Genomic DNA, 222,638 nt, shown 5'->3' with positions numbered 1-222,638 from the left:
TGCCGCTGCGCTTCCTGTATCTCATGTTCGCCAGACACGTTTGCGACCTGACCAGCATCAAGCTTCACAAGCAGATCATCGATGAAAGGATCGCAAGCGGCCAGACGGCGATCCTGCATAACGAAAGTGAATTCTATAATCTCCAATGGTGTGGCGACGAGGCGCTCAACCGCCTGACGTCAAGCATCAACAAGGCTGTGACGGCCGAACAGACCAACGCGCGACGTACGAGGCCGCGTACGTGGGCGAACAAGATCCGTGTCGGCTATCTCTCGAACGACCTCTTCGAACAGCACGCGACCATGAAGCTCATGGGCCGGGTGCTGGAACTGCACGACAGGGAACGTTTCGAGGTAACGCTTTACTGTCACTCGCGCGCGTCGAACCTGGAACACAACACGTTCGACCGAAGCCTTTGGGGCCGCGTTGTCGAAGTGGGCGACCTGTCGGACGAAGCCGTCGCCGAGCAGATGCGAGCCGACCAGATCGACATTCTCGTCGATCTCAAGGGCCCGACTTACGAGACACGCTATCAGGTTCTCAATCACGGCCCGGCTCCGGTCCAGATTTCCTGGCTTGGTTATCCGGGAAGCTTGGGGAATACGGATGTCGACTACATCATCGGCGACCGGTTCGTGCTGCCCGATTCATCGAGCCCGCATTATCACGAAAAGTTCATCCGGTTGCCGGACACCTATCAGCCGAACGACCCCATCCGCCGGCCGACGCCCGGCTTCGTGGATCGCGCCCAGTTCGGCCTGCCTTACGACAAGTTCGTTTTCGCCTCGTTCAACGCCAGCCGTAAGATCACACCGGAAACGGTCGACGTCTGGTGCAATATACTTCGCCGCGCGCCAGACAGCGTGCTTTGGATGATGGCCGTCTCGAAGCAGACGGAATCCAATCTTCGCGAGTATTTCAAGAACCGCGGGATCAATGCCAAGCGTCTCGTCTTCTGCGGCCATGCGGATTACCAGGCCCACATCGACAGGCAGCAGGTGGCGGATTTGGCGCTCGATACCTGGCCGTATAACGGCCATACCACGACGTCGGAGCAGCTCTGGGGTGGCTTGCCGGTTCTCACGCTGAAGGGCACCAATTTCGCCTCGCGCGTAACAGAGAGCCTGCTGAACGCGATCGGGCTTCCAGAACTGGTGGCCGACGATGCGCAGGGCTACGAAGACATGGCTGTCGCGCTCTACGAGAACCCTGAGCGGATCGCCGAGTTCAAGCAGACGATCGACGATAACAAGAGGATCAAGCCGCTGTTCGACGCCGAGCGCTTCTCCCGGCACCTCGAGACAGCCTACGAGATGACCGTCGCACGCGCGAAAGAGGGGCTGGCGCCCGACCATCTCGACGTGCCCTCCCTGCCCGCCAGAACCACACCGTTCTGACCTGAGTAGCAGACACCAAAACAAAAGGCCGGCGATCTGATCGCCGGCCTTTTGTTTTGAAAGATTGGAAAGTGTTGTCCGTGCCGCGCGTCAGTTGAAAGATCGGACCAGGCTGCCGACCAGCAGGTTCCAGCCGTCGATCAGGACGAAGAACAGGATCTTGAACGGCAGAGAGATCGATGTCGGCGGCAGCATCATCATGCCCATGGCCATGGTGATGGTCGCGACGATCAGGTCGATGACGAGGAAGGGAAGGACGACCAGAAAGCCGATTTCGAAGCCGCGCCGGATTTCCGAGATCATGAAGGCGGGAACGAGCACGCGGTAGTCGATCGTGGCGCCCGTATCGACAGTCTGGCCGCGCTCACGGGCGAGATCGACGAAGAGCGCCAAATCCTTGTCGCGCGTGTTGCGGGTCATGAAGGTGCGGAAGGGCTCGGCGATCCGCTCGACCGCCTGCTGCTCATTGATCTGGTTCGACAGGAGCGGCTGAACGCCATCTCGCCATGCCTGATCGAAGGTCGGCTGCATGACGTAGAAGGTCATGAACAGCGACAGCGACAAGAGGATCATGTTCGAGGGGGTGGAGGCGAGGCCGAGGCCGGTGCGCAGAATGGAGAAAGCAATGACGAAGCGCGGAAAGCTCGTCACCATGATCAGGATGCCGGGCGCGACCGACAGAACCGTCAAAAGACCGAAAGTGCGGATGATCCATGCCGCAACCGAACCGTCCACCGGCAGGTTGAGCAGGTTCGACGGGAGCTGCTGCGCATGCGCCAGCTCCGGGACCGCCATCATGGCAGCCAAGATCACTAGGAATCGAATCATTCGATGACGAAGGTCCTGAACATGACTTTCGATACGCGTCCCTGCGCCCGAAGGTCAACACGCTCCTGGATGTCATCCCTAAGATATTCGAAGCCGCGCGGGCCCTCGATCTGCTGCAGCGAAACCGTCCGGATATAGGCCATGATATCCTGGTGGATATCCTCGGCGAGCTTCACGTCCGGCGTGCCGGAGAACAGCAGCGCCACTTCGAGGCGCACCCAGTTCTCGGAGGGATAGGCAAGGTTCGAGGTGATCGGCTCGAGCTGGACAACGTTGTTGGCTTCCGTCGAGATCTTCTGGAGCCCGGTCTCGCCGGCCTTCGCCGGTTCGGCCGCAGCCGCAGGCTGTTCGGCCTGCTGCGCGGATTTCACACTGGGTGCGATCATGCCGCCGACAACCCAACCACCGCCACCGCCAAGGAGGGTCAGGACGGCGAGGCCGATGATTGTCATCATCATCGCCGACTTCTTCTTCGGCTGGCCCTCGGTGCCTTCTGCATCTGCCATTGTGCCGGACCTTAGAGTGGCGAGAGGATATCGACGGCCTGCTGGCCGCGCGGGGGCTGCTGCACTTCCATCAGGCGGCCGCGGCCACCATAGGAGATGCGCGCTTCGGCGATCCTGTCGTAGGAGATTTCGTTGTCGGCGGTCACGTCCTGCGGACGCACGATACCGGCGACGTTCAAGATGCGCAGTTCCTGGTTCAGGCGCACTTCCTGCGAGCCGCTGACGACAAGGTTGCCGTTTTCGAGGATGCCGGTGACGACGGCCGCGACCATCAGGTTCAGCTTGTCGGTGCGCTCGATCTTGCCCTTGCCATCCGTGCTCGTGTCGGAGCCATAGGTGACGTCGGTTTTCGACGACGGATTCCAGCCGAGGATGTTGGCCTGCGCGTCCCAGTTCAGCCCACTGCTGTTCTCGCGACTGCGCTTGCTGTTGTTTTCGAACGAGCCCTTGTCGTTGATCGAGATGTTGACCGTCAGGATATCGCCGACGTTGAGCGCGCGAGCATCCTTGAACAGAGCGGCCTTGGAATCACTCCAGAGCGAGTAGCCCTGGGCGACCTGGCGCGGCTGCTTCGGATACATCGACATCTGCTGGGTCTGGCCATAGGCAAGACCGCTGCCGATCGGGCTCATGGCAGGCGCACGGCCGATCTCGTTGATCGCCTGCGGGGATTGGCAGCCGGCCAGAATGGCTACAGCGGCAATCGCGACCGGGAAACGCTTGTTCATGAGGGGTCCTTCGACGTATTGGGATCGGACGCGCTGGCGATGATGTTGGCGATGACCGCAGCCTTCTGCGGATCCATCTCATTCAGGATCAGGCTCGACTGCGTGGCGTTCAACCGCATGATCACGGCGGCCGCCACTTCGACCTTCACTTCCTGAAGCTGCAGCGCCGCGGCGTCCGGCTTCATCTTCTTGTAGATATCGGTCAGCCCGGCCTCGGCCTGCTTCAGGAAGTCGTTACGACGCTTCAGCCAGTCCTGATACTCGTCGCGGCGCTTCGTCATTTCGGCCATGCGGCTATCGACGTCTGCCCGGAGCTTGTCGAGTTCCTGCTTCTGCAAAAGATAGCGCTGGTCACGCGCCGGCTCGGCGATGTTGCTGCAGAACTGCTTGATTTCTTCCTCGGAGGTAAGCTCGCCGCCTGCCGAGGTGCGCGCTTCCTGCGCGAAGGCGCCGGGAATGGTCAGCATGACGACGGCAGCCGTGGGCAGGACCAGGCGTTTCGCCAGTTCCGAAACCGTCATGTTCGCGAAAGAGATCTTCGTCATTGCAGGACTAGCTCCGCTTGCAGCGCACCGGCCGATTTGATGCCCTGCAGAATGGCGATGATGCCATCCGGCTTGACGCCGATGTTGTTGAGGCCGGCGACCAGGGTCTTCAGGTCAGGTCCGTCGAGCAGAGCCACATTGCCACCCGTCTGCTGGGCCTGAATATCCGTCTGCGGCTGGACGGCGGTGACACCACGCGAGAAAGGCTCGGGCTGGATGACCTGCGGCGTCTCGGTGACCTGCACGGTCAGCGTGCCATAGCTGACGGCGACCGGTGAGACGCGGACGTCGGCGCCGATGACGATCGTGCCCGTCCGCTCGTTGATCACGACCTTGGCCGGCGTATCGGTCTCGACAGCGAGATTTTCGATATCCGCCATCAGGCGTGTCAGATCCGCTTCGCGCGGCTTCTGGACGATCACTTCCTGCGCGTCCTTCGGCTCGGCAACCGGGCCGCCGAAACGCGCGCGGGCGTAACCATTGACGACGTCGGCGATGCGCACGGCGGTCGAGAAATCCGGATTGCGCAGCTGTAGGACGAGATTGACCGAATCCTTGAAGCGCGATGGAAGCTCGCGCTCGATGATGGCGCCGCTCGGGACGCGACCGGCCGTCGTCACACCTTCGGTAACCGTTGCAGCCTGGCCCTGCGCCGTGAAGCCGGAGACGACCACCGAGCCCTGGGCGACGGCGTAAATCTGGCCATCGGCACCCGAAAGCGAGGTCATGATCAGCGTTCCGCCCCGTAGCGACGTGGCATCACCCAACGAGCTGACGTTGACGTCGAGCCGGCTGCCGGGGCTTGCGAAGGGCGGCAGGTTGGCGGTGACCATAACGGCCGCGGTGTTCTTGGCGTTGGACTGGCCGCCCTGCGTGGAGATGCCGAGGTTCTGCAGCATCGCGCGCATCGACTGTTCGGTGAACGGCGATGCACGGAAGCCGTCGCCGGTCCCCTGGAGACCGACGATCAGGCCGTAGCCGATCAGCTGGTTGTCACGGCCTGCCTGCAGCGAGGCAATATCCTTGATGCGCGAGCTCATCGCCGACGCCGGCGTGACCGCCAGGACGTTCGGCGCGAGCATTGCGAGTGCTATGAAAAGACGAAGCAGGATCTTCATTTTGCAGCCACATGTATGGTGCCGTTCGCGAGCACGGTGCCGCTGACGATGACGCCCGAATCCATGTTGCGGACGCGGATCATCTGGCCGGTCATGCCGTCTTCAAGCGGGGAGCCGGCGGCCGAGATCGCCATCGGGCCGACCGTGAAGATCAGGCGGGTCTGGGAGCCGCGCGTCACCGTAAAGGGTTCGCGCAGCGCCGAGATGGAGATCGACTGACCAGGAAGCAGAGTGCGCTTGGAGATCATGCCGTCCACCTGGCCGATGGTCTTGGCGTAATCGCCCTGCAGGTTTGGGTTGGTGACCTCGACTTCCTGCAGCTGGGCGCTGGAGATCGTTTCGCCGGGATAGATGATGGTGGTCGGAATGACCGCGTAACCCAAATCGGTGGCGGCAAAAGCCGCTGGCGACGCAAGGGTCATGGCCGCAACGAATGCGGCTTTCGCCCATCCACGAAGATGTTTTCCCCGGCAAAACGTCATGTTTCGGCCCTTCCCTGTTACTTCAGGTTCTTGCTGACGATGGAGGCCATTTCGTCGGCGGTGGTGATGACTTTGGAGTTCATTTCGTAAGCGCGCTGTGCCGAGATCAGCTCGGTGATTTCCTTCACCGGGTCGACGTTGGACGATTCCAGGTAGCTCTGCTTGAGATAGCCGTAGCCCGGATCGTCAGGCGTGCCGACGACGGGCTGGCCGGAGGCCGGCGTTTCCTGGAAGAGGTTGTCGCCGAGTGGCTTCAAACCTGCTTCGTTGACAAAGTCGGCGATCTGCAGCTGCCCGAGAGTCGTGGGCGCTGTCTGGCCCGGCAGCACCGCGGTGACTTCGCCGGAGCGGCTGATGGTAAGCTGCGTCGAACCGACGGGAATGGTGATGTTCGGCGCGACGGTGTAGCCGTCGACGGTCACGATCTGGCCGGTTTCGTTCTTGTTGAACGCGCCGGCGCGGGTGTAAAGTGTCGTGCCGTCGGGCGCCTGGATCTGGAAGAAGCCACGGCCGATCAGGGCCACGTCGAGGTCGTTGCCGGTCTGGGCAAGTTCGCCCTGGATGTGCAGGTTGCGGACAGCAGATGTCTGGACACCGAGACCGATGTTCGCGCCCTCGGGCACGATCGCCTGGTTGGCGCGGTTTGAGACGCCCTGCGCACGTTCGGTCTGGTAGAGCAGATCCGTAAACTCGGCGCGGGCGCGCTTGAAGCCTGTGGTGTTGATGTTCGCGATGTTGTTCGCGATGACCTCAAGATTGGTCTGCTGGGCATCCATGCCCGTTGCTGCAATGGCAAGCGCTCTCATGGCTCAATCCTTAAAATCAACTACATCTGCATCTTGGTTACTTCGAGGAAGGCCGAAACGACCTTGTCTCGAATGGCAATCGCGGTCTGAAGGGTCTGCTGCGCCTGCATCACGGCATCAACGACTTCACGCGTCGTGGCGGTACCCTTGATGGCTTCGAACGACATGTTTTCAGCGCCCTTGATCGAATTGACGGCACTGGTGGCCGCATTGCCGAGGACGGAAGCGAAGCTGGCGTCGTTGGTGGCGCTCTGGGCGGACGACGAAGCCTGAGATTTGCCGAGATCGACGCCGCTCAGATCGCGCGTTACCGACAGGGAGCTGAGGCTGTTTATGCTGTTAATCATTATTGGCTCTTCAGAAGGTCGATTGTCGATGAAACGAGATCGCGGGTCTGCTTGATGACCTGCAGGTTGGCGTCGTAGGAGCGGTTGGCTTCGCGCATGTCGGCCATCTCGACCAGCATGTTGACGTTCGGAAGCTTGACCACACCCTGGGCGTCCGCAGCAGGATTGTTGGGATCGAATTCGGTGCTGAACTTCGATTCATCGACGCCCAGCTTCTTGACGTTGACCGTCGTCACGCCCGATGCGCGGTCCATGGCTTCGCCGAAAGTTATGGTCTTGCGACGATAAGGATCGGCGCCTGGAGTATCCCCCGTGGAGCGCGAGTTTGCGATGTTTTCCGAGACGATGCGAAGACGCGTCGACTGCGCCTCAAGGCCGGAGGCTGCGATTTTGGAAGCGGCTGACAAAGGATCCATGTTCTTAGCTCTTCACTGTCATAAGCATCAAGCGGTTGAAAGATCCGACGAGCGAGGTGTTCAGCTCATATTGGCGCTTGATTTCGCCAGCCTTGGAGAGCTCCTCGGCGAGACCAACCGTGTTGCCCGATTCCTGTACGCCCATCTCTTCGTCGAGAGCGGCATCCTTGACGTCGATGTCGTTCTTGGTGCTGAGATCGTTGCCGCTCAGATGCGCGGCATTGGTCCGCGCCATCGCCACGTCCGAATGGTCGAGAACGGCCTGGAAAGGCGTGATGTCCTTGGCGCGATACTTAGGCGTGTTCGCGTTCGCGATGTTGCCGGCAACGACTTCCTGACGAATCGTCAGCCATTCCGCCTGCCGCGAGGCCAAGTCGAACAGTTGAATCGGTTGCATGGAACTCTCCTTTTTACTGCCGTGAACCTAGGTCGGTAATCTTGCGTCAGACTTACGGAGAATGCGTTCTTGCTTCATAAGGGCGAGCTGGATGGAGAGATACGAAAAAGGCTCCCCCGCGGTGCGGAGGAGCCTCAAGACCTCATGTGTTCCCGACCTGGGTTACGTCAGTAGACTTCGCCTTTGGACGTGATGATCACCCACTTGCCGTCGCGCTGTTCCAGCGTGGCGAGGCGGCTTTCATCCGGCAGGATCGAGCCCACGCGAACGACATACATGCCCGATGTGTCCTCGATCAGCGCGCGGCCATTGGCGACGTGCAGTAGGCGGAAGGCCGACTTGCCGGGGAACGGCTGATCTTCGGCGGGCGCGCCCTTGTTGTCTTCCTTGCCGATGGAGGAGACCGTTGCCGTCGTCAGCGGATCGACAGGGACCTCCGGCTTTACTTCCGGCGGATTCTTGTTGGCCATCGCCAGCGGTGAAACGCTGAAGACATTGCGCGCCGGCCAGTTCGGCAGGTCGCGCGTGCGGTCGCCCTCGGCGACATTGAGGCCGAACTTGTTCTCGTTGAAGAACACGTACCACGGAAAGATCGCGGACGCGCCGGCGAGCAGCAGGCCGGTTATCGTGAGCACGCGATCGTTGAACGTCGACCTGCGACGGCCCTGCGGCTTCAGCGGCGGAATCTTTTCGTCATCGTCGAAATCGGTCACGTGTGGTCTTTCTATCTTCAAGCGTCGGCTATCTTCTAGTTCGGTTATCTGCGTACCGGCTGGTTGCCGATGCCGGCCGCCGCCTTCAGGGCTCCCGCCAAATCGGCAAAGGAATCCGGGGATGGCTGATCGCCGGGCGATTGCTTCAATACGTCGTAAATCACGGGCACCTGCTTTACCGCCATATCGAGATCCGGATCGGCGCCCTGTCGGTAACCGCCAATCAGGCGAAGGTCGCGGGTTTCCTCGTAACGATGAACGAGCGCCTTGAGGCGCGAGACGAGCTTCTCCTGATCCGGCGTCCAGGCCTTTCTGGCCAGACGCGAGATCGAGGCGAGCGGATCGATCGGCGGATAGCGGCCCTCATCGGCGAGGCTGCGCTGGAGCACGAGGTGGCCGTCGAGAATGCCGCGCGTGGAGTCGGCGATCGGGTCGTTGTGATTGTCACCATCGACGAGGATCGAAATGATCGCGGTGATGGTGCCGGTGCCCTCGGGGCCGGGGCCGGCGCGCTCGAGAAGGCGCGGCAGTTCGGTGAAGACGGATGCCGGATAGCCGCGCGCGATCGGTGGCTCGCCGGAGGCGGTCGCGACTTCGCGGATGGCGTGGGCGAAACGCGTGACGCTGTCGACGATCAGGAGCACGTTGTCGCCCTGGTCGCGGAAATGCTCGGCGATGGTGATTGCGGTCAGCGGTGCCATCTTGCGCAGCATCGGGCTCTCGTCGCTGGTCGCCACGACCACGACGGATTTCTGCATGTCGGCGCCGAGCGTATCCTCGATGAACTCGCGCACTTCGCGGCCACGTTCGCCAACGAGCGCGATCACGACCTTGTCGAAGGCGTCAGCGCGCGCAAGCATCGACAGAAGGGTCGACTTGCCGACGCCCGAGCCGGCGAAGATGCCGAGGCGCTGGCCCAAGCAGAGCGGAGAGAAGATGTCGATCGCGCGCACGCCGGTCTTGAAGCCCTTCTCGACACGCTGGCGCGTCATCGAGGGCGGTGCGGTGTTGGAGATTGACCGGCGCTTCAGTCCCTCGACAACGGGTCCCTTGCCATCGATCGGCTCGCAGAGCGAGCTGATGGTGCGGCCGCACCAGCTGTCCGATGGCGCGATGCGGAAGGCACCCTTGCGGATGACTGTGTCATGGATGCCGATCGGCTCGCCCGGCTCGATGGGGCAGACATAGGCAAGATCAGGCTCGACGCGAACGACTTCGCCGAGATGCACGCCCGTTGACGACTTGTGGGCGACGAATTCTCCGAGGCGGAGATGGCGCGACAGGCCCGTGACCGTGTAGTGACCGGTGGCGATCGTCTGTACATGCCCGCCGGGCGCGATCATGAAATCGGGATTGGCGTAGCGTGCGGAGAGCGCTTCGAGATGGGTGAGCTTCTTGGAAAGCGCCGCCTCGGTCAGCTGTTCATTGCCCATGGATCAAACCTTCCGCTTAGCGGCTACCGCCCAGCGTCTTGATGGCTTCGCCGAAGGAGGATTCGCTGTCCTTGGTGAGCGAGGTCATGCTTTCGAAGGCACGGTTGACCTCGATCAGCTGGGTGATTTCGCGCATCGCGTTGACATTCGAATTTTCGAGATAACCCTGCTGGACGCCGACATTGAAGCGGTCGGTGACGGCGGTCGGCGTCTGGGTAGTCATGATGCCGCTGTTTTCGTAGCGGAGATAACCCTTGGAGATGTCAGCCTCGAAAAGGCCCAGCGAGGCGACCTGCCGGTTGTTCTGGTAGATCATGCCGTCGGCGCCAACCTTCGGCTCGCCAGCGGTTCTGTCGAGCATGATCGGCCCGCCGCCGGTGTCGAGCACCGGATATCCGCGCACGGAGACCAGCTCACCGTTATCGGTCAGCGTGAAGCGGCCATCCTTGGTTAGGACCCGGCCGGCCGGCGTGTCGAGCGAGAACCAGGCATCGCCCTTGATCGCGAAATCGAGCATGTTGCCGGTGTGGTTCATTTCACCATTGTCGGCGGACAAATAATCGTTGCCCTGCGAGACGTATGCGATCTTCGCGTTGAGCTTGTTATCGGTCTCGCCAATCAGCTGATTGAATTTGACCTCGGTGCCGCGGAAGCCGGTCGTGTTCACGTTCGCCAGGTTGTCCGCGATCGTGTCGAGGCGACGCATAAGTGCCATCTGCGACGACAGCGAAACATAAAGACCGGATTGCATCGGGGTAGGCTCCTGGCATTGGCGATGAACGTTACGAAACCAGGGCGTTTGCAGTGTGTTCGACCCCGATCCCGCTGAGGCGGCATCTCAGACATGGGCATGGTGGCCCATTCGTCACCTGTAGATTGTCACCAAATCCTTGCGCGAAGCTGGCATCTGGAATGCTTGGTAAAAAGCTTGCCGGAAAGCTTAATCGTCAAGGCAAGGATCAGCCTCACGCAAGCCAGCCCTCCTATCCCTTCGGTTGAAAATAACGATCAGGTTTGGACTGGCGATGAATATCATTATCGGATTTGTGATTGTCTGCGGCTGTATCGTCGGCAGCTTCATGGCCATGGGCGGTCACATCGACGCGCTCTGGCAGCCCTTCGAGCTCGTCATCATCGGCGGCGCCGGCATCGGCAGCTTCATCATGGCCAACCCGATGAAGGTCGTGAAAGACTCGGGCAAGGCGCTTGGGGAAGCCTTCAAGCATTCGGTTCCGAAGGAGCGCAACTATCTCGATACGCTCGGTGTTCTCTATTCGCTGATGCGCGACCTGCGCACGAAGTCGCGCAACGAGATCGAAGCTCACATCGACAATCCGGCTGAATCCTCGATCTTCCAGTCCGCGCCGACCATCCTGAAGAACAAGGAAATCACCGCGTTCATCTGTGACTACGTTCGCCTGATCATCATCGGCAACGCACGCAGCCACGAGATCGAAGCGCTGATGGACGAAGAGATCAACACGATCCTTCACGACAAGATGAAGCCCTACCACGCCATCCAGACGATGGGCGACGCCTTCCCGGCAATCGGTATCGTCGCGGCCGTTCTCGGCGTCATCAAGGCCATGGCGCACATCAACGATTCGCCTGAAGTTCTCGGTCACCTGATCGGCTCGGCGCTCGTCGGCACCTTCCTCGGCATTCTGCTTTCCTACTGCGTATGCTCGCCGATCACCTCGCAGATCAAGATCGTGCGCTCCAAGCAGCACCGCCTCTACGTCATCGTCAAGCAGACGCTGCTTGCCTACATGAACGGCTCGGTTCCTCAGGTCGCTCTCGAATACGGCCGCAAGACGATCTCGGCTTACGAACGTCCCTCGATCGACGCCGTCGAGCAGGAAATGATGAACCCCGGTGGTGAGAACAAGGCAGCCTAAACGGACATGAACGCTCAACTCCAGAAACCATTGATGGACGACGCACTGCTCGCGAAGCTGACAGGCAGGCTGGGCGACAAGGCGACGGTCGAAAAGCTCTGCGCCGCCTTCGGCGACGTCTACCGGGTGTTTCTCCCCGATGTCATCAAGAGCGAGACCGACCTCGACGTACAGGTCAACTATCTCGGCTGCCACGCCGGCTACAAGCACGACCTGGTCGCCGATCTCGGAGAGAGCGTCACGCTGGTCGACGGATCGCTTCGCAACTGGTCGACCGACTTCACGTTGTCGTGCGGCAACGGTTTCATCATCACGCTGATGGAGCACCTGCTTGGCGCATCGCCCGAGACGGTCGAGCAGCCGGCAGATCGCCTGCTGTCGATCATCGAGCTTGAACTTGCCGTCACGGTGTTCGAAAAGATCGCCAACGTGCTTCGCTCCGCCGTCAATGCGCCCGGTGGCTTCGAGCCTAGCCTCGAGCCGCCGCACGCCGCCGAGACGCGCCCGAAGGCGCCGGACGACAAGCCGGATGAGTTTGCTGCCGCGATCAACATGACGATCACGCTTTCCGGCATCACGTCGGAATTCTCGCTGATCGTTCCCCAGGCGGCGCTCCTGAAGACGACCGTTGTCGTGCCACGCGCCAAGAACGCATCGGCCAACTCGTCAGAATGGACAGAGCAGATGAGCGAGCAGGTTCGCCGCTCGCAGGTGACGCTGGAAGCGAAGATCCATCTTCAGGAGCTGACGCTGCGCACCATCTCCAAGCTCGCGGCCGGCGACGTCATTCCCTTCCTGGACAGCGGCGATGTCCGCGTCGATGTCAGTGCCAACAGCAAAGAGCTTTACGTGTGCGAGTTGGGGCGCTCGGGCGAGAATTATACCGTCCGGGTGAAGGATACGATCAACTCGGATGACGACCTCATCCGCTACTTAATGAATTAACCGATTTCGGCCCCCACCCCTCAAGGCAGGTTGAGGCAAGTTTCAACTGGAATAGTGATTTCATGGCGACGAAAAAAACAAAGAGCACCGATCTCGAGCAACCAGGCAACGAAGCCGAGCTTGATCAGGCTATCGATGACCTGCGTGGCGTGCTGAAAACCGACGCGGACGGCGGCATGCCCGATTTCGGCGGCGGCGACCTCGACGCGTTTGGCGGCGGCACCGATCTGTCGGCCTTTGGTGGCGATCTGGAGACCGGCACCGACACCGACTTTGGTGGCGGCGATTTCGGTGGCTCCTCTGACTTCGGCGGCGTGTCCGATTTTGGCGACAGTTCGGCGACCCCTGGCGTCGCGGCCCCGCTTGGCAGCGCGATGCAGTCGAATATGGATCTGATCATGGACATCCCGATCGATGTTCAGATCATGCTCGGCAGCAGCCGCATGCAGGTCTCGGGCCTGATGAACCTGAACGAAGGCGCCACGATCGCGCTGGACAAGAAGATCGGCGAGCCGGTCGAAATCATGGTGAATGGCCGCAAGATCGCGCGCGGCGAGATCACCGTTCTCGAAAATGACGACACACGTTTTGGCGTAAAACTGATTGAAGTTTTAGGTACTAAGAAAGCCTGATCCCGCTGTAGGGACGGAGAGGTTAGACCATGATGGACTTTGACGATTTCGGCGGCGCTCTTGCCGAGAAACCGTTGACCCAGGCTGAGAAAGCAGCGGCCGTTCTCCTCGCGATGGGGAAAGGGGTTGCTGGCAGACTGTTGAAGTATTTCACGCAGGCCGAACTGCAGACGATTATCGGATCCGCGCAGGCTCTGCGCGCGATCCCGCCGGATGAGCTGCTCGGCCTCGTGGCCGAGTTCGAGGATCTGTTCACCGAAGGTGCAGGTCTTATGGACAACGCCAAGGCGATCGAAAGCATCCTCGAAGAAGGTCTGACGCCCGACGAAGTCGACAGCCTGCTTGGCCGCCGCACGGCGTTCCAGGCCTATGAAACCTCCATCTGGGACCGGCTGGGCGAAGGCGATCCCGCCTTCATCGGCAAGTTCCTGCTGCGCGAACACCCGCAGACAGTGGCCTACATCCTGTCCATGATGCCCTCTTCCTTCGGCGCCAAGGTGCTGATGCAGATCCCCGACGGCCGTCGCGCCGACATCATGAACCGTACCGTCAATCTGAAATCCGTCAGCCCGAAGGCGGCACAGATCATCGAAAAGCAGGTCATGACGCTGCTCGCCGAGATCGATGCCGAGAAGAACTCGATCGGCTCGACGAAGGTTGCCGAGCTGATGAACGAGATGGACAAGCCGCAGGTCGATACCCTGCTCACATCGCTCGAATCGATCAGCCGCGAATCGGTCAACAAGGTTCGTCCGAAGATCTTCCTGTTCGAAGACCTGATGATCATGCCGCAGCGCAGCCGCGTCATGCTGCTGAACGACATTTCCGCGGATATCCTGACCATGGCGCTGCGCGGCTCCTCTTCGGAAATGAAGGAAGCCGTTCTCGCCTCGATCAGCCCGCGCCAGCGCCGCATGATCGAATCCGACCTGCAGAGCGGCACCACGGGCATCAACCCGCGCGAGATCGCGATCGCACGCCGCGCCATCGCGCAGGAAGCGATTCGCCTGGCCAATTCCGGCCAGATCCAGCTCAAGGAAGGCGAAGCCGAGGGTGCGGCTGCCGCCTAAGCCGCTGTTACTGTGTACAGATAGGCCCGAGACGAACGCCGCGATTGATCGCGGCATTTCCGGGGACTACAAAAGCAAAGGTCGCGCGCTGGCGCGGCCTTTTCTTTTTGACTAGGAGTCGCGACCGTGGCGGACGACGACAAGGAAAGTAAAACAGAAGCGCCTACCGCGAAAAAGCAAAGCGACGCGGCAGAGAAAGGTAATACCCCCTTCTCGCGCGAACTGCCTCTCTTCGCCACGGTTCTCGCCACCTACATTTATCTCATCTTCTTCCTGCCGAATGGGCTCAGCGTCGTCGGCGCATCTCTCAAGGATATTTTCGAGCAGCCGGATCAATGGAAGATCGACACCGGAACTGACGTGTTGTCGCTCTTCGTCCACCTCGGCTGGGTCAGCGCGCAGCTGCTCGCTCCGGCGATGATTCTCTTCATGGTGTTCGGCGTCGCCGCTTCGATCGGCCAGAACCTGCCGGTGCCGGTTCTCGAACGCATCAGGCCGCAATGGTCGCGCATATCGCCAGCCAAGGGGTGGTCGCGGCTCTTCAGCCTGCAGGGGCTTATCGAGTTCGGCAAGTCGCTGACGAAGATCGTCATCGTCGGCGTCGTGATGGTGCTCCTGCTTCGCAGCGACTATTTCGCATCGATCGATGCAATGTTCTCCGACCCACGAACGATCTTTACCCGCATGATGTCGGGAATGCAGAAGATCACGTTGGTGGTTTTGATTACGACCGCGCTGGTGGCGATCGTCGACTTCTTCTGGACGCGCTATCACTGGTTCACCGAGCTGAAGATGTCGCGCCACGAAATCAAGGAAGAGAACAAGCAATCGCAGGGTGACCCGTTTGTGAAGGGCCGCCAGCGCGCGCTGATGCGCGACCGTGCAAGACGCCGCATGATCGCCAACGTGCCGCGCGCGACCATGGTCATCGCCAACCCGACCCACTTCGCCGTTGCCCTGCGCTACGTGCGCGAGGAAAACGACGCGCCTATCGTCGTTGCGAAGGGCCAGGACCTAATTGCGTTAAAAATCAGAGAGATCGCAGAGACGAACGGAATACCGGTTTTCGAAGATCCGCCGCTTGCGCGCTCCATGTTTGCGCAAGTCTCGGTGGATAGTGTCATCCCGTCAGTATTCTACAAGGCCGTCGCGGAGCTCATTCATCGGGTGTACGCGGCGCAGGCCAAGAACAACCGGGTAAGATAAACGAATGAAAAAATGCCCCTACTCTGCCCAGCGCGAGAAGATTCTTGCCGAAGCAATCAGCCCAGTCGCCACCGAATTGCGGTTGCTGGACGCTTCGGACCTGATTTCGATCCTGCGATTTGAGTATTACGGCAATCTTTCGGACCTCGTTTCCTCGGCCGCCGAGATGTTCTTCCATCCTGGCACCGTCAATTTCGGCCATGGCGGCAGCTATACGCTCGAATGGGGCGGCAAGCCGGAGGTTGTCATCGACCTCGAGATCAAGCCGCGCGGCGTCACCGTCTACGCGCAGCTGACGCTCGCCGCAGAGCATGCCGGCATCGAGATCAACCACATCGCTTTCGAGAACCCTTCGTCGAACCCGCACGAAAACACAGCGTTTCTCGAGCAGAGCCTCAATCAGGCGCGCTACAATGTACCGCCACTTCAGGCGCTCGCGAGCTAACTAATATTTCTCAGCTGATGTAGCCAAGCCGGATCGCCTTGGCGATCGCCTGGATGCGGTTGACCGAATCCAGCTTGATCGTCGCAGAACCGAGATAGGCATTGACGGTGTGCACCGACAGGCCGAGCTTGTCTGCGATTTCTTCGCTGATACGGCCGTCGCCGGCGAGCTGCAGGCAGGCGATCTCGCGTTCGCTGAGCGCTTCGGCTGCGGCCACGCGACGCTCGTCGAGCGACAGCAGGTCGATCATCACCTGGCAGGCGCGGCCGTGCAGATCAACGACCATGTCGTTCGGTGGATCAAGATCATCGCCGGTGAAGACAACAAAGCCGTTGCCGATCGCGCCAAGACGAACGGGGAAGGCAAGGCCGGAGAACGGCACGAGGCCATCCGGAAGCCGCACGACGAAGGGAGCCATGCCGATGGCGCCGGGGAAGCTGCGATCGTGGCTGCCAGCCCAGGCGAGCGGCAGGAGCGACTTCTCGACATGCTCGATCAGCGCATCGCCGTAAGCATCGACAAAGGCCTTGTGCAGCGAGGCATTGGCCGAACCCCAGTTCTCCAGCTCGCAGATTAGGCGCTGCTTGGCCGGCAGGCCCGAGCCCGACATGCGATAGACCGCGAAGTTCTGCGCGTCGGCCAGCTTCTGCATGGCGACCAGACGCGGAAAGAGATCGGATCGGCTGCTGACCCTGTTGGCGCGCGTGGAGCGCGAGATGGTGTCGGAGCTGCTGATCGACCGGCCCGATGCATATGCCATGAGCGCGCCCTCCTTACACCAGATTGTTTCTGACAGCGAAAGCGATGGCCTCGGAACGGGTCTTCGTTGCCGTTTTGCGCATGACGCTGGTGATGTAGTTGTTGATCGTGTTTCGCGAGATGCCGAGGATCATCGCGATCTCGTCGCTGGTCTTGCCTTCGGCAATCCAGAAGAGACACTCAAGTTCGCGATCGGTCAGTTCGAAATCACGATCCGCCTTCGTGCCGCTATACTGCAGCAGGCTCGTATAATAGGCGGTGAGCAAACCGACATCCCTCAGGCGCTCCTGCGAGAGGATGAAGCCATCATCGAACAGGAACATCAGCGCCAGGCGCGAACGCCCGATATTGAACATCAGCGAGCAATATTGGCGGCTAGCGCCATCGGGAATATCTGCCGTCTCAGGCAGGACGGAGAAGTGCGGCTGGAAGAGCTGCATGCACTTTTCAAGCTCGGTGGCGCGACCGAAACCGCCGACAAATGCTTCGGCGAGATTGGTGACGAGGTCGAAGGGCCAATCAGACGAGACCACGAAATCGAGGCCAGCTTCCTGCAGCAGATCAGCGCGTGCCAGGAGATAGTGCGAAGCCCCCACATAGTCGGTCAGGATGCGCAGCCCCGGCTGCAACCTTCCCGTGCCCGCTATTTCACAAAGCTGGGCAATGAGTTCCGAGCGCGATGACAGGTTGGTCGCAGCAATCCCGACGAAGTTCCCTGTCCTCGTTTCGCTCTTGAGAGCTTGCAATATATGCATGTCCATTGGCAATTCCTGAGGCTGAGAACTTATCACGAAAAAAGCTTGATCACGTCTTTCAGCAAAGAAATGCACCTTCTCCGCGAATCATCCAAAAGGTACGTCAATGAGAGCAAATCACCATCTCCGAGTTCTGGGGATTTACTTTCGTCACGAACTGTGCGCCGATTCGCACAAGGAATTCATCTCTTAGAAGTTATAGTAAGCTAAGATGATTCGAGGCAATATGGCAATACGATTCGCGTCAAACGCGAGTCATGCACTGTTTTCGTGTGTGCGATGTGCCAAAAAAGATAAGGGCCGGTTTCCCGGCCCTTTTGTTATGCGGCGTTGTCGACCGCCCATTTCCTGAGGATTTTCGCTGCGCGTTCCTCGTTGATCTCAACCATTCGCGCCAACTTGCGCTCCGGCCCCTCCTTGACGCGGCGATTGAAGCTGCCATCGTCGTCGCCAAGGCTGAGGAGATCTTCGGTGCTGTCGAAGCCGAAGTCCGAGCCGAAGCCATCCATGAGAGCCCCGCCGCCTGCGTCGCCTGCCGGAGCAAAGTCCGGAAGCTCGAGGCCGGCGCTCTCGATCGAGGTATCGCCCGCGATCGCCGCGCCACCACCGGTCATGCTGCGGACCATCGGACGGACACCCATCCAGATAACCAGGAAGGCGACGACCACGAAGGCGAGCGAGTTGATGATGCCAGCGAGGTTGCGGCTCAGCATGTCCATGACACGGACGCCGGAACCGGTTTCTTCGAGAAGCTGGTTTTCAAGGAAGTCCATGGCCGTGACCGTGACCACGTCGCCGCGATCGGCGCGGATGCCGGCAGCCGAAGCGACGATCTTTTGCATCTCCGCGAGATAGGCATCGATCTTGGCCTGGTCGACAGGTTCGCCAACCATCTGTGCGATGCGGCCCTTGTTGACGACAACCGCGATCGAGAGCTTCTCGACCTTATAGCTGTTGCGGGTCGTCGCCGTGGTCTTGCTGTTGATCTCGTAGTTGGTCTGCTCTTCCTTCTTGTCGGACTTGTCCTGCGAGGCAGGACCGTTCGAACCACCAGTCGGGGGAGCAGCCTGTGGGACGTTCTGCTGGACGGTCGTGGCGTTGTCGTTCGATGTCTGCTGAGACTGGGCCGCTTCCTTGGTCGTGCGGATGGAGCGCTCGACCTTGGATTCCGGATCGTAGACGGTTTCCTGGATTTGCTGGGCGTCGGTATTCAGGTCGGCGGTGACGCTCGAGCGGAAATTGTCCATGCCGAGGAACGGCGAGAGCGCCTTGTCGATGTTTGAGCCGATTTCGTCCTGGACGTTCTGGACGATGCCGAGCGAGCGGTTGAGGTTGCTGTTGCCTGCCTCGTCGCCGGAAGCGAGCAGCTGGCCGGCGGAATCGAGAATGGTCACGTCACCGACATCAAGCCCCGGCACGGCCGAGGCGACGAGGTGACGGATGGAGCTTGCCGCGGCGCGGCCAGTCGAGGCGCTCGCTCGAAGCATGACGGATGCCGTCGGCTTCTGCTCGGCGCGACGGAAATTGCCGACCTCCGGCATGACGATGTGCACGCGTGCCGCCGATACGCCGGAGATCGACTGGATCGTGCGGCCAATCTCACCTTCCAGCGCGCGAACGCGCGTAACTTCCTGCATGAAGGAGGTTAGGCCGAGCGAGCCGACCTTGTCGAAGAGTTCGTAACCGGCATTGTTGCTGTTGGGCAGGCCCTTTTCGGCGAGCAGCAGACGCGACTTGCCGGTCATGCCGGCCGGCACGGTGATGCTCGAACCGTCGGAACCCACCTGGAATGCGATATTCGATTCCGCGAGTGCGATGCTGATCTGGTTCAGATCGGAAGAATCGAGCCCGACATAAAGCGTTTCCTGAGCAGGTTTGTTCACGAATAGAGCGGCACCGAGAATGAGCGCCACGGAAACCACCCCGATGCCGGCCAACGCCAGCAGGCGATTCCGCCCAAGGGAACTGAAGTTCCTAATAATCGGAAGTAATTGATTTAACAGATTCATTCTGTTCTCGCACGATCTTTACAGACAAAGCAGGCCTATCGCCTAATTTGACCTATAGAAGCCGAAACTTGTGCGAGCGTTTCGTATTGACGCTTAAGTAAGAGCGCCGGCTAGAAGAAATCGAAGTCGCCGGCTGCCTTGTTGATCGGCTGGGAATGACCGTGGCGCATGCCACCGCCACCCAGCGCGCGTTGCATCTCGCTGAGCTTCACGAGGCTGAGTGCGGTTGCGACGTCGACCATCCATTCATTGGAGATCTCGCCGGTTATCGTATCGATGAATTCGGCGATCCCACGTGCCTTCTGCACGGCAAGGTCGATGCCCTGCAGGACCTTCATGCTTTCGGGCGCGTTCAGCAGATTTTCGCCGCCGATTTCAAGAAGCTGAGGCTCGATCCGTTCGATCAGATAGGCGACGTCGTGCAGTTCGGACACGACCCGCATCAGGATGTCGGGCAGTGCTTCGACCGGCGACGGTTGCTCCGCCTGTGCATTCACATTCATTAGGACCTCGGCTCAGAAGAATTCGATACTGGTTTCAACTGGCTTCTGCGGGGCAACCGGACGCTGTTCGAGCGCGACGGTCTTCTGGGTTTCGGCACCGGTGAGCGGGTACTGCCGAGCGCGACCGGAGACCGGCCAGAACTCGAGTTTGCGCCCGTGATCGCCGCCGGTACTGGAACCGACGATGGGGATACCTTCATCCTTCAGAAACTGCGTGGCAAAAGCGGCATTCTGTTCCCCGACATTCGAGAATGTCGAGATCGTTTTCGCTCCTCCGAAGATCTTGGCTTCCAGGCGGTCGCGGCGCGCGCCCTGCTTCAAGAGACCGTTGATCAGCAGTTCCATGAGATGCACGCCATATCGCGTGGCATCTCCCCCCGTCATGGGCGTCGTCGCGTTGCCCGGCAGAAGGAAGTGGTTCATCCCTCCAACGCCGGCCACGGGATCCCGTAGGCATGCAGCCACGCACGAGCCAAGAATGGTCGTCAAGACCGCATTCGGATCATTCAGGACCTTCCATTCGCCCTGAATGATATGAACACGGCGGGCCGCAACCTCCATCGTCATTTCAACGCTCCAAATACGGCTTCAATCGCCGCCTTCATCTTTTCGATGGTGAAGGGCTTGGCCAGGACGTTGTTGGCGCCGAGGGCTGCCGCCTTGGTGACCAGCGCGCGGTCGCCCTGCGCGGTCAGGATGATGAAGGCCGCCTTCTTGGTCGTCGGATTGCTGCGGACGGCCTGCAAGAAGCCGAGACCGTCCATGTTGGGCATGTTGAAGTCCGAGATGACCAAGTGGTGCGGCTGCTGGGCCATGATCTTCATGCCCTGCACGCCATCGCCGGCGGCCGTGATCTGCTTGAAGCCGAGCTGGGTCAGCGCGTCGCTGAGCAGCAGGCGGCTGGTAACCTGATCGTCGACGATCAGAACTTTGATTTTCTCTGCGAGTGACATTAGTCAGTTCCTTCCTTACGGGCGGTCATCTTCAAGATTTCCTCGCCAATGGCATTAAGTGGCAGCTGTTGTTCGACAGCGCCGAGTTCGAAAGCTACCCGCGGCATCCCGTAGACCACCGAGGTCTTTTCGTTCTGTCCGAGGGTACGGGCGCCTGCATGGCGCATTTTCAGAAGACCGGCGGCGCCGTCGCGGCCCATTCCGGTCAGGATCACGCCGACAGCATTGCGGCCCGCAAGCTCGGCGACGGAATCAAAGAGAACATCGACCGACGGACGGTGACCATTCACCGGCTCGCGTTCGAGAAGGCGGCAGCAGGGTGCTGATGGATTGACCACCTGCAGATGCCGCTCGCCGCCGGGGGCCAGATAGATCTTGCCGATTTCGAGCCGCGCGCCATCGGTCGCTTCCTGCACGACAGGAGCACAGAGGCGGTTCAGCCGCTCTGCGAAGCTCTTGGTGAACGTCGACGGCATGTGCTGCGTAATCACGGTCGGCGGGCAGTTGGCCGGGAATTTCTGCAGCACGGCAATCAGCGCTTCCACGCCACCGGTCGACGAGCCAATCGCAACCACCTTGCGGCCAACGCGATAGTCGGCAACCGCGGGCGGCGGCGCGACAGGCTGCGGGGCCATGACGGGACGGCGCTGCGAACGGGCGGCGGCCTTTACCTTCTCGGCGAGGTCGGCGAAGGGGCGTATGTCGCCCGGCTGCGGCTTGCTCACGCAATCGAACGCGCCGATCTCCAATGCCGCCAATGTGGCGTTGGTGCCGCGATGTGTCAGCGTCGACACCATGATGACGGGCATCGGGCGCAGACGCATGATCTTCTCAAGAAAATCGAGGCCGTTCATGTTCGGCATCTCGATATCGAGCGTCACGACATCGGGATTGAGCTTCTTGATCGCTTCGCGCGCTTCCATGGCGTCGCCGGCCTGGCCGATGACGTCGACGTCAGGATCGGACTGCAGCACGGCGGTGATAAGACCGCGCATGGTGGGAGAATCGTCAACAACGAGAACACGTGCCGCCATGCTCATCCCTTCCTCCCAAAGCCCTTGGTCGTATAGCGGTATGTGGTGATACCGATATTGTCGAAGACATGCTTGGAATCGCCGGACACCCGCTCGGAATGGCCGATATAGAGATGACCGCCCTCCGGCATGAGCTCGGCGAAGCGCGACCAGATCTTCATCTGGGTCGGTTCGTCGAAATAGATCACGACGTTGCGGCAGAAGATAACGTCGAACTTGCCCTTGAACGGCCACTGGGCCATCAGGTTGAGCTCGTTATAGGTGATCAGCCGCTTGACGCGGTCATCGACCTGGAACTTGCGGCGCCCTTCGATATTGACCTCGCTGAACCACTGCTTGCGCATGGCGGGCGAAACGGTTTCGAGCGCACTTTCGTCGTAGGCGCCGGCGCGAGCGATGGCGAGTATCTTCGGATCGATATCGGTCGCGAGGATCTTGAAATCGTAGTCGGCGACATTCGGCATCATCGACAGCACCGTCAGCGCGATCGAATAGGGCTCCTGGCCATCCGACGAGGCTGCCGACCAGATGCGGACGCGACCGCCGGACTTGGCACGCTGCAACAGCTCCGGCAGCACGTGATCGCGCATATGCTCGAAGTGATGGTTTTCACGGAAAAAGCGCGTGAAATTGGTGGTCAGATGCGACAGCATTTCGCGGCGCGGCCCAGCACCCGCCTGCGAAGACACCAGCGAACAGTATTCGCGGAAGCCGGACAGGCCGAGATTGCGAATGTGCTTGGAAAGACGCGAATAGACCAGCGATGCCTTGGTCTCGTTGAGGAAGATGCCCGCATCCGAGTAGATCATCGCGGCGATTTCCGTGAGGTCGCGGCGCGTCAGCGGATATTCGCCGCTCGCCAGAACCTCATCGGGGCTCCCCGGTCTTACATCTTTTGCACTCAAGACACTCATGCAGCTTCGCTTTCCGCGTCAGGGAATATGGCTTCCAGTTCCAACAGGCAGATCAGACGTTTCTCGATCGCCATGATCCCGCGCGCGAACTGACGCTGCAGTTCGGACGCGATCTCGGGCGTTGGCTGTACGTTGTCTTCACTAACAGTCAGTATATCCGACACCGCATCTACAAGCAGACCAACTACTTTTCGGTGAACTTGGGCCACAATAATGACATGGCGCTGCGTCGGCTCGGTCGGCTTCATGCCGAGACGGGCCGATAGATCGATGATCGGCAGCACGGCGCCACGCAGGTTGATGACCCCTTTCATGTAGGAAGGCGAGTGCGGCATGGCCGTTGCCGGCGTCCAGCCGCGGATCTCGCGAACCGACATGACATTGACGCAAAACTCCTGATCGCCGACGCGGAACGCGATCAGCTCGCGGTGCCCTTCGCTCAGATTTTTCACGATATAGGACATAACTTAACCCGCCGCCGCCAGGGATACTTCCTGCCTCAGCGCCTGGCCGCGCGAAGCGCCCACGACTGCGTCGACATCGAGAATGAGCGCGACGCGACCGTCGCCCAGGATGGTTGCCGCGGCAATGCCCGGAACGTGGGTGTAGTTCGCCTCGAGGCTCTTGATGACGACCTGACGCTGACCCTGGATCGCATCGACCATCAGCGCGCGCTGACCGCCGCCTTCGGATTCGACGAGCAGGGCAACACCTTCGACCGGATTGGCCTGGGTGGCGCGGAAGTTCAGGATGCGACCGACATCGACCAGCGGGCAGAAGGAGTTGCGGATCGAGATCAGGCGATGGCTGGCACCGAAGGAATGGATGGCCGAAGCCTCCGGCTGCAGCGTTTCAACAATCGCCGTCAGCGGTACGACGAGTGTCTGGCCAGCGACCGTGACGACCATGCCGTCGAGAACGGCGAGCGTCAGCGGCAGGCTCATGGTGAAGACGGAGCCCTGGCCCGGCTTCGATGTGATGCTGATGCGACCACCGAGCGCCTGGATCGAACGCTTGACGACGTCCATGCCGACGCCGCGACCGGAGATGTCCGAGATCTGGTCGGCGGTCGAGAAGCCCGGCGCGAAGATCAGGTTGTCGATCTCCTCGTCGGACAGGTTGGCGTCCGGCGAGATCAGGTCATTGTCGATTGCCTTCTGCTTGACGCGTTCGCGGTTGATGCCGCCGCCGTCGTCCTGCAGTTCGATCAGGATGCGGCCCGAACGATGCTTCGCGGTGAGCTTGATCGTACCCTCGGGATCCTTGCCGGCGGCAGTGCGCTTTTCCGGGCTTTCGATGCCATGGTCGACGGCATTGCGGATCATGTGCGTCAGCGGCTCGGCAATCTTGTCGATGACCGTCTTGTCGACTTCGGTGTTTTCACCTTCGGTGACGAGGCGGATCGACTTGCCGACCATGTCGGCGACTTCGCGGACGATACGCGACATGCGCTGGAAGACCGGCTTGACCGGCTGCGCGCGGATCGCCATGACCGAATCCTGGATCTCGCGGGTGAGCTGCTGAAGCTCCTCGAGGCCCATGTTGATCGAGGACGTGCCGGTCGTGTCGTTTTCGATGACGCTCTGGGAGAGCATCGCCTGGTTGATGACGAGCTCGCCGACGAGGTTGATCAGGCGGTCGACGCGATCGAGATCGACGCGGATGGTCTGGCCGGCGCTATTGGCGGCGGCATTGTTCTGGGCGGCGGCGGCAGCGGCTGCATTGGCGGCAGCAGCCGATTCCTTCTTTTCGACGCGGGCTGCGGCGGACGCGATCTGCGTCACGTTCGAAGCCGTTTCGGCAGCGGCTACAGCAGCAACTGCATCGTTCTTTTCAGCGGCCGGAGCTTCCGGGCCGTCGTCCAGCGCCGAGAGGTCGAAGGGCACGGGCACCATCGGCAATTCCTCGGCCGGAGCGGCTTCGGTTTCAGCGGCGACGGTCGTGATGGTCAGTTCGCAATCCCACTCGGCAAATTCGAAGACCGCACGGATCGCGTCTTCGCCCTTGTCGGTCTTGAGCGTGATGTTCCAGTAGAAATAGGCGGCTTCGGGATCGAGCTCGTCGAGGCCCGGCAGCGCGTCCATGTTGCAATAGATGCTCATCTCGCCGAGGCGGCTGAGGTCGCGCAACAGCAGTGTCGCGTCGTTGCCCTTGGAATAGAGCCCGAAGCGCGGCTTGAAGGTGATCTCGAAGATCTCGTCGTCGCTGAAATCGTCGAACGAGAACGGGATCGGCTCGAAGCCGCTCTCGTCGGTTGGCTTGACGGGCGCTGCTGCGACCGGTGCCGGTGCAGGCGCTTCGGAAGCGGCTGACGGCGATGGGAGTTCGCCGTTGGCAAGTGCTTCCAGCTCCTTGACGAGGCCACGGCTGCGGCTTTCGTCGACGCTGCCGCCGTCACGGGCGGCATTGGTCAGGTCCGCGAGCACGTCGGCCGACTTGAGCATGACCTTCAGGACGTCCTGGGTCGGCTCTAGCTTGTTGGAACGAACGCAATCAAGTGTGGTCTCGAACACATGCGCGAAGGCGACGAGATCGTCCAGACCGAAGGCGCCAGCGCCGCCCTTGATCGAGTGAACGGCGCGAAATACCGCGTTGACGGTTTCCGGATCACGATCGCCATCATTCATTTTCAGAAGACCGGATTCCAGTTCCGCGAGCTGTTCCTCGCATTCCTGGAAAAAGATCTCTTTGATTTCGTTCATATCCATAAAAGAAATTCCTGAGTTTAAGCGGTTACGCGCTCAATGGCATCGATCAGCTTGGCAGGGTCGAAAGGCTTGACGATCCAGCCGGTGGCGCCGGCCTGGCGTGCGCGATTCTTCTTCTCGGCATCGCTCTCGGTCGTCAGGACCAGGATCGGGATGGCGCGATACTTGTCGTTGCGGCGAACGCCTTCGATGAAGCCGAAGCCATCGAGACGCGGCATGTTGATGTCGGTGACGATGACGTCGGGGTGGGATGTCTCCAGAACCTCGAGACCTTCGACGCCGTCTTCAGCCTGGATCGTCTCGAAGCCCGCATTGTTGAGCGTCACGAGAAGCATGTTACGGATCGTCCGTGAATCATCCACGGTCAGCACTCTTTTCTTCATTACTAAATCTCCTTGGCGAGCAGCGGGTGAACATCCACACCGATCAGCTGCATGGTTTTCTGAAACGCGTCCGAAACCTTGGTGAAGGTGAACGCATGCTTGTCTTGATCCCAGGTCTTGGCGGCGGACATCAGCACCTGTGCGCCGAGGGCGCCGATGCGCTCGACGGCCGATGCGTCGATCGTCACGGCGCTGCCGCGCATCGACAGGAACTTGTCGCGCAGAGCCGACGCTTCATTGAGGTCAATGGTCGCCGCCAAATTCAGCGTCTTCCCACTCTTTTTTGCTGCCATCAGACTTTTCCTATCTGCTGATTGGCGCCCAACGAATGTGAGCCGCCGTCATAAATCAGTGCTTCAGTAAGCATTTCGTCCGCCTCCGAGACTTGCGAGCGGAGGGTTGAAATCGAATGGCGCGTCGGCCTCCTCAACAACCCGGCGGGCGGGCTGGACATCGACGGCGCGCACAGGGCGACGCTCGGCTGCCTCGGCGCGATTGCGGGCGATGCGGAATTCGCGGACCGTGCGGCCAAGCTCGACGATGACGGTGTGGAGATCGTCTGCGCCGTCGGCTGCATGCGAAGCGGCGTCGGCACTTTCGGCGACACGTGCGCCCAAGCCCTTGACGTCGGTGGTGACCGCATCGAGCACGGAGGCATTGTTGCTGGTCTGGCTGGCGACCGAGGCGATGGCGGCGTTGATATCGGTGACTTGGCGCACGATGCTGCCGATCGAATCCTGCGTACGGCCAACCATCTGCACGCCGGCATCCACCTGCGACTTGGTGGTCGTCACCAGCGTCTTGATTTCGCGGGCAGCATCGGCCGAGCGCTGCGCCAACGCGCGGACTTCCTGCGCGACGACAGCGAAGCCTCGGCCGGAATCACCCGCGCGGGCCGCTTCGATACCGGCGTTGAGCGCCAAAAGGTTGGTCTGGAAGGCGATTTCGTCGATGGCGCCGATGATCTGGCCGATGCGCTCGGCGGACTGCTCGATATCGGCCATGGCGGAGATGGCGCGGCCGACAACCTCGCCGCTTGCTTCGGCCGCCGCGCGCGTGGATGCGGCTGCGTCTTCAGCAGCACGGCTGCCCGCAACGCTGCGACGCACGTTTTCGGAGAGATCGGCGAGTGTCGCGGCTGAGGCAAGAAGCTGCTCGGCATGACCGGAGGCGTGGCCGGAAAGATTGCGGGCGGACTGGCCAAGCACCTGCACCGATGCCTCGGCCTTCAAGGTGCGTTCGCTGATCGCGCCGAACTCGGTCTGCAGCGCTTCCAGCGCGCCGTTCAGCGCCAGGGCGACATCATTGTGCGGACCGTCCTCGGTGACCACGGCGCGGGCCGTCAGGTCGCGGGCGGCCAGGCCTTCGATGACGTCGGAGAAGACACGAGCGACCTCGGCCTTGTCGCTGTTTCGCTGATCGGCAATCTGGCGCTGCTGCGAGGCGCGCAGGGAATTGAAGCGCAGCGACACGGCAATCTCGACATCGACCATGACGAGGCGGATGAGCGCGGTCATGAGATCGGCGATCTCGCGCTTGCGGCGCTTGACGCTTGGCAGGAAGGAGGAGCCGGCGAGTTCATCGGCGAGACCGGCAATGACATGTTCGAGGACGACACCGTGGCCGGCGACATGCCAGCGAGGGTCCAGTCCCATCTTGCTTTCGGAATCGGACAGGACCTTGACGCGCTCGGCGTAGAGGCTGTCGAAGCGCGCATCGGTCAGCACATCCCAGTGCGACGTTTGTAGATCATGGAGACGATCGACCTGACGCTCGGTCTCGAAATTGCGGGCGGCATCGGGGAAAGACTGGAAACGCTGGAAGAGATCGCGAAGGCCTGAGGTCAGGTGCTGCTGGAGCGCCGGGCGATAGCGCCGCACCATCTCGCACTGCTCGGCATCGAGGCCGGCAAAGCGCAGGCGGTCACGCAGGCTGCCCGCCTGTGCTCCACGATCCTGATCCGATGGCATATTCTGCCCCACGCCTGTCCCCAACCAATGCCCGGGCATATCGCCCGAAGAGAAATCAAGCCTCCTGACACCAACACGGATGCGTGCGGACCTGACGCGGGCTAACGCCGGCGGTCGGACCTGTCGCGATCAGTGCGGACTATCTTAGAGCTACTTGAGAGATCGATACCGGATTAAGCCGGTACGGCGGTTCGGCGTCATGCCTGCTAGGAACGCTAAAATTTTCCCATTCCGACGTGTATTGCAATGTTTATGGTTAATTCCTTGCCTGAAGGTTAATACCCATTTTATGAATGTCGGCTTTCGGAGCAACGCGAATAACCATCCATGAAATACTGGTGTGACGTTGCGCCGCTGCTACAAGTTCGAAGCAAGCTTCGTGTTATATCCCCGCCAAATCACGACATGACGTCATAGGGATTGAGCAATGATTGTTCTGGGTTTGGGTGCATGTTTTCTTGCCGTGTCTGTTCTCACAGCCGTCGCACTTCTCGACCGTATTGAAGCGGGCCGTGTCGCCCTGCCTCTGCGGGTGCTTTGAATTCCCGTCATAAAACAACAGTAATGGACGTGTTTAACCACCGAGCCGGCGAAGTGTTGCGCTTTGGCCGGCGGTGGTTTGTCCAGTTACGGAAATCAGACGCATGTCCCCACGCCTCGGTATCCTTATCATTGTCGGCGTGACGCTTTGGCGCATCGTCACCTTACACTTCGACACGACGGATCTCTTCGTCGACGAGGCGCAATATTGGTTCTGGTCGCAGAATCTCGACTTCGGCTATTATTCGAAGCCGCCGATGATCGCCTGGGTGATCCGCGCGATGACCGAGCTTTCGGGATCGACCGCGATCTTCTGGATCAGGCTTTGCGGCCCTCTCGTGCACATGGCGACCGCCTTCGTGCTGATGAAACTCGCCAAGCGCTTCGTCAGCCCCGAGATCGAGGGCTGGACGGGGGTGACGTACATCACGCTGCCCGGCGTCGCTCTGTCTTCCGTCTTCTTCTCGACCGACGTTATCCTGCTGTTCTTCCTGGCTGTCGCGCTGTTTGCCTATTTCGGCCTGACCCGCCAGCGCTCGATCGCACTGGCGTTGCTGATGGGCGTGGCCTTCGGCTGCGCCTTCCTGTCGAAATACGCCATCCTGTTCGTCGTGCCCGGCGGCCTGATCGCCTTGCTGCTTTTGCCGATGGCGCGGATTGGATGGCGGGACTTCTTCATTTCGGCCGCAACTGCCATCGTGGTGGCGGCGCCGAACCTCTGGTGGAACGCCACCCATGACGCCACGACGATCAAGCACACGACCAGCATCGCCCACTGGAGCGGGCTGAACCTCAATGTCGGGCACGGGATCGAGTTCTTCGCCGCGCAGTTCGGCGTCGTCGGCCCGATCGTGTTCTTCGCAATCCTCTGGGCGGTCTACCGGGCTTTGAGAGGGCAAGGCAGCGCACTCGAGAAATTGCTGATCTGGCTTTCCGTGCCTATCGTGCTCCTGATCACCTTCCAGGCGCTCATCGCCAAGGCTTATGCCAACTGGGCCGTGACGGCCTATGTCGCCGGCACGATCCTCGCGGTCTGGCTGCTTCATCGGGTCTGGCCCAAGGGGTTGCGCGTGTCGTTTGCCATCAATGGCACGGCCAGCGTGCTCTTTCCGCTCGCCGCCATATTCGCTAACCAGCTGGTGCTGCCCAATGGGGACGAAGTGATGAAGCGTTATCTTGGCCGAAGTGCTATCAGCCGCGAAGCGGGTGATCTGGCGCGACAGGCGGGGACGGGCATCATCGTCAGCGACAGCCGCGACATCCTCGCGGACATGTATCATACGCTCAGAAACGAGCCCTTGAAGATCTATGCGCGGCCGCCGGCGGAAGCGCCCGACAACTATTATGAGCAGACCTTCGCACTGCCCAATACCGTCAGCGACGACGTGTTGTTCGTGACCACGCAGCCCTTCGCGTGCGCCGAGCCGCCGCAGACTATCAAGTCATGGCAGCCGAGCGAAGGTTATTATCGCGGGCATGTGATCTACGCCTACAAGGTGAACGCCGGCTGTCTGGAATCGGGAAAATAGCGTATCATTCGCCCGCGGGCTGCAGACAGATGCAGGTGCCCTTGCCTTCAACTTCGATGAAAGCGACGCCGCCGTTCTCAAAGGCCAGACGCAGCTGCGCCTCGGTGGCGCGATGCAGTTCGTGGTGCTTACCTTCGTAGTCACGGATCGTGCTGCGGGAGACGGCGGCGTGGTCGGCCAAGTCGACCTGCGTCCAATCCAGCAAACCCCTGGCAGCGCGGCAGAGAGCCGGGGTGAGAATTGTTTCTTTCGCGCCTTGACCCATGATGTCAAACCACCCATATTGGTTGATATAAGCCATATATGTCATAATTGAAACGGGATTTCCAGTCGGGGAGACAGCTGATGCCGCACGATACACCTTTGATTTCGACAATCGTCGGGGGTCTCGTGCTTGCGTTCATTCTCGGCGCCTTCGCCAACCGGCTGAAATTGCCACCTCTGGTCGGCTATCTCATCGCCGGCATTCTGGTGGGCCCGCACACGCCAGGCTACGTGGCTGACCAGAACCTGGCGCCTGAGCTTGCCGAGATCGGCGTCATCCTCCTGATGTTCGGCGTCGGCCTGCATTTTTCTCTCAAGGATCTTCTCTCGGTGCGCGGGATCGCGGTGCCGGGCGCCATTGTGCAGATCGGTTTTGCCACCCTGCTCGGTTGGGGATTGGGCGCGCTGATGGGATGGCCTACAGGCGGGAGCCTCGTCTTCGGCCTCGCTCTTTCCGTCGCGTCGACCGTCGTGCTCCTGAAGGCCTTGCAGGAGCGGCGGCTCGTCGAGACGGAACGCGGCAAGATCGCGGTCGGCTGGCTGATCGTCGAAGACCTTGCCATGGTGCTGGCGCTCGTCCTCATCCCCGCGGCTGCCAGCATCGGCAGCGGACATGGAGCCGTCGAGCCGTTGTCGGCAGCGGTCAACCGCATGTTCGGCCTAGATATGGGCATTGGCGGCATCATCGGCATGACGCTGGTCAAGGTGGCGCTATTCGTCGGCGTGATGCTGATCTTCGGCCGACGCGTCATTCCCTGGACGATGCACCGCATCGCTCATACCGGCTCACGTGAACTCTTCCGCCTTGGCGTGCTGGCGATCGCGCTCGGCGTCGCCTTCGGAGCCTCGAAGCTCTTCGGTGTATCGCTGGCGCTCGGCGCGTTCTTCGCCGGCATGGTCCTCGCCGAAAGCGAGCTCAGCCATCGGGCAGCACAGGAGAGCCTGCCGCTTCGCGACGCTTTCGCGGTGCTGTTCTTCGTTTCGGTCGGCATGCTGTTTGATCCGAACATCCTGGTCGAAAAGCCAATCCCGCTGATCGCCACCGTCTTTATCATCGTCATCGGCAAGTCACTGGCCGCCTTCCTCATCGTGCTCCTGTTTCGCAAGCCGGTGGGAACGGCGCTGACAATTTCCGCGAGTTTGGGCCAGATCGGTGAATTCTCCTTCATTCTCGCAGCGCTTGGCGTCGATCTCGGGCTGTTGCCGGAAGAAGGTCGCGACCTGATCCTTGCCGGCGCCATCATCTCGATCATCCTCAACCCGCTTCTCTTCTACGGCTGCGACAAACTGCGGCCGCTGCTGGAGCCGAAGCGCGAGGAACATCACCCAGAGCCGACCGCCGAGACCACGACCGAGGTAGTGGAGGAACCGCTGATCGTGGCGGACGAGGTGCATGCCACCAAGCTTTCGGGCCATGCCATTCTCGTCGGCTACGGTCGCGTCGGCAGCATTGTCGGACAGAACCTGAAATCCTCAGGCACACCCTTCCTCGTCGTCGAGGATTCCGACAACCGGATCGCAGCACTTCGCGATCAGGGCATCGAAGTCGTCGGTGGAAACGCGGTTACGCGCGAAGTGCTCGATCTCGCCAATCTCAAGGGCGCGCGAAGCCTGGTCATCGCCATTCCAAACGCCTTCGAGGCGTGCCGCGTCGCCGAACAGGGGCGTGAGGTCAATCCCGGTGTGCTGATCGTGGCGCGCGCGCATTCCGACGCCGAGGTCGAAGAACTGAAGCAATACGGCGCCGACACCGTCATCATGGGCGAGCGCGAAATCGCCATGGGCATGCTTGACCGTCTCTCTCAAGTGCATCATGACAGTTCACCCTATGAAGTCGAGACAGAGGCTGGTATAAGCCCGACCGAGGAAACGCCTTCTCCAGAAAAACAATGAGAGAACTTTGCGCCGTTGAGCCGGTTCGAGATTGAAAATCCGCAGGACGACCAGATGAGGTTCGATACGCGCCGCATGACCGGTCGCGTTGCCGTCTCACTGGCCGTTGCGATCTTCGCCTATCTCGGCCTGTTGTTCGGCGGCAATCTCGTGCTGGGCCCCACGCGCGGGCCCAACAACGCATTCTCTTCGTCGAGCAAGGATAGCCAGCCGCTGCAGCTGAGCGCACGCGACGTCGTGCGCGGCGTGCTGGCAGCCGACCGGAAGGTCGCGCAGAAATACGCGACCTATGCTTCCGGCGACGCGGCTACCGCTGACCAGCAAGTCTTCGAGCGCTTGTCGCCCGGCTTCCTCTGGCTTTCGCAATCGACATCACCTGCGTTCTATGCGGCTGACGCGAAGCCCTACGATTCGCATGGCCCGCCCGCTTTCGCGGCCTGACGACACGCGCCTCGGCGCCTCCCATTGCATTTACGACACGCCTGCCTGCGCCTGAAGCGCAGGTTCAAGCGTTATCAAGGATAGACAACACAATGCGCACCTCACCATGGCTAGTGGCCACCTATACGGTGATCATTCTCCTCGGCATTCTGATCGCACTGCCGAATGCCCTGCCGCAATCCACATTGCAGCGCCTTCCCTCTTGGCTCCCGCACCAGCAGGTCTCGCTCGGCCTCGACCTTCGCGGCGGCTCGCACCTCGTTCTCGAAGTCGATGAAGCCGACCTGACGCGCGAGCGTCTGCAGTCGCTTCTGCAGGACGCGCGCCGCGTGCTGCGCGAAAAGAACATCCAGCCGAAGTCGGTGGTTCGCAACCAGAACCAGATCGTCGTGACGCTGAACGACCCGGCGCAGACCGATGAAGCCGTGACGCAGCTGCGCACGCTCGGCAACACGATCGCAACCGGCATTTCCGCCGGCCAGTCGGACCTTTCGGTCACGACCAGCGGCGGCAACATCATCGTTGCCTTCTCAGCCGCCGGTATCTCCAGCAACGTCGACAGCGCCGTCCAGCAGAGCCTTGAAGTCATTCGCCAGCGCGTCGACCAGGTCGGCGTCGCCGAACCGACGATCCAGCGCATCGGCGGCAACCGCGTTCTCGTGCAGCTTCCGGGCGCGCAGGATCCGACCCGTCTTCGCCAGCTCCTCGGCTCGACCGCCAAGATGTCCTTCCACATGCTCGCGCCGAACAATGCTCCCGGCCCCGGCGTGACGATGCTGAAGGATGACGAGGGCAACACCTATCCGGTTCTCGACCGCGTCGAAATCTCCGGTGACCGTCTTTCCGACGCCCGCGTCAGCTTCGACCAGAGCCAGCAGCCCGTCGTCAGCTTCCGCTTCGACAGCGCCGGCGCAACCCGCTTCGCAGACATTACCCGCCAGAACGTCGGCAATCCCTTCGCCATCATTCTCGACGACAAGGTGCTGAGCGCGCCTGTTATCCGCGAGCCGATCACCGGTGGTTCCGGCCAGATCTCCGGCAACTTCTCGACCGATACGGCCAACACGCTTGCCGCCATGCTGCGCGCCGGCGCCCTGCCCGCCAAGCTCACCGTCATCGAAGAACGCACGGTTGGTGCCGACCTCGGTGCCGATGCCATCCAGATGGGTATCTATTCCGGTCTCGTCGGCTTCGTCCTCGTCGCGGCCTTCATCTTCCTGCTCTACGGAACCTGGGGCATTCTCGCCAACGTCGCCCTGCTCATCCACACGATCCTGACCTTCTCGGCACTGACGCTTGTCGGCGCCACGCTGACGCTGCCCGGCATCGCGGGCGTCGTGCTCGGCATTGGTCTTGCGGTTGACGCCAACGTTCTGATCAACGAGCGCATCCGTGAAGAAACCCGCAAGGGCAAGGGCTCGTTCGCGGCCATCGACACCGGCTTCCGCCGCGCCTACTCGACCATCATCGACGGCAACATGACGGCGCTGATCGCCGCCGCCATCCTGTTCTGGTTCGGCACCGGCCCGGTTCGCGGCTTCGCCGTCACCATGGCGCTCGGCCTGATCATCTCGATGTTCACCTCGGTCGCCTTCGTTCGCGTCTCGATGATCGAGATCACCCGCCGCTTCAAGCTGAAGACCATCAACATCAAGCCGTTGCTGCCGGTCTTCTACCCCTACGACAAGCACATCCAGTTCATGAAGGCGCGCTTCTTCGGCGTGACCGTCTCGGCACTGCTGTCGGTCGCATCGGTCGTGCTCTTCTTCCACCCTGGCCTCAACTACGGCGTCGACTTCCGTGGTGGTATCCAGATGTCGGTGAAGACGCAGGAAGCAGCCGATCTCGCCAAGTTCCGTGAAGGCCTGAACAGCCTCGGCCTCGGCGAAGTCTCGCTGCAGTCCTATGGCGACAACAACACCATGGCCGTTCGCGCGCAGCGCCAGGACGGCGGTGAAGAGGCGCAGACGGCAGCCGTCACCAAGCTGAAGGACGAGATCGTCAAGATCGATCCGTCGGCAACCGTGACCGGCACCGATGTCATCGGCCCGAAGGTCAGCGGCGAACTTGCATGGGCGGGCATCCTGTCCGTCGTGATCGCCAGCCTCGCGATGCTGCTCTACATCTGGTATCGCTTCGAATGGCCGTTCGCGGTCGGCGCCATCGTCACGCTCATTCTCGACGTGACGAAGTGCATCGGCTTCTTCGCGCTGACGGGGCTCGACTTCAACCTGACCGCCATCGCGGCGATCCTGACGCTGGTCGGCTACTCGGTGAACGACAAAGTCGTCGTCTACGACCGCATGCGTGAAAACATGCGCCTCTACAAGTCGATGCCGCTGCGCGAACTGATCGACAAGTCGATCAACGAAACGCTGGCCCGAAGCATCTACACCAACGTCACCGCCTTCCTCGCTTTGCTGCCGATGGCAATCTGGGGCGGCAGCGCGGTCGAAAGCTTCGCGATCCCGATGGTGTTCGGCATTCTCGTCGCCGCCGCATCGTCGGTATTCATCGCGGCGCCGATCCTGCTCTTCCTCGGCGACTGGCGCACGCGCCACCGCGCCGCGGTTTCGAGCAACGACGACAAGGTCGACATCATTCCGCCGAGCTCGCGCAAGTCGGCTGGCTGATAAAGGATCGACCCTTTTCAGGTTGCTTTCGTGAAATTGATGCGGGCGCCGGTTGCAGAACCGGCGCCCGCTTTCTATTCTCCGCCCGGGCTTAAATCCGGCGGACGAGACATGTCACCATCGACGACAGAGACCGACGAAACGCGCATCAAGCGCTTTCTCGCCATTGCCTCGCACGACCTGCAATCGCCGCTCAGGCACATCGCGATGTATGCAGAGATTCTGATCGACGAGATCGGCGACAGGATCGATGCCGAGCACCTGGAATATCTCACCACCATTCTTGCCAAGACACAGGCAGCGCAGGAGCTGACGAAAGGGCTGATCAGCTTCGCTTCCGGCGCGCCGCGACTTGTGATCAGCGATGTCGACACCACGCTGCTGGTTGCGCAGATCTGGGCGGAGCTGCGCTTCGAGGTCGATGCGCCCAAGGCCACGATCGAGACGGGCGACCTGCCCGGCATCCGGACCGATGCGGGAATCCTGGGGCTCGTGCTGAAGAACGTGATGGCGAACGGGCTGATGCATCGCACGGATGCCGACGAGGCGTGCCGCCTGACGGTCGAGGCGGAAGTCGATGCCACGCATTGGACGATCCATATTTCAGACAACGGCCCGGGCATCGCGCCCGAGCATCAGGAGAGCGTGTTCACTGCTTTCTGGAGCCTGCTGCCGGAGGGCGCCGTGAAAAGGCCGGGCCTCGGGTTGGCAGCGGCACGGGAGCTGGTGACCGCACTCGGCGGCACGATATCGCTCTCATCATCAGCGGAGACGGGAAGTCGGTTCACGATCCGCCTGCCCGTTTGATGGCCCGTTAGATGTTGTAATCGTCCTTCCAGACATCCGGCATGTCATAGCGAACATATTCGCGGATGATGTGCTGCAGCGTCTCGACGTCGATCTCGTCCTTGCCGATGCGGAAATCGACGCCGTAATCCTGGAACTGCTGGAAGTAGCTGTCCGACACGTCCATCGATATGACGCCGATCGGGCCGGTGTAGCTCGCGGCGCGCAGCTTCGGCACGGTCTCGCGAAAATCCGCGTTCGGCAGCAGTCGGTTGTCGAGCAGGATTAGGTCGAACCTGTCGCTATTGAGCTTTGCCAGCGCATCGCTGACCGATTGCGCGTAGTCCATCTGCACCTTCGGCTCGGTAAGTGCCGCGACGGTCTTCTTCAGGGAGCGAAATTCGATGAATTCGTCATCGACGAATAGAATCCTGACCGCCTCGCCCGGAGCCGTCTGCGATGTCGCTTCAGCATTCTTGCTCACGAAACAAGTCCCATACGCAACGCCATCGCCACCATGTGGACGCGATTTACCGCGCCGAGCTTTCTGACCGACGCCGCGATGTGCGAGTTGACGGTGTGTTCCGACAGACCGAGAATGATGGCGATCTCCGCCGATGTCTTGCCTTCACTGGTCCAGCGAACCACTTCACTCTCCCGTTGGGTCAAGCGGCCTGACATCTCGTTGACCAGGATTTCCTCGTAAAACTTGTCGAAAATCCGCATGGTATCGAGCAAGATATCGGCGACCTCGCCCTGGTCCGGCTGCTGGCGCTTGCCGCTGAAGGCAACACAGTAGCGACGCCCCTCGGGCGTGAAAAGCGGGATGAGCAGAAAGCTGTTTGTGTCGAATTCGTTGAGGACGAGATCGGGAGGATAGCCCTCCAGATTGTTGGCCTTGCCGCTCATAGGGGTCGCCAGGAACTGCGCGGCCTTGGATTTGATGAAGCCGAGCGCGCGGCCCATGGCGTAGACGAAGAAGCCGGTCTGGCGCTCGGCGACATTGGTGATGATGATGTCGCGCGCGCCGAAGGGCTGCGACGCCTCGGAGATGCGGGCGAGCGCGAAGCTGTCAAAAGCATAGTGATGCGCGGCCGCCTTCAGAAGTCGAAAGAAATCCGTGCGGTTGATCGCCCGCCCCAGTTCCGGGCCAGCGTGAAATGGAAGGGCCATCGCGCTACTCATTCCGCATTCCTGCTTCTTGGCTCCTACGTGCCTCTGATTACCGGTTGGGCGGCATCTCCGAACTCTGGAGACACGCGCCAGACTGATACAGTTAATGACCGAGTGCGGAGTTTCGAGGGAAACCGCCGCGACACGCCGATCACAAAATCGGCATGCGACATCCGCTTCCGCCCCCCTACCCTCGGCATTCGCCTGTCCTATGCTGCCGGCGACGCGCTTCGCGCACCAGCAAGGCGACAGGCTTCATTCACGGATTTTGCCGGGGTTGTTTCGTCAACAAAGTCAAACGGCTCTCCCCAGCATCGTCTCACACTGCTTCATGCGTATAGTGTGAAATGTAGCCAAAGTCGTGTCAATGAGACTTGCAACCATTGCGTCATAAATACCTAAGAAAGTCGATTGTCTTTGATGGACTATTGGCCGAGACGCACGAGTGCACTGAGGTCGATCGGTTTTTCGACGTATAGATCGGCCCCGCAGGCCAAGGCCCGCTCCCGATCCGCCGTCGCGTCCGAGCCGGAACAGACAGCGATTCGCATCGAGGCGAAGCGTTGATCGGCGCGCAGGCGCATGACGAGACCGATGCCGCTATCGAGAGGCATGTAGAGATCGACGATCAGGAGCGCCGGCAGAGACATGCCTTCCGCGAGACATAAAGAGAGCGCTTCGAAGGCGGCATCGGCGGTCTGGAAGCACGAAAGGGCGATGTCGGGGCGTTCCTTGCGGCAGACATATTGTGCGTAAAACAGGTCGTCGCGGCTGTCGTCCACATAAAATACCGCCGGCATTGCCACCCTCCCGTGCTCGCGCCGGCGCTCCGTTCGACCGCAGGGCACAGCATCCGTAACGGGCATATTGCCGGTCGGCGCCGAAGCCGCAACTATCGCGGCAGATGTATATTGAATAATTTTCAATTCTGGAAATAGTAACCGCCGGACGGGAGAGCAACGCGTGGTGAAGCCGATCATTGGTCGAAGGACGAGTGCCCCCTGGCGCCAGGAACGACACCGTTTGACCACGATCGTGCTCGGCGTGCTGCTGCTCATGCTGGGCGCCGTGATCCTTTTCGCCTGGGTGCGGCAGATCGAGCCTCTTCTTTTCCTGATCCCGGATTCGCCGGCGATGGCGATCAACACGGCGATCTGCTTCTGCCTCACCGGGATAGCGCTCGTCATCTCGGTCTATACAAGCGCAAACGCGCGGCTCGCCGCTTTCCTGCTGTTTTCGCTTGCCGCCGCGATGAGCGGGGTCCGGCTGATCGAGCTGACATTCGTCGGACGGCAGCCGCAGATCATGGAGCGCTTTCTCGCCGGCATTCTCGTCGATCCGGCATTCTTTGGCCGCATCGGCGGCGGCATGGCGCTCAATACCGCCGTGGTCATGTTCTTCTCCAACCTCGCTCTGGCGCTGACCCCACCGGACCAGAAGGGCAAGGCGCGGCTGTTCGAGGAGCTTGTCGGCTATGTGGTGATCGGCCTCGGCATCGCGGCCCTAGCCGGATACGCGATGCATACCGAGCACATCTATCGCTGGGGATCGAACATCGGCATGGCGGTGCACACCGCGGCCGGCGTGACGCTGCTCGGCTCGGCGATGCTGGTGCGGTCCTGGTGGCTGCAGCCGGATCATCATGGCGGCATGCCCGTCTGGCTGCCGGGTGCGCTGTGCTTCATCGGGCTGATGATCGATCTCTACACCCCGCTCGGGGTGGTGAACGGCATGATCTATGTGCCGCTGATCCTGACCTCGCTGTGGTTCAACAGCCGCACGGCGCCGTTCAACCTGGCCTTCGTCTGCTCCATTCTGATCCTGCTCGGTTTTCTCGCCGTCGACCGGCATGGTGAAGGCTATGGCTACGAAGCGACGAACCGCGCCATCACCGTCGGCATGCTCTGGCTGGTGGCGACCTTCGTGTTCTTCTTCCAGCGCAAGAGCGACAGCCTCGATGCCGAGCGAATCCGTTTCGACACGGTGACCCGCAATACGCCGAACGCGATCGTCGCCATGGACCCGCAGGGCAAGATTTCGCTGTTCAATCCGGCAGCCGAGGAGATGTTCGGCCGGACATCGAAGGAAGCGATCGGAGAGAGCGTCCATATCCTGCTGCCGGAGACCTTCCATGCGGGCCTCGACGACTATTTCCGGCGATCGCTGCTGTTGAGCGAGGAAGGCGGGACCGGGACGACGGGTACGATCTCGGGCATCCGGCGCAATGGTGAGACATTCCCGCTCGATGTGTCGCTCAGCGCCTTCCGTACCGGGACAACGGTCACCTTCGTCGCCATTCTGCGCGACATCAGCCTGCGGGTGCAGCAGGAGGAACAGCTGCGGACGATGTTCCGCCAGCTTCAGGCCTACACAGCCGATCTGGAGCGCAGCAATTCCGATCTCGACGAGTTCGCCTATATCGCCTCGCATGACCTGAAGGAGCCGCTGCGCGGAATGCACAACCATTCCCGCTTTCTGCTCGAGGATTACGAGACGGTGCTCGACGAGGACGGCGTGCGCCGCATCAACCGCATTGTCCGGCTTAGCCAGCGCATGGAGAAGCTGGTCAACGACCTGCTCTATTTCTCGCGCATCGGGCGCCAGCAGCTGGCGGTGAAACGCACCGATGTTAATGCGATCGTCAAGGACGTGGTCTCGACCATGGAGCTTTATCTGGAAGAGCGGCGGGCGAAGGTGCTGGTCGAAGGCCAGCTTCCCGATGTCGTCTGCGATTCGCTGCGGCTGACCGAGGTCTACCGCAACCTGATCACCAATGCCGTGAAATACAACGACAAGGCCGAGCCGGTCGTGACCGTCGGTCACGTCGGCGAGTTTACCGGCGAAGACGGGCGCCGGACGAGCGACGTCTATTTCGTGCGCGATAATGGCAAGGGCATTCCTCGCGAGTTTCACGAGGATATCTTCCGCATCTTCAAGCGGCTGGAAAAGACGCAGGAATCGGACGACGGCACCGGCGCCGGGCTGACCTTCGTGCGCAAGATCATCGGCCGTCACGAGGGCGACGTCTGGTTGGAGTCAGAGGTTGGCCAGGGCACAACCTTCTATTTTACATTGGGTCACAAGCGCGAGGGGCAGCATGCAGCACCGTGAATCACAGCCGATCCTGATCGTCGAAGACAGCGAGGACGATTACGAAGCAACGATCCGCGCCTTCAAGCGCGCCAAGCTCAAGAACCCGGTGCAATGGGCGCCATCGGGCCAGCAGGCGCTTGATCTGCTGGCGACGATGGAAACACGGCCGGGCCTCATCCTGCTCGACCTCAACATGCCGGGGCTCGATGGCCGCAAGACGCTGGAGGCGATCAAGTCCAACCCGGCCTGGCGGAAAATCCCGGTGGTGATCCTGACCACATCTGACGACGAGCGCGATATCGAGGGCTGCTACGCGCTCGGCGCCAACACCTATGTCCAGAAGCCTGTCGATCTCGACGGTCTGTTCGCGGCGATCCAGAGGCTGAAGGAATACTGGTTCGAGATCGCCATATTGCCTCTGGAGGGGTGATCATGGCCGAGGGCAGCGCGGTACTGGTTATCGACGACAATATCGACGACCGCGAAGTTTACCGGCGGATGCTGGCACGCGCGCCGGGCGCGAACTATGTGGTCTACGAGGCTGAAAACGGCGACGAGGGCATAGCGCTCAACGCGCAGAAGCGGCCGGATTGCGTGTTGCTCGACTACTCGCTGCCGGGCCGCGACGGCGTCGGTGTGCTCGAGGAGATATTGAAGCTCGACCCCTCCGCCAACGTGATCATGCTGACTGGCCAGGGCAGCGAGACGATCGCCGTCGAAGTGATGAAGGGCGGCGCGCGGGATTATCTCACCAAGGACACGCTTTCGCCGGAGACGCTGCACCGCTGCATCCAGAGCGCCATCATGCATGGCGATCTCGCGGCCAAGCTGGAGCAGAAGCAGCAATCACTCGAGATTTTCACCCGCGCCATGGCCCACGACCTGAAGGAGCCGCTGCGGACGATCAAGTCGTTCAGCAGGCTGCTGCAGGCATCGCCCTCGCTCGCGCATGACGATCACGACCTGCTCGGCTACGTGCTCAGCGCGGCCGACCACATGGAGGAGCTGATCGTCAAGGTGTCGGGCTTCTCGAAGCTCGAGGCCTCCGGCGATCTCGAGGCCAAGCCGGTCTCGCTGTCGGCGATCGTCGACCAGGTGGAGCGCAATCTGCGCGAACAGATCAGCAGCCGTGGCGCCGAGATCGAGCGCGGCCCCTTGCCCCAGGTGATGGGCGACGGGACGCTTCTGGTGCAGATGCTGCAGAACATCATCTCCAACGCCATCAAATATTGCGAGGACGAGGTGCCGCGCGTGCGGATCTCGGCACAAGGCGAAGGCATGCTCTGCCGGATCGCCGTCAGCGACAACGGGCCCGGCATCGCTCGTGATCATCGCGAACTGATCTTCCAGCCGTTCAAGCGGCTGGTCGGGCGCGGCATCGAGGGAACGGGGCTCGGGCTGGCGATTTGCCGTCGGATTGCGCAGCTGCATGGCGGCGCCATCTGGTGCGAGGATGCCGATGGTGGTGGGGGCACCACCTTCATCATGGAGCTGCCGCTGGCCTTGAGTGAGGCGGACAAGGCGCCGGCCGACGCGGCAAGCCCACGGCAAGAAGAGCAGCGCGCTGATAGGATCGGCCGGGTGGCCGAGGTTCTGCTGGTCGAAGACAGTCCGGCAGATGTTCAGCTTCTGAAGATCAAGCTGATGAAGCGGGAGAAGGTGACGTTCAACCTGCATCTCGCTTCGAACGGCCTTGAGGCGATGCGGCTTCTGCAGGAGCGGGCAACCGGTGGTCACGATCCTTTGATCGACCTCATCCTGCTCGATATCAACATGCCGATCATGGACGGGTTCGAGGTTCTTGAGGCGCTTTCGCGCGACGCGCGGCTGAAGACGATACCGGCCTTCATCCTAAGCACATCAAGCGATGAGGACGACATGGAGCGTGCCAGAAGGCTTGGCGCGCGGGCCTACATGATCAAGCCGCCGACGCGGCAGCAGCTGGAACTTGCGCTGCGGGATGTTCAGACTTTGGATTTGCAGCCTTGCGGAGATGCCCTAATTCTTTATGGAGAGCAAACAAGGCACCAAGCAAACGCAACGATATGACTGTTATCCTCACCTTCATCTCCGCGCTCCTTCTGTACCCAATGCAATCCGGGCTCCCCTCAATGGCTTCAGGCATACATCACATCACGCTGCTGACCCGAAAGGTGCAGGCGAACGTCGACTTCTATGCCGGCTTTCTCGGCATGCGGCTTGTCAAACAGACGGCCGGTTTCGAAGACGCGACGCAGTTGCACCTCTTCTATGGTGACGCGGAAGCTACGCCGGGCTCGCTCGTGACATTCCTTGTCTGGGAAGATGGCGCGCCTGGCCGGGCCGGGTTCGGGCAACTGAGCGAACTGGCGTTGGCGATCGACCCTTCCAGCATCGGCTATTGGCTGACGCGGGCGATGAGCTTCGGCGTCCGCACGGAAGGTCCGGCCGACGAATTCGGCGAGCCGGTGCTGCGCCTGAAGGATCCGGACAACATCATCGTCAAGCTTGCCGGCACGCCGGCGCTGAAATCGCCTGCTCCCTGGCATGGCGCCGGCATTCCGGTCGAGCACGCCGTGCAGCGCGTGCGCGGAACGACGATGCTGACCGAGGAGCCGGAAAAGAGCCGGGCCTTCGTCGAGAGCCACTTCGGCTATCGCTTCCAGGAAAACCGCGGCAATATCGACCGGCTGGTCTCGCAGTCCGGCGATATCGTCGACATCAGGAACGCCAAGGGCTTCTGGTCGAGCGCGCCCGGAACCGGCACCTTCGACCACGTCGCCTTCCGCGCAGAGGACGACGCGGCGCTGTCGAAGGTTCATGATGCGCTGAAGAGCGAGGGTGCAAGCGCGTCTGATATCAACGTGCACGACCGCAAGTATTTCCGCTCGCTCTATGTGCGCGAGCCGGGCGGCACGCTAATCGAGCTTGCGACCGACAAGCCGGGCATGACCGTGGATGAGCCGGCGGCGACGCTTGGCGAAAAGCTGTTCGTGCCGAAGGACCCGATTACCGATCTCAAGGACCTGAAGGTGGTTCTGCCGCAGTTTTCGATGCCGGGTGAGCCCCGGATCAATTATCGCGAACTGCCCTTCGTGCACCGTTTCTATACGCCGCCGAACCCTGACGGCACGGTTCTGGTGCTGCTGCACGGTTCGGGTGGCAACGAGACGACGCTGATGCCGCTGCTGCACAAGGTGGCGCCGCGCGCGACGCTGCTCGGCGTGCGCGGGCGCGCGACGGAGGAAGGCATTCCGCGCTGGTACAAGCGCATCACGCCGTTTTCCTTCGACCAGCAGGACATTAAGAACGAGGCGGAGGCTTTCGCCGCCTTCATCGACGGCGCGGTGAAATCCTACGGGCTCGATCCGAAGAAGCTCGTTTATGTCGGCTATTCCAACGGCGCCAATCTCCTGAACTCGCTTCTCTACCTGCACCCGAACCTCGTTCACAAAGCGGTACTGCTGCGCTCCATGCCCGTGCTCAGCGAATTTCCGCATGCGGACCTGAAGGGCACAGATCTGCTTGTCATCAGCGGCAAGACGGACGCCTATGGGAAGTATGCGAGCGACCTCGAAACGCGGCTGAAGACATCTGGCGCAACCGTCGATTCGACCGTCATCCCGACGGGGCACCTGCTTGGCGATGACGATGTTCCGGTCATTCAGAAGTGGCTGACGCACGAGGAGTAGCGCGTCAGCGGGCTCGCCAGCGGAGCTTCATCCACCGGCCGCCAGGACACACCCGCTGGTCGTATTCTGCAATTTCTACTCGGACCTGTCGCATTCTTCCAAGTCATGCGGCGGGTTTTTCTCTGGTAAAAACGTCCGATCCGGCCGGTTTTCTTGGTCGATATTGGTCCGGCGAGAACAGCTGTCTTTTACCTCTCGCCTATTTCGCCAGTGCGAAGAAGCGCAATGCGGCCACGAGAAAACGACGTAAGCAACGCTATTGCACTTCTATATATTTTTATATTCACAATGCTTAAATTGGATATATTTCGATAATAATCAGAAGCAAGCAAACAGAATTGCGACTTTGTGAATATTAAATAAACACGAATTATTACAATTACTTTTCTTCATTCCAGAAATAATATCGCATTAATATCACCCTCCTGCGATTAATAATATACCAGCAAGAAATCACCACATTGTTTTGGTTTTTCAGCAAACTGTATTGGTTTGCTGCAACGCAAAATGTTTCTTGCCGAGGTTGGGGGAGCGCCCTACCCTTCCCCCGACATCGACTGCAGAAGGGAACCCGAATGCCTCCTCAGCCCGTGGACATCAGCCTGATCATCTCGTCGAGAAATCGGGCTTATGGACTGACGAACTGCCTGGATGCCGTATCGAATGCCGCGCGCCAGGCCAGCGATCTGAACCTGGAACTCGTCTTCGTCGACAATGGTTCCACCGACAACACGTCCGCGATCGTCAGCGAATGGGCGAAGACCGCGCCGATCAGCACCAATCTCGTCTACGAAGCGAAGCCCGGTCTTTCGGTTGCGCGCAATAGCGGGCTGGCTGCCGCCACGGGCCGGATCATCGCTTTCACGGATGACGACTGTGAAGTGTTTGCCGATTACTTCACGGTGATTGCAGCACTCTTTGCCGCCGACACCGACATCGTCATGCGCGGCGGCCGCATCGAGCTTGGCGACGCGCGCGATCTGCCTGTCACGATCAAGCCCGAGCTTGAGCCTGCCGTGCTGACGAGCGAGCTGCATGCCGGCGGGTTCATCCATGGCGCCAACATGGCATTTCCGCGCGCGCTGATCGACAAGGTAGGCCTGTTCGACACGCGCTTTGGCGCCGGCTCACCCTTCCGCTCCGGCGAGGACACAGATTACGTGCACCGCGCCTTCAATTCCGGCATCCGCGTCGAATACATTCCGGATTTCGCGGTGAAGCACTTCCACGGGCGCCGGGAACTCGGCGACGTGAAGAAGCTGCAGAGCGGCTATGCCTTCGGCAACGGCGCGCTCTACGCCAAATACCTCTTCGACCGTCGCTCGAACATGCGCGGCATGCTGCGCTGGGACATTCGCCAGGCAGTGCTGGAGGCAATGGGCCGCCGCAAGCTCAGCGATGAGCTAGGGCTGACCTATCGCAGCCAGCTCAGAGACAATTTCACCGGCATGGTCGCCTATTGGCGCGGCCAGAAAACGGGTCGGGCCGCTTGAGCGGTCCCGAGCCCCGGAAGCATTGCGCCTCAGCGCCCAATCGATTGGATACTGAATGACAGATACGGCAATTGGCCACGCCGAGCTGAAGAAGAAGACCGCGCTTTCCGTCCTCTGGTCGGTCATCCGCGTGGCGTGGAGCACGGTTGCGACCTTCGTGATCTTCGTCATTCTCGCCCGCATTCTCGGCCCCGGCGATTTCGGCACCTTCGCGCTCGCGAGCCTGTTCGTCGAGATCGGCAGGGTGCTTGCCTATGCCGGCCTGGGTGACGCGGTGACGCGGCAGCTCGATCTGGACGAGGAGCTGGCCGATACTGCCTTCTGGGCAACCATTGCCTTCAGCGCCATCGTCGCCGCTGTCGTCTTCGTCTTCGCGCCCTATTACGGCGATCTCGTCCGCGACCCGAAAGTCGCCGAAATCCTGCGCTGGCTGGCGCCGTTGCTGCCGGTGTCGTCGCTCGCCGTCATCCACAATGCACGGCTGGCACGCGAGTTCGGCCACAAGAACCTCGCGGCCCAGGCAATCGCCGCCAGCCTGCTGTCCGGCATCACCGCCGTCGCCTGCGCCTTCATGGGCTGGGGCGTGTGGGCGCTGGTCGCCCAGACCGCCGTCAATGCCGTGGTCACGGTGCTGCTCGGCTGGGTCGCCTATCCCTGGATGCCGAAATTCCGCTTCAACGTGCCGCTGTTCCGCTCGGTCTTCCTGTTCAGCATCAGCCTTGTCGTCACGCAGCTGATGTGGATGCTGCTTGCCCGCGTGCAGGACATCTTCATTTCGCGCTGGTACGGCCCGGTCGAAGTCGGCCGTTACCGTATTGCCTGGCGGTTGATCGAGCTGATCGGACAGGCGGTGCTGGCGCCGATCGGCAGTGTCGCGCTGGTGACGCTGTCGCGGCTACAGAACGACCGCGTCGCCTTCCGCAATGCCTACAACAAGATTGTCGGCGCCGCCGCACTCGGCACCATTCCGCTGCTGCTCGGCTTCGGCGCTCTGTCGAACGACATGATCGCCATGCTGTTCGGCGACAAGTGGGGCAATGCCGGCGACATCGCCACGGTGCTCGTGCTGATGGCCGTGCCCTTCGTCATGAACTTCTTCGCCTCGTCGGCGCTCTCCGCTGTCAACCGCGCGGAATCGATTCTCTCGGTGGCTGCCCTGCAGCTTGCCGCGACGCTGGTGCTGACCTGGTTGCTCGTGCCCTACGGCGTGGTTGCCGTTGCGGCCGGCTATACGCTGCGCGCCTGGCTGACGCTGCCCTACCAGCAGTATGTGCTGGCGCGCTTCGCCAACATCGATGCGATGAGCACGCTGAAGGCCGTGGCGCTGCCGCTCTTCGGTTCGCTGCTGATGGCCGCCGGCGTCTGGCTCGCACATCCTGTCATCGTTGAGCATGTCCAGAACCGCTGGCTGTCGCTCGGCCTCAGCATCGGCCTCGGCGCGGTGATCTACCTCGCCTTCCTGCCGATCTTCGGCCGGTCGGTCATCCGCCCCTACATCGCGCTTGCAATGTCGCTCAATCCGTTTCGCAAACACGCGCAGGCCTGAGCCCGCGCAATAACTTTCGGACCTCTTGTCCCTAAAACAAGGAGCCTTCAATGGAATCTAACCTGACGATCATCAACCGCCTGCAGGGCGTGATCGAGAAGAACCTGTATGACGTTTTCGACCCGTCGGAGCGTTATGCGCTGCTCGACTTTCCGAACCACTACAATATCGGCGACAGCGCGATCTGGCTGGGCGAGCTTGCATACTTCGACAAGAAGCGCTCGCGCCCGTCCTATGTGACCGAAATCCCGACCTTCGACGAGGACCGCATGCTCGGCGCCATTGGCGACGGCCGGATCTTCCTGCATGGCGGCGGCAATTTCGGGGATATCTGGGCGGGCTACCGCCAGTTCCGCGAGAACATGCTGGAGCGGCACAAGGGACGGCCGATCGTGCAGCTGCCGCAGACCATCCATTTCAAGGATCAGGCCAACGTCGACAGCACGGCGCGCGCCATCGAGAAGCATGGCCAGTTCACGCTCCTGGTGCGCGACAAGAAAAGCCTTGCCTTCGCGCAGCGCTGGTTCCAGTGCGAGACGCGCCTGTGCCCCGACATGGCCTTCTGCATCGGGCCGGTCGCAAAGCCGGTGCCGCAGCATGAACTGCTCTTGAACCTGCGCGAAGACCAGGAAGTCGGCACGCCGCAGGACCTGACGGCGGCGACGCAGCGCCCGGGCACCGTGAAATCGGATTGGCCGGATGAGCCAGCGGATTTCCAGAAGCAGACCAAGCATGCGGCCATCCTCAAGGGCCTGCTCTCGGGCAAGATCGGCGGCCGCGCCCGCATGACGGAACTCGCCTACCGTGAGCGCGCGCAGCAGCGCTTCGATCGCGGCGTGGCGCTCTTGGGCTCGGCTCGACAGGTCATCACCGACCGCATGCACGGGCACATCATGTGCGTGCTGATCGGCGCCGACCATTGCGTGCTCGACAACAGCTACGGCAAGACCAGCAGCTTCATCGAAGCCTGGAACACCTGCAACACGGAGAAGGCGGAGCTGGCGGCGACCGTCGACGAGGCGCTTGATATTCTCGACGCACGCCGCATGCAGAAGCAGGCCGCCGTCGCCTAAGGCAGTTACCCTCGCCGGGCGATCATGATCCCGGCGAGGACCACCAGACCGCCGACGGCCTGCATCGGGCCGATCGGCTCGCTGAGCAGGATCCATGCGAGGATCGCGGCGACGACGGGCTGCAGGAGCAGCGTCAGCGACGAGAAGGCGGCCGGCAGATAGGCCAGCGCATAGGTGATCGCAACCTGCCCGCTGGCGTGGCTGATGAAGGCGAGACCGAAGACCATGGCCCAGCCATAGGCCGTGGTAGGCATGAGATGGCCTTCCACGAAGAAGCCGAACGGAAACAGGCAGACGGCGGCGGAAGCCGTGCTCCAGAGCATGATGCGCACCGTGTCGAAGCGTGTGCGCAGCCTGCCGATGGCGAGAATGTAGAGCGCATAGGCCACTGCCGCCAGAACGGCGCCGCCATCGCCCAGCAGATCGCCCTGGCCGAGTGCCGCCGGACCGCCCTTGAGGATGACGACGCCGACGATCGCCAGCAGCAATCCCGCCACGAACACGCGCGTGACGGCAGCGCCCATGAAGAGCACGCCGATGATGGTGACGAAGACCGGCGCCAGATTGGCGAGCAGCGTCGCACTGGCGACGGATGTGATCGTGATCGACAGATGCCAGGTGATGAGGTCGACGGCGAGAATGACGCCGGGCAGGATGAGCAGGCCGCGATCCATCCAAGTCTCGGGCTTCGGACCGGTGGCGCGACCCTTGATGAGCGAGAAGATGTAGATCGGGAAGAAAGCCAGCGCCACGCGCCAGAAGCCGGTTGCCATCGGCCCCACTTCCGACAGCCGCACGAAGATCGGCGAGCCGCCGATCGCGGCGCCACCGAGGATCAGCGCGGCAAGCGCGAAACGGTGCGAGGGAGCGGACTGCGGGAGGGCGGTGGAGACTTGCGACATGGCGTACCGTGCTTGCGGCGTCGGGTGCGATCGAGCGGCGCCATCATGCACCGCAAGTAGCAGAAGCGGTGGCCTGAGAATAGCCCGGGAACGACAGGCGCGGTCGATATCGTCGCCGGCGTGGCTCGCGCTACACCGGCACCAACGTAAAGGGTCAGCCGGAGATGACCGTCGAGAATTCCGGATTGCCGCGGATGGTGTTGCTGACCGTACAGATCTCGTCTTCAGCGGCGTGGGCGATCTTCTGGCGGGTTTCCTCGTCGATGTCGCCCTTGATGGAGAAGACGATGTTGAAGGTCTTGACCCGCGACAGGCCTTCGGTGGCCTTCTCGCCGGTGACGTCGGCCTTGAGCTCGGTGATGCGATCGAGCACGCCAAGCTGGCTCGCCGCCATGCGGGCGCTCAAGACCAGGCAGGCCGAGAGCGAGGAATAGAGGAGATCGAGCGGGTTGAAACCCGGCTGTGACGGGCTGGTGACGATGTCGATCTCACCGCCCGTGGCGGAGGTGACATGCGGGAAGCCGGTGCGGCCGAGAACGGCGCTGGCGCCAACGGGACGAGTGCGAACCTTTAGGTCTGCCATGAGTTACTCCTCGGAGGTGATTCGTGCCTGTAGATAGGAGCTTCGATTGGCCGGCGCAACGCGCTTTTGACCGCTGATGCAATCGCAATCCACAAAGGCGCGACGCGCTGCAACCAAGGAAGGAAATCGGCATGAAATACCGATTCGGGACACCCTGAGAGGCAAAAGGTCAAGCTGAGTTAGACATCCCCATTTCTAGGGATAGCCCGGCATCAGCCTCGCAATGCAATATGATGTCGCACTAAAACAGAAATGACTATCGGAGTGATCCATGCGAGAACTTGAGACAGTTGCTGTTGCACCCAACGTCGTCCTCGAAAGCGCGCCGTTCGGTTACGTCCGCAAGGTCTATGTCGATGATGAAGCCTGCTGGGGCCTTTTCGACCAGGATGGCGATGTGATCTTCGTCGGCGATGCGCCGATCGACTGCCATTCCTACGCAGCCAAGGAGCATATCCGCGTTCAGGTCGTGCACTGATCCTGCTTCCACGGCGCCCGTCCCCAAGAACGAGCGCCGCAGGGCAGTTGGAAGACTTCAGCGATAGGACGGCGTCGATGGCGTCATGGCCACCTGTTCGCCGGAGAAGATGACGAAGGCGAACAGCAGGACACCGATGAATGTGATGATCGAGGCGATTGCCACGACGGGTTCCATCGCCATGTTGCCGAGCAACATCAGATAGAGGCTCGGAACCATCAGCGTGACGCCCGCGGTATAGATGCCGTACTGGATCATCGCGATGCGACGTTCGGCCTTGCGCGGATTGAGCGCGTAATAGCCTCCGAAGAGCGCCATCGTCACCCAACCCAAGAGATTACAGTGTGCGTGAGCGCCGATCACGCTGTGATCCTGCGAGATTGCCATGTTCAGGCCCATTCCGATACCAAGGATCAGGAACAGAATGGCCGTCTTGAAATATAGATGCGAGATGCGTGGCATGTGAATCTCCCCTCTTTTCGGCAAGGGTAATATTACCACTGCAGAGGCGAGTTGAGAACGACGCCCTTATCAGTAGGTTGCGACATGCGCGACGAGACAACTTGCATCGTTTCTAAGAGAAATCGGATACGTCACGAATTTCCGCCCAGATTGCCGGATATCGTCATGAATACTTCGTTAAAGCCTGTGGAATAGCATGGCGCGTGCGAATGAGTTGCGGAGAACTGAGATGCGGGAGATCTACAGGCCGTTTGTCACCAGTGACGATCCCGATCGGGATGTGCGCTGCCAGGACGCGATGCAATTCGCGTTCGAGGACCTGACGCGCGCCTGTGTCGCTTCCGGCTGGAGCGAGCGCGAAAGCATGGAGGCGATCATCAGCCTCGCGGAAGAGCGCCTGCGCGTGCTCGGCGCCAATGACGACGCCAAACAGCTTCTCGATGTTCTGAAAAAGATGATCCAGCAGCCGGCGGCCTGAGGGCTTTCGCCAAATCCCCAGTTGTAGGGCCAGTTGTCAGGCGGATTTCGCCAGCGGCACGTCGACGCTGTCGGCCAGGATCTGCGCCTGGGCGACCGACAGGTTATGCGACGCCATCAGGAGCAGGCAGAGCGCCACGGCGCGCGGCACATCCTGCTCTCCCGTCGCCCATAGGCGGCTGGTGATCTGATCGACTCCAAAGAGATTTTCCACTCCAGCAGTGGTCAATCCCAGGACCGCCAGAGCGGCTCTGTATTCCAAAGCTTTCATGTTTGCTGTTCCCGGCGCGCTTTATGCGCACTTATCTTTCGGAGTGGCCCACAATAGTTTCGGTTTATTTTAAAGGGTCTCCGCAAGCGACATTTTCAAGTCTGAAAACGACAGTCACAGCAGTGTCACGGCGTCAGAGTTTGTCTGGCTGGCGTCTAGTGAACCGACGGTTCGTCGGCATCATCCAGGAAAGTGCGGATGCCGTCGCGCTCGACCGTGGCCAGAAACTCGTCGAAAGCGTCGCGATCGGTCTCGAAGCCCTCTTCCCATTCGATCAGGTCGTCGTCCTGCGTCACGACTTCCATCTTCCAGTCGCCATTGGTGCCGGCAGGGCGGAAAATGTCGACCAGAACGGTCACGCCATCATCGGTAAACTCGCCGGCGAGTTCGGAATGCTCGAGCTTCGGTTCTTTCGTCTTGGCCATATCACTCTCTGCTGGTCCTGCGGGATGGACCGCTGTAGCAGCCCGATCGTTTGCCGCCAATTCAAAAGATGGCTTCGGCAACAAACACGAAAGAAAGAGTTTTATTGTTTGGGAGAAAGAGTGGTGCCCAGACGCGGATTTGAACCACGGACACGCGGATTTTCAATCCGCTGCTCTACCAACTGAGCTATCTGGGCATTCCTGCTTCGGCACATCTCTCGTTTCCGAGAGCTGTAGGGGCTTGGTTTTCCCCGGAAGCGAGCGGGGTTATAACATCTTGTTCGGCCATGGCAAGCGCCAAATGAGAGTTTTTTGACAGGCCTGTGAATTTTCCGAATTATTGAACAAATTGAACGGCTTCCCGAGCGGAAAAACCCGATCAGTTTTCGTCCGGGTACTCGGCCTTCGTCTCATCTTCGGCAACGGGAATGGCGTAGGAGCCGGTCAGCCAGCGCGAAAGATCGACTTCGCGGCAACGGTTCGAGCAGAAAGGATAGTGCTCGCGCTGCGAGGGCGTGCCGCACTCCGGGCATGGGTGCGCCTTGCGCAGCGGTTCGATCTTGGCGCTCTGTCTGGTTTCATCGGGCATGGTCATTCCTTCGGGTTTTAGGCCCGCCGGCTTCAAGCCTCGGGCCACCGGCTGTGGACGTCGAAGCCCTCGCCGGTCAGAAGCAAAATGGTCTCGTACAGCGGCAGGCCGACGACGTTGGTGTAGGAGCCGACCATCTTCTGCACGAAGGTGCCGGCCAGACCCTGGATGCCATAGGCACCCGCCTTGCCGCGCCACTGGCCGGAGGCCAGGTAGTTCTCGACCTCGAAACCGGACAAACGCTTGAAGCGCACCTTGGTTTCCACGATCTTCTGGCGGATCTTGCGATCGGGGGTCACCAGGCAGACGCCCGTGTAGACCCAATGGCTGCGGCCGGAGAGCAGGTAGAGCGAGGCCGAGGCCTCGTCGGCGAACTCGGCCTTGCCAAGAATGCGGCGGCCGACGGCGACGACGGTATCGGCAGCCAGGATATAGCTGCCCTTCCAGGTCATGTCGCCTTTGATGGCGGCAAGTGCTGCTTCGGCCTTTTCCGTCGAGAGGCGGCGCGCCAGCGAGCGCGGGTGCTCCGACTTCTTCGGCGTCTCGTCGATATCCATCGGCATCAGGCGCGAGGGCTCGATCCCTGCCTGGTTGAGCAGGTCAACGCGGCGGGGGGAACCCGAAGCCAGAATGAGCTTGTATTTGAGCGCCATGGAACCTCGACTACCGGGCAGACGGAAGCGAAAGCCTTAGGGGCTTTCGGATCAAGCTTACTTGAAGCGGTAGGTGATACGGCCCTTGGTCAGGTCGTATGGCGTCATTTCCACAAGAACCTTGTCGCCGGCGAGAACGCGGATACGGTTCTTGCGCATGCGGCCGGCCGTGTGGGCGATGATCTCGTGCTCGTTTTCGAGCTTCACGCGGAACGTCGCATTCGGCAAAAGTTCGGTGACGATACCCGGGAACTCGAGGACTTCTTCTTTAGGCATATAGGTGTTTTCTTCCTGTCGGTTGAGATGGCGGCGTTGGCCAAGATTGGGGCCGCCTCAAAATTTGGGCGGAAACTACACAATCAACGGGGGTTTGTGAACCAAATTGATCGCGTTTCCTTTATTTGTTTCATGCGGACTGCGCGGCGATACCACTTCGGTCTAATAGACGGTTCCGGATAAGCTCGGCGAGATGATTGCGCACCTCGCGATAGCTCTCCAGAATCTGCTCTCGCGTGCCCTGCGCAACCGTTGGGTCCATGGTCGGCCAGTAGACCACCTCGACGGCGCTCGCCCGCGTCAGTTCGAGCGCTGCGTGGTGAGCTTGCGGCGAGAGCGTGATGATCACGTCGAAGTAATCGTCTTCGAGATCTTCCAGCGTGTGCGGCAGATGCCGACCGAGCGACAGGCCGATCTCATCGAGCACCACATCGACGAATGGATCGCGTTCGCCGGCGCGAACGCCGGCAGACCTTATATAGGTATTTGATGGCAGCAAACTACGGGCGATCGCCTCGGCGATCGGCGAGCGGATGGCGTTCATTCCGCACATGAACAAGATCGCGCCCGGCCTGATGCTTGCGCTTGTCGGTTCGAGCTCGCTCATCCCGGTCATCCGCGCCAGTAAAGAACGCAGACCAGCGTGAACAGACGGCGCGCGGTGTCGAAATCCACCTCGATCTTGCCGTCCAACCGGTTCTGCAGCGTCTGCGAACCCTCGTTATGGATGCCGCGCCGCCCCATGTCGATCGCCTCGATGCGGCTTGGAGAGGCGGAGCGGATCGCCTCGTAATAGCTCTCGCAGATCATGAAGTAATCCTTCACGATGCGGCGAAACGGGGTGAGCGACAGGATGTGGGTGGCGACCGCCTCGCCGCCTTCCGTCGTAATCGCAAAGACCAGCTTGGTATCAACAAGCGAAATGTTCAGCCGGTACGGGCCGCCGGCGTGGCCGAGGGGCGTAAATGTGTTTTCCTCGATGAGATCGAAGATGGCGACGGCGCGCTCGTGCTCGACATCGGGCGTCGATCGGCCGATGGTGTCGTCCAGGACGACGTCGCAAAGCCGGAAGTCGCCCGCAGCCATCGCTTACCGTTCCAGGTTAAGGCGGATCGCAACCGATCGCGCGTGGGCGTCGAGGCCTTCGGACACGGCAAGCGCGATGGCAGCCGGACCAAGCGTGCGCAGCTGTTCCGAACCAAGGCGCAGGATCGAGGTGCGCTTTACGAAATCCAGAACCGAGAGGCCGGACGAGAACCGCGCGGAGCGGGCGGTCGGCAGCACGTGGTTGGAACCGCCGACATAATCGCCGATCACTTCTGGCGTATGCGCGCCGATGAAGATGGCGCCGGCATTACGGATCTTGTCGACCAGCGCATCCGGATCGGCGACGGCGATTTCCAGATGCTCGGCGGCGATCCGGTTTGCCAGCGGAATGGCGTCGCTGATCTGCTCGACCAGGATGACAGCGCCGAAATCGCGCCAGCTGGCGGCAGCCGTCTCGGCGCGGTTCAGCGTCTTCAGCTGGCGCTCGACGGCGGCTTCCACCGCCTTGCCGAAGGCCGCGTCGTCGGTGATCAGGATCGACTGGGCGCTGACATCATGCTCAGCCTGGGCGAGCAGGTCGGCGGCGATCCAATCCGGATTGTTATCCTTGTCGGCGATGACGAGGACTTCCTACGGACCGGCGATCATATCGATGCCGACAGTGCCGAAGACGTGGCGCTTGGCGGCGGCGACATAGGCGTTGCCGGGACCGGTAATCTTGTCGACAGGCGCGATGCTGTCGGTGCCATAGGCGAGCGCCGCCACGGCCTGGGCGCCGCCGATGCGGTAGATCTCGGTGACGCCCGCAAGCTTGGCGGCGGCGAGCACCGCCGGGTTGACCTGGCCGCCCGTTGCGGGAACGACGATGACAACGCGATCGACGCCGGCGACCTTGGCCGGAATGGCGTTCATCAGCACCGAGCTCGGATAGCTCGCCGTGCCGCCCGGAACGTAAAGGCCCACCGCCTCGATCGCCGTCCAACGCGAGCCGAGCGTCACGCCCATGGCGTCTTCGTAGATATCGTCCTTGGGGAGTTGGCGGGCGTGGTGGGATTCGATGCGGACAGCGGCGACCTTGAGCGCGCCCAGCACTTCGGCGGGCACAGCCTCGACGGCCGCATCGATTTCCGCTTCTGTGACGCGCATCGGCGTCTCGGCGAAATCGATACCCTCGAACTTCCGCGAATATTCGGCGAGCGCCGCATCGCCGCGGGCGCGCACGTCATCGATGATGGCGCGAACAGTGGTGTTTACGTCCTCGGACATTTCGCGCTTGGTCGTCAGAAACGCCGCGAAACGCTGTCCGAAATCGTCCGATGCCTGATCCAACCAGATTGCCACGCGTCAATTCCTCTCGGTATGCTTCGATAAATGCGTATTCAGGCGCCGGGATGGCGCGGCTTGGAAGCGGTTTCCCATGCGCCGCCGATATCCGCAAGCTGAACCTCGATGCATTCGACATCGAGTGCGATGGTGGCGCCGGCAGCCAGATCGATCTGGATGGTGCCCTCAGGCCCCTCGCCTTTCTGCTCGAAGCGGATGGCGAGCAGCGACAGGACGTCCTCACGGTTCTTCTGGTTGATGCCGACGGAGCGGACGGCCAGCACACGCTTGAAAACGATGGCGGCGCGGCGGCGCTCGAAGCCCTTACGCTTGGCGCCGACTTCTTCCCAGACGAAACGATTTGCGGCGATGGAGAATTGGTGGTCGCGCGGCGACCAGGAAAGATCGGCGACCTTGAAGACGCTATCCTGCGTATGCGCGGAGACGACGGCAAGGTCTTCGCTATCCAGCGCAACAAGCTTCAGGTCGGTCATTCAGGCAGCACCCCTTTGTCTCTGATATCGCCGGGATGGCGATATCCGGCGCCGCGAAATGGCGTTGCCGTAGGACAAGGGACATAAGGCGCTAGGGCCCGTTGCGCAACGGGGACAAAGGGCGAATGACCGCCCTTTGTCTCGTTACGTCTACAGTTGCGCTTATTCGCTGACGCGTTCGACGATCGCGCCGCAGCGGGTGAGCTTTTCTTCCAGGCGCTCGAAGCCGCGATCCAGGTGATAGACGCGCGACACCATGGTCTCGCCTTCAGCCGCAAGACCGGCGATGACGAGCGACACGGAAGCGCGCAGATCGGTCGCCATCACAGGCGCGCCCTTCAGACGCGGCACGCCCTCGATCTTCGCCGTCTGGCCCGACAGCGAGATCTTGGCGCCGAGGCGGGCAAGTTCCTGCACGTGCATGAAGCGGTTTTCGAAAATGGTCTCGGTGACATGCGACACGCCGGTCGAGCGGGTCATCAGCGCCATGAACTGCGCCTGCAGATCGGTCGGGAAGCCCGGGAAGGGATCGGTGACGATATCGACCGGGCGGATGCCGGCGCCATTGCGGCGGACGCGCATGCCGTTGTTGGTGGCGGAGATTTCGGCACCGGCGCGGCGAAGCGTCTCGAGCGCGGTGTCGAGCAGCGCTACATCGGTGTTTTCAAGCACGACATCGCCGCCGGCCATGGCAACAGCCATGGCGTAGGTGCCGGTCTCGATACGATCCGGCAGAACGCGGTGGCGTGCGCCCGACAACGAGGTGACGCCTTCGATGGTGATGGTGGAGGTGCCGGCGCCGGAGATCTTGGCGCCCATGGCGATCAGGCAGTTGGCGAGGTCGACGACCTCAGGCTCGCGGGCGGCGTTGCCGATGACGGTGGTGCCGCGGGCAAGCGTGGCGGCCATCATCATGACGTGGGTCGCGCCGACGGAGACCTTCGGGAAGGTGTACTTGGCGCCGATCAGGCCGCCCTTGGGGGCGGTGGCGTTGACATAGCCGCTGTCGATATCGAGCGTCGCGCCGAGCGCCGTCAGACCGTCGAGGAAGAGATCGACCGGGCGGGTGCCGATAGCGCAGCCGCCGGGCAGCGAAACGCGGCACTGGCCTTCACGCGCCAGAAGCGGGCCGATGACCCAGAAGGAGGCGCGCATCTTCGAGACCAGCTCGTAGGGAGCGGTGGTGTCGACGATGGTGCGGCAGGTGAAGTGAATCGTGCGCGAGTAGCTGTCTTCCTGGCGCTCGCGGCGGCCATTGACGGAAACGTCGACGCCGTGATTGCCGAGGATGCGCAGCAACTGTTCGACATCGGCCAGGTGCGGCACATTTTCGAGCGTCAGCGTATCGCTGGTCAAAAGCGAGGCGATCATCAGCGGCAGGGCGGCATTCTTGGCGCCGGAAATGGGAATGATGCCGTTAAGCTCATTACCGCCGACAATTCTGATACGATCCATAAGCGCTTACGGGCCACGCCCGCCTTTCTGAAACTCTGTCTTTTAAAAGGATGCGGGTCTTTAGACGAAATCCGCGAAGGCTTCAATTCGAAGCGGACGGAACATTACGATTCGTCCATTTTTGCGGCAGGCAGTCCATTTGTCTCGTCGGCCTGGCCGGAACGGCGCGCACGCGTCTGTTGTTTGCGGCGGGAAAGATTTTCCCGCAATTTTTCCGCGGCCCGATCGCGGCGCAATTTCGCCTGCTGTTCGATCGCGTCTTTGCGGCCCTTGCGGGCATTTTCAGTGTCTTCGGTCATGTTTCATGGCTTACCCGAATTCGCGGCAATCCAAAAGTGGCGACGTGAAACTGACATAAGTTTGAAATTGCGTCTTGCGCTCGTCCCGAAGCTGTGGCAATAGCCGCCCCGTTCACGCAACGCAGCCGCTTCGGTTGCCAGCGTCTGGTCCTCGCTGCCGTAGCTCAGTGGTAGAGCACACCCTTGGTAAGGGTGAGGTCGGTGGTTCAATCCCACTCGGCAGCACCAGTTTTCTCCCCGGTAAAAATAATCCCGTATCGTACGTCTGATCGGCGCACACTTACCGCTGTTCAGCAAAAAGGGCCGAACAAGCCGACCCTTTTTTTGATTACGATTGTCCATCCGCCTCAGTTGTCATACTCGCGGCAAGCGTCGCTGATGGAGGCGCCGCTTTCGCCGCCGCGGGTGTCGACGCCCGAGTTGGCGCGGGGCATGGACGGGCAGTCGAGGGTCTTCGGCTGCGTTGTGATCGACTGCGTGGTCGTCGGATCCACGGGTGTGACTGTCACGGGGTGGGTGCCGTTATCGCTCGCCGTATAATCGCTGGAAAATGTACCGGCGCTTGAGCCGGTCGAACCGCCATTGGTGGGGCCGATCGCATCGGGGTTGGATTGCGCGAAGGCGGATGTGGCCAGGCCCGCGGCAAGAATGGCCGCCGTGATGACAGATGTTCGCATGGGAATTTCCTCTTCCTCGTCGGTTTCACTATCGGGTTACGTGTGGACAACCCGGCCGCTATCGGTTTGTTCCGCGATTTGCGGCAATCTTGAATTGTGGCGACGCTCCCGCTGCGACATTCGGCGTCAGATATCCCGGTTTGCGAAAGAGCGGCCGACTGGTTAAGACGTGGCGATAACGGCTTCGCCGGCCGAGACCATCAGTGAGCCGGGCGAGCCCGCAGGAGACGACCATGAGCACCGACGACAACGACCAGCAGAACGGCAAGGGCACGAAGGCGATCATTTTGATCGCCATGGTTCTGGCTGCCATCACCGCCGTTTTCGGCGCGCTCGCCGTCTATAAAGCCGTGTTCGTCTACACCATCGCACCGTAAGACTTGCCCCGCCGCCGGGATGACCCGGACATGAACGCGCCTCTCAGCTCACATTCATGCTGCGCTTATTATTCGTATTGAACAAATTCTCGATACGAACGTTTCGTCAACGCTGTTATGAATGGAGACTAGCATGAAGAAGCTTATTATCGCTGCCGCCGTGGCCATCGCATCGCTCAGCGCAACGGCAATGCCATCCTTTGCCGATAGCGTTACGGTTAGGATCGGTCAGCCGGGCTATCACGGCTACCACGATCGCTACAACCACCGCCCCTATTACGGCCATTCCAACCGTCATCATCCGGTGCGCTACAATTGCCGCATGAAGACCGTGAAGTATCACAGCCACGGCCGGATCGTGACCAAGACCACCCGCGTCTGCAGCTAACGCGCAGGTTTGCTGGATGTTTCAAGCACTCGGTCGCATGGCCGGGTGCTTGTCTTTACATACGTCTTTGGTTCGTTAGCCGAACGCGTATGTCTTTTCGCATTTGCGGGTTTGTGAATTATCGCTAAAATGCTCCCGCACACTGCTTTGCGGGAGGAGCAGGCAGAACGCTGCAGAGTATCTGGCGTGAGCAATGGAGGAGTGCGCAAATGGCAAGCGAAAAGTGGAATGATCCTATCCAGGTCGGCTTCGAGACCACCGGTGCACGGACGATCTCCGGCCCGTTCGATGCCCTGACATGCCTTACCGAGCTCTGGCCCAATGTTCGCGGCCTGCGCTACCTGAAAGCCCGCAGCACATGCCGTGCCGCCCTTGACGGCCGCAAGAGCGTGGAAGAAGCGCGCGCGGAGTTCGTCGCGGCGGCCGAGGAAGCAAGGCTTCACGTCCACTAGGGACGTCGAAGCGGGCCAGAACGGTCCACAAGTGGTTCGAAATAAAGCAGAGTTGATTTTTGCTTAACCCTTGCCGGAGCTTGTCGGGGGTAGCCGGACGAAGCCGGTTGTCTTGGGCGCGCAACGCTCACTAGAACATTGGCAGCCATCATGATGATGGTCAGAGGCTCGTCACCCTCTGTGCCAAAAGCGCAGGCGGGCCTCGTATATTCCTCTCAAAACAATCAGTTACACAAAGCAGCCGAGCGCCGCCGTGACACGATCGTTAAAGACCGCGCATCAACGCGGCGCGCCAGCGGCGGGCTGGTTAATTGAGCGTTACCTGATTTCAGCATCCGGTATCGGCGCTTGCCACTTCCACATAGCCCACACCGATGATCGTTCCGTCATTGGCGCGGATGAAGGACGGCACGTAGTGCGCGCCCGAGGGAACGCAGGCGGTCGCATCGCCATATTGGGCGAGCACGACGTCATCGCGCTGAAGCGCCGAATAGTTGCTGTCGATCTCCAGCGAAGCGGCGGCCGGCAATGCGAAAGCGCCGGTCATCAGCGCTAAAACGGGCATCCCAAGTCGAAGAAAGCGCGTCATGCCATTCTCCCATGTTTCATTATCCCAGTAACGGAACAGCCGTTAGTTTAGTTCCGCCTGAACGCCTCCACTTTCAAATGCGTTAACGTTTTTCTACTTCCATCTTATAGTATTGACCGAAACAGCGCAGCGGCGACAAAAGGAGAGCATCAGCGGCGCAGCATCCGGCTCTGCACGTTGCCTTGTCCCACGACGTCCTCGGCGATCATCATGGCGCGAACGATGTCGCCGGCACTGTGCGCAAAGCCCTCGAGCACGGCGTATTGGCCGAGCATGGTGACGGTGATCTCGGTGCAATCAAGCTCCGGATCGGCGCTCAACGCGCTTTCGATAGCGGCCCGCATAGACGACTGGCTGTGGCCTCGTTCGCACTGATCCTCGTGGCCCGTCAAAATCTGGAACAGCTGTACCATCATCGCCTCCAAGCGATTTGCTCTGCTGTTTAACGCTGCAGCGCCGCATTTCGTTGCAGTGCGGACTGCTATCCTTCGAGTATTTTCGAGAAGAAAATCCAAATACCTCTTGGCGCTTCAAGCGAAGCGAGCCATATCAACAGCATAGACATGGTGGGTGATCGCGATGAAACTCCTGATATCGGCCGTAGCGGCGACATTTCTTCTGGCTGGCTGCACGACCAGCGATACGGCGGAGGTGAAGCCTATCCCCGGGAGCATCACCTATGGCGGGCAGCCGCGCACCAAGCTGACCAAATCGCCGCCGGGCAGCGTCGTCCATAATACGTTCTACGATTCGACCGGAACGAAGCAGCTGGAAACCTATATTCTGCAGCCCGACCGGACGCTGAAGCTAACCCGGCGCGAGGCCATTCCTGATTTTCCGATGTAACAGCGCCTAAAGTGCGAGCGGCGGTTCGGCCGGGCGCAGGAAGCGATCGATCGCGGCCGGTTCCACCGCTTCGATCGTGGCCGGTGTCCATTTCGGCTTACGGTCCTTGTCGATGACGGCGGCGCGGATGCCCTCGTAGAAATCAGGGCTTTGCAGGATGCCCAGGCAGGCGCTGAACTCGCGGCGCAGGCACTCGCCGAGGCTGCGGCTCTGCTTGCCCTCATGCAGCAGGCGCAGCGTCAGCGCCAGGCTGGTTGGCGAGCGCAGCTGGATGGCGCGCAGCGTTTCTGCCGCGAAATCCGATGGCTCCGCCTTCAACGCCGCGATGATCTCGCCGACCGTGCCGAAGCGGAAGGTGCGTTCGATCAGGCCGCTGTTCAGCCTGAGCGGCCCCTTGCCCGGATCGGTCGACAGGTTCTTCAGCACGACATCGACATCGCGAGAGCTTGCGCCACGCGACAGGCCGGCCAGCGTATCGACAAGCTCCGGCAACTGGAAGGCGGCGACCTGAACATCCGCGAGCCCGGCATGGATCACGTCGGCCGCCCCTACCTCAAGACCCGTCAGCCCCATCCAGACGCCGACCTCGCCCAGGGCATGCGGCAGCAGCCATGTGGCGCCGACATCGGGGAAATAGCCGATCCCCGTCTCGGGCATGGCAAAGCGGGTGCGCTCGGTGACCACGCGGTGGCGGCCATGCGAGGAAAGGCCGACACCGCCCCCCATGGTGATGCCGTCCATCAGCGCGACATAGGGCTTCGGATAGGCGGCGATGCGGTGATTGAGGTGAAACTCCTGGCGCCAGAAGTCTTCCGCCAGCGCCGTGCCGGCGCGGCCGCTTTCATGCAGCGCGCGGATATCGCCGCCGGCGCAAAAGCCACGCTCGCCCTCGCCCATGATGATCACCGTCGCCACGTCGGCATCGGCCGCGAATTCGCTGAGCGCCGCATCGATCGAACGGACCATGTCGAGGGTCAGGCTGTTCAGCGCTCTCGGCCTGTTGAGGCGGATGATGCCGGCGGAACCCTGTCGCTCGGCAATAACCTCGCGCTGATCGACTTTGTCGTGCATCCGGGCCTCCTTGCGGCGTGAGCCGCGATCGATGCGGCCGCGCCAAATTGCGATTCCAAGTTTATGCCGTCAGCGAATTGCGCTGCTTGTACACAAACTTATCGCGCTCGGCCGGATAGTCGATGGCTCGCATGCGAGGAAGATGCTCGCGACCTCGTTCGGTCGCAAGACTGCAACAGTTTCGGCGCTTAGAGCCTTTCCTGGTTAGATTGAAGCATTCTGTTGGCTCAAACGGAGTCGGATGGTCGTCCGGCAGGCGCGCGTCGTAGCCAACGCATACGGCCAAGCCGGCCGGACGATCAGGCGGCCCGTTTCAGCCAACCCCGTAGGGGCCGGGCATCTTTCCGCCAGGATCAAAGGCGATTGGCTCGACCGTACCTGGGGTATGCCCTTCGCCAATCGCCTTTGCCCTGACGAAAACCTGCTCCGGCAGAATGCTTCAAGCTAACCAGGAAAGGCTCTAGAAGGAGGCGGCGGCTAGCGCGCGGTGCAGGCCCTGCAGATCCTCGACGTCGCGGTTCATGAGGGAAAGCTCCCAATCGAGCGCGCTGCGCACGATAGTCTCGAGCGAATCGTATCGCGGGGTCCAGCCGAGAACGCGGTTCGCCAAAGTGGCATCGGCGACGACACTGGCGGAATCGCCCGGGCGGCGCGGGGCCATGTGGATCTTGAAGGCGTGGCCGTGCAGGCGCGTCACCATGTTCAGCACGTCGAGCACCGAATAGCCGGCGCCATATCCGCAATTGGCAACGAGAGAGCCGCGCTCGCCGCGCAGGTGCTGCAGGGCTCTGAGGTGCGCCTCGGCCAGGTCGCTGACGTGGATATAGTCACGCACGCCGGTGCCGTCGTGGGTGGGATAATCCAAACCATAGACGCTGACGCCGTCGCGGCGGCCAAGGGCGGCCTCGCAGGCGACCTTGATCAGATGTGTCGCGCCCGAGGTCGACTGCCCGGCGCGGCCGAGCGGGTCGGCGCCTGCCACGTTGAAATAGCGGAGAGCCACATAGTTGAAATCATAGGCGGCGGCGGCATCGCGCAGCATGAACTCGGTCATCAGCTTCGATTGGCCGTAAGGGTTTTCCGGGTTCAGCGATGCGTCTTCCTTGACCGGATCAGACGTCTTCTGCGGACCGTAGACGGCGGCGGTGGAGGAGAAGACGAAATGGCGGATGCCGGCGCTGACCGCGGCACTCATCAGCGCGCGGGTCTTGCCGGAGTTGTTGTCGTAATAGGACAGCGGGTCTGCAACCGAAGCCGGAACGACGGCCGAGCCGGCGAAATGGATGACCGCCTCAATGTCGTTTTCGATGAATATGGTCTTGAGCAGTTCGGCATCGGCGACATCGCCGAGATAGAAGCGCGCTTCCGGCGCCACGGCCCAGCGGAAGCCCGTGGAGAGGCGATCGAGCACGACCACCTGCTCGCCCGCATCCAGCAACGTCCAGACCATATGACTGCCGATATAGCCGGCGCCACCCGTCACCAGAATTGCCATGTCCCGCACTCCCGTTTCATCTCACGGGGGCATCTGACCCGGCTTTCCTTTCCGAAATTCGAATAAACGGCCCCGGCGGGGCATGCGCCGGGGCGAAGTTTGCCGGTGTGGTTAGGGGCTGATTTGCGGGTTCGCTAGAATTTTATCGATGTGGCGATTTCCGCCCCATCGAGGGTTCAGCCACGCGGTTAGAGTCCGGCCTGGGGAACCAGGAAACCCTGCTCGACGGCGAGCGCGATCAACCGTTCGGTAAGGTCTCCGAGCGTGCCCGAGGCGATAGCGATCGGCTCCATGCGCCTCACAACGTCGGGTTCGGTGACACCTGCCGTATGCCAGGTGCCGCCGCCGGTGAAGAAATTGTGGAGCAGCGGCTGGAAGCGGTCCATGGCATTCGCGAAGCGGGCATCGCTAGTGCGCTTTTCCTCGAACTCATCCCAGAGCGCGCGGAACTCGACAGCCTGATCGGCGGGAAGCAGGGCGAAGATGCGGTCTGCGGCGCGCAGCTCGCGCTCGGCCTGGCTGGTGCGGGCAACCGCGTCATAGGCGAAGGTGTCGCCGGCATCGATTTCGACGATGTCGTGGATCAGGAGCATCTTCAAGACGCGCAGCAGATCGATCGGCTCGCTCGAATGTTCGGCAAGCACCGCCGCCATCAGCGCAATCTGCCAGGTGTGCTCGGCGTCGGTCTCGACGCGCGATCGATCGAGCAGCGACGTGCGGCGCAGGATCGTCTTCAGCTTCTCGACCTCAAGAATGAAGGCCAATTGCTCCATAAGGCGCCGGTTGCCGAGAAAGCCTTCCAGATGGTCGGCGGTGATCTTTTCGGACATGCGGTTGCTCCCGGTTCAGAGCTTCAGGATATAGTCGCAGAGCCTGTCGGCCGCGGTCTGGATCTGGGCGGGATCGCGCAGGAAGCAGGCGCGCAGGAAGAGCTCGCCACCCGGACCGAAGGCGGTTCCAGGCGCCAGGCCGACGCCCGTCTTGTCGACGATATCGATCGCCGCCTTGCGGCTGTCGGTGACGCCGTCGATCTTCAGGAAGGCATAGAGCGCGCCATCGGGCTTTAGCGTCTGAACCCGGTTGGTTGCAATCAGCGCGTCGCAGAGGATGTCGCGCGAGCGCCTGGCCTTGTCGATATTGGCCTGGACGAAGGCATCGCCCTCGTTCAATGCCGCGACCGCGCCACGCTGCATGAACTGGGCGACACCGGAGGTCGAATACTGGATGAGGTTCTCAAGCACCTGTCCCGTCTCCGGCGGCGCCACGATCCAGCCGACACGCCAGCCGGTCATGGACCAGTTCTTCGAGAAGGAATTGACGAACATGACCTTGTCGCCCGCTTCCATCACGTCGAGGAACGAGGCCGCGCGGTCGCCGGGGAAATAGTAGCGGGCGTAGATTTCGTCCGCCATGATCCAGAGACCATGCTTGCGGGCAAGGCCGAGGATGCTGGCCAGATCCTCGCGTGTCGCGGTCCAGCCGGTCGGGTTCGAGGGCGTGTTGATGAAGAGCGCTTTCGTCTTCGGCGTGATCGCGGCGGCGATGCGGTCGAGGTCGACGGCCCACTTCCCGCCTTCGAAGTCGAGCTGCACGCCCACGGAACGGGCGCCGGCGATTTCGAGCGCGGCTGCGATGTTCGGCCAGGCGGGCGTCAGATAGACCAGCTCATCGCCGGGCGAGGTCATCGCCTGGACGGCGATCTGGATCGCCTGCATGCCGGAGCCGGTGACGAAGAAATGCTCGACGGGCAGATTGATGCCGAAGTGGCGGGCGTAATAATCGGAGAGCGCCTGGCGCAGTTCGGGAATGCCGCGCTGGTAGGTGTAGAAGGTTTCGCCGGCCGAAAGCGCCGTCATCGCCGCCTGATTGACGAAATCGGGGGTGGGAAGATCGCCCTCGCCGACCCAAAGCGGCAAGAGGCCATCGCGGCCACGGGCATAATTGACGACTTCGACGATCCCGCTTTCAGGCGCCTGGATGGCGCGCGGGCTGAGGCTATTGACGATCGACATGCATCACTCCGGTTTTCGCCTACATAAAACAAATGCGCGGGCGAATCCCATGACAATCGGTGATGGCCGATCGATTTCCGTGATGGGTGAGCCCCGCCTTATCCGGCAGGGCTCTTAAGCCATCAGACCGTCGGGCGCTTGGCCAGCAGGTCGCGGATTTCGGTGAGAAGGGCAACGTCGGCCGGCGGCGGCGGTGCTTCTTCCGGAGCGACCTTCTTCTGGCGCTCGACCTGCTTCTGCAGCGTGTTCACGCCCTTGACCATCAGGAAGATGATCCAGGCGAGAATGAGGAAGTTGATCAGAACGGTGATGAAGCTGCCGTAAGCGAGAACGGCGCCCTGTGCGCGGGCAGCGGCCAGCGTCGGCGCGTTGACGTTGGACGAGAGGCCGATGAAGTAGTTGGAGAAATCGAAGCCGCCGAAGATGGCGCCGACGATCGGCATGATGACGTCGTCGACCAAGGATTTGACGATGCCGCCGAACGCACCACCGATGATGACACCGACGGCAAGGTCCATGACGTTGCCGCGGGCAATAAACGCTTTGAACTCGTTGAGCATGCGATCTGTCTCCCTCTGATGCAGTTTGATTGCAGGCTGTTGTTTTTATTAGCTACATCTTCGTTGCGATTATTCAATTACAAATTACGAATTATTCAAATGCTCCACCCGTCTTTGACTTAAGACCTAGACGGCGGGAATTTTCAAAGGCCCCGATTTGCCGTAGGCTTCGAGCTCCGGGAGGACCGGCGCATGGGACGCCGGCGGAGGAGAAATGCTGCCAGGCTGGGTCATACTCGCATCGGCGTTCGGCTACCTGTTACTGCTGTTTGCCGTGGCCAGCCATGGCGACCGGCAGCGCAGGCGCTTCGGCGCGCCTGACAGCGGGCGGCCGGTCGTCTATGCGCTTAGCCTCGCGATCTACTGCACCTCGTGGACCTATTTCGGCGGCGTCGGCCTTGCCTCGCAGCGCGGGCTGGAATTCACCGGCATCTATATCGGCCCGATCCTGGTCTTCACGCTGGGAATGCCGGTGCTGCGGCGGATCATCGATCTCGCCAAGACGGAGAAGCTCACCTCGGTCGCCGACTTCATCTCGGCGCGCTACGGCAAGAACTCGGCGGTGGGGACGATCGTGGCGCTGATCTCGCTGGTCGGCGCCATCCCCTATATCGCGCTGCAGCTGAAATCGGTGTCGAGCACCGTGACGGCGATGCTCAATCCATCGGATTACGGCATCGGCAGCGGCAATCTCTATTTTCTCGATCTGCCGCTGCTGGTGACACTGGTGCTCGCCTGCTTCGCCATCATGTTCGGCACCCGCCACACCGATGCGACCGAGCATCAGGACGGATTGATCCTCGCGGTGGCGATGGAATCGGTGGTGAAGCTGTTTGCGTTTCTGACGGCAGGCGTTTGCGTCGTCTGGTTCCTGTTCGATGGGCCGGCCGATCTCTGGCGGAAGGCGTTGGAGAACGAGATGGTGCTGTCGGCGCTGCATTACCAGACGCCGATCAGCCGCTGGCTGACGCTGACCGTTCTCTCGGCCTTTGCGATCGTCATGCTGCCGCGGCAGTTTCATGTGACCGTGGTCGAGAACCGGACGGCAAAGGAGCTGCGGCTGGCGGGGTTTCTGTTCCCGCTCTACCTCATCGCCATCAATCTCTTCGTGCTGCCGATGGCGATTGCCGGCCTGCTGACCTTCGGAGGCAGCGGCAATGCCGATCTCTACATGCTGTCGCTGCCGATCGTCGGGCAGATGCCCGTGATGTCGCTGATCACCTTCATCGGCGGTTTTTCAGCGGCCACCGCGATGGTGATCGTCGCCTCGGTGGCGCTGTCGATCATGGTCTCCAACGATATCGTCATGCCGATCTTCCTGCGCCGACGGCTTGCCGGGCGCGGCGGCCAGCGCGACGATTTCGCCAAGACGCTGCTCAACATCCGCCGCAGCGCCATCTTCGCCGTGCTGCTGCTCGGCTATGCCTATTACCGCTCGACTGATAGCACCACGGGCCTAGCCTCGATCGGTCTCCTGTCGTTTGCCGCCATCGCGCAGATGGCGCCGTCGCTGCTGGGCGGACTGATCTGGCGCCGGGCGAATGCGCGCGGCGCGATCCTCGGCCTCTCCTCCGGCTTCGTGATCTGGATCTACCTCCTGTTCCTGCCCTCGCTTGGCGGGCCGGATTATTCCGCGGTGGCGAGCGCCGTGCTTGGTTTCGTCTTTCCAGGGGTCACCGTCTTCACCGACAATGCCGATCCGCTGGTCAACGCCACGGTCATGAGCCTGCTCGTCAACACCGGCTTCTTCGTGGTCGGCTCGATGACGCGCAACGCGCGGCCGCTCGAGCGCATCCAAGCCGGCATCTTCGTCAAGCGGCAATCGCGCTCGCAATTCGCTACGCGCGGCTGGAAAACGCGGATCAGCGTCGGCGACCTGAAAGCGACGATCTCGCGCTATCTCGGCGAAGAGCGGATGGAGCGGTCGTTCCAGACCTACCAGCAGAACTCCGGCCGCAAGCTGGAAGACGACCAGCCGGCCGACATGGCGCTCATCCATTTCACCGAGCAGCTGCTCGGCAGCGCCATCGGCTCTTCTTCGGCGCGGCTGGTGCTGTCGCTCATCCTGCAGAAGGTGGAAGATGCCTCGGCCGACACCGCCTGGCTGCTCGACCAGGCGAGCGAGGCGCTGCAATATAACCAGGACATGCTGCAGACGGCGCTGTCGCAGATGGACCAGGGCATCGCCGTATTCGACAGCTCGAACCACCTGACGATCTGGAACCGGCGCTTCCGGCAGCTGCTGGATCTGCCAGAGACATCGGGACAGGTCGGGTTTCCGCTTGCCGATATCGTCGCCATTCTCAGCCAGCGCGGCGATATCCCGGTCTCCGAGGTCAGCCAGACGGTCCGGCATTTCCTGACGCTCGACAAGCCTTTCGCGCTGGTGCTCGGGCGCGGGGAACGCATCATCGAGGTGCGCTCCAACGCCATGCCAGACAAGGGCATCGTCGCGACCTTTACCGATATCACCCAGCGCGTCGCCGCCGACCAGGCGCTGAAGCAGGCCAACGAAACGCTGGAACAGCGCGTGGCGGAGCGCACGGCGGAGCTTACCCGCGTCAACCACGAACTCGGCGAAGCGCGCGCCTCGGCCGACGAGGCGAACCTCGGCAAGACGCGCTTCTTCGCCGCCGCCGGACACGACATCCTGCAGCCGCTCAATGCCGCCAGACTTTATTCCTCGGCGCTGGTCGAGCGGATGGGGCAATCGGAAAGCAGCGCGATCGTGCGCAATATCGATTCGGCGCTGGAATCTGTGGAGAGCATTCTGGGCGCCGTGCTCGACATTTCCAGGCTCGACACCGGGGCGATGCGCCCTCGCCTCGCTTCCGTTCCGCTTGCCGATCTGCTGGAGCGCATCCAGACCGACTTCGCGCCGATCGCGCGCGAGAAGAGGCTGAAGCTGGTGGTGATGCCGACGTCTCTGCGCGTCCGGTCCGACCCCAATCTACTGCGCCGGTTGGTGCAGAACCTGGTGTCGAACGCGATCAAGTATACGCTGACGGGCAAGGTTCTGGTGGGTGCGCGCCGGCGCGGCAATCAGGTCGTCATCCAGGTAATGGATTCGGGCATCGGCATTCCGCCCTCGAAATTCCGCACCGTGTTCAAGGAGTTCGCGCGGCTGGACGAAGGCGCCAAGACCGCATCGGGCCTCGGGCTCGGGCTATCCATCGTCGATCGCATCGCGCGTGTGCTCAGCCACCCGGTGGAGCTGCATTCGACGCATGGCAAGGGGACCGATTTCCGCATCGTCATGCCGCGCGATATCTCGCCGATGGCCGAAGCGCCGATCGCGGCCGCGCCGGCCGAGCGCTCGGCGCAAAACCTCAAGGGACTGAAGGTGCTCTGCATCGACAACGAGCCGCATATCCTCGAGGGGATGCAATTGCTGCTGAGCGGCTGGGGCTGTGCGGTGCAATCGGCGGATTCACTGTCGGGTGTCGCGGCGCTCGACGTGCGCGATGGCATGCCCGATCTCGTCATCGCTGACTATCATCTTGGAGACGGGACTGGCGTGGCCGCGATCCTCTCCGTCCGCGAACGCTTCGCCACCTACGTTCCAGGTCTCGTCATCACCGCCGACCGGACGCTGGAGGTGCGCGCCGACGCCGAGCGGCACGGGATCGGCATTCAGCACAAGCCGGTGCGTCCCGCCGCGCTGCGCGCTTACATCACGCAGATATCGGCGCAGAAACGGGCTGCGGCGGCCGAGTAGGCGTGGCTGTCAGAACGTTCGTGACGAGGTCGCGCACGCGCTCGATCGAGGGCTGGTCGCCAAAGAGGATGCGGTAAATGATGGGGGCGACGACGCCATCCATGACCGCATCGATATCGGGAAACGCCTCGCCACGGGCATGCGCGCGCTCCGCGATCAGCGCGATCTGTTCGCGGGTGAAGGCATCGCACTTGCAGGCGTTGGCGTTGTCCTGAGCGGCCAGCACGTCGCGCATCATGTCGCGGCCGATGCCCGACGACATCTCCTCGCAATATTGCTCAGTCCACACCTCCAGATCGCCGCGGGCGCTGCCAGTGTCGATCGGCAGCATGTCGGGGCGAAGGCGCTCGACGGCGACATCGGCCAACAATTCCTGCAGCTCGCCCCAACGGCGGTAGATCGTCGAGGGCGTGACGCCTGCCTCGGCCGCGATCAGCGGGATGGTGACGTCTGCGCGGTCCATCGTCTTCAGAAGCAACCGGACGGCATTGTGGACGGAGGCCTGAACGCGGGCGCTGCGCCCGCCGGGGCGGAGATTTTCTTTTGCTGGCATTGACTAACCGACCTTTGGCCTCCCGAGCGCGCCATGGTTCAAAAACTTTGAGCGATCCATTAACGCAAATTATTTGCTTTTAGCGCGCGCCTGCCCTACATCGGACTAACGCAACGACTTAGCTTTAAGGAGCTTATATATGCCCGCGCCCGGCAAATCCATAGAGACGAAGTCAAACCCCATCCGTTTTCACGCGGTGACGCTTGCCACCTTCTTCGGCGCCTCGGCGGCGCCGACGCCGCTTTACCGGATCTACCAGGAGAACTTCGCCGTCTCTCCCGTGCTGATCACCGTCATCTTCGCGGTCTATGCCTTCGCGCTGCTGCTTGCGCTATTGATCGCCGGCTCGATCTCCGACCATCTCGGCCGCAAGCCTGTGATCTTTTCGGCGCTGGTGCTCGAGATCATCGCCATGGCGCTGTTTGCCGCCGCCAGCGGGCCGGAGTGGCTGATCGCGGCGCGGATCATGCAGGGGCTGGCGACAGGGATCGCCGGCGCGTCGATTGGCGCGGCCCTCGTCGATGTCGATAAGGCCAAGGGGCAGCTGGTGAATTCGATCGCGCCGCTATCCGGCATGGCGATCGGCGCTTTCGGAACCAGCGCGCTGATCCAGTATGGGCCGTTTCCGCTACATCTTGTCTACGCGATCCTGCTCGTCGCCTTCGTCATTCAGGCCGGCGCGATCTGGGCAACCAGCGAGACGGCTTCCACCCGCCCGGGTGTCTGGGCCTCGCTGAAGCCGCGTGTCGCCATCCCGCCGCAGGTGCGGCGGCCGCTTGCGCTGGTCACGCCGATCAACATCGCCAACTGGACGCTTGGCGGCTTCTATCTCTCGCTCGTGCCGTCGCTGGTGGTGAGCACCACAGGCAGCCATGCGCCGCTGACAGGCGGCTCGGTGGTGACGGCGCTGATGGTCTCGGGGGCGGTCGCCGTCTATCTGAGGCGCGCCAAATCGGCCAACGGCAACCTCGCCTTCGGCACGATGGCGACAACGCTCGGCGTGCTCACGGTGGTTGCGGGCGTGCACCTTGCCAGCGTGCCGCTGCTGCTTCTCGGAACGTTGCTGACCGGTGTCGGCTTCGGCACCAACTTCCTCGGCGCGATGGGCACGATCATGCCGCTTGCCAAGCCGGACGAGCGCGCCGAACTGCTATCGGCCTTCTATATCCAGAGCCATCTGGCCTTCAGCCTGCCGGCCATTCTCGCCGGTTTCCTGGCAAAGTCGCTCGGCTACCAGCTGACCACGGATATCTATGCGACGGCGATCATTCTGGTCACCTGGATCGGCTTTCTCGGCCTGAGGGCGGATCGCGCGAAGGCGCAGCGGATCGCCGCCTGAACCGCAAAAGCGGGCAACAAAAAAGGCCGGGCGAACCCGACCTTTCGTTCGTCCCGGCGAACCGGAGACGATATACTCGAAACTTAAGCAGCCTGCAGACGGTCTGCGGACATCTTGCCCGAACGCTTGTCGGCAACGAGCTCGTAAGACAGCTTCTGGCCGTCCTTGAGTTCGCGCATGCCGGCGCGCTCAACAGCAGAGATGTGAACGAAAACGTCGGCAGAACCGTCGTCCGGCTGAATGAAGCCGTAGCCCTTGGTTGCGTTGAACCACTTAACAGTACCTGTGCTCATGACGATATCCTTTTATAAATCGTACATAGATGGTGCACACCGAACAAAGCCAGCATGCGATGGAAACCGATTTTGGAGGAAGTTCGCGAGCAACAGCACGAGCGGCCGTAACAAAGTTCATCTAGCAAGATCGATGCGAGGCTTTTACGTGGTAATTGTGTCTCTGGCAAGGCAACTTTAGCGACCAGAGATGCCCGGATCGATGAATTCATCGATGAATTCTGGGGGCGACCGGGCAGGCTTAAAAGCCAGCCCGATCATACGCATGGAAAGACCGGTCAGGCCGCTGCCTTCGCACCGGCATAAGGGTCGAATCGGCCGTAGAAAGTCTCGCCCTTGGCTGCCATGTCCTTCAGCAGCGCGGTCGGCGCGAAGTGTGGTCCGTAAGAGGCGGCTAACCTCTCGCAGAGTGCCACGAAACTCTTCGGCCCCATGCCATCGATGTAGGAAAGCACGCCGCCGGTATAGGGCGCGAAGCCGAAGCCGAGGATGGAGCCGACATCAGCCTCGCGCGGATCGGTGACGATGCCTTCTTCCATGGTGCGCGCGGCCTCGAGCGCGATGGTGACGAGGAAGCGCTGTTTCAGCACCTCGACATCGATCTCGTCGGCCTTCTTCTGCGGATAGAAGGTCTTCAGCTCCGGCCAGAGCGACTTCTTGGCGGGCTTGGCCGGATAGTCATAGAAGCCCTTGCCGTTCTTGCGGCCGCGGCGGTCGAGTTCGTCGACCATCTTGTTGATCAGCGCCAGGTGCCTCGGATCGACGGCGGCTTCGCCGAGGTCGGCAACGGTCGCCTTCAGGATCTTCTGGCTGAGATCGATCGCCACCTCGTCGTTGAGCGACAGCGGACCAACCGGCATGCCGGCCATCTTGGCGGCGTTTTCGATCATCGCCGGCGGCACGCCCTCGATCAGCATGTCATAGGCTTCGTGGATGTAGCGGAAGACGCAGCGGTTGACGAAGAAGCCGCGCGTGTCGTTGACGACGATCGGCGTCTTCCTGATGGCGGCGACATAGTCGAGCGCCACGGCCAGCGCCTTGTCGCCGGTTTCCTTGCCGAGGATGACTTCGGTCAGCATCATCTTTTCGACCGGCGAGAAGAAGTGCACGCCGATGAAATCGACCGGCCGCTTCGAGTTTTTCGCGAGGCCCGAGATCGGCAGCGTCGAGGTGTTGGAAGCGAAGATCGCGCCTTCGGGCAGCACGGCCTCGACAGCCTCGATCACGGCCTTCTTGACGTCGCGATCCTCGAAGACGGCCTCGATGACGAGATTGACGTCGGCGAGATCGGCATAATCGGCCGACGGCGTGATGCGCGCCAGAAGTGCGGCGCCCTCATCCTGCGTCAGGCGGCCCTTACCGACCGAGTCCTTCACCAGGCCTTCGGAGACGGACTTGCCCTTGGTCGCGGCTTCCATGTCGCGATCGATAAGGGTGACGGGAATGCCGGCGGCGGCGGTCACGTAGGCGATCGACGCCCCCATGAAACCGGCGCCGACGACACCCACCTTCTTCAGCTCCGTCTTTGCGATGCCGGCGGGGCGGCGGGCCCCTTTGCCAAGCTCCTGCATGGAGATGAAGAGGGAACGGATCATCGAGAATGCTTCGGTGGTCTGCAGCACTTGCGTGAAATAGCGCTGCTCGATCTTGAGCGCCGTATCGAAGGGAACCTGCAGGCCCTCATAGACGGATTTCAGGATGGCGAGCGCGCCGGGATAGTTGCCCGCCGTTTCGCGGCGCAGGATCGCGGGAGCGGCCGGCCAAAGCTGGGCTGCTGCCGGCGTCCAGATGCCGCCGCCCGGGGCCTTGAAGCCCTTTTCATCCCAGGGAGCGATCGGCTTCAGGCCGTCCTTGATCATCTGCTTGGCAGCTGAAATCAGCTGATCCGGCTCGACCACCTGATGGATCAGGTTCATCGCCTTGGCGCGCAAAGCCGTCAGCGACTGGCCGGTCGTCATCATCTGCAGAGCCGACTGGGCATCCGCCAGACGCGCGACGCGCTGCGTGCCGCCGGCACCCGGGAAGATGCCGACCTTGACCTCGGGAAGCGCGATCTTGACCGACTTGGCATTGGAGGCAACGCGGCCATGGCAGGCAAGCGACATCTCCAGCGCGCCGCCCATGCAGGTGCCGTTGATGGCCGAGACCCAGGGCTTGCCGGATGTTTCCAGCTTGCGGAACAGGCCTGTCATGCGGCCAACGAGATCGAAGAGCTTTTGCGCGGCGGTCGACGGATCCTTGACCTTCTCCTCGTTGTAGAAGGTGAACATCGCCTTGATCATCGAGAGGTCGGCACCGCCGGAGAAGCTCGACTTGCCGGAGGTGATGACCACGCCCTTGACGGCGCTGTCTGCCACCGTCTGGTCGATGATCGCATTCAGTTCGTCCATCACCTCGGAGGTGAAGACGTTCATCGACTTGCCGGGCATGTCCCAGGTGACAAGGGCAATGCCATCGGCGTCGGTCTCGACGGTGAAATTGGTGTAGCTGGTCATGATGGGATTCCTCTTCCCGTGGAATTCTCTGTTGTGCCAGACCGCCCCCTCACCCGGCCTCCGCTACGCTCGGCCACCCTCTCCCCGAGGGGAGAGAAGGATCGTCCACGTTGCGGCTCCTTCCCTTCTCCCCCACGGGGAGAAGGTGGCCCGAAGGGTCGGATGAGGGGGCTACACCCTCTCGATCACAGTCGCCGTGCCCATGCCGGCGCCGATGCAGAGCGTTACCAGCGCGGTGTTGAGATCGCGGCGTTCCAGCTCGTCCAGCACAGTGCCGAGGATCATAGCGCCGGTGGCGCCGAGCGGGTGGCCCATGGCGATTGCGCCGCCGTTGACGTTGATCTTGTCGTGGTTAATGTCGAAAGCCTGCATGTAGCGCAGCACGACAGCGGCGAAGGCTTCGTTGAGTTCGAAGAGATCGATATCGGCGAGCGTCATGCCCGAACGCTTCAAGAGCTTTTCGGTGACGTCGACAGGGCCGGTCAGCATCAGCGCCGGGTCAGAGCCGATATTGGCGAAGGCCTTGATGCGGCCGCGGGGCTTCAGTCCCATGCTCTCGCCGCCCGCCTTGGAGCCGAGCAGCACGGCGGCGGCGCCATCGACGATGCCCGACGAATTGCCGGCGTGGTGCACGTAGTTAATCCGCTCGATCTCCGGATGTGCCTGGATGCCGACGGCCTCGAAGCCGCCCATCTCACCGGGCATCTGGAAGGACGGGTTGAGCGATGCCAGCGCCTGCATGTCGGTGCCGGGGCGCATGTGCTCGTCACGGTCGAGGATCACGAGACCGTTCTGATCCTTCACCGGGATGACCGAGTTCTTGAAGTAACCCTTCTCCCAGGAAGTGGCGGCACGCTTCTGGCTTTCGACGGCATAGGCGTCGACGTCGTCGCGGCTGAAGCCGTATTTGGTGGCGATCAGATCGGCCGAGACGCCCTGCGGCATGAAATAAGCAGGGAAGTTGACCGACGGGTCCATAAACCATGCGCCGCCCGACATGCCGAGACCGACGCGCGACATGCTCTCGACACCACCGGCAATGACGATGTCATCGGCGCCTTGCGCGATCTTGGCAGCACCGAAATTCACCGCGTCGAGGCCGGAGGCGCAGAAACGGGAGATCTGCATGCCCGGCGCCTTGATGGAATAGCCGGCCTCGAATGCCGCACCGCGCGGAATAACGGCGCCGGCTTCCATGACAGGATCGACGCAGCCCATGATGATGTCATCGACCGTTTCGGTATTCAGCCCATTGCGGTCGCGCAGCGCTTCCAGCGTTTTCGCCGCAAGGCGCACCGACGGCACCTCGTGCAGCGAGCCATCCTTCTTGCCGCGGCCGCGCGGCGTGCGGACGTGATCGTAAATGAAAACTTCGGTCATCCTGTCTCGTCTCCCTGGCGGCTGTTAGGCCGTGAATTGTTTGCCTCGGACTTCCCTTCTCCCCCACGGGGAGAAGGTGGCCCCGAAGGGGTCGGATGAGGGGGCCGCAGGCTGAAACATATCGGCTAGCCAAGGCGCTTGGCGCCCCCTCATCTGTCCTTTCGGACATCTTCTCCCCGTTGGGGAGAAGAGAAAACCAGTGGTCAAAACGCCTCAGCGCTCAATGCCATCATCGTTTCCGCGCCGGTCTCGATGCGCGCCTTGCGCAGCGTCGTTTCCGGCATGATCCGCTCCATGAAGAAGCGGGCGGTGATCAGCTTGTTGCGCAGGAAAGCCTCGCGATCGGTCTCTCCCGCGGCCAGTCCGTCGTTTGCGGCCTTGGCCATCTTCGCCCACATATAGCCGAGAATGACGAGGCCGAAGAGATGCATGTAGTCGGTCGAGCCGGCGCCGGCATTGTCGGGCTTTGCCATTGCATGCTGCATGAACCACATGGTCGCCGCCTGCACGTCGTTCAAGCCCTTCTTCAGGTTCTTGGTGAAGAAGGACATCTGCTCGTCGCTGCGGTTTTCCTCGCAGAAATCGCCGATCTCCTTGAACAGCGCCATGACGGCGCGGCCGCCATTCTGGCCGAGCTTGCGGCCGACGAGGTCGAGCGCCTGGATGCCGTTGGCGCCTTCGTAGATCATGGCGATACGGGCATCGCGGACATACTGGCTCATGCCCTGCTCTTCGATATAGCCGTGGCCGCCGAAGACCTGCTGGGCCATGACGGCGTGGTCGAAGCCCTTGTCGGTCATCACGCCCTTCAGGATCGGGGTGACGAGGCCGAGGATATCCTCGGCCGTCTGCTTTTCCTTCTCGTCCGTCGCGCGGTGGGCAATATCGGATTTCAGCGCGGTCCAGAGCAGGAATGCGCGGCCGGCTTCGTTGAACGAGCGGATGGTCATCAGCGCGCGGCGCACATCGGGATGAACGATGATCGGATCGGCCTTTTTCTCCGGCGCCTTGGCTCCAGAGAGCGCGCGGCCCTGGATGCGCTCGCGGGCATATTCGGCGGCGTTCTGATAGGCGATTTCGGCAATCGCCAGCCCCTGCAGGCCGACGCTGAGGCGGGCCTCGTTCATCATCACGAACATGGCCGCCAAGCCCTTGTTCTCGGCGCCGATCAGGAAGCCGGTCGCCTCGTCGTAGTTCATCACGCAGGTGGCGTTGCCGTGGATGCCCATCTTGTGCTCGAGCGCGCCGCAGGAGACGCCATTGCGCTCTCCGGCCGTGCCATCAGCACCGACCATGAATTTCGGCACGATGAAGAGCGAGATGCCCTTGGTGCCCTCGGGCGCGCCCTCGATGCGGGCGAGAACGAGGTGGACGATGTTGCCGGACATGTCGTGTTCGCCGGCGGAGATGAAGATCTTCTGGCCGGAGAGCTTGTAGCTGCCATCGGCCTGCGGAACGGCCTTGGTGCGCAGCAGGCCGAGATCGGTGCCGCAATGCGGCTCGGTCAGGTTCATGGTGCCGGACCATTCGCCGGAGACCATCTTCGGCAGATAGGTCTGCTTCTGCTCATCGGAACCATGCACGATGATGGCAGCGATGGCGCCCTGGGTCAGGCCCGGATACATCATCAGCGACATGTTGGCGGCAGACGTGTATTCGCCGACGGCGGCGTGCAGCGTGTAGGGCAGCCCCTGGCCGCCGAACTCCTCCGGCACGGCAAGCCCCGTCCAGCCGCCCTCGCAATAGGCGTCATAAGCATGCTTGAAACCCTTCGGCGTCGAAACCGAGCCGTCTTCCTTGCGCGTGCAGCCTTCCTGGTCGCCGGAATAGTTCAGCGGGAAAAGCACTTCCTCGGCCACCTTGGCGGATTCACCCAAGATCGCCTCGATCATATCAGGCGTGGCGTCGGCGAAGCCCGGCAGGTTGTTGTAACGCTCCAGACCCAGCACATCGTTCAGCACGAAAAGCGTGTCGTTTACCGGGGCCTTATAGACTGGCATCGTTCGAATTCCTCCAATTCGTCAGCCGGGCGGACCGGCCTGTGCAAGTGTCTTACAAAATATTGACGTTTGCGTAAACGTCAAATTTTATTGCATCGCAAATTTGTGAGCCAAGAGGGCCGCGTACGAGGCCTGCGCGCCACGGGAACCGCTGCAGGAACACACTGTAAGGGTGCTATCTTTCGAACACAGCTGTGTGTACATGTCTAAAATCTGATCCAAACGGATGCCGTATGACCTCCACCGCCGCTTTCTTCCGCTCCAGCCTGATCATGCTTGCCGTGGGTGTCCTCATCCTGTTCGGCATCGTCGGCTCGTCGCTCTGGCTTGTCCAGGCGAACCGCGAATATTCCGACGAGACGGCATCGCTGCGCCGCGTGCGCAGCGCCATCGTCGGCGTGCTGACCACCGTACAGGATGCGGAGACAGGCCAGCGCGGCTATCTGCTGGCGAACGATGTCGTTTACCTCGCGCCGTACACATCCGCGCTGGAGAGCCTGCCGAAGCGCCGGCAAGTCTTGCTCGACAACGTCAAATCGCTGCCGAGCTATGCAATGCAGCTCGATGCGCTGAACGCCGCGATCGACGGGAAGATGAACGAGCTCGCCAAGACGGTCGCGTTGACGCGCGAGGGCAAGACGGGCGAAGCGGTGGCGATCGTTCGCGACGATGCCGGCCTCGTCTACATGGACAAGATCCGCGCGATCATCGGCGACTTCCTCGACCAAACCGACAACCGCCTGCGGGTTCTGGTGGAAAAGCAGCTGTCAGCAGCCAGCACGCTGCAATTGGTGACGATTGGCGGCGCGCTGGCGATCCTCGTTGTGCTGGGCGGGGCAATCCTGATCATCGTGCAGCACGTGCGCGACCTGTCGCTCGCGACCAAGGAAGTCGAGGTGCTCAATGTCGGGCTTGAGGCGCGCGTCAACGAGCGCACCGAAGACCTGATGCGCGCCAACCAGGAAATCCAGCGTTTCGCCTATATCGTGACTCACGATCTGAGGGCGCCGCTGGTCAATATCATGGGCTTTTTGAGCGAGCTCGATACCGCGATGAAGTCGGTCTCGGCCTATGTGCTTGCCGACAACAAGACGCTGAGCGAGCAGGATATCCAGGATGCGCGGCTGGCGGTCGAGGAAGACCTGCCGGAAGCGCTCGGCTTCATCCGCTCGTCGACCCGCAAGATGGACGCGCTGATCAACGCGATCCTGAAGATTTCCCGCGACGGGCGCCGCAAGCTGCAGCCCGAACGGATCGACCTGAAGGCGATGATCGAGACGGTCGCCGCCAACGTTCACCACCAGTTGGTGGAGACGGGCGGGACGACGGAAACCCGTGTTCGCATCGGCAACATCGTCAACGACCGCTTCTCGCTCGACCAGATCTTCGGCAACCTGTTTGACAATGCGGTGAAGTATCAAATGCCGGGACGGCCGCTTAAAATCGACGTCGACGCCTATCCCGATGGACCGGGGCGTGTCAGGATCGACGTCAAGGACAATGGCCGCGGCATCGCCAGCAACGATCTCGAACGGGTTTTCGAGCTGTTTCGCCGGGCCGGCGAGCAGGATCAGCGCGGCGAAGGTATCGGCCTTGCGCATGTGCGTTCGTTAATCCGAAATTTGGGCGGAGACATTACGGTCCAATCCGAACTGGGACAGGGCAGCACGTTCATTCTGACGCTGCCCGCGGACCTCACCAAAATCGTACGGAGTATGGAACTATGAAAGCGACCGGTCAGGAAGTCACGATCGTGATGATCGAGGATGACGAGGGCCATGCCCGCCTCATCGAAAAGAACGTGCGCCGCGCCGGCGTCAACAACGAGATCGTGCCGTTCACGCTCGGCAAGGGCGCCCTCGACTACATTCTCGGACCGGATCGCGACGGACTGGTCAGCAAGGATCGCTATCTGCTGATCCTGCTCGATCTCAACCTGCCTGACATGTCCGGCCTCGACATTCTCGAGAAGATCAAGACCAACGAACACACGCGCCGCATGCCCGTCGTTGTCCTGACCACGACCGACGACGAGCGCGAGATCCAGAAGTGCTACGATCTGGGCGCCAACGTCTATATTACCAAGCCGGTGGACTATGACGGCTTCTCCACGGCGATCCGCAATCTCGGACTGTTCTTCTCTGTCATCCAAGTCCCCTAACGAGTAGCCAAAATCTGTGCGCATCCTTTATGTCGATGATGATCCGGCCCTAGCCCGCCTCGCAACGCGGGTGCTTGCGCGCAGTGATTTCACGGTCGTCCATGCTCCGTCCATCGAGATCGGGCTTGAGCTTTTCGCGGCAGAGACCTTCGAGGCCGTTGTTCTCGACCATTATTTCGAGAACCAGACGGGCCTGAATTTTCTCGAGGCGATCGCCGAGATCGGCAAGCCGACGCCGGTTCTCTACGTGACCGGCTCAAGCGACGCCGACGTCGCCATCCGGGCGCTGAAGGGCGGAGCGGCGGATTACGTCGTGAAGACGGCGACGGACGATTTCTTCCCGCTTCTGATCAGCGCGCTCAACCAGGCGATGGAAAACTCCAGGCTGCGCAGCGAAAAGGAAGAGGCCGACCGACAGCTTGTCGTCGCCAAGGAACGCGCCGAACTGCTGCTGGCGGAGATGAACCACCGCATCGCCAACAGTCTGTCGCTGGTTTCGGCGATGATCCGCATGCAGATGCAGATCGCCGGCAGCGACGAGACGAAGACCGCGCTCAACGAGACGCAGAACCGCATCACGGCAATCGCCGGCGTGCACCGCAGCCTCTACACATCGGAGATCATCGGTGAAGTCGAGCTCGACGTCTATCTCGGACCGCTGCTCGCCGAACTGCACGGCAGCAGCACGATCGCCCGCGGCATCACGCTGAAATCGCAGCTGTGTCGGATCTCGACCACGGCCGACAAGGCCGTCGCGCTGGGTGTCATCCTGATCGAGCTCGTCACCAACGCCACGAAATACGCCTATACGGCTGGCACCGGCGAGGTACGCGTCGTGCTTGAAGCCACCGACGATGGCTTCGCGGTGCTTTCGGTCGAGGACGACGGGATCGGCTATGACCGCACTGTCGGCCCGAAGGGAACCGGGCTGGGCACGCGGCTGATTAATGCCATGGGCACGACGCTCGGCGCAGAGATCAGCTACGGACGCGATGGTAAGGCTGATGGCACCTATGTCGCCGTGCGCTGGCAGCAATAAGACATCCCACTCCTGAAACAGCTTGCAGCCGGCCGTCATTGAGACGCGCCGCAGGTATCATTTGCTTCCTGCCGAAGACGCGCTAAACTTCGTTGGCTAACCGACGAAAAAGCTTAGGAGGAGCGATTTCATGAGACGGATGTGGCCCGAAGAGTTCAACTTCGTTCTGGACAACGCAGAAGAAGTAACACTCGATCTTCCCGCGATAGAACATGAGGACGGCTCGCGCAGCGAGGCAATCAGCCGGCAGGCGTTGAAAGTCCGCATTCCGATGGAGGATTACGAGCGCATCTGGCCGCTGGCGGAAGCGCGCTACCGGCTCGACGGCAGAAACCTCGGCAAGGCGGTGACGCTGATCACCACCAATCCGCATTACCACGCCTGGCACCCCGCCGATGGCGGCTCGGTCGACAATGTCACCGAGGGCGGACGCCACTTCACCACCAAATATGTCGTCGTGCACTTCCTGCTCGACGATGTGAGGGAGACGGCGGCGGCCTGAGCCGCCACCCTGCCCACTCGCGGCGATCAGGCCGCGTCCAGAGCCTGGGTCAGATCGGCAATGAGATCGTCTGGATGCTCAATGCCGATCGACAGGCGGATGGTGGAATCCAGAACGCCGATCCTTTGACGCACATCGGCCGGAACGCCGGAGTGCGTCATCGTCGCCGGATGGCTGGCGAGCGATTCCGTGCCGCCAAGGCTGACGGCGAGCTTGAATATCTGCAGCGCGTTGAGGAACTTGAACGAGGCCGGCTGGCCGCCTTCGATATCGAAGGAGAAGGTCGATCCGGCGCCAGTGCACTGCGCGGCGAAGGTGCGGCCGAGCGGCGATGACGGCTCGTGATACGGAAGATAGTGTATCTTCTTTACCTTCGGATGCGCGCGCAGGAAGTCGGCCACCGCGAGTGCATTGTTGTTGGCGCGCTCCATGCGGATCTGCAGCGTTTCCAGCGAGCGGCCGAGCATCCAGCAGGAATGCGGATCGAGCTGCGTGCCGATCGCGCCTCTCAGTGCCTTGACCTGCTTCATGACAGACTTACTGCCGAGTGCGGCGCCGGCGATGAGGTCGGAGTGGCCACCCACATATTTGGTCAGCGAATAGAGCGAGATATCGGCGCCATGCTCGATCGGGCGCTGGAAGACGGGACCGAGCAGCGTGTTGTCGCAGGCAACGATCGGCGTGTGGCCCTGCTTCCGACCGATCTCATCGGCAATCCGGCGCATCATCGCGACATCGACGAGGCTGTTGGTCGGGTTGGCCGGCGTTTCCACGAGGATCATCGACACACGGCCCTTGGCCATCGCCTGTTCGGCTGCGGCGCGCACCGAGTTCTCGTCAACGCCATCGGCGAAACCGACGGCCGCGACGCCGAGATTGAGGAAGGTCTTGGCAAGCAGGGTTTCCGTGCCGCCATAAAGCGGCTGCGAGTGCAGCACCGCATCACCGGGGCGCACGAAGGCGAGCAGCGTGGTGGCGATGGCCGACATACCCGACGAGAACAGCGCGCAGCTTTCCGTACGCTCGTAGACAGCGAGGCGATCCTCGACGATCTCGCTATTGGGATGATTGAAGCGAGAATAGACGAGGCCGGCGCCCTGCCCCGCCGGCGGCTCGCGACGGCCGGAGACATAATCGAAGAAATCGCGGCCATCCTCGGCGGACTTGAACACGAAGGTCGAGGTCAGGAACACCGGCGGCTTGACCGCGCCCTCGGACAGTTCGGGATCGTAGCCATAGTTCAGCATCTGTGTTTCGGGATGCAGGGCGTGATTGCCGATATGGGTCTTGGAGGGATGCGGCGCGGTCATGGTCGTCTCCTGCTTCAAAGATGGATTGATGACGGCAAATTATCTCGAAATGCGCTTGATGTTATTGCTATTTGGAGCGCGGCTGCGATGTTGGAAGCAACATCATGCGAGAGCGGGGGAGATTTCGTGCAGAAAGTTGCGGATGAGATGGACCGGCGGATTCTGAAAGAGTTGGCCGGCGATGCGCGGCTTGCCAACAACGAACTCGCCGAGCGTGTGGGCCTCTCCGCTTCCGCCTGCCTGCGTCGCCTGCGGCGACTGGAGGAGGCCGAGATTATCCAGGGATATACGGCGCTGATCGATCCCGCCGTCAACGGCTGGACGATGACGGCGCTCGCCTCGATCCGCCTCAGCCGTCAGCATGAGGACGAGATCCAGATGTTCGAGAATGCCGTGCGCGAGTGGGATGAGGTGCTGGAATGTCATCTCGTCACCGGATCGCGCGACTACGTGCTGAAGGTGATGAGCTCGGGGCTCGATGATTACGAGCGCTTCATCAAGGAGAAGATCGCGCGGCTGAAATGCGTCGACACGATCGAGACGAGCTTCGTGATGAACACAATCAAGGCGCGCCGGATCTGACGTTTCGCGTCGCCCTGCCGCTCGGCAGGCATCTCGCGTCAGCGGCGCTATCCGCCTGCACCCGCTTGTACATTAGAAGGCCGGTTTCGGCACGAAATCCGCCTCGACAGCCACAAAAGTTAAAAAATCGCCACACCGGTTAACGGGTTGTTTACCACGTTCCGTGAAAGGTGACGTTTGAGCATTGGTGTCCTGCATTCCTTCTTTCAAGTCTCGCGTTTTATGGGATGCGCGCCACACGTACAGCTTGAGGAAAGCCTAATTGATTATCCTCTCATGGACGATGCTCTCTGATCCGCATTCGTTGCGGCTCTGACGGAAAAGCCAATGATCGGCCCTGACGAGGGTGCGAACAGATAAGCGAGCAAGAAGATGAACGGATCGCGATCACATTCTCCCCGGCCTTCCGACAGGGCGTCGCTTGACGCGCTGAACCGCACGATCGAGGGATTGGAAGCACGGATCGAAGGCCTGATCGGCAGCGGAGTGCGCGAACAGCGCAATCGCCAGCCGGCGCCCGAGCGCGAACCCGCCCCCGCCACTTACACGCCGCGCGCGCCCTACGCCGCCGCCGAGCCGCGTCCTGATCCGCTCGCCGAGATCCGCCAGCGCCAGCGCATGCTCGACGCAAGCCGCGAGCGCGCCGCCCGCGAGACCACCCCTTACGCACCCCGCGAGCAGGCGACGGCCTATGCGGCCCAGCCGGCACCTGCACATACGCCGGCGCCGCAGCCGCGCGCAGCCGTTCAGCCGCCACAGGCTCCCGTCGCAAATCCGCGCGGTGCCGAAGACACGATGACGGAAATCGCCCAGGCCCTCGTCAGCCTGCGCCAGGATCTGAAGCGCGACATCTCCGAGGGCGTCGCCCGGGAAATGGACGCCCTGCGCGGCGAACTGCGCGAGATCAAGGCAACCGCCGCCGATCGCCCCTTCGCCGAAGACATTCATGCCGACATGAGCCGGCTTGCCGATAGCATCAACCATCTGGCTGCCCGCTCCGAAACGTCCGAGGCCCATGGCCTGCGCGGCGAATTCGAAGACCTGCGCTCGCTGATGGACGGGCTGGCGCGCGAGGATTCGCTGCGCCACATGGACCAGCGCTGGGATGGCTTCGAGAACCAGCTGCACGCGCTCGACACATCCGGCCTGCAGGAAGAGCTGGTGGCGCTTGCCTACCGCCTCGACGACATCAAGCGCCATATCGGCGGCATGGGCGAAAGCCCGGCCGTCAAGGCGCTCGAAGACAAGCTCATCTCCATCGCAACGGCGATGGAGCAGTTCGGCAGCATGATCCAGCCGCATGACCGGGCGATGTCCGAGCAGTTCGCGTCGATGGACAGCCGTCTCGACGAGATCAGCCGCGCGATCGCCGCGACCGGCCGCGCCGCGACATCGGGCGACCCCGCTGCCATGCACCGCCTCGAGGGACGGTTGAGCGGCCTTGCCGACCAGATCGAGCTGATGGGCCAAAGCGTGGCCAGCCGCGCCAACCCGGCCGACGGGCTTGCCGAACGGCTCGAAGCCCTGACGGCCCGTGTCGAGGAAGTCGCCAATGCCGAGGCCACGTCGCGCCTCGACGAGCGGCTCGAGCATCTGGCCTTCCTGCTCGAGAAGAGCCAGCGGGCCGCACCGCAGCCCGAACTGACCGGCGCGCTCGCCGATATCTCGCGCAAGATCGACGCGCTTGAGAACGGCGCCGTCAACGACGCGCTGGCGCAGCGCCTCGACTATCTCGCTCGCCGCATCGACGAGATGGAATTCCAGCCGCAGCAGGCAATCCAGACCCAGGTCGACGACGCCGCCTTCCTGCGCATCGAGGACAGGCTGAGCGATATCGCCGCCCGTCTCGACGAGAGCTCGGCGGCACCGGCAACCGACGCCAACGCGCTGCGCAATCTGGAAGACCAGATCGCCAATCTTTCCGCGCTGATGAGCGAGCCACGCCCGAGCACCGAGATCGCCATCGATTTCGACCGCCGCATGGGCGCGATCGAAGACTATATGGCGACCAGCGACGAATACATCGTCGAAGCCGCCCGCCAGGCTGCCGAGGCGGTTGTCGAGGCCTATTCGCGCAACGGCGCCCTGCAGGGCGGTGGTGCCGGCGTTGACATGTCGGCGCTCAATGCGCTCGCCGCCGACCTTCGCCATCTTGAGGATCTGAGCCGCAGCGGCGAGGAGCGCACGCACAAGACCTTCCAGGCGCTGCACGAGACACTGGTGCATATCGCCGACCGGCTCGACGACATGGAGAGCCGCACGGCCCGGCCGCCGGCACGGATGCCGGCCGCCGACGTCGATTTCAACGTCGATCCTTACGCGATGGCTGATGCCGGCGCCGAGGAGGCCGAGAAGCCCGCCGTGTTCGGCACGCGCGTACCGGAAGCCGTGCGCAAGGCCGAGACCGCGCCTGAGCCGGCCGCACCGGCGATCGCCGCTTCCGAGACCAGCGCCATTGCCATCGAGGCCGCCAGCAAGCCCGCCGCGGCCGCAGCAAAGGGAAGCCTTCTCGTCAGCCTCGGCAAGCGCCTGCTGCCGTCGAAGAAGGCCAAGACCGGCGAACGCGCCGTCATCGACCCGTCGCCGTCGATCGATCCTGTCGACGTCATGCCGCCGGAAGCCGCCAACGAGCCGCTGGAACCGGGCTCCGGTGCGCCTGACGTCAAGAAGATCCTGGAGCGCGTGCGCGCCAGCCAGAATGCGGCCCGCACCAATCCGAAGCCGGCAAGCGATACGGATCGCGCCGACTATATCGCGGCTGCTCGCCGCGCGGCGCAGGCCGCAGCGCTCGAAGTCGATCCCAGTGGCAAGGCCGGGTCGGTGAAGGGCGAGAAGAAGGCGAAGATCAAGGACCCGGCCAAGGAATCAGGCAAGGGCAGCGCTTTCTCGCGCTTCCGCCGTCCGATCCTCCTTGCCGTCGGCGCCGTGCTCTTGGCGATCATGGCGTTTCCGCTGGCCCGCACGCTGACCTCGGGGGCGCCCGCGCCGACCGCCGAAGTGGCAACGATCACCGACGGGCAGAACGCAACGCTGCCCGCAGACAGCGAAACCGCGCCCGAAACGTCCGCACCGGTAGCGGCAGCGCCCGAGGCACCCGCTGTCTCGACGCCTGCCCCGCCCGTGACGGCCAATGTCGCACCTGCGCCGTCTGAGCCGGCAGCGCCTGAGCGGCTGACCGAAGCCGCACCGCTTGGCGGCAATGGCGCGCTCGCACCTTCGGGCGCACCGCAGGATACGTCCGGCTTCACCGCCAACAACGCGGCACCATCGGCGGCCGAAACCGCACCGGCCGCAGCGGCACCTGAGATCGCCGTTCCCGACACGATCCAGCCGAAGTCGCTTGCGGATGCCGCGAAGTCCGGCGATGCGCTGGCGCTGTTTGAAATCGGCGCGCGCTACAGCGATGGACGTGCCGGCGTGACAGCCGACCCGAACCAGGCGCTGAACTGGTACCAGATGGCGGCCGACAAGGGCTTTGCGCCGGCGCAATACCGCCTCGGCAGCATGTATGAGAAGGGCACCGGCGTTGCCCGCGACGCCAACAAGGCCAAGCAGTTCTACGAGCAGGCCGCCAACCAGGGCAATGCGAACGCGATGCACAATCTCGCCGTGCTCTACGCCTCCGGCGCGCTCGGCCAACAGGATTACTCGGCAGCGGCCAACTGGTTCACCAAGGCCGCCAATCTCGGCATCACCGACAGCCAGTTCAACCTGGCGATCCTGTGCGCCCGTGGCAACGGCGTGCCGCAGGACCTGACGGAATCCTACAAGTGGTTTGCGATCGCGGCCAAGGGCGGCGACAAGGATGCTTCGCAGAAGCGTGACGAAGTCGCCAACGCCATGAAGCCGGATCAGCTGGAGAAGGCCCGCGCCAAGGCGGATCTCTGGAAGGCCGAGCCGCTCGACAACAAGTCGAACGGCATCGAGGTTCCGGATGAATGGGCAGGCACCGCCACCAAGACCTCCAGCGTCGACATGAAGCGGGCGATCCGCAACATCCAGGCGATCCTGAACAATAACGGCTTCGACGCCGGCCAGCCGGATGGCGAACTGGGCACCAAGACGGTTGCCGCGATCAAGAGCTTCCAGAAGTCGATCGGCCAGGAGCCGAGCGGCAAGATCAACGACGCGACGGTCAAGGCGCTGCTGGAACGCAACAAGGCGCCATCAACCAAGGCTTGATCAAGCAATGGCTCAAACAAAAATCCGCGCAAACCGGTGTTTGCGGGGATTTTTGTTTGATGAAGGCGGTGCTTGCCAGCGCCCTCGCCCGAAGCGTGCTCAATCCGGCATGATCAGCGAGCGGTGGGCGGCAACGCCGGCCATGACGCCTGCAGCGGACGCCATGGTCGCATTGGCCATCGCGACGGCGGCATCGCCGGCGGCGTAGACGCCCTTGACCGTGGTCTGCTGAAAATTGTCGACGCGGATAAAGGGGCCGGTGGGACCGGCCTCAAGCGCGCAGCCGAGCTGTTCGGCAAGCGGGCTCGTCAGATGCGTCTTCGGCGCGACGAACAGGCCGCCGAGCGGCAGGACGCTGCCATCCTTGAGACGAACGGCTTCCAGGTCGGTCCCCTCTCCCAGCAATTCGACGACCGGGCTGCGGACAATCACGACGCCGCGCGCATCGAGCAGGGCCGCCTGCTCGGGATCAGGCTCCCATTGGCCTTGCGTGAAATAGGTGGTCGGTCCCCAATCCGGGATCATCTGCGCTTGATGCACCGACATCGGATTGCCGGCGAGCACGCCGAGCGGCCGGTCGGCGACTTCATAGCCGTGGCAATAGGGGCAATGGATCACCGTCTTGCCCCAGCGCTGTTGCAGCCCCTCGATATCAGGCAGTTCGTCGCGGACACCGGTGGCAAGCACGATGCGGGTGGCGCGCTGCGTGGTGCCGTCGGCGAGCGTGAGGGCGAAGAGGTCACCTTCCCTGCCGATCTCGGTTGCTTCGCCCTCCAGCTGCGTCGCCGTGTTGTAGAGGCCGAGCTGGCGGGATGCCTCGGCGATGATCGCTGCCGGCGCCTTGCCGTCTTGGCCGAGGAAGCCGTGGGACGCTTCAGCGAAACGGTTGCGCGGCTTGCGCCCATCGACAACCAGCACCTTCCGGCGCGCGCGGGCAAGCTGCATGGCGGCGGACTGGCCGGCGAAGCTGCCGCCGACAATGATCACATCGTAGGTCATGACGTTCTCCTATTTCTCGCATCTTCATATGTTACATGAAAGCTTGACGTCAAGACATGTAACCTATCTTGTTACAGATGGGCTCCGGCGCTAGATTGATCGCAACAGGAGTAAGCGAATGAGACGCGACAGCCGCCTTTCGCGCATGCTGCACGTGTTGATCCACATGGACCGGCACTACAAGCGCGCGACATCGGAAACCATTTCGAAAATGCTCTGCACCAATGCCGTGGTCGTCAGGCGCACCATGGCGGGCCTGCGCGACTTTGGCTACGTCCGCTCCGAACAGGGGCATGGCGGCGGCTGGGAATTGGCGCGCGGGCTCGACCAGATCACGCTCCTCGACATCTACGAGGCGATCGGCAAGCCGCCGCTGTTTGCGATCGGGCCTTCGGTCGATCAGCCGGAGTGCCTCGTGGAGCAGGCCGTCGATGCCAAGCTCGGCGATGCGCTGAAGGAGGCCGAAGCGCTTCTGCTGGAACGCTTCCGCACGGTGACCATTGCCGACATCGCCGCCGATTTCGACCGACGCATGCCCGAAGGACAGTGCAACATCCACGGCAACATTCACGCGGAACAATCGGCTTCCGGCTGAATTTACGCGAAAGGCGCGGATCTTTTGCCGAAGCTGGCCGACAGCACTTGATCCATTGCCGACCGATCCTTTAAGCCTTGGCGACGCCGGGGAGAGGCTTCGCGCAGCGCAGGGATAATTGCATCATGGAAATATTCACATCCGCCGGCTTGCTGGCGCTTCTGCAGGTCATTGTCATCGACCTGGTTCTGGCCGGCGACAATGCCGTCGTTATCGGGCTCGCGGCAGCAGGCCTTGCGCCCGATCAGCGCAAGAAGGCCATTCTGGTCGGCATTCTGGCCGCCACCGTGCTGCGCATCGCGCTCGCCAGCGTTACCGTGCAATTGCTCGAGATCATTGGCCTGCTGCTGGCAGGTGGCATCCTGTTGCTCTGGGTCTGCTGGAAGATGTGGCGGGAAATCCGCGCCAATAATGCCCAGGACGGTGAAGGCGAGCATGCCGAAGGCGCGCAGGTTCCTCGCAAGACCTTCTTCCAGGCGGCCACGCAGATCGTTATCGCCGACGTATCGATGTCGCTCGACAACGTGCTTGCCGTAGCGGGTGCGGCCCGCGAGCATCCGACCGTGCTTGTCATCGGCCTGATTCTCTCGATCGCGATGATGGGTATTGCTGCGAACTTCATCGCGCGCCTGCTCAACCGCTATCACTGGATCGCCTATATCGGCCTTGCGATCATCGTCTATGTCGCCCTGCACATGATCTATCGCGGCGGCCTGGAAGTCTGGCCGCATGTCGCGGCGGCAACCGGCGGCTGACCTCGAGCGGACGGCCCCGCTGTCAGGGGCCGTTGACGAGCTTCAGGATGAGCGCCTGCACATTGCCGCCGTCGCTCATCTCCACCCGATCGAAATCGCGACCCCGCTGGCGCTGCCTGCCGGATATCTCGCCGAGACGCTCGGTGAGATTGGTGCGGATCTTTCGGCAATCGGGATCATCCGGCGCGGAAAAGCCCACGCTCAGCGTCTCGATCTCATGCACCATGTCGATGATGGTGTCGCCATGCACCCGCTCATGCTTGCGGATCGCCTCGATGAAGCTGTTCCAACTGGCTTGCACCGAAGGCGAGAGCTTGGCGGACGGTTTGGGCAGCGTATAGATGATCGTCAGCTTCGGCTTGGCGACCGTGAGAATGCAGGCATTATCGGGCTGCCGTTCGTATTTGCGTGTCCATGTCAGCTTGAACGTGGTGTGGGCGATCACCCTGGACTGGCCGCCGACCTCGGGGCCGCGCTCGCCGATCGAGCCGTAGAGTTCGGCGCCGCTTGTGCCTGATATGGCATAGTTGCGCACCTCCTCAGCCGGCTTCCACTGCGCGAGCGCCATAACAGGCATCGATGCGATCAGCGCACCCAGCGTCAACATTCGAATGGCTGATCCCACATCGTTCCCCGTGCTTTGTTCCGCGCGGCCAATCTAGGGAGCCGCCACCTAGCGTTCAATCGCACTACCGGGCGTTCGGGCGCTTCCGCGCACGAGTGTGCCGTGATTGTCACAAAACCTGAAAAAAGCCTGACTAATCAGAATTCTTCGCGTATTGAGGAGACGCGGTGTCGCTGATCGAAAGCCTATCGCAACGATTTCAAGCTACGGTGTCTCATTCGCATAAAACGTGGGGAACGCAACGGCCCGCCGGGTCGTCCGCAAATCGGGGTCGGCTGTGACAATCTATCTGCCCATCGCAGAATTGTCGGTGAACATTTTCATCATCCTCGGCATGGGTGCGGCCGTCGGCTTCCTGTCCGGCATGTTCGGCGTGGGCGGCGGCTTTCTGATCACGCCGCTTCTGATCTTCTACAACATCCCTCCCGTCGTCGCTGTTGCCACCGGCGCCAACCAGGTCGTCGCCTCGTCGATCTCGGGCGCGCTCACCCACTTCAGGCGCGGGACGCTGGATGTGAAGCTCGGCTCGGTGCTTCTGGCGGGCGGTCTCGCGGGTGCCACCATCGGCATCTGGGTGTTTTCGCTGTTGCGCCGGCTCGGCCAGCTCGATCTGATCATCTCCCTGATGTACGTGCTTTTCCTCGGCACGGTCGGCGGGCTGATGCTGCTTGAAAGCGTCAATGCGATGCGGCGCGCATCGAAGAACATTCCGGCCGCACCACGCCGGCCGGGGCATCATCACTGGGTTCACCGCCTGCCGCTGAAGATGCGGTTCAAGAAATCGAAGATCTTTCTCAGCGTCATCCCGATCATTGCACTCGGTTTCGGCATCGGCATCCTGACGTCTGTCATGGGCGTCGGCGGCGGCTTCATCATGGTGCCGGCGATGATCTATCTGCTTCGCATTCCGACCAACGTCGTCGTCGGAACGTCGCTGTTCCAGATCATCTTCGTCACCGCCTATACGACGGTCGTGCAGGCCGCGACCAACTTCTCGGTCGATATCGTGCTGGCCTTCATCCTGATGATCGCGGGTGTGATCGGCGCGCAATATGGCGTTCGCGTCGGGCAGAAGCTGCGCGGCGAGCAGCTGCGCGCGCTGCTTGGGCTGCTCGTTCTCGCCGTCGGCCTTCGCCTTGCCGTGGCGCTGGTCGTCACGCCGAGCGATATCTATTCGGTCGTGATGGGTGCGAACTGATGCGTCACCTGCTCAGGACCCTGCTTGTCTCCCTCATGCTGATGCCGACGGCCGCCGGCGCGCAGACGCTGCTGCCCGGCCAGGCGCCGCAGCCGGTTGCCGAGGGGTTGGAGATCGGCACATCGACCAGCGAGATCGCCATCACCTCCGACTTTCACGGCGCGGATCTGACGATCTTCGGCGCCTTGACCAACACCGACAGCCTGCTGCTCGCAATCGGCCAATATGACGTGGTCGTCGTGCTGGAAGGCCCGCGCGACAACGCCACGGTGCGCAAGAAGGAGCGGGTGTTCGGCATCTGGGTCAACACGCATTCGATGACCTTCGAGACTGTGCCGCATTCCTATTCGATGTCGAGTTCGCGCATGCTCGACGACGTTACGACGCCGCTTGATCTCACCGATCGCGGCATCGGCATCGACCATATTCCGCTGACGCCGATGGGCTTTCTCGGCAATGCCAGCAATGTCGGCGAGTTCCGTGACGCTTATCGCCGGCTGCAGGAGCGCAGCGGCCTTTATGTCCGCGATCCGAGCGGCGTACGTTTCGTCAGCTCCAACCTGTTCAAGGCGAGCCTGCGGCTGCCCGCCAACATTCCGAACGGCGTGCATACGGTTCGCGCCTATCTGTTCAAGAGCGGCAAGTTCGTGACCGAGAAATCGGCGCCTTTGCGGGTGATCAAGACCGGCATCGAGCAGACGATCACCGATGCCGCGCATGAGCAGCCGATCATCTATGGCCTGTTTGCCGTGTTCCTGGCCGTCGTGACCGGCTGGGGCGCCAGCGTGGTGTTCCGCAAGGAGTGATCGATCGCGGCCGCGGCTGGATGGGCCTGCCCCGGTCTCGCCACGAGATGATCACGGCATCGTCATTGTCTAAAAACCGACCATTAACGTTTACCAGTTAGTAATCTCTCGGACGTCGAGAGGTTTAGTCATGCGTATCCGTACTCTCCTTGCCGTCGTGGTGCTGGCTGTTCTTGCCGGCTGCGCGACTGCTCCCAAACAGACACGAAACATCTGCGCGGTGTTCGACCAGCGCGACGGGATGTTCACCAGCTGGCAGCGCTCGGCGGAGAAAGCCGAGAAGAAATATGGCGTGCCGGTGCCGATCCTGATGGCGACGATGTATACGGAATCGGGCTTCCAGCCGAATGCACGGCCGCCGCGCACCAAACTGTTCGGCTTCATCCCGTGGAAGCGGCAATCGACGGCCTATGGCTATTCGCAGGCGCTCAACGGCACCTGGGATCACTACCAATCGGCAACCGGAAACTGGAGCGCGCGGCGCACCAACTTCTCCGACGCGATCGACTTCATCGGCTGGTATCACTGGCAGAACAGCCAGACGACGGGCATCCAGCTCAACGACGCCTACAGCCTCTACCTCGCCTATTATTCCGGTCCGAAGGGTTATATGCGCGGCGACTGGCGCTCGAATGCGCAGCTGCAGAAGACGGCGCAGCGGTTTGCGGGCATGGCTGCGACCTATCAGCGGCAGTTGCAGGGCGGCTGCAGCTGACTTGAACGAAAACGGGCCGGCGGTATCGCCGCCAGCCCGGTCTAACATTCATGATGAGATCAGGCGGCCTTGGCCGGCTTGTCAATCGGGTGCTGGGCGCGGAAGCCGACGGCCAGGCGGTTCCAGACGTTGATGGCGCCGATGGCAACCGTGATGTTCATCATCTCGGCTTCGTTGAAATGCGCCTTGAGCGCTTCATAGTCGGCATCGGGCGCGCCCGTCTGGGCGACCTTGGTGACGGCATCGACCCAGCCGAGCAGCGCGCGCTCGCGTTCGTCATAGACGGGCGATTCATGCCAGACGCAGATGAGATTGATCCACTGTTCGCTCAGGCCGTCGTGGCGAGCTTCCTTGACGTGCATGTCGACGCAGTAGGCACAGCCGTTGATCTGCGATGCGCGCAGCTTGATCAAGTGGATGAAGCGGCGTTCGAGGCCGGACTTCTGGACGTAATCCTCAAGCGCAAGCACAGCCTTGTAGGCATCGGGTGCGGCCTTGGCGAAATTGAAACGCGGTTGCATGGCACTTTCTCCTTTGATGGCTCAGCGAGCCGTTCGACGTTCATGCAGTTCCAGGAACGCGCAGCTTCTGGCTGCGATCGTCCCGTCGTCGATCTCCGCCAGTTCGGCGCCGAGATCGGCAATGGTGGTCTTGGCAAGCTCGGCGCGATAGACACGCTCGGCCTTCAACATCGCCGCCGAGATGTTGCACGGCTTCAAAAAGAAGCGATCCGGCGCCGGGTTCGGCCCGCGCTGGCGAATTTCATTGCAGCGAAAGGCCGGCGCCGGTCCCTCGACAGCCAGAACGATATCCAGCAGCGTGATCTTCTCGGCGGGCCTGGCGAGGCGATAGCCACCTTTCGGGCCGGGCACGGTGTGGAGGATGCCGGCGCCCGACAGCGCTTGCAGATGCTTCAGAAGATAGCTCGTCGACACCCCGTGAAACTCCGCAAGTGCTGCGGCCGACAGCACGCCACCCTCGGACAAACCCGAAAGCATCGCCACGCTGTGAATGGCCTGTTCGACACCGTCTCCGAGTTTCATGCGATCAACTCCTCAATTCATGGACAAAATATATCCATGATTATTCCGCCCGTCAATCCTCTTTTCGCGGTCGGCGCGATTGCGCCCGGGCGGTAGACTTTGGGCTTATTCAGCGAAGACTTGTGAAGCGATTGGGATCAGCTAAGGTTGCAGTGTCAAAACACTCCAAAAGGGAACATCAATGAAAAAGACGATCTTGCTGACGGCCGCGGCACTTCTTGCCACGGCGCACCTGGCCTCCGCCGAAGACACCATCCGGATCGCCACCGAGGGCGCCTACCCTCCCTTCAACTACGTGGAATCAGACGGCAGCCTGAAGGGGCTCGATGTCGATATGGCCAAGGCGCTGTGCGAGGAAATGAAGGCCAAGTGCACGATCGTTGCCCAGGATTGGGACGGCATCATTCCCGGTCTGCTGGCCAAGAAATACGACGCGATCATCGCCTCGATGAGCATCACCGAGGAGCGCAAGCAGCAGATCGACTTCACCAACAAATACTACACGACGCCGCTAGCCGTCGCCGTGCCCAAGGACAGCCCGATCAAGGGCGTTACTGTCGAGGACATGAAGGGCAAGGTGGTCGGCGCGCAGGCATCGACGACGCAGGCCAATTATACCAGCGACGTCTACGCCAAGGGCGGCGCCGAGGCGAAGCTCTATCCGACGCAGGACGAGGCGGTGGCGGACCTGCAGAACGGCCGCACTGACGCCGTGGTCTCCGACAAGTTCGTGGTCGTCGACTGGCTGAACAAGGCCGGGAAGGATTGCTGCAAGCTGCTCGGTGATATCCCGGGCAGCGAGACGCAGGCCGGCATCGGCATCCGCAAGGGCGAGACGGAGCTGAAGGAGCGTTTCAACAAGGCGATCGACGCGCTTGTTGCCAACGGCACCTACCAGAAGATCACCAAGCAGTATTTCCCCTTCGATATCTATTGATCACCCGCGATACACCGGCCCGGCCCATTTGCTTCATCAGGGGTAAATGAGCCGGCCGGTCGGCGACCGCATCTTCTCATCGGCGCGGTTTGAACTACATTCAGGCGGTGGACCAGATCGATAGCGAGCGCCTGATATCCCTGCCTGCCCCTTTTACCCGCTGGTTCGCGGAGAAGGGCTGGCAGCCGCGCAGGCATCAGCTGGAGCTTCTGGCGCGTGCCGAGGCCGGCGAGAGCACACTCTTGATCGCGCCCACCGGGGCCGGCAAGACACTGGCCGGCTTTCTGCCATCGCTCACCGATCTCACCCGCCGCGGAAAAATCCCGCCCGGCTCTGCCTTTACCGGCATCCACACGCTCTACGTCTCGCCACTGAAGGCGCTGGCGGTCGATATCGAGCGCAATCTGATGAAGCCGGTGCTGGAGATGGGGCTGCCGGTCAGCGTCGAGAACCGCACCGGCGATACGCCCGTTTCCAAGCGGCAGCGCCAGAAGCTCAGCCCGCCCGACATCCTTTTGACGACGCCGGAGCAGGTGGCGCTTTTGCTTGCCAATGGCGAGGCCGAGCGTTTCTTCAAGGACCTCAGATACATCATCTTCGACGAACTGCACTCGCTGGTCACCTCGAAGCGCGGCCACATGCTGTCGCTGGGGCTGGCGCGGCTGCGGCGGCTTGCGCCGAAGCTGCAGACGATCGGGCTTTCGGCGACCGTCGCCGAGCCGCTGGAGCTGCAGAAGTGGCTGGTGGCGCAGCCGGAAGGAGGCGAGCGACATGCGGGCATCGTCACGGTGGAGGGCGGGGCCAAGCCCGATATCTCGATCCTGTCGACGGAAGAGCGCATTCCCTGGTCCGGGCACTCGGCTAAATACGCGATCCCCGATGTCTACAAGCAGCTCATCGAGCATCAGACGACGCTGCTCTTCGTCAACACCCGCAGCCAGGCGGAGATGCTGTTTCAGGAGCTCTGGACCGCCAACGACGACAATCTGCCGATCGCGCTGCATCACGGCTCGCTCGATGTCGGTCAGCGGCGCAAGGTGGAGGCGGCGATGGCGGCGAACCGGCTGCGCGCCGTGGTCGCCACCTCGACGCTCGACCTCGGCATCGACTGGGGCGATGTCGACCTCGTCATCCATGTCGGCGCGCCGAAGGGCGCCTCGCGGCTGGCGCAGCGCATCGGCCGCGCCAACCACCGGATGGACGAGCCATCGAAAGCGATCCTCGTGCCTGCCAACCGCTTCGAGGTGATGGAGTGTCAGGCGGCACTCGACGCCAACTATATCGGCGCGCAGGACACGCCGCCGATCGGGCGCGGCGCGCTCGACGTGCTCGCCCAGCATGTTCTCGGCATGGCCTGCGCCGAGCCATTCGACATGCTGGAGCTCTACGACGAGATCATCAGCGCCTCGCCCTATGCTGATCTTTCCTGGGAGACCTTCGAGCGGATCGTCGATTTCGTCGCCACCGGCGGCTATGCGCTGCGCACCTACGAGCGCTATGCCCGCATCCGCAAGACGAAGGAGGGGCGGTGGCGGGTTTCCAATCCGCAGGTGGCGCAGCAGTATCGGCTGAACCTCGGCACCATCGTCGAGAGCCCTATGCTGAACCTGAAGATGGTGAAGCGGGGAGAAGGCGGCCGCATCGGGCGCGGCGGGGCGACGCTCGGCAAGATGGAGGAATATTTCTTCGAGCAGCTTTCGCCCGGCGACACCTTCATCTTCTCCGGCAAGGTGCTGCGCTTCGAGGGTATCCGCGAGAACGAGGCGCTGGCGAGCCAGGCCTATTCCAACGATCCGAAAATTCCATCCTACGCCGGCGGCAAGTTTCCGCTCTCCACCTATCTCGCCGACCAGGTGCGCTCGATGCTCGACGACCCCGACCGCTGGCACCGGCTGCCGGACCAGGTGCGCGACTGGTTGGCGATCCAGAAGGAAAAGTCGATCCTGCCCAAGCGCGACGAGCTGCTGATCGAGACCTTCCCGCGCGGCAGCCGCTGCTACATGGTGGCCTATCCCTTCGAGGGGCGGCTGGCGCACCAGACACTCGGCATGCTTTTGACCCGCCGGCTGGAACGCGCTGGCGCCAAGCCGCTCGGCTTCGTCGCCACGGACTATTCGCTCGGCATCTGGGGGCTGGAGGATATGGGCCGGATGATATCAAGCGGCCGGCTCAATCTCGCCGATCTTTTCGATGAGGACATGCTGGGCGACGATCTCGAAAGCTGGCTCGACGAATCCTTCCTTTTGAAGCGCACCTTCCGCAATTGCGCCGTGATTGCAGGCTTGATCGAGCGCCGGCACCCGGGCAAGGAAAAGAGCGGCCGGCAGGTGACGGTTTCCGCCGATCTGATCTACGACGTGCTCCGAACCCATGAGCCCGACCACATCCTGCTGCAGGCGACCAGGCAGGATGCGGCGACCGGGCTTTTGGACATCGGCCGTCTTGGCGATATGCTGAAGCGAATCAAGGGGCACATCACCCACCGCCCGCTGGAGCACATCTCGCCGCTTGCTGTGCCCGTGATGCTGGAGATCGGCAAGGAGCATGTGCATGGCGAGGCGCAGGATGTTCTGCTGGCGGAAGCCGCGGACGATCTGATTGCCGAGGCTTTGGAATAAAGTCCCCTCCCCAACCCCTCTCCACAAGGGGGCGGGGCTTAACGGCCGCACCGCCGAGGTCATGATCAAGGCAGAGCGGCGCCACAAGTTTTCTCTCCCCTTGTGGGAGAGATGCCCGGCAGGGCAGAGAGGGCCTTTTGGCCTTCGTCCCCGCCTAGATACTGGAAAGAACGAACGGATGAACCGGCTAGCGCTGGCGCGGGAATTGAACGGGATTGCGGCGATGCCGGGCGTGGAAACGTCGGTGCATGGGATCGCTGCCGTGTGCGATCCGCTGGGCGGGCTTTATCTGCCGGACACCGGCGTTCTCGTCGTCTCCGACCTGCATCTGGAAAAGGGCGCCGCCTTTGCGCGCCGCGGCATGATGCTACCGCCTTACGATACCCTGGCAACGCTGACGGTGCTCTCCGCCGTCATTACCCGCTATGACCCGAAGCTGGTGATCTCGCTCGGCGACAATTTTCACGATCGCATCGGCTCGGCGCATATGCCGGAAACATTCCGCACGCTGATTTCGGATATGGCGCGCGGGCGCGAGTGGATCTGGATCAACGGCAACCACGATCCCGACGGCACCGTCGATCTGCCCGGTGCCTGCGCCGACGAGCTGCACTATGGCGGCCTCACCTTCCGGCACGAGCCGAAGGAAGGGTTGCAGAGCGGCGAGATCGCGGGGCACCTGCATCCTTCCGCCACGGTGCGGCGGCGCGAAAAATCGATCCGCCGGCCGTGTTTTGCCACCGATGGCGCAAGGCTGCTGATGCCGGCTTTCGGGGTGATGAGCGGCGGGCTCGACCTGCGCCACAAGGCGATGAAGGGGCTGTTCGATCAGCCGTCGCTGATCGCGCACCTCATCGGCCGCGACCGGATCTATTCGGTGCGCTTCGGCAACCTGCTTGGCTAGCGCTTAGAGCGCGACGTAGCGGTCGGCGCGGTGATTGATCGTGAGGAACAGATTGAGCACCACGGCGCCGAGCACGGAATAGAACACGACAGGTGGCGTGGTGACGAAGAAGGCAGCCGCCAGCACGCAGAGATCGACGGCCATCTGCACGAGGCCGGCGCGGATGCCGAAGCGCTCCTGCATGTAGATGCCGAGAATGCCGACGCCGCCGAGGCTGGCGCGGTGGCGATAGAGCGCCAGCAGGCCGAAGCCGAGAAGAAGACCGCCGAGAAGCGCTGCCCAGGCCGGATGGATCGTGGCGATGCTCATGACATTCGGCTGCAGGCTTGTCAGCAGCGAGGTCAGGCCGATGGCGATGAAGGTCTTGATGGTGAAGGAGACGCCGAGGCGCTTCCACGAGAGATAGAAGAACGGCAGGTTGAGCAGGAAGAAGGCGAGGCCGAAATTGATGCCGAAGGCATAGTGCACAAGAAAGGCGATACCCGCCGTGCTGCCGGTGAGCAAGCCAGCGCTTGCCAGCACATAAAGGCCAAGGGCGGCGACGAGGCTGCCGGAGAAGATACCCTGCACGTCTTCGACAGGCGTGTGGCGCGTGGCGCTCGTGTTCCAGAAGCCAAGGGCATTGATGAGCTGAGTCATGTCGCTAATCTCCAACGGCAGACGAGTTCAAGAACGCCCGGGCAGGCCCCAGGCGGCAGGGGATGTGAATGATTGGTCGCCGGGCGGCATTCGCGCTCTTCGGCTTCTGAGCGGAATTATCCGGTTCATTCGCCACGTTTTCAAGCGAAATACGTAAGCAATGCTGACCTATTAAAACTTCGCAAGAATCGTTCCGTCAGGCGCGCTTGCGTGCAAGGAACAGAATGCCGGGAATGATGTTGGCGCCATCTTTGCGAATGGTGGTGCGGCTCATCGCGATCACCTGGAAGCCATGGCGGGCGCAGAGCGAGCGGATGTAGCCTTCCGAATGCGCATAGCGCAGGGAATGCGCGAGGTGAACGCCCTCCTCGTCCTCGGTTTCCTCGACGGAAAAGCCAAAGTCGGCGCCATCGATACAAAGGGCCGCGACCGACGCAAATGCGATCTCTAGATTGCCGAGATAGATCAGCACATCGGCGGCCGTGACGAGATCGGCGCGATGTGTGCCGCTATCCTTAAACAGGCCGGACTCGTCTACTGGTAGCGACAGGTCGGCCTGGGCGAGATGGTCGTAGACCTGCTTTTCCTCGGCCTTCGCCAGCATGTTCTGCGAGAGATCGAAGCCTTCGAGCCGGTCGGCCATCGAGCGGATTTCCGGCCCCATCAGCCCGGTGCCGCAGCCGAGATCGGCCGCCAGCGCGTAATGCCGGCCGGTCGCAGCGATCATGCGGGCGAGCTTTGCCGGCACGTCGTAGCCGAGCTTGTCGACCAGCGAGGTCTCGAAGCGGGCGGCGTAATCGTCGAACAGGCGCTCGACATAAATGCTCGGCGGCTGATCGGGCACGGCGATGTCGCCCAGGAAGGCGAGCTTCAGCGTGGCGCCGAAGATATCGTCCTCGGTCAGATCGCGGGTTCGCCGGTAGGCTTTAATCGCGCCGGCGACATTGCCTGATTTTTCACGGTAGGTGGCGAGCCAGTACCAGCCGACCGCCCAATCCGGCACCAGCTCCAGCGCCTGCTCCATCAGCTCGGCGGCGGCATCCGGCTCGCCGCCCTTGTCCAGCATCCTGGCATAGTCGGCACGGCGGTCGGCGATGGCATCGCCTGATGTCTGGAGATGGGGCGGCATGATGGTGACCTGTTGCGCGGCCCGCATTTGGCGATGGCCACAAAAAAACTCAAGTCCTATTTCAGAGGCTGACGCGGCAGCCCTGAAAAAGCTTGCGGGCAACGATTCGCGCCCGTATCTCAGGGGTGAACAGGAGATGATGCATGTCCGATCAGGTGAACAAGTTTCTGGGCGACTCGCTCGGCCGTACATTGATCAAGCTTTTGGTGGTGTCGCTGATCGTCGGCTTCATCATGGCCGTCTTCGGGCTGGCACCGCTGGATTTCATCTATGGAATCCGCAATTTCATCCTTGAGGTCTGGCACCGCGGCTTCTCCGCGCTCGGCCGCGTCGGCGACTATCTGATGCTCGGCGCCACCATCGTCATTCCGATTTTCCTCATCATCCGTCTCTTCAGCTATCGCCGGTAACATGACCTCCATAGATCTCTCTCGGCGCAGCCTGCTGCGCTTTTCCGCGCTTGCGCTTGCAGCCGGCGTCGCCAGCTGCGCCACCGGGCCGAAAGAGCCCTCGACACCCTCCAACGGCGAAGACCAGACGGCGGCCTCGCTGCCGCTCGTCAACCAGCTGCGCGCCAAGAACGGCCTGCCTCCATTGACGGTCGATCCGGCCGCGACGGCCGCCGCCCTCTTCCAGGCCAAGCGCATGGCAGCGGCCGGCAAGATGAAGCACGTGATGGGCATCGCCGATGGTTTTGGACCGCGCGTTAAGGCGAGCGGCGTGCAGCTGCCGGCGGCGGAAAACATCGCGACCGGGCAGCAGACGGTTCCGGCCGTCGTCACCGCCTGGATCAACTCACCGCATCATCTGGAAAACATGCTCGGCCGCTATAGCGGGCTTGGTGTCGCGGTTGCCTATAATCCCGCTTCCCGCAACGTGCCCTATTGGGCCATGGTGCTTTCCAACTGAGGTGATTCCGCCTCTTGGCCGGGAGGCGGGTTTTGGACGCAGGCGTAAACAGCAGCGATAGCCGCAACGGCCTCGCCTTCGAGGTCACACACCGGATGGTGCTGTCTATCGCCATTCCGATGACGCTCGGCTTCATCACCACGCCGCTGCTCGGCCTCGTCGGCACCGGCGTCGTCGGCCACATGGGCGATCCCGATGCGCTGGCGGGCCTGGCGATCGGGGCGATGCTCTTCGATCTCATTCTCGGCAGCTTCAACTTCCTGCGCGCCTCGACCACGGGATTGACGGCGCAGGCCTATGGGCGGCGCGACCGGCATGCCGAACAGGGCGTGTTCTGGCGGGCGATCATTTCGGCGCTCGGCTGCGGCGTGGCGCTGCTCTGTCTGTCGCCGCTGCTTCTGGCAGCGGGTTTGACGCTGATGGGGCCGGAGAACGCCGTTGCGCAGGCGACCAGCACCTATTTCTCCATCCGCATCCTCGCCGGGCCGGCAGCGCTCGCCAATTACGCGATCCTCGGCTTCGTGCTCGGGCGTGGGCAGGGAAGCATCGGCCTCCTGCTGCAGACGATCATCAACGGCATCAACATCGTGCTGGCGATCGCGCTTGGGCTCTGGCTCGACTGGGGGATATCAGGCGTCGCCTGGGCAACCACCGTCGGCGAGACGATCGGGGCGCTCGCCGGCCTGTTCATCGTGCTCAAGAGCTTCGACCGCGCTGACCGGCCGACGCGCGGTGAACTTTTCGCCGGGCACGCACTTGCGGAGCTCTTCACGCTCAACCGCGACATCCTGATCCGCACCTTCGTGCTGCTTGGTGCCTTCGCGCTGATGACGCGGATCGGCACCAGCTTCGGTGCCGTGACGCTGGCGGCGAACGCCGTGCTGATGAACTTCCTGATGCTGTCGAGCTTCTATCTCGACGGGCTGGCCAATGCCGCCGAGCAGATCACCGGGCGCGCCGTCGGGGCACGCTACCGCCCGGCCTTCGATCGCGGCTTGAAGCTGACGACGATCTGGTCGTTCGGGCTCGCCGGCATCATCTCGCTGTTCTTCCTGGTGGCCGGCGAGCGGCTGATCGCGGCGCTGACGACATCACCTGACGTGCGCGAGGCCGCAAGCCTCTATCTGCCGTGGGCGGCGATCACGGGACTGACGGGCGCGCTCGCCTTCCTGATGGATGGCGTCTTCATCGGCGCCACATGGTCGAACGACATGCGCAACCGCATGCTGATGTCGTTCGTCGTCTATCTCGCGGCACTCGCGATCTTCGTGCCGTTCTTCGCCAACCACGGCCTGTGGCTGGCGATCAATCTGTTCCTGCTTTCACGCGGTGTGTTCCTGGCGCTCAGGGTCAAGCAGCGGGCCGATCAGACGTTCCGACCGGCCCAGTAATCCGTCCCGCTGTCGCGCAGTTCACGGATGGAAGCGACCTTCTCGCGGTCCATCAGCTTCGACAGGCCACGAACGATGTCGCCCGCAAGGCCCGGGCCTTCATAGACCATGCAGGAGTAGAGCTGCACGAGATCGGCGCCCGCCTTGATCTTCTCCAGCGCGGTCTCCGCCGAGGAAACGCCGCCGACGCCGATGATCGGCAGGCCGGGGCCGACGCGCTTGCGCATCTTCGCGAGAACCACGGTCGACTTTTCGAAGAGCGGCTTGCCGGAGAGACCACCCTGCTCTTTCGCCTGGCGCTGATCCTTCAGGCCATCGCGCGACAGCGTGGTGTTGGAGACGATCAGGCCATCCAGCGCATGCGAGAGCGCTTCGGCGGCGATGTCGTCGATGCCCTCTTCCGTCAGATCGGGCGCGACCTTAAGGAAGACGGGGATCTTGTGGCCGGATTTTGCGGCTTCCTCGTCGCGCGCGGCAAGCACGGCCGACAGAAGTGCCGAGAGGCTCTCGCGCGCCTGCAGATCGCGCAGGCCCGGCGTGTTGGGCGAGGAGATGTTGGCGGTGAAATAGCCCGCCAGCGAATAGAAGCGGCGGATACCCTTCACGTAATCGTCGATGCGATCGGCGCTATCCTTGTTGGCGCCGATATTGACACCGATGATGCCCTTGCCCCGGATCGTCGACAGGCGCTGGAAGGCGGCGGCGTGGCCCTCATTGTTGAAGCCGAGGCGGTTGATCACGCCTTCGTCCTCGACCAGACGGAAGATGCGCGGACGCGGATTGCCGGATTGTGGCTTGGGCGTGACCGTGCCGATCTCGGTGAAGCCGAAGCCGATCTTCAGCAGCGCCTCCGGAACTTCGGCGTTCTTGTCGTAGCCGGCAGCCATGCCGATCGGATTGGCGAACTCAAGCCCGGCGACCGTCTGGCGCAGGCGCGGATCCGATGGCGCCGCGCAGGCCGGAACGAGGCCTGATTTCAGCGCCGCGATCGACATGCCGTGCGCCGTTTCCGGATCGAAGAGGAAGAGGCCCTTGCGGGCGGCGTGCTTGAAGAGATCGATCATGGCTGCAGGTCCGGAAAGATGTGTTTGCCTTCGGCATCGAGCGGCAATGGCTTTTCCCAGAGCACGGCCGAAAGCGGGAGGTCCGCATAGAGATGCGGGAAGAGATCGCCGCCGCGCGACGGCTCGAAGATCAGCTTGTCGCCAAGGACTGAACCATCGACGGCGACCAGCAGCAGGCCGGTCTGGCCGGCGAAGTGCAGGGCCGCGGTCTGCACTGCCTGACTTGCCGTCGAGAAGTGGATAAATCCATCCGTCAGATCGATGGCGGCGCCGCGGAAAACGCCGGCGGCCCGGGCGTCCTGCCAGAGCGTTTCCGTCACGATCTTGTAAAGCGTGGGTGTCAGGGTCATGATGGCCTCATGAATGGCTGGTCTTTCCCGGGCTTTGCCGCAGTTGAGCGGCGATGTCCACGCGCTCACCGCAAAAAATGCGGTGGCCATCGAGATTTCCGGAGGAAACCATGAAAAATATCACGCTCAGCCTCGTCGCCATCCTCATTCCGCTTGCCGCTTCCGCCGCAGAGCCGGACGCAAGCCGTTTCCAACTGGAGCGCAGCGGCGACCATTTCGTGCGGCTCGATCGCCAGACCGGTGCCATGTCGCTCTGCGAGGAGAAGGACGGGTCGCTCGTCTGCCGCATGGCCGCCGACGAACGCGCGGCTTACGAAAGCGAACTCGACCGATTGTCGGACCGGGTGACCGCGCTGGAGAACAAGAGTGTCGTCAACAAGGCGCTCCCATCGGACGCCGAGATCGACCGCTCGATCGGCATCATGGAGCGCTGGATGCGCAGCTTCATGGGGATCGTCAAGGAATTCCAGAGCGAGGACCAGGGCAACGCCCTTCCGCAAAAGACATGATTTGCTATAGTCTGCTTTAGCAGGAAGGCATGAACCGTGGAGGAAGGCGGGGCATGGACTTCATGATCGGGCTCTTGGGAGGGAGTTTTCGATGCATGAGCAGACAATCATTATTGCCGATGACCATCCGCTGTTTCGCGATGCGCTTCGCCAGGCCGTGACCGGGATGGAGGGGCATCCCGATATCGTCGAGGCCGGCGATTTCGCCGCCGCGCGAAAGTCGGTCGGCGAGCATCCGGAGGCCGATCTCATGCTGCTCGACCTCGCCATGCCCGGGGTCAGCGGTTTTTCCGGGTTGATGGCGTTGCGCTCGGAATTCGCAGGCCTGCCGATCGTCATCGTTTCGGCATCCGACGATGCGACGACGATCCGCCGCTCGCTGGAACTCGGCGCCTCCGGCTTCATCTCGAAATCCGCCGGGATCGACGATATCCGCCACGGCATACAGACCGTGCTTGCGGGCGATATCGCAACGCCCGACAGCTACCGCGACGGGCAGGAACAAGACCCCGATGTGGCCGACATCATCCACCGGCTGCACACGCTGACGCCGCAGCAAAGCAGGGTGCTGACGATGCTCGCCGAAGGCTTGCTCAACAAGCAGATCGCCTATGAGCTCGGCGTCTCCGAGGCGACAATCAAGGCGCATGTTTCGGCCATTCTTCTCAAACTCAATGTCGACAGCCGCACGCAGGCGGTGATCCAGCTCGGCAAGATCAACATGGCGATGGTCGCCTGACGGGAGAGAGGATTTTATTCCTCTTGTCTCTTTACTCCTGCCCGCCTTGCGGTTAATCTTTCAGCCGATTAAGGAGCGCCGTTGTGCGCACGGGATCAGGCGACATGCTGTCACACGAGCAGATCTGGGGAGCGCTCGACAGGCTTGCCGAACGGCACGACCTGACACCCTCGGGGCTTGCCCGCCGCGCCGGCCTCGACCCGACCTCGTTCAACAAATCCAAACGCCTTTCCGCCGATGGGCGCTTGCGCTGGCCATCGACGGAATCGATCGCCAAGGTGCTGGAGGCGACGCGCTCCAGCATGGAGGAATTTTTATCCTTCATGCGGCCGCAGGGCAGTTTCTCGACGCTGCCTGACGGCGCGTTTCCGCCGCAAGGGAGCTCAATACCACTGCTCGGCTTCGCGCAGGCGGGTGCTGGCGGCTTTTTCGATGATGGCGGCTTTCCGGCCGGACAGGGCTGGGATGTCGTGGAATTTCCGGCCGCACCGTCTCAGAAGGCCGGCGTCTATGCGCTCGAGGTGCAGGGCGAAAGCATGATGCCGCTCTATCGCGACGGCGACGTTCTGATCGTCGAGCCGGGCGCGCAGGTGCGCCGTAACGACCGCGTCGTGGTCAAGACGCGCGAGGGCGAGGTTATGGCCAAGGTGCTGATGCGCCAGAGCCCGCGCTCGATCGAACTCATGTCGCTCAATCCCGAGCACCCGAACCGGACGATCGAACTCACCGACGTGGATTGGATCGCCCGGATCATCTGGGCCAGCCAGTAGGAAAATCTTCCATGAAGCCTGCGGCACTTCTGACAGCGACTGCGGGAATAGCGATCGTCATCGGCCTGATCGCCGCGGGCGAGCATCGGTTGAGCGGTGCGTCGGATGCCAGCGAGATCGCGGCATCGGCGCAAGGCGCGGCCGAGCAGCAAACGCCCTCGCCTACTCAGCCGACGACGAACCCGGATGCCAGCATGATGGCCCGGCCGGTGGATGACGCCAGCCAATTCTACCCGGCCTCGGTCGATGGCAAACCATTGGAGCGCGAACAGGCGCCGGAGCCGGAGAAAAAGCCTGTCGTGGTGACTGACAAAGGGATCGACCTGCCGCGCCCGGTGGCCGAAAGCGCCGGCGTTCTCGGCTTCGGCGAACGGCGGCTGCAACTGGCCGGGCTGACGCCGACGCCGGTCGACAAGAGCTGCGCCGGTATTGGGGGCGCCGAGTGGCCATGCGGGATGCTGGCGAAGACCAATTTCCGGCTTTTCCTTAGGCTTCGGACCGTCAACTGCGATCTCAGCGATCCCAACTGGAGCGGCACCGCGACGGCCAGCTGCAAGATCGGCGGGCAGGATCTTTCCGAGTGGCTGATCGAGAATGGCTGGGCCGAGGCCGAAGCGGGGTCCGCCTTCGCGGATGCCGGCGCCAAGGCCAAGCGAGACGGAAACGGTATCTACGGGCAGGATCCACGCCAGGCCGGCGCAACGGATGCACCCGACCTGACGCAGCCTCAAGATATGAGCGATCCCTTGTAATGGGCGTGGCCAGTTCCTAAACTCTGCAGACATCGCAGAGGAACCATGCAGACATGAACAAGCCGCTTTCCGCCCACGACGCGTTGATCTACGTGATGGTCATGGCATCCGCCGTCGACAGCACGATGAATGATCGGGAGCTGGAACGTATCGGACAGCTGATCGGGTTTCTGCCGGTCTTCCGGGGCTTCGACGACGACAAGCTGATCTCGGTCGCGCGCGACTGTGCGGCGCTTCTGTCCGGCCCCGAGGGGCTCGATGTCGTTCTCGAGACGGTCAAGGACACGCTGTCGCCGAAGCTTTACGACACCGCCTATGCGCTGGCGGTCGAAGTCGCGTCGGCCGATCTTTCGGTGAAGGCCGAGGAACTGCGCCTGCTAAGCCTGCTGCGCGACCGGCTCGGCCTCGACAAGCTCACCTGCGCCGCGATCGAGCGCAGCGCGATTGCCCGTTTCCGCAAGGCTTAACCCGCCTAGTACAGTCCGTAGGGGAAGTAGCGCAGGTAGATTTCCTGCAGACGGCCGCTGCGAGAGAGGGCAGCCAGCGCGTGGTCGAAGGCCGAGCGCAGGACCTCGTCCTTTTGCCGCAGCATGATCGTCATGCCCTCGCCCAGAAACTCTTCCGACATATAGGGACCGTCGAACAGGGCGCAGCATTTCTCCGATGCCTGCGACGACACCCAGAAGGACAGCTGCAGCGAATCGGCGAAGACGGCGTCGACCTTGCCGTCCTTCAATGCTGTCAGCAACGCTTCCTTGCTGTCGAACGGCACAGCCTTGACCCTGGGGAAATAAGCGGCGAGCATGGCGGCGTGCGCGGTTTCCTTGACGACGCCGACGGAGCGATCGGCAAGGCCTGCGGCATTTTCACCCTTGATCGGCGCCTTCAGATTGCGGGCGAAGCGGGCGGGCAGCATTAGATAAGGACGCGAGAAGGAGAACTGCCGGCGCAGCTCGCTGCCGACGGCCAGCCCCGCGATCACGGCATCGCCCTGCGAGGCGGCCAGCGCATCCTTGAGATCGCCGAAGGGCAAGGCCTGGATCTGGCACTTGTCCGAAATCTCCAGTTCGGCGCAGATCTCGCGGGCGAGATCGACATTGAAGCCCGATAGCTTGCCGTTCTGATCCATGAAATTGAACGGCGGAAAATCGACCGAAGTCAGGAAACGCAGGCGCACGAGGCTCGTCAGATCGGGCTTGGCGAGACGCTCGCGGCTGTCGAACAACAGGGGCAAGGAGGGCGCGGCCTGCTGCGCCGCAGCCGAAAGAGGTAGCCAAAATGCGGCCAGAAACAGCCATAGGCTGCAAAACCCCTTAGGATTGAGAGATGCCAGCTTAAATCGCACCATTATGATCTGCCCCGGGGACTGCACTGCCAATTCAACGACGGTGTATCAGAGTCATGCGTATCGGGGAATATGCGTCGGGCGGGATCAGCACCCGTCACACGACGCTTCAGGAGCGACCAAAACCTCCGCTCTCGCCGGCCGTGCCGGCGGGCGTGGTCAATGATGCGCAACAGATCGAGATCGAAGCGCTGCTGATGCTCGGCATCGGCAAGCCGACGATCGCGCGCGCGGCGACCATGGCCCGCCATAACGGCACGTCGATCGAGCGCGAACTGCTGGCCAACCGGTGGGTGGACGCCGAGAGCTATTATGCAGGTCTTGCCCGCGCGCTTCGCGTGCCGTTCCTGTCGCAACTCGATCCGGCCCTGATCCATGACGACCAGGCGCTCGACACGCAGCTGGCGGATACGCGATCCGTGCGGTTGAACTATGCCGACAAGGGGATGATCGCCATCATTCCTGAGGCCGGCCGACTGCTGGCGCTGGCACAGACGATCGAGGCGCGGCCGGGGCTTGCAGAGCGGATCATCGTCACCACGCCCACCGCGATGCGCGACGCCATCTGGCGCGTCGGCGCCAAGCGGCGGGTGAAGGAGAGCATCGGGACGCTGTTCGAGGACAAGGGCCGGTTCAGCGCCCGCATCGTGCTCTCGGGCAAGCAGGGGTTCATTGCCGGCGCGGCACTCTGCGCGCTTATATTCGCGGCGTTTTCCGATCTGCCGCTGATCGCGATCGTTCACCTCGCGCTGTCTCTCATCTACATGGCGGCGATCCTGCTCAGGGCCTGCGCGCTCAGCCACCGCCGCGGCCCGCAGCCAACGCCGCAGCCGACGGAGCGGCTACCGGTCTATTCCGTTTTCGTCGCGCTCTACAAGGAGGCGGAGGTCGCCGGCCAGCTTGTCGCGGCGCTGAAGCAGCTCAACTGGCCCACCGCCAAGCTCGACATCAAGCTGATATGCGAGGCCGACGACCATGCGACGATCGCGGCGCTCGAAAAACAGGATCTCGGCCCGCAGTTCGAAATCGTCGCGGTGCCCGTCTCCCATCCGAGAACGAAACCGAAGGCGCTGAACTATGCTCTGAGCGCCGCGCGCGGCGAGTTCCTCGTGATCTACGACGCCGAGGACAGGCCGCATCCGGACCAGCTGCGCGCGGCCTATGCGAGCTTCTGCGCCAGCCGCGATGATGTCGCCTGCCTGCAGGCTCCCTTGATCATCTCCAATGTCGGCAGCTCATGGATCAGCGCGGCCTTCGCGCTTGAATACGCAGCGCTGTTTCGGCTGTTGCTGCCAATGCTCGCGAAGCACCGGTTGCCGATGCCGCTTGGCGGCACGTCCAACCACCTGCGCGTCGCCGATCTCAAGGCGTGCGGCGGGTGGGACCCCTATAATGTGACTGAGGATGCCGATCTCGGCCTGCGGCTCTACAGGCTTGGCTACCGCTGCGGCGTGATCGACTGCCCGACCTACGAGGACGCGCCGACGACGCGCAAGGTCTGGCTGAACCAGCGCACACGGTGGTTCAAGGGCTGGCTGCAGACGTGGCTGGTGATGATGCGCGCGCCGGGCAAGCTCGTGCGCGAGATGGGGATATGGCCGTTCCTCATTTTCCAGGTGCTGATCGGTGGCATGCTCGTCGCCTCGCTGACGCATCCGTGGATGGTCATGCTGATCCTCACCACCGCCAGCTACCTGATGCTCGGCTTCCCTGAAACCGCCACCCTTGATGCGCTGCTGTTTCTGATCGATGTCGGCAACATGCTGGGAAGCTACGTCATCCTGCTGGTGCTTGGCCGGCGCGCCATGCTGCGCGATGAAAAGCGAAAGGTCGGCTGGCGCTGGGTCGCCCTGCCCGCTTACTGGATGATGATCTCGGGCGCCGCGTGGCGCGCGGTCTTCCAGCTGCATTTCAAGCCGTTCTTCTGGGACAAGACCCCGCACCTGCCCTCTTCGCAACCGGTGCGCGCGGCCTCCATGCCGCTACAATGAGCCGATCCACTTAAATTCTGTGGACCTTTGGATGTGTTAGTTTCGTCTTAAGCAATATGGATTCTAGTCGCGTTCGACGACACCGGTTCCCGACCGAATGCATGATGCGCCTGTCGAGCCTTAGCGGGCATCTCCCCACGGCGCCACAAGCGCCAGCTCTGCCTTCGAAAACGCCTGTCCTTGAAAATGATCGTATCCGGCCATCCCCCTGGCCGCAGCCCATGGGCCCATTCATGCTGAAAAACTTCAAAATCCGCACCAAGATCATCTCGGTCGTTGCGCTTCTCGGCGTCATCGCGATCGGCGGTCTTGTCTATGTCGTCGAGGAATTCCGCGGCGCCGATGCCGCCTACAGCGCCTTCATCGACCATGAAGCGCTGGCAGCCATGCAGGCCTCGCGTGCCAGCGCGTCTGCCACCGCAGCCGTTCTGCAGGCAACCGTCGTCTCCGACCTCTCCCCCGGCATGCCCGACTTCGATGCCGCGATCGCCGCGCCGAGCAAGATGCCGCAAGCGCGCGAACGCCTGCAGCAGGCAGCCGACCTCGTGGCGAACCGCAAGCCCGCGATCGACGAAATCATCGCCGGCATCGACGAGATGGACGCGCTCTCGAAGAAGATGTTCGAACAGGCCAAGGCCGGCGATCGCACGGGCGCGCGCGCCACGGCAGCCGAGCTTAACGCCAAGCTCTCGATCGTCACACCGAAGATGATCGCCAACAATGATGCGCTGATGGTGCAGCTCAATGATGGCGGCGACGCGCTTTCGGCCACGGTCAACAGCCGCATCCTTTCCTGTTTCGTGCTGATCGGGCTCGCCGTGCTTGCCGCGATCGGGCTCAGCATCTGGATCGCGCAGGCGGGTATCGCCGCGCCGATGGCCCGGCTTCGCCAGCGCATGACGCGGCTTGCCGAGGGCGAGACGGCAAGCGCCGTCGACGGCATGGACCGGCAGGATGAAGTGGGCGAGATGGCGGCCGCGGTCTCGATCTTCCGCGACAACGCCATCGAGCGCGTTCGCCTCGAGCGCGAGGCGGAGCGCAATCGCAATCTCACCGACAGCGAGCGGCGCGAAATCGAAGCCCAGCGCGCCACCGAGGCGGCCGATCTCTCGCGCACGGTCAGCGCGCTCGGCGACGGCCTGCGCAAGCTTGCCGCCGGCGACCTGATCTCGCAGATCAACACGCCGTTCGAAGGCAACCTGGACAGCCTGCGCCAGGACTTCAACAACTCGATCTTCAAGCTCAACGAAACGATGCAGACCGTGGGCGACAATGCCCGCGCGATCACGGCCGGCGCCGGCGAGATCCGCTCCTCGGCCGACCAACTCTCGCGTCGCACCGAGCAGCAGGCGGCCTCCGTCGAAGAGACGGCAGCTGCGCTGGAAGAGATCACGACCACGGTCAAGGATGCCGCGCGGCGGGCGGAAGAAGCGCGCACGCTGGTGTCGAAAACCCGCCATAGCGCCGAGCGCTCCGGCGAAGTGGTGCGCAAGGCGGTCAATGCCATGCAGCAGATCGAACAGTCCTCGGCCTCGATCGGCAACATCATCGGCGTGATTGATGATATCGCCTTCCAGACCAATCTGCTGGCTCTGAACGCGGGCGTGGAAGCAGCACGCGCCGGCGAAGCGGGCAAGGGTTTCGCTGTTGTCGCCCAGGAAGTGCGCGAGCTCGCGCAACGCTCCGCCAACGCCGCACGCGAAATCCAGTCGCTGATCCTGACTTCGGGCAACCAGGTGAAATCGGGCGTGTCGCTGGTCGGCGAAACCGGCAGGGCGCTCGAAGAGATCGTGCATGAGGTGCAGGAGATCAACCAGCACGTCAACGCGATCGCCGAGGCCGCGCGCGAGCAATCGATCGGGCTGCAGGAGATCAACACCGCCGTCAACACGATGGACCAGGGCACGCAGCAGAACGCGGCGATGGTGGAGGAAAGCACCGCCGCCAGCCACAAGCTGGCGACCGAGGCGGCTGCGCTGAACACCCTGCTCGACCAGTTCAAGCTGACCGGCACCGGCGGCAGCACCGTGGCGTTCACACCACGGGTGGTTCCAGACGCCAACGAGCCCCTGGCGCCGCGTCCGGCCAAGCCTGTCTTGACCCGCAAGGCCCCGGTGCGGATCGCTACCTCGGGGGTTACGCGACCGACCTCCTCGCCGGCGCTCGCGCTGGGGCAAAAGCTCGCCAACGCCTTCGGGGGCACGTCTTCCGCCGACAAGAAGGACGACGACTGGACGGAATTTTGAGCCGCGACAAGGCTCTCGCAAACATGAAATGGGCGACTCAAGGCCGCCCATTTTCATTTCGGCAAATGCCGACTTTATCCGCTATGCGATCGATCTTTCAGACGAGACCGAGCGAGATCTCTTCAACCTTGCGACCACGACCATAATCGCGCTCATAGGAGGAGCGGCGGTCGCTGCGCTTGTATGCGGCAACGTCGAGTTCCGGCATATGGTAGCCATCCGCGTAGGTGCCGGTGTCATCGGCATCGACGACATCGCGCTTTGCGGTGAAAATCTTCAAGAGCATTTCGCTATTCCTCCTCGTGTGCGCCAGTAACGGCCAAAGCGCCGTCCAAGTTCCATGTACCGGAGAATAGTTAAAAATTAACCACGTTCATTAGGGATTCGTCAAGTAAGCGGAAAGCGTTAGGGTGTGGGGCGTTCAACGCTGACGCAGTTCACAATGTATAGAGACGCGACCCAACTGGGCGTGGAAGATCACATATTCTTGATGGGGATTGGAGCGGGTGAAGGGAATCGAACCCTCGTATTCAGCTTGGGAAGCTGCTGCTCTACCATTGAGCTACACCCGCGTTAAGCGCAGATTTCCAACAGATGGCGGTCGGTGTCAAGCGGGGTTGGCGACTTCCGGGTGAGGCCGGTCAGATCCGGAAGTGCTTGGAGAGCTTGAGGCCTTGTGCCTGGTAGTTGGAGCCGAGGCCGGTGCCGTAGAGGCTTTCGGGGTGTTCCTGCATGTGCTCGTAGACCAGGCGGCCGACGATCTGGCCGTCTTCGAGGATGAAGGGGACCTCGTGGCTGCGGACTTCGAGGACGGCGCGGCTGCCGCGGCCGCCGGCGGGGGCGTGGCCGAAGCCGGGGTCGAAGAAGCCGGCGTAGTGGACGCGGAATTCGCCGACCAGCGGATCGAAAGGCGTCATCTCGGCGGCGTAGTGCGGGGGCACGTGGACCGCCTCGCGCGAGACGAGGATGTAGAACTCGTCGGGATCGAGGATCAGTTCGTTGCGGCCGCGACTATAGATCGGCTCCCAGAAATCGAAGATGTCGTGCTGGGCCTTCTTGTCGACGTCGACGACAGCCGTGTGGTGCTTGCCGCGGTAGCCGATCAGTCCGTCCTTGTCGCCGGCGAGATCAATCGACAGCGCAATGCCGCCGCCCGAGACATTCGGCTTGGTGCTTGCGACCAACGTCTCGGCATCGTGCAGCGCCAGAAGCGCCGGCTCGTCGAGCAGCGACTGGCCGATGCGGAAGCGGATCTGCGACAGGCGCGAGCCGCGACGCACGACGATCGGGAAGGTGCGCGGCGAGATTTCGAGATAGAGCGGGCCGGAATAGCCAGCCGGTATCTTGTCGAATTCTTGGGCGTAATCGGTGATGACGCGGGTGAAGATATCGAGGCGGCCGGTCGAGCTTTTCGGGTTGGCCGAGGCCGACATGTCGGCCGGCAGATCGAGGCGCTCCATCAGGGGAACGATGTAGACGCAGCCGGTTTCGAGCACCGCGCCTTCCGAGAGATCGACGACATGCAGCTTCAAACGGTCGAGCTTGTCGGAGACGAGGCTGTTCGGACCCGGCATGAAGCTGGCGCGGACGCGGAAGGCCTTGGCGCCGAGACGCAGATCAAGGCTCGCCGGCTGGATCTGGTCGCTGTCGAGCTCGCGCTCCGCGACGAGGCGTCCCGTCTCGAACAACGCGGCAATCGCGCGGTCTGCCAATATTCCTGTTTCGCGAGCCATCATGCCCCATCCATAATTTGCCGCAGACAAAACCAAAATCGAGGAATTGACGCAAGCGCGCAACAGCAGTATTGCAGCTTTATCCCGTGGTGATTTGGCCGGTCGGCTTGCAGCCACGTTAAACAAGTGGCTAAATAGACCGGGTTGAAACCGGTCTGCATTCGCGGCCGGTTTTTTTGTGTTTGAAAGTGGTGATGGCATGAGCAAGACTTGGCGCCCGGCAACCCAACTGGTCCACGGCGGAACGCTGCGCTCGCAGTATAGCGAGACCTCCGAGGCGATCTATCTCACGCAAGGGTTTGTCTACGACAGCGCGGAAGCCGCAGAGGCGCGCTTCAAGGGCGAGACCGAGGGCTATATCTACGCCCGCTACGGCAGCCCGACCAACGACATGTTCGAAAAGCGCATGTGCGCGATGGAAGGTGCCGAAGAAGCCCGCGCCACCGCATCGGGCATGGCAGCCGTTGCCGCCGCCATCCTCTGCCAGGTGAAGGCCGGCGACCATATCGTGGCCGCCCGCGCGCTGTTCGGTTCGTGCCGCTGGGTTGTCGAGACACTGGCGCCGAAATACGGCATCGAGTGCACGCTGGTCGATGGGCGCTATCTGGAGAACTGGGAAAAGGCGATCCGCCCGAATACCAAGGTGTTCTTCCTGGAAAGCCCGACCAACCCGACGCTCGAAGTGGTCGATATCGCCGGCGTTGCCAAGCTCGCCAACCAGGTCGGCGCCAAGGTCGTGGTCGACAACGTCTTCGCGACGCCGATCTTCCAGAAGCCGCTGGAACTCGGCGCCCATATCGTCGTCTATTCCGCGACCAAGCATATCGACGGCCAGGGCCGCAGCCTCGGTGGCGTGATCCTCTCGGATACGGAGTGGGTCAACGAGCATCTGCAGGATTATTATCGCCACACCGGTCCGGCAATGTCGCCGTTCACGGCCTGGACGCTGCTCAAGGGTCTCGAGACACTGCCGCTGCGCGTCAAGCAGCAGACCGAGAACGCCGGCAAGATCGCCGATTTCCTGGCCGAGCAGAAGCAGGTGGCCAAGGTGATCTATCCCGGCCGCAAGGACCATCCGCAGGCCGACATCGTCGCCAAGCAGATGAAGGGCGGCTCGACGCTGGTGGCGATCGAGCTCAAGGGCGGCAAGGAAGCGGCGTTCGCGCTGCAGAACGCGCTTGAGATCGTCAAGATCTCCAACAATCTCGGCGACGCCAAGAGCCTGATCACGCATCCGGCGACGACTACGCACAAGAACCTGACGGACGAGGCCCGCGCCGAACTCGGCATTTCTCCGGGCACCGTGCGCCTATCTGCTGGTATCGAGGATACCGACGACCTGATCGAGGATTTCGCGCAGGCGCTCTCCAAGATCAAGGCCTGATGAAGAATAGCCGGCCGGGTCGATGTGATCCGGTCGGCATTTAAACGCGCATTTTTGCAATTTACTCGCGCTGAGCGGGAGCGACATTAGTCTTAACGCGCGAATTTTTCGCGCTTACAGCCAATTGATTGCGGATTCCAGCCTGGTTTATTGACCTGCCGCACCTCTTATAAGATACCAGTAAGGTATTCTTATTATGGTGTAGGCATGTACCGCGCCCTGACACGAGATATTGAAGTGGTGGTCGAGCCCTTTTACCTGGAGGAGCAATCCGACCCGGACGACGACCGCTATGTGTGGGGCTACCGCATCGTCATCAGCAACAATTCCGACCTCACGGTACGCCTCGTCAACCGCTACTGGAACATCACCGACCAGAACGGCGTCGTCGATGAAGTGAGCGGCGCGGGTGTCGTAGGCGAGCAGCCGACGCTCAGCCCTGGCGACACATATGAATATTCATCGGGCTGCCCGCTCGATACGCCATCGGGCCTGATGTTCGGCCACTACCAGATGGAAACCGATAAAGGCGAGGTCTTCCAGGTGGAAATCCCCGCCTTCTCTCTTGATTCACCCGGCCTGCTCAGAGTGCTGAACTAACCTTGGTTTCGTCGCAGGTTACTCAGCCGCCTGCGCAAGCTCTTCGGCCTCGAAACGATAGGTCGTCGAGCAGAACTCGCAGGTGACCGCGATCTTGCCCTCTTCCTGGCTCGCTTCGATCTCCTCGGCGGAGAAGCCCTTGAGCACGCCCTTGATCTTCTCGCGCGAGCAGGAGCAGCGGTCGAACACTTCGCGCGGCTCGTAAACGCGCACGCCGCGCTCGTGGAACAGCCGGAACAGCAGGCGCTCGACGCCGACCTGCGGATCCGTCAGCTCATCGGCGTCAATGGTTTCCACCAGCGAACGGGCTTCGGCCCAGGCATCGTCTTCAGCATGCTGGACGGTACCTTCGTCGCCATCGCCGCCATGCAGGTCGGCCTGGCGCATGCGCTCGGGCGCTTCCGGCAGGAACTGGGCAACGAGGCCCCCTGCCCGCCAGCGATGACGCGGCTTACCCGTTTCGTCGCGGTCCAGCAATTCGGCCGCGGCGAGGCGCACGCGCGTCGGAATCTGCTCCGACTGGCGGAAATAGGTGCCGGCAATGTCTTCCAGCGTGGCGCCATCAAGCGCGACGATGCCCTGGTAAGGCTGGCTGAACTTGCCCTGGTCGATGGTGAACGCCAGCATGCCCTTGCCGAGCAGTTGCTCGGGCTCGGCGCGGCCGGCGGCAACCGCCTCGTCCAGAAGCGTCTGGTCGAAACGGGCGTAGGCGCGCACGTTCTCGGGCGTCGAGAAATCGGCGACAAGCAGATCGACCGGGCCGTCGCTCTTGGTCTGGACCGTGAACTTGCCTTCGAACTTCAGCGACGTGCCAAGCAGCACCGTCAGCGCAATGACTTCGGCCAGCAGGCGGGCGACGGGTGCGGGATAGTTGTGGCGATCGAGGATCGCATCCAGCATCGGGCCGAGCTGGACGGCGCGACCGCGCACATCCAGGCCTTCCACCTGAAACGGAACGACATGATCATCACCGGCGAAATCGAATTCGCCGAGGGTGGCTGCAGCTTCTGCCATGGTCTTCTCCTAGTCTGAGGGCAGCGGACGAGCCCGTCCATCCGCCAGCGCGGCCACGGGCCTGTCCGGCCCGATGTGGCCTCCAGTATGGTTCAGATCGCGCCCAGGCACCAAGCAAGAATCGACTTCTGCGCATGAAGACGGTTTTCCGCTTCATCGAAGACCACGGATTGCGGGCCGTCGATCACTTCGTCGGTAACTTCCTCACCACGATGGGCCGGCAGGCAATGCATGAACAATGCATCCTTGTCGGCCTGTGCCATCAAAGCCGAATTGACCTGATAAGGCTGGAAGACGTTGTGACCCCGGGCCCGATGTTCCTGATTCATGGAGACCCAGGTATCGGTCACCACGCAATCGGCGCCGGCGACCGCACGGTCTGCATCATGGCTCAGCATGATCTCGGCGCCCTCATTGCGGGCCCAGTTCAGATAGTGATCCTTCGGCTCGGAACCAAGGGGTACCGCCATGTTCATGCGATAGCCGAAACGGGCAGCCCCTTCGACGAGCGAATGCAGCACGTTGTTGCCATCGCCCATCCAGGCAATCGTCTTGCCCTTGATCGGGCCGCGATGCTCTTCGAAGGTCATGATATCGGCCATGATCTGGCACGGATGAGTGTCATCCGTCAGCGCATTGATGACGGGAACCGTCGCGTGTTCGGCGAGCTCCAGCATGCGCGCATGGTCGGTGGTACGGATCATGATCGCATCGACATAGCGCGACAGGACCTTGGCGGTATCGCCAATCGTTTCGGCGCGGCCGAGCTGCATTTCGGTGCCGGAGAGGAACAGCGTTTCGCCGCCGAGCTGGCGCATGCCGACGTCGAAGGAGACGCGGGTGCGCGTCGAGGGCTTTTCGAAGATCATCGCCAGCATCTTGCCTGCCAGCGGCTTGTCGCCCTGGCCGGCCTTGAAGGCCTGCTTGCGGGTCTTGGCATCATCCATGATGACCCTGAGGTCGGAGGAGGTTACCGCGGAAAGATCGAGAAAGTGTTTTGGGGAAGCCATCTGTCTTTAACCTGTTACGCCCGCCATCCGGCCGGGCATCCATCCATTCAAGCCGTCTTCTTTGCCTTGGCGCGCACGCTCTCGGCGGCGCGCTCAAGGCGCGCGAGGCCTTCGCGGGCTTCGTCAGCGGTGACGACGAGCGGAGGAAGCAAACGGATGACATTGTCGCCGGCCGGAATGGCCAGCAGGTTGGCAGCGCGGATGGCCTGCAGGAGCTCGGCCGACGGAACAGCCGCCTTGACGCCAAGCATCAGGCCTTCTCCCCTGACATCCTCGATCACATCGGGGAAGCGATCCTTCAGCGATGCGAGACCCTGGCGGAAGACGAGTGCCACGTCGTTGACGTGCTGCAGGAAGCCTTCCTCGAGGATCACGTCTAGCACGGCATTGCCGACGGCCATGGCGAGCGGGTTGCCGCCATAGGTCGAGCCATGGGTGCCGGCCTTCATGCCGGAGGCTGCTTCAGCCGTTGCCAGGCAGGCGCCGAGCGGGAAACCGCCGCCGATGCCCTTGGCGGCGGCGAGAATGTCCGGCGTTACGCCCAAACGCTCATAAGCAAAGAGCTTGCCTGTACGGCCGACGCCGGTCTGAACCTCGTCGAGGATCAGAAGCAGGCCGTTTTCATCGCAGAGCTGACGCAACGCCTTCATGAACTCCACCGTCGCCGGGCGGATACCACCCTCGCCCTGTACCGGCTCGATCAGGATGCCGGCCGTGGCATCGGTGATCGCAGCGCGGACGGCCTCGATATCACCGAAGGGAACCTGATCGAAGCCGGGTGCCTTGGGGCCGAAGCCTTCCAGATACTTTTCCTGGCCGCCGGCGGCGATCGTCGCCAGCGTGCGGCCGTGGAAGGCGCCTTCGAAGGTGATGATGTGGAAGCGCTCGGGATGGCCCTTCGAATACTGGTAGCGGCGCGCGGTCTTGATCGCGCATTCCAGCGCTTCGGCGCCGGAGTTGGTGAAGAACACCTTATCCGCGAAGGTTGCATCCGTCAGCCGCTTGGCGAGGCGCTCCTGACCGGGGATCTCGTAAATGTTGGAAAGGTGCCAGACCTTATCGGCCTGATCCTTCAGTGCTCCGACGACATGCGGATTGCTATGGCCGACAGAGGTCACGGCAACGCCCGCGCCGAAATCGAGATATCGCTCGCCAGTTTCGGTGATCAGCCATACGCCCTCTCCTCGCTCGAACCGCAGCGGGGCACGAGAGTAGGTATCATAAAGCGGCGCGGCTTCAGCCATGGCGCGATCTCCTGTCATTCGCTCAACAAAGGCCCGGACTCCGGCTAAAAAGCGGGTGCCCGGAAATGAAAAATGCCGCCTTTCGGCGGCGAGGGGCACTATTGTCTTTTCGCAGTGCGATGTCAACAAAACTGAGCTTTTGTCGCATGCGTCAAGCAAGCATCGGGGCGCCGGCGAGCTATCAACAGCTAATGTTGCAGAAATGACTCTACCACCCAGCAAGTTGGGGAAAACCGAGAAATCGATTCGCCGCGATTCAACCGACTCTTGTCACGGAGTCGCCCTCACTCTAGGTTAAAACTCAATTACTAGACTGCATGCGGCGGAACTAGTCACCAAAATCGAGCAAGCGTTTCTTGGTCCGGACACGTCCGTGCCATGGGTGAAGGATTCTGCCTACACCAACGCAATAAGGCGGAGACAGGGCATGAACTGGACAGACGAGCGCGTTGAAAGACTGAAGAAGCTTTGGGCCGAAGGCCTGAGCGCCAGCCAGATTGCGGCACAACTTGGCGGTGTAAGCCGCAACGCCGTCATCGGCAAGGTCCACCGTCTGAACCTGCCTGGCCGCGCCAAGGCCGGCGGCACGACGACGGCGACGCGGGCCCCAAAGCGCCCGGCGGTTTCGACGCCACGCCCCGCCAACAGCTTCAATTCCGCACGCATCTCGCCAAGCCGCGCCGTTGCCCGCCCGCAGGGCGCAGTGGCTCTCAAGGAAGAGATGGATATCGATGCGATCGAGGAAGTCCGTTACCGTCCAGCTTCCAACGTTGTCGTTCCGATCTCGCGCCGCCTCGGCCTCACGGAACTGACCGAGCGTACGTGCAAGTGGCCGGTCGGCGATCCGCTGACGGATGACTTCCACTTCTGCGGCTGCGAGTCCCCCGACAACTCGCCATACTGCACCTACCACCAGCGCATGGCCTACCAGCCGGTCAACGAGCGCCGCAAGGCCGCCAACCGGGTCGCATGACCCGGAAAGCCGGATAAGGAACACATGAAAACGGGCCCTCGCGGGGCCCGTTTTTCGTTGGATCGGATGAAATGGAAGCGTCTTAAGCTTCCATCGAATAGCCGGCGCCGCGAACGGTGCGGATCACGTCCTGCATGTTGGAGAAGTTGAGCGCCTTGCGCAGGCGGCCGACGTGAACGTCGACGGTGCGCTCGTCGACATAGATGTCATGGCCCCAGACGCCATCGAGCAGCTGCGAGCGGGAGAAGACGCGGCCCGGCGACGACATCAGGAATTCCAGGAGGCGGAATTCGGTCGGTCCGAGGCGGACTTCGCGGCTCTTGCGGTGAACGCGGTGGGTTTCGCGATCGAGCTCGATATCGCCGCACTTCAGCAGCGAGGACAGAACTTCCGGCTTGGCGCGACGCAGCATCGCCTTGACGCGGGCGACGAGCTCAGGCGTCGAGAACGGCTTGACGACGTAGTCGTCGGCGCCGGTCGACAGGCCGCGAACGCGTTCGCTTTCCTCACCACGGGCGGTCAGCATGATGATCGGCAGGCGCTCCGTCTCCGGGCGCATGCGCAGGCGACGGCACAGCTCGATGCCGGATACGCCGGGCAGCATCCAATCGAGGATCAAAAGGTCCGGCGTGCGTTCCTGCAGCCGGATTTCGGCCTCGTCACCGCGAAGGATGGTATCGACTTCGAAGCCTTCGGCCTCGAGGTTATAGCGAAGAAGCACGCTCAGTGCTTCTTCGTCTTCAACGACTGCTACTCTTGGGATCATTCGTCTCGGTCTCCTGGGGGCGTGGGTCCGGAACGCTTATTCCGTGACCGCGCCGACGGTGTTGGCGGTGTCGTCCTTCGGACGCTCGCCTTCCGGCTGGGCGCCGGTAGCCATGTAGTAGATGGTCTCTGCGATGTTGGTGGCGTGGTCGCCGATGCGCTCGATGTTCTTGGCGCAGAAGAGAAGATGCGTGCAGCTGGTGATGTTGCGCGGATCTTCCATCATGTAGGTGAGCATCTCGCGGAACAGCGAGGTGTACATCGCGTCGATTTCCTCGTCGCGCTCGCGGATCGACTTGGCACGATCTGCAACGCGGCTGGTGTAGACGTCGAGAACTTCCTTGAGCTGGACGAGCGCCAGTTCGGAGAGATGCTCGAGGCCACGGGCGAGCTTGCGCGGAACGCCGGTGCTCTGGACCGCGATGACGCGCTTGGCGGTGTTCTTGCCGAGATCGCCGACGCGCTCGAGATCGGCCGCGATGCGGATCGAGCCCATGATTTCGCGAAGGTCGGCGGCCATCGGCTGGCGGCGGGCGATGGTGATGATCGCCTTTTCACCGATCTCGCGCTCGGCGTGATCGAGGATCACGTCGTCGGAGATGACCTTCTGGGCGAGCGAAGTGTCGCCGTTGACGAGCGCGCGAACAGCGTCGCCGACCATCTGTTCCGCGAGGCCGCCCATCTCGGAGATGCGGCGCGTCAGGAACTTGAGATCATCGTCATAGGCGGAATAGATATGTGTCGATGCCATGGGGCTTATCCTTGAATGTCCTGAGATTTACCGGTTTCGGAGATCAGCCGAAGCGGCCCATGATGTAATCCTGGGTGCGCGGATCATCCGGGTTGGTGAACATCTTGTCGGTATCGTTCTCCTCGACGAGGTTGCCGAGGTGGAACATGGCGGTGCGCTGCGAAACGCGGGCTGCCTGCTGCATCGAGTGCGTGACGATGACGATCGTGTAGGCTTCGCGCAGCTCGTGGATGAGCTCCTCGACCTTGGCGGTCGCGATCGGGTCGAGCGCCGAGCAGGGCTCGTCCATGAGGATCACTTCGGGGCTGACAGCAATCGCACGGGCGATGCACAGACGCTGCTGCTGACCGCCCGAAAGGCCGGTGCCGCCTTCATGCACGCGGTCCTTGACCTCGTTCCACAGGCCGGCGCGCTGCAGGCTCTGCTCAACGATGACGTCCATATCGGCCTTCGACTTGGCGAGACCGTGGATGCGCGGGCCATAGGCAACGTTTTCGTAGATCGACTTCGGGAACGGGTTCGGCTTCTGGAACACCATGCCGACACGGGCGCGCAGTTCGACGACGTCGATATCCGGATCGTAGATATCATCGCCATCGAGCGTGATCTTGCCGGTGACGCGGCAGTTGTCGATCGTGTCATTCATGCGGTTCAGGCTGCGCAGGAAGGTGGACTTGCCGCAGCCCGACGGACCGATGAGAGCCGTCACGGTGTTTTCGCGGATGTTCAGCTTCACGTCGAAAAGCGCACGCTTCTCGCCGTAGTAAACCGAGACGTCCTGGCCGATCATTTTATACGGAATGGTATTCATCTTCTGGTCTAGCGCCTTCTCAACTGCTGCTTCCGTCAACATGTTCATGATGTTTACTCCGTTTACCAGCGGCGCTCAAAGCGACGACGCAAGAGGATGGCTCCGAGGTTCATGACGATCAGGAACAGGAGCAGGACGATGATGGCGCCGGACGTGCGCTCGACAAAGGCGCGTTCGGCTTCGTTTGCCCACATGTAAACCTGCACCGGCAGAGCCGTGGAGGGATCCATCGGGGTGGCGGGCGCATTGGCGACGAAGGCGACCATGCCGATCAGGAGCAGCGGCGCGGTTTCACCGAGCGCGTGCGCCAGACCGATGATGGTGCCGGTCAGGATGCCAGGCATTGCCAGCGGCAGGACGTGGTGGAACACCATCTGCATCTTCGAAGCGCCGAGGCCGAGAGCGGCCGCGCGGATCGAAGGGGGCACGGCGCGCAGCGCTGCGCGGGTGGCGATGATGATGGTCGGCAGCGTCATCAGCGTCAGCACCAGACCGCCGACCAGCGACGCGGAGCGCGGCAGGCCTGCGAAGTTGATGAAGACGGCGAGACCGAGCAGACCGTAGACGATCGACGGAACGGCCGCGAGGTTGTTGATGTTGACTTCGATCAGGTCGGTCAGCTTGTTCTTCGGCGCGAACTCTTCGAGATAGATCGAAGCGGCGACACCGATCGGCAGCGACAGGGCAAGAACGATCAGCATCAGGTAGAGCGAGCCGATGAGGGCGACGCCGAGACCTGCTGCTTCCGGACGGCTGGAGTTGCCGTTGACGAAGAGCCCGGTGTTGAACTCCTTGTGGAGCGTACCGCTGGCTGCCATCTGCTGCATCCAGCCGACCTGGCGGTCGTTGACCTTGCGGTTCTTCTCGTCAACCGTCAGGTCGATCTGACCCTTGTTGGCCGAGTCGACGTTGGCGTCGGCGAGAAGCGTGACGTTGACCGTCTTGCCGATCAGCGACGGATCGGCAACGACCATGTCGCGGAGCACGATCGGCGCGCCCTTGGAGATCATCGCGGTGGCGTCGCGAACTTCAGGACGGCTCTGGGCGTTGATGCCGAGCGTCTTGACCATGGCGTCGCGGATCAGCACCGGATAGTTGGCGGCGATCAGCACCGATGGGTCGGTGGCGCGCTTGTTGTTGGGGTCGAGCACCTTTTCGGAAAACTCGATCGGCAGGGTGATCGAGGTCTGCGCGAAGGCCGTGTAGCCCTGACGGATGACCGTCGTGAGCAGTATGGCCAGGAAGATCAGACCGAAGGAGATGGCAGCGATGCCATATGCCTGGAAGCGGCGTTCGGCGGCGTAGCGACGCTTGATGCCGATGTCGCGGCGGGCCGGCGCCTTGGAGACGACGACGCCCTGTCCGGAGGAAACAACGTCCGTCATTCGTACTGCTCCCGGTATTTGCGCACAATGAAGAGCGCGTAGATGTTAAGGCAAAGCGTGATGAAGAACAGCGTGATGCCAAGCGCGAAGGCAACCAGCGTCTGCGGCGAGGTGAACTCAAGGTCACCCGTCAGCTGGTTGACGATCTTGACCGTCACCGTCGTCATCGGCTCGAATGGGTTGATCTGGATACGGGCTGCGACACCGGCCGCAAGCACGACGATCATGGTCTCGCCGATGGCGCGCGAGGCGGTCATCAGCAGAGCGCCAACGATGCCCGGTAGTGCTGCCGGGAGAACGACCTTCTTGATCGTTTCCGAACGCGTGGCACCAAGACCGAGCGAACCGTCACGCAGAGCGCGTGGCACGGCTGTGATGATGTCGTCGGACAGCGAGGAGACGTATGGGATCAGCATGATGCCCATGACGATACCGGCGGTCAGAACGCTCTGTGCCTGGATGAAGTTGCTGTAGTCGCCGGTTAGAAGGCCGTTCACCTGGGACGAGAGGTCGCGCAGGAAGGGGCCGACGGTGACGAGGGCGAAGAAGCCGTAGACGATGGTCGGGATACCGGCGAGAACCTCGAGCAGCGGCTTGGCGATACCGCGAACCTTGGGAGCCGCGTATTCCGCCATGTAGATGGCCGCGAAGAGGCCGACCGGAACGGCGACCAGCATGGCGACGAAGCCGATGTAGAGCGTGCCGAGCAGCAGCGGGATCAGGCCGAACTGGCCGAAGGACGAGCTGCCGGCGCCGGCAAAGCGCGGATCCCAGACGGTGCCGAAGAAGAAGTCGGCGGCCGGAACTTCAGCGAAGAAGTGGGCGGCTTCCGTCAGCATCGACATGACGATGCCGACAGTGGTCAGGATGGCGATGGAGGATGCAAGCAACAGACCCCAGAGCATGACGCGCTCGACGCGGTTGCGGGCCCGGAAACGGGGAGCGACTTCGCGCAGGGCATAGAAGCCACCGGCGACGCCGAGCGCCAGAACGACCAGCGTCATGATCAAGCGGCTGATGCCGCTCTCAGTGTTCAGCTTCTGCGCGCCCTCGATCATGTAAGGCTGCGGCACGCCGGCGAGCGGAACGCCCTTGGCAGCGAGCTTGGCCTGGAGACCGGCGGGATCGCCGACGCCTGCGGCAACGTCTTCGCTCGCGAGCAGCGGCAGACCGCGGGCGATGGCGCTGACCATGCCGTAGTTCAGGTTCTGCTGAGCGGCCGGCTGGGCCTTGACGTCGTCAGGAAAACCGCCGCGAACGGAGGATTCGATAATGGAGGGGCTGATGGCAAGCCAGGCGCACAGAACGATGAGCGCAGGCAGAATAGCCCAGATTGCGGCATAGGCACCGTAGTAGCCAGGCCGGGAGTGCAGTGCCGAGGATTTACCTCCGGCAAGCGCCGTCGCGCGGCTGCGTGCTGCCACAAAGGCAACCGCGCCAAGCACAACGAGGCACAAGAGTAAGACGGATGTACTCATTCGTTAAGGTCCCCCAGGCCCTCGGCCCCCAAGAGCGAAACGGCGCCTCGGCCATCTCGGCTTCCAATCATGGAGTAGTTCAGCTTCACCGCTCCCTTAGAGCGGACAAAGGCGATGCCGGCGCGACCCCTTGGATCGCGCCGGCAAAGTTTATTACATGGTCTTGCCGTCTTCGACCGACTTGCGGGTCGCTTCGCGCTCAGCGTCCGGAGCAGCAACCAGGCCGTACTCGACGAGCGGGCTGTCAGGGCCAACCATCTGGTCGGATACGAAGAAGTTTACGTACTCCTTCAGGCCCGGGATAACGCCCAGGTGAGCCTTCTTCACGTAGAAGAACAGCGGACGGGAAACCGGGTAGGTGCCGTCAGCGATCGTTTCCGGGCTCGGAACGATACCCTTGACGGTAGCGACCTTCAGCTTGTCAGCGTTGTTTTCGTAGAAGGAGAGGCCGAATACGCCAACACCGGTCTTGTTGGCAGCGATGCGTGCCAGCGTTTCCGGATAGTCGCCGTCGATGTCGACTGCAGCGCCGTCCTTACGAACTGCAACGCAAGCCTTGCTCTGGGCAGCCTTGTCAGCGATTTCCTTGGAGATCACTTCGAGAGCACCAGAGTCCTTGCAGCCAGCAGCGAGAACGTTCAGTTCGAACACTTCGCGGGTGCCGTGCTTTTCGCCGGGGATGTAGGCAGCGATATCAACAGCCGGGAGCTTCGAGTTGACTTCCGACCACTTCTTGTAAGGGTTTGCGACGAGCTTGCCGTCGACAACAACCTGAGCGGCGAGAGCCTTGTAGAGGTCGGCCGGCTCGTAAGCGACGTCAGGGTTGGACGAGTCGGTTGCGAAGACGATGCCGTCGTAGCCGATCTTGACTTCCTGGATGTCGGTAACGCCGGCAGCCTTGCAGGCTTCCAGTTCCTTGGCGTTGATCGGACGCGAAGCGTTGGCAACGTCGATCGTGTCAGGGCCTACGCCCTTGCAGAATTCCTTGAGGCCAGCGCCCGTACCACCGGATTCAACGACCGGCGTCTTGAAGTCCTTGAAGGTTTCGCCGAAGGTTTCGGCAACGATCTTGGCGTAAGGCAGAACGGTGGACGAACCACTGACCTGGACCTGGTCGCGAGCAACAGCCGCGCCTGCGAAAGCGGCGGAAGCAGCAAGTGCGGCGACCGTAAGTTTAAAAGCGTTCATAACAATTCTCCCGGGCATATAGCGGTCTGAGGGTGGCCTTGGCGGCCCCTTGGGGGTGCCGTCTCTGTCAGCGGCACGCCTTCTTTAGCCCCTGATGACAAGAGCTTTTATGTCAGTTCGGTGAAACATTTATGACAGTCTATGCATCTGAAATGCATAGGAAAAATTCGCCTCTGCAATGACCGCGCCGACTTTTATGTCAAAATCGGACGGTAAAGCTCGTTCCCTTGCCGACCTCGGACTTGACGATCAGGCGGGCGCGGTGGCGCGTCAAGATGTGCTTGACGATGGCAAGGCCGAGGCCGGTGCCCTTCTTGGAGCGGCTATCCTCGATGTTGACGCGATAGAAACGCTCCGTCAGGCGCGGCACGTGTTCGGCCGGAATACCCGGCCCCTTGTCGACGATGGTGACCTCGACCGGTCCGCTGGGGCCATTTTTCAGGAAGACCTCGACGAGTTTGCCTTCCTGGCCATATTTGCAGGCGTTTTCGATCAGGTTTTCAAACACCTGCACCAGCTCATCGCGATCGCCCGCCACCTCGGCTCGGCCTTCCGGCAGATGCAGCTGGATATCGACGCCGACATCATTGGCGAGGGGTAGAAGCGCATCCCGGACATGGCCGAGCAGCGGGACGAGATCCACCTTCTCATCCGGCGCGATATGCGACTTCAACTCCAGACGTGACAGGGACAAGAGGTCGTCGACCAAGCGGCTCATGCGCGTGGTCTGGTCGAACATGATGCCGAGGAAGCGTTCCTGCGCCTTGAAGTCGCTTTTCGCCGGCCCCTGGATGGTTTCGATGAAGCCGCGCAGCGAGGCGAGCGGCGTGCGCAACTCGTGGCTGGCGTTGGCGACGAAATCCGAGCGCATGCGATCGATGCGGCGAACTTCGGATATGTCGCGGAACGACAGGACGAAAAGCCGCTCGCTTGCGCCATGATTGGCACCGCCGACGGCGCCAAGCTCGACAGGCGAGCTGCGGACAATATAGACGCGCTCGGACGGCAGGCGTTCGGAGTGCTCGATCTGGTTCGGCGCGTTGGTCACGATGGTTTCGCGGACCATGTCGAGAATGCCGGGCGAACGAAGGCGCGCGGAGATATGAGCGCCGATGACGACCTCTCCGAAGGCCTTTTCAGCGGCGCGGTTCTGGAACAGCACGGAGGCGTCGCCCGCCAGCACCATGACGGGAATGTCGAGCGCCGAAAGCGTCGCCGACACCTCGGGCAGAAGACTGCGCGCGGCGGGCTCCTCGACCTCGGACACCGGTGGCGCCGAGGCCACTTGTGGGCGCGGCTCTGACGAACACATGATGGCAAGCAGCATGATCGCCAGCAGGCCGAGCACGCCCCAGCCGTTCATGCCCGCGGTCACCGCGATGAAGGCAATCGCCAGCGCGACGAGAAGCACGAAGCTCTCCCGACGGAGCTTCGCCGTCAGTTTGGCCGTCCATGGCGTTTGCTGTTCCAAGTGCCCCTCGCGACGTCGATTCGTTCTTCGTTGGCTATCAAACTTCGCCTGATAGCGCTCTTTCATGACAGAAGTTTACCGATGCCGCTAGCAAACCGACAATGCACCCCGGCTGCGCACATAATTTTTGCTGAAGCCGAGAGGTTTGATTTTCAAAAGGAAATGTGTTCGCCTTGGCGGCTACACACATACCGAGGAGGATCGTCATGCCGGAAGATGTCGAAAGCAGAGCAGTCGAACTGGATATTCAGGGCAAGAAGCGCGTCTTCGACGTGGACGATCCGGTGCTGCCCGACTGGGTGGACGAGGAGGCGCTGAAATCGGGCGACTTCCCCTATAACAAGAAGCTCAAGGAAGAAGAGTATCTCGAAGAGCTCAAGGCGCTTCAAATCGAGCTGGTCAAGGTGCAGTTCTGGCTGCAGGCGACCGGCAAGCGCGTGATGGCGCTGTTCGAAGGCCGCGACGCCGCCGGCAAGGGCGGCGCGATCTCGGCCTCCTCCGCGCACATGAACCCTCGCCTTGCCCGCGTGGTGGCGCTGACCAAGCCCACCGACCGCGAGGCCGGGCAATGGTATTTCCAGCGCTACATCGCGCAGTTTCCGACGGCGGGCGAATTCGTGCTCTTCGACCGCTCCTGGTATAACCGCGCCGGCGTCGAGCCGATCATGGGCTTCTGCACGCCGAAGCAATATGAGGATTTTCTCGCGCAGGCACCGCAGATCGAGAAGGTGATCAGCCACGAGGGCATCTTCTTCTTCAAGTTCTACCTGGATATCGGCCGCGAGATGCAGCTGAAGCGGTTTCATGACCGCCGCCATGATCCAAGGAAAGTGTGGAAGCTGTCGTCGATGGATATCGCGGCGCTGACCAAGTGGGACGACTACAGCGAAAAGCGCGACCGGATGCTGAAGGAAACGCACACGGAATTCGCGCCCTGGACCGTGGTTCACGCCAACGACAAGCGCCGCGCCCGCGTGAACCTCATCCGTCACATGCTGAAGACGATCGATTATGACGGCAAGGACAAGGACGCGATCGGCAAGCTTGACGACAAGATCATCGGCCAGGGGCCGAAGTTCCTGAAGTGACCGCGGCCAAGCGTACTAACTGAGCGGTTGCCCGACCGCCTTATTGGCCGGGCAGGATGCGCACGGCGTAGAGGTTGATACCCCTCGCCTTGCCGTCCACGTCGCTGTTGATCAAAAGCGTGCCGGCCGAGGTCGGCGCGAGCGAACGATCGAAGCGGACCTGCAGGAGCACGTCCGACTTCTCGCGGTTGACCGTGAAGCGGTGGCGGGCGCAATCGCCGAGCGACTGGAAATCGCATTCGACGGTGATCTGCGTCGGCTCATCGGAGGTCGATTGCAAAGTGACCGCAATCGTCGAGGACTTGCCGGCGAGCTGCTGCAGAATATCCGGCGGAACCGTGATACCGACATTGCCGTCGGCGCCGGCGCTTTGCGAGGTCAGGCGCACGGCCGGACCATCGTTTTCGGCAATGCTCTCAACGCGCGACTGCGCGCCCTTGACGATCTTGTTGGCATCCGACGGCTTGAAGATTTCGAGCCAGGCGGCGGAGAAGGAATTCTGCGGATCGATGACCGGCGCCTGGCTGTCGGCGGTGTGATTGTCACTCGCGCCGTTGAAATCCTCCGGCGCGGTGGTGGCGGGCGGATTGGCGACGCTGGTATCGCGTTCGGCTGCCGTCATCAGCAGGCCTGATGTGTGCGCCCACCAGGCGCCCATGCCGATGAAGGCGAGCAGGACGCACCAGACGAGCAGGCGCGAGAAGAACTTGCGCGGCTTGCGGCGGGCAACGGCGCGCTCGGGCCGGAAATCCATGTTGGCCGGCTTTTTCTCAGCCGCGAAGGGTTCGGGAGCCGCCGCCAGATGATCGGCATCGCCGGCATGCAGGCCGCCGAGGCCAGAGTCCTCTTCATAGCGATTGTCGGCGACCATAACGTCAGGCGCCGGCGCTCGGGTTTCGCCGCCGATGGTGGGGCTATCGAAATCATCCGGCGCGCGAGGCGGCGGGGGTGGCGGGATGTCGACCACTGGCGGCACCGGGACCTCCGGCGGTCCCTGGCGCGGATGAAGGCGCTGTCGCTCCTCCGCCTCGATCATGTGGATCGTCGTTTCCAGACGGTGGCGATGATGGGCGATCGCGTTGGTATCGGTGACGTCCTGCTTGCGCAGGCCGGCTTCCAGCGCCTGGCGCGCGGATTGATAGATCTTGGCTCGGACTTCGGGATTGTCGCGATCGGCATTGTCTAGCGCCGTTCTGATAGCCGTTTCTAATCCGCTCACGTCCGGTCCTTCGTGCTGATGACAGGCGTCATATGCTTAACAATATGCAACTGCGGTAGCGGCTGAGGCCGCAAACCGCAAGGCTGAGGCTGCCGACGGCGCCCGATCAATAGGGGATAATACCGAAAGGCAGGCCTTTTTATAGAGCAAGCGATGTTGGCGGAACCGCGACACGGTCTTTTCCTGGCGAAAACTCTCTGCTATCACATTGACGTTTTCGTAAACGTCAATTCTTCACGGTGACCCATGGCCCTGCCCTCGATCCTGACGCGAAACCTCAGACTGCCCGTGGTGGCCTCTCCGCTGTTCATCATTTCGCACCCGGCGCTGACGCTGGCGCAGTGCAAGGCCGGCGTGATCGGCGCATTCCCGGCGCTCAATGCGCGGCCGGAGAGCCAGCTTGACGAATGGCTTGCGATGATGACCGAGGAACTGGCCGGCCATGACGCGGCCAATCCGGACAGACCGGCCGCACCCTTTGCCGTCAACCAGATCGTCCACACGTCGAACAAGCGGCTGGAGCACGACCTGATGCTCTGCGTGAAATACAAGGTGCCGATCGTCATCTCCTCGCTCGGCGCCGTGCCCGAGGTGAACGCCGCCGTGCACTCCTATGGCGGCATCGTGCTGCATGACGTGATCAACAACCGGCACGCCAACTCGGCGATCCGCAAGGGCGCCGACGGGCTGATCGCGGTGGCGGCGGGTGCCGGTGGTCATGCGGGCACGCTCTCGCCGTTTGCTTTGGTGCAGGAAATCCGCGAATGGTTCGACGGCCCGCTTCTGCTTGCCGGCGCGATCGCCAATGGCGGCGCGATCCTAGCGGCGCAGGCGATGGGCGCCGACATGGCCTATATCGGCAGCCCCTTCATTGCGACCGACGAGGCGCGCGCCTCCGAGGCCTACAAGCAGGCGATCGTCGACGGCGCGTCCAGCGATATCGTCTATTCCAACTATTTCACGGGCGTCGCCGGCAACTACTTGAAACCTTCAGTCAAGGCCGTCGGCCTCAACCCCGACAATCTGCCAGTCGCCGACGCCTCGAAGATGGATTTCGAACAGGCCGTGGGCGGCGCCAAGGCCTGGAAGGACATATGGGGCAGCGGCCAGGGCATCGGCGCCATCAAGGCCGTCGAGCCCGCCGAGGCGCTCGTGGACCGCATGAAGAAGGAGTATGACGCGGCGCGCGACCGACTGGCACTCCCCTCGCCGGCTTGAGCGGCGCGGGGATATTTCCACAGCCGCGTTCTTTTTTGCCAAAGACGTGACAGGGCGCTTGAAATCTTCCGACAATGCTTGTATCAGCGCCATGCAAATCGCGGGCCGAACACAAATCACCCGCCGGATTGCCGCTTTAGCTCAGGTGGTAGAGCACATCATTCGTAATGATGGGGTCGCAGGTTCGAGTCCTGCAAGCGGCACCATTTTTTCTTCAGATTTCTGAGAGTTTCGACATTTCCCCGGCTTTCGCGCGCGACGATAGCGTGGCCGACGCCTAAGGCGATGACCGCTCGATCCTGCCGCAACCGGTAGCGGCTGAGGGCGCTTCCCTCAGCCGCACGCACCGCACGCCCAAACTACCGGAACAGGCTCATGATGCCGCTCGGCGCAGAGTTGGCGATCGACAGGGCTTGGATGGCGAGTTGCTGCTGGGTTTGCTGGGCGGCGAGTCTGGAGGACTCCTGTTCCATGTCGGCATCGACGAGACGACCGACGCCGCTGTCGAGACTGTCCTTGAGCTTGGATGCGAAAACCGTCTGCCCGTCGATACGCGTCTGCAGAGATCCGAGCGTGCTGGCGCTTTCGATCGACCGCTTCAGCATGTACTCGACGCCGGTGAGGTACTCATCGACACCGAAGGCGGAGCCGGTGACGTCGATCTCGTCGAGGTCGAACTCAAGCGTCCATGGCGGATCGGACTGAACGTTGCCGACGCTGACGCGGGCGGCGCGGTTGCCTGCCTCCGGATAAAGGGTCCGATCGGCCGAAAAGGTGATCGTGTCGCCGGATGGCGTGATCACCAAATCGCTGCCCGCCGAGGCGAATGCGATTACGGTGGCCAAGTCCGTGGCGTTGCCGACATAGCCATCGCTCGTGCCAAGCGCGGCATCAACAGTTGCCCGGTCGATCCTATAGGTCTGCAGCGGGTTGGGGCCAACCTGCACATCGAAGGTGATGGACGCTTTCTCGGAGACGGTGAAGGATCGGCCGAACGTCATGTGGGCCTCGGGATACATGTTGTCGTGATTACTGATCGGCGCTTTTTCCAGACCGAGTGCGAAGCCGGATGGATAGACACCGCCGAAATCCGATACAACGCCGGTTATGTTGATGCTGGAGCCGGGATGACCCGAGGTCTCGAGCGAACCGATCTCGAACTGACTTGACGTCAGCGAGCCGGAGAAAAGTGTCTCATTGGCAGTCGCGGGGACGCCGTTATCGGCAAAGACCTGGTTGAGCACCTTGCGCATGTCGGAAGCGTTGCCGATCTTGCCGTTGGTCGTACCCAAAGCAGTGTCTATCACGCTCTTGTCGATCCTGAGCGCGGTAAAGGTCTCGCCGGCGGAATAGTCTCCGGCATCGACCACAATATCAAAGTCGATGTAATCGGATGCACCGAAAGTGGCTGGACCGGTGAAATCACGGTTCTCGTGGCCCTCATGGGCGACGGAATTGATACCCGTGCCGCGGAAGCCGCCGATATTGCCGACACCGTCAAGTTCCTTTTGCAGGATGCCGCCGCCGCCGGTGTTGAGCATGCTGCTGAGCTTGAGGTTTACGCTTTCCGTTTCCACCTTAACCGAACCGTCATCCGAGCGGACGAACGACGACATGACGGAGGTGGTAAGATCATCGGTGACCATGAGATGCGTCGGAGCATTCGTCGTCAGCCAATTGACACCATTGAAGCTCGACGAAGCCACGATGCTTTCGACCTGCAGATTGAGTTGCTTTAACTCATCCTGGATCTTCGCCTTGTCCACCCCATCCTCGGTCGCCGCAACGAGCTTCGCCTTGTACTCGGTGAGCACGTCGACGATCGAGTCGGTGCCCGCGTAGGCGGTGTCGACTTTGGCGGAAGCCATTCCGAGAGCGTCCGAGACGGCGGACACCGCCTTGCTATCGGATGTCATCGTCGTGCCAATGGACCAATAGGCGGCATTGTCGGACGCCGTTTGCACCCGCAGACCCGACGATATCCGGCCTTGGGTTTCCTGCAGTCCTGAGTTGAGAGAGCGAAGTGTCTGTAGTGCTGAAAATGCCGAGGTATTGGTCAGAAGGGACGTCATCGGAGATCCAGATAAATGAAACCTTGAATTAAAACTGAGAGCGATTCGACTGAATCATACAGCCTATAGGTGCTTAACTAAGAAAATCGCGGTTAATAAAGTATGGATGCGATTAGCTAAATCTGATGAAAATGGTACAACTCGGAAGTTGTTCTTGCGGCACTCGCGTAGAATTTTGCAAAAGTCGCGCCATCAAGTAGTCCTCAAGAGATTTTCAGATATTTCCGATAAAAAAACTCGGGAATTTGACCTGACACGAAGAATGCAGCCGCCGCAGAGCATTGCTGATCAAAAGATCGTCTCGCTCACGATTTGAGCTCTCATGAGCACCGTAAAGTGATGCGCCAAACGGCCACATCCCCAGAATTCGCGATACCGCGACGCATTGATGTCGCATATGAGTGCGATCGTCCTGAAACGTGATGGCGGTCGCGTTTGGATTGGGCGGGCCGTGTCATGAGGGGTCTGAGGCACGGCCCGCAACGCAATTGGGGAGAGCGTACATGTGGGATATCCTGATGATCATAGGCATCTTCGGCCTGCTCTTTCTGGGGCGTGAGGCGCAGATCGTTTTCGCGAAGGCGCGGGCTTCCGGATGGAATGATTTTCCCCGGCGCTAAGCCGTTTGCGATCGAGCTTGCTTCGATCTACCGAGACGCATGGCGCGGCAAGCGGCGCATGCTCCCATTGCCTGATGCGAGCCTGCGAATCTCATCCGAATGAGCGAAGTGCAAGGAGGCGCGCGGGGTGGTAGGTTGAGTTGTCTCGTTGGTATTGCGTTATCGATTGTATTGAGTTCGCGAGACGTGGCCCGCCTTGAGCGGGCTTTTTTTTCGTCCATACAGTGCTGCTCGGTACTACTTCGCGGGCGTTTCCCCGTCGGCTGCCGTCTGCGGCAAAGACTGCAGCAAGGTCTGGCGCGCGGAGCGCAGGTGCACCCTGCAGGCGGCGTCGATCGCGGCCGGATCGCCTGCTTCAAGGGCTGCGATATAATCCAGATGCTCATGAATGGCGCGTTCGTTGCGCTGGCGGGCGAAGGCCTTGTTCCACTGGTAGTGATAGTGGAAGACGATGGCGATGGCGTCGTAGAAATCGGCGATGAAGCGGTTCTTCGCCGCACCATGGATCAGCAAATGGAAGCGCTCGTCGAGGGCTGAGAATTCCTTGTAGCGACCGTCGAGATCATCGAGCAGGGCGTGGTGCTCGGCCTTGATCTCCGCCAGCGCCCGCCAGGCTTCGTTATCCTTAGGCAGCCGGCCGAATTCGGCGGCGGAGTGGAGCTCGAACATCTCGCGCACTTCGGCGAGCTCCAGCGCGAACTCGCGGGTGAAACCCTTCAATATCCAGTGGCTGTTCGGCCGTTTCTCGATCAGCCCGAAGCGCGAGAAGCGGATCAGGAACTCGCGCACGCTGGTCGTGCCGGTGCCGATGTCGCGGGCAAGCTCCAGCTCATTGATCTGCGTGCCGGGTGCTGCGTCATCGGAAAGAATGCGCTGCATGAAGCTGCGCTCGATGATGTTGTGCAGGGAATCGGTTTCTTCCGAGGGAAAGAGATCTGCCTGGGTCGGCGTGCGCAACACCACCTTCTGGCGCTTGTTCCAGCTGATGATGCCTTCCTCGTCCAGCCGGGTCAGGATGGCGCGGGCGGTACTGCGGCTGATGCCGAGCTTGGCGGCGATATCGGGCTCGGACGGCAGGGTCTCATCGGCGCGCAGCGCCGCGACATAGCGATTATACGCTTCCTTGAAGACCGTGTTTTGCCGCGCCATGCACACCCCGCCTTGTTGCCCTGCGGCGCACAGCAAAAGCCCGCGAATGGCGGGCGCCGGCGCGTGGCAGGAGCTTATCTCTCGGCGATCCTTATCTTATTTTGGATCGTCCGCGGCTGTTTGCCTCCCTCGTCCACAGGATCAATAATCCCGTTGACTTGAAAATGTTTATTGTAGATAAAAAACAAAAGCAATGCGCATTCGCCGATGCAGCGAGTGTTTCCCTAGGGAGAAGATCGTTGAAAAAAGACCCTTGGATCATCCTGTCATCAGGCGACAATGTCGCGGTTGCCACGGCCCCGATCGCCGCCGGCGAGATGGTGGCGGGAATAACAACGCTGGAGAAGATCGACCCCGGCCACAAGATCGCACTGACAGACATCGCGCTCGGCCAACCGGTGGTGAAATACGGACAGGCGATCGGGCGCACGACATCAGACGTCAAGGCCGGCCAGCACATCCATAGCCAGAACCTGCATTTCGAAAACGACCGCCTGGCGGCCGCCGCCAATTCGGCGCCGGAAGAAGCAAGTGCGGCCGACCGCGCGCGCACCTTCATGGGCTACAAGCGCGCCGACGGGCGGTCGGCGACGCGCAACTATATCGGCATCATCGCCAGCGTGAACTGTTCCACCACGGTCTGTCGCGCCATCGCCGACCAGGCCAATCGCACCATCCTGCCGCATTACGAGGGCATCGACGGTTTCGTTCCGATCGTGCATGACCAGGGCTGCGGCATGAGCTCGACCGGCGACGGCATGGCCGTTCTGCACCGCACGCTTGCCGGCTATACCAGGCATGTGAATTTCGGCGGCGTGCTGATGATCGGGCTCGGCTGCGAGGTCAACCAGCTGACGCTCTACGGTCAGAGCGGCGCCGGCAATTCCAAGCGCCATTTCAACATTCAGGATGCCGGCGGATCGCGCCGCGCCGTCGAGCGCGCCATGGGCATGCTGAAGGAAATCGCCGACGATGTCGGGCGCGAGCGGCGCGTGCCGCTGCCGATCAGCGACATCATCATCGGCATGCAGTGCGGCGGCTCCGACGGTTTCTCAGGGATTACCGCCAACCCGGCGCTGGGTGTCGCGGCCGATCTTCTGGCGGCTGCCGGCGGCACGGCGATCCTGTCGGAGACCTCCGAGATCTACGGCGCCGAGCATTTGCTTCGCAGCCGCGCGGTCAGCGAGGAGGTCGCCCGCAAGCTCGACGAGAAGATCGTCTGGTGGGAGAAATATGTGGCGATGCACGGCGCCTCGCTCGACAACAACCCCTCCCCCGGCAACAAGCGCGGCGGGCTGACCACCATCCTGGAAAAGTCGCTCGGCGCTGTCGCCAAGGGTGGGCGTTCGCCGCTGACGGCCGTCTACGGCTATGCCGAACGGGTGACCGCGCCGGGCCTCGTCTTCATGGATACACCCGGCTACGACCCCGTCTCGGCCACCGGCCAGGTCGCTGGTGGAGCCAACATGATCGCGTTTACCACCGGCCGCGGCAGTTGCTTCGGCTGTCGCCCGGCACCGTCGATCAAGCTCTCCAGCAATTCGGCGCTCTATGCCTCGATGGAAGAGGACATGGACATCGACTGCGGTACGATTGCCAGCGGCGATGCGACGATATCAGGCAAGGGGCGCGAGATCTTCGACCTGATCATCGACACCGCATCGGGCAAGAAGACCAAGAGCGAGGAATTCGGCTACGGCGATAACGAATTCGTGCCTTGGCATCTCGGAGCAACGCTTTAATCAAGAATATCGACAGTCTTCAGGGAGGAATGATGAAGACGAGGAGGATCGGCCGGACCGAGCTAGAGGTGACCGAAGTGAGCTTCGGCGCCGCAGCCCTTGGCGGCCTCTACCGCGCCTGCCCGCGCGAACAGGCCATGCAAACGCTCGACGCGGCATGGGATAGCGGCATCCGCTATTTCGACGTCGCACCCTGGTATGGGCTGGGACTCGGCGAGCGCCATGTCGGCGATTTCCTGCGCGGCAAGCCGGAAAGCGAATGGGTGCTCTCCACCAAGGTCGGACGGCTGCTGCGCCCGGTGCCGACGGGCACAGTTCCCGACTATTCCTATGTCGATCCGCTCTCCTTCGACGCCGATTACGACTATTCCTATGACGGCATCATGCGCTCGGTCGAATTCAGCTACGCGCGGCTGGGGCTGAACCGGATCGACATTCTCTATGTCCACGATATCGGCGGCTATACGCATGGCGCGGCGAAGAATGCCGTCTATCTCAAGCAGTTCCTCGATACCGGCATCAAGGCGCTGGAAGAACTGAAGGCATCGGGCGCGATCAAGGCCTTCGGGCTTGGCGTCAACGAGGTGCCTGTGTGCCTCGACGTGATGCGCAATGCCGATATCGACTGCATCCTGATGGCCGGGCGCTACACGCTGCTCGACCGATCGGCCGAAGCCGAACTCTTGCCGCTCTGCCGCAAGAAGGGAACTTCGCTTGTGGTCGGCGGCGTCTTCAACTCTGGTATTCTCGCGACCGGTGCGGTGGCGGGGTCGAACTTCGACTATATGCCGGCGACCGAAGAGGTGCTCGCCAAGGTGCGCGGCATGGAAGCGGTCGCAGCCAGGAACGGTGTATCGCTCGCCGCGCCGGCGCTGCAGTTCGCGCTGCGCGATCCGCTCGTGTCGTCGGTGCTGATCGGCACCGGCAAGGCATCCAGCGTGACGCGCAACATGGACCTCTTCTCACCGATTTTGCCGGAGACGATCTATCCGGAATTCGATAGCTTCACTCTCGTTGCGCCGCCACTCGGCGACGATGCTGTTCGCGTTTAAGGAAAAACAGAATGCTTAAAGGAATTCATCCCGTCCTCAGCCCCGACCTGTTGTGCGCGATCGCGCGCATGGGCCATGGAGACGAGATCGTCATCGCCGACGCCAACTTCCCGTCTTTTTCCATGGGCCCGGAAATGATCCGCGCCGATGGCGTCAGTGCCACGACCATGGCGGAAGCGATCCTGACGCATATGCCGCTCGATACGTTTGTGCCGGAATCGGCCTGGGTCATGGAAGTGGTGGGCGATCCGACCGCTGTGCCCGAGGTTTGCAAGGAATTTCAGACCATTGTGTCCAAGCGCGCGGGCGATTTTGGCATTTCGACGCTCGAGCGTTTCGCCTTCTACGAACGGTCGCGCAAGGCCGCCTATATCGTCGCGACCACCGAGTTTCGCCTCTACGGCAACATCATCCTGAAGAAAGGCGTCGTGCTGCCGGACGAGGTATTCTGGGGATAAAGAGAGAAACGGAATAAACGTTCCGTATTGACATTCACGCGGAACCTATGTTTCATAAATCGAACTCGGGGCCTTTTCGGCCGGATGTCTTGGAGGGACGTCTGGCCTCGGAGGAAAAGGCAACGAGATTGGGAATGGGGAGTTGCCGGCGTTTTGACGCCGGCGGCTCGATCGATAAGCGGGTGCAGGACTGGTCCGGAAAGAGCCAAAGGGCTTATCCGGCGCGGTCTTGCAAACAAGGCAGGCCTCGGCTAGCTTCAAACTCGTAAATGTTTTTTATCGATAAAAGTCTCTCGTTCGCGTTCGCGAGAGATTTCCTGGAGGAAGAACGCACTTGGAGGAGAACCAACATGCGCATGAAGTCCATTCTTTCGCGTCGCGCCTTTACCGCTCTTGCGGGCGCCGCCGTCATGGCAACAGCCGTGCCGATGCCGTCCTTCGCGGCAGACGTGACCATTCCTATCATCGTCAAGGACACCACGTCCTTCTACTGGCAGATCGTGCTGGCCGGTGCCCGCAAGGCGGGTCAGGATCTCGGCGTCAAGGTGCCGGAGCTTGGCGCACAGGCCGAGTCCGACGTGAACGGCCAGATCAGCATTCTCGAGAACGCCGTTGCCGGCAAGCCGGCCGCTATCGTCATCTCGCCGACCGAATTCAAGGCGCTCGGCAAGCCGATCGATGAAGCCGCCAAGTCCGTTCCGATCATCGGCATCGACTCCGGCGCGGATTCGAAGGCCTTCAAGTCGTTCCTCACCACCGATAACGTCCAGGGCGGCCGCATCGCAGCCGACGGCCTGGCAGCGGCGATCAAGGAAATGACCGGCAAGGAAGAAGGCGAAGTCGTCATCCTGACCAACCTACCCGGCGTCGGCTCGCTCGAGCAGCGCCGCGAAGGCTTCCTCGATCAGCTGAAGACCAAGCATCCGGGCCTCAAGCTCATCGCCGACAAGTATGGTGACGGCCAGGCAACGACCGGCCTCAACATGATGACCGACCTGATCACCGCCAACCCGAACCTCGTGGGTGTGTTCGCCTCGAACCTCATCCTCGGCCAGGGCGTCGGCCAGGCGATCGCCGAAAACAAGCTCGGCGACAAGATCAAGGTCATCGCGTTTGACAGCGACGACAAGACGGTCGGCTTCCTCAAGGACGGCTCGATTGCCGGCCTCGTGGTGCAGGATCCCTATCGCATGGGCTATGACGGCGTGAAGACCGCGCTTGCCGTGTCCAAGGGCGAAAAGGTCGAGGCAAACGTCGATACCGGCGCCAACCTCGTCACCAAGGCCAACATGAGCGACCCGAAGATCGACGCGCTCCTGAACCCGAAGATCAAGTAAAAACCTGACGAGCGCCGTGCGGGAGCGATCCCGCACGGCGCTTCTTCCCTTCGGCCGAACTCCTCAAGGGGAGCGGACGGCGAAGGACGACATGGCAATTCGCGAGGAGGAGACGCAAATGAGCCTGGAAGAGGTCAGTCATCGCCACGATGACAGCGCCAAGCTGAAGGAGGCGAACCGCGTACCCGCGGGTGCCCCGATCCTCGAACTCAAGGGATTGCAGAAGAATTACGGATATGTGCAGGCGCTGAAGCCGGCAACTGTCACCTTCCTTGCCGGAGAGATCCACGCGATCGTCGGCGAAAACGGCGCCGGCAAGTCGACGCTGATCAAGCTTCTGACCGGCGTCATCACCCGCACCGCCGGCGAAGTCCTCTGGTGCGGACACCCGGTCGCGCTGGCGACGCCCAACGAGGCGATCGCGCGCGGCATCAACGCCGTGCACCAGGAAGTCGTGCTCTGCCCGCATCTCAGCGTGGCGGCCAATCTTTTCCTCGGCGACGAGGTCAACCAATTCGGCCTGATGCGCAAGCGCGAGATGGAGAAGATGGCGCAGGCTGTCCTCAACGATCTCGGCTTCGGCCTTCCTGCCGGCGTTCCGCTTAGCGATCTCACGATCGGCCAGCAGCAGCTGGTCGCGACCGCACGCGCCGCGATGCGCGGCACGCAGTTCCTGATCTTCGACGAGCCCACCGCCTATCTGACGCGTCAGGAATCCGCGCAGCTCTTCAAGCTGATCCGCCGCCTGCAGAACGAAGGCGTGACGATCGTCTACATCAGCCACCGCATGGAAGAAGTCTTCGAACTGGCGGACCGCGTCTCGGTTCTGCGTGACGGCACGCATGTGGGAACGCGCGATATCGGCGAGACCAACGAGAACGAACTGATCGCGCTGATGATCAACCGCTCGATCGAGCAGATCTATCACAAGGAAGAGATTGCGATCGGCGAGACCATTGTTGATGTGCGCGGCTTGTCCGGGCCGGGCTTCGAGAACGTGTCGCTTTCGGTGAAGGCGGGGCAGATCGTCGGCCTATACGGTCTGATCGGCGCCGGGCGCAGCGAGTTCGCGCTCGGGCTCTACGGCCGCGAGAAGACCACGGCCGGCGAAATCCACTGGATGGGCAAGAGGGTCAACATCAAGGACGAGCGCACCGCGATGGAGCTCGGCATCGCGCTGGCGCCGGAAAGCCGCCGCGACCAAGGCCTCTGCCTCAACCTTCCAATCGGCCTCAACATCAACCTGCCGGTCTTCAAGCGGTTGAGCAAGGGACCTGTCATCAGCCACAGCGAGGAGACGCAGAACGCCGACCAGCAGATCCGCGATCTCGCGATCAAGACGCCCAGCCGGCGGGTGCTGGTGTCGGCGATGTCGGGGGGCAACCAGCAGAAGGTGGTCATCGGCAAGTGGCTGAGCCATGGGGCGCGGCTCTTCATCTTCGACGAGCCGACCGTCGGCGTCGATGTCGGCACGAAGGCGGAAATCTACCGGCTGTTCGCCAAGCTTCTCAAGCAGGGCGCGGGGATCATTCTCATCTCCTCCTACCTGCCCGAGGTCTACGAATTGGCGGACCGGCTGCATGTGTTCCGCAGTGGCCAGTTGGTGGCGAGCCACGACTTCCACGCCGCCACGCATGAAGAAGTGCTGAGCGAAGCGATCGGCGTCTAAAAGAACAAGAGGGAGAGAGAAAATGACCGTAACCCCCACCGAGATCGCCGCGCCGCCGCCGCGCCGCAAGGTCAACATCCTGTTCGGCCTGACCCTGATCGGTCTCCTGGCCTTCCTGTGGATCCTGCTCGGCGTCGTCACCGCCAGCTTCTGGACGCCGCTCAATATCTCCAACCTTCTGCGCCAGGGCGCGATGACGGCGATCCTGGCGCTTGGCCAGACCTTCGTGATCATCACCGCCGGCATCGACCTTTCCGTCGGCGCGATCGTCGGCTTCTGTACGGTTATTCTTGCCTGGCTGCTGCAGGCGGGCTTCCCCGTCTGGGCGGCGATCCTGATCACGCTTCTGATCGGCGTCGGCATCGGGGTGTTTCATGGCTTCGGCATCGTCAAGATGGGCCTGCCGCCCTTCATCATCACGCTGGCGACGCTGACGTCGCTGCGCGGCATCGGGCTTCTGATCACCAACGGCTCGACGATCAACATCGTCAACGAGCCCTTCACGAACTTCGCCCGCGCCGACTTCCTCGGCGTCCCGAGCCTGTTCTGGATGGTCGTGCTGGTCGCGATCCCCTCCTACATCTTCCTGCATCTCAGCCGCTGGGGCCGCTATCTTTTCGCGGTCGGCTCCAATCGTGAAGCGGCGCGTCTTTCGGGTGTCCGGGTCAATGCCATCATCTACATGGCCTACATCCTGTCGGCGACCTTCGCGGCCTTCGTCGGCGTGCTGCTGGCCTCGCGTATCGCCATCGGCAACGCCACGCAGGCGGACGGTTGGGAACTGCAGGCGATCGCCTCGTCGGTCATCGGCGGCACCTCGCTGTTCGGCGCGGTCGGCTCCGTGCATGGTCCACTGATCGGCGCCTTCATCCTGGCCACGATCAACAACGGCGCGAACCTGCTCAACGTCAACTCGTTCTGGCAGCGCATCATCACCGGCCTGCTGATCATCGTGATCGTCTACTTCGATCAGCTGCGCCGTCGTCGCAGCTCCTAAATACCAATACAGGGAGCCGGCCACTCGCCGGCTTCCTTTCAATCGAATGCAGGAACCGTCATGAAAGCCGTGCTTTGCCAACAACCGGGTGTTCTCGAGATCGTCGAACGCCCCTCTCCCGGCACGCCTGAAGCCGGCTGGGCGCGGCTTGCCGTCAGCCATGTCGGCATCTGCGGCACCGACTACCATATCTTCGAGGGCAAGCATCCGTTTCTAGAATATCCGCGGGTGATGGGCCACGAGATCTCGGCAACCGTGTTGGAAACCGGCACCGGCGTCGAGATCGCGGTCGGCACGTCTGTGATCGTTAACCCGTATATCTCCTGCGGCCGATGCGTTGCCTGCCGCAAGGACAAGGCGAACTGCTGCACCGACATCAAGGTGCTCGGCGTCCACACCGATGGGGCATTCTGCGAGGAGATCACGGTTCCGGCGGGCAATCTCTATGCCGCGCAGGGGCTGAGCCTCGAGGCGGCGGCGACGGTGGAATTCCTGGCGATCGGGGCGCATGCCGTACGCCGCTCGCTTTCGCCCGCAGGCTCACGCGCGCTTGTCATCGGCGCCGGGCCGATCGGCCTTGGGGCTGCGATCTTTTCGCGGATCGCTGGCCATGAGGTGACCTTGCTCGACACCAGCGCCGAGCGGCTGGAGATGGCCGCCGAGCGCTTCGGCTTCACATCGGGCATCGTCGCCAATGATGCGAGCCTCGACGCGGTCAAGGCGAAGACTGGCGGGGATGGCTTCGACGTCGTTTTCGACGCGACCGGCTACGGCCCCTCGATGGAGAAGGCGTTCCAGTTCGTCGCGCATGGCGGCGCGCTGGTTCTGGTCAGCGTCGTCAAGGACGATATCCGCTTCTCTGACCCCGAGTTTCACAAGCGCGAGATGATGGTGATCGGCAGCCGCAATGCGACGCGGATCGACTTCGAGCATGTGGCGGCCTCGATCGCCAACGGTCTCGTGCCGGTGGATCGGTTGATCACCCACCGCACGACGCTTACCGATGCCCCGCGCGATCTGACCCGCTGGGCGCATGAGAAGAGCGGCCTGATCAAGGCCGTCATCAAGGTCGGCTAAAGACTATCGATCGCCTCGCGCATCTGGCGCACGATGGACGCGTCCGTCCGGTTGGGCGACGCCGCCTCGAAACCGAAGGCGACCGCGCGGGGATCGACGCTTGCAACCGGCGAGCTGCAGGAGCCGTGAATTTCGCGGGCACCGGTGGCGCGCAGGATCTGCGGCGCGTTGGCGGGACGCACGCCGCTGCCGGGCATGATCGAGATCCGCCCGGCCGCTTTATTCGATAGTCGCGCCAATGTCTCCAGGCCATCGATGGCCTTGGGGATGCAGCCGGAGGTGAGGATGCGCTCGCAGCCGAGTTCGACCGCCTGCTCCAAGGCGGCATCGGGATCGGGAACGAGATCGAAGGCGCGGTGCAGCGTCGAGCCGAGGCCGGCTGCATGTGCTTTCAAACGGCGCAGCAGCGGCATGTTGAGCGTGCCATCGGCAAGGTTTGCCCCGATGACCACGCCTGCGAGGCCGAAGGCTCTGACGGCATCGATATCCGCCATCATTGCCGCTTCATCGCCGCTGTCGAACACGAAGGGGCCGGCATGCGGGCGGATCATCGCGTAGACGGGAATGGGAGCGGCGGCTGCCGCCTTCATCATGCCGGCGACGGGGGTGAGCCCGCCAATCTCGAGCGCCGAGCACAATTCGATACGATCGGCGCCGCCCTCAATGGCCGCCGCCAGACCGCGCGGGCTATCGACGCATACCTCAAGCAAGATTGTCACGCTTTCCTCCCTCGTCATCTCATGATCGTCCAAGCCCAAGCCTGATCTTCGAGTTAGCATCGCAGAGTTGGATTTGCGAGCGGAGACCCGAAGACGATCGGTCATCGATCGATTGGACATCGTCGTGAACAGTATTTTCGCAATCGCATCGATTTTTCAATCGTGCACACTATGTCAGTTACGCATTGGATCGGTCGCCGACAGTCCGCTGTCTTCGCCGGGGAGTTTCGAGCGGTTCGCCTTGCGCCAAGGCTTTCCGCGCCTTTGAAGGATTAAAGGGGATGGTCATGCTGAAGAGAATAGTCCTTGCCGTATCGCTCTGTGCCCTGACGGCAGGTGCGGTGCAGGCCGCGGATGTCGTGGTGTCGTCGAAGATCGACACGGAGGGCACGCTGCTCGGCAACGTGATCGCGCTGGCGCTGAATGCCAACGGCATCAAGACGAAGGACCGCATCGCGCTCGGCGCCACGCCCGTGTTGCGCAAGGCGATCACCGCAGGCGAGATCGACATCTATCCCGAATACACCGGCAATGCCGGCTTCTTCTTCAACAAGCCCGACGATGCGGCCTGGAAGAACATCCAGCAGGGCTATGACATGGCCAAGAAGCTGGATTACGACGCCAACAGGATCGTCTGGCTGACGCCCTCGCCCGCCAACAACACATGGGCGATCGCCGTGCGTAACGACGTTGCCGGGAAAAACAACCTGAAGAGCATGTCCGATTTCGGCAAGTGGGTTGCCGGTGGCGGCGAGGCGAAGCTGGTGGCATCGGCTGAGTTCGTCAACACCGCCGGCGCGCTGCCGGCATTTCAGACGACCTACGGGTTCACACTGAAGCCGGAGCAGGAAATCGTGCTCTCGGGCGGTGATACCGCTGCCACCATCAAGGCCGCCGCCGACCAGACGAACGGCGCCAACTCCGCCATGGTCTACGGCACCGACGGTGCGATCGAGGCCGCCGAGCTCACCGTGCTCGAAGACGACAAGAGCGTGCAGCAGGTCTATGCGCCGACGCCGATCATCCGCGAGGAGGTGCTGAAGGCCAACCCGAAGATCGAAGAGATCCTGGCGCCGATCTTCCAGAGCCTGACCGCCGACGAGCTGCGCAAGCTGAACGGCAAGATCCAGGTCGATGGCGAGCCGGCGAAAAGCGTTGCCGAGGCCTATCTGAAGGAAAAAGGCTTCCTGAAGTAATCGCCGACGCTTCGTATCCAGCAATGGATGCGGAGCCGTTTTCCTTCCAGGCTGGGATGGATCGATGGAAGAAACCTTAGCGGTCCGCAGACTGGACCGGCTCGGCGTCGTTCTCGTGGTCGCGGGCGTCGCGGCGGCGGCATTGCTGCCATTCATATACGTGAAGGCAAACCGGATCGCATCGGGCAAGCCGATGCTGCTGATGCAGCTTCTGGACCAGCCGTCCGTCATCATCCTCACCCTGCTCCTCATTCTCTCGGCCTGCGCGGTGCTGTTTCTCGAAAACGCCTATGCGCGGCTTGCGATCTCGACGCTCTGTCTGGCGGCATTGCTGGCGGCGATCGGGTTCGTGGCGACATCGTTTACGCCCGAGGGCAGCACGGCGGCGCGGATGACGCCGGGCGGCGGCTTCTGGGTGCTGCTCGCGGTGACATCGCTGATCATATCGGACGCGCTGGTGAAGGTGCGGCTGAAGCCGTGGATGCGGGTCGCGGCGCTGATCGCCTACGCCTGCCTGCTCGGTATCTTTCTCTGGTCGGGGCTGCTCGACAGTCTCTCGATCATGCGCGAATTCGCCAATCGCGGCGACCAGTTCTGGGCGGAGGCATGGACGCATGTTGAGCTGGCCTTCGGCTCGCTGGCGATCTCGGTGGTGATCGGCCTGCCGCTCGGCATCGTCTGCTTCTGGGTGCCCAAGCTCCGGGCGGCGCTCTTGCAGGGGCTGAGCCTGATCCAGACGATCCCGAGCCTCGCGCTCTTCGGCCTGCTGATGCTGCCGCTTGGCTATCTCGCGGTGCAGGTTCCCTTGGCTGCAGCGCTCGGGATCAGCGGCATCGGCGCGGCACCCGCGCTGATCGCGCTGGTGCTCTATTCGCTGCTGCCGATCGTCGCCAACACCGTCGTCGGTCTCGAGGGTGTCGACCCCGCCGTGCGCGATGCAGCCGCCGGCATGGGGCTGACGCGCCGCCAGATCCTTACCGGCATAGACCTGCCGCTGGCGCTGCCTGTCATCCTCACGGGCATTCGCATCGTTTTGGTGCAGGCGATCGGGCTGGTGACGGTGGCGGCGCTGATCGGCGGTGGCGGGTTCGGTGTCTTCATCTTCCAGGGGCTTGGCCAGACGGCCATGGACCTCGTTCTTCTCGGCGCCGTGCCGACCGTCATCTTCGCCTTCTCTTCGGCCGTCATTCTCGATGCGGTCGCCGACAGCATACGGGAACCTGCCGCATGAGCATGATCGACATCCGCAACGTCACCAAGCGCTACGGCGACACGACTGTGGTCGACAATGTGTCGATGGCGGTCGAGAAGGGAGAGATCACCGTCATCGTCGGCACCTCGGGCTCCGGCAAGTCGACGCTGATCCGGATGATCAACCGGCTGGTGCCGATGACCTCGGGCGAAATCCGCGTCGGCGGGCGCAACGTGGCCGATGTGCCGGAGACGGAGCTGCGCCGCAATATCGGCTACGTGATCCAGGGCAACGGGCTCTTTCCGCACCGCACGGTGGCGCAGAACATCGCGACGGTGCCGCAGCTCCTCGGCTGGGAGCGCGGCAGGATCGACGCCCGCGTCGACGAACTGCTCGGCCTCTTCAATCTCGACCCCAAATCCTTCGCCAGGAAATATCCGCATCAACTTTCCGGTGGCGAGCAACAGCGCGTCGGCGTTGCGCGGGCGCTGGCAGCGGGGCCGGAGGTGCTGATCATGGATGAACCCTTCGGCGCGCTCGACCCCGTCATTCGCGGCAAGGCGCAGGACGACCTGCTGGCGATCCAGAAGCAGTTCGGCACGACGATCATTCTCGTCACGCATGACATGGACGAGGCCTTCCACCTCGGCAACCGGATCGCGGTGATGCGCGGCGGCAGGCTGCTGCAATATTCGACGCCGGAGAAGATCATCACCGAGCCCGCCGACCCCTTCGTGCAGCAGCTGACGGGAACGACCGACAGGGCGCTGAAGCGCATGTCGCTGCTGCCGCTGACATCGGGCATGGCGCCGGCCAAGGCCGGGCTCGACCACGGCCTGCCGCAATCGCTCAGCCTGCGCGACGCGCTGGCCGAGATGATCTGGCAGGGCATCGACGAAGCCGCCGTCGAGAACGAGAAGAAGGCGGCGATCGGGTCGATCTCGATGTCGCACCTGCTGGAATTGGGCCGCAAGGAATGAAGGTTCTGACCGCCAACCTCTTTCGCGTCGCGGCCTTGGCGCTGCTCCTGATCCTGTTATTCCGGACGGAGTGGCTGTCCTTCCTGCTGACGCCGCTCACCAAGAACAACGCGCCGGCCGTCTACACGCAAAGCAGCCTGCCGCTTCTGGCGCTCGGGCATCTGCAGTTGGTGCTGATCTCGATTGTCGGGAGCGCCGTGGTCGCCATTTCGGGCGGGGTCTTCGTGACGCGGCGGAGCGGCGCCGATTTCCTGCCGCTGTCGCGCGCCATCGCCAATGCCGGCCAGACCTTTCCGCCGGTCGCGGTGCTGGCGCTGGCGGTGCCGGCCATGGGGTTTGGTGCCGGGCCGACGCTGGTGGCGCTGTTTCTCTACGGGCTACTGCCGATCTTCGAAAACACCATTTCCGGCCTTCGTCAGGTCTCCCCCGCCGTGCTCGATGCCGCCGACGGCATGGGCATGAACCCGACGCAGCGGCTGTTCCAGGTGGAACTGCCCCTGGCGCTGCCGCTGATCATCGAGGGCGTGAAGGTGGCGACCGTGATCAATATCGGGACGGCGACGATCGGCTCGACGGTGGCGGCCAAGGGGCTGGGGGAAGTGATCATCGCCGGGCTGATATCTGACAACACGGCCTTCATCCTGCAGGGCGGCCTGATCGTCGGGCTGATGGCGCTGTTGATCTATGACGCGGTGGGTTTGGTGGAAAGCGTGATGACGCGAAGAATGGGCTTGCGCACCGCCTAAGGCAGCAGCTACCAAAGCGGCCTGATGCGCACGATGGAGGCAGCCTTGGCCAAGATGATTCACTCGATGATCCGCGTTCTCGACGAAGCGCGCTCGGTCGAATTCTACGGCAAGGTCTTCGGGCTCGAGGTCGCCGACCGCATCGATTTCGACACCTTTACACTGATCTATCTCAGCAACCGCGAGACCGGCTTCGAGCTGGAGCTGACCATCAACAAGGGCCGTGTTGAGGCTTATAATCTCGGCGACGGCTATGGGCATCTGGCGGTGTCGGTCGACGAGGTCGCCGTCGAGCACAAGCGGCTGACGGAAGCCGGGCTCAATCCCGGCAAGCTCACGGAGCTCAACCGGGACGGCAAGCTGCTCGCCCTGTTCTTCTTCATTACCGATCCCGACGGCTACAAGATCGAAGTCCTGCAGCGCCACGGCCGCTATCTCTAAGAGAACCCGATGATTTCCAAGACAGACCTGCATACCGGCTGGACCCTCAACTGTAACGTTGCAGGAAAGCCGGATCTGCCGAAAATGGTGCCGGCGCATGTGCCCGGATGCGTCCATCTGGACCTTCTGGCAAGCGGGTTGATCCCCGATCCCTATGTCGACGTCAACGAGATCACCAATGACTGGATCGGCCGGGAGGACTGGACCTATCGCTGCCGCTTCGACGCATCACCCGATGCCGATCTCGTGCAGGAGCTTGTCTTCGACGGGCTGGATACGGTGGCGACGATCTCGCTCAATGGCGAAGAGATCGGCCAGACGTTCAACATGAACAGGACCTATCGCTTCGACGTTTCCGATCGCCTGAAGGCCGAGGGCAACGAGCTGGTCGTGACCTTCCGCTCGGCTTACGCCTACGGCGCGGAGATGGAAGCGCATTACGGCTATCGGCCGAACAACTATCCCGGCCCCGGCAACCTGATGCGCAAGATGGCCTGCAATTTCGGCTGGGACTGGGGTCCGACGCTGGTGACGGCGGGGATCTGGAAGCCGGTGCGGCTGGAGCGCTGGGCGAAGGCGCGACTTGCCGAGACGCTGGTTTCGGCAACGCTTGCCGGTGGAGACGGGGTGGTGACGGTGCGGGCGAAGATCGCGCGCGCGGGCGGCGTCGGCGATTGCCGCATCACGGCCAACATCGGCGGTGTCACGCATAGCGAGATCGTCGCGGCCGGGACCGACGAGGTCAGTTTCCAGGTGCGCGTACCCTCGCCGCAGATCTGGTGGCCGCATCATCTCGGCGCGCAGCCGCTTTATCCGTTGCATGTCGAATTGCGCGATGGCGAGAGCGATGAACTGCTCGACGAATACGCCAAGCAGATCGGCTTCCGCTCGGTGCGGCTCGATACCTCCCCGGACGAACATGGCTCGGCCTTCACCTTCGTGATCAACGACGTGCCGCTGTTTCTCTGCGGCGCGAACTGGATCCCCGACGATTGCTTCCCATCGCGGGTCACGGCCGAGCGCTATGCCTCGCGGATCGACGAGGCGAAGGCCGCCAACATCAACCTGTTGCGGGTATGGGGCGGCGGTATCTTCGAGCGGGACGAGTTCTACGAGGAATGCGACCGCGTGGGCATGCTGGTGTGGCAGGATTTCCTGTTCGCCTGCGCCTCCTATCCCGAGGAAGAGCCGCTCCGTGGCGAGGTCGAGGCGGAGGTGCGCGACAACGTCGCGCGGCTGATGCCGCATCCATCGCTGATTGTCTGGAACGGCAACAACGAGAATATCTGGGGCTTCGACGAGTGGGGCTGGCGGCCGATCATCAAGGAGGGCGAGAGCTGGGGGCTCGGCTACTATCTCGACATCCTGCCGAGGCTATGCGCCGAGCTCGATCCCGAGCGGCCCTACTACCCCGGCAGCCCCTATTCCGGCACGATGGAGATCGAGCCGAATGCGGATGCGCATGGGTGCAAGCATATCTGGGATGTGTGGAACGACGTGGGCTATGAGGTCTACCGCAACTATATCCCGCGCTTCTGCTCTGAATTCGGCTGGCAGGCACCGCCCAACTGGGCGACGCTGGAAGAAAGCGTGCACGACGCGCCGCTGACGCCGATCTCCAACGGCGTCTTCCATCACCAGAAGGCCACGCAGGGCAATGACAAGCTGATCCGTGGGCTGGCCGGCCATCTGCCCGAGCCGCAGACGATGAACGACTGGCATTTCGCCACGCAGCTGAACCAGGCCCGCGCCATCCGCTTTGCGGTCGAGCACATGCGCTCGCACCGCGATATCTGCAAGGGCGCGGTCGTCTGGCAGTTCAACGATTGCTGGCCGGTGACCTCCTGGGCGGCGCTGGATTCGGCCGGGCGACGCAAGCCGCTCTGGTACGCGATGCGCCAGGCTTTCGATCCCCGGCTTCTGACGATCCAGCCGCGCGAAGGCGGGTTCGCGGCCGTTGCCGTCAACGAGCGGACGCTGTTCTGGCGGGCGAAGATCTCGGGCAAGCGGCTGCGGCTTGATGGGACCGTGCTTGCCGAGTTCGAGTTCTGGCGGCTGCTTTGCGACCGGTTCGAGGCGAAGGCATTCACGCTGCCCGAGGACATCGCGACCGCCGACGACCCTGGAAATGAAGTGATCGTCGTCGACATGCTGGACCGGCGGGCGTTTCACTATTTCGTCGAGGATATCGACCTCAAGCTGCCGAAGCCGGAGATGAGGATCGAGGTCAGCAAGCGGGAGGACGGATACGCGGTGGCGGTGACCGCCGTCAGCCTGCTTAAAGATCTCTGCTTGATGGCCGATCGCCTCGATCCTGATGCGGTGGTGGATACGATGCTGATCACGCTTTTGCCGGGCGAGACGCATGTGTTCGAGGTGGATACGCAGGCGGCGATTGGCGTGGCCGATATCGTGGTGGGGACGGTGCTGCGCTCGGCCAACGATCTCGTGTCCGCGGATTGAGATAGACCAAAGCACTCATGCAAAAACCTCCGACTTTCGCCGGAGGTTTTTGTGGCCGTCGGTGGGTCCCGCACGCGGCGGGACCCTTCCGTTCCGGCCTCGCGGGAGACTTACATCCAGTAGGGCGGCACGCCGTAGTAATCGTAGACCCGGCGGCCGTTGTCGTTGTACCAGGTGTCGTCATCATCCGCGTAGCTTGGCGCGCCTTCGATCTGTTCCTTGGTCAGGTCGATGCGGTAGCCATCCAGCTGCGTGTCGTAGGACAGCTTATCCCAGGGCAGCGGGTAGTGGTCATGGCCGATGCCCATGAAGCCGCCGAAACTCAGCACGGCATAGGCGACACGGCCATCCCTCTTGCCGAGGATCAAGCGCTCGATCGAGCCGATATGCTTGCCATCGGCGCCATAGACGCGGGTGCCTTCGACGCGGTCGCTGGCGATCAGCGAGTGCGTATCCTTGACGTTGGGGTCACGGAGGGTCTTGTCGTTGTCCTGTTGCAGCATGTCTCTACTCCCTTTCGGTTGGCTCCTTGTGCCCGGCCTCTACTCCTCGTGCCTGGCGTATGAATTGAAAACGTCGCCCGATGCCCGTTGTTCCCGAATTTGATCCGCAATTTTGGCGGGCGCCGCAATATTGACGTTTACGTCAAGGTTATTGTAGCCTGATGCTGCTTGAACCATTCGAGCAATGACATAAGCTGCCGTATTGGAGGATGGAGGATCATCCAATGGTTTCGACGGGCGCCCCGCCGGCAGCGACAGGGAGAGAGACACGATGAACAGCATTTCCGCCCATCCTGGCGGTGAAAGGCCCGACAAGCCGTGGCTTGCGACCTATCCGGCGATCGTACCGGCCGAGCTTCCGGCGCTGGAATACGAATCACTGGCGGAGCTGCTTGAGAAATCCTGCGCGCGTTATGCCGACCGCATCGCTTTTTCCAGCATGGGCAAGACGCTCACCTACCGCCAGCTGGAAAGCCAGACGCGCAAGATCGCCGCATGGCTGCAGGCGATCGGCCTGCAGAAGGGCGATCGCGTCGCGGTGATGATGCCGAACGTGCTGCAGAACCCGATCGCCGTCTATGGCATCCTGCGCGCCGGGCTCGTGGTGGTGAACGTCAACCCGCTCTATACGCCGCGCGAACTGGAGCATCAGCTGCGCGATGCCGGCGCCAAGGCGATCTTCGTTCTGGAAAACTTCGCCCACACCGTTCAGCAGGTGCTTGGCCATACCGATGTGCGCCATGTGGTGGTGACCTCGCTCGGCGAAATGCTGGGCGCCAAGGGGCTGATTGTCAATCTTCTCGTGCGCAAGGTGAAGAAGCTCGTTCCCGCCTGGTCTATCCCGCGACACAAGACCTTCAAGCAGGTGCTTGGTGAGGGTGACGGCGCGGCGCTGAAGCCATCGGGTCTTGTCGGCAGCGACATTGCCTTCCTGCAATATACCGGCGGCACGACAGGGATCGCCAAGGGTGCGGTGCTGACGCACAAGAACCTGTTGTCGAACAAGCTGCAGCTGGAACTCTGGCTGAAATCCGCCTTCGAGAAGCGCCAGCGGCCAGATGTGCTGAACTTCCTCTGCGCGCTGCCGCTCTACCATATCTTCGCGCTGACGGTGAATTCGCTGATGGGCATGTCGCTTGGCGCGCACAACATCCTGGTCGCCAACCCGCGCGACATCCCTGCCCTGGTGCGCGAATTCGCGAAATCCAACGTCCACGTCTTCCCCGGGCTCAACACGCTATTCAACGCGCTGATGAACAACCCTGAATTCGCCAAGGTCGATTTCTCCTCGCTGGTGATTTCGCTGGGCGGCGGCATGGCCGTGCAGCGGCCGGTGGCGGAGCGCTGGCTGACGATTACCGGCAACCACATCACCGAAGGGTACGGGCTTTCCGAGACCTCGCCGGTGGCCACCGCCAACCGCTTCGATTCGCCCGAGTTCACCGGCGCGATCGGCCTGCCGATCTCCTCCACGGATCTCGATATCCGCAACGAGGACGGCGCGTCGCTGCCGCTCGGCGAAGTCGGCGAGATCTGCATTCGCGGGCCGCAGGTGATGGCCGGATACTGGAACAAGCCGGATGAAACGGCGCGCGCCATGACACCCGACGGCTATTTCCGCACCGGCGACATGGGCTTCATGGATGCCCGCGGCTACACCAAGATCGTCGACCGCAAGAAGGACATGATCCTCGTCTCGGGGTTCAACGTCTATCCGAACGAGATCGAGGAAGTGGCGGCGATGCACCCTGGCATCCTGGAAGCCGCAGCCGTCGGTGTGGCCGATGGGCATTCCGGCGAGGCAGTGAAGCTCTTCGTGGTGCGCAAGGATCCTGCTCTGACCGAGGCGGATGTGAAGGCGCACTGCGTGGCCAACCTCACCAACTACAAGCGGCCGCGCTTCATCGAGTTCCGCACCGAGCTGCCGAAATCGCCGGTCGGCAAGATCCTGCGCAAGGATCTGCGCACGTAATATTTTCGCAATTGAGTACAACCAAAAACTGTGCTGCTATCCGCTTGTTTTGAGGCAGAAGCAGCACAGGTCGCGGCAATGCGGCCTATCGGCGAGGATGGGCCGCGCCGACTTCGGCAAGAGCCTTGCCATCAGAACGGGAGGTGATGATATGTGGTTTCGACCGCTTAGCGTCACGCTTATGGTGAGGAAAACCCGGACGAGCTGGTCACTCAGCGTCCGGGTCACATTCCAAAGAACATAAGCGCAGCAGGTGGAGTTAGCGCTCCGCCTGCAACCTCTCCAATATAGCCCGACTGCGTTGGCGCATCAAGCGCGACGTGCGCACCCTTTTTATGAATAGTTTCAGACATAACTTGATTTGCACCCGGTAAAGCGAATAGTTTCCGCGACCCTCACGCCCTGCAAAGGAGCCTCCCATGAATGCCATCGTCGACCAACTGAAAAGCACCGCGGCTGCCACCAAGGCCACCGATATCCGTGCTGCCTTCGCGGCCGATCCGAAACGCTTTTCGCGCTTCACCGCCTCGCTCGACGACCTCCTGATGGATTTCTCGAAGACCGCCGTGAACGACGAAGTGCTGGCCCTTCTGGTCAAGCTCGCCGAAACCGGCGGTGTCGAGGCCAAGCGCGACGAGATGTTCTCGGGCAAGGCGATCAACTTCACCGAAAACCGCGCGGTGCTGCACACAGCCCTTCGCAACCGCTCGAACACCCCTGTTCTCGTCGACGGCAAGGACGTGATGCCTGACGTCAACGGCGTGCTCGCCGCCATGGCCAAGTTTGCCGACGGCATTCGCTCGGGCGCGCTGAAGGGCGCGACCGGCAAGAAAATCACCGACGTCATCAACATCGGCATCGGCGGCTCCGACCTCGGCCCGGTGATGGCGACGCTGGCGCTGGCACCGTTCCACGACGGGCCCCGCGCGCATTTCGTTTCCAACATCGACGGCGCGCATATCGCCGACATCCTGAAGCTGGTGCAGCCGGAAACGACGCTGTTCATCGTCGCGTCCAAGACCTTCACCACCATCGAGACGATGACGAACGCCCAGACGGCGCGCAAGTTCGTCGCCGATGCGCTGGGTGAAGCCGCCGTCCAGCATCACTTCGCAGCCGTATCGACCGCGCTCGACAAGGTTGCCGCCTTCGGCATCGAGAGCGAGCGCGTGTTCGGCTTCTGGGATTGGGTCGGCGGCCGCTACTCGATCTGGTCGGCCATCGGCCTGCCGCTGATGATCGCTGTCGGCCCGGAGAACTTCGGCAAGTTTCTCGATGGCGCGCACTCGATCGACAATCACTTCCGCACGGCGCCGATCGCCAAGAACCTGCCGATCCTGCTCGGCCTGATCGGCTTCTACAATCGCAACGTTCTCGGCTACGCCACCCGCGCGATCCTGCCCTACGACCAGCGCCTGTCGCGCTTCCCTGCCTATCTGCAGCAGCTCGACATGGAATCGAACGGCAAGGGTGTGACCATCGACGGCACGCCGGTCGAAGGCAACTCCGGTCCTGTCGTCTGGGGCGAGCCCGGCACCAACGGCCAGCACGCCTTCTACCAGCTGATCCACCAGGGCACGAGCGTGATCCCGGCGGAATTCATGATCGCGGCCAACGGCTTCGAGCCGGAGCTGCGCCACCAGCATCAGCTTTTGATGGCAAACTGCATCGCGCAGTCGGAAGCGCTGATGAAGGGCCGCACCTTCGAGGAAGCCAAGAAGCAGCTGACCGACAAGGGCATGGACGACAAGCAGGCCGATTTCATCGCGCCGCACCGCGTCTTCACCGGCAACCGCCCGTCGATCACCTTCGTCTACGACAAGCTGACGCCGTTCGCCTTCGGCCGCCTCGTGGCGCTCTACGAACACCGCGTCTTCGTCGAAGGCGTGCTGTTCCGCATCAACTCCTTCGACCAGTGGGGCGTCGAGCTCGGCAAGGAACTGGCGACCGGCCTGCTGCCCGTCATCGAAGGCAAGGAAAGCGCTGCCGGCCACGATTCTTCGACGCAGGGCCTCGTTGCCGAACTGGCGAAGCTCGCCAAGTAACAAGCGCAACGTTCTACCGACGCTCCCGTGGCGACCGCCGCGGGAGCGTTTTCTATTTGGCTGAGATGACTGCCCTCAGGACCACCCGTTGGTGGCGGTCAGGGCCTGGCGCCCTTGCCTGATGGTACGGTGCTCGCGGCCTGCTTGACCTGCGAGCCCGGCTGCGAGGCGACTGCCGGAGCGGACTTGTCTTTCTTCGGCTTGCGCGCTTCACGCGTGCCGCGGAGTTGACCCTTTGCCATTTCAAGCTCCCTGGTTGGGCCACATCGAGCGATGTGACGCCAACCAGCAGGCGCGCTTACGCGGCAAAATGCAAATTCATTCTCACCTGCAATGCTCTAGCGGGCGAACTTCTTGGCGCCGGCGACGCAGCCGACGATGGCGATGGTGACGACGAGCATGATCGGGCTCACCTGCTCATGCAGCAGCGTTGCCGCCAGGAGCAGGCCGAAGAAGGGCTGCAGCAGCTGCAATTGTCCGACACCGGCGATGCCGCCCTGCGCCAGGCCGCGATACCAGAAGAAGAAGCCGATCAGCATGCTGAACAGCGAGACATAGACGAGGCCCGCCCAAGCCGGCGTTTCGATCGCCGCAAAGGACGGCGGCAGATTGAAGAGCGCAAGGGCGAGCATGACGGGCAGCGAGAGAACCAGCGCCCAGGAGATGACCTGCCAGCCGCCGAGCCTGCGCGACAGCTTGGCGCCCTCGGCGTAGCCCAGCCCACAGGCGATGATGGCGGCGAGCATCAGGAGATCGCCGAGCGGGGCTGCGGTCACGCCCTGCGACAGGGCGAAACCGGCGACCAGCGCGCTGCCGAGGCAGGAGAAAATCCAGAAAGCCGGATGCGGGCGCTCGCCGCCCCTGATGACGCCGAAGATCGCGGTCGAGAGCGGCAGCAGGCCGATGAAGACGATGGAGTGCGCCGAGGTGATGTGGGTGAGCGCTAGGGCGGTGAGCAACGGAAAGCCGATGACGACGCCGAAGGCGACGATAGCAAGCGACACCAGATCGCCGCGCGCCGGCCGCTTCTCGCGAAACAGCACGAGCAGCGCCAGCGCGATCAGCCCGGCGATTGCCGCGCGGGCGACGGTCAGGAAGACGGGATCGAACCCCATCACCGCCATGCGCGTAGCGGGCAGCGAGCCGCTGAAAATCAGAACACCGATAAAACCATTCAACCAACCGGCCGCCGTGCGGTCCATGGCACACTCCTTCACGATCAATAGCCATCTTATGATCCCTCGTGGCGTGGCCATGCCAGTTACGGTATGGTACGGTTTCGCCAAACTGTTATGCATCGGAGAGCAGTACGGATGGCCGATAACGTGATCGTCGGGACGACCCGCGTGGCGATGGTGATGAACACGATCAAGCAGCGTATCGCCGGCCGCAGCCTGACGGCGGGGGCGAAGCTTCCTTCGGTGCGGGCGCTTGCGGGGTCGCTGAAGATTTCGACATCGACCGTGGTCGAGGCCTATGAGCGGCTGGTTGCCGAGGGCGCGATCCTGTCGCGACCGGGCTCCGGCTTCTACGTTGCCAACCAGGCGGCGCCCTTCGCGCTGTCGGAGGTCGGGCCACGGCTCGATCGCGAGATCGATCCGTTCTGGGTGTCGCGCCAGTCCCTTGAGGCGGGCGATATCGGGCTGAAGCCGGGCTGCGGCTGGCTGCCGCCGTCATGGCTGCCGGAGGATGGCGTTCGCCGCGCCGTGCGGGCGCTGGCGCGCGCCGATGGACCGGTGCTGCTTGCATACGGTTCGCCGCTGGGGTTGCCGCCGCTCAGGCAGCTGATCGCGCGGCGGATGGCCGACAAAGGGATCGGCGCGTCGCCCGACCAGATCATCCTCACGGAGTCAGGCATCCAGGCGATCGACCTCCTCTGCCGCTTCCTGATCGAGCCGGGCGATACCGTAATGGTCGACGATCCCTGCTACTTCAATTTCCACGCCTTGCTTCGCGCCCACCGCGCCAAGATCGTCAGCGTGCCCTACACGCCTTCCGGCCCCGATGTCGACGCCTTCGCCCGCACGGTGGCCGAGCATCGGCCGAAGCTCTACGTGACCAATTCAGCGCTGCATAACCCGACCGGAGCGATTCTCTCGCCGGTGACGGCGCATCGGGTGCTGAAGATCGCCGAGCAGTTCGACCTCACGATCATCGAGGACGATATCTTTGCCGATTTCGAGCACGTGACGGCGCCGCGCCTCGCCGCCTTTGACGGGCTCGATCGCGTCATCCATATCGGCAGCTTTTCGAAGACGCTGTCAGCCTCGGCGCGCTGCGGCTTCATCGCCGCCAAGCCGGAGTGGATCGGCGGGCTGACGGATCTGAAGATCGCTACCTCGTTCGGCGGCGGACGACATGCGGCGCAGTTGGTGCTTAGTGTGCTCAGCGACGGCAGCTACCGCAAGCATATCGAGACGTTGCGCAGCCGGCTGTCGAAGACGATGTTCGACGTCTCGGCTAGGCTCAAGAACCTCGGCATCGTGCCCTGGCTCGAGCCGCAGGCGGGGATGTTCCTCTGGTGCCTGCTGCCTGACGGGATCGACGCCGCCGATGTGGCTCGCGCCGCACTGGAGCGGGACGTGGTGCTGGCGCCGGGCAACGCGTTCAGCCTGTCGCAGACGGCGACGGATTTCATGCGGTTCAATGTTTCGCAGACGGAAGATTCTAAAGTCTTCGAGGTGCTTCGCGAGGCCATGCAGGCGGCGCGGGGGAAGGCCTAGTTCGCTCGGCGCGGTGATTATTTCGCTGGAGGTGTCGAGATGGGGCCGCGTCATCCGTCTAGAGAGAATGAGGAATTGGGAGGATCGAAATGACCGACGACGAGCTGGAGCGATTTGCGGCGCAGGGGGCGCAGGCCTTGCCCGATGGTGACGACGGCGTGGTCACGCATGATGGCGCCGATATCTGGTACAGCGCCTACGGCTCCGGGCCATCAGTGATCCTTCTGCATGGCGGGCTCGGGAATAGCGGCAACTGGGGCTATCAGGTGCCGGCGCTGTTGCGATCAGGGCGGCGCGTGGTGGTGATCGACAGCCGCGGACACGGCCGCAGCACGCGGGACGGCAAGCCCTACACCTACGAGCTGATGGCGTCCGACGTGCTTGCGGTGATGGATCACCTGGAGATCGAGAAGGCAGCGCTTGTCGGCTGGAGCGATGGGGCGTGCACGGCGCTCATTCTCGCCGACAAGCACCCTCAGCGCGTCAACGGCGTGTTCTTCTTCGCCTGCAGCATGGATCCATCAGGCGTAAAGCCCTTCGTGCCGACGCCTGTCATCGATCGATGCTTCAACAGGCATCGGATGGATTACGCGGCACTGTCGCCGACGCCGGACCAGTTCGACCGCTTCGTCGAGGATGTGAGCCTGATGATGTCGACCGAGCCGAATTATTCGGCGGCCGATCTGAACCGTATCCGTGTGCCGGTGGCGGTGGCGCTCGGTGACCGGGACGAGTTCATCAAGCCGGAGCATGCCGCCCATCTGGTGCGCAGCATTCCCGGCGCGACATTCGTTCCGCTGGAGGGCGTGAGCCACTTCGCGCCCTTGCAGCGGCCCGATGACTTCAATCGGACCGTGCTTGGCTTTCTGGATCAACTGGCGTGAGGTTCAGAGGCCGATCTCGTTGGCCCATGGCGGGTTGGCGCCGGCGCGGGAGACCGTGACGGCGGCGGCCTTGGCGCCGAGCGAGAGCGCATTCTGCAGCGCCTTTTCGTCGAGCGAGGCGACCTGCGCCTTGGTGAGCAGGCCATCCATCTTCAGCGAGGCGAGAACGCCGGCATCGAAGGTATCGCCGGCGCCGACGGTGTCGACCACGGTGACGCGCTGGCTGGGAACGGTGACCTTGCGCTCGCTGGTGTAGCCTGTCGCGCCCTCGGCGCCCTTGGTGATGACGACAAGCTTGGCGCCATGCTGCAGCCAGTGGGCGGCGAGATCGTCATGGCTGCCGTCCATGCCGAACCATTCCAGGTCCTCGTCGGAGAATTTCAGGATATCGGACTTGGCGGCCATGCGCTTGATGCGCGCCATGTGCGCCTGCTTGTCCTTGATGAAGCCCGGGCGGATGTTCGGGTCGAGCGAGATGACGCGCTTGGCCGCTTCGCGGTCGAGCAGCGCCTCGTAGGTTTCGCCGCAGGGGCTGGGGATCAGGCTGATGGCGCCGAAGTGCAGCGCTTCGCAATCGTCGCCGAGGACGGGAAGGTCGTCGGTGGTGATCATGCGGCCGGCGGTGCCTTCGTCATAAAAGGCGTAGGTCGCCTGGCCGTTGACCAGCTTGACGAAGGCGAGCGTCGAGGGGCGCTGCGCGATGGCGCAGAGGCTGAAGTCGACATTGCTCGCCTTCAGCGTATCGCAGAGGATTTCGCCCATCATGTCGTCGGCGAGACCCGTGAAGAAAGACGTCTGAATGCCCAGGCGCCCGAGCGCGATCGCCGTGTTGAAGATGGCGCCGCCGGCATAGGGCGCAAAGCCCTTTTCGCCGAGCGTCGTCTCCCGCGGCAGCATATCGATCAACGCTTCTCCACAGCACAAAATCATGTCCGTCTCCCAAGGGCATTACGATCTGTCGATGCCCAACTGGATTAGATAACTTCGTGGCAAAAGCAAAGCGCCGTGAGCAATTATTCACTCAAAGTGATGAAATACCGCCATTGCGGCCGGACCATGCCAGCGGCGCGTCGAGGAAGGATTCGACCTCGTTCAGGGTGTTCTGATCGAACAGCTGCTGCTCCTTGGCGACAGCCAAGACATCGCGCCAGGTGGCGATGTAGTGCAGCTTGACCTTGCCATCGGCAAAGCGCAGCGCGCCCTCGTCGAAGATGCCGTAATAGAAGAGCGCGATGCCATGATCGACAATGCCGCCGGCGTCGCGAACCGCATCGATGAACTTGAACATGCTGCCGCCCGCCGTCGTCAGGTCTTCGATGACGAGAACGCGCGAACCCTCGGGCATGTTGCCTTCGATCTGGGCGTTGCGGCCGTGGCCCTTCGGCTGCTTGCGGACATAGATCATCGGCAGGCTGAGGCGATCGGCGAGAAGTGCGGCGAAGGGAATGCCCGCGGTTTCGCCGCCGGCGATGCAATCGAACTTCTCGAAGCCCGCCTCGCGCAGCACGACGCTGGCGGCGAAATCCATCACCGTCGAGCGGATGCGCGGGAAGGAGAGAAGCTTGCGGCAGTCGATATAGACGGGGCTCGCCATGCCGGAAGCGAACTTGTAGGGCTGGGTGGCATTGAAGTGAACGGCCTTGATCTCCCAGAGCATCTTGGCCACCAGCTCGGCCATGACTTTGCGGTCGGTGAATGTTGCCTGGATCATCGTTCTCTCCTTCGCCTCTATCGGGTGCTCAAACTTATGGGCCAATAGCAGCAAGTGGGACAAGTTTCCAGAACGCGAGCGGGTCAAACGCAAGAATTGCAATTTCACGCGCTTACGTTGCCGTTGGGGCCGCGTCTCGCTCTGTTAATATCGCTGCGTCAGGACGCGATGATTCACCAAAAGCGCGAGGCGCGTCGGGTCGCAAAAACCCTTGCTGGTATTTCTTTTGCGGACAACTTAAATTTCCACAACCCATTCATAATTTTAGACATTCGTCATACGTATTGTTCGGCAGCCACTTGCACGGAGCGCCATGCTTGATGAGGCCCAGAACGCTCAAATTTGAATGATTTCATTAACAACGGGGTGAAACTTCCCGCGCCATTTTCCCAGCGCCCAAAGACACCATGAAGGAGTCCAGAATGCGCCTCACGAGGTTCACACCGTTCCAGCAGTTCAACCAATCGCTGACCCTCAAGATCTTCTCCATTTGCTTTGTCTCGACGCACGTGCCGCTTTTGGCGCTCGTCGTCTATCTCGTGACCGGCTTTCGGAGCGAGGCGATGCCTGTGCTTATCCTGGTGCTGGGAGCGACGCTGATCGGGACTGCCTTTTGCCTGGCTTGCGTCTGGGCGTTCATCCGGCCGCTGCACCAGATCGCCGGCGTGGTCGAGACCTATCGCTCCACCGGCGTCGTGAAGTCGGTTCGCAGCAAGCGCAAGGACGAGGTCGGGATCGTTACCAACGGGATCTCGATCCTGATCAAGGAACTCGACGCGACGCTGGCGCAATTGCGCCGGCAGGCGACAACGGACGTTCTGACCGGTCTCGGCAACCGCCGCTGGCTGAAGGATATCGGGGCGCTGGAGATTGCCCGCGCCGCCCGCGAGCGCACGCCGATCTCCGTCGTGGTCTTCGATCTCGATCACTTCAAGTCGATCAACGACCAGTTCGGTCACGATGTCGGCGACCAAGTGCTGGTTATGGCGGGTGCCACGATCCAGCACAATCTGCGGCCCTATGACATCGCGGCGCGCATCGGCGGCGAGGAGTTCTGCCTGGTCCTGCCACGCACGGATATCGATGTCGCCGTCAACATCGCCAACAGGCTGCGCATGCAGTTCGAAAGCAAGGCCGTCGGCCCGTTGCCGGCAAAGCGCGTGACGGCAAGCTTTGGCGTCTATCGTGGCGATCCCGCCAGCGAAACGCTGAAATCCATGCTGACGGCGGCAGACAGGGAGCTCTACGCCGCCAAGAATGGTGGTCGGAACATGGTTCGCTCGGCGGTCTCCTTGTCGATCAGGGACGCGAAGATCCGTGCCTGATCACTCCGCTACCAATTCGCCGATATCGGCGGGCAGCATCTTCTTGTAGAGCGCGATTGCTGCCCGTCCCTCGTCCTCGCTCAACGCGGCGGCATATCTGACCGCCGCCGCCAGGAGCTGCATGACGAGCCTCGCAAGCGCTAGAAGTGCTGGCTTCGGGCGATCCGGGTAGACCTGCTCCAGCACCGCCATCAACGCCTGGGCGTGAAACTCCATATCGTCGGCATCGATTTCCTGCAGCAGCCGATCCGCCTGCGTGGCGAACCATATGTCGCGCATCACGGGCTCGCTGCGGAAGAAGGCGTGATATTCGTCGGCGATCCGGCAGAGCGCCGAACGCAGCGTTGCGGCATCCGTCGCTTCCGCAAGCGCCGCGACCACGCAGGCGCGGCCCTCCTCATTGAAGCGCTCGGCCAGCGTGGCGAAGATCGAGCTTCGATCCGGGAAATACTGATAGAGCGCGCCGAAGGAGAGATCGGCCTTTTCGACGATCTCGCTCATCTTCAGCGCATCGCTTCCCTTCGCCTCGATCAGTTGCGTGGCAACAGCGAGAATCTTCTCGAAACGCTCGCGGCCTCTCTGCTGACGGGGAATACGCCGGGGCTGCCTTGTGGCGCCCACCTTTGTTCGCGATCCCGCCGCCGCTTCGTCCGTCATCCGATACTCCATCGCGCTTGACAGCAGAAATAAGAGAGTTTATCTCATTTTGCAAATGAGAGAATTTCTCTGTTATTGACTTTTGGCTTGGCAGCCAAAATGGGAGGTCATCGGCATGGCAATCATTCTCGTATTGGCGCTTGTCGCCGCGGCGATCGGCAGCGGGCTCGTCGCCGGCACATTCTTCGCGTTCTCGACGTTCGTGATGCCGGCGTTTTCGCGCATACCGACGGAACAGGGGATCGCTGCGATGAACTCGATCAACGTCACGATCCTGCGATCGCCCTTCATGATGCTGTTCGTACCGACGGCCATTCTCTGCCTGTTGATCGGCGTGCTCGCGGTGATGAACTGGCGGGAAGGGGCGAGCCTCTGGATGCTCGCCGGCGCCGTCATCTACATCGTCGCCTCCTTTGCCTCGACCATCATCTTCAACGTGCCGATGAACGATGCGCTCGGGCAGGTTTCAGGCAACGGCCCCGAGGCCTCCGCCCTGTGGCAGGGCTACCTTCGCGACTGGACTTGGTGGAACCATGTGAGGACCGTGGCCTCGCTGCTGGCATCGGCCGCGTTCGTGCGGGCACTGATGCTGATCTGATCGCGAAATCGGCGCCTGTATCGCTAATGCGCCAATGGTTTCAGATGTTTGCGCTTGCTTAGCGGCGCGGCGGCGATATCGTGCAGGACATGGAACATATCGAAGTCTTCCGCCGTCTCGGCGTGGCGCTTGCCATCGGTCTGCTCGTCGGCGTCGAGCGGGGCTGGACCGAGCGCGACGTGCGCGTCGGCGGACGCACCGCTGGACTTCGCACCTTTGGTCTCACCGGCTTCCTCGGCGGCATTGTCGGCACGCTGCAGCCGCTGACCGGCCCGTTCTTCCCAGCCACGATCGCGGTGCTTCTCGGCGTCGTCTATATCGCCGGCAAGTGGCAGGAGGCCATCGAGGACAAGGATTACGGCATCACCTCGATCATCGCCGCCCTTTGCGTCTTCGCGCTCGGCATGCTCGCCACGCTTGGCGATCTCATCACGGCGGGAGCCGGCGCGGTGGTGGTGACCGTCGTGCTCGCGGCCCGCACCAGCCTTCACGGTTTCCTGCAGGGGTTGACCTGGGTAGAGCTTAGGTCGGCGCTGATGCTGCTCGCGATGACCGTGATCGCGCTGCCGCTGCTGCCAGACAAGCCGTTGGACCCCTGGGGCGCGCTCAATCCCTACGCGCTCTGGCTTCTCACCATCACCATCGCAGCGCTCTCCTTTGCCGGCTATGTGGCGATACGGCTCATGGGATCGAGCCGCGGGATATTACTTGCGGGTGCGGCCGGCGGGCTTGTCTCGTCCACCGCGCTGACGCTCTCCTTCGCGCGCTATTCGATGGAAGCGCCGCAAGGGGCGCGGCATCTGGCGGCGGGCGCGGCGATTGCCGGCGCGCTTTCCTTCGCACGCGTTCTCGTTATCGCGAGCGCCCTTTCGCTGAGCATGCTGGCGCCGCTCTCCTCGGCACTCATCCCCGCCATCATCGGCTTCCTGGCGACCAGCCTTTTTCTGGCCTGGCGTTCCGGGTCAAGCACGCAGGCGCCGGAGATCGGGCTCACCAATCCGTTCGAACTGAAGACGGTGATTTCCTTTGCGCTGCTGCTCGGCCTGATCAGCCTCGTCTCGAAGATGGCGACCGAATATGTCGGCGCGTCGGCGCTTTATGTCGTCGCGGCCATCTCGGGTCTTGTCGATGTCGATGCGATCACGCTCTCCACCGTGCGTCTCGTCGGCTCGGCGATCAGCGCCACGACGGCTGCCGATGTCACGCTGATTGCCGTGTTCGTCAACATGGTCACCAAGGTGGCGCTCGCTTTTACCGCGGGGCGCCGCGAATATGCCGTGACGCTCGGCCTCGCTTCGGCGGTCGCCATCCTCTTCGGCGCGATCGGCTATCTCTCGACGCGCGGGATTTGGGCCGTCTGAGGCGGCAGGCTTGCCCAGCACACCGCCGCAGCCCCTTCCCGCCTTATCCGTCGTTGCGCTCGCAGAAGGTCAGGCGATTGTTGAAGGGATCGATGACCTCCATCTCCAATCCCCACGGCGCTTCCTGAAGCCCCGGCTTCATGTAACGATAATCCTTGGCCGTGAGCTCCGCCTGATAGGCGCGAACGCCTTTCACGGGGACGAAGGCCCTGGCGCCGGGGCTGGCGTCTCCCGAGTGCTCACTGAGGTGCAGGATCATGCCGCTTCGCGAGACCTGGCAATAGAGCGGGAAATGTTCGCCGAAGCGGTGCTCCCAATCAAGTGCGAAGCCCAGAAAGCCGCAGTAGAACTCCTTGGCCTTGTCGACATCGAAGATGCGGAAGATCGGGATTGGCGGTTCTATGACGACCGCAGGCGGCGATGCCGTCGTCTGTTCCAGTTTCGCAGACAGGATGTTCCATTGTTCGAAGCCGAACTGGCGGGCGACGATCTCCAGCGTCTCGCTGTGAGAGAGATCGACATCGCGGTCGGCAAGTGCCTGGCGCAACGCCTTGGCCATCAGTTTCGCGTCGTGAAAATCGCGCATGTTGCATTCCCTTCGTTGGCGGCGAACAGGACGATCAGTGCCCGCGTCTGCTGACCCGTTCGCCGTCAATCGCCAAACGGCAAGGGATGTGAAGGATATGCGTGGATGCATTCACCATCGTGCTTTCGCACCGCGGGGCGGCTGGCTGCATCCGGCCAACCCGACCATACGAAGGGAATTGCCGACGATCAAGAGGCGGTGCGGGCTGTGTCCGTGGGGACGGCCTGCAGGTGGCTCGCAAGCTCGACGCGGTTGCGGCCGCCGCGCTTGGCCTCGTAGAGCGCCTTGTCGGCGGCACTCAGCATGGCGTCGAATGGGAGCGGCTTGGTGCGGCCGGAGGCGACGCCGACGCTCACCGTGCATTTGCAGATATCGCCGTCTATATCGAGCTCGCGCCCCTCGAAGGCCTTGCGGATCCGCTCGGCGACGACTTCGGCGCGGCCGGGCATGACCTGGTGCAGAACCATCGCGAACTCTTCGCCGCCGAGGCGGGCAACCGTATCGCTCAGCCGGCAGGTCGCGGTCAGCTCGGCCGCGAAGACCTTCAGCACGCGGTCACCGACGGCGTGACCGAAACTGTCGTTGATCGATTTGAAGTGGTCGATGTCAAAGACCAGCACGGCCGTGGTCGGGCCCATGACGCCGGAGCCATGCCGATCGAACAGGGCACGCCGGTTGAGCAGGCCGGTCAGCGGATCGGTTGCCGCGTCGATGCGGTGGAGGGCGGCCATGCGCCATTGGTGCAGGGCAAGCGACAGCGCGCCGATGCCGGTCATGCTGGCGATGCAGACGGCGAGGCTCAAATCTTCAGACCAGTTGTTGGGCGCAGCTCCCAGGACGAGCTTGCCCTGATAGATCAGCACGGCAGCGCAGAGGACGAAGGAAAAGCCTGTCAGGCAATAGAGGCTGGTGATCCCGGTCAGCGGAACGATCGCTTCGTCGCGCGCCCGCCAGTATTGATAGGCCGTAGCGAACAGGAAGGAGGCGATGGCGATATTGTCGATGATGAAGGACAGGCCGTCATAGCCGAGCAATATCGGCACCGAGGTCACCACCACCGCGATGGCGCCAAAGGCCGCGATACGTGCGTGCGGCAATGCTCCTGTCCGGAACTGGCAGCCGGCGCCCCAGACCGTTGCGAAGCCGGGAAAGAGAAGTGCAAAACAGATAGTGCCGACGATCGCGTTCGGCTTATCGACATAGATACCATAGGCAAAGATGCCGCTGACGATCAGAATGAGGCCGACCCCGCAGGCCAGCAGAAATGTTTCGGTCCGCCGGGCAATCCAGCTCGCCAGCAATGTAATGGCGAGACATGCCGCCGAGACCGCCAACGCGGTCAGCAATGAATTATAGTCAAGCGTCATGCTTTGAGCTCCGCGGCTTCTGCCACGCTTTCGTTTTATGAAAATGGAATTCGCCCGACAGCGAATGTGTTATCAATTTCGTTAAAAAAACATGTATTTAAAGCTTAGATGTTAGCGCAATAACATATCCCAGCGGATATGCATCCTCCTTCCAGTAAAAAATGAGGGGTTTGCGAGCGCTATTAGCGCTCGACATCCCAATGAAGCGGGAACATGGGGTCGAATACCGTGACGGGACCGGCGCCGGTCTCGATCTTGGCCGGAAACGACACGGGCTCGGCGCGCTTGACCAGCGTTATTACTTCTTCGTTTATCGGAAGGCCATACCAAGCCGGGCCGTTCAGCGAAGCGAAGGCTTCCAGTCTGTCGAGGGCACTGTCCTGTTCGAAGACGTGGGCAAGGCAGCTCATCGTGTTGATCGAAGTATAGATGCCAGCGCAACCGCAGCCGCATTCCTTCAGCGGATCGACATGCGGCGCGGAATCGGTGCCGAGGAAGAAACGGGCGTCGCCGCTAGTGGCGGCCTGGCGCAGCGCCACACGGTGGTGTTCGCGCTTCGCGACCGGCAGGCAGTAATAATGTGGGCGAATGCCGCCGACGAGGATGGCGTTGCGGTTGATGATCAGGTGGTGGGTGGTGATCGAGCCGGCGAGGTTGCGCTCGGCCGACTTGATGTAGTCGATGCCGTCCTTGGTGGTGACGTGCTCCATCGTCACCTTCAGCTCCGGCAGGCGCTTGCGCAACGGGTCGAGCACGGTTTCGATGAAGACGGCCTCGCGATCGAAGATATCGACGTCGGACGTCGTGACTTCGCCATGGACGCAAAGCGGAAGGCCGATCTTGGTCATGCGCTCGAGCACCGGCATGGCCTTGTCGATGTCGCGCACGCCGCCATGCGAATTGGTGGTGGCGCCGGCGGGGTAGAGCTTGACGGCGGTGATCAGGCCGCTGGCCTTGCCCTTCTCGACATCGTCGGGATCGGTGTGCTCGGTCAGATAGAGCGTCATCAGCGGTTCGAACCGGTCGCCTTTCGGCAAGGCGGCGATGATGCGGCCGCGATAGGCCTCGGCATCCGCTGTCGTGACGACCGGCGGCACCAGGTTCGGCATGATGATGGCGCGGGCGAAGTCGCGGCTTGAATCGGCAATCACGCCTTCCAGCATGGCGCCATCACGCAGGTGAAGATGCCAATCATCGGGGCGGCGGATGGTGATCGATTGCATGACTGTAACTCCGGCAAGGCTGCGCTTTAGGGCTCAGCCTTGGGAATTACATCCAAGCATGGGGGATGGCAAATGGTTTGCCCGTCGCAGCCGGGCAATTGCGATCAGGCGATCTCGAGGGTGACGTCGGCGCGGCGGCGGTTGCCGAGAATGAGGCGACCGTTCGGAAGGTCGTTCTCATAAACCTTGCGCGCCGATTCCTCTTCGCTCAGCTTGTAGCCGCGCCAGCGCGCCCACAGCCGCTCCTCCAGCACCTCGATCGGCGGAGCAAGCATGATCGAGTAATCAAACACGCCTTCGAGTTCCGCCCACTTGCCGAGGCTGAAAAGCAGGTAGTTGCCCTCGACGATGATGAAGCGATGCTCCGGGCCGATGGGACGCGCCGAGGCGATGGCAAGCTCACGCGAGCGATCGAACACCGGCACCAGCACTTCCTGATCGGCCAAGCGAACGGCGCGGATGATATCGAGGAAGCCGCGCACGTCGAAGGTCTCGGGGATGCCCTTTCGGGCAAGCTGGCCGCGCTCGATCAGGATGGCATTGTCCATGTGGAAGCCATCCATCGGCAAGACTGCGGCCGTTTCGCCGCCGGCGCGCAAGGCGTCGGCGATGTGGTCTGCCATGGTGGATTTGCCGGCGCCGGGCGGACCGGCGATGGCGATCAGAAAGCGCTTCGCGTCGCCGGCGCGGGCAAGAACCTCGCCGGCGATATCCTCGATCGTCATCGTCATGCGGCAACAGGCTCCGTAGGAACTGACTTGGCGCCGGTCATGAAGGCGACGGCATCCGACATTGTGTATTCCTTCGGATTGATCACCGTCAAGCGACGCCCGAGGCGGTGGATGTGGATGCGATCGGCCACCTCGAAGACATGCGGCATGTTGTGCGAGATCAGCACGATCGGGATGCCGCGCGAGCGGACGTCGAGGATGAGTTCCAGCACGCGCCGGCTTTCCTTGACGCCCAAGGCCGCCGTCGGCTCGTCGAGGATGATGACCTTGGAGCCGAAGGCCGCCGCGCGGGCAACCGCCACGCCCTGACGCTGGCCGCCGGAGAGCGTCTCGACCGCCTGGTTGATGTTCTGGATGGTCATCAGGCCAAGCTCGGTGAGCTTCTGCCGCGCCATCTTTTCCATCGCGGAATGATCGAGCTTGCGCATGACCTTGCCCATGAAGCCCGGTTTGCGGATCTCGCGGCCGAGGAACATGTTGTCGGCGATCGAGAGCGCCGGCGACAGGGCCAGGTTCTGGTAGACGGTCTCGATCCCGGCCTTTCTGGCTTCCATCGGCGAATGGAAGTTGATCGGCTGGCCCTCGAGGCGGATCTCGCCTTCGTCGGGGCGGATGGCGCCGGAGATCGCCTTGATGAGCGAGGACTTGCCGGCGCCGTTATCGCCGATCACGGCCAGGATTTCGCCCGGATAGAGATCGAAGTCGGCATGGTCGAGGGCGGTGACGCGGCCGTAGCGCTTGACGAGACCACGCGCCATGAGAAGGGGTTCGGTAGCCATCAGCCTGCTGCCTTTCTGATCCACTGGTCGATTGCGACGGCGACGATGATGAGGACGCCGATCAAGAGGTAGGTCCATTGCACGTCCGTGCCGAGCAGGCGCAGACCGAGCGAGAAGACGCCGACGATGAGCGCGCCGAACATCATGCCGAGAACGGAGCCGCGGCCGCCGAAGAGCGAGATGCCGCCGATCACCACCGCGGTGATGCTTTCGATGTTGGCGAACTGGCCGGCGGTGGGCGATACCGAGCCGATGCGGCCGATGAGGGCCCAGCCGGCAAGCGCGCAGATGATGCCGGAGAGCACATAGACCGAGATCAGCATGCGCTTGACGTTGACACCCGACAGTTCTGCCGCCTCAGGATCGTCACCGACGGCATAGAGATGACGGCCCCAGGGGGTGTGGTTGAGCACGTACCAGAGGAAGGCCACGAGCAGCACCATGGCGATGACGCCGTAGGTGAAGACCGCGCCGCCGATGCGGAAGGTATCACCGAAGAGCTGCAGGAGCGGCGCCGTGGTTTCGATTTCCTGGGCGCGGATCGTCTCGTTGGCGGAATAGAGGAAGTTCGTCGCGAGAACGATCTGCCACATGCCGAGCGTGACGATGAAGGGCGGCAGTTTCATGCGCGCGACGAGCCAGCCATTGATGAAGCCGCAGAGCGCGCCGACAGCGAAGCCGCAGAGGATGGCGAGCTCGACCGGAAGGCCGTAGCGGAAGACGAACTGGCCCATGACGACCGAGGACAGCACCATGATGGCGCCAACCGAGAGATCGATGCCCGCCGTCATGATGACCAGCGTCTGCGCGGCGCCGACGATACCCGTGATTGCCACCTGCTGAAGAATGAGCGTCAGCGAGAAGGCGGAGAAGAACTTGGTGCCCAACAGGGCGCCGAAGATGACCAGCGACAGCACGAGCACGATCAGCGATACCGCCGATGGGCTCGAATGCAGGAAATGCCGGAATTTCTGAAGGAAACTCTTGTCGTCCGTGTCGAACGAAGCGACGTCGGTCGAACTGTCCTTTAGGACTTTTTCGTAATCGTGATGCGGTGCGGCTGTTGTCGGCTCGCTCATGGAAATCCTCCGCGTGGCCCCACTCCCAAAGGGCATCCCGCCGATGCAGGCGAGACGTGGGTAGGCTGCGCTCAATTCGGTGCGCTGTCAAAAGATGAGCAGGGTGCGGGGACGCGCTTCGCGCATCCCCGCTTTCGTTATCAGGCGGTAAGGGGCATCAGCCCCAGCACTTGCCAAGGCCTTCCTTGGTGTCGATCGACTTGACGCCGGAGACCGGCTTGTCGGTAACGAGCGTCACGCCGGTGTCGAAGAAGTTCTTGCCTTCGGTCGGCTTCGGCTTTTCGCCGCTGTCGGCGAACTTCTTGATCGCCTCGATGCCAAGTGCTGCCATCTGCAGCGGGTACTGCTGCGAGGTGGCGCCGATGACGCCATCAGCAACGTTCTTGACACCCGGGCAACCGCCGTCGACGGAGACGATGAGCACATCCTTCTCGCGACCGACAGCCTTCAGCGCTTCATAGGCGCCGGCGGCAGCTGGTTCGTTGATGGTGTGGACGACGTTGATGGTCGGATCCTTCTGGAGAAGGTTTTCCATCGCGGTACGGCCGCCTTCTTCGTTGCCGTTGGTGATGTCATGGCCGACGATGCGCTTGTCATCCTCGTCGCCGATCTTGTTCGGGTCCTTCGGGTCGATGCCGAAGCCCATCATGAAGCCCTGGTCACGGAGCACGTCGACCGACGGCTGCGACGGCGTCAGGTCGAGGAAGGCCACCTTGGCGTCGGCGGCCTTGTCGCCCAGCGTTTCCTTGGCCCACTGGCCGATCAGCTTGCCGGCGAGCAGGTTGTCGGTGGCAAAGGTCATGTCGGCGCTGTCGATCGGCTCAAGCGGGGTGTCGAGCGCGATGACGAGCAGGCCGGCGTCGCGGGCCTTCTTGACGTTCGGCACGATGCCCTTGGTGTCGGAAGCGGCAATCAGAATACCCTTGGCGCCATCGGCGATGCAGGTCTCGATCGCGGCCACCTGGCTTTCAGAGTCACCATCGATCTTGCCGGCATAGGACTTCAGGTTGACGCCGAGCTCCTTGGCCTTGGCGGTCGCGCCTTCCTTCATCTTGACGAAGAAGGGGTTGGTGTCGGTCTTGGTGATCAGGCAGGCGGAGACGTCCGCAGCCTTTGCAGGCGCCGAGAACGCGACGCCAAGGGCCAGCGCGGCGAGCGCTGCGGAAAGCACTGATTTCTTCATTTACTCCTCCCAGAGTGTAGCCGGACCGCCCCATGGCTGGCCGGAATTTTAAAGCACGAACACTGCCTCAGACGACCGCCGATGGCTTCCTCCAAGCCGTTTCGTGCTGTTTACGACGCTAATTAAGGGCGAAAGAATTTGGCTTGTCAATAAATAAATCCAATTGAATTATTAATTCCTTGTGGCATGCTCGGCGAAAATAACGCATAGGCCGATCAAGGGAGGAATGGCCAATGTCGTCGATGAAAGGTCCGGTTCACTTGCCGGCCCAACTGCCTGGCGTCAGTCCGGCAGGCGGCGCGAACCAGGTTCGGGTTCGCGCTTACAATGAAAGATTGGTGCTATCGCTGGTGCGCCTGCATGGCGCACAGTCGAAAGCGGATATCGCACGCCGCACAGGCCTTTCGGCGCAAACCGTGTCGGTGATCATGCGCGTGCTGGAAAAAGAAGGTCTGCTTTCGCGCGGCGAGCCGATCCGTGGACGCGTGGGCCAGCCCTCGGTCCCGATGCGGCTCAATCCCGATGCTGTCTACTCTTTCGGCGTGAAGATGGGACGGCGCAGCGCCGATCTGGTGCTGATGGATTTCGTCGGCAAGATCCGCATGCAGCTGCATGTCACCTACGCCTATCCCCTGCCCGACCTGTTTCTCGACTTCATCGTATCCGGCATACAGGAGCTGGAAAGCCGGCTGAGCGAGGACGAGCGCAGCCGGATCGCCGGTGTGGGCATCGCGGCACCTTTTGAGCTGTGGAACTGGGAAGAGGAAGTGGGCTCGCCGAAGGGCGCGATGGACGTCTGGCGCGATTACGACCTACATGCCGAGGTGGCGGCAAGCGTGCCCTACCCCGTCTACCTGCAGAACGACGCAACCAGCGCCTGTGGTGCGGAACTCGTCTTCGGCATCGGCCCGCAGCACCCCGATTTCGTCTATTTCTTCATCGGCTCCTTCATCGGCGGCGGCATCGTCTTGAACTCGGCGATCTTTTCCGGCCGCACCGGCACGGCCGGCGCGATCGGCCCGCTTCCCGTGCGCGGCAAGAATGGCGAGACGCTGCAGTTGCTCGAGGTCGCCTCGATCTTCGTGCTCGAAAACATGCTGCGTGAACGCGGCATCGATCCGGAGCCGCTCTGGTATTCGGCCGATGACTGGATCGACTTCGGCGAGCCGCTCGAATTGTGGATCCAGGATACCGCCAAGGCGCTGGCGCAAGGCATCGTCGCGGCCGCCTCGATCATCGATTTCAGCGCCGCCGTCATCGATGGCGGCTTTCCGGCCTGGGTCCGCGAGCGGATCGTGCAGGCGACGATCTACGAAGCGGACAGGCTCGACCTGCAGGGCGTTGTCATGCCGGATATCATCGAGGGCGCCGTCGGCGCACATGCGCGCGCAATCGGCGGCGCCAGCCTGCCGATCTTTGCCCGCTATCTCACGGACCAGAACGTGCTCTTCAAGGAGGTGGAGAATGCTGAAGGGACTTAACCCGATCCTGAGCCCCGAGTTGCTCTCGACGCTGCGCGCCATGGGCCATGGCGACGAGATCGCCATCGTCGACGGCAACTATCCGGGCCTCGAGGATGCGCGACGGCTGATCCGGCTCGATGGGCACGGCATCATCCCGGTGCTCGACGCCGTCTTGAGCGTATTGCCGATCGACGAGTTCGTGCCGGAGGCGATCTTCCGCGCCACCGTAAAAGGTGAGCGCGACAAGCTCGACCCCGTGCACGAGGAGATGATCGACTGCTGCGCGCACTACGAGCCGCACCGGCAGGTGGTGCCGCTGGTGGGGCCCGATTTCTACAACAGGGTGAAGGCGGCGCATGCGCTGATCCAGACCAGCGAGCCGCGCCTTTACGGCAACATCATCCTGCGCAAGGGCGTGATCCATCCAAGCAAGCCGGGCGACAAGAGCAAGGCCCAGGTCGACCCGTTTCCTTACTGAGGGATCAGCCGGCGATCAGATCTCGCCGGCGAGCGGTCCCCAGACATCCGTCAGCGCGAAGCCGCCGGGGTGCGGATCGAAGGGATCGAGCGCCACCTGCGACAGGCCGAAGGTGAAGCCGCGACCCGTGATCGTCGGGATGACGGCGGGGCGGCCGGCGACGGTGGTCTCCGCCAGAAGCCCGACCTCGAATTCGGAATCGATGATCGAGCGCGACTTGAAGACATCGCCGACCTTCGCCTTGCCGCGCGCATGCAGCGTCGCGAGGTTGGCGGAGTTGCCGGTGCCGCAGGGCGAGCGGTCGGCCCGGCCGGGCCACATGGTGGTGCAGGTGCGCACCGTGCCATCGGCTTCGAGATCGCGGAACATGACGTAAGCGACGCCCGAGATCGCCGGGATCTCCGGGTGCACGACCTCGATCTCGCGGTTGATCTTTTCCTTGATCACCATGCCGGCGCTAACAAGGGCTGCGGCATTGGACTTGGCGATCGTCAGGCCGATCTGGCCGACATCGACGAGTGCGTAGAAGATGCCGCCATAGCAGAGATCGAGCTTGATCGTGCCCCACTGCTCGGTCTCAAGCGAGACATCAAGCTCGTGCACGAAGGACGGCACCATTGTCAGTTTGACCTTCTCGCAGCGGCCGTCGCGGCAAGTGGCCGTCGCCTTGACGAGGCCGGCCGCCGTTTCCAGCGTGACCACCGTTTCCGGCTCGTGCATCTCGACGATGCCGGATTCGAGCAGCGCCGTGGTGACGCAGATCGAGTTCGAGCCGGAGCTGGCATGCGCCTGATCGGGCTGCAGGATGATGAAGGCGGCATCGGCATCCGGATGCTTGGGCGGCAGCAGCAGGTTGACGGAACCGATCGGCGCGCCGCGCGGCTCCAGGCAGAGGAAGCGGCGAAGCTCCTGGCCCTTCGGATCGGTGTTCAGCCAATGCAGCTGCTCGGCAACGGTGTTGCCCGGGATCTTCGGAACGCCGCCGATCGCGACTTTTCCGATCTCACCTTCGGCGTGGACATCCAGAAGCTGGATCGTGCGCTTCCATCTCATCGGCGTCTCCCATCATCCGCCGGCAGAGCGACCCCGTCGCCGCCGGCTGTCTGTTATGTCTCAATAGCGGTTAATACGGAACGGCGTCATGTCGACGGCGGGTTTTGCCCCCGTCACCATATCCGCGATCAGCTGCGCGGTGGTCGCCGAATAGGTGAGGCCGAGATGGCCGTGACCGGTCGCGTACCAAACGCCCTGCATTTTCGAAGAGGGCGAGATGATCGGGATCGTATCGGGCAGCGCCGGGCGGTGGCCCATCCACTCGCTGGCGTCCTTGACCTGAAGCCCCGGAACCGCGCGCTGGGCATGGCGAACGAGGACACGGGCGCGGCGGAAATCGGGCGCGGCATCCAGCCCCGCCAGCTCGACATTGCCGCCGACGCGGATACCGCCTGCCGTCGGCGTGATCATGAAGGCGCGATGCGGCCAGATCACCGAATAGCGCATGGAGACGCCGGGCTGCATGATCTGCGTGTGATAACCGCGCTCGGTCTCGAGCGGGATCGGCTCGCCGAGCTTTTCGGCCAGGAAGCGCGTGTGGACGCCTGCCGCCAGCACGACGAAATCGGCCGCGATACGCTCGCCGCTTTCGAGCAGCACGACGGAGGTGCCGTCGGCGTTCTTTTCGACGGTGCGGACCGCGCCGGAGAGGAGGGTCGCGCCACGTTCGCGGGCGGCATCGGCGAGCTTCACCACCAGGCGATAGGGATCGCGGATGGTCTTGTTGTCGGGCAGCAGGACCGCCTTGGCGATCGACGGCGAGAGCGAGGGCTCCAGATCGCGGATGGCAGCACCCTCGAGCACGTCGAAATCGAAGCCGTAGCGGCGCATGAAATCGATATGGCCGCGATCACCAGCGAATTCCGCCTCGGTCTCGTAGATCGCCAGGCAGCCTTCGTCGGTCATCAGCTCGGGTGCCGCGATCGTATCCAGCATGGCGCGAAAATCGGCGAGCGCGGGATTTGAGAGGCTCATGCCCGCATCCTCGATGTCACGCAGCCGCGAGGGCTTACCGGCAGCGATGAAGCGCAGGAACCATGGCGCCATTTTCAACGCATAGGCGGGGCGCAGCCAGACGGGACCTTCGGGATCGAGCAGCCAGCGAGGGATCTTGCGCCAGGTATTGGGGCCGGAGCCGGCGGCGAAATCGAGCGCGATGCTGGCCATGTTGCCATAAGAGGTGCCGCGCCCGGGCTCGCCCTTGTCGATCAGCGTGACCTGCAGGCCGCGACGCTGCAATTCGAGCGCGATCGCCGCACCGATGACACCTGCGCCGACAACCGCGACCGTCTGTTTCTTCTCGTTCATCCCTCACCGCCCATTCGCGCGGCGGACCACACCACCGGCCGCACTGTGATATATCAGAACACGAGCGACTTCCATCTCAATTTTCCCCTTTGGCTGGACAGCACGCGACCGCGCGCTCGGCGCAAGCGCCGTGAAACTTTCCGACCGCTGCTGCCGTTTATTAGAGCAGGATTTCAACCAAGGATCGCGCGTAATGAAGGCACTGCCCAGCATCTTCTTCTCGATCGCCCTGCTCTGCCCGTCGCTTGCCTTCGCCGGCGCGCTGGAGGAAGACGCGATACGTCATGACATCATCGGCAGGACCATCTATCTCGCGACACCGCTCGGAGGCGAGTTGCCGCTGAACTACCACACATCAGGCGTGGTCGACGGCAGCGGCGAGGCGATCGGGCTCGGAAAATTCTTCAAGCCGAACGATCAGGGCAAATGGTGGATCGATTCGAACCGGCTCTGCCAGAAATTCCGGATCTGGTACGACGGCGCGCCGATGTGTTTCGAACTGGAGACTGCAGGACCCGGGAAGGTGAAGTGGACGCGCGACAACGGCCAGACGGGCGTGGCGAGGATCGGCAACTAGTCCAAGCGATGGAAGGTCCAGAATGGAAAAGAGCCCGGTGCGGGAGGAGGTGCACCGGGCTCTTGATCCTGACTGACAACTGGGAGGAGGAGTGTTGTCAGTCCGATGAAGGAGCGCTGGGAGGAGGAGTGCGCTGCCTTCGAGGGGATAGATAGCCCATCGTTTCGATCAGGAATAGGGAGAATACCGCAACGCAGCAATGCGCAAAACGCATAACACGACACCTTAGATCGTCATTCGCATTCGATGCATGCACATAATTTCATCAAAAGTCCCAAGATATAAGCAATTTCAGCCTTCAAGGGCCGAAGGCGGCGGCCGAGACCGCCACCTTCGAGACCGACTCACCACTCGTTTCCGCATGGCATGGAGCCGTCGCCATTGGTGCCGCCGAAGCTACCCTGGCAATAGGCTTGCCTGTGCATCGGCTGCATCTGGGGCTGCATCGGGCGTTCGGTGATCGAGCCCGTGGTCTGGCGGTCCACGCCGAAGGCAGCATCGGGATACCAGTAGCCGTCATGCAGGCGGGTGCCGGGCCGCTCTGTGCGCGAGCCATGATAGCCGTGCCAATGGCCCGGCTGGGTCTCAGCCACCTGAATCACTTGAGCCTGCTGCATGGACTGATCGGCGGGCGCGGCCTGAACGGGCACCGCGGCCGAGAGCGCCGCGATGACGCCAAGCGACAGGACGGACGGGATGTAACGGGAGATTTTCATGATAAACCCTCCTTCAGGATTCACATGAAGAAAATGCCGTCTCAGCTTGCAAAGTTCCGCGCCTGCACGCGCGCTCCAACAGTCGTGATCGCAGGCGATTGCGCGTGATCCCGATTACGCCCTACGGCGTGATCCCGGTCACGCTTTAGGCGTGATGTCGCTTATGCTCACTGCGTGATATCGTGCCGCTCCTACTGGTCGTAAACGGCGCGATAGCCCTGGCTGGAGATGCAGGTGACATATTGACGGCGCGCGGCCGCCCTCGCCTGCGCTTCCTCGTTGGCGGGATCGATCGCATAACGCGACATCTGCGCCCGCGCCTCGTATTGCTTGCGCGCCTCATTATACATGACGTTACCATCGGCGACGCAGATGTTGTGGGCGATGCCGGGCGGATTGAGTGGCGGGTCGAGCGTGTTGACCGGCGTCAGCATCGGGCCGTTGGCATGATCGACGCAACCGGCCAAGGCCGCCACCGACGCCAGAAACACCATTCCACGAACCATATTGCTCAGCATTCAATCTCTCCGGCCCACGGCCACGACATGTCCTGCCATCAAAAGGCATCTTGCCGAGACAATCGTCTGGCAACATTGTGCCAAGCTAGCGCGACGCCCGTATCGCGCAGGCGCCAACATCACAACGGAGGATTTGGAAGTGTCAGCTCTTCAAGACGAACACGCACAAGACATCCCCACTCACCCGGAGGAGATGAAATCGGTCTTCGACCTTCGCGTCGGAAAGCACATCACCCTGCAAGGCAGCGCCAGGATCACGCCCGCCGGCGTCATCAGCACGGGGATCGCGGTGGCGGCGATGACGTTTGCCGTGGGGTATCTGATATCGTCGGTCGGTCGGCGGCGGTAGGGCGATTAGTTAGGCGCACTCGGCACGCCCCTCAGACATAGATCCACCCTTTGCGCACCGCCTCTATAAGCTCGAGCTCGTAGCTATATTCGGCGGCCACGGCAAAGACCTTGATATCGCTGCTGGTCATGCCGATCCCGTGCCGTCGCGAGACATATTCGAACGTCTCGATCCAATCGAGGCCCGACAAGTGCAGCATGGCGATCTCCAGGCTGAAAGGGGCTTCCCGCTTCTTCTTGCGGCGGGCCATCAAGGTTGGAACCCGTGCCGATCGAGCAACACGCGCTCCTGCGCAAACATGCGGGTGGTGAGTTCCTCGAAATCGATCAGACCGGCGGCCGCAAGCGCATAGCAGGCCGCATCCGACGCACACCGGTCCCGCTCGAATCGATCTCGGAGAGATGGTCCCGCATGACGAGAGCGGTTCGTCAAAACGTCCGTGGCTAGCTGCGCATAGAAATCTGAGTCCATCGGCCTGATCTCGCAACGAATGCGCGGACACACCTGCCCTGCATTCCGTGAGGGAATGCCGGCCTGTGCGACGCTCTGGTGATCGTATGGATTTCGTACCGGGGAAGTGTCTCACGACTCGCAGAGGATGGGAATCGCGGAGATCGGCTTTAAAAATTTAGACGAGCAGAATTCGACCTTGCTTGAGGTCGTCGTGCTAAATTTTCGTGAGAAAAGAGAAGTGGCGCACCCGAAGTCCTCCACCCCGAAAAAAGATATTTCATTTTCCTCATAATTTTCAGTTGCTTGGTTAACTCATCATTTAGTGCTTCGGCGCAAATTCAGTAGCAAAAACAGTAGCAAAAACTCAGTTTTTTTGAGCCGCGCGGGCGTATTCCGTATTAATTTCATCAAAACGGCGAAAGAATGTTACATCAACAGCCTTTCACGCTGGAACATTTAGTCCCGCGCGCTATTTGGTACAGTATCGAACCGTCTATGTTCGTGGGCTTGAAGCAGAGCCAATCTTCTCTAACGGAAACGAGACGGCTCGTGCATTCAAATCCAGTTGCAGTCCTCGTCGTGGACGACGAGGCATTAATTCGCTTTGCAATCGTTGACGAACTTGCTGATCAGGGCTTCGACGTGCATGAGGCTGCTAATGCGGACGAAGCGATAGCACTTGTCGAAAAGTATCCAGAAATCCGTCTGATATTTACAGATATCGACATGCCCGGAAGCATGGACGGACTGAAACTTGCAGCATTCGTGCGGGACCGATGGCCTCCGATAAAAATCATTGTGACATCGGGGCGCGTTAAGCCGAGCGCTGATATGATGCCGGAAGGAGTACCGTTCCTTCCCAAACCCTATGAATTTCCACACGTAATTGCTGCGATCAACAAACTGCTGACAGCATGAGACAATATCTCAGCTACTTTCGATAGCCGAAATAGCCAGCGATCCCATCGACCGCTTCACAAAACTTTTTCGCGTCGGCGTGTGAAAGCAAAACGCTTTCACCATTGAGGTTAAGATAGAGCTGCGGGCCATTGCCACCGTAGCCCGAAGTTCCAATTTCCAACTGGTGAACTTCACCGTCAGCGTCATCTTTGACGTTTTCTTCAAAATAACAGATCGTCCCCATAGGATACTCTTATCGCTCCCGTTATCGACTCAACCATTGCGATCTTATCACAGCAGGTAGCCTTGGCGAGGGCGCAGCGGCGCTTGAAAGTTCGGACTCGCGCCGGTCGAGATCGATGTTGATCAGGACGCGGGCCGCAAGGCTGTAGGTGAAAGCGTCCAGGCACTCGGCTCGCCTGCCGGGGATGCGCTCGAACGCCCGCGTCGGCTGGCCTCGTGTATAGCGGACAATGCGCCGCTCGCTCACAAGCTCCTCAAAAAACCGCGCTTCAAGATCGCCAGAAAATCGGATGCTCTTGCCAGCGGACAGGCGATTGAAGATCGAATTTTTGATGGCATCGCTGCCGACGATAAACACCGACTGACCTTTGACGTTCGAGCGTTGCAGGGGCGGACGGCTGAAACCGGCCATCCCCTTCGAAGCCGCGACCTTGCGACCGAACCGGGGACGGGCGAAGGCATAGACATGCGGTTGATGCTCCCCGTCGCCGCTATCGATGAGCGCCGCCGATATGCCGATATGACCCGGATGCTGCCACGTCGTCTTGAGGAGGTCGTCCACTTCGGCCCATAGGTCATCCGAGTCGAACCGGCCATGTATCTGTCCGTTGGCGAGGACGAACGTCTCGGTTCGGCTATGGCCGGTCAGCACCCAATCGGCCCATTGGTCCTGCATGTCGATGCCTGCCGTCACGAAGAGGACATCGGCAGGGAGGTCGGTCAGGCCGAACGGCTCGGCACGGCTGCGAAGCTCGTCCTCATCCAGTTCGTCGCCCCCGTCTCGAAAGCCTTCCGCGAGGATCGTATTGACGAACACTCTAAGCGTGTCTGGATTATTCTTTGCAACTAAAAACTCTTGAGCGAGAACGCTCCAACGGGCGTTATGATGGGGACTGATCAGCGCATTGAGCTTGTAACCGTGATGAACCCCGTTTCTTTCGGGCGCGGTGGCCCGCCAGACGCCTTTCGCGACCATATCGACCTTCTGCCGCTCCTCGACTACCTCAGAGCATGCAGGGCAGCGCCACGCGGCCTTTTCCGGCTCGCCATCGGGCCAAACGATGTCCTTCCACTGGATTTCGCCGAAGGTCCCGCAACAGGGGCAAGGCACCTCGTAAATCCGCATGTCGGATTGAGCATAGGATCGCAGGACGTGGCCGTCCTCGAAGACAGGAGTCGAGCCGAGAACGATCTTCCGATTTGCGAACGACAGGGTTCGGCGCTCGGCAAGGACAAGGGGCGACCCCTCGACCGTGTTTTCCATCCCATCAGCCTCGTCGATCAACAGGACGCGAATGTTGTGTCGGCGAAGGTTGCGAGGTGCGCGGCTCGGCACGACCTTGAGCGACCCGCCCGGAAAGCGACGGCTAAGGAGGGTGTTCCGGCCCGCCTCGTCGGCTTCGGGGGATAGGAGGCCGCGCAGGGCAGGTGTCGCTTCGAAGATCGGTTCGAGATCGGAAACAACCACGTCGCGGCAGTCGGACTCGGTCGGCATCAACAGCATGATCGGCGACGGCTCATTTGCGATGTAGCTGCCGATGGCGGCGGATAGCAAAGTCGAGAAACCGACGCGGACAGATTTGACGACCGTGACGCGCTCGACCGGCCCGCCGATGGAGTCCGCGATTGCAGTTTGGAACGGCCAAAGCCGAACCGGCCCCGGCAGCGCCGACACGCCAGCCGGAAGCCGGAACTCGGTTTCGATCCATTCGGAAAGGCGAAGGCGCGGCGGCGGGCGAAGGGCTGCAAGCGCGTTGCGTTCGATCCGTTCAAGCATCCCCATTGGAAAGCTCCTGCAAGGCATCGCGAATTTCGCGGTCGATGATATCGAGGTCGGCGGCTGTAAAATGTCCAGCGCGACCGGCAACGCGGGACGGCACGGCAAGGACGCCAGCGCGGACGCGGGTGAAAATGGCGGTCCAACGGGCCTCGACATCGGAGGCACGGACAAGTTCGCCCTGGCTGATCTCGTTTTGCATTTCGAGTTTCGCGGCGGTTTGCTCGGCAACGCGGACTTTCGCGGACTCGAGATCGGCGTTGCCACGCGAGCGTTTTGCGAAGGCGAGATATTTTTGCGTCGATTCCGTCGTGTCGAATTTACCGTTCGCCTTTCGGCTCAAAACGCCTTTGTCCGCGAGCGTGTTGATGGTGCGGGTATCGACATCAAGGAAAACAGAAAGTTTCGATGCTGCCATTTCAGACGGGATGAAAGAAGGCTCATCGAATCCGCCGCTCAATTCTTCGATCTCTCTTCGACGTGCGTTGTCCATTCTCAGATTCCCATTTCAAAAATTCTGTCGGGAGTTACGGCATGCGCTCGGCGACCCCCGCAGACGCACCCCGGCAGGAAGGACCCGTTCGCGGGCGTGTCCAATGTGTCCAGTGTCCAATGAGCTTTTTAGGTAGGGTCGCGCGCGTGTGCGGCTGCGCATGTGTGCGTATGTGCAGGCGTGTGCGCATATAACCTTACGATTACATTGGACACATTGGACACATATGGTACGGCTTTGATTTAACACGATAATCCGTGTCCAATGATATGCCGAGTGATTGGACACGCCATTCCTCTCATTGGACACGGCACATTGACGCGGCATGAATTCGCTCGATTGGATTTGCTCAGGGCGATTTTGCCTCATGACAAACGCCCTCTTCGATCTCGCACCTTCACAAGTTCGTCGGCTCGCATTGCGCAATACGAGTGCCATTGTAGTTCGTCAGTGAAGAGGTGACGATCGATATTGCGGCTAACCATGTCTTCGAAGTGATCTTCGGCACTTTGCGGCGTGAAGATCAGCTTGTGGTGAAGAGGCCGCGCTAGATCGTCGCCGAAATAGACTAGCGATTCCTGCCGTCCGACGCGGCTGCAATAATAGTGTCCCGCCAATTCCCAAATTTGCAGCGCAACGCCGTCACCATACCAATAGGTTTGCGCAAATCGGAAAAGATGATGACCTTGCGTGTTCGCCGGTCCCGCCAAATTGCGCTCGATATAGAACACGGCTTGCGAGCCGATGATGTTCGGCGGGTACATATCGGGCGCATGCTGAACAGGAATATCCAAGTCCATGCACTGATAGACTTCATCATCGGTCATAGCTTGTTGCCTTTCGTGAGGATGGTTTCCAGAGCATCGCGAGCATCCGGTAAGCTCAGCAGTTCGTATTTCCACGAGCGATTGCCGCGAGGTCCGCTCCTTCGTTTGTCGCAAAGGAACGGCGTAAGCTGTTTGCCGAAAATCCGTTGGTCGATGTTGATGCCGCGATATTTGTTGGCAGGCTTGCAAGCCCAGGCATCGAATGCGTCTCTGAGGGACGTTGTATCAATCGGCTCATCGGGCCAATCTTGCCATCCATCGGCCCCGGCAATCCGTCCGGTTTCAATGGAGTCGTGCATCCATGCCGAAACGCCGGTTAGGTTCGAGGCGATGGATTCGATGAGGGCTTCTGTTGCGGGCGGACGCGGATTCCATGCCGATAAATCGTATGCGCGCAGCATGTGCATCAAGGCGGCAGGACCATCGCCGTTCATTTCGGCAATGAGCGCGTCGAAATAGCGTTTGTTGCCGCACCGATGAGCCGAAACTTCCGAAATGAAATACCGCCGCTCACCCTCGGTACTGTTGACGACGCGAAGTTCGTTCGAGGTGATGAAAAGCCGATGGAAGGAGTCGACCGCGAAGACGGGCGCATGCTTTTCGTTGATCGTTTGAGTCTCGGCAGTGATCAGGTTTTTGATACGGGAGTCGGCTCTATGGTCGCCGCTGAAAAACGCCTCTTCCAGATGGATGAAAAGCTTGTTCGCAATCGCGCCATTGAAATGACCCCAAACGGCTTCCTGATCGGACGTGTTAAGATAGGCGCTTCGAGCCATGAGCCGCGAAAGATAGACCGCGACAATATCCTTGCCCGCTCCCTTCTGGCCTCTCAACACAATCGCCGATCTCGGCTTTTGCTCGGGCCGCTGGATCATATGCGCCATCCAGCCAAGCAGCCAATCGTACTGCAGTCGGTCGCCATTGCAGATCACGTCGAAAAGATGATCTAGGAACAGCCCGCACGAGGCATCGGCCTCGCCATCGATCTTCCATCCCTGCCAGAGATTATAAGTTCCGGCAGGCGTGTCGCCATCTGGACGGAATACAACGCCGTTCGGGAAATCACGCCGTTTCGGTGACGCGAGCCATGCGTCGGCAATCGTCAACTTTGCCGGTTGCGGACCACCTGTCAGCTTTGCAATTTCGGCCTTTCGCTTATTCGCCCAGGGGCGGTTTTTATATCGGAGGCGCAAATCGCCTTCCGTGCCGAATGCTATGCTATCCGTGCCTTCGGTCATGACGACGGTTTTTCCGCCGACGCTAACGATGGCATGCCGCTTGTTTAGATCGCGGATCGGATCATTGATCCCCAATGGGGAGCCGAAAAGTTCCCGCATGATCGAGTCAGAGGGACGCTCGGGCGCGGCATTGGCCTCGAACTTCCGATAGGCCGTTCTAATCGAGCGTTCGATATCCTGAAATTCGCGATGCCATCTGTCGTCCCGTTCGGACTTCGGAACATCTTGGAAGACAGCCTTCAATCGCCTCGTCGCCTCTTTGGACTCGATGGCTTTTGAAGCGTAATGCGCGGCAATGGCGACGGCGGGTTCGTGGTAAGAAGCGCGGGTTCGGATTTGCTCAAAGGCCAGTTCGAGGTCTAGCGGCTCTCCGTCCCGTTTCGCGCCTAATGACGGTTTCCAACCTCTGTCGGCAAACTCGCACTCTGCGTCCATCTGGACAAACTCGCGAAGACTGGCTTCCGAGATCGTCGGCAAATCGGTGACGGCGATGTTTCCAGGGTGGACTCCGTCTGCCCATTCATACGGCTTTCCCGGTATCGGGATGGATGCCATGAGCAATGAATTGCGACCCTTTGGCTAGGATTTCGACGCGGGCCGGATTGCCGTCATCATCGATCCAGCTTCCGCTTTTGAAGGTTTCGAAGTCATCCCCCATGACCCGAAGAAGGAGGAGCCGCTTAGGACGACGACCGAATCGGAGGGGCGGCAGGCCATCTACCTTTTCCTCCAAGAGCGATTGCAGGCGCTCGGCAACTGCCTCGTCAAGCACGTCGATATCGACTCCGACCACCCCCTCGCCAGTGCGGATGCCGGTGTTCTTCGCGGTGGGCTGGCGCTTTTCCCATCGCTCGATATCGTCCACTTCGACGGCAAGGGAGGTCCAGTTTTTGAGGTGGACGGCTTTGCCCTCGGCAGGCAGAGGGATGAAGCCATTACGCAAGTATCTTAGTCGAGCGAAAGAAGAAGAAATCTCATCGTTATCAATGATTTCCCTTGTTTTCGTAGCATTTCCATGAGACATTTCCGATGCTTTCTTCTCGGAGGTTGAGAGCGATATGAAAAGCCTGTCCCTCGTCATTGGTTTGCCAGAGGGGCGGGCTTTTTCTTTCTCAGCGCAAGCGCCCTTATACTGACGTGAGAACGCATCCCCCCGTCCGACGACGGGAGGATGTTAGTCGGATCAACATGAACTTTGGAATACCCGGCAGCCGTTCCCGCGTCTGTCGAGTAGGGGCATCATACCCAATCGAGAACGCCTGTCAACACTATTGCGCTGATCAGTGCAGTAGTGTAGTTATGCTTTCAGCTAAAGGAGAACGTCATGCAATCACTGCCCGAAGTAGCAGCATCTATCGCCCTCGTAACCGGGGACGACGTGAATGAGCTTCACAACATCCTTCGCGGCTACCGGGACAAGGGCGCGTTCGATCACGTCGGGTTCAAGGGTCGGAAAGCCCTTTATGACGACGTTGGCATGGCGAAGGCTCGGGTTCTTCTGGCGCTGCAAGCTCACGGCTTTGAGGGCATGAACCTTAATCGCATTATGCGCCTCCTCGAAAACTGCGATGCCGATCCGGTCCCCGGTGTGGTCAGCCGCATCGGATTTGGCCGCGTGGTGGATGGCATCCGCAACGGCGAAGAATGGTCTTTCGTGTTTTCGACTGATGCCCGGAAGATGTTTTGGGGAAGCTGCCGTTTGATCGTCCGCGATGACGACGGTCTGGACGATCTCAAAAAGCTGCAAGGTCGTCACGTCGAAACAAAGATCGACCTTTCTGGCCTGATCTCTCCTTTGCTGAGGTAATGGCATGGGCTTGTTCGAACGCATCCTCAATCGTCAGTCGAAGCCGAAGGGGCAGCGGATGCTTGAGGCGACCTCGGGCAAACGCTGGACGAACACGCCGCCTTTCGGATCGATGGCCGCTGAGGTTGCGGGAGGAGCGAGCCGAGTCCGTGGTCGCGCCCGTCACCTTCGCCACAATGATCCGCTTGCAGCGAATGCCGCCGGTATCTATCGAACCGCCCTGGTCGGCTATGGTGTGACTGCCGCGAGCCAACATTCGGACGCTGGCACTCGCACCAAGATCGATGAGGAGTTCGCGGCGTGGGCGGTCAAAACTAAGTTTGCGGAACTGCAAGCTGAGATCATCGACGCCGTTGTGACCGATGGGGAAGCTATCATTCGCATGCTCACGACCGATGAGGGCGAGCTTCGATTGCAGCATATCCCGGCTGAGCAATTGGACGAGTCGCTCACGGTAGAACTTGGCGGCGGCGGATACATCGCGAACGGAGTCGAGTTCAGCGCGGGCGACGAGATCGTTGCCTACCATATTTTCAGCACTCGGCTGACGGACATCTTTCCGACGACCCAAACGCCCATCCGCGTCCCGGCTGAGGACGTGATCCATCTTTTCCGACGCAATGGGGCGGGACAGCATCGCGGCCTATCGTGGTTCGCGCCCGTCGTGCTGCCGCTCAATGAGCTAAGCCAGTTGCAGGACGCGCTTCTCGTCAGCGCCAAAATCCAAGCGATGATGTGCGGCTTTATTCAGGATCAAAACGGCAACGGCACGGCCTTCGCCGATGGAGCGCAGAACGGTTCCGCCCTTGATCTCAGCCTAGAGCCGGGGACGATGCGTGTCCTGCCGTCTGGCTATACCGTCACATTCTCGCATCCTACTCAGATGCAACAGAGCGTGGATTTCGCAACGCATAGCATTCGGATGATCGCGGCGGGATTGCAGATTCCCGAATTTCTCCTCAGCGGCGACATGCGGAATGTCAATTATTCGAGCGCCCGCACGGCACTTGTCCAGTTTCGCCAACACCTCGAAGCCATCCAATTCACGTTGCTCGTCTCGAAGTTCTTTGGGCCGATCTATCGCCGCTGGCTCACGCTCGCGAACCTGACTGGCTCGCTCGATACCGGCGACGATGTTCCGGGCGTGGAATGGTTCTTTCCAGCTATGCCGTGGATCGACCCGAAGAAAGACGCGGACGGCACTGCCGCCATGATCGGCGCGGGCCTCATGAGCCGCAGGCAGGCCGTCGCCTCGCTCGGCTTCAATGTCGAAAAGCTGGACGCCGAAATCGCCGCAGATCGCCAGCGCGAGCAAACGCTTGGCTTGTCGTTCGAGCAATCGCCGACGCCTGCCGCAACGAAAGAGGTGAAGGACGATGCTGAAAACGAAGACTAGGCGCGACGGAAATGCAGCCGCAACCCTGACCCGCGCCGCCTCGGCTTCCGGGCAGTTCGATGAAACCGCCATGACCATCACGGCAGTTATCGCCACGGCCACGCCGGTTCCCCGCCGCGATGCGAGGGGCGTCTATGGCGAAATTCTTGCCCCAGGCGGATTCCGCTCCGAGACTGAAATTCCCCTCTTGGACGGCCATGCGCAGGGCAGCATTCGCAACGTTATCGGCAAGGCGCGAAATATCCGCCTCGAAGGCGATGAGCTTTTGGCCGATCTCACGTTTTCGACTGCCGACGACGTTCGCCCGATTGTCCAGCGCGTCAAGGATGGCACGGCGAGCCGGTTTTCGGTCGGATACCGCATCATCAATTTCGAAGATTCCCGAACGGGAATGAGCCGCACCCGCACCGCAACGGAGTGGGTGCTAACCGAAGTCAGCCTTGTCCCCTTGGGGGCTGACCCCAATGCCCGCAGGAGGGGCGCTAACATGGAAGACGAAGAAATCGTTCTCGCCCCCGAAGCGGAACAGCAGCAGATTCGCAGCCTTGCCGAATTGGCGGGCCTCACTCGCGGATGGGCCGAAGATCAGATCGACGCGGGCGCAACGCTCGAAACCGCTCGTGCTGCCGCTCTTGCTCAGATGCAGGGCCGTAGCCAGCAGACTCGAGTTCGTGTCGTCGCGGCCAACGATGCGCCGGAACAGATCGTCCGCCGCCAGACTGACGCGCTTGCCTTTCGTGCTGCCGGTGGCGAACTGCCGGACGACGCTCGGCAGTTTGTCGAAATGTCCTTCCGCGATATCGCGATTTCCTCGCTCGAACGGGCGGGCGTATCGGTTCGCGGGCTGACGACGGACGATATCTTGACCCGCGCCGCGTCGATGACGACTTCGGACTTCCCGTTGATCGTCTCGAACGTCGCGAACAAGATCGCCCTCGAACGCTTCAATGCCGCCGCGTCTGGCCTCACGCCGTTGGTGCGCAAGCGGACCCTGCCGAACTTCAAGGCATCGACCGCTATCCGCGCCGGGGAACTTGGCGAATTGAAGCCCTTGGCCGAAGACGGAGAAATCCAGCATACGGCTCGCACGGAGAACGGCGAAACGCTCAGCCTCGGCACCTATGCCGCTGGCCTGAACGTGAGCCGCAAGCTCCTAATCGATGATGACGCGAACCTTCTTGGCGATATGACTGCCGCCCTTGCCGACGCGGCTGCAAATACCGTCTCGAACATGCTCGCGGGGCTTCTGATCGATGAGCACAAGCTCAGCGATAACAAGGCAGTGTTCCACGCCAGCCGTGGCAACCTTGCGGCCTCTGGCGATGGCCTCAGCGTTGCGAACCTCGATTTCGCTCGTAAGAAAATGCGCGTCGTGAAAGGGCTGGACGGAAAGACCATTGTCGGCGCGGCTCCGAAGTACCTTGTCGTCGGGCCGGAAATGGAAACGTCCGCCGAAATGGTCCTGGCTGCGATCTATGCCGCCGATATCGCCAACGGCAACCCGTTCGCTCAGAAGCTCACCCTTCTGGTCGAGCCGCGCATTTCCGACAAGCGTTGGTTCCTGTTTGCCGAACCGTCGCGCCTGCCGGTGTTGCAGATGGCCTATCTGTCGTCCGCGCAGGGCGTCCAAATCCAGCGGACGGAAGCATGGGACACGCTCGGGATGCGCTTCCGTGCCTTCCTCGACTTCGGTTGCGGTTGGTCCGACTGGCGCGGCGCTTTCAAGAACCCTGGGGAGTGATCATGGCGAGCCTGATCGAACTACAGGCTTACAGGGGACGGCTCGAAAGGGCCGTCTTTTCCGGCACCCGTCGTCTGAAAGATCAGAACGGCGAGGAGATCGAGTTTCGCAGCCAAACCGAACTCATGTCCGCGCTTGCCTTGCTCGAACGGGCGATTGCCACTCACGGCCAATCCTCATCAACCATCCGTTTCCAGACCTCGAAAGGACTGTAACCCATGAAGAACTTCATTCAACAGGGCGTCAATCTGACTGTCCCGGCCCCTGCCAATATCCTGTCCGGTGATGTCGTCGTTATCGGCGACCTTCACGGCATCGCGTCCATCAATGCCGCCGAAGGGCAGGATTTGGTTTTCGTCACCGAAGGCGTGTTCGAGCTTCCGAAGGTTGCCGCGAACAACTTCGCCATCGGCGCAAAGGTCTATTACGACTCGACCGCCAAGCTCGTCACGACGACGGCAACCGGCAATACGTTGATCGGCGTGGCCGTCACCGCAGCCGCCGCATCGACGGGCAGCGTCCACGTTAAGATCATCTGAGCATAGGGGACTTTCGGCGGCAGTCGGAAGTCCTCACCTTTTCGGAGAATGTCATGCGTATCCAGTCCGAAATCGAACGTGTCCGCGCCGCGATGGCAACAGTAGCAAAACTGGCAGCGGAAAACTCGGAATACGAACCGATCTATGAAGCGTTCGAACGCGACCTCGCGGAATTGAAATCCGGTGCAAGCGTCAAGTCGAAGATCAAGCGCCGCCTCGAAATCGAAGCCCTGATCTAAATCGCTATCCCTTTCAGCTTTTCATGAAAATGTTCTAGCGTCGGCCCCTTCCCGTATTTCTCCCGGTCGAGCTTATGGCCGAATAGCTGCCTCCTCATCCTGTCGTCAAATTCAGCCCGGATCATCCGATCCTCGAAGGCGTGACGAAGAGAATAGATAACGTGCCTGTCCGACTCCATTAGGCCGTTATCGCGCATGAAGGCGTTAAGCGTGGCGCTGATCTTGTCTTTGAACCGATATGTCGGAAACCCCTTCGGGCATTGTTTGAAGGCGTCCAGGGACACGCCTACCAGCGGAATGACGCGCTTCGATTGCGGGTTCTTCAACTGCCGCCCGACAGGCTCGATAGAGATATAGGGGACAGGGCCGCTAAGGTGGATATGTTCGGGCATCAAACCCGCGATCTCGGAGGGCCTAGCGCCTGTATTGATCAGCGCGAGGAGGATGCACCTTGCTTCCTTGTTCAAGCCGTCCAAGGCGTTCGGTGCGAGGATTTTCTCACGTATCCATTTGTCGGAGAACGGCTCGCGGTCGCGGCGCTCGTCCTTATCATCTTTGAAGTTGAGCTTGTCCGTGATCTTGCGAAGATGATCCTCTAACCCCAGGCCGAGTCGCTCGTTTGCCGTGCGCAGGATATGCCCGACATGGATGAAATCCTTATTGGCCGAGTTCGCAACTAAGTTTTCTTCTCTGAGGCGATCTCGCCACCAGTCGCGAAACTTGAGCATGTCAGCGCGGGTAATGGCCGAGATTTCCTTGTTTCCAATCTGAGAAACTAAGTTTTTGACGGCCTTCATTTTCGGGTTTCGCCAGCGGCGGATTTGGTCGTCGCTCTTGCCGAGTTCCTTGTCGGCCTCATGAAGCCAGAAGACTTCGAGCGCCTTTTCGATTGTCACTTCCGGTTCGGCGACGACGCCTAGAAGGGCTTGAGCTTCGATCCGGTTCGGCCCGTTGTTTTGAAGCGGTATCTTTTCGACGCGCCGCAAACGCTCCTCACGCGATAGCTCGGCGACCTTTGAGACAGGCAGATATGAGAAGCCGCGTTTCGCCGCGAGGCGCTTCGCCGCTGCAAATCGTTGCTCGGCGTCGTCCGTGTCGCCGTCTAACCGCGCATCCCATGCCGCAAGCATTTCCTGCCAGACCAAAGCGCCCTGCAAATCAGCCTTCTCTTTCGAGTCGGTGTGAAGGCTCACCCAAACCACCTTGCGCGGTTCGATGCTGGCATATCGGCGCGGCACGTCTTTTTTCAGATGCCACTTTTTGTTTCGGAGAACGATGGTCATGGCGAGACGATAGACTCGCTTCGGCTCATCAAGCAAGCCAGCCTCAGAAGCAGAATCCGTAGCAAAAACGGTAGCAAAACTTAGTTTTTTGCTTCTGTTAGGCGATTATTTTTCGATGATTATGCTGCTTTATCAATCACTTACAGCGAAAGTGAAATGGCGCACCCGAAGAGATTCGAACTCCTGACCCCCAGATTCGTAGTCTGGTGCTCTATCCAGCTGAGCTACGGGTGCGTCTGCAGCGGTGTGTCCCGCTGGCGTGAGCGGTTCTCTAAAGGGTCATCTGGATGAATGCAATAGGGTTTGTAAAAAAAGTGACGTCTTTCTTCGCGAGCTGCCGGGAACGCGGGATTGCATCACTTTTCCAAGAGGCTGCGGCCGCGGTAATCGTCCAGCGAGACAGGGCGATCGGGGATTTCGATGCGGAACTGCGTGCCGATCGATGGCTTTTCCACAAGCGCGATGGTGCCGCCGTGGGCGAGCACCAGTTCGCGGGCGATAGCGAGACCAAGCCCCGTGCCGCCGGAGCGGGCGGAGCCACGGAAGGCGGTGAAGAGGTTCTGGCGAGCCTTCTGCGGCATGCCGGGGCCGGTGTCGTCGACGGTGATGCTGACGACGCTGCCGATGCGGTGGGCAGCGACGGTGATGCGTCGCGGGCCCGCGCCTGCGTTGTTTGACGTCAGTGCCTGCAAAGCGTTGCGGCAGAGATTGTGGATGACGCGGAACAGCTGTTCGTTGTCGGCATCCACTTCGAGGTCGGCGTTGATCTGCTCGACGAACTCCACGTCGCTCTGCGGATCAATCGCCAGCATGTCCCTGACATCCTCGACCAGCGTCGTCACCCTTACCAGGCGGCGGCGGGGGGCCGATTCGCTGGCCTGACCGTAGGAGAGAACCTCGGTCGTGTAGCCGACGGCGCGGTCGATGGTGCGCAGCAGCTTCGGTGCGAAGCGCTTCACCATGGGATCGTCGACATCAACCAGGCGGTCGGACATCAGCTGCGCGGAGGCGAGGATGTTGCGCATGTCGTGATTGATCTTGGAGACGGCCAAGCCGAGGGCCGCGAGGTTGCTCTGTTGCTTCAGTGTCTTCTGGAGCTGCAGCTGCATGGCGGTCAGGTGGCGGCCGGCAATGCCCAGTTCGTCGCGCCCGCCATCGCCGACGAAGACATGCTGCGGATTTTCGGGATCGGCGGAAAACTGCTGCATGCTGCCTGTCAGCCGGCGGATGGGCCGGATGAGAATGCGGTTGATCGCGAAGAAGACGAGGGTGGCGGTAAAGAGCGAGATCAGGATCGACAGCAGGAAGACGTTGCGGGAATAGAGCAGCATCGCATTGCGCAGATGCTTGTCCTTCATCAGCACCTCGACACCGATATTGGTGTCCTGCACCGGCCCATAGACGCGGATCATCCGGTCGCCGCCGAAAATCAACGTGTCGAGCGCATCACGCATGGCGGTGACGGCGGGCACGCTGGTGAGATCATATTGCTCATCGACAGACGCCGGCATGTCCCAGGTGGCGAGCAGGCGCGAGGTGCCGTCCTTGCGCAGCACGATCGCCTTGGTGCCCGTCGCTTCCAGGGTCTGCCGCTGCAGGTCGCGCGGCAGCTCCACCGGCTGCAGGCCATCGATGGCGATGGCGGCGGCAGCGGCGGCATTCAGCCGCTCATCCAGCCAGCGAAGGCGCATGGAGGCCACCGAGGGAAAGAAGATCAGCACTTCGGCGAGCATGATGCAGATAACGGTCAGCCACAGGAGCTTGCCGGAGATACCGCCAAACATGCCTGCCGGCCGGGCAGCGTCGGTCGCCGTCGTGAGTGCTTCGGGAACAGTTTGGCCTTGATCAGGGGCGGGCATCGCTTCTCGTCCAACCGGCGCCACGCGCCACGGATTCAACCTCTATATTAGACGAAACTGCGTCGCTTTCAAATCTTTGCGAGCGGTGCGACATATTGCCGAAACGCGAACGCCGCCCGAAGGCGGCGCTCTTGTTCAGTTTGCAGGGCAAGAGATCAGAACTCTTCCCAGCTCTGATCGACCGCGGCGTTGCCGTTGAAGGCGCGGGCAACGCTGCCGATCGCGCGGCGGGCGGGCGAGGCAACCGGGCGGTGCTCCTCGTAGCGGGCGACGGCCACGGGCGCCGCATGCTGCGCGTTCGACACCTTGAAGCGTGAGATCAGGCGCACGAGGCTGTCTGCTTCCGATGATAGCTTGTGGGTGGCCGCCGAGGTTTCCTCGACCATGGCGGCGTTCTGCTGCGTCACCTGGTCCATCTGGTTGACGGCGGTGTTGACCTCCTTCAGACCGGTCGACTGCTCCTTGGCGGCCGTGGCGATCGAGTGGATGTGGTCGTTGATGGCGTTGACGCGGCGCTCGATCTGCGAGAGCGCTTCGCCGGTCTCCTGCACCAGCTTGACGCCGATCTGGACTTCGCCGCCGGACTTGGTGATCAGGCCCTTGATGTCCTTGGCGGCCGTTGCCGAGCGCTGCGCGAGTTCGCGAACTTCCTGGGCGACGACGGCAAAGCCCTTGCCCGCTTCGCCGGCACGCGCAGCCTCGACACCGGCGTTAAGCGCCAGCAGGTTGGTCTGGAAGGCGATCTCGTCGATGACGTTGATGATCTGGCTGATTTCGCGCGAGGCCTGCTCGATGCGGCCCATGGCATCGACGGCGTTGCGAACGACGACGCCCGACTTGCCGGCATCGTCCTTGGCCTCGGAGACCATGACGCTGGCTTCCTGGGCGCGATCGGTCGAATTGTTGACGACGGCGGTGATCTCGTCCAGCGCGGCCGAGGTTTCCTCAAGCGCTGCCGCCTGCTGTTCGGTGCGCTTGGAGAGGTCGTCGCTCGCTGCGCGCAGCTCGTTGGTGTTGCCGTGGAAGCCCTCGGCGGTCTCGCGCACTTCGCGCATGGTCGATTGCAGCGTGGCGAAGGTGCTGTTGACGTTCTTCTGCAGCTCGGCGAAGGCGCCCTGGAAATTGCCGCGCATGGTCTGCGTCAGATCGCCCTCAGACAGGCTCGCGATAACACGGCGGGTTTCGCCGACGCCGCCATCGACGCCCGAGAGCAGCTGATTGATGTTGCTGGCGAACTGGTTGAGGTTGTCGTCCTGGTAATCCTTGTCGATCCGGCGTGAGAAATCGCCGGCAGCGGCTGCGGCCACGACGACGGACATGCTGGACTGCAGGTCGTCACTCTTGGCGCGCATGGCGGCTTCCTGCGCGTTCATGCGGCGAACGGCCAGACCATTCGCCTTGAACACCGCGACGGCCGCGGCCATTTCGCCGATCTCGTCGTTGCGGCCGGGGAAAGGCACATCGATGTCGAAGTTGCCGTCGGCGACGTTCTTGATCGCCTCGGTGACCTTCTTGATCGGGCGCGAGAGATGGATGGTGCCGACATAAAGGCCCATGCCGATGCCGGCGGCGATGCCGAAGCCGGTGATGCCGAGAACCAGCCAGAGAACCGAGGTGCGGAAGCTTTCGACTTCCTTATTGACGGCGTCGAGCGTGGCCTTGTCTGTGGCAACGATCGCGTCGATCTCGGCCTGGAAGGCCTTGCGGTTGGCGCGGTTGGCGTCGTTGTTGCCCTGCTCGTTGGCCGCCTGCGGGCTGACCTCGGTGCCGAGGCGCGCGGTTTCGGCGCGGAAGGTGCGGAATTCGGCCGAGCGGGCCTTGAGCTTGTTGAACGCATCCATCTGATTATCGGGAACCAGCGGCGTCCAGGATGTGATGGTGGCGTCGATCTGGTCGAGTGCTGCGAGCAGCCCCTTGGCGAAGCTTGCGGCGTCCTTTGTCGAGGCAGCGCCATAGATGCCGCGCGCTTCCATCACGGTTGCGGTCACATAGCGGTTCAGGCGCTCGCCGGAATAGGCGCGGCTGGCGGCATCCTCATAGGCGGAGAGATTGTTATTGTAGCGCTGCACGGCCCAAAGTGCGGTCGCGCCGATAACCAGCGCGACACAGGACATGGCGCATACGAGTATGTTGATCTTGCCTCGGATTTTCAAAGGATCCCCCCAATAAGACTAGAGGCCGAAAACTGAATGCCCGGCCGTTAGATCAAATTGCGCTAAAACAATTAATGTTGAATTTCCGATACTTTCGCCGGCTACTATAAAAAATCACCCATGAACGATGGTTGCCGGCACTATTTTTTGCGCGAAAAACGCACAGAGGCTCGATAGGCGCACGTTTGGGCTGCGGAAACGGAATAAAATGATAGCGAGCGCGATGTGGACCCGATGGCGCAATCATTAACAGTATCTGCTAATTTTCACACTCAAGAGGCGAGCAGAGCGGATTCTCCCTGCGATAATTGACTTTCGCGACCTTCGTCCGTATAAGCCGCCGCACGTCCGGTCATATAAGGCTTTTTGAGCCTCCCGCCGTTCGAAAAACAACGCTCCTTGCATTATGCAAATTCAAGAAGGGCCGCACTCCGCGGTGATTAAAATAAATGAAGCGTACTTACCAACCTTCCAAGCTTGTTCGCAAGCGTCGTCACGGTTTCCGTGCACGTATGGCTACCAAGGGCGGCCGTAAGGTCATCGTTGCTCGTCGCGGCCGCGGCCGCAAGCGTCTTTCGGCCTAAGGCCGGAAGTGCCCGATCAGATGACGGGCGATCCGACGACCAAAGATCCCAAAATAACTGCCGGGCGGCTGAAAAGCCGCCCGCAGTTTCTTGCTGTTCGCAATGGCGAAAAACGCAGGGGTGGATTCTTCCTTCTCGAGGTGCTCGACAGGAAGGAACCCGATACCGAAGCCCGCGTCGGCTTCACCGTCACCAAGAAGCATGGCAACGCGGTTGAAAGAAACCGCATGCGTCGGCGCCTGAAAGAGGCGGTACGGCTGCATGCAGGGTTTGCAATGAAGCCCGGACACGACTATGTGGTTGTCGCGCGAAGGGACGTGCTCCAAGCATCCTTCCATCAATTAGCCGCTGAGCTTACGGCTCGCGTCGAGACGAAGCCGAAACACAAGCGGTCCGGAGACGGCCGCCCCAGGAACGTATGATGCAAAACAACCGCAACTACTTCATTGCGATCGCTCTCTCCGTGCTGATCGTTCTCGGGTGGCAATTCCTTTACATGAATCCGCGCATCGAAGCGCAGCGCAAGGCCGAGCTTGCCCAGAAGGCACAGCAGACGACCCAGCAGACGCAGACACCGGCAGCCGGTGGCGCGCAGACAAACGGTGCTGCTCCGACCGGCCAGGCGCCCGCGACCACGTCGCTGGCCGACGCTCTTGCCAAGAACCCGCGCGTCATCATCGACACGGCAGCGCTTTCCGGCTCGATCAACCTTGCCGGCGGCCGCCTCGACGACCTGAAGCTCAAGGGCTACCACGAGACCGTGGATGACTCGAGCCCGATCATCACGCTGTTCAGCCCGTCGGAAACCAAGGACGGCTACTTCGCCGAACTCGGCTATATCGGCGACGCCGCGACCGGCAACGTCCCGGGCCCCTCGACGCTCTGGACGGCTCCGGAAGGCGCGAAGCTGACCGAAAAGACGCCGGTCACGCTGACCTACACCAATGACAAGGGCATCACATTCGCCCGCACGATCTCGGTCGACGAACGCTACATGTTCACCATCACCGACAAGATCACCAATGCCGGCCAGGCGCCCGCCGCACTCTCCTCCTACGGCCGCGTGACGCGCTACAACAAGCCCGCCGTCGCCTCGACCTACGTGCTGCACGAAGGCTTCATCGGCGTGATCGGCGAAGATGGCCTGATCGAGAGCAAGTATGCTTCCGTCGAGAAGGAAGCCGTGACGCCGGCAACGGCGACCGGCGGCTGGCTCGGGATCACCGACAAGTATTGGGCCGCGACGATCATTCCGCCGCAGGCGACGCCTTACGACGCCCGCTTCAGCCACTTCACGGATGGCCAGCCGCGCTTCCAGGCCGACTACAAGCAGAACGCCGTCACCGTGGCACCTGGCCAGTCGCTCGAACTGAAGAACCTCGTGTTTGCCGGCGCCAAGGAAGTTCCCGTCATCGACGGCTACGAGGCTACCTACCAGATCCCGCGCTTCGACCGCCTGATCGACTGGGGCTGGTTCTACTTCCTGACGAAGCCGATGTTCAAACTGATGGACTTCTTCTTCCGTTACTTCGGCAACTTCGGCGTCGCCATCCTGATGACCACGATCGTCGTCAAGGCGCTGTTCTTCCCGCTCGCCAGCAAGCAGTACGCTTCGATGGCGAACATGAAGCGCGTGCAGCCGAAGATGGAAGAGCTGAAGGCGAAGTTCGGCGACGACCGCATGGGCCTCCAGCAGGCGACCATGGCGCTCTACAAGGAAGAGAAGATCAACCCGATCGCCGGTTGCTGGCCGATCGCGCTGCAGATCCCGATCTTCTTCTCGCTCTACAAGGTGATCTACATCACCATCGAGATGCGCCACGCGCCGTTCTTCGGCTGGATCCAGGACCTTTCGGCGCCCGATCCGACCTCGTTCATCAACCTGTTCGGCCTGCTGCCGTTCGCCGCTCCGACCTTCCTGCATCTCGGCGTCTGGCCGCTGATCATGGGCGTCACGATGTTCCTGCAGATGCGCATGAACCCGACCCCGCCGGATCCGACGCAGGCGATGATCTTCAACTGGATGCCGCTGGTCTTCACCTTCATGCTGGCAAGCTTCCCGGCCGGTCTGGTCATCTACTGGGCCTGGAACAACACGCTATCAGTCATCCAGCAGGGCGTCATCATGCGCCGCCACGGCGTGAAGATCGAGCTCTTCGACAATCTCAAGGGGCTGTTCAAGCGAAAGCCGGCGCCGACAGAGAAATAGCAAAAAGCCCCGGTTCGCCGGGGCTTTTTCTTTTGTGGCACCGGGATGCTTCTCGCGACATTCAGGGCTGCCGGTTGACAAAATCGCCCGAAACCTGAATGCCATAGGTTCACTGGAATTGGACGCGCTGGAAAAGGCCGAATGACCGACAATAAAGACAAGCCGCTCTTCGGCCGCCCCTGGATCTTCATCCGTGGCGTGCCCTCCCTGAAGTTCCTGCCGCCGGAAGGCCCGGCCGAGGTGGCCTTCGCCGGCCGCTCGAATGTCGGAAAGTCATCGCTGATCAATGCGCTCGTCGGCCAGCATGGCCTGGCGCGCACCTCGAACACGCCGGGTCGTACGCAGGAGCTGAACTATTTCGTGCCCGATGGCTATTCCGGCGAGGCCGGCGATCTGCCGCCGATGGCGCTGGTCGACATGCCGGGCTATGGCTACGCCAAGGCTCCGAAGGAACATGTCGATGCCTGGACCAAGCTGGTATTCGACTATCTGCGCGGCCGCGCGACGCTGAAGCGCGTCTATGTGCTGATCGACAGCCGCCACGGCATCAAGAAGAATGACGACGAGGTTCTCGACCTGCTCGACAAGGCCGCCGTCTCCTATCAGGTGGTGCTGACCAAGACCGACAAGATCAAGCCGCCGGCGGTGGTGAAGCTGCTCGCCGAGACGGCCGAGAAGATCAAGAAGCGCCCCGCCGCCTATCCCGGGATCATCGCTACCTCGTCCGAAAAGAGCGAGGGACTGGACGATCTGCGCGAGGCGATCGCGCTCACCGTGGGCGCCGATCACTGGAAGTGAGGTGGAGGCGCCCCAGTGGTGTTGACAGGGCGCCCCCGTTTGCTGCCTGAACTCAAGATTACATCTTCGGCAGCAAGACCTTGTCGATGACGTGAATGACGCCGTTCGACTGCTTGACGTCGGCGATCGTGACATGGGCAACGCCGCCGCTTTCGTCGGTCAGCGTGATCTTGCCCATGTCTTCCTTGGCCTTAAGCACGCAGCCGCCGACCGTCTTGATGTCATGTTCGCCGCCATCGTCCTTGATCATCTTGGCGACGGTCTTGGCCATGGCATCGGCAGCCACGACGTGGCAGGTGAGGATCTTGGTGAGCTTGGCCTTGTTCTCAGGCTTCAGCAGCGTGTCGACGGTGCCGGCGGGGAGTGCCGCGAAAGCTTCGTTGGTCGGCGCGAAGACCGTGAACGGACCCTTGCCCTCGAGCGTCGAGACCAGGCCGGCTGCCTTGACGGCGGCGACCAGCGTCGTGTGATCCTTCGAGTTGACGGCATTCTGGACGATGTTCTTGGTCGGATACATGGCGGCGCCACCGACCATCGGGTTCTTGGCCTGCGCGGCAAAGGCGATTGCGGATACGGCAACTGCAAGGGCTGCCGTGCGCAGTGCGGACTTGATCATGACTGGTTCTCCTCATCCGTCCGCTCGCGGGTCGCCGGCTGAATGCATCAGCGTCGCTGGGACATGAGGATCTACGGAAGGTTGTCAGAAAAAGTTTCAGCCGATCTTACGGCCGGTGCGCGGCGCCGCTTGCAACGACGGGGCCGGTTGGGGCGCCCGTCGGCGAGCCACCGAAGGGCTCGAGGCTGACCGCGAAGCTCGTGCCCTCGCCGATGGCGGAGCGCATGTCCACGGGGATCACCAGTTCGCCGTCGCCGCCCTCTCCCGCTGCGAAGATGCCGAGCGACTTCGGCGTGCCGCCTTCGGGCAACAGCCACAGCTCGAGCGACTTCTCCTCCGGCTTGCCCGCGGCCACCGGAATGATCCGCATGCGGCCGGTCTGCGCCTCATAGGAAGCCAGCAGATTGACCTGGCTCGCGGGTCCCGACAATTGCGCGACCAGCGGCGGGACGGTCGGCTTCAGTGGCGATACGGTCGCGACCGTCAGCGACAAAGCGGCCGAGGTGATGACGAGGGAAACGGCGGCGAGACAGCGCCAGAAGAAAAGGGAATTCCAGACGCCCCTGCCCGGCACGGCTGCCTGCTGCGGGACGCCGAACAGGCGGGCTTCGACCTGCTTGAAGGTTTCCTGGCCGGGGGTGACGGCGTCATAATCGTCATTGAAGGTGGAGAGGTTCGCTTCCCAGCGGCTGACGATCGCGGCGAACTGCCGGTCGACGCGCATGCGGTCTTCGACGACACGCCGATCCTGGAAAGAGAGAACACCGAGAACATACTCACCGGCGAGTACCTCATCGCGGGAGCGACCTCCCTTGCTTTGATCGGACGACGTCATCGTTCCAGGCACTCTCTCAGCTTCAATAGGCTGCGCCGCAGCCATGTGCGCATCGTGTTCAGGGGCACGCCGAACTCACCGGCCAGTTCCTGATAGCTCAGCCCTTCGACATAAGCCCGTCTGACCGCCACCGCACGATCAGCTTCCAACTGTTCCATGCAGGTGTCAATCCGCCTTCCTTCATCGCGGATCACAGTTGTCGCTTCAGGATCAAGTTGGCTGTCTGCGAGATCATAGGCGCTGTCCAATTCGTCGGCTACCGGCTTGCGGCTTCTGAGCGTATCGATCGCCTGGTTGCGCGCGATCGCCGCAAGCCAGGACGAGGGCGTTCCCGAGGAGATCGCGAAGGCGGAAGCGCGTTGCCAGACCTTGATATAGACCTCTTGCAATGCTTCCTCCCCCTCCGTCTTGTCCTTCAAGATACGCAGGCAGATCGCAAAAAGTTTCGGGCTTGTTTCACGGTACAGAGCCACGAAAGCCTTTCGGTCGCGCATTGCAACCCGGCCGATCAGTTCGGCGATTTCCTCGCTCGTCATGCCGTGTCTCTTCCCCAATGTCCTTCCCTAACTATGGGTGTTCGCTCACGCTTGGCAAGACGGCGGCGTGTGGGCAAATTGCGCGAACTATCGGGCCATTGATTATTCCATCTGTCAAAAACTTGGGATAAAAGGCCGCAACCATTTTTCTGCGGGGTATCCGATGACCGAGACCGAAAGCGAAATCCAGGCACGGCTGCTGGCGCAGGCACTGCCCTTCATGCAGCGTTACGAAAACAAGACGATCGTCGTGAAATACGGCGGCCATGCCATGGGCAATCCCGAGCTCGGCAAGGCCTTTGCCAGCGATATCGCGCTTCTGAAGCAGTCGGGCGTCAATCCGATCGTCGTGCACGGCGGCGGACCGCAGATCGGCGCCATGCTGACGAAGATGGGCATCGAATCGAAATTCGAAGGCGGCCTGCGCGTCACCGACGCCAAGACGGTCGAGATCGTCGAAATGGTTCTCGCCGGCTCGATCAACAAGGAAATCGTCGCGCTGATCAACCAGACGGGCGAATGGGCGATCGGTCTTTGCGGCAAGGATGGCAACATGGTCTTCGCCGAAAAGGCGCGGAAGACTATCAAGGACCCCGACAGCAACATCGAGCGCGTTCTCGACCTCGGCTTCGTCGGCGAAGTGGTTGAAGTCGACCGCACGCTGATCGACCTTCTGGCCCGCTCGGAAATGATCCCCGTCATCGCTCCGGTTGCTCCGGGCCGCGACGGCGCGACTTACAACATCAACGCCGACACATTCGCCGGCGCCATTGCCGGCGCGCTCAACGCGACGCGCCTGCTGTTCCTCACCGACGTTCCCGGTGTCCTCGACAAGCAGGGCAACCTGATCAAGGAACTGTCGGTCTCGCAGGCGCACGCGCTGATCGCCGACGGCACGATCTCCGGCGGCATGATCCCGAAGGTCGAGACCTGCATCGACGCGATCAAGGCTGGCGTGCAGGGTGTCGTCATCTTGAACGGCAAGACCGCGCATTCCGTGCTGCTCGAGATCTTCACCGAGCGCGGCGCGGGTACGCTGATCGTTCCTTAAGGGCGGTCGTTTTCCTTTTCGGACGGGTGAAGTCCCCTCCCCAACCCCTCCCCACAAGGGGGAGGGGCTAACGCGTTGCGCTCTTTGCGCCATCTCACACCATCAGCGTCTGTCGAGAGGCCTTGGCTTCATGGAGAGGGTGCGCCCAGCAAGCCCCTCCCCCTTGTGGGGAGGGGTTGGGGAGGGGTCTACCTCACAGCGCTCCGTAAACCGCCGCAGCCGCCTCTTTCAGCTTCTCCATCATCGCCCGATATGGCCCCGGCCCATAGCTGACACGGCTGACACCAAGCTTCGCCAACGTCTTCACATCAGGCGCGCCCGGCCGCATCATGATGTTGACCGGCAGCGGCGACGCGGCGCAGATCTTCTCGATCAAGCCTTCATCGATCAGCCACGGCACGAAGAAGCCATCGGCACCGGCGGCGGCATAGGCCTTGCCGCGCTCCAACGCCTCCTCAACCAAGCCGGCATGCTTCGAAAGATCACCCTCGCGCAAGAACAGGTCGGTGCGCGCATTGATGAAGAACGCAATACCGCGACGGTCCGCCATCTCGCGGATGGCGCGGATGCGGGCGGCCTGTTTCTCGACCGGGTGTAGCCCGTCACCATCAACCACCTGATCCTCGAAATTGATGCCGATCGCGCCGGCATCGATCAGCTTTTCGACATTGGCGGCAGCGCCCAAGGGATCGGTGGAATAGGCGCCCTCGAAATCGACGGAGAGCGGCAAGTCGTTGACCGCGGTGATCTGGCGGGTCGTGGCGACCAGCGCTTCCATCGGGATCTTCTCGCCGTCGCCATAGCCTTGTGCTGCCGCGACCGACCAGCTGCCCGTCGCCAAAGCCTTGGCACCGGCCTCGGTCACGGCCTTTGCCGTGCCGGCGTCCCATACATTGTAGAGAACGACAGGATTGCCCTTCTGGTGCAGCGCGCCGAACGTCTTTGCCTTCTCAGCCTGATTCATCTTCGCCTCCTCGTTTCTTGTGCCGGAAAACTAGTGCGATCACGTGAGGCGATCAATCGGCCGGCGTGAATGGTCGCATTCCGGATTTCAATCGAAGGCGACGCGTGGCATAAGGCAAAGATGAGCAAGATCGATCGCACGCCCACCCATTCCGACTTCTCGCATGTGACAGAGTGGGTCTTCGACCTCGACAACACTCTCTATCCGCATCACGTCAATCTGTTCGCGCAGATCGACAAGAACATGACGGCCTATGTCTCGACGCTGCTGCAGATGGAGCGGGATGAGGCGCGCAAGCTGCAGAAGCAGTATTATTACGATCACGGCACGACGCTGCAGGGACTGATGATCCACCACGGCGTCGATCCCAACGACTTCCTCGAGAAGGCGCATGCGATCGATTATTCCAGCCTGACCGCCCAGCCGGAACTGGGTGCCGCGATCAAGGCGCTGCCCGGGCGCAAGTTCATCTTCACCAACGGCAGCGTCAAGCATGCGGAAATGGCGGCCGGCGCGCTTGGGATTCTCGACCACTTCGACGATATCTTCGACATCGTGGCGGCCGAGTTCGTGCCGAAGCCGGCGCAGCAGACCTATGACAAGTTCACCCAGCTGAAGCGTGTCGAGACGCAGAAGGCTGCGATGTTCGAGGACCTGCCGCGCAACCTGATCGCGCCGAAGGCGCTTGGCATGCAGACTGTTCTCCTCGTGCCCAACAATCTCGAGGACACGGTTGTCGAGTGGTGGGAAAAGACCAGCGGCGAGGACGATCACATCGACTTCGTGACCGACGATCTCACTGATTTCCTTGGCAAGATTACGCCCAATATTACCGGCTAAATTACGAAAGTTTCATCCAGCTTACCGATGTTTAACTGGGTAATCGGACTTGTCCGCCCTACCTTTTCGTCTGTGATCCCCAATGAGATTGCACACTGAAAGGAACCCAAATGTCTCGGAACAAGCTGATACTGGCCGCACTTTCCTCCGTCTTGATTGTCGGTGCCGCAGCCGGCAGCAGTTTTGCCGCGCCCGGCGACAAGCACAAGCATCCGCCAAGGCCACACCACGCGATGATGGGCGGCGGAATGCGCGGGCCCGTGATGCGGGAAGTCGTCTTCGTGCGCATGCTGCAGCAGTTCGACACGAACAAGGACGGCCAGATCTCCAAGGACGAAGCCAAGAACGGCATGGAAACGATCTTCGCGGCGATCGACACCAACAATGACGGCTCGCTGACACCGGGCGAAATCCGCAAGTATCACGAAGCGCAGATGGCCAAGATGAAGGCGCCTGCCGAGGACATGGCGGCCGACGACGAAGCCCCGCCCGCACCGCCGCCGGCTGATGCCGACGCAGGCCAGCCCGCACCGCCGCAGGACGAAGCCGGACGTGGCCCAGGCCGACACGGCATGCGCGGCCCAGGCATGATCCGCGAACTCCTGATCATGCAGCGCATCGACACCGACGAGAACGGCCAGATTTCCAAGCAGGAAGCCGAAGCCGCCTTCGAGAAATTCTTCACGCGGATGGACACCAACAAGGACGGCGTCATCTCGATCGCCGACATGCCGCAGCGTCCGTTCCTGTAAAAACGGACCTGTAAGGCGAGAAACACCGAAAACCGAGCCCGCCGCGACCATCGCGGCGGGCTTTTTCGTGTAATTGAAATACCCAAGTTGTTGGGTTATTTTTTCACATGGTCACGAACAAGATCACCGACGCCGAACTCGCGCAGGCAAAGCAACGCTGGGAAGCGGAGCGCGCCGAGCGGCCGATACCCGCATCGGTTCGCTTCGATGCGGCTTCGGAGCGCAACCCTTGACGCCGACTACACGATATCAGGTCTGATGAACGGCGTGTTCGGCACCAGGAGTTTCATGGAAGCGCAACGCCGTGGCGGGCAATCCCGCTCGCCCGCGAAGGCCGCCGCCAGCCGGGCGAACGGCGCCAAGGGCGGCCGGCCGAAGAAGGCCGGCGACGCCCCGTGAGCTCACCCTATTCCGGGTGTTCGTAGAATTCCTGGATGATCTTCCAGGCGGCGTCGGCGGTGTCGACGAAGCTGATGAGGTCGACGTCATCGGGCGCGATCGTGCCGAATTCGGCGAGTGCTTCGAAATTGATGATGCTCTTCCAGAATTTTTCGCCGAACAGGATCAGCGGCATCTTTTCCATGCGGCCGGTCTGGATCAGCGTCAGGCACTCGAAGAACTCGTCCAGCGTGCCGAAGCCGCCGGGGAAGACGGCGATTGCCTTGGCGCGCACCATGAAATGCATCTTGCGGATGGCGAAGTAGTGGAAGTTGAAGCTGAGCTCCGGCGTCACGTAGACATTCGGCGCCTGCTCGTGCGGCAGCACGATGTTGAGGCCGATCGAGGGGGCGCCCTCGTCGGCCGCACCACGGTTGCCAGCCTCCATCACGCCCGGGCCGCCGCCGGTGACGACGACGTATTCGTGGAAATCGAAGCCGGCCGCGTATTTCGAGCAGAGGCGGGCGAATTTGCGCGCTTCGTCGTAATAGACGGATGCCGCTTCGAGATTGGCGCGCTGCGTATCGTTGCGGGCAGCCCAGGCGCTCTGGCCGGGTGCGGGAATGCGGGCGCCGCCGAACATCACGACTGTCGATTTGATGCCGCGTTCGGTGAGCAGCATTTCCGGCTTCATCAGCTCCAGCTGCAGGCGGATCGGCCTCAATTCTTCGCGGCACAGAAAGTCCTCGTCGGCATAGGCAAGGCGATAGGCCGGCGACAGGGTCTGCGGCGTTTTCGGCACGGCTTCGGCGCGCTGCTTGTCGGTCTCGCTTGATTTCAACGGATCCCAGACGCCATCCTTGCGCCTCAGTCTGCCGTTTTTCGCCTTTGCCATTCCAATGCCTTTCAGTCCTGCCGGCAGTGCAGCCGGTATGTCGTTTTGTAGCAGTGATCGGGAGCCAACCGGTCCCGAAAAATCATTCCATTTTAGCCCTGCATGCGATAGAGCAGATCGCATCCCGCCAATCACAATTCCCGGAGGCCTTCGCCTCCAACGATAAAGATCGAAGTTTAAGGAATTCTCATGAGCGCCACCGACCTCTCCGCCCTCGAAAAGACACTCGAAGCCGCCTTCGACAACCGCGACAGCGTCAACACCTCGACCAAGGGCGAAGTACGCGACGCGGTCGAAACCGCGCTTGAGCTTCTCGACGGTGGCAAGGTGCGCGTTGCGGAACGCGGCGCCGATGGCGCGTGGAAGGTAAACCAGTGGCTGAAGAAGGCCGTTCTCCTCTCCTTCCGCCTGAACGACATGGAAGTCGTCAAGGGCGGCTCGGGCAACTCGACCTGGTGGGACAAGGTGCCGTCCAAGTTCGAGAACTGGGGTGAGAACGAGTACCGCGCCGCCGGCTTCCGCGCCGTGCCGAACTGCGTCGTGCGCCGCTCGGCCCATATCGGCAAGAACGTCGTGCTGATGCCGTCCTTCGTCAACCTCGGCGCCTTTGTCGACGAGGGCACGATGGTCGATACCTGGGCCACCGTCGGTTCCTGCGCGCAGATCGGCAAGCATGTGCATCTCTCCGGCGGCGTCGGCATCGGCGGCGTGCTTGAGCCGATGCAGGCCGGCCCGACGATCATCGAAGACAATTGCTTCATCGGCGCCCGTTCGGAAGTCGTCGAAGGCTGCATCATCCGCGAAGGTTCGGTTCTCGGCATGGGCGTCTACATCGGCAAGTCGACCAAGATCGTCAACCGCGCCACCGGCGAAGTCTTCTACGGCGAAGTACCGCCCTACTCGGTCGTCGTCGCAGGCTCGATGCCGTCGGGCAACGCCACCATGCCGAACGGCCTTGCAGCACCGCACCTCTACTGCGCCGTAATCGTCAAGACCGTCGATGAGAAGACCCGCTCGAAGACCGGCATCAACGAACTGCTGCGCGACTAATTCGGACCAGATCCGGTGCCGCGCGTGACAGAACTCATGCGCGGCACCGGACATTTCCTGCCCGATATCAGGCTGCCGTAAGCGAACGGCGCATTTCGTCTGATACAACTCTCCCTTGCCTTTTCTTTGCCATTACCGCCGGATAGTTCCACTGTCATGACCGCTACCGATCCCGTCGCCAATCTCCAGACCCTGATCCGCTGCCCATCCGTTACGCCCGCCGAGGGCGGCGCGCTTTCGGCGCTGGAGGCGATGCTGTCGCCGCTCGGCTTCAAGGTGGACAAGGTGAAGGCGACGGAGCCCGGCACGCCCGATATCGAAAACCTCTACGCCCGGCTCGGCAATGACGGCCCGCACCTGATGTTTGCAGGCCATACCGATGTCGTGCCTGTCGGCGACGAAGGCGCGTGGACGCATCCGCCCTTTGCCGCGGAGATCGCCGGCGGCGAATTGTTCGGTCGCGGTGCTGTCGACATGAAGGGCGGCGTCGCCTGCTTCGTGGCCGCCATCGCCCGCCATATCGAAAAGCATGGGCTACCTAAGGGCTCGGTCTCGTTCCTGATCACCGGCGACGAGGAAGGCCCCGCTGTCAACGGCACGATCAAGCTGCTGCAGTGGGCCGCCGAGCGCGGCGAACGCTGGGACGCCTGCCTTGTCGGCGAGCCGACCAACCCGAACACGCTGGGCGAGATGATCAAGATCGGCCGCCGCGGCTCGCTGTCTGGCAAGATCACCGCTCATGGTGTGCAGGGCCATGCCGCCTATCCGCATCTGGCCGACAACGCCGTGCGCGGGATCCTGCAGCTGACGCAGGCGCTGATGCATCCGCCCTTCGATGCCGGCACCGAGAACTTCCAGCCGTCCAATCTCGAAGTGACGACCGTCGACGTCGGCAACCCGGCGACCAATGTCGTGCCGGCCAAGGCGACGGCGAGCTTCAACATTCGCTTCAACGACACCTGGACGGCCGAGACGCTGCAGCAGGAAATCATCCGCCGCCTCGACGCCGCCGCCAGCGAAGGCGTGCTCAGACCCGGCCGGGAGCCGTTCAAATACGATATCGTCTGGGCCGAGCGCCCGAGCCACGTCTTCCTCACGCGCAACAACGCGCTGATCGCCTCGCTGTCCTCGGCCATCGAAAGCGTGACCGGCCAGTCGCCAACGCTGTCGACCACGGGCGGCACGTCGGATGCGCGCTTCATCAAGGATTACTGCCCCGTCGTCGAGTTCGGCCTCGTCGGGCAGACCATGCACATGGTCGACGAACGCGTCGCGGTTGAAGACCTCGAGCGGCTGACGGTCGTCTATGAAACCTTTATCGCGCGCTGGTTCGAGAATGCCGGGGTTTAGGGAAGTCCAGTATTATCTCGCCGGCCTCTGGTTGCTGATCCGAATGGATCCGGCGGGCTTCCGGTTTCTCGACATGTCCGATCGTGGCGTCAACCGCTCCTTCTGGGCCTTCGTCTGGTGCCTGCCGCCAATGGGGATTTCCTGGCTCTGGTGGCGCGAATCCTTCCTGCGCACCATGCCACCGCACACCGATGTCGGCCTGGTCTTCTATTTCAGGCTGGGGCTGGTCGAGGCGGCGAACTGGTTCGTGCCGCTGGTGCTGGCAGGGCTGCTCTTGCTTGCCATGAAGAAGGGCGAGCGCTTCTCGGCCGTCGTCGTCAGCGTCAACTGGCTGGGCGTGCCGCTATCCTATATCAACGGTCTGCTGCTGGCGCTGGTGTTCTTCCTGCCCGGCACGATCGGCATCGTCTCGCTGCTGCTGCTTGCCTTCATGCTGGCCCAGGTCTTCGCCATCGCGCGTATCTTGCGAATGATCTTCAACGGCAACGGCCTCTTGATCGGCGCCATGACGCTGGTGCTGTTCGTGCCGGCGCTGATGCTGTCGGAATTCATGCAGAGGTTTCTGGGGATTTATCCGGTCTAGACTGCGTGCTTGAGCCGATGCTCGAGCATGTAGCGTGTGGCGAAAGCGATGTGGCGTGGGATCGGCTTATCCTTGCGGTAGTCCGCGACCAGCCGTCTCGAAATCTGCAACGCCGCCGCCATGCCATCCAGGCTGTTGCCGAGTTCATCCATCGCGTCTCTAAAGTCCGCATTCGAAAACTCGATCGGTGGAAGGCTGGCCAGCCAGACGGCGGAAAACTCCAGATCCTCGCCCGGCCATTCGATCCCATCGCCATCCTCGTTGACGGACACGCGGCTGAAGAGCGCATCGTCGGCGCGCAGCGGAATGTAGATGCGTCGGCTCTGCAAGGCGGGAGCGAGATCGAGAACGACCGTTTCTCCCGACGCCCAGTCTATCCTGACACTGCGCGCATCGAGCGCTTCGACCGCCGCGATCCTCGGAAGCGGTTCACCGACGGTGATGATGTCATCGCGCATTGAGACCTTGCCACTCATGTTCCAGACGCTCCCTGTTTTCAGACGCCCATCGCATGACGATCTCGTGCACCACTTCGACCGCTGGCAAAGCTTCTCGGGGCACAGGCCCCTCGCCCCCTCATTCCTGTGCTTGTCACAGGAATCCAGCCACGGCGCGTCTGCGTCGTGAAAAGACTCTTTGCGCCCAATGACTTGGGCTTACTGGATTCCTGTGACAAGCACAGGAATGAGGAAGTTCGTGGGTACCGGTGGTGACAAAATCAGAGCTCAGCGTCAGTAAACCGGGAGCTTTGCCAGCGATATGACTAGTGCAACAGGCGCACTATTTCAAGCTAACCGCGTAGTCTAGCTGATGCCGACGACCTCGCCATCTTCCTTGGTGAAGACGGCGATCGGGTTCTCCAGTATCTCCAGAACGACTTCCGACGGGCGGCAGAGGCGGGTGCCTTTGGTGGTCTGGACGATCGGGCGGTTGATGAGGATCGGGTGGGCGAGCATGGCGTCGATCAGGTGTTCGTCGCTGAGATCAGGGGCGGCGAGGCCGAGGTCGTGGTAGGGCGTGCCCTTCTCTCGCAGCACCGCCCGGACGGGGATGCCCATTTCGGCGATCAGCGCTACCAGTGTCTCGCGGCTTGGCGGGGTCTTCAGATATTCGATGACGACGGGTTCCTCGCCCGACTGGCGGATCATGGCCAGCACGTTGCGCGAGGTGCCGCAGGCGGGGTTATGATAGATCGTCGTCGGCATCGGTAGTTTCCGTTTCCTGTCTGCGGTCGACGATAACGTCGGGATAATCGACCTGCATGAAATAAAGACCGTCGGGCGGGGCGACGGGGCCGCAGGCCTTGCGATCCCTCGCCTCCAGCGCCGCGCGGACATCATCCGGCGTCCAGCGCCCCTCACCCGCGAGCTTCAGCGTGCCGGCGAAGGAGCGGATTTGGTTGTGCAAGAAGCTCTGCGCGGTGGCGCGAATTTCGATGAGATCGCCTGATCGCGTCACATCCAGACGATCGAGCGTGCGGATGGGGCTGTTCGCCTGGCAATGAGCCGAGCGGAAGGTGGTGAAGTCGTGCTTGCCGACCAGCGTCTGGGCGGCGGCGTGCATGACCTCGTGATCGAGCGTCTTTGCCACGAACCAGGCCTTGCCTGCCTCCAGCGCCAGCGGCGCGCGGCGGCTGATGATGCGGTAGAGATAATGCCGGCGCAGCGCCGAGAAGCGTGCATCGAAGAACTCGCTGGCACTCTCGACATCGAGGATGGCGACGCGTTCGCCTGAAAGCCTCAGATGCGCATTCAGCGCGTTTTGCAGCTTGAAAGGCGACCACTCCCTGGAGAGATCGGCATGGACGACCTGACCCATGGCATGCACGCCGGAATCGGTGCGGCCGGCGCCGCGGATGGAGACGACATCGCCGCTGGCCGACAGGATGGCTTTCTCGATCGCGCCCTGCACCGACGGGCCATTCTCCTGCCGCTGCCAGCCGACATATTGCGAGCCGTCATATTCGACGATCATGCGGTAGCGGAACATCAGGCGAGCCTCTTGCCCTTGGCAAGCGGCGTGCCGCGCAGGAAATCGGCGGCGGCCAACGGCTTGCCGCCGGCCTTCTGCAGCTTGGTCAATCTCACGGCGCCGGTGCCGCAGGCAACGACGAGATCATCGCTCAACAACTCACCGGCTGCGCCGGATCCCTCGGCACGCTCGGAGCCCAGAACCTTAACGCGTTCGGGCTTGCCGCCGTGCTCAAGCTCGAACCAGGCGCCGGGGAACGGGGCGAGACCGCGAATGTGGTTATGAACGTCGGTGGCATTGCGCGAGAAATCGATGCGCGTCTCGGCCTTGTCGATCTTCGATGCGTAGAGCACGCCGTCCTCGGGTTGCGGCGTCAGCGGCAGGTCGCCCATCTCGAGCTTGACCATGGCCTCGGCCATCGCCTTGGCGCCCGTGAGCATCAAACGATCGTTCAACTCGCCAGCCGTCATGTTTTCGCCGATCGCGACTTCGCTGGTGATGGCGACGGCGCCGGTGTCCAGGCCCTTGTCCATCTTCATCACCATCATGCCGGTCTTTTCGTCGCCGGCCATGATCGCGCGCTGGATCGGGGCTGCGCCGCGCCAGCGTGGCAGCAGCGAGGCGTGGCCGTTGTAGCAGCCATATCGCGTGCCGTTGAGGATCGCTTCAGGCAGCAGCAGGCCATAGGCGACGACGACAGCGACATCGGCCTTGTGGGCCGCGAAGCGCTCGCGCTCTTCCGGATCCTTGAAATTGACGGGTGTGAAGACGGGCAGGCCCAAAATCTCGGCGGCCTGATGCACCGGCGACTTCTGAAGGTCCAGTCCGCGACGCCCACCGGGCCGCGGCGGCTGCGTGTAGACCGCAAGGATCGTGTGGCCGGCATCGACAAGCGCGCGCAGCGTCGGAACGGAAAAGTCGGGCGTACCCATGAAGATGATGCGAAGAGACATTCTATGCCGCCAATTTCTGGCTCGGAGCCAATCTTGAAGATCAGCCGCCTTCAAACGGGTTTACGAGCTTGAGATCAAGCCCTTCGAAGTCTTTTGTGTTGCGTGTGGCAAGCGTGGCGCCGTGGATGAGGCAGATTGAGGCGATCATGGCGTCCTTGGTCTCCATGGAACGGCCAATGTTTCGGCGAGCGGCGGCCAATGCGCCGTAGCGGCGTGCCGCCTCGACGGAAAAGCCAAGAACACGGCCAGTAAAATCAGCCTCGATCCGGGCGAAATCCGCGAGCAGCAAGGCCTTGCGGCGACCTTCGTCGAGCAGATGCAGGCCGTAATACATCTCGCCAATGGAAATGGTCGTCAGGAACAGGGACTCGATCTCGAATCCGTTGAGCCAGGTCAGGATGCGTTCGCTGTTCAGCCGGCCCTGGATCTCGGAGATCACGTTGGTGTCGAGAACGATCATGGCTCAAAGCGCGGCGGATCGCGATCGGCATCAAGACGGAGCTCGGAAAAGGTCTCGACCTCATCCGCCGTCAGCCGTTCATCTCCCAACAACCCGCGCAGCCGATTTCCGGCAGGCACAAGGGATTGCTCCCGCAGGATCTGGCCCCGCATCATTTCGATCGCTTCCTGCGAAAGACTGCGGCCATTGCGGATCGCACGTTCCTGCAGATGCGCCTTCAAGTCGTCATCAAGGCCACGGATCAAAAGATCACCCATTTGGCACCTCCACTGCGATATCACTGATATCATAGCGCTTCGGTGCCGGAATATCAACGCGGGGCTCAGAGCGCCTTGGTGGTCTTGGCGGCCTTGGTGAACTTCTTGATGACCATCTCGCGCTTCAGGCGGGAGATGTGGTCGATGAAGAGGACGCCGTTCAGGTGGTCGATCTCGTGCTGCAGGCAGGTGGCGAGCAGGCTGTCTGCTTCCATCGTCTGCTCCTTGCCGTCGCGGTCGAGATACTTCACGCCGACGGTCGCCGGGCGTTCGACCTCGGCATAGTAATCCGGGATCGAGAGGCAGCCCTCTTCATAGACCGAGCGCTCGTCGGAGGACGAGACGATTTCGGGATTGATGAAGACGAGCGGCTGCTTTTCCTCGCCTTCGCGCGCAACGTCGATGACGAGCATGCGGCGGGCAACGCCGATCTGGATGGCGGCCAGCCCGATGCCTGGAGCATCGTACATAGTCTCCAGCATGTCGTCGGCGAGACGCTGGAGATCGCTGTCGACGCGCTCGATCGGCTTGGAAACCTGACGGAGCAGCGGATCGGGAAGAATGATGAGTGGCTTGATGGTCATGGCGTTCCCATAACCCATCTTTTTGCGGGATGGAATTATCCGATGGCCGGAGGCGGCGCTTTTTTACGCCGCCTTCGCAATTTCGACGCTTTTGCCTCAGGCGGCGCGGCGCGAGGCCTGATAGCCGGAGTGGCTGGCGCTGCCGGTGCGGAACCGTTCGAGCAGGCCGACCAGGCCTTCCACCTCGTTGCGCAGACGCCTGGTTTCAGACGAGGTGCGCTCCACCATGCCCGAATTCTGCTGGGTGATGGTGTCCATGTTGCGGATGGCGACGCTGACTTCGTTGACGCCGGTCGCCTGATCGCGGGCGGCAGACGCGATATCGGCCACGAAGCTGTTGATCTTGTCGATACGATCGATCATGTCGCTGAGCGATTCACCGGTGCTGCTGACGATGTCGACGCCCTGGTTGACCTGCGCGGAGCTCTCGGAAATCAGCTTCTTGATCTCCTTGGCGGCATCGGCCGAGCGCTGTGCCAGCTGGCGGACTTCCTGGGCGACGACGGCGAAACCCTTTCCGGCTTCGCCGGCGCGGGCTGCTTCAACGCCGGCGTTCAGCGCGAGAAGGTTGGTCTGGAAGGCGATATCGTCGATGACGCCGATGATCTTGGTGATCTCGCTCGACGATCTTTCGATGCCGGCCATGGCGGAGACGGCGCTGGTGACCAGCTCGCCGGAATTCTTGGCCTTCTGCTGCGTTTCGCGCACGGCTGCCGACGCCTTTTCGGCGTTGGATGCCGTCTGGCCGACGCTGACGGAGAGCTGCTGAAGGGCGGCTGAGCTTTCCTCGACGCCGGCTGCCTGCTGGGCGGTGCGTAGCGCCAGATCGTCGGAGCCCTTGGCGATCACGTCGGTGCCGCGCAGGATTTCGCCGGATGTGGCGCGAACGGATGTAAAGGAGGCGCGAAGGGCGGCCACTGCGCGATTGTAGTCGTCGCCCATGTCCTTGAAGTTGCCCGGCAGGTCAGCCGGCAAGGTGGCTTCGAGATCGCCGCGCGACAGCGCTTCCAGACCGCGACGGAGATGGCTCAGCGCCATTGCCTGATCGGCTTCCGCCTTTTGGCGTTCCTCTTCAAGCTTCAGCCGCTTTTCTTCCAGCGCTTCCAGATAGACCGAGATCGAATAATCCATGTCCAGCATCGCGGCCTTGACGACGGCGGTGAGCTTTTCGCCGAGCAGTTTGCCCTGGCCGCGGCCGAAGCGCGACGGCCATTCCTTGGCCATCAGCCCTTTGATCAGATCGCTCATCAGAAGCGCGTAGCCGCCAATATACCAGCGTGGCTCAAGGCCGATGCGCGCATGCGTCTTGCCGACCGCGACGACACCCTTGACGTAGGCCTCGTCGAAGTTGCCGCCGGCAAGATTGGCCCAATGCGCTTCCTGCCGGGTCTTGGCACTATTCATGTGCGATTTGTCGGAGAAGAAGCTCGCGACGGCTGGCGTGCGCGCCAGCTTCCCGTAGAATCGTTCGAGCGCGCCACTCAGCAGTTCCGAAATCGCCGGACGCATCTGGCGGAGCGACTGGCGTGCGCTGTCGTCCAACTCAATGAAGTCGAGGCGTTGCTTAAGACCGTTTTCAGGCTGCTGGCTGCTCATAATATATTTCTGCTTTTGCATTTGATGAAGGGCAATTTCTGCGCAGCTTTTGCCGAATATAGTTTCGCAAGCGTTAAATTATGCGGTTATTTCTTAGCTAGTGCTCGAATGTAGGGCTCGCGTATCGCCGGCGAGAGCATTTACGATGTTCACGCTTTGATCTGGAAATACAGCGCGACTTTGCTATGGTGCTGGGATGACCACTAGCACCGACTCGTTTTCCGCCACCCTTTCCGGTCTCAGCCCCATGTCGCTCGCCCTTGCCGGCGCAGCGCTGGCCATCGTGATCGTCTTGATGCTTGCCTTGCTCGTTCGTGGCGGCCAGGCGCGGCGCGAGCAGGCGGAAGAGGCGCTGGAGCGTGCCGCCGAGGCGGATGCGCGGATGGTGGAGCTGTTGCGGATCCAATCGGAAATGCAGGGCCGAATGGCTGCGATGGCCGAGGTGTTCGGCTCGCGCCAGTCGGAACTCAACCAGGCGATCAGCCAGCGGCTGGACGGCATGTCGCAGCGCGTCAACTCGACTATCACGGAGCAGACCAAGTCCACGCATGAGAACCTGAGGAAGCTGCAGGAGCGGCTGGCGGTGATCGATGCGGCGCAGAACAATATCCAGACGCTCGCCAAGGACGTCGTCGGGCTGCAGGCGATCCTGTCCAACAAGCAGACGCGCGGCGCCTTCGGCCAATCGCGGATGGAAACGATCGTTGCCGATGGCCTGCCGATCGGCGCCTATGGCTTCCAGCAGACGCTGAGCAACGGTTCCCGTCCGGATTGCACCATCCGCATGCCCAACGGCGCGCCGCCGCTGGTCATCGACGCGAAGTTTCCGCTGGAAGCATGGAACGCCATTCGCGACGCCGGCGGGCCGGAGCTTGCCAAGGCCGCGTCGCAGCAGTTTCGGCGCGATATGGAGATCCATATCCGCGATATCGCGGAGAAGTATCTGATCCAGGGGGAGACGCAGGATACCGCGTTTCTGTTCGTGCCGTCGGAATCGATCTTCGCGGAAATTCACGAGAATTTCGAAGCGATCGTGCAGAAGGCGCATCGCGCCCGCGTGGTCATCGTTTCACCCTCGCTGCTGATGCTGTCGATCCAGGTGATCCAGGCTGTCTTGAAGGATCAGCGGATGCAGGCGCAGGCGCATGTCATTCAGGGCGAAGTCGCCAATCTGATGGATGATCTCGGCCGCCTCGACGATCGCGTGCGCAAGCTGCAGGGGCATTTCGCCATGGCGCAGAAGGATGTCGACATGATCGTCACCTCGGCCGACAAGCTGACCAAGCGCGGCGCCAAGATCGAGGCGCTGGAATTCGAGGGCGCGGATGCAAGCCGCGTCCCGGATGAAAGTGCTCCTACATCGAAATCCGTGGAGAGCAGAACAGGACTTCTCAAGCTGAGGGTAGTTGACGACGAGTGACGCCTTCGGCAGTGTCGCGCCCGACAAAAGCATTGGGAAGGATACCTCGCATGATCACCGTTTTCGGCTCCATCAACATGGACCTCATCGCCACGACGCAACGGCTTCCGAAGCCGGGCGAGACGGTGGCCGGCAACGGCTTTTCGACGGCCGCCGGTGGCAAGGGCGCCAACCAGGCGCTGGCCGCGCGTCGCGCCGGGCGCAGCGTGACCATGGCAGGTGCTGTCGGTCATGATGGCTTTTCGGACGAGGCGCTTGCGCTCCTCAAGGACGCCGGCACGGATCTCCAGTCCGTCAAGCGCGCGGACGAACCGACGGGAACCGCGATCATTCTCGTAGGCGGAGACGGCGAGAACATGATCGCCGTCGTGCCGGGCGCCAACGGCACGGTCACCGCGCAGGATGCGGATCAGGCCGTCGGCGCGATGAGCAAGGGCGACACGCTGATGCTGCAGCTGGAAATCCCGGTGCCGGCAGTCGAGCAGGCTCTGGCTGCCGCGCGCGCCAAGGGCGTGACCACCATTCTCAATCTCGCGCCGCTGATTGCGGATGCCGCGCGCCTCGGGCGCCTTGCCGATATCGTCATCGCCAACGAAACCGAGTTCGAGCTCCTGGCCGGGCAGGAAAACATGAGCGCGGAAGACCGCGAAGCCGCGCTGAAGCGCCTCAACGCCGAGACGGGGCAGACGCTGATCGTGACGCTTGGCGGCGATGGCGTGGTGGCGATCCGCGACGGCGTGATATCGCGGGCGAAGGGGTTGAAGATCGAGCCGGTGGATACGGTCGGCGCGGGCGATACTTTCTGCGGTTACTTCGCAGCCAGCCTCGATGAAGGGATCGATTTCGAGCCGGCGCTGCGTCGCGCGGCCGTTGCCGGTTCGCTCGCATGCCTCACGGCCGGCGCCCAGCCGTCCATTCCTTCGCGCGACGACGTCGCAAACAAACTATAGGCATGATCAGCCGGCGACATCGACGGCGCGTTTATTCGCGATGGGTCAAAATATCATCGCATTTCACTCAAATTTAATAGGTTTCCGGCGATCTTCCGCGTGATCGCTGGCTCCTTTCTTCAAAGGATACGGCACTCGCCACGGCGGCTCCATGATGAAGCCCGCCCTCGCTTCTTGTGCCGGCGGATGCTTCGCCTGGCCCATCCTTGATCCCCCGAGGAATGCATGTTCATCTTTCGCATGAAATCGCTTGCGGCCAAACTCATTGTGATTACCGGCAGCGCGATCGCGCTGGTTCTCCTGATCTCCAATTTCTTCCTCATCGGTGAGACCCGTGATCGCGTGGAAACGCTGACCATGGATCAGGCCAATCTTGAGGCGAAATCAATCGCCAACGAAGTCGCGTCCTCGGTCGGCGAACTCGCGGGTGCGGCGCGCTCCATGGCCGGCGTCATCGGCCGCGGCCACGAAGGCAAGTATCTGGATCGCAAGGCGATCGTCGATATGCTGAAGGCCAATGTCGAGCGCAACCAGTTCGCCTTCGGCAGCTGGTTCGGCGAAGAACCCAACGCATTCGACGGCCAGTCGCCGTCGCTTGCCGGCCGCACGGATCTCGGCTCGGACAAGAACGGCGCGTTCAACGCCTATTGGACCAAGAAGAAGGATGGCGGCTTTACCTTCTCGGTGTTCGCATCGGACTACAAGGCCGAATGGTACAGCCTTGCCGCCGCCAGCAAGAAGGGCGCAATCTCCTCGCCCTACGCGGAAAGCACCACCGGCGAAAACACCGCGATGACCTCCATCGGCTACCCTGTGATGTCCGGCGGCAAGATGATCGGCGTCAGCGGCGTCGACATTTCGCTGAAGTCGCTCGCCGACAAGCTCGGCGGCCTGCATCCCTTCGGCACCGGCCGCGTGACCCTGCTTTCGCAGGGCGGCAACTGGATCGTCGCGCCGTCCAAGGATCTGGCGATGAAGCCCTACGAGGGCGAAGGTGTCGACGCGGTCAAGACCGGCCTCTCGACGCTTGCGCCCGCCGTCGTCAAGAACCTCTCGATCGATGGCGGCGAGCAGTTCGATCGCGTGGTCTATCCCTTTGCGCTCCCTGACGTGAACACCAACTGGGTCATCCTCGTCGACGTGCCGCACAGCGCGATCAACGCGCCGGTGCAGGACCAGACCTTCATGATGATCGTGGCCGGCATCGTCGTTCTGGCAGCCGTCATGCTGGCACTCTATTTCGCTGTCCGCTCCTTCGTGCAGAAGCCGCTCGGCGGTCTCGTTGCCAGCGTCAAGATGCTGAGCGAAGGCCGCTACGAGCAGCCGGTCATCGGCCAGGATCGTTCGGACGAAACGGGTTCCGTCGCCAAGGCGCTCGAAGGCTTCCGCCATGCGCTGGCCGACAGCCGTCGTCTCGAAGCCGAAGCCAAGAGCCAGCGCCAGGAAGCGGAAGACGAGCGCGGTCGTTCGGAAAGCGAACGTCAGCAGTCGGTTTCGCTGCAGCGGCACATCGTGTCCATCGTCGGCGCCGGTCTGTCGGAGCTGTCACAGGGCAATCTCAGCCACCGCATCACCGATGAATTCCCGGGCGAATACGGCAAGCTGAAGCAGGACTTCAACGCGGCTCTGGCTGCCCTTGAAGAGACCATCACGACGATGAACCTCAGCGTCGTCAACATCGGTTCCGGCACCAGCGAGATCAGCGGCAGCGCGTCCGATCTCGCCAAGCGCACGGAACAGCAGGCGGCAAGCCTGGAAGAAACCGCAGCGGCCCTCAACGAGCTGACCGCGCAGGTCAACTCCAGCGCCGACAATGCGCGCACGGCCGCCGACAACGTCAACCACGCCTGCGAGGATGCCGAGAAGTCCGGTGATGTCGTGCGCAAGGCGATCGCCTCCATGCACGGGATCGAGCAGTCCTCCACAGAGGTTTCGCGTATCATCGGCGTCATCGACGAGATCGCGTTCCAGACCAACCTGCTTGCGCTCAACGCCGGTGTCGAAGCCGCGCGTGCCGGTGAAGCCGGCAAGGGCTTCGCGGTGGTTGCCCAGGAAGTGCGTGAACTGGCCCAGCGTTCGGCGAATGCCGCCAAGGAGATCAAGACGCTCATCAACACCTCGGCCGTCCAGGTCAAGGAAGGCGTCGATCTCGTCGGCCGCGCCGGCGATACGCTGCACAACATCTCCGAGCAGGTCATGCGCATCAATGGCCTGATCCGGGAAATCTCGGCATCGGCCAGCGAGCAGGCGATCGGCCTCAAGGAAGTCAGCCAGGCCATGAACCAGATGGACCAGGTGACGCAGCAGAATGCCGCCATGGTCGAGGAGACGACCGCGGCCAGCGTCACGCTGAACGAAGAGGCACAGACGCTGCAGCACCTCGTCGCCCGCTTCCGCGTCAGCAACGCCAACCATGGCGCATCGCTGCGCTCCACCGCACAGCAGATGCGGGCACCGGCAGCGGCACCGAGCTATCGCCCGTCATCGCAGCCGAGCTATCGCCAGGCAGCCGCCCCTGCCCCGCGCCGCGCCGTTGCGCAGTCGCATGGATCGGCGGCCGTCGCGCAGGATAGCTGGGAAGAATTCTGAGCCGATCGGCTGAGCCAAAACAAAAAAGAGGCGCCGGAGCGATCCGGCGCCTCTTTTCATTCGAACTGGAGATGATCAGGCCGCGTTGGAGGTCTGCTCTTCATTAAGGAAGGCATAGATCGCCGAGGCGCTGTCGGTGGCGCGCAGCTTGGCCACGAGATCGTGGTCGCGCAGGACGCGGGCGATGCGCGACAGCGCCTTCAGGTGATCGGCGCCGGCGCCCTCTGGCGCCAAAAGCAGGAAGACGAGATCGACCGGCTGATCGTCCAGCGCTTCGAAATCGACCGGCTGGTCGAGGCGCGCGAAGATGCCGACGATGGAATTGACGCTTGCCAGCTTGCCGTGCGGAATGGCGATGCCATTGCCGACGCCGGTGGAACCAAGCCGCTCGCGCTGCAGGACAACGTCAAAAATCTCGCGCTCGGACAGCCCGGTGACTTTCGACGCCTTGGCCGACAATTCCTGCAGGAGCTGTTTCTTGGAGTTGACCCTGAGAGCGGGAATGATCGCATTCTGCTGCAGCAAATCTGCCAAAGCCATTTCTTTTTCCTTTTGTGCCAAGCCGGGGGAGCGGCAGATGCCTGCCGCTCCGCTCCGTTTTCTCAGCTTTTGATGTTGGCTGCGTCTATCCAGCCAATGTTGCCGTCGTGCCGACGGTAAACGATGTTCAACTGTTCGTTACCCGGGCTGCGGAAGAGCAGCAGGGGTTCGTCCGTCATGTCGAGCGCCATCACGGCGGTCGCGACGGACATGGTCTTCATCTGCTTGGTGCTTTCGGCAACGATCGCTGGTGCGAAATCATCGGCGATCTCGTCGTCATGATCCGGCATGCCATCCATGACGGTGTAGGCGACTTCTGCAAAACCATTCAGATGATTTCCGGCATGGTGATCCTTGAGCTTGCGCTTGTAACGGCGAAGTCGCTTCTCGATACGCTCGGAAGCGGCGTCGAATGCCAACTGCGGATCCATTGCCTCGCCGGCCGCGTGCAAAATCACGCCACTGTCGAGATGAACCTTGCAATCGGCGGCGAAACGGGCGTTGGCCTTTTGTACGATCACTTGACCAGAATACCCTCCGTCGAAGTATTTCGTGACGGCCACGGCAATTTGGTCCTCTATCCGCTGACGGAACGAGTCACCAATTTCCATATGTTTACCGGATACACGCACACTCATGGAGTTTCCCTTCTTATGTGGTTTGCGAGTACCAGTTTACGCCAAGCCTGACTCTCATCCAAGCACTTCGCGCAATCTCAAGCAAGATCGGCCGAAGTTCTCGGCTGTGGGCGCCCTTAGGATTGATGGGGATAACCTCTGACACCATTCACAGCGTCAATTTGGCGCGGCTTCTAGCCAGAAGTTACCAAAAAGTCAACACACGCCCTGTTTTCTCGCGGGGGCGGGACGCGTCGGCCGCAACAGACCGAACTCCTCAGAAGCCCGCGACCTTCGCGAGCGCCCGCTTTTCCCGCCGGCGCTGGACGGAAGAAGCGATATTCATGGCTTCACGATACTTCGCGACCGTTCTGCGGGCAAGCTCCACCCCACTCCCCTTTAGGATGTCCACGATATCATCATCTGAGAGTACGGCGTCGGGGCTTTCCTGCGCAATAAGTGCGCGGATCTTGTGACGAACGGCTTCCGCCGAGTGGCTGTCGCCGCCTTCCACCGCGCTGATCGACACCGTGAAAAAGTATTTGAGCTCGAACAAGCCGCGCGGCGTCAGCATGTACTTGTTCGAGGTGACGCGGCTGACGGTGGATTCATGCATCTTGATGGCGTCGGCCACGGTCTTCAGATTGAGCGGGCGCAGGTGATCGACACCGTGGAGCAGGAAGGCATCCTGCTGGCGGACGATTTCGGTCGCCACCTTCATGATCGTCTTGGCGCGCTGATCGAGACTGCGCGTCAGCCAGTTGGCCGTCTGCAGGCACTCCGACAGGAAGGCGTGATCGTCGCCGTTCTTGGTGACCTTGGCGAAATAGGCCTGGTTCACGAGCACGCGCGGCAGCGTATCCGGGTTGAGCTCCACCAGCCAGCTGCCGTCGGCGCTCGGGCGGACCACGACGTCGGGCATGATCGCCTCCGACACCGCCGTCTCGAAGCCGCTGCCCGGCTTGGGGTTGAGCTGGCGGATCTCGCTCAGCATGTCGAGCAAATCCTCTTCGTCGACACCGCAAAGCCGCTTCAGCGTCGCGAAGTCGCGGCGGGCGAGCA

Annotated in this window: 226 protein-coding genes, 5 tRNA genes, 2 pseudogenes and 1 riboswitch (2 of these 234 running past the window's edge); of the genes and pseudogenes, 103 read left to right on the top strand and 130 right to left on the bottom strand. The window is 61.9% G+C overall.

Translation table 11 applies throughout. The features are described 5' to 3' along the window. Positions 1-1,397, top strand: partial view of an O-linked N-acetylglucosamine transferase, SPINDLY family protein gene (locus tag J5286_RS03550; protein WP_209189168.1) — the 3' portion only. The gene continues 511 nt to the left of window position 1, outside the view; the window shows 1,397 of its 1,908 coding nt (coding positions 512-1,908); its start codon lies off the left edge, out of view; its stop codon occupies positions 1,395-1,397. A 90-nt stretch (positions 1,398-1,487) separates the two neighbouring features. Here the strand turns inward: J5286_RS03550 and fliP are convergent, their stop codons facing one another. The 13 genes from fliP to flgF form a co-directional block, all read right to left on the bottom strand. Further along, on the bottom strand, positions 1,488-2,225 hold the full coding sequence (gene fliP / locus J5286_RS03545; protein WP_047507422.1) for a flagellar type III secretion system pore protein FliP: 738 nt from the start codon (positions 2,223-2,225) through the stop codon (positions 1,488-1,490). Further along, positions 2,222-2,731 (bottom strand): flagellar basal body-associated FliL family protein, encoded by a 510-nt coding sequence (locus J5286_RS03540; protein ID WP_209189167.1) that lies wholly within the window; start codon positions 2,729-2,731, stop codon positions 2,222-2,224. Before J5286_RS03540 ends, fliP begins: the two co-directional genes overlap by 4 nt. A gap of 11 nt (positions 2,732-2,742) precedes the next feature. Further along, positions 2,743-3,459: a flagellar basal body L-ring protein FlgH gene (flgH, locus tag J5286_RS03535; protein ID WP_047507417.1), complete on the bottom strand. Its 717-nt coding sequence runs from the start codon at positions 3,457-3,459 to the stop codon at positions 2,743-2,745. After that, positions 3,456-4,004 carry a MotE family protein gene (locus J5286_RS03530; protein WP_209189166.1) on the bottom strand — a complete coding sequence of 183 codons (549 nt, stop codon included), beginning with the start codon at positions 4,002-4,004 and terminating at the stop codon, positions 3,456-3,458. Before J5286_RS03530 ends, flgH begins: the two co-directional genes overlap by 4 nt. After that, positions 4,001-5,122 carry a flagellar basal body P-ring protein FlgI gene (locus J5286_RS03525; RefSeq protein ID WP_209189165.1) on the bottom strand — a complete coding sequence of 374 codons (1,122 nt, stop codon included), beginning with the start codon at positions 5,120-5,122 and terminating at the stop codon, positions 4,001-4,003. The genes J5286_RS03530 and J5286_RS03525 overlap by 4 nt, the downstream gene beginning before the upstream one ends. Next, positions 5,119-5,604, bottom strand: coding sequence for a flagellar basal body P-ring formation chaperone FlgA (gene flgA / locus J5286_RS03520; RefSeq protein WP_209189164.1), 486 nt, complete (start codon positions 5,602-5,604; stop codon positions 5,119-5,121). Before flgA ends, J5286_RS03525 begins: the two co-directional genes overlap by 4 nt. A 17-nt stretch (positions 5,605-5,621) precedes the next feature. Further along, positions 5,622-6,410 carry a flagellar basal-body rod protein FlgG gene (gene flgG / locus J5286_RS03515; RefSeq protein WP_026282992.1) on the bottom strand — a complete coding sequence of 263 codons (789 nt, stop codon included), beginning with the start codon at positions 6,408-6,410 and terminating at the stop codon, positions 5,622-5,624. 20 nt (positions 6,411-6,430) lie between these two features. Continuing rightward, positions 6,431-6,757 carry a flagellar hook-basal body complex protein FliE gene (gene fliE, locus J5286_RS03510; protein ID WP_112942777.1) on the bottom strand — a complete coding sequence of 109 codons (327 nt, stop codon included), beginning with the start codon at positions 6,755-6,757 and terminating at the stop codon, positions 6,431-6,433. Then, a complete protein-coding gene (gene flgC / locus J5286_RS03505) occupies positions 6,757-7,173 on the bottom strand; it encodes a flagellar basal body rod protein FlgC (protein WP_209189163.1) in 417 nt (138 codons plus the stop codon). Before flgC ends, fliE begins: the two co-directional genes overlap by 1 nt. Before the next feature lie 4 nt (positions 7,174-7,177). Next, the gene (gene flgB / locus J5286_RS03500) at positions 7,178-7,570 is read right to left on the bottom strand and encodes a flagellar basal body rod protein FlgB (protein WP_112942779.1); all 393 of its coding nucleotides are present in this window, start codon (positions 7,568-7,570) and stop codon (positions 7,178-7,180) included. A gap of 167 nt (positions 7,571-7,737) precedes the next feature. Beyond that, positions 7,738-8,283, bottom strand: a complete 546-nt coding sequence (locus J5286_RS03495) for a flagellar protein (protein ID WP_209189162.1) — start codon at positions 8,281-8,283, stop codon at positions 7,738-7,740. Between the two features lie 44 nt (positions 8,284-8,327). Beyond that, positions 8,328-9,716: a flagellar protein export ATPase FliI gene (gene fliI / locus J5286_RS03490; RefSeq protein ID WP_112942781.1), complete on the bottom strand. Its 1,389-nt coding sequence runs from the start codon at positions 9,714-9,716 to the stop codon at positions 8,328-8,330. Between the two features lie 16 nt (positions 9,717-9,732). Further along, complete coding sequence (gene flgF, locus J5286_RS03485; protein ID WP_209189161.1) at positions 9,733-10,467, bottom strand: flagellar basal-body rod protein FlgF; 735 nt, start codon at positions 10,465-10,467, stop codon at positions 9,733-9,735. A gap of 274 nt (positions 10,468-10,741) precedes the next feature. Between flgF and motA the strand changes: the two genes are divergently transcribed. From motA to J5286_RS03455, 6 genes are all read left to right on the top strand, one after another. Beyond that, entirely contained in the window at positions 10,742-11,614 is an 873-nt protein-coding gene (motA, locus tag J5286_RS03480) for a flagellar motor stator protein MotA (protein ID WP_018898423.1), read from the top strand. 6 nt (positions 11,615-11,620) lie between these two features. Next, positions 11,621-12,559, top strand: a complete 939-nt coding sequence (locus J5286_RS03475; RefSeq protein WP_209189160.1) for a FliM/FliN family flagellar motor switch protein — start codon at positions 11,621-11,623, stop codon at positions 12,557-12,559. 62 nt (positions 12,560-12,621) lie between these two features. Beyond that, a complete protein-coding gene (fliN, locus tag J5286_RS03470; protein ID WP_047507388.1) occupies positions 12,622-13,191 on the top strand; it encodes a flagellar motor switch protein FliN in 570 nt (189 codons plus the stop codon). A 29-nt stretch (positions 13,192-13,220) separates the two neighbouring features. Next, a complete protein-coding gene (gene fliG, locus J5286_RS03465; protein ID WP_018898420.1) occupies positions 13,221-14,261 on the top strand; it encodes a flagellar motor switch protein FliG in 1,041 nt (346 codons plus the stop codon). 126 nt (positions 14,262-14,387) lie between these two features. Continuing rightward, the gene (flhB, locus tag J5286_RS03460) at positions 14,388-15,467 is read left to right on the top strand and encodes a flagellar biosynthesis protein FlhB (RefSeq protein ID WP_209189159.1); all 1,080 of its coding nucleotides are present in this window, start codon (positions 14,388-14,390) and stop codon (positions 15,465-15,467) included. 4 nt (positions 15,468-15,471) lie between these two features. After that, positions 15,472-15,912: a BspJ family T4SS effector nucleomodulin gene (locus J5286_RS03455; RefSeq protein ID WP_018898418.1), complete on the top strand. Its 441-nt coding sequence runs from the start codon at positions 15,472-15,474 to the stop codon at positions 15,910-15,912. A gap of 10 nt (positions 15,913-15,922) precedes the next feature. Here the strand turns inward: J5286_RS03455 and visR are convergent, their stop codons facing one another. The 13 genes from visR to J5286_RS03390 form a co-directional block, all read right to left on the bottom strand. Next, a complete protein-coding gene (gene visR, locus J5286_RS03450; protein ID WP_209189158.1) occupies positions 15,923-16,672 on the bottom strand; it encodes a transcriptional regulator VisR in 750 nt (249 codons plus the stop codon). 13 nt (positions 16,673-16,685) lie between these two features. Beyond that, complete coding sequence (gene visN, locus J5286_RS03445) at positions 16,686-17,432, bottom strand: transcriptional regulator VisN (protein ID WP_209189157.1); 747 nt, start codon at positions 17,430-17,432, stop codon at positions 16,686-16,688. Positions 17,433-17,746: 314 nt separating this feature from the next. Continuing rightward, complete coding sequence (gene fliF / locus J5286_RS03440) at positions 17,747-19,435, bottom strand: flagellar basal-body MS-ring/collar protein FliF (RefSeq protein WP_209189156.1); 1,689 nt, start codon at positions 19,433-19,435, stop codon at positions 17,747-17,749. Between the two features lie 110 nt (positions 19,436-19,545). Further along, a complete protein-coding gene (cheT, locus tag J5286_RS03435) occupies positions 19,546-19,938 on the bottom strand; it encodes a chemotaxis protein CheT (RefSeq protein ID WP_018898414.1) in 393 nt (130 codons plus the stop codon). 12 nt (positions 19,939-19,950) lie between these two features. Further along, on the bottom strand, positions 19,951-20,505 hold the full coding sequence (gene cheD / locus J5286_RS03430; protein WP_209189155.1) for a chemoreceptor glutamine deamidase CheD: 555 nt from the start codon (positions 20,503-20,505) through the stop codon (positions 19,951-19,953). Beyond that, complete coding sequence (locus J5286_RS03425; RefSeq protein ID WP_018898412.1) at positions 20,502-20,891, bottom strand: response regulator; 390 nt, start codon at positions 20,889-20,891, stop codon at positions 20,502-20,504. Before J5286_RS03425 ends, cheD begins: the two co-directional genes overlap by 4 nt. After that, positions 20,891-21,931: a protein-glutamate methylesterase/protein-glutamine glutaminase gene (gene cheB / locus J5286_RS03420; RefSeq protein ID WP_209189154.1), complete on the bottom strand. Its 1,041-nt coding sequence runs from the start codon at positions 21,929-21,931 to the stop codon at positions 20,891-20,893. Before cheB ends, J5286_RS03425 begins: the two co-directional genes overlap by 1 nt. Then, entirely contained in the window at positions 21,928-22,839 is a 912-nt protein-coding gene (gene cheR / locus J5286_RS03415) for a protein-glutamate O-methyltransferase CheR (protein ID WP_209189153.1), read from the bottom strand. Before cheR ends, cheB begins: the two co-directional genes overlap by 4 nt. Then, positions 22,836-23,303 carry a chemotaxis protein CheW gene (locus J5286_RS03410; protein WP_018898409.1) on the bottom strand — a complete coding sequence of 156 codons (468 nt, stop codon included), beginning with the start codon at positions 23,301-23,303 and terminating at the stop codon, positions 22,836-22,838. Before J5286_RS03410 ends, cheR begins: the two co-directional genes overlap by 4 nt. A 3-nt stretch (positions 23,304-23,306) precedes the next feature. Further along, on the bottom strand, positions 23,307-25,547 hold the full coding sequence (locus tag J5286_RS03405; RefSeq protein WP_209189152.1) for a chemotaxis protein CheA: 2,241 nt from the start codon (positions 25,545-25,547) through the stop codon (positions 23,307-23,309). 17 nt (positions 25,548-25,564) lie between these two features. After that, positions 25,565-25,930: a chemotaxis response regulator CheY1 gene (gene cheY1 / locus J5286_RS03400; RefSeq protein WP_018898407.1), complete on the bottom strand. Its 366-nt coding sequence runs from the start codon at positions 25,928-25,930 to the stop codon at positions 25,565-25,567. A gap of 2 nt (positions 25,931-25,932) precedes the next feature. Further along, positions 25,933-26,223 carry an STAS domain-containing protein gene (locus J5286_RS03395; protein WP_209189151.1) on the bottom strand — a complete coding sequence of 97 codons (291 nt, stop codon included), beginning with the start codon at positions 26,221-26,223 and terminating at the stop codon, positions 25,933-25,935. 63 nt (positions 26,224-26,286) lie between these two features. Then, positions 26,287-27,900: a globin-coupled sensor protein gene (locus J5286_RS03390; RefSeq protein ID WP_209189150.1), complete on the bottom strand. Its 1,614-nt coding sequence runs from the start codon at positions 27,898-27,900 to the stop codon at positions 26,287-26,289. A gap of 644 nt (positions 27,901-28,544) precedes the next feature. Here J5286_RS03390 and J5286_RS03385 point away from each other — a divergent pair. Continuing rightward, positions 28,545-29,969: an ArnT family glycosyltransferase gene (locus tag J5286_RS03385; RefSeq protein WP_209189149.1), complete on the top strand. Its 1,425-nt coding sequence runs from the start codon at positions 28,545-28,547 to the stop codon at positions 29,967-29,969. Positions 29,970-29,973: 4 nt separating this feature from the next. Here J5286_RS03385 and J5286_RS03380 read toward each other — a convergent pair whose 3' ends face one another. Continuing rightward, positions 29,974-30,279: a helix-turn-helix domain-containing protein gene (locus J5286_RS03380; RefSeq protein WP_209189148.1), complete on the bottom strand. Its 306-nt coding sequence runs from the start codon at positions 30,277-30,279 to the stop codon at positions 29,974-29,976. Between the two features lie 35 nt (positions 30,280-30,314). Between J5286_RS03380 and ybaL the strand changes: the two genes are divergently transcribed. The 4 genes from ybaL to J5286_RS03360 all read left to right on the top strand — a co-directional run bounded on the left by ybaL (position 30,315) and on the right by J5286_RS03360 (position 36,007). Next, positions 30,315-32,126 (top strand): YbaL family putative K(+) efflux transporter, encoded by a 1,812-nt coding sequence (gene ybaL, locus J5286_RS03375; protein ID WP_209189147.1) that lies wholly within the window; start codon positions 30,315-30,317, stop codon positions 32,124-32,126. 54 nt (positions 32,127-32,180) lie between these two features. Continuing rightward, positions 32,181-32,567 carry a hypothetical protein gene (locus tag J5286_RS03370; RefSeq protein WP_209189146.1) on the top strand — a complete coding sequence of 129 codons (387 nt, stop codon included), beginning with the start codon at positions 32,181-32,183 and terminating at the stop codon, positions 32,565-32,567. Positions 32,568-32,659: 92 nt separating this feature from the next. Next, positions 32,660-35,200, top strand: coding sequence for a protein translocase subunit SecD (gene secD / locus J5286_RS03365; RefSeq protein WP_209189145.1), 2,541 nt, complete (start codon positions 32,660-32,662; stop codon positions 35,198-35,200). 111 nt (positions 35,201-35,311) lie between these two features. Further along, positions 35,312-36,007 (top strand): sensor histidine kinase, encoded by a 696-nt coding sequence (locus J5286_RS03360; protein ID WP_209189144.1) that lies wholly within the window; start codon positions 35,312-35,314, stop codon positions 36,005-36,007. A 7-nt stretch (positions 36,008-36,014) separates the two neighbouring features. Here the strand turns inward: J5286_RS03360 and J5286_RS03355 are convergent, their stop codons facing one another. The 3 genes from J5286_RS03355 to J5286_RS03345 form a co-directional block, all read right to left on the bottom strand. Further along, on the bottom strand, positions 36,015-36,470 hold the full coding sequence (locus J5286_RS03355; RefSeq protein ID WP_209189143.1) for a response regulator: 456 nt from the start codon (positions 36,468-36,470) through the stop codon (positions 36,015-36,017). Continuing rightward, the gene (locus J5286_RS03350; protein ID WP_047507352.1) at positions 36,467-37,171 is read right to left on the bottom strand and encodes a response regulator transcription factor; all 705 of its coding nucleotides are present in this window, start codon (positions 37,169-37,171) and stop codon (positions 36,467-36,469) included. The genes J5286_RS03355 and J5286_RS03350 overlap by 4 nt, the downstream gene beginning before the upstream one ends. 413 nt (positions 37,172-37,584) lie before the next feature. Beyond that, positions 37,585-37,959: a response regulator gene (locus J5286_RS03345; RefSeq protein WP_209189142.1), complete on the bottom strand. Its 375-nt coding sequence runs from the start codon at positions 37,957-37,959 to the stop codon at positions 37,585-37,587. Between the two features lie 256 nt (positions 37,960-38,215). Between J5286_RS03345 and J5286_RS03340 the strand changes: the two genes are divergently transcribed. The 7 genes from J5286_RS03340 (at position 38,216) to J5286_RS03310 (ending at position 48,035) form a co-directional block, all read left to right on the top strand. Beyond that, positions 38,216-40,270 (top strand): sensor histidine kinase, encoded by a 2,055-nt coding sequence (locus tag J5286_RS03340; protein WP_449089934.1) that lies wholly within the window; start codon positions 38,216-38,218, stop codon positions 40,268-40,270. Further along, the gene (locus J5286_RS03335; protein WP_018898394.1) at positions 40,257-40,682 is read left to right on the top strand and encodes a response regulator; all 426 of its coding nucleotides are present in this window, start codon (positions 40,257-40,259) and stop codon (positions 40,680-40,682) included. The genes J5286_RS03340 and J5286_RS03335 overlap by 14 nt, the downstream gene beginning before the upstream one ends. A 2-nt stretch (positions 40,683-40,684) precedes the next feature. Continuing rightward, complete coding sequence (locus tag J5286_RS03330; RefSeq protein ID WP_209189140.1) at positions 40,685-42,301, top strand: response regulator; 1,617 nt, start codon at positions 40,685-40,687, stop codon at positions 42,299-42,301. A 62-nt stretch (positions 42,302-42,363) separates the two neighbouring features. Continuing rightward, entirely contained in the window at positions 42,364-43,923 is a 1,560-nt protein-coding gene (locus J5286_RS03325) for a VOC family protein (protein ID WP_112979841.1), read from the top strand. A gap of 575 nt (positions 43,924-44,498) precedes the next feature. Further along, on the top strand, positions 44,499-45,416 hold the full coding sequence (locus J5286_RS03320; RefSeq protein ID WP_209189139.1) for a glycosyltransferase family 2 protein: 918 nt from the start codon (positions 44,499-44,501) through the stop codon (positions 45,414-45,416). Between the two features lie 55 nt (positions 45,417-45,471). Then, positions 45,472-46,962: a lipopolysaccharide biosynthesis protein gene (locus tag J5286_RS03315; RefSeq protein ID WP_209189138.1), complete on the top strand. Its 1,491-nt coding sequence runs from the start codon at positions 45,472-45,474 to the stop codon at positions 46,960-46,962. Positions 46,963-47,012: 50 nt separating this feature from the next. Beyond that, on the top strand, positions 47,013-48,035 hold the full coding sequence (locus J5286_RS03310; RefSeq protein WP_209189137.1) for a polysaccharide pyruvyl transferase family protein: 1,023 nt from the start codon (positions 47,013-47,015) through the stop codon (positions 48,033-48,035). Positions 48,036-48,040: 5 nt separating this feature from the next. Here the strand turns inward: J5286_RS03310 and J5286_RS03305 are convergent, their stop codons facing one another. Beyond that, entirely contained in the window at positions 48,041-48,937 is an 897-nt protein-coding gene (locus J5286_RS03305) for a DMT family transporter (RefSeq protein ID WP_209189136.1), read from the bottom strand. A gap of 154 nt (positions 48,938-49,091) precedes the next feature. Next, positions 49,092-49,520, bottom strand: a complete 429-nt coding sequence (locus tag J5286_RS03300; RefSeq protein WP_018898387.1) for an OsmC family protein — start codon at positions 49,518-49,520, stop codon at positions 49,092-49,094. Between the two features lie 271 nt (positions 49,521-49,791). Between J5286_RS03300 and J5286_RS03295 the strand changes: the two genes are divergently transcribed. Beyond that, positions 49,792-49,998, top strand: coding sequence for a hypothetical protein (locus tag J5286_RS03295; protein ID WP_018898386.1), 207 nt, complete (start codon positions 49,792-49,794; stop codon positions 49,996-49,998). 57 nt (positions 49,999-50,055) lie between these two features. On the opposite strand, the gene J5286_RS03290 is transcribed toward J5286_RS03295, so the two are convergent. Further along, positions 50,056-50,460, bottom strand: a complete 405-nt coding sequence (locus tag J5286_RS03290; protein WP_111561686.1) for a heme-copper oxidase family protein — start codon at positions 50,458-50,460, stop codon at positions 50,056-50,058. A gap of 229 nt (positions 50,461-50,689) precedes the next feature. Here J5286_RS03290 and J5286_RS03285 point away from each other — a divergent pair, with 229 nt between their 5' ends. Further along, positions 50,690-50,938 carry a hypothetical protein gene (locus J5286_RS03285; protein ID WP_018898384.1) on the top strand — a complete coding sequence of 83 codons (249 nt, stop codon included), beginning with the start codon at positions 50,690-50,692 and terminating at the stop codon, positions 50,936-50,938. Positions 50,939-50,974: 36 nt separating this feature from the next. On the opposite strand, the gene J5286_RS03280 is transcribed toward J5286_RS03285, so the two are convergent. The 12 genes and pseudogenes from J5286_RS03280 to J5286_RS03225 all read right to left on the bottom strand — a co-directional run bounded on the left by J5286_RS03280 (position 50,975) and on the right by J5286_RS03225 (position 57,769). Then, complete coding sequence (locus J5286_RS03280; RefSeq protein WP_026282982.1) at positions 50,975-51,208, bottom strand: hypothetical protein; 234 nt, start codon at positions 51,206-51,208, stop codon at positions 50,975-50,977. A 155-nt stretch (positions 51,209-51,363) separates the two neighbouring features. Next, positions 51,364-51,633 carry a hypothetical protein gene (locus J5286_RS03275; RefSeq protein WP_047507331.1) on the bottom strand — a complete coding sequence of 90 codons (270 nt, stop codon included), beginning with the start codon at positions 51,631-51,633 and terminating at the stop codon, positions 51,364-51,366. Positions 51,634-51,754: 121 nt separating this feature from the next. Further along, positions 51,755-51,830 (bottom strand) — tRNA-Phe (locus tag J5286_RS03270). A gap of 182 nt (positions 51,831-52,012) precedes the next feature. Next, positions 52,013-52,222 (bottom strand): DNA gyrase inhibitor YacG, encoded by a 210-nt coding sequence (yacG, locus tag J5286_RS03265; RefSeq protein ID WP_047507557.1) that lies wholly within the window; start codon positions 52,220-52,222, stop codon positions 52,013-52,015. A 32-nt stretch (positions 52,223-52,254) separates the two neighbouring features. Beyond that, positions 52,255-52,875 carry a Maf-like protein gene (locus J5286_RS03260; protein WP_018898379.1) on the bottom strand — a complete coding sequence of 207 codons (621 nt, stop codon included), beginning with the start codon at positions 52,873-52,875 and terminating at the stop codon, positions 52,255-52,257. Between the two features lie 57 nt (positions 52,876-52,932). Beyond that, positions 52,933-53,151 carry a translation initiation factor IF-1 gene (infA, locus tag J5286_RS03255; protein ID WP_003545338.1) on the bottom strand — a complete coding sequence of 73 codons (219 nt, stop codon included), beginning with the start codon at positions 53,149-53,151 and terminating at the stop codon, positions 52,933-52,935. A gap of 130 nt (positions 53,152-53,281) precedes the next feature. Then, on the bottom strand, positions 53,282-53,758 hold the full coding sequence (locus J5286_RS03250) for an arsenate-mycothiol transferase ArsC (protein ID WP_209189135.1): 477 nt from the start codon (positions 53,756-53,758) through the stop codon (positions 53,282-53,284). A 5-nt stretch (positions 53,759-53,763) separates the two neighbouring features. Then, positions 53,764-54,237, bottom strand: a complete 474-nt coding sequence (locus tag J5286_RS03245) for a UPF0262 family protein (protein WP_113196501.1) — start codon at positions 54,235-54,237, stop codon at positions 53,764-53,766. Between the two features lie 3 nt (positions 54,238-54,240). After that, positions 54,241-55,539 (bottom strand): annotated as a pseudogene (gene hisD, locus J5286_RS03240) (histidinol dehydrogenase). A gap of 38 nt (positions 55,540-55,577) precedes the next feature. Continuing rightward, positions 55,578-56,015 (bottom strand): DUF2948 family protein, encoded by a 438-nt coding sequence (locus J5286_RS03235; protein WP_209189133.1) that lies wholly within the window; start codon positions 56,013-56,015, stop codon positions 55,578-55,580. Between the two features lie 162 nt (positions 56,016-56,177). Continuing rightward, positions 56,178-57,470, bottom strand: a complete 1,293-nt coding sequence (gene murA / locus J5286_RS03230) for a UDP-N-acetylglucosamine 1-carboxyvinyltransferase (protein ID WP_047507310.1) — start codon at positions 57,468-57,470, stop codon at positions 56,178-56,180. 104 nt (positions 57,471-57,574) lie between these two features. Further along, positions 57,575-57,769, bottom strand: coding sequence for a hypothetical protein (locus J5286_RS03225; RefSeq protein WP_018898373.1), 195 nt, complete (start codon positions 57,767-57,769; stop codon positions 57,575-57,577). Positions 57,770-57,922: 153 nt separating this feature from the next. On the opposite strand from J5286_RS03225, the gene J5286_RS03220 reads away from it, so the two are divergent. Then, positions 57,923-57,997: transfer RNA gene (locus J5286_RS03220), tRNA-Thr, on the top strand. A 119-nt stretch (positions 57,998-58,116) separates the two neighbouring features. Here J5286_RS03220 and J5286_RS03215 read toward each other — a convergent pair. Continuing rightward, positions 58,117-58,446, bottom strand: a complete 330-nt coding sequence (locus J5286_RS03215) for a hypothetical protein (RefSeq protein WP_209189132.1) — start codon at positions 58,444-58,446, stop codon at positions 58,117-58,119. Positions 58,447-58,679: 233 nt separating this feature from the next. Between J5286_RS03215 and J5286_RS03210 the strand changes: the two genes are divergently transcribed. The 3 genes from J5286_RS03210 to J5286_RS03200 all read left to right on the top strand — a co-directional run bounded on the left by J5286_RS03210 (position 58,680) and on the right by J5286_RS03200 (position 59,663). Continuing rightward, positions 58,680-58,823, top strand: a complete 144-nt coding sequence (locus J5286_RS03210) for a hypothetical protein (RefSeq protein ID WP_156144778.1) — start codon at positions 58,680-58,682, stop codon at positions 58,821-58,823. 133 nt (positions 58,824-58,956) lie between these two features. After that, complete coding sequence (locus tag J5286_RS03205; protein ID WP_047507308.1) at positions 58,957-59,211, top strand: hypothetical protein; 255 nt, start codon at positions 58,957-58,959, stop codon at positions 59,209-59,211. Positions 59,212-59,420: 209 nt separating this feature from the next. Further along, positions 59,421-59,663: a DUF982 domain-containing protein gene (locus tag J5286_RS03200; protein ID WP_018898368.1), complete on the top strand. Its 243-nt coding sequence runs from the start codon at positions 59,421-59,423 to the stop codon at positions 59,661-59,663. 328 nt (positions 59,664-59,991) lie between these two features. On the opposite strand, the gene J5286_RS03195 is transcribed toward J5286_RS03200, so the two are convergent. Both J5286_RS03195 and J5286_RS03190 read right to left on the bottom strand, forming a co-directional pair. After that, positions 59,992-60,252 (bottom strand): hypothetical protein, encoded by a 261-nt coding sequence (locus tag J5286_RS03195; protein WP_209189131.1) that lies wholly within the window; start codon positions 60,250-60,252, stop codon positions 59,992-59,994. A 149-nt stretch (positions 60,253-60,401) separates the two neighbouring features. Next, positions 60,402-60,665: a BON domain-containing protein gene (locus J5286_RS03190; protein ID WP_209189130.1), complete on the bottom strand. Its 264-nt coding sequence runs from the start codon at positions 60,663-60,665 to the stop codon at positions 60,402-60,404. A 166-nt stretch (positions 60,666-60,831) separates the two neighbouring features. Here J5286_RS03190 and J5286_RS03185 point away from each other — a divergent pair, with 166 nt between their 5' ends. Then, positions 60,832-61,098 carry a hypothetical protein gene (locus J5286_RS03185; protein WP_112429171.1) on the top strand — a complete coding sequence of 89 codons (267 nt, stop codon included), beginning with the start codon at positions 60,832-60,834 and terminating at the stop codon, positions 61,096-61,098. A 6-nt stretch (positions 61,099-61,104) separates the two neighbouring features. Here J5286_RS03185 and J5286_RS03180 read toward each other — a convergent pair whose 3' ends face one another. From J5286_RS03180 to mscL, 5 genes are all read right to left on the bottom strand, one after another. Continuing rightward, positions 61,105-62,169, bottom strand: a complete 1,065-nt coding sequence (locus tag J5286_RS03180) for an enoyl-CoA hydratase/isomerase family protein (protein WP_209189129.1) — start codon at positions 62,167-62,169, stop codon at positions 61,105-61,107. Between the two features lie 460 nt (positions 62,170-62,629). Then, the gene (gene galE, locus J5286_RS03175) at positions 62,630-63,664 is read right to left on the bottom strand and encodes a UDP-glucose 4-epimerase GalE (protein WP_209189128.1); all 1,035 of its coding nucleotides are present in this window, start codon (positions 63,662-63,664) and stop codon (positions 62,630-62,632) included. Between the two features lie 188 nt (positions 63,665-63,852). Beyond that, entirely contained in the window at positions 63,853-64,494 is a 642-nt protein-coding gene (locus tag J5286_RS03170) for an HD domain-containing protein (protein ID WP_209189127.1), read from the bottom strand. Between the two features lie 15 nt (positions 64,495-64,509). After that, a complete protein-coding gene (locus tag J5286_RS03165; protein ID WP_209189126.1) occupies positions 64,510-65,676 on the bottom strand; it encodes a pyridoxal phosphate-dependent aminotransferase in 1,167 nt (388 codons plus the stop codon). A gap of 122 nt (positions 65,677-65,798) precedes the next feature. After that, complete coding sequence (gene mscL / locus J5286_RS03160) at positions 65,799-66,236, bottom strand: large conductance mechanosensitive channel protein MscL (RefSeq protein WP_047507292.1); 438 nt, start codon at positions 66,234-66,236, stop codon at positions 65,799-65,801. Between the two features lie 214 nt (positions 66,237-66,450). Between mscL and J5286_RS03155 the strand changes: the two genes are divergently transcribed. Beyond that, positions 66,451-69,954: a PAS domain-containing hybrid sensor histidine kinase/response regulator gene (locus J5286_RS03155; protein WP_209189125.1), complete on the top strand. Its 3,504-nt coding sequence runs from the start codon at positions 66,451-66,453 to the stop codon at positions 69,952-69,954. Here the strand turns inward: J5286_RS03155 and J5286_RS03150 are convergent. After that, on the bottom strand, positions 69,911-70,507 hold the full coding sequence (locus J5286_RS03150) for a TetR/AcrR family transcriptional regulator (RefSeq protein WP_209189124.1): 597 nt from the start codon (positions 70,505-70,507) through the stop codon (positions 69,911-69,913). The two genes, J5286_RS03155 and J5286_RS03150, sit on opposite strands and share 44 nt — an antisense overlap. A 139-nt stretch (positions 70,508-70,646) precedes the next feature. Here J5286_RS03150 and J5286_RS03145 point away from each other — a divergent pair, with 139 nt between their 5' ends. After that, on the top strand, positions 70,647-71,846 hold the full coding sequence (locus J5286_RS03145) for an MFS transporter (RefSeq protein ID WP_209189123.1): 1,200 nt from the start codon (positions 70,647-70,649) through the stop codon (positions 71,844-71,846). Positions 71,847-71,929: 83 nt separating this feature from the next. Here J5286_RS03145 and J5286_RS03140 read toward each other — a convergent pair whose 3' ends face one another. From J5286_RS03140 to J5286_RS03125, 4 genes are all read right to left on the bottom strand, one after another. Further along, entirely contained in the window at positions 71,930-72,139 is a 210-nt protein-coding gene (locus J5286_RS03140) for a cold-shock protein (protein ID WP_018898356.1), read from the bottom strand. 278 nt (positions 72,140-72,417) lie between these two features. Continuing rightward, complete coding sequence (locus tag J5286_RS03135) at positions 72,418-74,634, bottom strand: FAD-dependent oxidoreductase (protein WP_209189122.1); 2,217 nt, start codon at positions 74,632-74,634, stop codon at positions 72,418-72,420. Between the two features lie 171 nt (positions 74,635-74,805). Further along, positions 74,806-76,014: an acetyl-CoA C-acetyltransferase gene (locus J5286_RS03130; protein WP_209189121.1), complete on the bottom strand. Its 1,209-nt coding sequence runs from the start codon at positions 76,012-76,014 to the stop codon at positions 74,806-74,808. A 203-nt stretch (positions 76,015-76,217) separates the two neighbouring features. Then, positions 76,218-78,014, bottom strand: a complete 1,797-nt coding sequence (locus J5286_RS03125) for an acyl-CoA dehydrogenase C-terminal domain-containing protein (RefSeq protein WP_209189120.1) — start codon at positions 78,012-78,014, stop codon at positions 76,218-76,220. 233 nt (positions 78,015-78,247) lie between these two features. Here J5286_RS03125 and J5286_RS03120 point away from each other — a divergent pair, with 233 nt between their 5' ends. The 4 genes from J5286_RS03120 to J5286_RS03105 all read left to right on the top strand — a co-directional run bounded on the left by J5286_RS03120 (position 78,248) and on the right by J5286_RS03105 (position 81,716). Further along, the gene (locus tag J5286_RS03120) at positions 78,248-79,741 is read left to right on the top strand and encodes a sensor histidine kinase (RefSeq protein ID WP_209189119.1); all 1,494 of its coding nucleotides are present in this window, start codon (positions 78,248-78,250) and stop codon (positions 79,739-79,741) included. Next, positions 79,738-80,175: a response regulator gene (locus J5286_RS03115; RefSeq protein ID WP_047507275.1), complete on the top strand. Its 438-nt coding sequence runs from the start codon at positions 79,738-79,740 to the stop codon at positions 80,173-80,175. The genes J5286_RS03120 and J5286_RS03115 overlap by 4 nt, the downstream gene beginning before the upstream one ends. 16 nt (positions 80,176-80,191) lie before the next feature. Then, the gene (locus J5286_RS31585) at positions 80,192-81,214 is read left to right on the top strand and encodes a sensor histidine kinase (RefSeq protein WP_209189118.1); all 1,023 of its coding nucleotides are present in this window, start codon (positions 80,192-80,194) and stop codon (positions 81,212-81,214) included. Between the two features lie 130 nt (positions 81,215-81,344). Continuing rightward, positions 81,345-81,716 carry a hypothetical protein gene (locus J5286_RS03105; RefSeq protein WP_081619891.1) on the top strand — a complete coding sequence of 124 codons (372 nt, stop codon included), beginning with the start codon at positions 81,345-81,347 and terminating at the stop codon, positions 81,714-81,716. Between the two features lie 26 nt (positions 81,717-81,742). Here J5286_RS03105 and J5286_RS03100 read toward each other — a convergent pair whose 3' ends face one another. Then, positions 81,743-83,026 (bottom strand): cystathionine gamma-synthase family protein, encoded by a 1,284-nt coding sequence (locus J5286_RS03100; protein WP_209189117.1) that lies wholly within the window; start codon positions 83,024-83,026, stop codon positions 81,743-81,745. 147 nt (positions 83,027-83,173) lie between these two features. On the opposite strand from J5286_RS03100, the gene J5286_RS03095 reads away from it, so the two are divergent. Both J5286_RS03095 and J5286_RS03090 read left to right on the top strand, forming a co-directional pair. Then, positions 83,174-83,608 (top strand): Lrp/AsnC family transcriptional regulator, encoded by a 435-nt coding sequence (locus tag J5286_RS03095; RefSeq protein ID WP_018898347.1) that lies wholly within the window; start codon positions 83,174-83,176, stop codon positions 83,606-83,608. A 372-nt stretch (positions 83,609-83,980) separates the two neighbouring features. Next, complete coding sequence (locus J5286_RS03090; protein WP_209189116.1) at positions 83,981-87,790, top strand: SEL1-like repeat protein; 3,810 nt, start codon at positions 83,981-83,983, stop codon at positions 87,788-87,790. A gap of 99 nt (positions 87,791-87,889) precedes the next feature. Here J5286_RS03090 and J5286_RS03085 read toward each other — a convergent pair whose 3' ends face one another. Next, complete coding sequence (locus tag J5286_RS03085) at positions 87,890-88,789, bottom strand: NAD(P)/FAD-dependent oxidoreductase (protein ID WP_209189114.1); 900 nt, start codon at positions 88,787-88,789, stop codon at positions 87,890-87,892. Between the two features lie 118 nt (positions 88,790-88,907). Here J5286_RS03085 and J5286_RS03080 point away from each other — a divergent pair, with 118 nt between their 5' ends. Beyond that, entirely contained in the window at positions 88,908-89,384 is a 477-nt protein-coding gene (locus J5286_RS03080) for an RrF2 family transcriptional regulator (protein WP_209189112.1), read from the top strand. Between the two features lie 125 nt (positions 89,385-89,509). Continuing rightward, entirely contained in the window at positions 89,510-90,139 is a 630-nt protein-coding gene (locus tag J5286_RS03075) for a TerC family protein (protein WP_018898343.1), read from the top strand. 22 nt (positions 90,140-90,161) lie between these two features. Here the strand turns inward: J5286_RS03075 and J5286_RS03070 are convergent, their stop codons facing one another. Continuing rightward, a complete protein-coding gene (locus J5286_RS03070) occupies positions 90,162-90,746 on the bottom strand; it encodes a DUF922 domain-containing Zn-dependent protease (RefSeq protein ID WP_209189110.1) in 585 nt (194 codons plus the stop codon). 295 nt (positions 90,747-91,041) lie between these two features. Between J5286_RS03070 and J5286_RS03065 the strand changes: the two genes are divergently transcribed. The 3 genes from J5286_RS03065 to J5286_RS03055 all read left to right on the top strand — a co-directional run bounded on the left by J5286_RS03065 (position 91,042) and on the right by J5286_RS03055 (position 93,483). Further along, positions 91,042-91,962, top strand: a complete 921-nt coding sequence (locus J5286_RS03065; RefSeq protein WP_209189108.1) for a sulfite exporter TauE/SafE family protein — start codon at positions 91,042-91,044, stop codon at positions 91,960-91,962. After that, positions 91,962-92,768: a TIGR02186 family protein gene (locus J5286_RS03060; protein ID WP_209189106.1), complete on the top strand. Its 807-nt coding sequence runs from the start codon at positions 91,962-91,964 to the stop codon at positions 92,766-92,768. Before J5286_RS03065 ends, J5286_RS03060 begins: the two co-directional genes overlap by 1 nt. Before the next feature lie 130 nt (positions 92,769-92,898). Further along, positions 92,899-93,483: a transglycosylase SLT domain-containing protein gene (locus J5286_RS03055; RefSeq protein WP_047507256.1), complete on the top strand. Its 585-nt coding sequence runs from the start codon at positions 92,899-92,901 to the stop codon at positions 93,481-93,483. A 59-nt stretch (positions 93,484-93,542) separates the two neighbouring features. Here J5286_RS03055 and J5286_RS03050 read toward each other — a convergent pair whose 3' ends face one another. Together J5286_RS03050 and J5286_RS03045 are read right to left on the bottom strand one after the other, a co-directional pair. Then, positions 93,543-94,004 (bottom strand): carboxymuconolactone decarboxylase family protein, encoded by a 462-nt coding sequence (locus J5286_RS03050; protein ID WP_209189104.1) that lies wholly within the window; start codon positions 94,002-94,004, stop codon positions 93,543-93,545. Positions 94,005-94,025: 21 nt separating this feature from the next. After that, positions 94,026-94,526 (bottom strand): RrF2 family transcriptional regulator, encoded by a 501-nt coding sequence (locus J5286_RS03045; RefSeq protein WP_111561659.1) that lies wholly within the window; start codon positions 94,524-94,526, stop codon positions 94,026-94,028. A gap of 181 nt (positions 94,527-94,707) precedes the next feature. On the opposite strand from J5286_RS03045, the gene J5286_RS03040 reads away from it, so the two are divergent. The 3 genes from J5286_RS03040 (at position 94,708) to pdeM (ending at position 98,985) form a co-directional block, all read left to right on the top strand. Then, positions 94,708-95,463 (top strand): ABC transporter substrate-binding protein, encoded by a 756-nt coding sequence (locus tag J5286_RS03040; protein WP_113009864.1) that lies wholly within the window; start codon positions 94,708-94,710, stop codon positions 95,461-95,463. A gap of 107 nt (positions 95,464-95,570) precedes the next feature. Continuing rightward, the gene (locus J5286_RS03035) at positions 95,571-98,081 is read left to right on the top strand and encodes a ligase-associated DNA damage response DEXH box helicase (protein WP_209189605.1); all 2,511 of its coding nucleotides are present in this window, start codon (positions 95,571-95,573) and stop codon (positions 98,079-98,081) included. A gap of 178 nt (positions 98,082-98,259) precedes the next feature. Further along, a complete protein-coding gene (pdeM, locus tag J5286_RS03030) occupies positions 98,260-98,985 on the top strand; it encodes a ligase-associated DNA damage response endonuclease PdeM (RefSeq protein ID WP_209189102.1) in 726 nt (241 codons plus the stop codon). Positions 98,986-98,988: 3 nt separating this feature from the next. On the opposite strand, the gene J5286_RS03025 is transcribed toward pdeM, so the two are convergent. Together J5286_RS03025 and J5286_RS03020 are read right to left on the bottom strand one after the other, a co-directional pair. Beyond that, positions 98,989-99,624, bottom strand: coding sequence for a YitT family protein (locus J5286_RS03025; protein ID WP_018898332.1), 636 nt, complete (start codon positions 99,622-99,624; stop codon positions 98,989-98,991). A gap of 196 nt (positions 99,625-99,820) precedes the next feature. Continuing rightward, positions 99,821-100,753, bottom strand: a complete 933-nt coding sequence (locus J5286_RS03020; protein WP_209189100.1) for a class I SAM-dependent methyltransferase — start codon at positions 100,751-100,753, stop codon at positions 99,821-99,823. Between the two features lie 143 nt (positions 100,754-100,896). On the opposite strand from J5286_RS03020, the gene J5286_RS03015 reads away from it, so the two are divergent. The 3 genes from J5286_RS03015 to J5286_RS03005 all read left to right on the top strand — a co-directional run bounded on the left by J5286_RS03015 (position 100,897) and on the right by J5286_RS03005 (position 103,053). Next, the gene (locus tag J5286_RS03015) at positions 100,897-101,163 is read left to right on the top strand and encodes a DUF6460 domain-containing protein (protein ID WP_018898330.1); all 267 of its coding nucleotides are present in this window, start codon (positions 100,897-100,899) and stop codon (positions 101,161-101,163) included. A 1-nt stretch (position 101,164) separates the two neighbouring features. Next, positions 101,165-101,662, top strand: a complete 498-nt coding sequence (locus J5286_RS03010; protein WP_047507248.1) for a CAP domain-containing protein — start codon at positions 101,165-101,167, stop codon at positions 101,660-101,662. A 95-nt stretch (positions 101,663-101,757) separates the two neighbouring features. Further along, complete coding sequence (locus J5286_RS03005; RefSeq protein WP_209189604.1) at positions 101,758-103,053, top strand: MATE family efflux transporter; 1,296 nt, start codon at positions 101,758-101,760, stop codon at positions 103,051-103,053. Here the strand turns inward: J5286_RS03005 and J5286_RS03000 are convergent. After that, positions 103,029-104,117, bottom strand: a complete 1,089-nt coding sequence (locus tag J5286_RS03000; protein WP_209189098.1) for a quinone-dependent dihydroorotate dehydrogenase — start codon at positions 104,115-104,117, stop codon at positions 103,029-103,031. The two genes, J5286_RS03005 and J5286_RS03000, sit on opposite strands and share 25 nt — an antisense overlap. Beyond that, the gene (locus J5286_RS02995; protein WP_209189096.1) at positions 104,114-104,467 is read right to left on the bottom strand and encodes a DUF952 domain-containing protein; all 354 of its coding nucleotides are present in this window, start codon (positions 104,465-104,467) and stop codon (positions 104,114-104,116) included. The genes J5286_RS03000 and J5286_RS02995 overlap by 4 nt, the downstream gene beginning before the upstream one ends. 110 nt (positions 104,468-104,577) lie before the next feature. Here J5286_RS02995 and J5286_RS02990 point away from each other — a divergent pair, with 110 nt between their 5' ends. The 5 genes from J5286_RS02990 to J5286_RS02970 all read left to right on the top strand — a co-directional run bounded on the left by J5286_RS02990 (position 104,578) and on the right by J5286_RS02970 (position 107,704). Next, the gene (locus J5286_RS02990; protein WP_209189094.1) at positions 104,578-104,976 is read left to right on the top strand and encodes a hypothetical protein; all 399 of its coding nucleotides are present in this window, start codon (positions 104,578-104,580) and stop codon (positions 104,974-104,976) included. Between the two features lie 91 nt (positions 104,977-105,067). Beyond that, positions 105,068-105,715, top strand: a complete 648-nt coding sequence (locus J5286_RS02985; RefSeq protein ID WP_209189092.1) for a response regulator — start codon at positions 105,068-105,070, stop codon at positions 105,713-105,715. Positions 105,716-105,819: 104 nt separating this feature from the next. Next, the gene (locus tag J5286_RS02980) at positions 105,820-106,485 is read left to right on the top strand and encodes a S24 family peptidase (protein ID WP_018898323.1); all 666 of its coding nucleotides are present in this window, start codon (positions 105,820-105,822) and stop codon (positions 106,483-106,485) included. Between the two features lie 11 nt (positions 106,486-106,496). Beyond that, a complete protein-coding gene (locus J5286_RS02975) occupies positions 106,497-107,237 on the top strand; it encodes a thermonuclease family protein (RefSeq protein ID WP_209189091.1) in 741 nt (246 codons plus the stop codon). A gap of 53 nt (positions 107,238-107,290) precedes the next feature. Beyond that, positions 107,291-107,704 (top strand): tellurite resistance TerB family protein, encoded by a 414-nt coding sequence (locus J5286_RS02970; protein WP_018898321.1) that lies wholly within the window; start codon positions 107,291-107,293, stop codon positions 107,702-107,704. Between the two features lie 5 nt (positions 107,705-107,709). Here J5286_RS02970 and J5286_RS02965 read toward each other — a convergent pair whose 3' ends face one another. Next, a complete protein-coding gene (locus J5286_RS02965; protein ID WP_209189089.1) occupies positions 107,710-108,585 on the bottom strand; it encodes a transporter substrate-binding domain-containing protein in 876 nt (291 codons plus the stop codon). Between the two features lie 53 nt (positions 108,586-108,638). Here J5286_RS02965 and J5286_RS02960 point away from each other — a divergent pair, with 53 nt between their 5' ends. After that, on the top strand, positions 108,639-110,573 hold the full coding sequence (locus J5286_RS02960; protein WP_245205324.1) for a glycosyltransferase family 2 protein: 1,935 nt from the start codon (positions 108,639-108,641) through the stop codon (positions 110,571-110,573). Positions 110,574-110,806: 233 nt separating this feature from the next. Beyond that, the gene (locus J5286_RS02955) at positions 110,807-112,819 is read left to right on the top strand and encodes a methyl-accepting chemotaxis protein (protein ID WP_209189087.1); all 2,013 of its coding nucleotides are present in this window, start codon (positions 110,807-110,809) and stop codon (positions 112,817-112,819) included. A gap of 97 nt (positions 112,820-112,916) precedes the next feature. Here J5286_RS02955 and J5286_RS02950 read toward each other — a convergent pair whose 3' ends face one another. The 3 genes from J5286_RS02950 to J5286_RS02940 form a co-directional block, all read right to left on the bottom strand. Further along, positions 112,917-113,105 carry a hypothetical protein gene (locus tag J5286_RS02950; RefSeq protein ID WP_018898317.1) on the bottom strand — a complete coding sequence of 63 codons (189 nt, stop codon included), beginning with the start codon at positions 113,103-113,105 and terminating at the stop codon, positions 112,917-112,919. 212 nt (positions 113,106-113,317) lie between these two features. Further along, a tRNA-Gly gene (locus J5286_RS02945) sits at positions 113,318-113,391 on the bottom strand. 69 nt (positions 113,392-113,460) lie between these two features. After that, complete coding sequence (locus J5286_RS02940; RefSeq protein ID WP_209189086.1) at positions 113,461-114,555, bottom strand: 2'-deoxycytidine 5'-triphosphate deaminase; 1,095 nt, start codon at positions 114,553-114,555, stop codon at positions 113,461-113,463. A gap of 73 nt (positions 114,556-114,628) precedes the next feature. After that, positions 114,629-114,707: riboswitch (SAM riboswitch) on the top strand. A gap of 44 nt (positions 114,708-114,751) precedes the next feature. On the opposite strand from J5286_RS02940, the gene J5286_RS02935 reads away from it, so the two are divergent. Further along, the gene (locus tag J5286_RS02935) at positions 114,752-115,936 is read left to right on the top strand and encodes an O-succinylhomoserine sulfhydrylase (RefSeq protein WP_209189084.1); all 1,185 of its coding nucleotides are present in this window, start codon (positions 114,752-114,754) and stop codon (positions 115,934-115,936) included. Positions 115,937-116,143: 207 nt separating this feature from the next. Then, entirely contained in the window at positions 116,144-116,536 is a 393-nt protein-coding gene (gene apaG / locus J5286_RS02930) for a Co2+/Mg2+ efflux facilitator ApaG/CorD (protein ID WP_026282968.1), read from the top strand. A gap of 18 nt (positions 116,537-116,554) precedes the next feature. On the opposite strand, the gene J5286_RS02925 is transcribed toward apaG, so the two are convergent. The 3 genes from J5286_RS02925 to J5286_RS02915 form a co-directional block, all read right to left on the bottom strand. Continuing rightward, a complete protein-coding gene (locus J5286_RS02925; protein WP_209189082.1) occupies positions 116,555-117,550 on the bottom strand; it encodes an Hsp33 family molecular chaperone in 996 nt (331 codons plus the stop codon). A 92-nt stretch (positions 117,551-117,642) separates the two neighbouring features. Beyond that, positions 117,643-118,560, bottom strand: coding sequence for an ornithine carbamoyltransferase (gene argF / locus J5286_RS02920; protein WP_026282967.1), 918 nt, complete (start codon positions 118,558-118,560; stop codon positions 117,643-117,645). Between the two features lie 47 nt (positions 118,561-118,607). Next, on the bottom strand, positions 118,608-119,804 hold the full coding sequence (locus J5286_RS02915; RefSeq protein ID WP_047507231.1) for an aspartate aminotransferase family protein: 1,197 nt from the start codon (positions 119,802-119,804) through the stop codon (positions 118,608-118,610). 427 nt (positions 119,805-120,231) lie between these two features. Here J5286_RS02915 and J5286_RS02910 point away from each other — a divergent pair, with 427 nt between their 5' ends. Further along, the gene (locus J5286_RS02910; RefSeq protein WP_112940956.1) at positions 120,232-120,777 is read left to right on the top strand and encodes a GcrA family cell cycle regulator; all 546 of its coding nucleotides are present in this window, start codon (positions 120,232-120,234) and stop codon (positions 120,775-120,777) included. An 82-nt stretch (positions 120,778-120,859) separates the two neighbouring features. Here the strand turns inward: J5286_RS02910 and phoB are convergent, their stop codons facing one another. The 7 genes from phoB to phoR all read right to left on the bottom strand — a co-directional run bounded on the left by phoB (position 120,860) and on the right by phoR (position 128,626). Continuing rightward, positions 120,860-121,543, bottom strand: coding sequence for a phosphate regulon transcriptional regulator PhoB (gene phoB / locus J5286_RS02905; RefSeq protein ID WP_018898307.1), 684 nt, complete (start codon positions 121,541-121,543; stop codon positions 120,860-120,862). Between the two features lie 36 nt (positions 121,544-121,579). Continuing rightward, complete coding sequence (gene phoU, locus J5286_RS02900) at positions 121,580-122,293, bottom strand: phosphate signaling complex protein PhoU (RefSeq protein WP_018898306.1); 714 nt, start codon at positions 122,291-122,293, stop codon at positions 121,580-121,582. 43 nt (positions 122,294-122,336) lie between these two features. Then, positions 122,337-123,152 (bottom strand): phosphate ABC transporter ATP-binding protein PstB, encoded by an 816-nt coding sequence (pstB, locus tag J5286_RS02895; RefSeq protein WP_112981981.1) that lies wholly within the window; start codon positions 123,150-123,152, stop codon positions 122,337-122,339. Between the two features lie 14 nt (positions 123,153-123,166). Next, positions 123,167-124,489 (bottom strand): phosphate ABC transporter permease PstA, encoded by a 1,323-nt coding sequence (gene pstA, locus J5286_RS02890; RefSeq protein WP_018898304.1) that lies wholly within the window; start codon positions 124,487-124,489, stop codon positions 123,167-123,169. Beyond that, positions 124,486-125,967, bottom strand: a complete 1,482-nt coding sequence (gene pstC / locus J5286_RS02885) for a phosphate ABC transporter permease subunit PstC (protein WP_209189080.1) — start codon at positions 125,965-125,967, stop codon at positions 124,486-124,488. Before pstC ends, pstA begins: the two co-directional genes overlap by 4 nt. A gap of 153 nt (positions 125,968-126,120) precedes the next feature. After that, complete coding sequence (locus tag J5286_RS02880) at positions 126,121-127,155, bottom strand: substrate-binding domain-containing protein (protein ID WP_111561643.1); 1,035 nt, start codon at positions 127,153-127,155, stop codon at positions 126,121-126,123. A 199-nt stretch (positions 127,156-127,354) separates the two neighbouring features. Next, a complete protein-coding gene (gene phoR, locus J5286_RS02875) occupies positions 127,355-128,626 on the bottom strand; it encodes a phosphate regulon sensor histidine kinase PhoR (RefSeq protein WP_209189078.1) in 1,272 nt (423 codons plus the stop codon). A 206-nt stretch (positions 128,627-128,832) separates the two neighbouring features. On the opposite strand from phoR, the gene ppk2 reads away from it, so the two are divergent. Then, a complete protein-coding gene (gene ppk2, locus J5286_RS02870) occupies positions 128,833-129,714 on the top strand; it encodes a polyphosphate kinase 2 (RefSeq protein ID WP_209189076.1) in 882 nt (293 codons plus the stop codon). Between the two features lie 40 nt (positions 129,715-129,754). Here ppk2 and J5286_RS02865 read toward each other — a convergent pair whose 3' ends face one another. Beyond that, the gene (locus J5286_RS02865; protein WP_209189074.1) at positions 129,755-130,933 is read right to left on the bottom strand and encodes a hypothetical protein; all 1,179 of its coding nucleotides are present in this window, start codon (positions 130,931-130,933) and stop codon (positions 129,755-129,757) included. A 246-nt stretch (positions 130,934-131,179) separates the two neighbouring features. Between J5286_RS02865 and J5286_RS02860 the strand changes: the two genes are divergently transcribed. Beyond that, on the top strand, positions 131,180-132,151 hold the full coding sequence (locus J5286_RS02860; protein ID WP_209189073.1) for an NAD(P)H-dependent flavin oxidoreductase: 972 nt from the start codon (positions 131,180-131,182) through the stop codon (positions 132,149-132,151). Between the two features lie 130 nt (positions 132,152-132,281). Then, a tRNA-Thr gene (locus J5286_RS02855) sits at positions 132,282-132,357 on the top strand. Between the two features lie 153 nt (positions 132,358-132,510). Here the strand turns inward: J5286_RS02855 and J5286_RS31470 are convergent. Beyond that, positions 132,511-134,223, bottom strand: coding sequence for a flagellin N-terminal helical domain-containing protein (locus J5286_RS31470; RefSeq protein WP_209189071.1), 1,713 nt, complete (start codon positions 134,221-134,223; stop codon positions 132,511-132,513). 857 nt (positions 134,224-135,080) lie between these two features. Next, entirely contained in the window at positions 135,081-135,992 is a 912-nt protein-coding gene (locus J5286_RS02845; protein WP_209189069.1) for a GntR family transcriptional regulator, read from the bottom strand. Between the two features lie 239 nt (positions 135,993-136,231). Between J5286_RS02845 and J5286_RS02840 the strand changes: the two genes are divergently transcribed. The 7 genes from J5286_RS02840 (at position 136,232) to J5286_RS02810 (ending at position 144,324) form a co-directional block, all read left to right on the top strand. Next, the gene (locus tag J5286_RS02840; protein ID WP_209189067.1) at positions 136,232-137,734 is read left to right on the top strand and encodes a UxaA family hydrolase; all 1,503 of its coding nucleotides are present in this window, start codon (positions 136,232-136,234) and stop codon (positions 137,732-137,734) included. Between the two features lie 32 nt (positions 137,735-137,766). Continuing rightward, a complete protein-coding gene (locus J5286_RS02835) occupies positions 137,767-138,786 on the top strand; it encodes an aldo/keto reductase (RefSeq protein WP_209189065.1) in 1,020 nt (339 codons plus the stop codon). Positions 138,787-138,797: 11 nt separating this feature from the next. Continuing rightward, the gene (locus tag J5286_RS02830) at positions 138,798-139,244 is read left to right on the top strand and encodes an RbsD/FucU family protein (protein ID WP_112981972.1); all 447 of its coding nucleotides are present in this window, start codon (positions 138,798-138,800) and stop codon (positions 139,242-139,244) included. A 350-nt stretch (positions 139,245-139,594) separates the two neighbouring features. Next, a complete protein-coding gene (locus tag J5286_RS02825) occupies positions 139,595-140,581 on the top strand; it encodes an ABC transporter substrate-binding protein (RefSeq protein WP_047507194.1) in 987 nt (328 codons plus the stop codon). 118 nt (positions 140,582-140,699) lie between these two features. Beyond that, complete coding sequence (locus tag J5286_RS02820; protein ID WP_209189063.1) at positions 140,700-142,250, top strand: sugar ABC transporter ATP-binding protein; 1,551 nt, start codon at positions 140,700-140,702, stop codon at positions 142,248-142,250. 22 nt (positions 142,251-142,272) lie between these two features. Further along, positions 142,273-143,247: an ABC transporter permease gene (locus tag J5286_RS02815; RefSeq protein WP_018898288.1), complete on the top strand. Its 975-nt coding sequence runs from the start codon at positions 142,273-142,275 to the stop codon at positions 143,245-143,247. 60 nt (positions 143,248-143,307) lie between these two features. Further along, positions 143,308-144,324 carry a zinc-binding alcohol dehydrogenase family protein gene (locus tag J5286_RS02810; RefSeq protein WP_209189061.1) on the top strand — a complete coding sequence of 339 codons (1,017 nt, stop codon included), beginning with the start codon at positions 143,308-143,310 and terminating at the stop codon, positions 144,322-144,324. Here J5286_RS02810 and J5286_RS02805 read toward each other — a convergent pair. Then, positions 144,321-145,043 carry a copper homeostasis protein CutC gene (locus J5286_RS02805; RefSeq protein ID WP_209189059.1) on the bottom strand — a complete coding sequence of 241 codons (723 nt, stop codon included), beginning with the start codon at positions 145,041-145,043 and terminating at the stop codon, positions 144,321-144,323. The two genes, J5286_RS02810 and J5286_RS02805, sit on opposite strands and share 4 nt — an antisense overlap. Before the next feature lie 287 nt (positions 145,044-145,330). On the opposite strand from J5286_RS02805, the gene osmF reads away from it, so the two are divergent. The 6 genes from osmF (at position 145,331) to J5286_RS02775 (ending at position 152,061) form a co-directional block, all read left to right on the top strand. Next, a complete protein-coding gene (osmF, locus tag J5286_RS02800) occupies positions 145,331-146,239 on the top strand; it encodes a glycine betaine ABC transporter substrate-binding protein OsmF (protein ID WP_209189057.1) in 909 nt (302 codons plus the stop codon). A gap of 64 nt (positions 146,240-146,303) precedes the next feature. Continuing rightward, positions 146,304-147,470, top strand: a complete 1,167-nt coding sequence (locus J5286_RS02795) for an ABC transporter permease (RefSeq protein ID WP_209189056.1) — start codon at positions 146,304-146,306, stop codon at positions 147,468-147,470. Then, positions 147,467-148,411, top strand: coding sequence for an ABC transporter ATP-binding protein (locus tag J5286_RS02790; RefSeq protein ID WP_047507184.1), 945 nt, complete (start codon positions 147,467-147,469; stop codon positions 148,409-148,411). Before J5286_RS02795 ends, J5286_RS02790 begins: the two co-directional genes overlap by 4 nt. Further along, on the top strand, positions 148,408-149,157 hold the full coding sequence (locus tag J5286_RS02785; protein ID WP_209189054.1) for an ABC transporter permease: 750 nt from the start codon (positions 148,408-148,410) through the stop codon (positions 149,155-149,157). The genes J5286_RS02790 and J5286_RS02785 overlap by 4 nt, the downstream gene beginning before the upstream one ends. 45 nt (positions 149,158-149,202) lie before the next feature. Beyond that, the gene (locus J5286_RS02780) at positions 149,203-149,598 is read left to right on the top strand and encodes a VOC family protein (RefSeq protein WP_209189052.1); all 396 of its coding nucleotides are present in this window, start codon (positions 149,203-149,205) and stop codon (positions 149,596-149,598) included. 9 nt (positions 149,599-149,607) lie between these two features. Continuing rightward, positions 149,608-152,061, top strand: a complete 2,454-nt coding sequence (locus J5286_RS02775; RefSeq protein ID WP_209189050.1) for a glycoside hydrolase family 2 protein — start codon at positions 149,608-149,610, stop codon at positions 152,059-152,061. 110 nt (positions 152,062-152,171) lie between these two features. Here the strand turns inward: J5286_RS02775 and J5286_RS02770 are convergent, their stop codons facing one another. Both J5286_RS02770 and J5286_RS02765 read right to left on the bottom strand, forming a co-directional pair. Next, on the bottom strand, positions 152,172-152,564 hold the full coding sequence (locus tag J5286_RS02770; RefSeq protein WP_018898279.1) for a PRC-barrel domain-containing protein: 393 nt from the start codon (positions 152,562-152,564) through the stop codon (positions 152,172-152,174). Positions 152,565-152,603: 39 nt separating this feature from the next. Next, positions 152,604-152,846: a hypothetical protein gene (locus tag J5286_RS02765; protein ID WP_209189048.1), complete on the bottom strand. Its 243-nt coding sequence runs from the start codon at positions 152,844-152,846 to the stop codon at positions 152,604-152,606. Here J5286_RS02765 and J5286_RS02760 point away from each other — a divergent pair. Together J5286_RS02760 and pgi are read left to right on the top strand one after the other, a co-directional pair. After that, on the top strand, positions 152,836-154,536 hold the full coding sequence (locus J5286_RS02760; RefSeq protein ID WP_209189046.1) for a long-chain fatty acid--CoA ligase: 1,701 nt from the start codon (positions 152,836-152,838) through the stop codon (positions 154,534-154,536). The two genes, J5286_RS02765 and J5286_RS02760, sit on opposite strands and share 11 nt — an antisense overlap. A 419-nt stretch (positions 154,537-154,955) precedes the next feature. Continuing rightward, positions 154,956-156,581: a glucose-6-phosphate isomerase gene (pgi, locus tag J5286_RS02755; RefSeq protein WP_209189044.1), complete on the top strand. Its 1,626-nt coding sequence runs from the start codon at positions 154,956-154,958 to the stop codon at positions 156,579-156,581. 98 nt (positions 156,582-156,679) lie between these two features. Here the strand turns inward: pgi and J5286_RS02750 are convergent, their stop codons facing one another. Continuing rightward, positions 156,680-156,823 carry a hypothetical protein gene (locus J5286_RS02750; protein ID WP_181459210.1) on the bottom strand — a complete coding sequence of 48 codons (144 nt, stop codon included), beginning with the start codon at positions 156,821-156,823 and terminating at the stop codon, positions 156,680-156,682. Positions 156,824-156,919: 96 nt separating this feature from the next. Further along, entirely contained in the window at positions 156,920-157,783 is an 864-nt protein-coding gene (locus J5286_RS02745; protein ID WP_209189042.1) for a DMT family transporter, read from the bottom strand. 90 nt (positions 157,784-157,873) lie between these two features. On the opposite strand from J5286_RS02745, the gene J5286_RS02740 reads away from it, so the two are divergent. Next, entirely contained in the window at positions 157,874-159,304 is a 1,431-nt protein-coding gene (locus tag J5286_RS02740) for an aminotransferase-like domain-containing protein (RefSeq protein WP_209189040.1), read from the top strand. A gap of 83 nt (positions 159,305-159,387) precedes the next feature. After that, positions 159,388-160,188 (top strand): alpha/beta fold hydrolase, encoded by an 801-nt coding sequence (locus J5286_RS02735; RefSeq protein ID WP_209189602.1) that lies wholly within the window; start codon positions 159,388-159,390, stop codon positions 160,186-160,188. A 3-nt stretch (positions 160,189-160,191) separates the two neighbouring features. Here J5286_RS02735 and J5286_RS02730 read toward each other — a convergent pair whose 3' ends face one another. Together J5286_RS02730 and J5286_RS02725 are read right to left on the bottom strand one after the other, a co-directional pair. Then, positions 160,192-161,118 carry a carbohydrate kinase family protein gene (locus J5286_RS02730; RefSeq protein ID WP_047507168.1) on the bottom strand — a complete coding sequence of 309 codons (927 nt, stop codon included), beginning with the start codon at positions 161,116-161,118 and terminating at the stop codon, positions 160,192-160,194. Positions 161,119-161,209: 91 nt separating this feature from the next. Next, positions 161,210-161,899: an orotate phosphoribosyltransferase gene (locus tag J5286_RS02725; protein WP_047507167.1), complete on the bottom strand. Its 690-nt coding sequence runs from the start codon at positions 161,897-161,899 to the stop codon at positions 161,210-161,212. A gap of 422 nt (positions 161,900-162,321) precedes the next feature. On the opposite strand from J5286_RS02725, the gene J5286_RS02720 reads away from it, so the two are divergent. Further along, positions 162,322-163,224 carry a GGDEF domain-containing protein gene (locus tag J5286_RS02720; RefSeq protein ID WP_018898270.1) on the top strand — a complete coding sequence of 301 codons (903 nt, stop codon included), beginning with the start codon at positions 162,322-162,324 and terminating at the stop codon, positions 163,222-163,224. Here the strand turns inward: J5286_RS02720 and J5286_RS02715 are convergent, their stop codons facing one another. Then, positions 163,225-163,881 (bottom strand): TetR/AcrR family transcriptional regulator, encoded by a 657-nt coding sequence (locus J5286_RS02715; RefSeq protein WP_209189038.1) that lies wholly within the window; start codon positions 163,879-163,881, stop codon positions 163,225-163,227. A 115-nt stretch (positions 163,882-163,996) separates the two neighbouring features. Here J5286_RS02715 and J5286_RS02710 point away from each other — a divergent pair, with 115 nt between their 5' ends. Further along, positions 163,997-164,479: an anthrone oxygenase family protein gene (locus J5286_RS02710; protein ID WP_209189036.1), complete on the top strand. Its 483-nt coding sequence runs from the start codon at positions 163,997-163,999 to the stop codon at positions 164,477-164,479. 89 nt (positions 164,480-164,568) lie between these two features. Continuing rightward, positions 164,569-165,840, top strand: coding sequence for an MgtC/SapB family protein (locus J5286_RS02705; RefSeq protein ID WP_209189601.1), 1,272 nt, complete (start codon positions 164,569-164,571; stop codon positions 165,838-165,840). Between the two features lie 43 nt (positions 165,841-165,883). On the opposite strand, the gene J5286_RS02700 is transcribed toward J5286_RS02705, so the two are convergent. The 7 genes from J5286_RS02700 to J5286_RS02670 all read right to left on the bottom strand — a co-directional run bounded on the left by J5286_RS02700 (position 165,884) and on the right by J5286_RS02670 (position 172,788). Continuing rightward, positions 165,884-166,426, bottom strand: coding sequence for a glyoxalase superfamily protein (locus tag J5286_RS02700; RefSeq protein ID WP_209189034.1), 543 nt, complete (start codon positions 166,424-166,426; stop codon positions 165,884-165,886). A 188-nt stretch (positions 166,427-166,614) separates the two neighbouring features. After that, on the bottom strand, positions 166,615-167,793 hold the full coding sequence (locus tag J5286_RS02695; RefSeq protein ID WP_209189032.1) for a GGDEF domain-containing protein: 1,179 nt from the start codon (positions 167,791-167,793) through the stop codon (positions 166,615-166,617). A 182-nt stretch (positions 167,794-167,975) separates the two neighbouring features. Then, positions 167,976-169,016: a dihydroorotase gene (pyrC, locus tag J5286_RS02690; protein WP_209189030.1), complete on the bottom strand. Its 1,041-nt coding sequence runs from the start codon at positions 169,014-169,016 to the stop codon at positions 167,976-167,978. A 104-nt stretch (positions 169,017-169,120) separates the two neighbouring features. Next, positions 169,121-169,747 (bottom strand): nucleoside triphosphate hydrolase, encoded by a 627-nt coding sequence (locus J5286_RS02685; RefSeq protein WP_111561617.1) that lies wholly within the window; start codon positions 169,745-169,747, stop codon positions 169,121-169,123. Beyond that, positions 169,744-170,526, bottom strand: a complete 783-nt coding sequence (locus J5286_RS02680; RefSeq protein WP_111561616.1) for an ATP-binding cassette domain-containing protein — start codon at positions 170,524-170,526, stop codon at positions 169,744-169,746. Before J5286_RS02680 ends, J5286_RS02685 begins: the two co-directional genes overlap by 4 nt. Then, positions 170,526-171,605, bottom strand: a complete 1,080-nt coding sequence (locus J5286_RS02675) for an ABC transporter permease (RefSeq protein ID WP_112981954.1) — start codon at positions 171,603-171,605, stop codon at positions 170,526-170,528. Before J5286_RS02675 ends, J5286_RS02680 begins: the two co-directional genes overlap by 1 nt. A gap of 157 nt (positions 171,606-171,762) precedes the next feature. Continuing rightward, positions 171,763-172,788 (bottom strand): sugar ABC transporter substrate-binding protein, encoded by a 1,026-nt coding sequence (locus J5286_RS02670; RefSeq protein ID WP_018898260.1) that lies wholly within the window; start codon positions 172,786-172,788, stop codon positions 171,763-171,765. Between the two features lie 233 nt (positions 172,789-173,021). On the opposite strand from J5286_RS02670, the gene J5286_RS02665 reads away from it, so the two are divergent. Both J5286_RS02665 and J5286_RS02660 read left to right on the top strand, forming a co-directional pair. Further along, positions 173,022-174,269, top strand: a complete 1,248-nt coding sequence (locus tag J5286_RS02665) for an ROK family transcriptional regulator (RefSeq protein WP_209189028.1) — start codon at positions 173,022-173,024, stop codon at positions 174,267-174,269. Beyond that, positions 174,253-174,729 carry an RbsD/FucU family protein gene (locus tag J5286_RS02660; protein WP_209189026.1) on the top strand — a complete coding sequence of 159 codons (477 nt, stop codon included), beginning with the start codon at positions 174,253-174,255 and terminating at the stop codon, positions 174,727-174,729. Before J5286_RS02665 ends, J5286_RS02660 begins: the two co-directional genes overlap by 17 nt. A 15-nt stretch (positions 174,730-174,744) precedes the next feature. On the opposite strand, the gene J5286_RS02655 is transcribed toward J5286_RS02660, so the two are convergent. After that, positions 174,745-175,782 carry a proline racemase family protein gene (locus J5286_RS02655; RefSeq protein WP_209189024.1) on the bottom strand — a complete coding sequence of 346 codons (1,038 nt, stop codon included), beginning with the start codon at positions 175,780-175,782 and terminating at the stop codon, positions 174,745-174,747. A gap of 60 nt (positions 175,783-175,842) precedes the next feature. Continuing rightward, positions 175,843-177,090, bottom strand: a complete 1,248-nt coding sequence (locus J5286_RS02650; RefSeq protein WP_209189022.1) for an NAD(P)/FAD-dependent oxidoreductase — start codon at positions 177,088-177,090, stop codon at positions 175,843-175,845. 193 nt (positions 177,091-177,283) lie between these two features. Here J5286_RS02650 and J5286_RS02645 point away from each other — a divergent pair, with 193 nt between their 5' ends. Beyond that, positions 177,284-177,667, top strand: a complete 384-nt coding sequence (locus J5286_RS02645) for a hypothetical protein (protein WP_209189020.1) — start codon at positions 177,284-177,286, stop codon at positions 177,665-177,667. 344 nt (positions 177,668-178,011) lie between these two features. On the opposite strand, the gene J5286_RS02640 is transcribed toward J5286_RS02645, so the two are convergent. Then, complete coding sequence (locus J5286_RS02640; protein WP_209189018.1) at positions 178,012-178,383, bottom strand: surface protein; 372 nt, start codon at positions 178,381-178,383, stop codon at positions 178,012-178,014. Positions 178,384-178,574: 191 nt separating this feature from the next. Next, positions 178,575-178,901: a hypothetical protein gene (locus J5286_RS02635; protein ID WP_018898253.1), complete on the bottom strand. Its 327-nt coding sequence runs from the start codon at positions 178,899-178,901 to the stop codon at positions 178,575-178,577. A gap of 139 nt (positions 178,902-179,040) precedes the next feature. On the opposite strand from J5286_RS02635, the gene J5286_RS02630 reads away from it, so the two are divergent. Next, positions 179,041-179,250, top strand: coding sequence for a hypothetical protein (locus J5286_RS02630; RefSeq protein ID WP_209189626.1), 210 nt, complete (start codon positions 179,041-179,043; stop codon positions 179,248-179,250). 31 nt (positions 179,251-179,281) lie between these two features. On the opposite strand, the gene J5286_RS02625 is transcribed toward J5286_RS02630, so the two are convergent. Beyond that, a complete protein-coding gene (locus J5286_RS02625) occupies positions 179,282-179,449 on the bottom strand; it encodes a hypothetical protein (protein ID WP_018898251.1) in 168 nt (55 codons plus the stop codon). Positions 179,450-180,126: 677 nt separating this feature from the next. On the opposite strand from J5286_RS02625, the gene J5286_RS02620 reads away from it, so the two are divergent. Further along, on the top strand, positions 180,127-180,621 hold the full coding sequence (locus J5286_RS02620) for a response regulator (RefSeq protein WP_348529238.1): 495 nt from the start codon (positions 180,127-180,129) through the stop codon (positions 180,619-180,621). 13 nt (positions 180,622-180,634) lie between these two features. Here the strand turns inward: J5286_RS02620 and J5286_RS02615 are convergent, their stop codons facing one another. The 6 genes from J5286_RS02615 to J5286_RS02590 all read right to left on the bottom strand — a co-directional run bounded on the left by J5286_RS02615 (position 180,635) and on the right by J5286_RS02590 (position 186,262). Continuing rightward, positions 180,635-180,847 (bottom strand): hypothetical protein, encoded by a 213-nt coding sequence (locus tag J5286_RS02615; RefSeq protein ID WP_209189016.1) that lies wholly within the window; start codon positions 180,845-180,847, stop codon positions 180,635-180,637. 21 nt (positions 180,848-180,868) lie between these two features. After that, entirely contained in the window at positions 180,869-182,629 is a 1,761-nt protein-coding gene (locus J5286_RS02610; RefSeq protein WP_245205318.1) for a phage terminase large subunit family protein, read from the bottom strand. Beyond that, positions 182,616-183,116 carry a hypothetical protein gene (locus J5286_RS02605; RefSeq protein WP_209189014.1) on the bottom strand — a complete coding sequence of 167 codons (501 nt, stop codon included), beginning with the start codon at positions 183,114-183,116 and terminating at the stop codon, positions 182,616-182,618. Before J5286_RS02605 ends, J5286_RS02610 begins: the two co-directional genes overlap by 14 nt. Positions 183,117-183,481: 365 nt before the next feature. After that, positions 183,482-183,943 (bottom strand): hypothetical protein, encoded by a 462-nt coding sequence (locus tag J5286_RS02600; RefSeq protein WP_209189013.1) that lies wholly within the window; start codon positions 183,941-183,943, stop codon positions 183,482-183,484. Further along, the gene (locus J5286_RS02595; protein WP_209189011.1) at positions 183,940-185,736 is read right to left on the bottom strand and encodes a primase-helicase family protein; all 1,797 of its coding nucleotides are present in this window, start codon (positions 185,734-185,736) and stop codon (positions 183,940-183,942) included. The genes J5286_RS02600 and J5286_RS02595 overlap by 4 nt, the downstream gene beginning before the upstream one ends. Beyond that, positions 185,702-186,262 (bottom strand): bifunctional DNA primase/polymerase, encoded by a 561-nt coding sequence (locus tag J5286_RS02590; RefSeq protein ID WP_209189009.1) that lies wholly within the window; start codon positions 186,260-186,262, stop codon positions 185,702-185,704. The genes J5286_RS02595 and J5286_RS02590 overlap by 35 nt, the downstream gene beginning before the upstream one ends. A gap of 243 nt (positions 186,263-186,505) precedes the next feature. On the opposite strand from J5286_RS02590, the gene J5286_RS02585 reads away from it, so the two are divergent. Genes J5286_RS02585 through J5286_RS02560 form a run of 6 tightly spaced genes read left to right on the top strand, consistent with a single transcriptional unit; the run spans position 186,506 to position 190,903 of the window. Further along, positions 186,506-186,988 (top strand): hypothetical protein, encoded by a 483-nt coding sequence (locus J5286_RS02585; RefSeq protein WP_209189007.1) that lies wholly within the window; start codon positions 186,506-186,508, stop codon positions 186,986-186,988. Positions 186,989-186,992: 4 nt separating this feature from the next. Further along, a complete protein-coding gene (locus J5286_RS02580) occupies positions 186,993-188,384 on the top strand; it encodes a phage portal protein (protein ID WP_209189005.1) in 1,392 nt (463 codons plus the stop codon). Then, complete coding sequence (locus J5286_RS02575; RefSeq protein WP_209189003.1) at positions 188,365-190,125, top strand: prohead protease/major capsid protein fusion protein; 1,761 nt, start codon at positions 188,365-188,367, stop codon at positions 190,123-190,125. Before J5286_RS02580 ends, J5286_RS02575 begins: the two co-directional genes overlap by 20 nt. Positions 190,126-190,127: 2 nt before the next feature. After that, complete coding sequence (locus tag J5286_RS02570) at positions 190,128-190,340, top strand: phage head-tail joining protein (RefSeq protein WP_209189001.1); 213 nt, start codon at positions 190,128-190,130, stop codon at positions 190,338-190,340. 3 nt (positions 190,341-190,343) lie between these two features. After that, positions 190,344-190,664 (top strand): DUF2190 family protein, encoded by a 321-nt coding sequence (locus J5286_RS02565; RefSeq protein ID WP_209188999.1) that lies wholly within the window; start codon positions 190,344-190,346, stop codon positions 190,662-190,664. Positions 190,665-190,717: 53 nt separating this feature from the next. Continuing rightward, positions 190,718-190,903, top strand: a complete 186-nt coding sequence (locus tag J5286_RS02560) for a hypothetical protein (protein WP_209188997.1) — start codon at positions 190,718-190,720, stop codon at positions 190,901-190,903. Here the strand turns inward: J5286_RS02560 and J5286_RS02555 are convergent. From J5286_RS02555 to J5286_RS02540, 4 genes are all read right to left on the bottom strand, one after another. Further along, entirely contained in the window at positions 190,900-192,222 is a 1,323-nt protein-coding gene (locus J5286_RS02555; RefSeq protein ID WP_245205317.1) for a site-specific integrase, read from the bottom strand. The genes J5286_RS02560 and J5286_RS02555 overlap by 4 nt on opposite strands. A 121-nt stretch (positions 192,223-192,343) precedes the next feature. Continuing rightward, a tRNA-Arg gene (locus J5286_RS02550) sits at positions 192,344-192,420 on the bottom strand. A 122-nt stretch (positions 192,421-192,542) separates the two neighbouring features. After that, the gene (locus tag J5286_RS02545; RefSeq protein WP_209188995.1) at positions 192,543-194,045 is read right to left on the bottom strand and encodes a sensor histidine kinase; all 1,503 of its coding nucleotides are present in this window, start codon (positions 194,043-194,045) and stop codon (positions 192,543-192,545) included. Positions 194,046-194,200: 155 nt separating this feature from the next. Continuing rightward, the gene (locus tag J5286_RS02540; RefSeq protein WP_209188993.1) at positions 194,201-196,198 is read right to left on the bottom strand and encodes a methyl-accepting chemotaxis protein; all 1,998 of its coding nucleotides are present in this window, start codon (positions 196,196-196,198) and stop codon (positions 194,201-194,203) included. 449 nt (positions 196,199-196,647) lie between these two features. Here J5286_RS02540 and rpmH point away from each other — a divergent pair, with 449 nt between their 5' ends. The 4 genes from rpmH to yihA all read left to right on the top strand — a co-directional run bounded on the left by rpmH (position 196,648) and on the right by yihA (position 199,789). Then, positions 196,648-196,782 (top strand): 50S ribosomal protein L34, encoded by a 135-nt coding sequence (rpmH, locus tag J5286_RS02535; protein ID WP_065689331.1) that lies wholly within the window; start codon positions 196,648-196,650, stop codon positions 196,780-196,782. A gap of 20 nt (positions 196,783-196,802) precedes the next feature. Then, entirely contained in the window at positions 196,803-197,204 is a 402-nt protein-coding gene (gene rnpA / locus J5286_RS02530) for a ribonuclease P protein component (protein WP_081619887.1), read from the top strand. Beyond that, the gene (yidC, locus tag J5286_RS02525; RefSeq protein WP_209188991.1) at positions 197,204-198,991 is read left to right on the top strand and encodes a membrane protein insertase YidC; all 1,788 of its coding nucleotides are present in this window, start codon (positions 197,204-197,206) and stop codon (positions 198,989-198,991) included. Before rnpA ends, yidC begins: the two co-directional genes overlap by 1 nt. A 141-nt stretch (positions 198,992-199,132) precedes the next feature. Then, positions 199,133-199,789: a ribosome biogenesis GTP-binding protein YihA/YsxC gene (yihA, locus tag J5286_RS02520; protein ID WP_047507129.1), complete on the top strand. Its 657-nt coding sequence runs from the start codon at positions 199,133-199,135 to the stop codon at positions 199,787-199,789. A 58-nt stretch (positions 199,790-199,847) separates the two neighbouring features. On the opposite strand, the gene J5286_RS02515 is transcribed toward yihA, so the two are convergent. The 3 genes from J5286_RS02515 to J5286_RS02505 all read right to left on the bottom strand — a co-directional run bounded on the left by J5286_RS02515 (position 199,848) and on the right by J5286_RS02505 (position 201,776). After that, positions 199,848-200,405, bottom strand: coding sequence for a fasciclin domain-containing protein (locus J5286_RS02515; RefSeq protein WP_209188989.1), 558 nt, complete (start codon positions 200,403-200,405; stop codon positions 199,848-199,850). A 106-nt stretch (positions 200,406-200,511) separates the two neighbouring features. Then, positions 200,512-201,240: an anti-sigma factor gene (locus J5286_RS02510; RefSeq protein WP_209188987.1), complete on the bottom strand. Its 729-nt coding sequence runs from the start codon at positions 201,238-201,240 to the stop codon at positions 200,512-200,514. Then, positions 201,237-201,776 (bottom strand): sigma-70 family RNA polymerase sigma factor, encoded by a 540-nt coding sequence (locus J5286_RS02505; protein WP_018898242.1) that lies wholly within the window; start codon positions 201,774-201,776, stop codon positions 201,237-201,239. Before J5286_RS02505 ends, J5286_RS02510 begins: the two co-directional genes overlap by 4 nt. Before the next feature lie 163 nt (positions 201,777-201,939). On the opposite strand from J5286_RS02505, the gene argB reads away from it, so the two are divergent. Further along, complete coding sequence (gene argB, locus J5286_RS02500; protein ID WP_209188986.1) at positions 201,940-202,827, top strand: acetylglutamate kinase; 888 nt, start codon at positions 201,940-201,942, stop codon at positions 202,825-202,827. Between the two features lie 193 nt (positions 202,828-203,020). On the opposite strand, the gene J5286_RS02495 is transcribed toward argB, so the two are convergent. Further along, a complete protein-coding gene (locus J5286_RS02495; RefSeq protein ID WP_209188984.1) occupies positions 203,021-203,791 on the bottom strand; it encodes an isocitrate lyase/PEP mutase family protein in 771 nt (256 codons plus the stop codon). A gap of 120 nt (positions 203,792-203,911) precedes the next feature. Between J5286_RS02495 and J5286_RS02490 the strand changes: the two genes are divergently transcribed. The 3 genes and pseudogenes from J5286_RS02490 to J5286_RS02480 all read left to right on the top strand — a co-directional run bounded on the left by J5286_RS02490 (position 203,912) and on the right by J5286_RS02480 (position 205,782). Then, complete coding sequence (locus J5286_RS02490) at positions 203,912-204,631, top strand: pyrimidine 5'-nucleotidase (RefSeq protein WP_112941035.1); 720 nt, start codon at positions 203,912-203,914, stop codon at positions 204,629-204,631. 110 nt (positions 204,632-204,741) lie between these two features. Then, entirely contained in the window at positions 204,742-205,383 is a 642-nt protein-coding gene (locus J5286_RS02485) for an EF-hand domain-containing protein (protein WP_209188982.1), read from the top strand. A 107-nt stretch (positions 205,384-205,490) separates the two neighbouring features. Next, positions 205,491-205,782, top strand: a pseudogene (locus J5286_RS02480) (hypothetical protein). 7 nt (positions 205,783-205,789) lie between these two features. Here the strand turns inward: J5286_RS02480 and J5286_RS02475 are convergent. Continuing rightward, complete coding sequence (locus J5286_RS02475; RefSeq protein WP_111561603.1) at positions 205,790-206,656, bottom strand: LOG family protein; 867 nt, start codon at positions 206,654-206,656, stop codon at positions 205,790-205,792. Positions 206,657-206,845: 189 nt separating this feature from the next. Here J5286_RS02475 and dapD point away from each other — a divergent pair, with 189 nt between their 5' ends. The 3 genes from dapD to J5286_RS02460 all read left to right on the top strand — a co-directional run bounded on the left by dapD (position 206,846) and on the right by J5286_RS02460 (position 209,639). Beyond that, on the top strand, positions 206,846-207,706 hold the full coding sequence (dapD, locus tag J5286_RS02470; RefSeq protein ID WP_112940996.1) for a 2,3,4,5-tetrahydropyridine-2,6-dicarboxylate N-succinyltransferase: 861 nt from the start codon (positions 206,846-206,848) through the stop codon (positions 207,704-207,706). A gap of 156 nt (positions 207,707-207,862) precedes the next feature. Next, the gene (dapE, locus tag J5286_RS02465) at positions 207,863-209,056 is read left to right on the top strand and encodes a succinyl-diaminopimelate desuccinylase (RefSeq protein ID WP_209188980.1); all 1,194 of its coding nucleotides are present in this window, start codon (positions 207,863-207,865) and stop codon (positions 209,054-209,056) included. Next, entirely contained in the window at positions 209,043-209,639 is a 597-nt protein-coding gene (locus J5286_RS02460) for a hypothetical protein (RefSeq protein ID WP_112940998.1), read from the top strand. Before dapE ends, J5286_RS02460 begins: the two co-directional genes overlap by 14 nt. Here the strand turns inward: J5286_RS02460 and J5286_RS02455 are convergent. The 8 genes from J5286_RS02455 to J5286_RS02420 form a co-directional block, all read right to left on the bottom strand. Continuing rightward, entirely contained in the window at positions 209,636-210,115 is a 480-nt protein-coding gene (locus J5286_RS02455) for a DUF2442 domain-containing protein (protein ID WP_209188978.1), read from the bottom strand. The two genes, J5286_RS02460 and J5286_RS02455, sit on opposite strands and share 4 nt — an antisense overlap. Before the next feature lie 327 nt (positions 210,116-210,442). Beyond that, positions 210,443-210,844: an arsenate reductase (glutaredoxin) gene (arsC, locus tag J5286_RS02450; RefSeq protein ID WP_209188976.1), complete on the bottom strand. Its 402-nt coding sequence runs from the start codon at positions 210,842-210,844 to the stop codon at positions 210,443-210,445. After that, positions 210,822-211,628, bottom strand: coding sequence for a tRNA pseudouridine(38-40) synthase TruA (gene truA, locus J5286_RS02445; protein ID WP_209188974.1), 807 nt, complete (start codon positions 211,626-211,628; stop codon positions 210,822-210,824). The genes arsC and truA overlap by 23 nt, the downstream gene beginning before the upstream one ends. Then, positions 211,628-212,563, bottom strand: a complete 936-nt coding sequence (gene fmt / locus J5286_RS02440) for a methionyl-tRNA formyltransferase (protein ID WP_209188972.1) — start codon at positions 212,561-212,563, stop codon at positions 211,628-211,630. Before fmt ends, truA begins: the two co-directional genes overlap by 1 nt. A gap of 40 nt (positions 212,564-212,603) precedes the next feature. Then, positions 212,604-213,023 carry a type II toxin-antitoxin system VapC family toxin gene (locus J5286_RS02435; protein ID WP_209188970.1) on the bottom strand — a complete coding sequence of 140 codons (420 nt, stop codon included), beginning with the start codon at positions 213,021-213,023 and terminating at the stop codon, positions 212,604-212,606. Beyond that, positions 213,020-213,280, bottom strand: coding sequence for a FitA-like ribbon-helix-helix domain-containing protein (locus J5286_RS02430; RefSeq protein ID WP_209188968.1), 261 nt, complete (start codon positions 213,278-213,280; stop codon positions 213,020-213,022). Before J5286_RS02430 ends, J5286_RS02435 begins: the two co-directional genes overlap by 4 nt. A gap of 65 nt (positions 213,281-213,345) precedes the next feature. Beyond that, positions 213,346-213,864 carry a peptide deformylase gene (gene def, locus J5286_RS02425; protein ID WP_026282951.1) on the bottom strand — a complete coding sequence of 173 codons (519 nt, stop codon included), beginning with the start codon at positions 213,862-213,864 and terminating at the stop codon, positions 213,346-213,348. A 96-nt stretch (positions 213,865-213,960) separates the two neighbouring features. Next, positions 213,961-215,460 (bottom strand): globin-coupled sensor protein, encoded by a 1,500-nt coding sequence (locus J5286_RS02420; protein WP_209188966.1) that lies wholly within the window; start codon positions 215,458-215,460, stop codon positions 213,961-213,963. Positions 215,461-215,656: 196 nt separating this feature from the next. Between J5286_RS02420 and J5286_RS02415 the strand changes: the two genes are divergently transcribed. The 3 genes from J5286_RS02415 to J5286_RS02405 all read left to right on the top strand — a co-directional run bounded on the left by J5286_RS02415 (position 215,657) and on the right by J5286_RS02405 (position 220,419). After that, the gene (locus tag J5286_RS02415) at positions 215,657-216,880 is read left to right on the top strand and encodes a DNA recombination protein RmuC (RefSeq protein WP_209188964.1); all 1,224 of its coding nucleotides are present in this window, start codon (positions 215,657-215,659) and stop codon (positions 216,878-216,880) included. A 50-nt stretch (positions 216,881-216,930) separates the two neighbouring features. Next, a complete protein-coding gene (locus tag J5286_RS02410; protein WP_209188962.1) occupies positions 216,931-217,830 on the top strand; it encodes a ribokinase in 900 nt (299 codons plus the stop codon). A gap of 225 nt (positions 217,831-218,055) precedes the next feature. Beyond that, positions 218,056-220,419: a methyl-accepting chemotaxis protein gene (locus J5286_RS02405; protein ID WP_209188960.1), complete on the top strand. Its 2,364-nt coding sequence runs from the start codon at positions 218,056-218,058 to the stop codon at positions 220,417-220,419. Positions 220,420-220,494: 75 nt separating this feature from the next. Here J5286_RS02405 and ptsN read toward each other — a convergent pair whose 3' ends face one another. The 3 genes from ptsN to rpoN all read right to left on the bottom strand — a co-directional run. Next, complete coding sequence (gene ptsN / locus J5286_RS02400) at positions 220,495-220,959, bottom strand: PTS IIA-like nitrogen regulatory protein PtsN (RefSeq protein ID WP_018898220.1); 465 nt, start codon at positions 220,957-220,959, stop codon at positions 220,495-220,497. A gap of 62 nt (positions 220,960-221,021) precedes the next feature. Beyond that, on the bottom strand, positions 221,022-221,597 hold the full coding sequence (gene hpf, locus J5286_RS02395; protein ID WP_026282950.1) for a ribosome hibernation-promoting factor, HPF/YfiA family: 576 nt from the start codon (positions 221,595-221,597) through the stop codon (positions 221,022-221,024). A gap of 256 nt (positions 221,598-221,853) precedes the next feature. Next, a protein-coding gene (rpoN, locus tag J5286_RS02390; RefSeq protein WP_209188958.1) for an RNA polymerase factor sigma-54 crosses the window boundary here: on the bottom strand, positions 221,854-222,638 show its 3' portion. 781 nt of this gene lie beyond the right edge of the window; the window shows 785 of its 1,566 coding nt (coding positions 782-1,566); its start codon lies off the right edge, out of view; the stop codon is at positions 221,854-221,856.

Source organism: Rhizobium sp. 16-488-2b (assembly GCF_017741815.1).
Taxonomy (GTDB): domain Bacteria; phylum Pseudomonadota; class Alphaproteobacteria; order Rhizobiales; family Rhizobiaceae; genus Rhizobium.
This window is presented reverse-complemented; position numbering and strand designations above follow the sequence as displayed.

Excerpts from the sequence above, each read along its gene's own strand:
- J5286_RS02985 (WP_209189092.1), top strand. The coding sequence starts at position 105,068 with ATGCATGAGCAGACAATCATTATTGCCGATGACCATCCGCTGTTTCGC.
- secD (WP_209189145.1), top strand. The coding sequence starts at position 32,660 with ATGCGCACCTCACCATGGCTAGTGGCCACCTATACGGTGATCATTCTC.
- J5286_RS02725 (WP_047507167.1), bottom strand. The coding sequence starts at position 161,899 with ATGATCCAGGCAACATTCACCGACCGCAAAGTCATGGCCGAGCTGGTG.
- J5286_RS02775 (WP_209189050.1), top strand. The coding sequence starts at position 149,608 with ATGATTTCCAAGACAGACCTGCATACCGGCTGGACCCTCAACTGTAAC.
- J5286_RS02435 (WP_209188970.1), bottom strand. The coding sequence starts at position 213,023 with ATGATCGTTCTCGACACCAACGTGATCTCCGAGATCCAGGGCCGGCTG.
- J5286_RS03105 (WP_081619891.1), top strand. The coding sequence starts at position 81,345 with ATGAGACGGATGTGGCCCGAAGAGTTCAACTTCGTTCTGGACAACGCA.
- J5286_RS02710 (WP_209189036.1), top strand. The coding sequence starts at position 163,997 with ATGGCAATCATTCTCGTATTGGCGCTTGTCGCCGCGGCGATCGGCAGC.
- J5286_RS03215 (WP_209189132.1), bottom strand. The coding sequence starts at position 58,446 with ATGCGAACATCTGTCATCACGGCGGCCATTCTTGCCGCGGGCCTGGCC.
- J5286_RS03135 (WP_209189122.1), bottom strand. The coding sequence starts at position 74,634 with ATGACCAGCTACACCAATTTCACCGTCGAGACCGACGCCGATGGCATT.
- J5286_RS02925 (WP_209189082.1), bottom strand. The coding sequence starts at position 117,550 with ATGGCAGAAGCTGCAGCCACCCTCGGCGAATTCGATTTCGCCGGTGAT.
- J5286_RS03335 (WP_018898394.1), top strand. The coding sequence starts at position 40,257 with ATGCAGCACCGTGAATCACAGCCGATCCTGATCGTCGAAGACAGCGAG.
- J5286_RS03090 (WP_209189116.1), top strand. The coding sequence starts at position 83,981 with ATGAACGGATCGCGATCACATTCTCCCCGGCCTTCCGACAGGGCGTCG.
- J5286_RS02965 (WP_209189089.1), bottom strand. The coding sequence starts at position 108,585 with ATGGTGCGATTTAAGCTGGCATCTCTCAATCCTAAGGGGTTTTGCAGC.
- flgC (WP_209189163.1), bottom strand. The coding sequence starts at position 7,173 with ATGGATCCTTTGTCAGCCGCTTCCAAAATCGCAGCCTCCGGCCTTGAG.
- flgB (WP_112942779.1), bottom strand. The coding sequence starts at position 7,570 with ATGCAACCGATTCAACTGTTCGACTTGGCCTCGCGGCAGGCGGAATGG.
- pstB (WP_112981981.1), bottom strand. The coding sequence starts at position 123,152 with ATGAACATGTTGACGGAAGCAGCAGTTGAGAAGGCGCTAGACCAGAAG.
- J5286_RS03115 (WP_047507275.1), top strand. The coding sequence starts at position 79,738 with ATGAAAGCGACCGGTCAGGAAGTCACGATCGTGATGATCGAGGATGAC.
- apaG (WP_026282968.1), top strand. The coding sequence starts at position 116,144 with ATGTACCGCGCCCTGACACGAGATATTGAAGTGGTGGTCGAGCCCTTT.
- ptsN (WP_018898220.1), bottom strand. The coding sequence starts at position 220,959 with ATGGCTTTGGCAGATTTGCTGCAGCAGAATGCGATCATTCCCGCTCTC.
- ybaL (WP_209189147.1), top strand. The coding sequence starts at position 30,315 with ATGCCGCACGATACACCTTTGATTTCGACAATCGTCGGGGGTCTCGTG.
- J5286_RS03100 (WP_209189117.1), bottom strand. The coding sequence starts at position 83,026 with ATGACCGCGCCGCATCCCTCCAAGACCCATATCGGCAATCACGCCCTG.
- J5286_RS02495 (WP_209188984.1), bottom strand. The coding sequence starts at position 203,791 with ATGAATCAGGCTGAGAAGGCAAAGACGTTCGGCGCGCTGCACCAGAAG.
- J5286_RS03165 (WP_209189126.1), bottom strand. The coding sequence starts at position 65,676 with ATGTCGATCGTCAATAGCCTCAGCCCGCGCGCCATCCAGGCGCCTGAA.
- J5286_RS03145 (WP_209189123.1), top strand. The coding sequence starts at position 70,647 with ATGCCCGCGCCCGGCAAATCCATAGAGACGAAGTCAAACCCCATCCGT.
- J5286_RS02620 (WP_348529238.1), top strand. The coding sequence starts at position 180,127 with ATGTTACATCAACAGCCTTTCACGCTGGAACATTTAGTCCCGCGCGCT.
- J5286_RS03410 (WP_018898409.1), bottom strand. The coding sequence starts at position 23,303 with ATGTCCTATATCGTGAAAAATCTGAGCGAAGGGCACCGCGAGCTGATC.
- fliN (WP_047507388.1), top strand. The coding sequence starts at position 12,622 with ATGGCGACGAAAAAAACAAAGAGCACCGATCTCGAGCAACCAGGCAAC.
- J5286_RS02600 (WP_209189013.1), bottom strand. The coding sequence starts at position 183,943 with ATGACCGATGATGAAGTCTATCAGTGCATGGACTTGGATATTCCTGTT.
- argB (WP_209188986.1), top strand. The coding sequence starts at position 201,940 with ATGACCGAGACCGAAAGCGAAATCCAGGCACGGCTGCTGGCGCAGGCA.
- J5286_RS03195 (WP_209189131.1), bottom strand. The coding sequence starts at position 60,252 with ATGACGCGCTTTCTTCGACTTGGGATGCCCGTTTTAGCGCTGATGACC.
- rnpA (WP_081619887.1), top strand. The coding sequence starts at position 196,803 with ATGACGGGCGATCCGACGACCAAAGATCCCAAAATAACTGCCGGGCGG.
- flgH (WP_047507417.1), bottom strand. The coding sequence starts at position 3,459 with ATGAACAAGCGTTTCCCGGTCGCGATTGCCGCTGTAGCCATTCTGGCC.
- mscL (WP_047507292.1), bottom strand. The coding sequence starts at position 66,236 with ATGCTCAACGAGTTCAAAGCGTTTATTGCCCGCGGCAACGTCATGGAC.
- J5286_RS03385 (WP_209189149.1), top strand. The coding sequence starts at position 28,545 with ATGTCCCCACGCCTCGGTATCCTTATCATTGTCGGCGTGACGCTTTGG.
- J5286_RS02760 (WP_209189046.1), top strand. The coding sequence starts at position 152,836 with ATGAACAGCATTTCCGCCCATCCTGGCGGTGAAAGGCCCGACAAGCCG.
- J5286_RS03390 (WP_209189150.1), bottom strand. The coding sequence starts at position 27,900 with ATGCCATCGGATCAGGATCGTGGAGCACAGGCGGGCAGCCTGCGTGAC.
- J5286_RS03045 (WP_111561659.1), bottom strand. The coding sequence starts at position 94,526 with ATGAAACTCGGAGACGGTGTCGAACAGGCCATTCACAGCGTGGCGATG.
- J5286_RS02475 (WP_111561603.1), bottom strand. The coding sequence starts at position 206,656 with ATGGCAAAGGCGAAAAACGGCAGACTGAGGCGCAAGGATGGCGTCTGG.
- J5286_RS03290 (WP_111561686.1), bottom strand. The coding sequence starts at position 50,460 with ATGCCACGCATCTCGCATCTATATTTCAAGACGGCCATTCTGTTCCTG.
- J5286_RS02595 (WP_209189011.1), bottom strand. The coding sequence starts at position 185,736 with ATGGCATCCATCCCGATACCGGGAAAGCCGTATGAATGGGCAGACGGA.
- J5286_RS03525 (WP_209189165.1), bottom strand. The coding sequence starts at position 5,122 with ATGAAGATCCTGCTTCGTCTTTTCATAGCACTCGCAATGCTCGCGCCG.
- yihA (WP_047507129.1), top strand. The coding sequence starts at position 199,133 with ATGACCGACAATAAAGACAAGCCGCTCTTCGGCCGCCCCTGGATCTTC.
- J5286_RS02960 (WP_245205324.1), top strand. The coding sequence starts at position 108,639 with ATGCGTATCGGGGAATATGCGTCGGGCGGGATCAGCACCCGTCACACG.
- J5286_RS03185 (WP_112429171.1), top strand. The coding sequence starts at position 60,832 with ATGAAACTCCTGATATCGGCCGTAGCGGCGACATTTCTTCTGGCTGGC.
- J5286_RS02660 (WP_209189026.1), top strand. The coding sequence starts at position 174,253 with ATGCTGAAGGGACTTAACCCGATCCTGAGCCCCGAGTTGCTCTCGACG.
- fliF (WP_209189156.1), bottom strand. The coding sequence starts at position 19,435 with ATGAATCTGTTAAATCAATTACTTCCGATTATTAGGAACTTCAGTTCC.
- J5286_RS02650 (WP_209189022.1), bottom strand. The coding sequence starts at position 177,090 with ATGAACGAGAAGAAACAGACGGTCGCGGTTGTCGGCGCAGGTGTCATC.
- J5286_RS03050 (WP_209189104.1), bottom strand. The coding sequence starts at position 94,004 with ATGCAACCGCGTTTCAATTTCGCCAAGGCCGCACCCGATGCCTACAAG.
- J5286_RS02705 (WP_209189601.1), top strand. The coding sequence starts at position 164,569 with ATGGAACATATCGAAGTCTTCCGCCGTCTCGGCGTGGCGCTTGCCATC.
- J5286_RS03015 (WP_018898330.1), top strand. The coding sequence starts at position 100,897 with ATGTCCGATCAGGTGAACAAGTTTCTGGGCGACTCGCTCGGCCGTACA.
- J5286_RS03315 (WP_209189138.1), top strand. The coding sequence starts at position 45,472 with ATGACAGATACGGCAATTGGCCACGCCGAGCTGAAGAAGAAGACCGCG.
- J5286_RS02750 (WP_181459210.1), bottom strand. The coding sequence starts at position 156,823 with ATGGCAAAGGGTCAACTCCGCGGCACGCGTGAAGCGCGCAAGCCGAAG.
- J5286_RS02745 (WP_209189042.1), bottom strand. The coding sequence starts at position 157,783 with ATGGACCGCACGGCGGCCGGTTGGTTGAATGGTTTTATCGGTGTTCTG.
- J5286_RS02415 (WP_209188964.1), top strand. The coding sequence starts at position 215,657 with ATGACCACTAGCACCGACTCGTTTTCCGCCACCCTTTCCGGTCTCAGC.
- J5286_RS02575 (WP_209189003.1), top strand. The coding sequence starts at position 188,365 with ATGCTGAAAACGAAGACTAGGCGCGACGGAAATGCAGCCGCAACCCTG.
- pgi (WP_209189044.1), top strand. The coding sequence starts at position 154,956 with ATGAATGCCATCGTCGACCAACTGAAAAGCACCGCGGCTGCCACCAAG.
- J5286_RS02815 (WP_018898288.1), top strand. The coding sequence starts at position 142,273 with ATGACCGTAACCCCCACCGAGATCGCCGCGCCGCCGCCGCGCCGCAAG.
- J5286_RS03080 (WP_209189112.1), top strand. The coding sequence starts at position 88,908 with ATGAGACGCGACAGCCGCCTTTCGCGCATGCTGCACGTGTTGATCCAC.
- pyrC (WP_209189030.1), bottom strand. The coding sequence starts at position 169,016 with ATGCAATCGATCACCATCCGCCGCCCCGATGATTGGCATCTTCACCTG.
- J5286_RS02820 (WP_209189063.1), top strand. The coding sequence starts at position 140,700 with ATGAGCCTGGAAGAGGTCAGTCATCGCCACGATGACAGCGCCAAGCTG.
- J5286_RS03540 (WP_209189167.1), bottom strand. The coding sequence starts at position 2,731 with ATGGCAGATGCAGAAGGCACCGAGGGCCAGCCGAAGAAGAAGTCGGCG.
- flgF (WP_209189161.1), bottom strand. The coding sequence starts at position 10,467 with ATGCAATCCGGTCTTTATGTTTCGCTGTCGTCGCAGATGGCACTTATG.
- J5286_RS03210 (WP_156144778.1), top strand. The coding sequence starts at position 58,680 with ATGAGCACCGACGACAACGACCAGCAGAACGGCAAGGGCACGAAGGCG.
- phoU (WP_018898306.1), bottom strand. The coding sequence starts at position 122,293 with ATGGCATCGACACATATCTATTCCGCCTATGACGATGATCTCAAGTTC.
- J5286_RS03005 (WP_209189604.1), top strand. The coding sequence starts at position 101,758 with ATGGTGCTGTCTATCGCCATTCCGATGACGCTCGGCTTCATCACCACG.
- rpmH (WP_065689331.1), top strand. The coding sequence starts at position 196,648 with ATGAAGCGTACTTACCAACCTTCCAAGCTTGTTCGCAAGCGTCGTCAC.
- cheR (WP_209189153.1), bottom strand. The coding sequence starts at position 22,839 with ATGAGTGTCTTGAGTGCAAAAGATGTAAGACCGGGGAGCCCCGATGAG.
- truA (WP_209188974.1), bottom strand. The coding sequence starts at position 211,628 with ATGTTCCGCTACCGCATGATCGTCGAATATGACGGCTCGCAATATGTC.
- dapE (WP_209188980.1), top strand. The coding sequence starts at position 207,863 with ATGACCGCTACCGATCCCGTCGCCAATCTCCAGACCCTGATCCGCTGC.
- J5286_RS02825 (WP_047507194.1), top strand. The coding sequence starts at position 139,595 with ATGCGCATGAAGTCCATTCTTTCGCGTCGCGCCTTTACCGCTCTTGCG.
- J5286_RS03095 (WP_018898347.1), top strand. The coding sequence starts at position 83,174 with ATGGACCGGCGGATTCTGAAAGAGTTGGCCGGCGATGCGCGGCTTGCC.
- J5286_RS02675 (WP_112981954.1), bottom strand. The coding sequence starts at position 171,605 with ATGAGCGAGCCGACAACAGCCGCACCGCATCACGATTACGAAAAAGTC.
- J5286_RS02590 (WP_209189009.1), bottom strand. The coding sequence starts at position 186,262 with ATGACGAGGGACAGGCTTTTCATATCGCTCTCAACCTCCGAGAAGAAA.
- J5286_RS02795 (WP_209189056.1), top strand. The coding sequence starts at position 146,304 with ATGGAAGAAACCTTAGCGGTCCGCAGACTGGACCGGCTCGGCGTCGTT.
- J5286_RS02645 (WP_209189020.1), top strand. The coding sequence starts at position 177,284 with ATGAAGGCACTGCCCAGCATCTTCTTCTCGATCGCCCTGCTCTGCCCG.
- infA (WP_003545338.1), bottom strand. The coding sequence starts at position 53,151 with ATGCCTAAAGAAGAAGTCCTCGAGTTCCCGGGTATCGTCACCGAACTT.
- J5286_RS03180 (WP_209189129.1), bottom strand. The coding sequence starts at position 62,169 with ATGCACGACAAAGTCGATCAGCGCGAGGTTATTGCCGAGCGACAGGGT.
- J5286_RS03360 (WP_209189144.1), top strand. The coding sequence starts at position 35,312 with ATGTCACCATCGACGACAGAGACCGACGAAACGCGCATCAAGCGCTTT.
- J5286_RS03325 (WP_112979841.1), top strand. The coding sequence starts at position 42,364 with ATGGCTTCAGGCATACATCACATCACGCTGCTGACCCGAAAGGTGCAG.
- J5286_RS02625 (WP_018898251.1), bottom strand. The coding sequence starts at position 179,449 with ATGCTGCACTTGTCGGGCCTCGATTGGATCGAGACGTTCGAATATGTC.
- J5286_RS02785 (WP_209189054.1), top strand. The coding sequence starts at position 148,408 with ATGAAGGTTCTGACCGCCAACCTCTTTCGCGTCGCGGCCTTGGCGCTG.
- cheY1 (WP_018898407.1), bottom strand. The coding sequence starts at position 25,930 with ATGAAGAAAAGAGTGCTGACCGTGGATGATTCACGGACGATCCGTAAC.
- J5286_RS02640 (WP_209189018.1), bottom strand. The coding sequence starts at position 178,383 with ATGAAAATCTCCCGTTACATCCCGTCCGTCCTGTCGCTTGGCGTCATC.
- J5286_RS03475 (WP_209189160.1), top strand. The coding sequence starts at position 11,621 with ATGAACGCTCAACTCCAGAAACCATTGATGGACGACGCACTGCTCGCG.
- J5286_RS03285 (WP_018898384.1), top strand. The coding sequence starts at position 50,690 with ATGCGGGAGATCTACAGGCCGTTTGTCACCAGTGACGATCCCGATCGG.
- J5286_RS02715 (WP_209189038.1), bottom strand. The coding sequence starts at position 163,881 with ATGACGGACGAAGCGGCGGCGGGATCGCGAACAAAGGTGGGCGCCACA.
- galE (WP_209189128.1), bottom strand. The coding sequence starts at position 63,664 with ATGGCAATTCTGGTGACGGGTGGCGCCGGCTATATCGGCAGTCATATG.
- J5286_RS02585 (WP_209189007.1), top strand. The coding sequence starts at position 186,506 with ATGCAATCACTGCCCGAAGTAGCAGCATCTATCGCCCTCGTAACCGGG.
- J5286_RS03205 (WP_047507308.1), top strand. The coding sequence starts at position 58,957 with ATGAAGAAGCTTATTATCGCTGCCGCCGTGGCCATCGCATCGCTCAGC.
- arsC (WP_209188976.1), bottom strand. The coding sequence starts at position 210,844 with ATGCCGACGACGATCTATCATAACCCCGCCTGCGGCACCTCGCGCAAC.
- J5286_RS03025 (WP_018898332.1), bottom strand. The coding sequence starts at position 99,624 with ATGACTCAGCTCATCAATGCCCTTGGCTTCTGGAACACGAGCGCCACG.
- J5286_RS03070 (WP_209189110.1), bottom strand. The coding sequence starts at position 90,746 with ATGTTGACGCTGGGTGCGCTGATCGCATCGATGCCTGTTATGGCGCTC.
- J5286_RS03150 (WP_209189124.1), bottom strand. The coding sequence starts at position 70,507 with ATGCCAGCAAAAGAAAATCTCCGCCCCGGCGGGCGCAGCGCCCGCGTT.
- J5286_RS03295 (WP_018898386.1), top strand. The coding sequence starts at position 49,792 with ATGCGAGAACTTGAGACAGTTGCTGTTGCACCCAACGTCGTCCTCGAA.
- phoB (WP_018898307.1), bottom strand. The coding sequence starts at position 121,543 with ATGATCCCAAGAGTAGCAGTCGTTGAAGACGAAGAAGCACTGAGCGTG.
- J5286_RS02845 (WP_209189069.1), bottom strand. The coding sequence starts at position 135,992 with ATGGCGCGGCAAAACACGGTCTTCAAGGAAGCGTATAATCGCTATGTC.
- J5286_RS02510 (WP_209188987.1), bottom strand. The coding sequence starts at position 201,240 with ATGACGTCGTCCGATCAAAGCAAGGGAGGTCGCTCCCGCGATGAGGTA.
- J5286_RS02505 (WP_018898242.1), bottom strand. The coding sequence starts at position 201,776 with ATGACGAGCGAGGAAATCGCCGAACTGATCGGCCGGGTTGCAATGCGC.
- J5286_RS02460 (WP_112940998.1), top strand. The coding sequence starts at position 209,043 with ATGCCGGGGTTTAGGGAAGTCCAGTATTATCTCGCCGGCCTCTGGTTG.
- J5286_RS02980 (WP_018898323.1), top strand. The coding sequence starts at position 105,820 with ATGCTGTCACACGAGCAGATCTGGGGAGCGCTCGACAGGCTTGCCGAA.
- J5286_RS02610 (WP_245205318.1), bottom strand. The coding sequence starts at position 182,629 with ATGGGGATGCTTGAACGGATCGAACGCAACGCGCTTGCAGCCCTTCGC.
- cheB (WP_209189154.1), bottom strand. The coding sequence starts at position 21,931 with ATGAGCATGGCGGCACGTGTTCTCGTTGTTGACGATTCTCCCACCATG.
- J5286_RS02655 (WP_209189024.1), bottom strand. The coding sequence starts at position 175,782 with ATGAGATGGAAGCGCACGATCCAGCTTCTGGATGTCCACGCCGAAGGT.
- J5286_RS02810 (WP_209189061.1), top strand. The coding sequence starts at position 143,308 with ATGAAAGCCGTGCTTTGCCAACAACCGGGTGTTCTCGAGATCGTCGAA.
- J5286_RS02485 (WP_209188982.1), top strand. The coding sequence starts at position 204,742 with ATGTCTCGGAACAAGCTGATACTGGCCGCACTTTCCTCCGTCTTGATT.
- J5286_RS02560 (WP_209188997.1), top strand. The coding sequence starts at position 190,718 with ATGCGTATCCAGTCCGAAATCGAACGTGTCCGCGCCGCGATGGCAACA.
- J5286_RS31470 (WP_209189071.1), bottom strand. The coding sequence starts at position 134,223 with ATGACGTCCCTTCTGACCAATACCTCGGCATTTTCAGCACTACAGACA.
- def (WP_026282951.1), bottom strand. The coding sequence starts at position 213,864 with ATGACCATCAAGCCACTCATCATTCTTCCCGATCCGCTGCTCCGTCAG.
- J5286_RS02880 (WP_111561643.1), bottom strand. The coding sequence starts at position 127,155 with ATGAACGCTTTTAAACTTACGGTCGCCGCACTTGCTGCTTCCGCCGCT.
- J5286_RS02405 (WP_209188960.1), top strand. The coding sequence starts at position 218,056 with ATGTTCATCTTTCGCATGAAATCGCTTGCGGCCAAACTCATTGTGATT.
- J5286_RS03280 (WP_026282982.1), bottom strand. The coding sequence starts at position 51,208 with ATGAAAGCTTTGGAATACAGAGCCGCTCTGGCGGTCCTGGGATTGACC.
- J5286_RS02570 (WP_209189001.1), top strand. The coding sequence starts at position 190,128 with ATGGCGAGCCTGATCGAACTACAGGCTTACAGGGGACGGCTCGAAAGG.
- J5286_RS02420 (WP_209188966.1), bottom strand. The coding sequence starts at position 215,460 with ATGAGCAGCCAGCAGCCTGAAAACGGTCTTAAGCAACGCCTCGACTTC.
- J5286_RS03455 (WP_018898418.1), top strand. The coding sequence starts at position 15,472 with ATGAAAAAATGCCCCTACTCTGCCCAGCGCGAGAAGATTCTTGCCGAA.
- motA (WP_018898423.1), top strand. The coding sequence starts at position 10,742 with ATGAATATCATTATCGGATTTGTGATTGTCTGCGGCTGTATCGTCGGC.
- J5286_RS02665 (WP_209189028.1), top strand. The coding sequence starts at position 173,022 with ATGTCGTCGATGAAAGGTCCGGTTCACTTGCCGGCCCAACTGCCTGGC.
- J5286_RS02955 (WP_209189087.1), top strand. The coding sequence starts at position 110,807 with ATGCTGAAAAACTTCAAAATCCGCACCAAGATCATCTCGGTCGTTGCG.
- J5286_RS03395 (WP_209189151.1), bottom strand. The coding sequence starts at position 26,223 with ATGGCAGCAAAAAAGAGTGGGAAGACGCTGAATTTGGCGGCGACCATT.
- J5286_RS03530 (WP_209189166.1), bottom strand. The coding sequence starts at position 4,004 with ATGACGAAGATCTCTTTCGCGAACATGACGGTTTCGGAACTGGCGAAA.
- cheT (WP_018898414.1), bottom strand. The coding sequence starts at position 19,938 with ATGAATGTGAATGCACAGGCGGAGCAACCGTCGCCGGTCGAAGCACTG.
- J5286_RS02975 (WP_209189091.1), top strand. The coding sequence starts at position 106,497 with ATGAAGCCTGCGGCACTTCTGACAGCGACTGCGGGAATAGCGATCGTC.
- J5286_RS03260 (WP_018898379.1), bottom strand. The coding sequence starts at position 52,875 with ATGGCGCTCAAATACAAGCTCATTCTGGCTTCGGGTTCCCCCCGCCGC.
- yidC (WP_209188991.1), top strand. The coding sequence starts at position 197,204 with ATGCAAAACAACCGCAACTACTTCATTGCGATCGCTCTCTCCGTGCTG.
- J5286_RS03190 (WP_209189130.1), bottom strand. The coding sequence starts at position 60,665 with ATGGTACAGCTGTTCCAGATTTTGACGGGCCACGAGGATCAGTGCGAA.
- J5286_RS03010 (WP_047507248.1), top strand. The coding sequence starts at position 101,165 with ATGACCTCCATAGATCTCTCTCGGCGCAGCCTGCTGCGCTTTTCCGCG.
- J5286_RS03310 (WP_209189137.1), top strand. The coding sequence starts at position 47,013 with ATGGAATCTAACCTGACGATCATCAACCGCCTGCAGGGCGTGATCGAG.
- J5286_RS03125 (WP_209189120.1), bottom strand. The coding sequence starts at position 78,014 with ATGCCAGTCTATAAGGCCCCGGTAAACGACACGCTTTTCGTGCTGAAC.
- J5286_RS03140 (WP_018898356.1), bottom strand. The coding sequence starts at position 72,139 with ATGAGCACAGGTACTGTTAAGTGGTTCAACGCAACCAAGGGCTACGGC.
- J5286_RS03060 (WP_209189106.1), top strand. The coding sequence starts at position 91,962 with ATGCGTCACCTGCTCAGGACCCTGCTTGTCTCCCTCATGCTGATGCCG.
- J5286_RS02605 (WP_209189014.1), bottom strand. The coding sequence starts at position 183,116 with ATGGACAACGCACGTCGAAGAGAGATCGAAGAATTGAGCGGCGGATTC.
- J5286_RS02730 (WP_047507168.1), bottom strand. The coding sequence starts at position 161,118 with ATGATTTTGTGCTGTGGAGAAGCGTTGATCGATATGCTGCCGCGGGAG.
- visR (WP_209189158.1), bottom strand. The coding sequence starts at position 16,672 with ATGGCATATGCATCGGGCCGGTCGATCAGCAGCTCCGACACCATCTCG.
- J5286_RS03345 (WP_209189142.1), bottom strand. The coding sequence starts at position 37,959 with ATGCCGGCGGTATTTTATGTGGACGACAGCCGCGACGACCTGTTTTAC.
- J5286_RS03340 (WP_449089934.1), top strand. The coding sequence starts at position 38,216 with ATGCTGGGCGCCGTGATCCTTTTCGCCTGGGTGCGGCAGATCGAGCCT.
- fliI (WP_112942781.1), bottom strand. The coding sequence starts at position 9,716 with ATGGGCAATGAACAGCTGACCGAGGCGGCGCTTTCCAAGAAGCTCACC.
- J5286_RS02720 (WP_018898270.1), top strand. The coding sequence starts at position 162,322 with ATGCGCCTCACGAGGTTCACACCGTTCCAGCAGTTCAACCAATCGCTG.
- fliG (WP_018898420.1), top strand. The coding sequence starts at position 13,221 with ATGATGGACTTTGACGATTTCGGCGGCGCTCTTGCCGAGAAACCGTTG.
- argF (WP_026282967.1), bottom strand. The coding sequence starts at position 118,560 with ATGGCTTCCCCAAAACACTTTCTCGATCTTTCCGCGGTAACCTCCTCC.
- J5286_RS02950 (WP_018898317.1), bottom strand. The coding sequence starts at position 113,105 with ATGCTCTTGAAGATTTTCACCGCAAAGCGCGATGTCGTCGATGCCGAT.
- J5286_RS02970 (WP_018898321.1), top strand. The coding sequence starts at position 107,291 with ATGAACAAGCCGCTTTCCGCCCACGACGCGTTGATCTACGTGATGGTC.
- J5286_RS03245 (WP_113196501.1), bottom strand. The coding sequence starts at position 54,237 with ATGGCTGCGGGCGACTTCCGGCTTTGCGACGTCGTCCTGGACGACACC.
- J5286_RS03000 (WP_209189098.1), bottom strand. The coding sequence starts at position 104,117 with ATGATCGATCTCTTCAAGCACGCCGCCCGCAAGGGCCTCTTCCTCTTC.
- J5286_RS02830 (WP_112981972.1), top strand. The coding sequence starts at position 138,798 with ATGCTTAAAGGAATTCATCCCGTCCTCAGCCCCGACCTGTTGTGCGCG.
- J5286_RS02680 (WP_111561616.1), bottom strand. The coding sequence starts at position 170,526 with ATGGCTACCGAACCCCTTCTCATGGCGCGTGGTCTCGTCAAGCGCTAC.
- J5286_RS03020 (WP_209189100.1), bottom strand. The coding sequence starts at position 100,753 with ATGCCGCCCCATCTCCAGACATCAGGCGATGCCATCGCCGACCGCCGT.
- J5286_RS03320 (WP_209189139.1), top strand. The coding sequence starts at position 44,499 with ATGCCTCCTCAGCCCGTGGACATCAGCCTGATCATCTCGTCGAGAAAT.
- J5286_RS02990 (WP_209189094.1), top strand. The coding sequence starts at position 104,578 with ATGAAAAATATCACGCTCAGCCTCGTCGCCATCCTCATTCCGCTTGCC.
- J5286_RS03075 (WP_018898343.1), top strand. The coding sequence starts at position 89,510 with ATGGAAATATTCACATCCGCCGGCTTGCTGGCGCTTCTGCAGGTCATT.
- dapD (WP_112940996.1), top strand. The coding sequence starts at position 206,846 with ATGAGCGCCACCGACCTCTCCGCCCTCGAAAAGACACTCGAAGCCGCC.
- J5286_RS02765 (WP_209189048.1), bottom strand. The coding sequence starts at position 152,846 with ATGCTGTTCATCGTGTCTCTCTCCCTGTCGCTGCCGGCGGGGCGCCCG.
- osmF (WP_209189057.1), top strand. The coding sequence starts at position 145,331 with ATGCTGAAGAGAATAGTCCTTGCCGTATCGCTCTGTGCCCTGACGGCA.
- J5286_RS02860 (WP_209189073.1), top strand. The coding sequence starts at position 131,180 with ATGGCCCTGCCCTCGATCCTGACGCGAAACCTCAGACTGCCCGTGGTG.
- J5286_RS02615 (WP_209189016.1), bottom strand. The coding sequence starts at position 180,847 with ATGGGGACGATCTGTTATTTTGAAGAAAACGTCAAAGATGACGCTGAC.
- J5286_RS02490 (WP_112941035.1), top strand. The coding sequence starts at position 203,912 with ATGAGCAAGATCGATCGCACGCCCACCCATTCCGACTTCTCGCATGTG.
- J5286_RS03155 (WP_209189125.1), top strand. The coding sequence starts at position 66,451 with ATGCTGCCAGGCTGGGTCATACTCGCATCGGCGTTCGGCTACCTGTTA.
- J5286_RS02635 (WP_018898253.1), bottom strand. The coding sequence starts at position 178,901 with ATGCTGAGCAATATGGTTCGTGGAATGGTGTTTCTGGCGTCGGTGGCG.
- J5286_RS03405 (WP_209189152.1), bottom strand. The coding sequence starts at position 25,547 with ATGGATATGAACGAAATCAAAGAGATCTTTTTCCAGGAATGCGAGGAA.
- J5286_RS02580 (WP_209189005.1), top strand. The coding sequence starts at position 186,993 with ATGGGCTTGTTCGAACGCATCCTCAATCGTCAGTCGAAGCCGAAGGGG.
- fmt (WP_209188972.1), bottom strand. The coding sequence starts at position 212,563 with ATGTCTCTTCGCATCATCTTCATGGGTACGCCCGACTTTTCCGTTCCG.
- J5286_RS03055 (WP_047507256.1), top strand. The coding sequence starts at position 92,899 with ATGCGTATCCGTACTCTCCTTGCCGTCGTGGTGCTGGCTGTTCTTGCC.
- J5286_RS02430 (WP_209188968.1), bottom strand. The coding sequence starts at position 213,280 with ATGGGTGATCTTTTGATCCGTGGCCTTGATGACGACTTGAAGGCGCAT.
- hpf (WP_026282950.1), bottom strand. The coding sequence starts at position 221,597 with ATGAGTGTGCGTGTATCCGGTAAACATATGGAAATTGGTGACTCGTTC.
- fliP (WP_047507422.1), bottom strand. The coding sequence starts at position 2,225 with ATGATTCGATTCCTAGTGATCTTGGCTGCCATGATGGCGGTCCCGGAG.
- J5286_RS02915 (WP_047507231.1), bottom strand. The coding sequence starts at position 119,804 with ATGGCTGAAGCCGCGCCGCTTTATGATACCTACTCTCGTGCCCCGCTG.
- J5286_RS03425 (WP_018898412.1), bottom strand. The coding sequence starts at position 20,891 with ATGTCACTCGCAGAGAAAATCAAAGTTCTGATCGTCGACGATCAGGTT.
- J5286_RS03380 (WP_209189148.1), bottom strand. The coding sequence starts at position 30,279 with ATGACATATATGGCTTATATCAACCAATATGGGTGGTTTGACATCATG.
- J5286_RS02455 (WP_209188978.1), bottom strand. The coding sequence starts at position 210,115 with ATGAGTGGCAAGGTCTCAATGCGCGATGACATCATCACCGTCGGTGAA.
- visN (WP_209189157.1), bottom strand. The coding sequence starts at position 17,432 with ATGGACATGCATATATTGCAAGCTCTCAAGAGCGAAACGAGGACAGGG.
- J5286_RS02700 (WP_209189034.1), bottom strand. The coding sequence starts at position 166,426 with ATGCGCGATTTTCACGACGCGAAACTGATGGCCAAGGCGTTGCGCCAG.
- J5286_RS02940 (WP_209189086.1), bottom strand. The coding sequence starts at position 114,555 with ATGATGGCTCGCGAAACAGGAATATTGGCAGACCGCGCGATTGCCGCG.
- pstA (WP_018898304.1), bottom strand. The coding sequence starts at position 124,489 with ATGACGGACGTTGTTTCCTCCGGACAGGGCGTCGTCGTCTCCAAGGCG.
- J5286_RS02770 (WP_018898279.1), bottom strand. The coding sequence starts at position 152,564 with ATGCTGCAACAGGACAACGACAAGACCCTCCGTGACCCCAACGTCAAG.
- J5286_RS02515 (WP_209188989.1), bottom strand. The coding sequence starts at position 200,405 with ATGATCAAGTCCGCACTGCGCACGGCAGCCCTTGCAGTTGCCGTATCC.
- J5286_RS03250 (WP_209189135.1), bottom strand. The coding sequence starts at position 53,758 with ATGAGCGAGCTCGAACCGACAAGCGCAAGCATCAGGCCGGGCGCGATC.
- flgA (WP_209189164.1), bottom strand. The coding sequence starts at position 5,604 with ATGACGTTTTGCCGGGGAAAACATCTTCGTGGATGGGCGAAAGCCGCA.
- J5286_RS03330 (WP_209189140.1), top strand. The coding sequence starts at position 40,685 with ATGGCCGAGGGCAGCGCGGTACTGGTTATCGACGACAATATCGACGAC.
- pstC (WP_209189080.1), bottom strand. The coding sequence starts at position 125,967 with ATGAGTACATCCGTCTTACTCTTGTGCCTCGTTGTGCTTGGCGCGGTT.
- fliE (WP_112942777.1), bottom strand. The coding sequence starts at position 6,757 with ATGATTAACAGCATAAACAGCCTCAGCTCCCTGTCGGTAACGCGCGAT.
- J5286_RS03225 (WP_018898373.1), bottom strand. The coding sequence starts at position 57,769 with ATGACCGAAGACACTGAAAATGCCCGCAAGGGCCGCAAAGACGCGATC.
- J5286_RS03040 (WP_113009864.1), top strand. The coding sequence starts at position 94,708 with ATGAAAAAGACGATCTTGCTGACGGCCGCGGCACTTCTTGCCACGGCG.
- cheD (WP_209189155.1), bottom strand. The coding sequence starts at position 20,505 with ATGACGATGGAGGTTGCGGCCCGCCGTGTTCATATCATTCAGGGCGAA.
- J5286_RS03235 (WP_209189133.1), bottom strand. The coding sequence starts at position 56,015 with ATGACCGACCTGAAGCTTGTTGCGCTGGATAGCGAAGACCTTGCCGTC.
- J5286_RS03275 (WP_047507331.1), bottom strand. The coding sequence starts at position 51,633 with ATGGCCAAGACGAAAGAACCGAAGCTCGAGCATTCCGAACTCGCCGGC.
- J5286_RS03200 (WP_018898368.1), top strand. The coding sequence starts at position 59,421 with ATGGCAAGCGAAAAGTGGAATGATCCTATCCAGGTCGGCTTCGAGACC.
- J5286_RS02410 (WP_209188962.1), top strand. The coding sequence starts at position 216,931 with ATGATCACCGTTTTCGGCTCCATCAACATGGACCTCATCGCCACGACG.
- J5286_RS02790 (WP_047507184.1), top strand. The coding sequence starts at position 147,467 with ATGAGCATGATCGACATCCGCAACGTCACCAAGCGCTACGGCGACACG.
- yacG (WP_047507557.1), bottom strand. The coding sequence starts at position 52,222 with ATGCCCGATGAAACCAGACAGAGCGCCAAGATCGAACCGCTGCGCAAG.
- J5286_RS02670 (WP_018898260.1), bottom strand. The coding sequence starts at position 172,788 with ATGAAGAAATCAGTGCTTTCCGCAGCGCTCGCCGCGCTGGCCCTTGGC.
- J5286_RS02740 (WP_209189040.1), top strand. The coding sequence starts at position 157,874 with ATGCATCGGAGAGCAGTACGGATGGCCGATAACGTGATCGTCGGGACG.
- J5286_RS02935 (WP_209189084.1), top strand. The coding sequence starts at position 114,752 with ATGAGCAAGACTTGGCGCCCGGCAACCCAACTGGTCCACGGCGGAACG.
- J5286_RS02910 (WP_112940956.1), top strand. The coding sequence starts at position 120,232 with ATGAACTGGACAGACGAGCGCGTTGAAAGACTGAAGAAGCTTTGGGCC.
- ppk2 (WP_209189076.1), top strand. The coding sequence starts at position 128,833 with ATGCCGGAAGATGTCGAAAGCAGAGCAGTCGAACTGGATATTCAGGGC.
- J5286_RS02835 (WP_209189065.1), top strand. The coding sequence starts at position 137,767 with ATGAAGACGAGGAGGATCGGCCGGACCGAGCTAGAGGTGACCGAAGTG.
- J5286_RS02545 (WP_209188995.1), bottom strand. The coding sequence starts at position 194,045 with ATGCCCGCCCCTGATCAAGGCCAAACTGTTCCCGAAGCACTCACGACG.
- J5286_RS03350 (WP_047507352.1), bottom strand. The coding sequence starts at position 37,171 with ATGAGTAGCGCGATGGCCCTTCCATTTCACGCTGGCCCGGAACTGGGG.
- J5286_RS02995 (WP_209189096.1), bottom strand. The coding sequence starts at position 104,467 with ATGACCCTGACACCCACGCTTTACAAGATCGTGACGGAAACGCTCTGG.
- J5286_RS03130 (WP_209189121.1), bottom strand. The coding sequence starts at position 76,014 with ATGACCGAAGTTTTCATTTACGATCACGTCCGCACGCCGCGCGGCCGC.
- flgG (WP_026282992.1), bottom strand. The coding sequence starts at position 6,410 with ATGAGAGCGCTTGCCATTGCAGCAACGGGCATGGATGCCCAGCAGACC.
- J5286_RS03300 (WP_018898387.1), bottom strand. The coding sequence starts at position 49,520 with ATGGCAGACCTAAAGGTTCGCACTCGTCCCGTTGGCGCCAGCGCCGTT.
- J5286_RS03120 (WP_209189119.1), top strand. The coding sequence starts at position 78,248 with ATGACCTCCACCGCCGCTTTCTTCCGCTCCAGCCTGATCATGCTTGCC.
- J5286_RS03170 (WP_209189127.1), bottom strand. The coding sequence starts at position 64,494 with ATGTCCGAAAAGATCACCGCCGACCATCTGGAAGGCTTTCTCGGCAAC.
- murA (WP_047507310.1), bottom strand. The coding sequence starts at position 57,470 with ATGGATCGTATCAGAATTGTCGGCGGTAATGAGCTTAACGGCATCATT.
- J5286_RS03370 (WP_209189146.1), top strand. The coding sequence starts at position 32,181 with ATGAGGTTCGATACGCGCCGCATGACCGGTCGCGTTGCCGTCTCACTG.
- J5286_RS02695 (WP_209189032.1), bottom strand. The coding sequence starts at position 167,793 with ATGACGCTTGACTATAATTCATTGCTGACCGCGTTGGCGGTCTCGGCG.
- pdeM (WP_209189102.1), top strand. The coding sequence starts at position 98,260 with ATGAACCGGCTAGCGCTGGCGCGGGAATTGAACGGGATTGCGGCGATG.
- J5286_RS03305 (WP_209189136.1), bottom strand. The coding sequence starts at position 48,937 with ATGTCGCAAGTCTCCACCGCCCTCCCGCAGTCCGCTCCCTCGCACCGT.
- J5286_RS02565 (WP_209188999.1), top strand. The coding sequence starts at position 190,344 with ATGAAGAACTTCATTCAACAGGGCGTCAATCTGACTGTCCCGGCCCCT.
- J5286_RS03085 (WP_209189114.1), bottom strand. The coding sequence starts at position 88,789 with ATGACCTACGATGTGATCATTGTCGGCGGCAGCTTCGCCGGCCAGTCC.
- J5286_RS02685 (WP_111561617.1), bottom strand. The coding sequence starts at position 169,747 with ATGACGATGACGATCGAGGATATCGCCGGCGAGGTTCTTGCCCGCGCC.